The organism is Streptomyces sp. NPDC039465, from assembly GCF_055639315.1.
Genome location: NZ_JBVKAP010000001.1, coordinates 308,249 through 510,960 on the forward strand (window position 1 = coordinate 308,249; position 202,712 = coordinate 510,960).

178 protein-coding genes, 1 pseudogene and 2 riboswitches (1 of these 181 cut by a window edge) are annotated in these 202,712 nt (G+C 71.6%); of the genes and pseudogenes, 86 read left to right on the forward strand and 93 right to left on the reverse strand.

Going from position 1 to position 202,712, the window contains the following annotated elements:
* The 4 genes from ACZ7LT_RS01450 to ACZ7LT_RS01465 all read left to right on the forward strand — a co-directional run.
* On the forward strand, window positions 1–313 hold the end of the coding sequence (locus tag ACZ7LT_RS01450) for a hypothetical protein (RefSeq protein ID WP_471232727.1). It extends 368 nt beyond the left edge of the window; 313 of the gene's 681 nt are visible here — the last part of the coding sequence; its start codon lies off the left edge, out of view; its stop codon occupies window positions 311–313.
* A 45-nt stretch (window positions 314–358) separates the two neighbouring features.
* On the forward strand, window positions 359–1,177 hold the full coding sequence (locus tag ACZ7LT_RS01455) for a DsbA family protein (protein ID WP_471232729.1): 819 nt from the start codon (window positions 359–361) through the stop codon (window positions 1,175–1,177).
* A 138-nt stretch (window positions 1,178–1,315) separates the two neighbouring features.
* Window positions 1,316–2,986: an alkaline phosphatase D family protein gene (locus ACZ7LT_RS01460; RefSeq protein WP_471232731.1), complete on the forward strand. Its 1,671-nt coding sequence runs from the start codon at window positions 1,316–1,318 to the stop codon at window positions 2,984–2,986.
* Window positions 2,987–3,323: 337 nt separating this feature from the next.
* Window positions 3,324–4,304, forward strand: coding sequence for a zinc metalloprotease (locus ACZ7LT_RS01465; protein WP_471232732.1), 981 nt, complete (start codon window positions 3,324–3,326; stop codon window positions 4,302–4,304).
* Window positions 4,305–4,332: 28 nt separating this feature from the next.
* Here ACZ7LT_RS01465 and ACZ7LT_RS01470 read toward each other — a convergent pair whose 3' ends face one another.
* The 7 genes from ACZ7LT_RS01470 to ACZ7LT_RS01500 form a co-directional block, all read right to left on the reverse strand.
* Entirely contained in the window at window positions 4,333–4,902 is a 570-nt protein-coding gene (locus ACZ7LT_RS01470) for a dienelactone hydrolase family protein (RefSeq protein ID WP_471232734.1), read from the reverse strand.
* Window positions 4,903–4,925: 23 nt separating this feature from the next.
* On the reverse strand, window positions 4,926–5,756 hold the full coding sequence (locus tag ACZ7LT_RS01475) for a cation:proton antiporter domain-containing protein (RefSeq protein ID WP_471232736.1): 831 nt from the start codon (window positions 5,754–5,756) through the stop codon (window positions 4,926–4,928).
* A 67-nt stretch (window positions 5,757–5,823) separates the two neighbouring features.
* A complete protein-coding gene (locus ACZ7LT_RS01480) occupies window positions 5,824–6,537 on the reverse strand; it encodes an alpha/beta fold hydrolase (protein ID WP_329403884.1) in 714 nt (237 codons plus the stop codon).
* 57 nt (window positions 6,538–6,594) lie between these two features.
* On the reverse strand, window positions 6,595–7,062 hold the full coding sequence (locus ACZ7LT_RS01485) for a GNAT family N-acetyltransferase (protein WP_471232737.1): 468 nt from the start codon (window positions 7,060–7,062) through the stop codon (window positions 6,595–6,597).
* The gene (locus ACZ7LT_RS01490; RefSeq protein ID WP_471232739.1) at window positions 7,062–8,003 is read right to left on the reverse strand and encodes an RluA family pseudouridine synthase; all 942 of its coding nucleotides are present in this window, start codon (window positions 8,001–8,003) and stop codon (window positions 7,062–7,064) included. Before ACZ7LT_RS01490 ends, ACZ7LT_RS01485 begins: the two co-directional genes overlap by 1 nt.
* Window positions 8,004–8,045: 42 nt before the next feature.
* Window positions 8,046–8,615, reverse strand: coding sequence for a signal peptidase II (gene lspA, locus ACZ7LT_RS01495; protein WP_471232741.1), 570 nt, complete (start codon window positions 8,613–8,615; stop codon window positions 8,046–8,048).
* Between the two features lie 69 nt (window positions 8,616–8,684).
* Window positions 8,685–9,251: a TraR/DksA family transcriptional regulator gene (locus tag ACZ7LT_RS01500; protein WP_471232743.1), complete on the reverse strand. Its 567-nt coding sequence runs from the start codon at window positions 9,249–9,251 to the stop codon at window positions 8,685–8,687.
* On the opposite strand from ACZ7LT_RS01500, the gene ACZ7LT_RS01505 reads away from it, so the two are divergent.
* Window positions 9,232–9,630: a hypothetical protein gene (locus tag ACZ7LT_RS01505; protein WP_471232745.1), complete on the forward strand. Its 399-nt coding sequence runs from the start codon at window positions 9,232–9,234 to the stop codon at window positions 9,628–9,630. The genes ACZ7LT_RS01500 and ACZ7LT_RS01505 overlap by 20 nt on opposite strands.
* Before the next feature lie 538 nt (window positions 9,631–10,168).
* On the forward strand, window positions 10,169–13,312 hold the full coding sequence (ileS, locus tag ACZ7LT_RS01510) for an isoleucine--tRNA ligase (protein ID WP_471232747.1): 3,144 nt from the start codon (window positions 10,169–10,171) through the stop codon (window positions 13,310–13,312).
* A 701-nt stretch (window positions 13,313–14,013) separates the two neighbouring features.
* On the opposite strand, the gene ACZ7LT_RS01515 is transcribed toward ileS, so the two are convergent.
* The 16 genes from ACZ7LT_RS01515 to rsmH all read right to left on the reverse strand — a co-directional run bounded on the left by ACZ7LT_RS01515 (window position 14,014) and on the right by rsmH (window position 31,529).
* Window positions 14,014–15,120, reverse strand: coding sequence for a DivIVA domain-containing protein (locus ACZ7LT_RS01515; protein ID WP_471232749.1), 1,107 nt, complete (start codon window positions 15,118–15,120; stop codon window positions 14,014–14,016).
* Between the two features lie 55 nt (window positions 15,121–15,175).
* On the reverse strand, window positions 15,176–15,466 hold the full coding sequence (locus tag ACZ7LT_RS01520) for a YggT family protein (protein WP_471232751.1): 291 nt from the start codon (window positions 15,464–15,466) through the stop codon (window positions 15,176–15,178).
* 70 nt (window positions 15,467–15,536) lie between these two features.
* Complete coding sequence (locus ACZ7LT_RS01525) at window positions 15,537–16,160, reverse strand: cell division protein SepF (RefSeq protein ID WP_471232752.1); 624 nt, start codon at window positions 16,158–16,160, stop codon at window positions 15,537–15,539.
* A gap of 141 nt (window positions 16,161–16,301) precedes the next feature.
* A complete protein-coding gene (locus ACZ7LT_RS01530) occupies window positions 16,302–17,039 on the reverse strand; it encodes a YggS family pyridoxal phosphate-dependent enzyme (protein ID WP_471232754.1) in 738 nt (245 codons plus the stop codon).
* A 10-nt stretch (window positions 17,040–17,049) separates the two neighbouring features.
* On the reverse strand, window positions 17,050–17,781 hold the full coding sequence (pgeF, locus tag ACZ7LT_RS01535) for a peptidoglycan editing factor PgeF (protein ID WP_471232756.1): 732 nt from the start codon (window positions 17,779–17,781) through the stop codon (window positions 17,050–17,052).
* A complete protein-coding gene (gene ftsZ, locus ACZ7LT_RS01540) occupies window positions 17,778–18,992 on the reverse strand; it encodes a cell division protein FtsZ (protein WP_471232758.1) in 1,215 nt (404 codons plus the stop codon). The genes pgeF and ftsZ overlap by 4 nt, the downstream gene beginning before the upstream one ends.
* A gap of 280 nt (window positions 18,993–19,272) precedes the next feature.
* Window positions 19,273–20,067: a cell division protein FtsQ/DivIB gene (locus ACZ7LT_RS01545; protein WP_471232760.1), complete on the reverse strand. Its 795-nt coding sequence runs from the start codon at window positions 20,065–20,067 to the stop codon at window positions 19,273–19,275.
* Between the two features lie 13 nt (window positions 20,068–20,080).
* On the reverse strand, window positions 20,081–21,175 hold the full coding sequence (murG, locus tag ACZ7LT_RS01550; RefSeq protein ID WP_471232761.1) for an undecaprenyldiphospho-muramoylpentapeptide beta-N-acetylglucosaminyltransferase: 1,095 nt from the start codon (window positions 21,173–21,175) through the stop codon (window positions 20,081–20,083).
* A 6-nt stretch (window positions 21,176–21,181) separates the two neighbouring features.
* Window positions 21,182–22,525: a putative lipid II flippase FtsW gene (gene ftsW / locus ACZ7LT_RS01555; protein ID WP_471232762.1), complete on the reverse strand. Its 1,344-nt coding sequence runs from the start codon at window positions 22,523–22,525 to the stop codon at window positions 21,182–21,184.
* A gap of 50 nt (window positions 22,526–22,575) precedes the next feature.
* A complete protein-coding gene (gene murD, locus ACZ7LT_RS01560; protein WP_471234758.1) occupies window positions 22,576–24,003 on the reverse strand; it encodes a UDP-N-acetylmuramoyl-L-alanine--D-glutamate ligase in 1,428 nt (475 codons plus the stop codon).
* Window positions 24,000–25,070, reverse strand: a complete 1,071-nt coding sequence (gene mraY / locus ACZ7LT_RS01565; RefSeq protein ID WP_019885535.1) for a phospho-N-acetylmuramoyl-pentapeptide-transferase — start codon at window positions 25,068–25,070, stop codon at window positions 24,000–24,002. The genes murD and mraY overlap by 4 nt, the downstream gene beginning before the upstream one ends.
* Entirely contained in the window at window positions 25,067–26,491 is a 1,425-nt protein-coding gene (locus tag ACZ7LT_RS01570; RefSeq protein WP_471232764.1) for a UDP-N-acetylmuramoyl-tripeptide--D-alanyl-D-alanine ligase, read from the reverse strand. The genes mraY and ACZ7LT_RS01570 overlap by 4 nt, the downstream gene beginning before the upstream one ends.
* A gap of 3 nt (window positions 26,492–26,494) precedes the next feature.
* A complete protein-coding gene (locus ACZ7LT_RS01575) occupies window positions 26,495–28,132 on the reverse strand; it encodes a UDP-N-acetylmuramoyl-L-alanyl-D-glutamate--2,6-diaminopimelate ligase (protein ID WP_471232766.1) in 1,638 nt (545 codons plus the stop codon).
* Between the two features lie 16 nt (window positions 28,133–28,148).
* The gene (locus ACZ7LT_RS01580) at window positions 28,149–30,080 is read right to left on the reverse strand and encodes a peptidoglycan D,D-transpeptidase FtsI family protein (protein WP_471232767.1); all 1,932 of its coding nucleotides are present in this window, start codon (window positions 30,078–30,080) and stop codon (window positions 28,149–28,151) included.
* Window positions 30,081–30,084: 4 nt separating this feature from the next.
* Window positions 30,085–30,579: a cell division protein FtsL gene (gene ftsL / locus ACZ7LT_RS01585; protein ID WP_471232769.1), complete on the reverse strand. Its 495-nt coding sequence runs from the start codon at window positions 30,577–30,579 to the stop codon at window positions 30,085–30,087.
* Window positions 30,576–31,529, reverse strand: coding sequence for a 16S rRNA (cytosine(1402)-N(4))-methyltransferase RsmH (gene rsmH / locus ACZ7LT_RS01590; RefSeq protein ID WP_471232771.1), 954 nt, complete (start codon window positions 31,527–31,529; stop codon window positions 30,576–30,578). Before rsmH ends, ftsL begins: the two co-directional genes overlap by 4 nt.
* Window positions 31,530–31,854: 325 nt before the next feature.
* On the opposite strand from rsmH, the gene ACZ7LT_RS01595 reads away from it, so the two are divergent.
* The 4 genes from ACZ7LT_RS01595 (at window position 31,855) to ACZ7LT_RS01610 (ending at window position 37,421) form a co-directional block, all read left to right on the forward strand.
* Window positions 31,855–32,397 carry a beta-class carbonic anhydrase gene (locus ACZ7LT_RS01595; protein ID WP_471232773.1) on the forward strand — a complete coding sequence of 181 codons (543 nt, stop codon included), beginning with the start codon at window positions 31,855–31,857 and terminating at the stop codon, window positions 32,395–32,397.
* A gap of 232 nt (window positions 32,398–32,629) precedes the next feature.
* A complete protein-coding gene (locus ACZ7LT_RS01600) occupies window positions 32,630–33,640 on the forward strand; it encodes an AAA family ATPase (protein ID WP_471232774.1) in 1,011 nt (336 codons plus the stop codon).
* On the forward strand, window positions 33,640–34,998 hold the full coding sequence (locus tag ACZ7LT_RS01605) for a DUF58 domain-containing protein (protein WP_471232776.1): 1,359 nt from the start codon (window positions 33,640–33,642) through the stop codon (window positions 34,996–34,998). Before ACZ7LT_RS01600 ends, ACZ7LT_RS01605 begins: the two co-directional genes overlap by 1 nt.
* Complete coding sequence (locus ACZ7LT_RS01610) at window positions 34,995–37,421, forward strand: transglutaminase TgpA family protein (protein WP_471232778.1); 2,427 nt, start codon at window positions 34,995–34,997, stop codon at window positions 37,419–37,421. Before ACZ7LT_RS01605 ends, ACZ7LT_RS01610 begins: the two co-directional genes overlap by 4 nt.
* 256 nt (window positions 37,422–37,677) lie before the next feature.
* Here the strand turns inward: ACZ7LT_RS01610 and ACZ7LT_RS01615 are convergent, their stop codons facing one another.
* From ACZ7LT_RS01615 to ACZ7LT_RS01625, 3 genes are all read right to left on the reverse strand, one after another.
* Window positions 37,678–38,070 carry a DUF3040 domain-containing protein gene (locus ACZ7LT_RS01615; RefSeq protein WP_471232780.1) on the reverse strand — a complete coding sequence of 131 codons (393 nt, stop codon included), beginning with the start codon at window positions 38,068–38,070 and terminating at the stop codon, window positions 37,678–37,680.
* A 292-nt stretch (window positions 38,071–38,362) separates the two neighbouring features.
* Complete coding sequence (locus tag ACZ7LT_RS01620) at window positions 38,363–39,151, reverse strand: methyltransferase (protein WP_471232782.1); 789 nt, start codon at window positions 39,149–39,151, stop codon at window positions 38,363–38,365.
* A gap of 67 nt (window positions 39,152–39,218) precedes the next feature.
* Window positions 39,219–39,689: an SAV_6107 family HEPN domain-containing protein gene (locus ACZ7LT_RS01625; protein ID WP_471232784.1), complete on the reverse strand. Its 471-nt coding sequence runs from the start codon at window positions 39,687–39,689 to the stop codon at window positions 39,219–39,221.
* A 163-nt stretch (window positions 39,690–39,852) separates the two neighbouring features.
* Between ACZ7LT_RS01625 and ACZ7LT_RS01630 the strand changes: the two genes are divergently transcribed.
* From ACZ7LT_RS01630 to ACZ7LT_RS01650, 5 genes are all read left to right on the forward strand, one after another.
* Window positions 39,853–40,803, forward strand: coding sequence for an ATP-binding cassette domain-containing protein (locus ACZ7LT_RS01630; RefSeq protein WP_471232786.1), 951 nt, complete (start codon window positions 39,853–39,855; stop codon window positions 40,801–40,803).
* Window positions 40,775–42,862, forward strand: a complete 2,088-nt coding sequence (locus ACZ7LT_RS01635; RefSeq protein ID WP_471232787.1) for a YhgE/Pip family protein — start codon at window positions 40,775–40,777, stop codon at window positions 42,860–42,862. Before ACZ7LT_RS01630 ends, ACZ7LT_RS01635 begins: the two co-directional genes overlap by 29 nt.
* A gap of 19 nt (window positions 42,863–42,881) precedes the next feature.
* The gene (locus ACZ7LT_RS01640) at window positions 42,882–43,490 is read left to right on the forward strand and encodes a TetR/AcrR family transcriptional regulator (protein WP_471232788.1); all 609 of its coding nucleotides are present in this window, start codon (window positions 42,882–42,884) and stop codon (window positions 43,488–43,490) included.
* 361 nt (window positions 43,491–43,851) lie between these two features.
* Window positions 43,852–44,469 (forward strand): DUF4126 domain-containing protein, encoded by a 618-nt coding sequence (locus ACZ7LT_RS01645; RefSeq protein ID WP_471232789.1) that lies wholly within the window; start codon window positions 43,852–43,854, stop codon window positions 44,467–44,469.
* 39 nt (window positions 44,470–44,508) lie between these two features.
* Entirely contained in the window at window positions 44,509–45,975 is a 1,467-nt protein-coding gene (locus ACZ7LT_RS01650; protein WP_471232790.1) for a phytoene desaturase family protein, read from the forward strand.
* Between the two features lie 213 nt (window positions 45,976–46,188).
* On the opposite strand, the gene ACZ7LT_RS01655 is transcribed toward ACZ7LT_RS01650, so the two are convergent.
* The 6 genes from ACZ7LT_RS01655 to ACZ7LT_RS01680 form a co-directional block, all read right to left on the reverse strand.
* Window positions 46,189–47,022 (reverse strand): hypothetical protein, encoded by an 834-nt coding sequence (locus tag ACZ7LT_RS01655; RefSeq protein WP_471232791.1) that lies wholly within the window; start codon window positions 47,020–47,022, stop codon window positions 46,189–46,191.
* A 50-nt stretch (window positions 47,023–47,072) separates the two neighbouring features.
* Entirely contained in the window at window positions 47,073–47,990 is a 918-nt protein-coding gene (gene metF, locus ACZ7LT_RS01660) for a methylenetetrahydrofolate reductase [NAD(P)H] (RefSeq protein WP_471232792.1), read from the reverse strand.
* Between the two features lie 169 nt (window positions 47,991–48,159).
* Window positions 48,160–48,810, reverse strand: a complete 651-nt coding sequence (thiE, locus tag ACZ7LT_RS01665; protein WP_471232794.1) for a thiamine phosphate synthase — start codon at window positions 48,808–48,810, stop codon at window positions 48,160–48,162.
* Window positions 48,811–48,905: 95 nt separating this feature from the next.
* The gene (locus ACZ7LT_RS01670) at window positions 48,906–49,271 is read right to left on the reverse strand and encodes an Rv2175c family DNA-binding protein (protein WP_471232796.1); all 366 of its coding nucleotides are present in this window, start codon (window positions 49,269–49,271) and stop codon (window positions 48,906–48,908) included.
* Window positions 49,272–49,313: 42 nt separating this feature from the next.
* On the reverse strand, window positions 49,314–50,549 hold the full coding sequence (locus ACZ7LT_RS01675; protein WP_471232797.1) for an NAD(P)/FAD-dependent oxidoreductase: 1,236 nt from the start codon (window positions 50,547–50,549) through the stop codon (window positions 49,314–49,316).
* Window positions 50,550–50,577: 28 nt separating this feature from the next.
* Entirely contained in the window at window positions 50,578–50,931 is a 354-nt protein-coding gene (locus tag ACZ7LT_RS01680; protein ID WP_471232799.1) for an avidin-fold protein, read from the reverse strand.
* Between the two features lie 51 nt (window positions 50,932–50,982).
* Window positions 50,983–51,095, forward strand: a riboswitch (TPP riboswitch).
* Between ACZ7LT_RS01680 and thiO the strand changes: the two genes are divergently transcribed.
* The 6 genes from thiO to ACZ7LT_RS01710 all read left to right on the forward strand — a co-directional run bounded on the left by thiO (window position 51,093) and on the right by ACZ7LT_RS01710 (window position 56,696).
* Entirely contained in the window at window positions 51,093–52,262 is a 1,170-nt protein-coding gene (gene thiO / locus ACZ7LT_RS01685; protein WP_471232801.1) for a glycine oxidase ThiO, read from the forward strand. It overlaps the preceding riboswitch by 3 nt.
* Window positions 52,259–52,459: a sulfur carrier protein ThiS gene (thiS, locus tag ACZ7LT_RS01690; protein WP_471232802.1), complete on the forward strand. Its 201-nt coding sequence runs from the start codon at window positions 52,259–52,261 to the stop codon at window positions 52,457–52,459. The genes thiO and thiS overlap by 4 nt, the downstream gene beginning before the upstream one ends.
* A 2-nt stretch (window positions 52,460–52,461) precedes the next feature.
* Entirely contained in the window at window positions 52,462–53,256 is a 795-nt protein-coding gene (locus ACZ7LT_RS01695; RefSeq protein WP_471232803.1) for a thiazole synthase, read from the forward strand.
* A 79-nt stretch (window positions 53,257–53,335) separates the two neighbouring features.
* Window positions 53,336–55,234, forward strand: a complete 1,899-nt coding sequence (gene pknB / locus ACZ7LT_RS01700; RefSeq protein WP_471232804.1) for a Stk1 family PASTA domain-containing Ser/Thr kinase — start codon at window positions 53,336–53,338, stop codon at window positions 55,232–55,234.
* A gap of 6 nt (window positions 55,235–55,240) precedes the next feature.
* Window positions 55,241–56,092 carry a deoxyribonuclease IV gene (locus ACZ7LT_RS01705; RefSeq protein WP_471232805.1) on the forward strand — a complete coding sequence of 284 codons (852 nt, stop codon included), beginning with the start codon at window positions 55,241–55,243 and terminating at the stop codon, window positions 56,090–56,092.
* A 94-nt stretch (window positions 56,093–56,186) separates the two neighbouring features.
* Window positions 56,187–56,696 (forward strand): DUF4396 domain-containing protein, encoded by a 510-nt coding sequence (locus ACZ7LT_RS01710; protein ID WP_471232807.1) that lies wholly within the window; start codon window positions 56,187–56,189, stop codon window positions 56,694–56,696.
* A gap of 13 nt (window positions 56,697–56,709) precedes the next feature.
* Here ACZ7LT_RS01710 and ACZ7LT_RS01715 read toward each other — a convergent pair whose 3' ends face one another.
* Complete coding sequence (locus ACZ7LT_RS01715; protein WP_471232809.1) at window positions 56,710–57,342, reverse strand: sulfite oxidase-like oxidoreductase; 633 nt, start codon at window positions 57,340–57,342, stop codon at window positions 56,710–56,712.
* A gap of 155 nt (window positions 57,343–57,497) precedes the next feature.
* Between ACZ7LT_RS01715 and bfr the strand changes: the two genes are divergently transcribed.
* Entirely contained in the window at window positions 57,498–57,977 is a 480-nt protein-coding gene (bfr, locus tag ACZ7LT_RS01720) for a bacterioferritin (RefSeq protein WP_471232811.1), read from the forward strand.
* Between the two features lie 43 nt (window positions 57,978–58,020).
* Here bfr and ACZ7LT_RS01725 read toward each other — a convergent pair whose 3' ends face one another.
* Both ACZ7LT_RS01725 and ACZ7LT_RS01730 read right to left on the reverse strand, forming a co-directional pair.
* Window positions 58,021–58,284, reverse strand: coding sequence for a (2Fe-2S)-binding protein (locus ACZ7LT_RS01725; RefSeq protein WP_471232813.1), 264 nt, complete (start codon window positions 58,282–58,284; stop codon window positions 58,021–58,023).
* A gap of 134 nt (window positions 58,285–58,418) precedes the next feature.
* A complete protein-coding gene (locus tag ACZ7LT_RS01730; protein ID WP_471232815.1) occupies window positions 58,419–59,771 on the reverse strand; it encodes a class II 3-deoxy-7-phosphoheptulonate synthase in 1,353 nt (450 codons plus the stop codon).
* A gap of 106 nt (window positions 59,772–59,877) precedes the next feature.
* On the opposite strand from ACZ7LT_RS01730, the gene ACZ7LT_RS01735 reads away from it, so the two are divergent.
* Together ACZ7LT_RS01735 and ACZ7LT_RS01740 are read left to right on the forward strand one after the other, a co-directional pair.
* A complete protein-coding gene (locus ACZ7LT_RS01735) occupies window positions 59,878–59,934 on the forward strand; it encodes a trp operon leader peptide (RefSeq protein ID WP_078513512.1) in 57 nt (18 codons plus the stop codon).
* 96 nt (window positions 59,935–60,030) lie between these two features.
* Window positions 60,031–61,917 carry an anthranilate synthase family protein gene (locus tag ACZ7LT_RS01740; protein WP_471232817.1) on the forward strand — a complete coding sequence of 629 codons (1,887 nt, stop codon included), beginning with the start codon at window positions 60,031–60,033 and terminating at the stop codon, window positions 61,915–61,917.
* A gap of 119 nt (window positions 61,918–62,036) precedes the next feature.
* Here the strand turns inward: ACZ7LT_RS01740 and ACZ7LT_RS01745 are convergent, their stop codons facing one another.
* The 4 genes from ACZ7LT_RS01745 to ACZ7LT_RS01760 all read right to left on the reverse strand — a co-directional run bounded on the left by ACZ7LT_RS01745 (window position 62,037) and on the right by ACZ7LT_RS01760 (window position 65,999).
* Window positions 62,037–63,065 (reverse strand): 6-phosphofructokinase, encoded by a 1,029-nt coding sequence (locus tag ACZ7LT_RS01745; RefSeq protein ID WP_471232819.1) that lies wholly within the window; start codon window positions 63,063–63,065, stop codon window positions 62,037–62,039.
* Between the two features lie 183 nt (window positions 63,066–63,248).
* Complete coding sequence (locus ACZ7LT_RS01750; protein ID WP_471234759.1) at window positions 63,249–63,896, reverse strand: response regulator; 648 nt, start codon at window positions 63,894–63,896, stop codon at window positions 63,249–63,251.
* Between the two features lie 65 nt (window positions 63,897–63,961).
* The gene (gene macS, locus ACZ7LT_RS01755) at window positions 63,962–65,188 is read right to left on the reverse strand and encodes a MacS family sensor histidine kinase (RefSeq protein WP_471232820.1); all 1,227 of its coding nucleotides are present in this window, start codon (window positions 65,186–65,188) and stop codon (window positions 63,962–63,964) included.
* Between the two features lie 64 nt (window positions 65,189–65,252).
* The gene (locus ACZ7LT_RS01760; protein WP_471232822.1) at window positions 65,253–65,999 is read right to left on the reverse strand and encodes a lysophospholipid acyltransferase family protein; all 747 of its coding nucleotides are present in this window, start codon (window positions 65,997–65,999) and stop codon (window positions 65,253–65,255) included.
* Window positions 66,000–66,186: 187 nt separating this feature from the next.
* On the opposite strand from ACZ7LT_RS01760, the gene ACZ7LT_RS01765 reads away from it, so the two are divergent.
* Both ACZ7LT_RS01765 and ACZ7LT_RS01770 read left to right on the forward strand, forming a co-directional pair.
* The gene (locus ACZ7LT_RS01765) at window positions 66,187–66,966 is read left to right on the forward strand and encodes an alpha/beta hydrolase (protein WP_471232823.1); all 780 of its coding nucleotides are present in this window, start codon (window positions 66,187–66,189) and stop codon (window positions 66,964–66,966) included.
* Entirely contained in the window at window positions 66,959–67,552 is a 594-nt protein-coding gene (locus ACZ7LT_RS01770) for a hypothetical protein (protein ID WP_471232825.1), read from the forward strand. Before ACZ7LT_RS01765 ends, ACZ7LT_RS01770 begins: the two co-directional genes overlap by 8 nt.
* Here the strand turns inward: ACZ7LT_RS01770 and ACZ7LT_RS01775 are convergent.
* From ACZ7LT_RS01775 to ACZ7LT_RS01800, 6 genes are all read right to left on the reverse strand, one after another.
* Window positions 67,549–68,349 (reverse strand): endonuclease/exonuclease/phosphatase family protein, encoded by an 801-nt coding sequence (locus ACZ7LT_RS01775; protein WP_471232827.1) that lies wholly within the window; start codon window positions 68,347–68,349, stop codon window positions 67,549–67,551. The two genes, ACZ7LT_RS01770 and ACZ7LT_RS01775, sit on opposite strands and share 4 nt — an antisense overlap.
* Before the next feature lie 74 nt (window positions 68,350–68,423).
* On the reverse strand, window positions 68,424–69,365 hold the full coding sequence (locus ACZ7LT_RS01780) for an ROK family glucokinase (RefSeq protein ID WP_471232828.1): 942 nt from the start codon (window positions 69,363–69,365) through the stop codon (window positions 68,424–68,426).
* 100 nt (window positions 69,366–69,465) lie between these two features.
* Window positions 69,466–69,987, reverse strand: coding sequence for a DUF5304 domain-containing protein (locus ACZ7LT_RS01785; RefSeq protein WP_471232830.1), 522 nt, complete (start codon window positions 69,985–69,987; stop codon window positions 69,466–69,468).
* A gap of 71 nt (window positions 69,988–70,058) precedes the next feature.
* Window positions 70,059–71,216, reverse strand: a complete 1,158-nt coding sequence (locus ACZ7LT_RS01790; protein WP_471232832.1) for an ArsA family ATPase — start codon at window positions 71,214–71,216, stop codon at window positions 70,059–70,061.
* 359 nt (window positions 71,217–71,575) lie between these two features.
* A complete protein-coding gene (locus ACZ7LT_RS01795) occupies window positions 71,576–72,025 on the reverse strand; it encodes an SRPBCC family protein (protein ID WP_471232834.1) in 450 nt (149 codons plus the stop codon).
* Window positions 72,026–72,115: 90 nt separating this feature from the next.
* Window positions 72,116–72,883 (reverse strand): metallophosphoesterase family protein, encoded by a 768-nt coding sequence (locus ACZ7LT_RS01800; RefSeq protein ID WP_471234760.1) that lies wholly within the window; start codon window positions 72,881–72,883, stop codon window positions 72,116–72,118.
* Between the two features lie 299 nt (window positions 72,884–73,182).
* On the opposite strand from ACZ7LT_RS01800, the gene ACZ7LT_RS01805 reads away from it, so the two are divergent.
* Complete coding sequence (locus ACZ7LT_RS01805; protein ID WP_471232836.1) at window positions 73,183–74,979, forward strand: AMP-dependent synthetase/ligase; 1,797 nt, start codon at window positions 73,183–73,185, stop codon at window positions 74,977–74,979.
* Here the strand turns inward: ACZ7LT_RS01805 and ACZ7LT_RS01810 are convergent.
* Together ACZ7LT_RS01810 and ACZ7LT_RS01815 are read right to left on the reverse strand one after the other, a co-directional pair.
* On the reverse strand, window positions 74,967–76,580 hold the full coding sequence (locus ACZ7LT_RS01810; protein WP_471232838.1) for a GMC oxidoreductase: 1,614 nt from the start codon (window positions 76,578–76,580) through the stop codon (window positions 74,967–74,969). The two genes, ACZ7LT_RS01805 and ACZ7LT_RS01810, sit on opposite strands and share 13 nt — an antisense overlap.
* A gap of 197 nt (window positions 76,581–76,777) precedes the next feature.
* Window positions 76,778–77,920, reverse strand: coding sequence for a glycosyltransferase family 4 protein (locus ACZ7LT_RS01815; RefSeq protein ID WP_471232839.1), 1,143 nt, complete (start codon window positions 77,918–77,920; stop codon window positions 76,778–76,780).
* Window positions 77,921–78,044: 124 nt separating this feature from the next.
* On the opposite strand from ACZ7LT_RS01815, the gene ACZ7LT_RS01820 reads away from it, so the two are divergent.
* The gene (locus ACZ7LT_RS01820; protein WP_471232841.1) at window positions 78,045–79,283 is read left to right on the forward strand and encodes a glycosyltransferase 87 family protein; all 1,239 of its coding nucleotides are present in this window, start codon (window positions 78,045–78,047) and stop codon (window positions 79,281–79,283) included.
* 39 nt (window positions 79,284–79,322) lie between these two features.
* Here ACZ7LT_RS01820 and ACZ7LT_RS01825 read toward each other — a convergent pair whose 3' ends face one another.
* From ACZ7LT_RS01825 to ACZ7LT_RS01845, 5 genes are all read right to left on the reverse strand, one after another.
* Entirely contained in the window at window positions 79,323–80,558 is a 1,236-nt protein-coding gene (locus ACZ7LT_RS01825) for a hypothetical protein (RefSeq protein WP_471232843.1), read from the reverse strand.
* 24 nt (window positions 80,559–80,582) lie between these two features.
* Window positions 80,583–81,614 carry a C40 family peptidase gene (locus tag ACZ7LT_RS01830; protein WP_471232844.1) on the reverse strand — a complete coding sequence of 344 codons (1,032 nt, stop codon included), beginning with the start codon at window positions 81,612–81,614 and terminating at the stop codon, window positions 80,583–80,585.
* 219 nt (window positions 81,615–81,833) lie between these two features.
* The gene (locus tag ACZ7LT_RS01835; RefSeq protein WP_471232845.1) at window positions 81,834–82,862 is read right to left on the reverse strand and encodes a C40 family peptidase; all 1,029 of its coding nucleotides are present in this window, start codon (window positions 82,860–82,862) and stop codon (window positions 81,834–81,836) included.
* 321 nt (window positions 82,863–83,183) lie between these two features.
* On the reverse strand, window positions 83,184–84,548 hold the full coding sequence (locus ACZ7LT_RS01840; RefSeq protein ID WP_471232847.1) for an NYN domain-containing protein: 1,365 nt from the start codon (window positions 84,546–84,548) through the stop codon (window positions 83,184–83,186).
* 61 nt (window positions 84,549–84,609) lie between these two features.
* Window positions 84,610–84,852 carry a hypothetical protein gene (locus tag ACZ7LT_RS01845; RefSeq protein WP_471232849.1) on the reverse strand — a complete coding sequence of 81 codons (243 nt, stop codon included), beginning with the start codon at window positions 84,850–84,852 and terminating at the stop codon, window positions 84,610–84,612.
* Between the two features lie 193 nt (window positions 84,853–85,045).
* Between ACZ7LT_RS01845 and ACZ7LT_RS01850 the strand changes: the two genes are divergently transcribed.
* A complete protein-coding gene (locus ACZ7LT_RS01850) occupies window positions 85,046–85,798 on the forward strand; it encodes a rhomboid family intramembrane serine protease (RefSeq protein WP_471232851.1) in 753 nt (250 codons plus the stop codon).
* Window positions 85,795–86,076 carry an Lrp/AsnC family transcriptional regulator gene (locus ACZ7LT_RS01855; protein ID WP_019885602.1) on the forward strand — a complete coding sequence of 94 codons (282 nt, stop codon included), beginning with the start codon at window positions 85,795–85,797 and terminating at the stop codon, window positions 86,074–86,076. The genes ACZ7LT_RS01850 and ACZ7LT_RS01855 overlap by 4 nt, the downstream gene beginning before the upstream one ends.
* Window positions 86,077–86,088: 12 nt before the next feature.
* Here ACZ7LT_RS01855 and ACZ7LT_RS01860 read toward each other — a convergent pair whose 3' ends face one another.
* The 6 genes from ACZ7LT_RS01860 to ctaE form a co-directional block, all read right to left on the reverse strand.
* A complete protein-coding gene (locus ACZ7LT_RS01860; RefSeq protein WP_471232852.1) occupies window positions 86,089–87,489 on the reverse strand; it encodes an aminotransferase class V-fold PLP-dependent enzyme in 1,401 nt (466 codons plus the stop codon).
* Window positions 87,490–87,685: 196 nt separating this feature from the next.
* Window positions 87,686–87,803, reverse strand: a riboswitch (SAM riboswitch).
* Between the two features lie 74 nt (window positions 87,804–87,877).
* Window positions 87,878–88,942 (reverse strand): anthranilate phosphoribosyltransferase, encoded by a 1,065-nt coding sequence (trpD, locus tag ACZ7LT_RS01865; protein ID WP_471232853.1) that lies wholly within the window; start codon window positions 88,940–88,942, stop codon window positions 87,878–87,880.
* 124 nt (window positions 88,943–89,066) lie between these two features.
* Entirely contained in the window at window positions 89,067–90,695 is a 1,629-nt protein-coding gene (gene qcrB / locus ACZ7LT_RS01870; RefSeq protein WP_471232854.1) for a cytochrome bc1 complex cytochrome b subunit, read from the reverse strand.
* Window positions 90,692–91,744: a cytochrome bc1 complex Rieske iron-sulfur subunit gene (gene qcrA, locus ACZ7LT_RS01875; RefSeq protein WP_471232856.1), complete on the reverse strand. Its 1,053-nt coding sequence runs from the start codon at window positions 91,742–91,744 to the stop codon at window positions 90,692–90,694. The genes qcrB and qcrA overlap by 4 nt, the downstream gene beginning before the upstream one ends.
* Window positions 91,741–92,550: a cytochrome bc1 complex diheme cytochrome c subunit gene (qcrC, locus tag ACZ7LT_RS01880; protein WP_471232858.1), complete on the reverse strand. Its 810-nt coding sequence runs from the start codon at window positions 92,548–92,550 to the stop codon at window positions 91,741–91,743. Before qcrC ends, qcrA begins: the two co-directional genes overlap by 4 nt.
* A gap of 65 nt (window positions 92,551–92,615) precedes the next feature.
* On the reverse strand, window positions 92,616–93,236 hold the full coding sequence (ctaE, locus tag ACZ7LT_RS01885) for an aa3-type cytochrome oxidase subunit III (RefSeq protein WP_471232859.1): 621 nt from the start codon (window positions 93,234–93,236) through the stop codon (window positions 92,616–92,618).
* 166 nt (window positions 93,237–93,402) lie between these two features.
* Here ctaE and ACZ7LT_RS01890 point away from each other — a divergent pair, with 166 nt between their 5' ends.
* Complete coding sequence (locus ACZ7LT_RS01890; RefSeq protein ID WP_471232860.1) at window positions 93,403–93,807, forward strand: hypothetical protein; 405 nt, start codon at window positions 93,403–93,405, stop codon at window positions 93,805–93,807.
* 20 nt (window positions 93,808–93,827) lie between these two features.
* Here the strand turns inward: ACZ7LT_RS01890 and ACZ7LT_RS01895 are convergent, their stop codons facing one another.
* From ACZ7LT_RS01895 to ctaC, 4 genes are all read right to left on the reverse strand, one after another.
* Window positions 93,828–95,084 carry a L,D-transpeptidase gene (locus tag ACZ7LT_RS01895; RefSeq protein WP_471232862.1) on the reverse strand — a complete coding sequence of 419 codons (1,257 nt, stop codon included), beginning with the start codon at window positions 95,082–95,084 and terminating at the stop codon, window positions 93,828–93,830.
* Window positions 95,085–95,192: 108 nt separating this feature from the next.
* Window positions 95,193–95,591, reverse strand: a complete 399-nt coding sequence (locus ACZ7LT_RS01900; RefSeq protein WP_471232864.1) for a cytochrome c oxidase subunit 4 — start codon at window positions 95,589–95,591, stop codon at window positions 95,193–95,195.
* Window positions 95,588–97,324 carry an aa3-type cytochrome oxidase subunit I gene (gene ctaD, locus ACZ7LT_RS01905; protein ID WP_471232865.1) on the reverse strand — a complete coding sequence of 579 codons (1,737 nt, stop codon included), beginning with the start codon at window positions 97,322–97,324 and terminating at the stop codon, window positions 95,588–95,590. Before ctaD ends, ACZ7LT_RS01900 begins: the two co-directional genes overlap by 4 nt.
* Window positions 97,321–98,280: an aa3-type cytochrome oxidase subunit II gene (gene ctaC, locus ACZ7LT_RS01910; RefSeq protein WP_471232867.1), complete on the reverse strand. Its 960-nt coding sequence runs from the start codon at window positions 98,278–98,280 to the stop codon at window positions 97,321–97,323. Before ctaC ends, ctaD begins: the two co-directional genes overlap by 4 nt.
* A 273-nt stretch (window positions 98,281–98,553) precedes the next feature.
* Between ctaC and ACZ7LT_RS01915 the strand changes: the two genes are divergently transcribed.
* Window positions 98,554–99,933, forward strand: a complete 1,380-nt coding sequence (locus ACZ7LT_RS01915; RefSeq protein WP_471232869.1) for an aminotransferase class V-fold PLP-dependent enzyme — start codon at window positions 98,554–98,556, stop codon at window positions 99,931–99,933.
* 8 nt (window positions 99,934–99,941) lie between these two features.
* Here the strand turns inward: ACZ7LT_RS01915 and ACZ7LT_RS01920 are convergent, their stop codons facing one another.
* Window positions 99,942–100,916 carry a carbohydrate kinase family protein gene (locus ACZ7LT_RS01920; protein ID WP_471232871.1) on the reverse strand — a complete coding sequence of 325 codons (975 nt, stop codon included), beginning with the start codon at window positions 100,914–100,916 and terminating at the stop codon, window positions 99,942–99,944.
* 132 nt (window positions 100,917–101,048) lie between these two features.
* On the opposite strand from ACZ7LT_RS01920, the gene ACZ7LT_RS01925 reads away from it, so the two are divergent.
* Together ACZ7LT_RS01925 and ACZ7LT_RS01930 are read left to right on the forward strand one after the other, a co-directional pair.
* A complete protein-coding gene (locus ACZ7LT_RS01925; protein WP_471232873.1) occupies window positions 101,049–101,255 on the forward strand; it encodes a hypothetical protein in 207 nt (68 codons plus the stop codon).
* Between the two features lie 106 nt (window positions 101,256–101,361).
* Complete coding sequence (locus ACZ7LT_RS01930) at window positions 101,362–102,873, forward strand: hypothetical protein (RefSeq protein ID WP_471232874.1); 1,512 nt, start codon at window positions 101,362–101,364, stop codon at window positions 102,871–102,873.
* Between the two features lie 86 nt (window positions 102,874–102,959).
* On the opposite strand, the gene ACZ7LT_RS01935 is transcribed toward ACZ7LT_RS01930, so the two are convergent.
* The gene (locus tag ACZ7LT_RS01935; protein WP_018848827.1) at window positions 102,960–103,316 is read right to left on the reverse strand and encodes a HesB/IscA family protein; all 357 of its coding nucleotides are present in this window, start codon (window positions 103,314–103,316) and stop codon (window positions 102,960–102,962) included.
* A 263-nt stretch (window positions 103,317–103,579) separates the two neighbouring features.
* Here ACZ7LT_RS01935 and nadA point away from each other — a divergent pair, with 263 nt between their 5' ends.
* Window positions 103,580–104,767: a quinolinate synthase NadA gene (gene nadA, locus ACZ7LT_RS01940; RefSeq protein WP_471232876.1), complete on the forward strand. Its 1,188-nt coding sequence runs from the start codon at window positions 103,580–103,582 to the stop codon at window positions 104,765–104,767.
* Window positions 104,768–104,884: 117 nt separating this feature from the next.
* Here nadA and ACZ7LT_RS01945 read toward each other — a convergent pair whose 3' ends face one another.
* The 5 genes from ACZ7LT_RS01945 to ACZ7LT_RS01965 all read right to left on the reverse strand — a co-directional run bounded on the left by ACZ7LT_RS01945 (window position 104,885) and on the right by ACZ7LT_RS01965 (window position 111,332).
* Window positions 104,885–108,007, reverse strand: a complete 3,123-nt coding sequence (locus ACZ7LT_RS01945) for an efflux RND transporter permease subunit (RefSeq protein ID WP_471232878.1) — start codon at window positions 108,005–108,007, stop codon at window positions 104,885–104,887.
* A 148-nt stretch (window positions 108,008–108,155) separates the two neighbouring features.
* Complete coding sequence (locus ACZ7LT_RS01950; protein ID WP_471232880.1) at window positions 108,156–108,842, reverse strand: response regulator; 687 nt, start codon at window positions 108,840–108,842, stop codon at window positions 108,156–108,158.
* Window positions 108,839–110,077: a sensor histidine kinase gene (locus ACZ7LT_RS01955; protein ID WP_471232881.1), complete on the reverse strand. Its 1,239-nt coding sequence runs from the start codon at window positions 110,075–110,077 to the stop codon at window positions 108,839–108,841. Before ACZ7LT_RS01955 ends, ACZ7LT_RS01950 begins: the two co-directional genes overlap by 4 nt.
* 123 nt (window positions 110,078–110,200) lie before the next feature.
* Window positions 110,201–110,482: a PspA-associated protein PspAA gene (pspAA, locus tag ACZ7LT_RS01960; protein ID WP_471232883.1), complete on the reverse strand. Its 282-nt coding sequence runs from the start codon at window positions 110,480–110,482 to the stop codon at window positions 110,201–110,203.
* A gap of 49 nt (window positions 110,483–110,531) precedes the next feature.
* Entirely contained in the window at window positions 110,532–111,332 is an 801-nt protein-coding gene (locus ACZ7LT_RS01965) for a PspA/IM30 family protein (protein WP_471232884.1), read from the reverse strand.
* Window positions 111,333–111,639: 307 nt separating this feature from the next.
* Between ACZ7LT_RS01965 and ACZ7LT_RS01970 the strand changes: the two genes are divergently transcribed.
* From ACZ7LT_RS01970 to ACZ7LT_RS01985, 4 genes are all read left to right on the forward strand, one after another.
* The gene (locus ACZ7LT_RS01970; protein ID WP_471232886.1) at window positions 111,640–112,236 is read left to right on the forward strand and encodes a DUF3043 domain-containing protein; all 597 of its coding nucleotides are present in this window, start codon (window positions 111,640–111,642) and stop codon (window positions 112,234–112,236) included.
* Between the two features lie 62 nt (window positions 112,237–112,298).
* A complete protein-coding gene (locus ACZ7LT_RS01975; RefSeq protein ID WP_471234761.1) occupies window positions 112,299–113,033 on the forward strand; it encodes a class I SAM-dependent methyltransferase in 735 nt (244 codons plus the stop codon).
* Window positions 113,034–113,325: 292 nt separating this feature from the next.
* A complete protein-coding gene (locus ACZ7LT_RS01980) occupies window positions 113,326–115,110 on the forward strand; it encodes an ABC transporter ATP-binding protein (RefSeq protein ID WP_471232888.1) in 1,785 nt (594 codons plus the stop codon).
* Between the two features lie 51 nt (window positions 115,111–115,161).
* Window positions 115,162–116,229 (forward strand): S1C family serine protease, encoded by a 1,068-nt coding sequence (locus ACZ7LT_RS01985; protein WP_471232890.1) that lies wholly within the window; start codon window positions 115,162–115,164, stop codon window positions 116,227–116,229.
* A gap of 567 nt (window positions 116,230–116,796) precedes the next feature.
* Here ACZ7LT_RS01985 and ACZ7LT_RS01990 read toward each other — a convergent pair.
* Window positions 116,797–117,003 carry a hypothetical protein gene (locus ACZ7LT_RS01990; protein WP_471232892.1) on the reverse strand — a complete coding sequence of 69 codons (207 nt, stop codon included), beginning with the start codon at window positions 117,001–117,003 and terminating at the stop codon, window positions 116,797–116,799.
* A gap of 118 nt (window positions 117,004–117,121) precedes the next feature.
* Between ACZ7LT_RS01990 and ACZ7LT_RS01995 the strand changes: the two genes are divergently transcribed.
* From ACZ7LT_RS01995 to ACZ7LT_RS02010, 4 genes are all read left to right on the forward strand, one after another.
* Window positions 117,122–118,321 carry a bifunctional adenosylcobinamide kinase/adenosylcobinamide-phosphate guanylyltransferase gene (locus tag ACZ7LT_RS01995; protein WP_471232893.1) on the forward strand — a complete coding sequence of 400 codons (1,200 nt, stop codon included), beginning with the start codon at window positions 117,122–117,124 and terminating at the stop codon, window positions 118,319–118,321.
* A gap of 79 nt (window positions 118,322–118,400) precedes the next feature.
* Window positions 118,401–119,489, forward strand: a complete 1,089-nt coding sequence (gene cobT, locus ACZ7LT_RS02000) for a nicotinate-nucleotide--dimethylbenzimidazole phosphoribosyltransferase (protein WP_471232895.1) — start codon at window positions 118,401–118,403, stop codon at window positions 119,487–119,489.
* Between the two features lie 107 nt (window positions 119,490–119,596).
* Entirely contained in the window at window positions 119,597–121,381 is a 1,785-nt protein-coding gene (locus tag ACZ7LT_RS02005; protein WP_471232897.1) for a phosphatidylglycerol lysyltransferase domain-containing protein, read from the forward strand.
* Window positions 121,345–122,070 carry a hypothetical protein gene (locus ACZ7LT_RS02010; protein ID WP_471232899.1) on the forward strand — a complete coding sequence of 242 codons (726 nt, stop codon included), beginning with the start codon at window positions 121,345–121,347 and terminating at the stop codon, window positions 122,068–122,070. The genes ACZ7LT_RS02005 and ACZ7LT_RS02010 overlap by 37 nt, the downstream gene beginning before the upstream one ends.
* On the opposite strand, the gene ACZ7LT_RS02015 is transcribed toward ACZ7LT_RS02010, so the two are convergent.
* Complete coding sequence (locus ACZ7LT_RS02015) at window positions 122,010–122,777, reverse strand: hypothetical protein (RefSeq protein WP_471232901.1); 768 nt, start codon at window positions 122,775–122,777, stop codon at window positions 122,010–122,012. The two genes, ACZ7LT_RS02010 and ACZ7LT_RS02015, sit on opposite strands and share 61 nt — an antisense overlap.
* Window positions 122,778–122,845: 68 nt before the next feature.
* Between ACZ7LT_RS02015 and ACZ7LT_RS02020 the strand changes: the two genes are divergently transcribed.
* Complete coding sequence (locus ACZ7LT_RS02020; RefSeq protein ID WP_471232902.1) at window positions 122,846–123,610, forward strand: adenosylcobinamide-GDP ribazoletransferase; 765 nt, start codon at window positions 122,846–122,848, stop codon at window positions 123,608–123,610.
* A gap of 34 nt (window positions 123,611–123,644) precedes the next feature.
* On the opposite strand, the gene ACZ7LT_RS02025 is transcribed toward ACZ7LT_RS02020, so the two are convergent.
* Window positions 123,645–124,262, reverse strand: a complete 618-nt coding sequence (locus ACZ7LT_RS02025; RefSeq protein ID WP_471232903.1) for a spherulation-specific family 4 protein — start codon at window positions 124,260–124,262, stop codon at window positions 123,645–123,647.
* A gap of 388 nt (window positions 124,263–124,650) precedes the next feature.
* Here ACZ7LT_RS02025 and ACZ7LT_RS02030 point away from each other — a divergent pair, with 388 nt between their 5' ends.
* From ACZ7LT_RS02030 to ACZ7LT_RS02055, 6 genes are all read left to right on the forward strand, one after another.
* Window positions 124,651–126,168 carry a leucyl aminopeptidase gene (locus ACZ7LT_RS02030; RefSeq protein ID WP_471232904.1) on the forward strand — a complete coding sequence of 506 codons (1,518 nt, stop codon included), beginning with the start codon at window positions 124,651–124,653 and terminating at the stop codon, window positions 126,166–126,168.
* 341 nt (window positions 126,169–126,509) lie between these two features.
* Entirely contained in the window at window positions 126,510–127,898 is a 1,389-nt protein-coding gene (lpdA, locus tag ACZ7LT_RS02035) for a dihydrolipoyl dehydrogenase (RefSeq protein WP_471232906.1), read from the forward strand.
* Between the two features lie 59 nt (window positions 127,899–127,957).
* Window positions 127,958–129,718, forward strand: a complete 1,761-nt coding sequence (gene sucB / locus ACZ7LT_RS02040; RefSeq protein ID WP_471232908.1) for a 2-oxoglutarate dehydrogenase, E2 component, dihydrolipoamide succinyltransferase — start codon at window positions 127,958–127,960, stop codon at window positions 129,716–129,718.
* Window positions 129,719–129,826: 108 nt separating this feature from the next.
* Window positions 129,827–130,450 carry a GntR family transcriptional regulator gene (locus tag ACZ7LT_RS02045; protein ID WP_019885677.1) on the forward strand — a complete coding sequence of 208 codons (624 nt, stop codon included), beginning with the start codon at window positions 129,827–129,829 and terminating at the stop codon, window positions 130,448–130,450.
* A 206-nt stretch (window positions 130,451–130,656) separates the two neighbouring features.
* A complete protein-coding gene (gene aceE / locus ACZ7LT_RS02050; protein WP_471232909.1) occupies window positions 130,657–133,356 on the forward strand; it encodes a pyruvate dehydrogenase (acetyl-transferring), homodimeric type in 2,700 nt (899 codons plus the stop codon).
* A gap of 166 nt (window positions 133,357–133,522) precedes the next feature.
* Window positions 133,523–134,485, forward strand: coding sequence for a helix-turn-helix transcriptional regulator (locus ACZ7LT_RS02055; protein ID WP_471232911.1), 963 nt, complete (start codon window positions 133,523–133,525; stop codon window positions 134,483–134,485).
* On the opposite strand, the gene ACZ7LT_RS02060 is transcribed toward ACZ7LT_RS02055, so the two are convergent.
* Window positions 134,476–135,411: an SDR family oxidoreductase gene (locus ACZ7LT_RS02060; RefSeq protein WP_471232913.1), complete on the reverse strand. Its 936-nt coding sequence runs from the start codon at window positions 135,409–135,411 to the stop codon at window positions 134,476–134,478. The two genes, ACZ7LT_RS02055 and ACZ7LT_RS02060, sit on opposite strands and share 10 nt — an antisense overlap.
* Before the next feature lie 98 nt (window positions 135,412–135,509).
* Here ACZ7LT_RS02060 and ACZ7LT_RS02065 point away from each other — a divergent pair, with 98 nt between their 5' ends.
* Window positions 135,510–136,028 (forward strand): DUF4240 domain-containing protein, encoded by a 519-nt coding sequence (locus ACZ7LT_RS02065; RefSeq protein ID WP_471234762.1) that lies wholly within the window; start codon window positions 135,510–135,512, stop codon window positions 136,026–136,028.
* Window positions 136,029–136,173: 145 nt separating this feature from the next.
* Here the strand turns inward: ACZ7LT_RS02065 and ACZ7LT_RS02070 are convergent, their stop codons facing one another.
* Entirely contained in the window at window positions 136,174–136,965 is a 792-nt protein-coding gene (locus ACZ7LT_RS02070) for an SDR family NAD(P)-dependent oxidoreductase (RefSeq protein ID WP_471232915.1), read from the reverse strand.
* 115 nt (window positions 136,966–137,080) lie between these two features.
* Here ACZ7LT_RS02070 and ACZ7LT_RS02075 point away from each other — a divergent pair, with 115 nt between their 5' ends.
* The 3 genes from ACZ7LT_RS02075 (at window position 137,081) to ACZ7LT_RS02085 (ending at window position 141,023) form a co-directional block, all read left to right on the forward strand.
* Window positions 137,081–137,731 carry a TetR/AcrR family transcriptional regulator gene (locus tag ACZ7LT_RS02075; RefSeq protein ID WP_471232917.1) on the forward strand — a complete coding sequence of 217 codons (651 nt, stop codon included), beginning with the start codon at window positions 137,081–137,083 and terminating at the stop codon, window positions 137,729–137,731.
* 808 nt (window positions 137,732–138,539) lie between these two features.
* Window positions 138,540–139,442, forward strand: coding sequence for a TIGR01777 family oxidoreductase (locus tag ACZ7LT_RS02080; protein WP_471232919.1), 903 nt, complete (start codon window positions 138,540–138,542; stop codon window positions 139,440–139,442).
* 267 nt (window positions 139,443–139,709) lie between these two features.
* Window positions 139,710–141,023: an NAD(P)/FAD-dependent oxidoreductase gene (locus ACZ7LT_RS02085; protein WP_471232921.1), complete on the forward strand. Its 1,314-nt coding sequence runs from the start codon at window positions 139,710–139,712 to the stop codon at window positions 141,021–141,023.
* 59 nt (window positions 141,024–141,082) lie between these two features.
* Here the strand turns inward: ACZ7LT_RS02085 and ACZ7LT_RS02090 are convergent, their stop codons facing one another.
* Window positions 141,083–142,525 (reverse strand): regulator, encoded by a 1,443-nt coding sequence (locus ACZ7LT_RS02090; RefSeq protein ID WP_471232923.1) that lies wholly within the window; start codon window positions 142,523–142,525, stop codon window positions 141,083–141,085.
* A 263-nt stretch (window positions 142,526–142,788) separates the two neighbouring features.
* Here ACZ7LT_RS02090 and lipB point away from each other — a divergent pair, with 263 nt between their 5' ends.
* The 4 genes from lipB to ACZ7LT_RS02110 all read left to right on the forward strand — a co-directional run bounded on the left by lipB (window position 142,789) and on the right by ACZ7LT_RS02110 (window position 145,982).
* Window positions 142,789–143,685 carry a lipoyl(octanoyl) transferase LipB gene (lipB, locus tag ACZ7LT_RS02095; RefSeq protein WP_471232924.1) on the forward strand — a complete coding sequence of 299 codons (897 nt, stop codon included), beginning with the start codon at window positions 142,789–142,791 and terminating at the stop codon, window positions 143,683–143,685.
* A 100-nt stretch (window positions 143,686–143,785) separates the two neighbouring features.
* Window positions 143,786–144,739 carry a lipoyl synthase gene (gene lipA / locus ACZ7LT_RS02100; RefSeq protein ID WP_471232925.1) on the forward strand — a complete coding sequence of 318 codons (954 nt, stop codon included), beginning with the start codon at window positions 143,786–143,788 and terminating at the stop codon, window positions 144,737–144,739.
* Window positions 144,740–145,027: 288 nt separating this feature from the next.
* The gene (locus ACZ7LT_RS02105) at window positions 145,028–145,264 is read left to right on the forward strand and encodes an SCO2195 family GlnR-regulated protein (RefSeq protein WP_471232927.1); all 237 of its coding nucleotides are present in this window, start codon (window positions 145,028–145,030) and stop codon (window positions 145,262–145,264) included.
* A gap of 10 nt (window positions 145,265–145,274) precedes the next feature.
* Window positions 145,275–145,982 (forward strand): DUF4191 domain-containing protein, encoded by a 708-nt coding sequence (locus tag ACZ7LT_RS02110; protein WP_471232929.1) that lies wholly within the window; start codon window positions 145,275–145,277, stop codon window positions 145,980–145,982.
* Between the two features lie 81 nt (window positions 145,983–146,063).
* On the opposite strand, the gene ACZ7LT_RS02115 is transcribed toward ACZ7LT_RS02110, so the two are convergent.
* Window positions 146,064–146,531: an RDD family protein gene (locus ACZ7LT_RS02115; RefSeq protein WP_471232931.1), complete on the reverse strand. Its 468-nt coding sequence runs from the start codon at window positions 146,529–146,531 to the stop codon at window positions 146,064–146,066.
* 231 nt (window positions 146,532–146,762) lie between these two features.
* Between ACZ7LT_RS02115 and glnA the strand changes: the two genes are divergently transcribed.
* The 5 genes from glnA (at window position 146,763) to ACZ7LT_RS02140 (ending at window position 152,813) form a co-directional block, all read left to right on the forward strand.
* Window positions 146,763–148,172, forward strand: coding sequence for a type I glutamate--ammonia ligase (gene glnA, locus ACZ7LT_RS02120; RefSeq protein WP_471232933.1), 1,410 nt, complete (start codon window positions 146,763–146,765; stop codon window positions 148,170–148,172).
* Between the two features lie 226 nt (window positions 148,173–148,398).
* A complete protein-coding gene (locus ACZ7LT_RS02125) occupies window positions 148,399–149,493 on the forward strand; it encodes a sigma-70 family RNA polymerase sigma factor (RefSeq protein ID WP_471232935.1) in 1,095 nt (364 codons plus the stop codon).
* A gap of 143 nt (window positions 149,494–149,636) precedes the next feature.
* On the forward strand, window positions 149,637–151,124 hold the full coding sequence (locus tag ACZ7LT_RS02130) for a hypothetical protein (RefSeq protein ID WP_471232937.1): 1,488 nt from the start codon (window positions 149,637–149,639) through the stop codon (window positions 151,122–151,124).
* Window positions 151,125–151,154: 30 nt separating this feature from the next.
* Window positions 151,155–152,438 carry a hypothetical protein gene (locus tag ACZ7LT_RS02135; RefSeq protein ID WP_471232939.1) on the forward strand — a complete coding sequence of 428 codons (1,284 nt, stop codon included), beginning with the start codon at window positions 151,155–151,157 and terminating at the stop codon, window positions 152,436–152,438.
* A 27-nt stretch (window positions 152,439–152,465) separates the two neighbouring features.
* Complete coding sequence (locus tag ACZ7LT_RS02140; protein ID WP_471232940.1) at window positions 152,466–152,813, forward strand: hypothetical protein; 348 nt, start codon at window positions 152,466–152,468, stop codon at window positions 152,811–152,813.
* Between the two features lie 73 nt (window positions 152,814–152,886).
* On the opposite strand, the gene ACZ7LT_RS02145 is transcribed toward ACZ7LT_RS02140, so the two are convergent.
* A complete protein-coding gene (locus ACZ7LT_RS02145) occupies window positions 152,887–153,162 on the reverse strand; it encodes a hypothetical protein (RefSeq protein ID WP_189200848.1) in 276 nt (91 codons plus the stop codon).
* 157 nt (window positions 153,163–153,319) lie between these two features.
* On the opposite strand from ACZ7LT_RS02145, the gene ACZ7LT_RS02150 reads away from it, so the two are divergent.
* Window positions 153,320–153,679 carry an arsenate reductase family protein gene (locus tag ACZ7LT_RS02150; RefSeq protein WP_471232941.1) on the forward strand — a complete coding sequence of 120 codons (360 nt, stop codon included), beginning with the start codon at window positions 153,320–153,322 and terminating at the stop codon, window positions 153,677–153,679.
* Window positions 153,680–153,814: 135 nt separating this feature from the next.
* On the opposite strand, the gene ACZ7LT_RS02155 is transcribed toward ACZ7LT_RS02150, so the two are convergent.
* Window positions 153,815–154,663: an alpha/beta fold hydrolase gene (locus tag ACZ7LT_RS02155; RefSeq protein WP_471232942.1), complete on the reverse strand. Its 849-nt coding sequence runs from the start codon at window positions 154,661–154,663 to the stop codon at window positions 153,815–153,817.
* Window positions 154,664–154,751: 88 nt separating this feature from the next.
* Here ACZ7LT_RS02155 and ACZ7LT_RS02160 point away from each other — a divergent pair, with 88 nt between their 5' ends.
* From ACZ7LT_RS02160 to ACZ7LT_RS02195, 8 genes are all read left to right on the forward strand, one after another.
* Window positions 154,752–155,231, forward strand: coding sequence for a MarR family transcriptional regulator (locus ACZ7LT_RS02160; protein WP_471232944.1), 480 nt, complete (start codon window positions 154,752–154,754; stop codon window positions 155,229–155,231).
* Window positions 155,232–155,282: 51 nt separating this feature from the next.
* Window positions 155,283–156,638: a Mucin-2 gene (locus ACZ7LT_RS02165; protein WP_471232945.1), complete on the forward strand. Its 1,356-nt coding sequence runs from the start codon at window positions 155,283–155,285 to the stop codon at window positions 156,636–156,638.
* 222 nt (window positions 156,639–156,860) lie between these two features.
* Window positions 156,861–158,222 (forward strand): MocR-like pyridoxine biosynthesis transcription factor PdxR, encoded by a 1,362-nt coding sequence (gene pdxR, locus ACZ7LT_RS02170; RefSeq protein ID WP_471234763.1) that lies wholly within the window; start codon window positions 156,861–156,863, stop codon window positions 158,220–158,222.
* 105 nt (window positions 158,223–158,327) lie between these two features.
* Complete coding sequence (locus tag ACZ7LT_RS02175; protein ID WP_471232947.1) at window positions 158,328–158,987, forward strand: RlpA-like double-psi beta-barrel domain-containing protein; 660 nt, start codon at window positions 158,328–158,330, stop codon at window positions 158,985–158,987.
* Window positions 158,988–159,252: 265 nt separating this feature from the next.
* Window positions 159,253–160,659 carry a hypothetical protein gene (locus ACZ7LT_RS02180; protein WP_471232949.1) on the forward strand — a complete coding sequence of 469 codons (1,407 nt, stop codon included), beginning with the start codon at window positions 159,253–159,255 and terminating at the stop codon, window positions 160,657–160,659.
* Entirely contained in the window at window positions 160,656–161,888 is a 1,233-nt protein-coding gene (locus ACZ7LT_RS02185) for an ARPP-2 domain-containing protein (RefSeq protein WP_471232951.1), read from the forward strand. Before ACZ7LT_RS02180 ends, ACZ7LT_RS02185 begins: the two co-directional genes overlap by 4 nt.
* A 148-nt stretch (window positions 161,889–162,036) precedes the next feature.
* Window positions 162,037–163,056, forward strand: coding sequence for a glutamine synthetase (gene glnII / locus ACZ7LT_RS02190; RefSeq protein ID WP_471232952.1), 1,020 nt, complete (start codon window positions 162,037–162,039; stop codon window positions 163,054–163,056).
* Between the two features lie 192 nt (window positions 163,057–163,248).
* Entirely contained in the window at window positions 163,249–163,965 is a 717-nt protein-coding gene (locus ACZ7LT_RS02195; RefSeq protein WP_471234764.1) for a polyprenol monophosphomannose synthase, read from the forward strand.
* Between the two features lie 77 nt (window positions 163,966–164,042).
* On the opposite strand, the gene ACZ7LT_RS02200 is transcribed toward ACZ7LT_RS02195, so the two are convergent.
* Window positions 164,043–165,272, reverse strand: a complete 1,230-nt coding sequence (locus ACZ7LT_RS02200) for a hypothetical protein (RefSeq protein WP_471232954.1) — start codon at window positions 165,270–165,272, stop codon at window positions 164,043–164,045.
* Window positions 165,273–165,796: 524 nt separating this feature from the next.
* On the opposite strand from ACZ7LT_RS02200, the gene ACZ7LT_RS02205 reads away from it, so the two are divergent.
* Window positions 165,797–166,348, forward strand: coding sequence for a winged helix-turn-helix domain-containing protein (locus ACZ7LT_RS02205; protein ID WP_471232955.1), 552 nt, complete (start codon window positions 165,797–165,799; stop codon window positions 166,346–166,348).
* A 65-nt stretch (window positions 166,349–166,413) separates the two neighbouring features.
* On the opposite strand, the gene ACZ7LT_RS02210 is transcribed toward ACZ7LT_RS02205, so the two are convergent.
* Together ACZ7LT_RS02210 and ACZ7LT_RS02215 are read right to left on the reverse strand one after the other, a co-directional pair.
* Window positions 166,414–167,853 (reverse strand): PepSY-associated TM helix domain-containing protein, encoded by a 1,440-nt coding sequence (locus ACZ7LT_RS02210; protein ID WP_471232957.1) that lies wholly within the window; start codon window positions 167,851–167,853, stop codon window positions 166,414–166,416.
* A gap of 48 nt (window positions 167,854–167,901) precedes the next feature.
* Window positions 167,902–168,477, reverse strand: a complete 576-nt coding sequence (locus tag ACZ7LT_RS02215; RefSeq protein ID WP_471232958.1) for a hypothetical protein — start codon at window positions 168,475–168,477, stop codon at window positions 167,902–167,904.
* Between the two features lie 239 nt (window positions 168,478–168,716).
* Here ACZ7LT_RS02215 and ACZ7LT_RS02220 point away from each other — a divergent pair, with 239 nt between their 5' ends.
* From ACZ7LT_RS02220 to ACZ7LT_RS02235, 4 genes are all read left to right on the forward strand, one after another.
* Window positions 168,717–169,718 carry an NAD-dependent epimerase/dehydratase family protein gene (locus tag ACZ7LT_RS02220; RefSeq protein WP_471232960.1) on the forward strand — a complete coding sequence of 334 codons (1,002 nt, stop codon included), beginning with the start codon at window positions 168,717–168,719 and terminating at the stop codon, window positions 169,716–169,718.
* 199 nt (window positions 169,719–169,917) lie between these two features.
* The gene (locus tag ACZ7LT_RS02225; protein WP_471232962.1) at window positions 169,918–171,195 is read left to right on the forward strand and encodes a sensor histidine kinase; all 1,278 of its coding nucleotides are present in this window, start codon (window positions 169,918–169,920) and stop codon (window positions 171,193–171,195) included.
* Window positions 171,180–171,827, forward strand: a complete 648-nt coding sequence (locus ACZ7LT_RS02230) for a LuxR C-terminal-related transcriptional regulator (RefSeq protein ID WP_471232964.1) — start codon at window positions 171,180–171,182, stop codon at window positions 171,825–171,827. Before ACZ7LT_RS02225 ends, ACZ7LT_RS02230 begins: the two co-directional genes overlap by 16 nt.
* A gap of 63 nt (window positions 171,828–171,890) precedes the next feature.
* A complete protein-coding gene (locus ACZ7LT_RS02235) occupies window positions 171,891–173,411 on the forward strand; it encodes a DUF1996 domain-containing protein (RefSeq protein ID WP_471232966.1) in 1,521 nt (506 codons plus the stop codon).
* 3 nt (window positions 173,412–173,414) lie between these two features.
* On the opposite strand, the gene ACZ7LT_RS02240 is transcribed toward ACZ7LT_RS02235, so the two are convergent.
* The gene (locus tag ACZ7LT_RS02240; RefSeq protein ID WP_471232967.1) at window positions 173,415–173,864 is read right to left on the reverse strand and encodes a hypothetical protein; all 450 of its coding nucleotides are present in this window, start codon (window positions 173,862–173,864) and stop codon (window positions 173,415–173,417) included.
* 125 nt (window positions 173,865–173,989) lie between these two features.
* Between ACZ7LT_RS02240 and ACZ7LT_RS02245 the strand changes: the two genes are divergently transcribed.
* From ACZ7LT_RS02245 to ACZ7LT_RS02260, 4 genes are all read left to right on the forward strand, one after another.
* The gene (locus ACZ7LT_RS02245) at window positions 173,990–174,793 is read left to right on the forward strand and encodes a tyrosine-protein phosphatase (RefSeq protein ID WP_471232969.1); all 804 of its coding nucleotides are present in this window, start codon (window positions 173,990–173,992) and stop codon (window positions 174,791–174,793) included.
* A 47-nt stretch (window positions 174,794–174,840) separates the two neighbouring features.
* Window positions 174,841–176,775 carry a hypothetical protein gene (locus tag ACZ7LT_RS02250; RefSeq protein ID WP_471232971.1) on the forward strand — a complete coding sequence of 645 codons (1,935 nt, stop codon included), beginning with the start codon at window positions 174,841–174,843 and terminating at the stop codon, window positions 176,773–176,775.
* A gap of 338 nt (window positions 176,776–177,113) precedes the next feature.
* The gene (locus ACZ7LT_RS02255; protein ID WP_471232973.1) at window positions 177,114–177,998 is read left to right on the forward strand and encodes a metal-dependent hydrolase; all 885 of its coding nucleotides are present in this window, start codon (window positions 177,114–177,116) and stop codon (window positions 177,996–177,998) included.
* Window positions 177,998–179,074, forward strand: a complete 1,077-nt coding sequence (locus tag ACZ7LT_RS02260; protein ID WP_471232974.1) for a PDR/VanB family oxidoreductase — start codon at window positions 177,998–178,000, stop codon at window positions 179,072–179,074. The genes ACZ7LT_RS02255 and ACZ7LT_RS02260 overlap by 1 nt, the downstream gene beginning before the upstream one ends.
* 42 nt (window positions 179,075–179,116) lie before the next feature.
* Here ACZ7LT_RS02260 and ACZ7LT_RS02265 read toward each other — a convergent pair whose 3' ends face one another.
* Window positions 179,117–179,413, reverse strand: coding sequence for a hypothetical protein (locus tag ACZ7LT_RS02265; protein ID WP_471232975.1), 297 nt, complete (start codon window positions 179,411–179,413; stop codon window positions 179,117–179,119).
* Between the two features lie 38 nt (window positions 179,414–179,451).
* Between ACZ7LT_RS02265 and ACZ7LT_RS02270 the strand changes: the two genes are divergently transcribed.
* Window positions 179,452–180,189, forward strand: a complete 738-nt coding sequence (locus ACZ7LT_RS02270) for a TetR/AcrR family transcriptional regulator (protein WP_471232977.1) — start codon at window positions 179,452–179,454, stop codon at window positions 180,187–180,189.
* Here the strand turns inward: ACZ7LT_RS02270 and ACZ7LT_RS02275 are convergent.
* Window positions 180,174–180,518, reverse strand: a complete 345-nt coding sequence (locus ACZ7LT_RS02275) for a 5-carboxymethyl-2-hydroxymuconate Delta-isomerase (protein WP_471232978.1) — start codon at window positions 180,516–180,518, stop codon at window positions 180,174–180,176. The two genes, ACZ7LT_RS02270 and ACZ7LT_RS02275, sit on opposite strands and share 16 nt — an antisense overlap.
* Before the next feature lie 61 nt (window positions 180,519–180,579).
* Here ACZ7LT_RS02275 and ACZ7LT_RS02280 point away from each other — a divergent pair, with 61 nt between their 5' ends.
* Window positions 180,580–181,095 carry a GNAT family N-acetyltransferase gene (locus tag ACZ7LT_RS02280; protein ID WP_471232979.1) on the forward strand — a complete coding sequence of 172 codons (516 nt, stop codon included), beginning with the start codon at window positions 180,580–180,582 and terminating at the stop codon, window positions 181,093–181,095.
* Window positions 181,096–181,145: 50 nt separating this feature from the next.
* Here ACZ7LT_RS02280 and pulA read toward each other — a convergent pair whose 3' ends face one another.
* From pulA to ACZ7LT_RS02315, 7 genes are all read right to left on the reverse strand, one after another.
* Window positions 181,146–186,383 (reverse strand): pullulanase-type alpha-1,6-glucosidase, encoded by a 5,238-nt coding sequence (gene pulA, locus ACZ7LT_RS02285; RefSeq protein WP_471234765.1) that lies wholly within the window; start codon window positions 186,381–186,383, stop codon window positions 181,146–181,148.
* A 175-nt stretch (window positions 186,384–186,558) separates the two neighbouring features.
* Window positions 186,559–188,262, reverse strand: coding sequence for a carbohydrate-binding module family 20 domain-containing protein (locus ACZ7LT_RS02290; protein WP_471232980.1), 1,704 nt, complete (start codon window positions 188,260–188,262; stop codon window positions 186,559–186,561).
* A 180-nt stretch (window positions 188,263–188,442) separates the two neighbouring features.
* Window positions 188,443–189,504, reverse strand: a complete 1,062-nt coding sequence (locus ACZ7LT_RS02295) for a LacI family DNA-binding transcriptional regulator (RefSeq protein ID WP_471234766.1) — start codon at window positions 189,502–189,504, stop codon at window positions 188,443–188,445.
* Window positions 189,492–191,102: a glycoside hydrolase family 13 protein gene (locus tag ACZ7LT_RS02300; protein ID WP_471232982.1), complete on the reverse strand. Its 1,611-nt coding sequence runs from the start codon at window positions 191,100–191,102 to the stop codon at window positions 189,492–189,494. Before ACZ7LT_RS02300 ends, ACZ7LT_RS02295 begins: the two co-directional genes overlap by 13 nt.
* Before the next feature lie 31 nt (window positions 191,103–191,133).
* On the reverse strand, window positions 191,134–191,997 hold the full coding sequence (locus ACZ7LT_RS02305; RefSeq protein ID WP_471232983.1) for a sugar ABC transporter permease: 864 nt from the start codon (window positions 191,995–191,997) through the stop codon (window positions 191,134–191,136).
* Window positions 191,998–191,999: 2 nt separating this feature from the next.
* Entirely contained in the window at window positions 192,000–193,010 is a 1,011-nt protein-coding gene (locus tag ACZ7LT_RS02310; protein ID WP_471232984.1) for a carbohydrate ABC transporter permease, read from the reverse strand.
* Between the two features lie 37 nt (window positions 193,011–193,047).
* Window positions 193,048–194,325 carry an extracellular solute-binding protein gene (locus ACZ7LT_RS02315; protein ID WP_471232985.1) on the reverse strand — a complete coding sequence of 426 codons (1,278 nt, stop codon included), beginning with the start codon at window positions 194,323–194,325 and terminating at the stop codon, window positions 193,048–193,050.
* Window positions 194,326–194,648: 323 nt separating this feature from the next.
* Here ACZ7LT_RS02315 and ACZ7LT_RS02320 point away from each other — a divergent pair, with 323 nt between their 5' ends.
* Genes ACZ7LT_RS02320 through ACZ7LT_RS02330 form a run of 3 tightly spaced genes read left to right on the forward strand, consistent with a single transcriptional unit; the run spans window position 194,649 to window position 198,372 of the window.
* Window positions 194,649–196,289 carry a glycoside hydrolase family 13 protein gene (locus ACZ7LT_RS02320; RefSeq protein ID WP_471232986.1) on the forward strand — a complete coding sequence of 547 codons (1,641 nt, stop codon included), beginning with the start codon at window positions 194,649–194,651 and terminating at the stop codon, window positions 196,287–196,289.
* Window positions 196,290–196,314: 25 nt separating this feature from the next.
* Complete coding sequence (locus ACZ7LT_RS02325; RefSeq protein ID WP_471232988.1) at window positions 196,315–197,385, forward strand: LacI family DNA-binding transcriptional regulator; 1,071 nt, start codon at window positions 196,315–196,317, stop codon at window positions 197,383–197,385.
* Window positions 197,386–197,421: 36 nt separating this feature from the next.
* The gene (locus ACZ7LT_RS02330; RefSeq protein ID WP_471232989.1) at window positions 197,422–198,372 is read left to right on the forward strand and encodes a phosphatase PAP2 family protein; all 951 of its coding nucleotides are present in this window, start codon (window positions 197,422–197,424) and stop codon (window positions 198,370–198,372) included.
* A 6-nt stretch (window positions 198,373–198,378) separates the two neighbouring features.
* On the opposite strand, the pseudogene ACZ7LT_RS02335 reads toward ACZ7LT_RS02330, so the two are convergent.
* A pseudogene (locus ACZ7LT_RS02335) lies at window positions 198,379–199,184 on the reverse strand (amidohydrolase family protein); the annotation flags it as partial.
* Between the two features lie 141 nt (window positions 199,185–199,325).
* Window positions 199,326–202,313 (reverse strand): bifunctional [glutamine synthetase] adenylyltransferase/[glutamine synthetase]-adenylyl-L-tyrosine phosphorylase, encoded by a 2,988-nt coding sequence (locus ACZ7LT_RS02340; RefSeq protein ID WP_471232991.1) that lies wholly within the window; start codon window positions 202,311–202,313, stop codon window positions 199,326–199,328.
* Window positions 202,314–202,712: the final 399 nt, after the last annotated feature.

The following is a 202,712-nucleotide window of genomic DNA, read 5'->3' on the forward strand; positions in this document are numbered from 1 at the left end:
GAGCGGTGTGGCCGCGCTGCTGAACTCCCCCGACCCGTCCCTGCCGTGGCTGCTGCTCGCCGCGCACACCTCGGTCGGGCTCGTCGCCGCGGCCTGGCTGCGCCGCGGTGAGGCCGCGCTGGCCGCCCTGCTGGACGCCGTCGCGGCGTTCGCCTTCCGGCCGCTGCTGACCATGGCCGCCGTGCGCGCCCCCCGCCCGGCCGCGCGCCGGGGCCGGTGGCTGCCCGCGCCGGCGCGCCGCTCCCCCGCCCGTCTCCTCGTGCACTCCGTCGCGCGACGGGGGCCGCCGTGCCCGGGTCTCCTCCCCGCCTGAGCACAGCAGTCCCTTTTTCCTCATCACGTCACGGAGATCACGATCATGAGTGCACGCAACAGCCACGCCAACAAGGCCGCCGCCCGTGAGCGGCTGCGCGCCGAGCGCGAGCGTCAGGCCAAGAAGGACAAGGTCCGCCGCCAGGTCGTCGTCGGCCTGTCGGTCGTCGCCGCCCTCGCCGTCGTCGGCGGCGCCGGCTACCTCGTCATGCAGGCCAACAAGCCCGGCCAGTGGGAGGCCGCCGCGAAGGCGAGCGTGACCGCGCCCAAGAACACCGAGGGCACCAACGGCACCACCGTCGTCATCGGCAAGCCGACCGCCAAGAAGACCCTGGAGCTGTACGAGGACGCCCGCTGCCCGATCTGCGCCAACTTCGAGCAGGAGGTCGGCGAGACGCTCAAGAAGGACGTGGCCGCGGGCAAGTACAAGCTGAAGTTCGTCGGCGCCACCTTCCTCGACGGCCCGAACAGCGCGGCCGGCGAGGGCTCGAAGAACGCGCTGTCCGCGCTGGGCGCGGCGCTCGACGTGAGCCCGGAGGCCTTCCTGGAGTACAAGGGCGCGCTCTACTCGGCGAAGTTCCACCCGGCCGAGAGCGAGGACAAGTTCGCCAAGGACTCCTACCTCCTGGAGATCGCCGAGTCCGTGCCCGCGCTGAGGAACAACGCCCAGTTCAAGAAGAACGTCGAGGACGGCACCTTCGACGCCTGGGCGATGAAGATGTCGGACGCATTCCAGAAGAGCGGCGTGAAGGGCACGCCGTCGCTGAAGATGGACGGCAAGATGCTCACCGCGCCGGGCAGCGACAACCCGCCCCTGACGGTGGAGCAGTTCACCGCGGCCCTGACTCCCGCGCTGAAGGGCTGACTTTCCGATTTCGCCGCCCCGTCAAGGGGCGGCGGGGACACGGGATCACGGCTCCCGGCCGAGCAACTCGCAACGGGCAGGCGAACATTCGTGCATACGTCTGCCCGTTCGTCGTACCGGTAAGTAATATGACTGGTCGTGACCAGTCGACACATACCGTCTGCCTCCGACGACCTCGGCGCCAGACCCAGCCGCCGTACCGTCGTCAAGGCCGCGGCCGCCACCGCGGTCGCCGCCCCGGCCCTCGTGGCCACGGCCTCCCCCGCCGCCGCCTCCACCGCGGCGCCCGCCTTCCACCACGGCGTCGCCTCCGGCGACCCGCTCCCCGACGGCGTCCTGCTCTGGACGCGCGTCACCCCCACCCCGGAGGCCGTGCCCGGCTCCGGGCAGGGCCCCGACACCGAGGTGACCTGGGAGGTCGCCGAGGACAAGGGCTTCACCCGGATCGCCGCCCGCGGCACGGCCCTCGCCACGGCCGCCTCCGACCACACGGTGAAGGCCGATGTAAGGGGTCTGCGCCAGGCGACCGGCTATTACTTCCGCTTCTCGGCCGGTGGCGCCTCCTCGCCCGTGGGCCGCACCCGTACGACCCCGGCGGCGGACGCGTCGTCGCCGGGCGTCCGCTTCGGCGTGGTCTCCTGCTCCAACTGGGAGTCGGGCTACTTCTCCGCCTACCGCCATCTCGCCGCCCGGGCCGACCTGGACGCGGTGCTGCACCTCGGCGACTACATCTACGAGTACGCCTCGGGGGCGTACCCGAAGGACAAGTACGTCGTACGGCGCCACGAGCCGCGGCACGAGATCGTCACGCTCGCCGACTACCGGACCCGGCACGCCCACTACAAGACCGACCCCGACCTCCAGGCGCTGCACGCGGCGCATCCGGTCGTGGCGATCTGGGACGACCACGAGATAGCCAACGACGCCTGGTCGGGCGGCGCGGAGAACCACACTCCCGGCGCCGAGGGCGACTTCGCCGCCCGCGCGGCCGCCGCCAAGCAGGCCTATTTCGAGTGGATGCCGGTGCGCACCTCCACGGAGGGCACGGTCTACCGCCGGCTGCGCTTCGGCAAGCTGGCCGATCTGCACCTGCTCGACCTGCGCTCGTTCCGCTCGCAGCAGGCGTCGATCGGCAGCGGGAAGGTGGACGACCCGGAGCGTACGCTCACCGGCCGGGCACAGCTGGACTGGCTGAAGGCCGGTCTCGCGGGGTCGGACGCGACCTGGAAGCTGGTCGGCACCTCGGTGATGATCTCGCCGGTCGCCTTCGGCTCCGTACCGGCCCATCTGCTGGGCCCGCTCGCGGAGTTGCTCGGCCTGCCCAAGGAGGGCCTCGCGGTCAACGTGGACCAGTGGGACGGCTACACCGACGACCGAAAGGAACTGCTCGGCCATCTGACCGCGAGCGGTGTCCGCAACACGGTGTTCCTGACCGGTGACATCCACATGGCGTGGGCCAACGACGTGCCGGTGAAGGCCGCCACGTATCCGCTGTCGCAGTCGGCGGCGACCGAGTTCGTGGTGACGTCGGTGAGCTCGGACAACATCGACGACCTGCTGCATGTCGCCCCGGGCACGCTGTCCGTGGTCGCGGCCACGGCGCTCAAGGCCGCCAACCGCCATGTGAAGTGGGTGGACATGGACCACCACGGCTACGGCGTCCTCGACGTCACCGCCGAGCGCTCGCAGATGGACTACTACACGGTGTCCGACAAGGCGCAGCAGGGCGCGACGGCGGCGTGGGCGCGGTCGTACCGGACGCTGAGCGGAACGCAGAAGATCGAGCGGGTGTACCAGCCGGTGAACTGACGGCGTCGTAGGGGCGATTTTCAGCCACTCGGCCGCCTCTTTCCCCGCTGTTAACAGAAGATCACAACGCCACGACGGGTGGTGTGTTCGGGCGATCGAATCCGGACACACCACCCGCCTCTGTAGCCGAATCCGTTACGTGCAGATCTCAAACTCCGGAATCGGCCGGAAAATTTTCTCCCCGTTGCCCCGGTTCACCCCAAGATTGATTGGGCTTGATCGATTCTCTTCGAGATCTGTCATGGACCCGTAATCTCCCCGCGGTGGCGAGGAAATCCCTCACCCCAACCCCCCGCGAGGAGTCACCATGGGCGTTCTTGCCCGCATTTCACCGCGTATGACACGTCGCATACTCGGCACGGCCGCGCTGGCCGGATCTCTGGCCCTGGCCCCGTTCTCCGCCCCCACCGGAGTCGCGGCTGCCTCGGCCCCCGCCACCGCCGCCGCCCACGGCGCCTCGGCCGAGGAGTGCGACGACCACTCGGCCACGAGCGCCACGGCCCGTGAAGGCCGCCCCTCGGGCGACACCCACGCCCATGAGCCCAACGAGGTCACCGCGGCCCAGGCCAAGGCCATGGACGCCGACCTGAAGAAGAGACTCGAGGCCGCCCGGGCGAACGGCCGCTCGCTCGGCGCGACCTCCGTCGTCACCATCCCGGTCTACTTCCACGTCATCCACGACGGCGAGACCGGCAAGCTCACCGCCACCGACCTCAGCCGGCAGCTCGCCGTGCTGAACGCGGCCTACGGCGGCCAGGGCACCGGCAATGCGAACACCAACTTCCAGTTCTCACTGGCCGGTACGGACTACACGAACAACGCGTCCTGGTACAACCTGGCCTCCGGCTCCACCGCCGAGAAGCAGATGAAGCAGACCCTGCGCAAGGGCGGCGCGGGCGCGCTCAACTTCTACACCGCCAAGCTCAGCGGCGGGCTGCTCGGTTGGGCGACCTTCCCGACCTCGTACGCCTCCAACCCGTCCATGGACGGTGTCGTCGTCCTCGACTCCTCGCTGCCCGGCGGCTCCGCGGCCAACTACAACGAGGGCGACACCGCCACCCACGAGGTCGGCCACTGGATGGGCCTGTACCACACGTTCCAGGGCGGCTGCAATGGAAACGGCGACTACGTCTCGGACACCCCGGCCGAGAAGAGCCCGGCGTACGAGTGCCCGACGGGCCGTGACAGCTGCGCCTCCAAGACGGGTGCCGACCCGATCCACAACTTCATGGACTACACGTACGACTCCTGCATGTACCAGTTCACCTCGGGCCAGGTGACCCGCATGCAGGACCACTGGACCGCGTACCGCGCCTGACCTCGCGTCCGGGCCTTCCTGGCAGCAGCTACAGGCTCTCCAGGAAGGCCAGCGTGATCCGCCAGGTCTGCTCGGCCGCGGCCTTGTCGTAGTCGGGCAGATCCGGATCGGTGTAGAGGTGCCCGGCGCCCGGATAGCGGTAGACCTCGGTGTCCGCGCCGGCCCTCCCCATCCGCAGGTACCAGGCCGTGAGCCAGTCGTGCGACTCGAACGGATCCGGGTCGGCGACATGCAGCTGGACCGGCAGCTCGTCGACCGAGGCGGTCTCCGCGATGTCGGACGTGCCGTGCAGCAGCACAAGACCACGCGCCTTCTCGTCACCCAGCGCCAGCGTCTGCGCGATCGAGGCGCCCAGCGAGAACCCCATGTACACCAGCCCGCGCTCGGAGTACGGCGCGGCGGCCAGGATCGCCCGCTTCAGCAGCTCCTCCTTGCCGATCCGCTCCTTGAGCGCCAGGGCCTCCTCCATCGTCGAGGCGGTGGCACCGTCGTAGAGATCGGGGGTGTGCACCTGGTGTCCGGCCTCACGCAGCCGGTCGGCCGCGTCCCGTACGGCCGGACGCGGCCCGTAGACGGAGTGGAAGAGCATGATGTCCATACGGACCATCCTCCCATCCGAGGTCAGCGCAGGCTGCGGACGTCCAGCTGCCTCAGCACCCGGTCCACGATCTCCGGGTCCGCGCCGTGCTCGCTGCGCGCCGACAGCACCTCGTGCCGGGCGGCGGACATCATCTCCCGCTGGATCCGCTGCACCGCCTTGTACCGTTCGGACCGCTGAGCGAAGGCCGCCTCCCGCTCGGCGTCGGCGTCGGCCCGTACGCCCAGCCTGCGCACCAGCCAGGGCAGGGTGAGGCCCTGGACGACCAGCGTCCCCATGATCACGCAGAAGGCGATGAAGATGATCTCCTCGCGGGCGGGGAAGGGCTGTCCGCCGTCCGTACGCAGCGGAATGGCGAGCGCCAGCGCCACGGACGCCACCCCGCGCATGCCCGACCACCACATGACGACGGTCTCCCGCCAGCTGACCGGGATCTCCTCGTCGTAGTCGCGGCGGGTGTGCAGCCGCTTGGCCAGCCAGGTGGCGGGCAGCAGCCACAGGAGCCGTACGCCGACCACGACGCCCAGGATCGCGCTGCCCCAGCCGAGCATCTCGGCCATCCGTCCGTCGGCCGTGCCGAAGACGTGGTGGAGTTCGAGGCCGATGAGGCCGAAGGCGATGCCCGTGACGAGGGTGTCGACGATCTGCCAGAAGGTCTGCCCGGCGAGACGGCCCATCACGTCGTCGGCGTCGACGGCGTGTTCGGCGAGATAGAGGGCGACGACGAGGACGGGGAGCACGACGGTGAGCAGGAAGATCGGCCGCCGGTTGGCGGCGAACTGCCGCCAGGAGGTGCGCTGCACGGTGGCGTAGAGCAGCGGGGGCAGCACGAGCGGGAGGATCATAGCGGCCATCGGCGAATGGCTGTGACCAGCACACATCAAGCGCGTCCAAAACCAGCCCGCAGGCATGGAGGTGCTCTCACTCCACGGCAGCATTGAGGAGAATCTGCGCCAGCTCGCGCGGCTGGGAGAACATCGGCCAATGGCCGGTGTCCATCTTGACCAGCCGCCAGCGCTTGCTGTTCAGCAGCTCAGCCACATCTTCGTCGGGCTCGGCGTCGTCAGGCTCGGCCCCTGGCATCACGCACAGGATGTATGTCGCCGGAAGTTCACCGAGCGGCCCCGACAGCACAGCGGGCTCGGTCAGCGTGGCACCTGGGTGAGGCGTCGAGCCACGCACGAGGCGTGCGATCTGCTCATCGGTGAGACCCTCGCCGTCGTAATGAGCAGCTGGCGCGAGCGGCCAAAACCCTCCGCTCTCGGCGATCGATGCCTCCACTGCCGCCCCGCCGTCCGGCCAGGCGGAGACAAACGACTCGCCGTCAGTTGGAACACTTGAGTCGACGAATACTACGCGGGCCAGTCGGTCACCGATCCGCTCCGCGGCCTGACCTACCGGGATGCCCGAGTAGCTGTGACCCACCAGGACTACGTCACGCAGCCCCTGGCGTTCTACCTCGGCAACGATGTCCTGGACGTGAGTCGCTTGCCCCGCCGGTACACCCTGCTTGTCAGCAAGACCGGACAGCGTCAACGGATAGACGCCGTGGCCAGCCGCGCGCAGATACGGCACCACCTCGCCCCACGCCCACGCCCCGAGCCGTGCACCTGCAACCAGCACGAAATTCACCATGCCCGCACCGTAGCCGGGCAGCCTGACGATCTCCTAGAAAATACTTTCGATACACGCCTAGAGCGCGCGCCGCATCGCGCGGTGCGGGATGCCGGCGTCCGGGAACTCGGGGCCGTACGCGGCGTAGCCCAGCCGTTCGTAGAAGCCGAGGGCCTGGGTCTGGGCGTGGAGGTCGACGGCGCTCAGGCCGCGGGCGCGGGCCGCGTCCTCGATCGCCCGGACCAGGGCGGCGCCGACGCCGAGGCCGCGCGCCGCCTTCGACACGGCGAGCCGGCCGAGGGAGCCGACACCGCTCTCGCCGCCGGTCTTGCCGGCCGCGTCGGGACCGTGGAGGAGCCGTCCGGTGCCCAGCGGGAGGCCGTCGGCACGTATCGCGAGCAGGTGGACGGCTGTCGCGTCGTACCGGTCGTACTCGATCTCCTGCGGGACGCGCTGCTCGACGACGAAGACGTCCTTGCGGACGGCGAAGCACGCCTCACGGTCGGCCGGGTCGGTGGCCTCGCGCACCACGTAGGAGGAGGGCATCAGTGGCTCTCCGCGGCGATCCGGTCCAGGGCGTCCTGCAGGTCCTGCGGGTAGGCGCTCTCGAACTCGACCCAGCGGCCGTCGGAGGGGTGCTCGAAGCCGAGCCGCATGGCGTGCAGCCACTGCCGGGTCAGGCCGAGGCGCTTGGCCATGGTCGGGTCGGCGCCGTAGGTGAGGTCGCCGACGCAGGGGTGGCGGTGGGCGGACATGTGCACCCGGATCTGGTGGGTGCGGCCGGTCTCCAGCTTGATGTCGAGCAGGGAGGCCGCGCGGAACGCCTCGATGAGGTCGTAGTGGGTCACGGACGGCTTGCCGTCGGCGGTCACGGCCCACTTGTAGTCGTGGTTGGGGTGGCGGCCGATGGGGGCGTCGATCGTGCCGCTCATCGGGTCGGGGTGGCCCTGCACGAGCGCGTGGTACCGCTTGTCGACGACGCGGTCCCGGAACTGCGCCTTCAGCAGGGTGTAGGCGCGCTCGGACTTGGCGACGACCATCAGGCCGGAGGTGCCGACGTCGAGGCGGTGCACGATGCCCTGGCGCTCGGCGGCGCCGGAGGTGGAGATGCGGTAGCCGGCCGCGGCGAGGCCGCCGATGACCGTGGTGCCGGTCCAGCCGGGGCTGGGGTGGGCGGCGACGCCGACGGGCTTCACGATCACGACGATGTCGTCGTCGTCGTGGACGATCTCCATGCCCTCGACGGGCTCGGCGACGATCTGCACGGGTGCCGGGGCGCCGGGCATCTCGACCTCGAGCCAGGCGCCACCGCTGACCCGCTCGGCCTTGCCCACCACCGAGCCGTCGACCTGCACCTTCCCGGCGCCGGCCAGCTCGGCCGCCTTCGTGCGGGAGAACCCGAACATTCGGGCGATGGCGGCGTCGACGCGCTCGCCCTCCAGGCCATCGGGAACGGGCAGCGTACGGATCTCGGGAATCGTGCTCACCCGTCGAGTATGCCGGACGCCACCGACACCCCGGTCCGCCGATCAGTCCTTGTGGACCGTTCCGTCCGGGTCCAGGCCCTTGAAGGACAGGATCACGATCAGGAACCCGCCGCACACGATCGCCGAGTCGGCGAGGTTGAAGACCGCGAAATGGGCGGGTGCGATGAAGTCGACGACCGCGCCCTGGAAGACGCCGGGCGAGCGGAAGATCCGGTCGGTGAGATTGCCGAGCGCGCCGCCGAGCAGCAGTCCGAGCGCGATCGCCCAGGGCAGGCTGTAGAGCTTGCGCGCGAGCCGGGCGATCACCACGATCACGGACGCCGCGATCACCGTGAAGATCACGGTGTAGGCCTCGCCGATGCCGAAGGCGGCGCCGGCGTTCCGCATCGCCCTGAACTGCAGCACGTCACCGATGATCTCGATGGGCTCGTGGTGCTCCAGCTTCGCGACCACGATCATCTTGCTGACGAGGTCGAAGAGGTAGGCGATGACCGCGACCGTGAAGAGCACGGCGATCCTGCGCCTGCCCCTGGTCTGCGGGGCGGCGGGGGTCGCCGACTCCTCGGCTCCTGCTGAATCCGGCGTACCGATGATGCGCTCCGCCTCTGCCACGTGAGTCCCTCAACCTAGGTGCCTGACTGTGCACGAGGGTACGGCACACCTGTACGGGCCCGGGACGGCTCAGCCGCGCCGCTCCTGCTTCTGCTTGTCCTCCACGCAGAGGGTGGCCCTGGGGAAGGCCTGCATCCTGGCCTTGCCGATCGGATTGCCGCAGATCTCGCAGAGGCCGTAGGTGCCCGTGTCGAGCCGTTCGAGCGCGTGCTCGGTCTGCTCCAGCATCTCGCGGGCGTTGGCGGCCAGGGACATCTCGTGTTCGCGGGTGATGTTCTTGGCGCCGGTGTCGGCCTGGTCGTCCCCGGCGCCGTCGCCGGAGTCCCGCATGAGGCCGGTGAGGGCGGCCTCGGAGGCGCTGAGCTCGTTCCGGAGCCGGGTCGCCTCCTTCTCCAGGCCCTCGCGGGCCTCGGCCACCTCGGCCGGGGTCCATGGCTCCTCTCCGGGCCGTACAGCGAGCTCTCCGGGCGCGACCGGGGAGGTACGGGCCGGAGGCACCGCACTCGCCGCGGCGCCGCCCTCGGCACCGGCCGTCGTGGTCACACCCGCGGTCTTCTTCGCTGCCACCGTCCTGGCTCCCGTCTGCTGCGCGGTCGTGGTCTTCTTTGCGGCCTTCTTGGCCGCGGTCTTCTTCACGGGCGGCGCCTTCCTGGCGGGCGCCTTCCTGGCCGCCGTCGTGGTCTTCGCAGTGGTTTTCTTCGTGGCCGGCGTCTTCGTGTTCTTCGTGTTATTCGTTTCCGCGGTCTTCGCCGTCTCCGTGGTGTTCGCGGTCTTCGTGCTCGTCGTCTTCGAGGTCGTGGAAGCGGTGCTCTTCGTGGCTGCGGTCTTCTTGGCCGTCGACTTCTTCGCTGTGGACTTCTTCGGCGCCGCGGTCGTCGTCCCGGCGGCCTTCTTCGTGGCCGTGGAGTTCTTCCCGGTCACGTCCTTGGCCGCGGCCGCCGCCGTCTTCTTCGCGGCGGACTTCTTCGCGGCGGTCTTCTTCGCCACCATGTCGCGGCCCCTTCACATTTTGTGATCTTGCTCGCGAATCGTGCTGGGACGATAAATCGACCCCAGCCCCGCGGCAACGGGGCACGCCGCCCACCGGGCCCTCCTTGCGCTCGTGACGCGGCGAGCCTGCATCCGTTGTGCCCAGCTCCCCGCCCTGTAATCCGTCATCGGGGCCCCGCCACGGCCCGCGGTCGCCCGTATGGCCATTCGGGTCACGGCCGGGCCGCCGGGGCGCCCCGCCGATAACCGGTCGGCCGAGCGGCGCCCCGGCCCGTACACTGGGCGCAGCGAAAGGCGTGGATGGGGACGAGTAGCGTCGTACGCAGCCATGAGCGACCCGGGGACGGTGCGAGCCCGGGGGCGAGCGCGATGTGAAGGATCACCCCGGAGCCGCCGGAAGAAAACCCGCAGGTGAGAGATCCGGTGGGCGACTAGACCCGGCTCGCGGCCCCAATGAGGGGGCGGTGCCTCGTGCACCGCCAAGGAGGGTGGTACCGCGGGAGCGCAGAGCTCTCGTCCCTCCGACGGAACGACGAACAGTCCCGCCGGAGGAGAGACCGACGATGACACCGCCGCAGTACCGCCAGGTGCCCGCCCAGGTCGACCTGCCCGCGCTCGAGCACGCCGTGCTCGACTTCTGGCGCGAGAGCAAGGTCTTCGCGAAGTCCCTGGAGCAGTCCGAGGGCCGCCCGGAGTGGGTGTTCTACGAGGGCCCGCCGACCGCCAACGGCATGCCCGGCGCCCACCACATCGAGGCCCGCGTCTTCAAGGACGTCTTCCCGCGCTTCCGGACCATGCGCGGCTACCACGTGGCCCGCAAGGCCGGCTGGGACTGCCACGGCCTGCCGGTCGAGCTGGCCGTGGAGAAGGAGCTCGGCTTCTCCGGCAAGAAGGACATCGAGGCGTACGGCATCGCGGAGTTCAACGCGAAGTGCCGTGAGTCGGTGACCCGGCACACGGACGCGTTCGCGGAGCTCACGACCCGGATGGGCTACTGGGTCGACCTGGACGACGCGTACCGCACCATGGACCCCTCGTACATCGAGTCGGTCTGGTGGTCGCTCAAGCAGATCTTCGACAAGGGCCTGCTGGTCCAGGACCACCGGGTGGCTCCCTGGTGCCCGCGCTGCGGCACCGGCCTGTCGGACCACGAGCTGGCCCAGGGATACGAGACGGTCGTCGACCCGTCGGTCTTCGTCCGCTTCCCGCTGACCTCCGGCCCGCTGGCCGGCGAGGCGGCGCTGCTGGTGTGGACGACCACGCCTTGGACCCTGGTGTCCAACACGGCGGTGGCGGCCCACCCCGAGGTCACCTACGTGGTGGCGACGAACGGCACGGAGCAGCTGGTCGTGGCCGAGCCGCTGGTTGCCAAGGCCCTCGGAGAGGGCTGGGAGGTCACGGGCCGCAGCTTCACCGGCGCCGAGATGGAGCGCTGGACCTACCAGCGCCCGTTCGAGCTGGTCGAGTTCCCGGACACCGCGCACTTCGTCGTCAACGCCGAGTACGTCACCACCGAGGACGGTACGGGTCTGGTGCACCAGTCCCCCGCGTTCGGTGAGGACGACCTCAAGGTGTGCCGCGCGTACGGGCTGCCGGTGGTGAACCCGGTCCGTCCCGACGGCACGTTCGAGGAGGACGTGCCGCTGGTGGGCGGGATCTTCTTCAAGAAGGCGGACGAGAAGCTCACCGCGGACCTCCAGGAGCGCGGTCTGCTCTTCCGGCACATCCCGTACGAGCACAGCTACCCGCACTGCTGGCGCTGCCACACGGCGCTGCTGTACTACGCGCAGCCGTCCTGGTACATCCGTACGACCGCGGTGAAGGACCGGCTGCTGGAGGAGAACGAGCGGACCAACTGGTTCCCGGACTCGGTCAAGCACGGGCGGTTCGGCGACTGGCTGAACAACAACATCGACTGGGCGCTGTCCCGTAACCGCTACTGGGGTACGCCGCTGCCGATCTGGCGCTGCGAGGAGAACCACCTCACCTGCGTCGGCTCGCGCGCCGAGCTCACCGAGCTGACCGGCTCGGACCAGTCCTCGCTGGACCCGCACCGTCCGTACATCGACGACGTGACCTTCCCGTGCCCCGAGGACGGCTGCGCGCTGACCGCGGTGCGGGTGCCAGAGGTGATCGACGCCTGGTACGACTCGGGTTCGATGCCGTTCGCGCAGTGGGGCTACCCGTACAAGAACAAGGAGCTGTTCGAGAGCCGGTATCCGGCGCAGTTCATCTCCGAGGCGATCGACCAGACCCGCGGCTGGTTCTACACGCTGATGGCGGTCGGCACGCTGGTGTTCGACAAGTCGTCGTACGAGAACGTGGTCTGCCTGGGGCACATCCTCGCCGAGGACGGCCGCAAGATGTCCAAGCATCTGGGCAACATCCTGCAGCCGATCCCGCTCATGGACCAGCACGGCGCGGACGCGGTGCGCTGGTTCATGGCGGCCGGCGGTTCGCCGTGGGCGGCCCGGCGCGTGGGTCACGGCACGATCCAGGAGGTCGTGCGCAAGACGCTGCTGACGTACTGGAACACGGTGGCCTTCCAGGCCCTGTACGCCCGTACGTCGGGCTGGGCGCCGAGCGCGGCGGACCCGGCGCCGGCCGAGCGTCCGGTGCTCGACCGCTGGCTGCTGAGCGAGCTGCACGCGCTGGTGGACCAGGTGACGCAGGCGCTGGAGGGGTACGACACCCAGCGTGCGGGCAAGCTGCTGTCGGCGTTCGTCGACGATCTGTCGAACTGGTACGTGCGGCGGTCGCGGCGGCGGTTCTGGCAGGGCGACAAGGCGGCGCTGCGGACGCTGCACGAGGTGGTGGAGACGGTGACGCGGCTGATGGCGCCGCTGACGCCGTTCATCACCGAGCGGGTGTGGCAGGACCTGGTGGTGCCGGTGTCGCCGGAGGCCCCGGAGTCGGTCCATCTGTCGACCTGGCCGGAGGCGGACCTGTCGGCGATCGACCCGGAGCTGTCGGCGCAGATGGCGCTGGTCCGTCGTCTGGTGGAGCTGGGCCGGGCCACGCGCGCGGAGTCGGGTGTGAAGACCCGCCAGCCGCTGTCGCGGGCGCTGGTGGCGGTGGCGGGCTTCGAGTCGCTGTCGCCGGAGCTGCACGCGCAGATCACCGAGGAGCTGAACGTGACCTCGCTGGCCTCGCTGGCCGAGGTCGGCGGCTCGCTGGTGGACACGACGGCCAAGGCGAACTTCCGGGCGCTGGGCAAGCGCTTCGGCAAGGGCGTCCAGGACGTGGCGAAGGCGGTGGCGGCGGCGGACGCGGCGGCGCTGTCGCTGGCGCTGCGCTCGGGTGAGGCGTCGCTGGAGGTCAACGGCGAGACGATCACGCTCACGCCGGAGGAAGTGATCATCACGGAGACGCCGCGGGAGGGCTGGTCGGTCGCGTCGGACGCGGGCGCGACGGTCGCCCTGGACCTGGAGATCACCCCCGACCTCCGCCGGGCGGGCCTGGCCCGTGACGCGATCCGCCTGATCCAGGAGGCCCGCAAGAACAGCGGCCTGGACGTGGCGGACCGGATCGCGCTGCGCTGGCGGTCGACGGACGCGGAGGTCGAGTCGGCGCTGTCGGACCACGCGTCGCTGATCGCGGACGAGGTCTTGGCGACGGAGTTCACGACGACGCCGGCGGACGACACGTTCGGCTCCACGTTCACGGACGAGGGCCTGTCGCTGACGTTCCGCCTCCGCAAGGCGTAGCCCGCACCCTGCGCCGGGCCCGCCCGCCCCTTGGTGGGCGGCCGGGCCCGGGTGTTTTCCCCCACCCACCCTCCCCAAAACTCTGACGAGACCGGGGCGGGGCCCCGTGCCCCGGGGGCGGGCGACACCCGGGGGGTGGGCGGGGCTGTGGGGCGCGCCTAGGCCCGGAGGCGCCGGCCCGGGTGTTTCCCCACCCCTCCCCCAACGCCCTGGGGGCGTGGGGGGGTGGGGGGCCCCCACTTCCCGAAACTCTGACGAGACCGGGGCGGGGCCCCGTACCCCCAGGGGCCGGCGGCGCTGCGCGCGCCGAAGGCGCGGGCGACATCCGGGGGCCGGGGCCGGACCCGGCCCCGAAGCGCACGGCGCGGGGCCCGTGCTCGGGGGGCGGGCCCCGTACCCCCCGGGTCGGCGGCGCTGCGCGCGCCGAAGGCGCGGGGCCCGTACCCCGAAGCGTGTGCGCTGCGCGCGGCGCGGCGAAGCCCCCGGGCGGCGCCCGGGCCGACTCGGCCTGCGGCGCGAAGCTGCCGCCTTTGGGGTCTGGGGCGGAGCCCCAGTTCGGGAAGGGGTGGGGTGGGGGAGAGGCCCGCCGCAGGCGCAGCCCGCCCATGCCAAAGGGCCGGGCCCAGGACTCTCGTCCTGGGCCCGGCCCTTTGGTGCGACGCCTGCCGACGGCTACGCGCTCAGCGCGCCCGTGGGCGCCGTCAGTTGTCGTCCTCGTCGATCAGGAAGCCGCGCATCGGCGACGGGGCCTGCTGCATCGGCTGCGGGGCCTGCGGGCGGACCGGGGCCATCGGCTGGGTCATCGCCGGGGACATCTGCTGCTGGCCGCCGTAGGACGGGGCGCCCATCGAGGGGCCGGAGCCCATCGACTGGTTGCCGCCGTAGGACGGGGCGCTCGCGCCGGCCGAGGCCATCGACGGGGACGGCGGCAGCGACGCGGTCGCCGGGGTCCGCGGCGGGGCCAGCGAGTCGTCGGCCTGGGTCTCCAGCTGGCGCAGCTGCGACTCCAGGTACGACTTCAGGCGCGTACGGTACTCACGCTCGAAGCCCCGCAGGTCCTCGACCTTCCGCTCCAGCGTGGCGCGGGCGGACTCCAGGGAGCCCATCGCGACGCGGTGCTTCTCCTGCGCGTCCCGCTCCAGCGCGTCGGCCTTGGCGCGGGCGTCCCGCTCCAGGCCCTCGGCGCGCGAACGCGCCTCGCCGACGATCTTGTTGGCCTCGGAGCGCGCCTCGGCGATCGCCTGGTCGGCGGTCTGCTGGGCGAGCGAGAGCACGCGCGCGGCGCTGTCGCCGCCGGGGCCCTGGGCGGGCTGCTGCATCTGCGGCTGCTGGAGCTGCGGAGCGTGACCCATCTGACCACCCATGGGTCCGCCCATCGGGCCACCCATCGGACCGCCCTGCATGGGGCCGGGGCCGTGCGGGCCCTGCGGGCCGCCCTGCATCGGGCCGGGGCCGTGGCCCGGGCCGGCGGGAAGCTGGGGGGCACCGGACGGCAGCTGCGGCGGGCCCATCTGCGGGGGCTGCTGCTGCACCGGCGGACCGGATATGGCGGCGGGCACAGGGGCGCCCGGACCGACGGGCCGGTCCTGCTGCTCCGGAGGCTTGCGCATGCCCTGCTGCTGGTTCTGCGCGGCGGCACGCGTCGCGGCGGCCAGCTTGGCGCGCAGGTCCTCGTTCTCGCGGAGCAGGCGGGTCAGTTCGGCCTCGACCTCGTCGAGAAAGGCATCGACCTCGTCCTCGTCATAGCCTTCTCGGAGGCGGACGGTCGTGAACTGCTTGTTCCGCACGTCCTCGGGGGTCAGGGGCATCTCTTCTTCACCTCTACGTAGTCGTCGGCAGTCGGCAAGACCGTATCGTCCACATTCACCTCGCGAAGCTGCTCACGATGGAGATCAAGATGTAGACGATGATCATCAGAACGAAGAAGGACAGGTCGAGTGCCACGCCCCCGAGACGCAGCGGCGGAATGAACCGCCGCAGAAGCTTGAGCGGTGGATCGGTGACAGTGTAGGTGGCCTCCAGAATGACCACCATCGCCTTGCCGGGTTGCCATGAACGGGCGAACTGGAAGACGTAGTCCATGACCAGCCTGAAGATCAGCACGATGAGGAAGCACATCAGCGCGATGTAGACCACCTGTAGTGCGACGCCCATCCCGCGCTTCCCTCTCCCCTGGCTCTCGTCTTACCGGCCTCGCGGCCGGGCCGTTCCCGGTGTCGTGTTCTCAGCTCTGGTTGAAGAATCCGCCCTCTGCGATACGGGCCTTGTCCTCCGCCGTGACATCGACGTTAGCAGGAGACAGGAGGAACACCTTCTGCGTCACGCGCTCAATGCTGCCATGCAGCCCGAAGACGAGTCCCGCGGCAAAGTCGACAAGTCGCTTCGCGTCGGTGTCGTCCATCTCGGTCAGGTTCATGATCACGGGGGTGCCCTCGCGGAAGTGTTCCCCGATGGTACGGGCCTCGTTGTAGGTCCGTGGGTGGAGTGTGGTGATGCGGTAGGGCTCCCGCTCGGACACGACCTTGGGCATGATCACCGGTGCGTTCTTCTCCAGGTTCGGTCGTTCAGGTGTGATGGATGCCACGGGGGCGATTCGTGCCGGACGTCCGTTATCGGCGGGAAGCGCAGCGGCGTGGGGCACCGGCTCCCGCTGGGCGGGAGGCTGTACGACTCGTACCGGTTCCTCCCGCTCCACCTGGTGCGGGGCCGGGTGGCGGCGCCGCTCGCGCTCGGGCTCCGGCTCCAGCTCGGGTTCGAAGTCGTCGTCGGGGTCGAAACCCCGGCCGTCGTACCCATCGTCCTCCACGAGGCCGAGGTAGACCGCCATCTTGCGCATCGCGCCGGCCATTCTCTGAGTCCTCCGCTCTGTGGTGGATCGCCCTACTGGCCAATGTCGCAGCGTCACCAAGTGCCCGCGATCCACTCGGTCTACCCACTTTTCAGTGGGAATGACCATATTTTCTGCTGTGGTCCGACTTGCTTCGCGACGTTACCCGAGCCGGGGGCGCTCTCCGAGTACCGCCGTACCGATGCGCACATGTGTCGCTCCGGCCGCCACGGCCTCTTCGAGGTCCGCACTCATCCCTGCTGACACCATGTTCGCAGCAGGACGGGTCGCGCGCAGGCGGGATGCGAATTCCATCAGCCGCTCGAACGCCGCCTGTTGCCGGCCCGCGAACGGTCCGGCGAGCGGCGCGACGGTCATCAGTCCGTCGAGCCGCAGTCCCTCGGCGGCGTCCACCGCCGCGGCCAACTCCTCGATGCCGTCGGGGGCGACACCGCCGCGCGCGCCGCGCTCCCCCGCCTCGGCGTCGAGCGCGACCTGGACGAGGCAGCCGATCTCGCGCCCCGCCTTCACCGCCGCCGCGGACAGTGCGTCGACCAGTCTGATCCGGTCGACGGACTGCACCACATCGGCATAACCCACCACGGAACGGACCTTATTGGTCTGCAACTGGCCCACGAAGTGCCAGGTGAGGTCAAGATCCGCGCACGCGGCGGCCTTCGGAGCGGCGTCCTGGTCGCGGTTCTCGGCGACGTGCCGGACACCGAGCTCGTGCAGCAGCCGCACGTCGCTCGCGGGGTAGGTCTTGGTGACCACGATCATGGTCACCTCCTCCCGCTTGCGTCCGGCGGCCGCGCAGGCGGCGGAGATACGTTCCTCCACCCGCGCCAGGTTCGCCGCGAGTTCGTCCCTGCGATCGGTGTGATCGGTTCGATCGGTCATGCCGTGTGCCTCATCCGTCCAGCCAGACATATCCGGCGAGCCGCCCCGTGGTGCGGTCCCGGCGGTACGAGTAGTGGTCGCCCGATTCCAGGGTGCAGACCGCGGACGCCGCCCGGTCCCGTACGCCCAGTGCGTCGAGCTGGGCGTGGACGCCGGCGGTGACGTCGACGGCCGGGGTGCCCCAGCTGGTCTCGGACCAGGCCGCCGGTTCGACCGCGGCGACCTCGGCCCGCATCGTCTCGGGGACCTCGTAGCAGCGTCCGCAGACCGCGGGCCCGGTTCTCGCGGTGATCCGGGAGGGCTCGGCGCCGAGTTCGATCATGGCGCGCACGGCGGCGGGGACGACTCCGGCGACCATTCCGGGCCGGCCCGCGTGGGCCGCGGCGACCACGCCCGCGACCGGGTCGGCCAGCAGGACCGGGGTGCAGTCGGCGGTGAGGACGGCGAGGGCCAGTCCGCGCCGGGCGGTCACCACCGCGTCGACACCCGGGATGTCGTCCGTGGTCCAGGGGCCCTCGACGACGGCGACGTCCGGGCCGTGGACCTGGTTCATCCAGACCACCCGCGCCGGGTCGAGCCCCAGGGAGGCGGCGGCCCGCTCGCGGTTGGTCCGTACGGCGGCGGGCTCGTCCCCCACCGCTCCCCCGAGGTTGAGCTGCTCGTACGGAACGGCGCTCACCCCGCCCCACCGGTCGGTGAAGGCGAAGTGGGCGCCGCTCACGTGATCGTGCTGCCCTATCACTTCAAGAAGTCCGGGACATCCAGCTCTTCGGCCGAGGTGTCCGGGTACGGGCGGGCCGGCGGGACCACCGGCGGGGTGACCGGTGTGGCCGGGGTCTCGCTCGCGACCGGAGCCGGGTCGGCCGGGGCGGCCGGGGGCTCCTCGCGGGAGGTGACCGTGCCGAGCCCGCCGATGGGGCGGGGCTCGCTCGAGCGGGTGGCCGGCGCCGGCTCCTCGCGCTTGGCGGCGGCCGAGCCGAGGATGTTGTCGCGGCGGGCCGGCGGCTGGCCGCCGTCGAAGCCGGCCGCGATGACCGTGACCCGGACCTCGTCACCGAGGGCGTCGTCGATGACGGCGCCGAAGATGATGTTCGCCTCCGGGTGGGCGGCCTCGCTCACCAGCTGGGCGGCTTCGTTGATCTCGAAGAGACCGAGGTCGGAGCCGCCGGAGATGGAGAGCAGCACGCCCCGGGCGCCGTCGATGGAGGCTTCCAGGAGCGGCGAGGAGATCGCCATCTCGGCCGCGGCCACCGCGCGGTCGTCGCCGCGGGCCGAGCCGATGCCCATGAGCGCCGAACCGGCCTCGGACATGACCGACTTGACGTCGGCGAAGTCGAGGTTGATCAGACCCGGGGTGGTGATGAGGTCGGTGATGCCCTGCACACCGCTCAGCAGGACCTGGTCGGCCGACTTGAAGGCGTCGAGAACCGAGACCTGGCGGTCCGAGATGGACAGCAGTCGGTCGTTCGGGATGACGATGAGGGTGTCGACCTCTTCGCGGAGCTCGGCGATGCCGTCCTCCGCCTGGTTGGCGCGGCGGCGGCCTTCGAAGGTGAAGGGGCGCGTGACGACGCCGATCGTCAGGGCGCCGAGCGAGCGCGCGATGTTGGCGACGACGGGTGCGCCGCCAGTGCCGGTGCCACCGCCTTCACCGGCGGTGACGAAGACCATGTCGGCCCCCTTGAGGACCTCCTCGATCTCCTCACGGTGGTCCTCTGCCGCCTTGCGGCCGACTGCCGGGTTGGCCCCGGCGCCGAGGCCGCGGGTGAGTTCGCGGCCGACGTCGAGCTTGACGTCGGCGTCGCTCATCAACAGGGCTTGCGCATCAGTGTTGATCGCGATGAACTCGACGCCCTTGAGGCCCACCTCGATCATTCGGTTGATGGCATTGACACCACCGCCGCCGACACCGATGACCTTGATGACTGCGAGGTAGTTCTGCGGTGCTGCCACGTCGAAGGCCTCTCGCCTCGAGTTACGTGTCGCCGCTGCGCGGTGGTAGACGCGTCGCGACGACGGATGCCGAATGGGACGGTCCGAAACGCCGACCCAAACCCTAACGTTGAAGTTTAGGGTTACCAGTGTGTCTGTTCGCTGGACTCTTCCGAACAGGACACTAAGTCGACAAGTGGCGCACGTTCAACGAACACGCCGAACCTCCCGTTTTTCTTTTCACCCTATGTGATCACCCATAGCGCTGACCAACCAGGGTGCTGGCCAGCACGGATGTGCGTCAACTCCGCGACGCGGCCGGGGCACTCGGGGCGCTCACATCGAAGTGCCCCGCTTTGGGCGCGGCCTTCATCAGGGCGGTCAGGACCCGTGCCTTGGCGGCGCCCTCCTCGCCGCTGCCCCAGAACACGGTGCGGCCCCGGCCTAGCTCCAGGGTGATGGAGTCGTACGAGGTCATGGTGATGACACGGACGTCCTCCGCGATGTCTCCGGGGAGTTCGCCCGTCACGCCGACGGCCTCGGCCAGCAGCCGGTCGGTGTCGAAGCGGCGCAGGCTCGGGGAGCGCTCGGCGGCCAGGCGGAGCAGGGGGACGCCGGGGGGCGCCTTGTCGACCGTGGCGAAGCGCACGCCCTTCGCGTCCACTTCTGTGAACTTTCCGCCCTTTTCGATGAGGAGGACCGGCTTTCGTTCGGTCACTTCCAGAATGATTCCGTGCGGCCAGGAACGGCTGGCTTCCACCGTGTCGATCCGGGGCAGTTCGCGGCGCAGCCGGTCCTCGATGGCTCCCGTCCCGACGGAGATCAGGGGGTCGCCAAGGGGGACGTCCGCGGCGGACGCCACCTCACGGGCCGTCAGGACCTCGACGCCGGAGACCCGGACATGTTCGGCGCGGAGCCAGGTGGAGCCGTAGAGGACCCAGACCGCGCCGGCGGCGAGGGCGAGGGTGAGCGCGCTCAGCAGGAGGGTACGCAGGCTGGGGAGGCGGCGGCCGGCCGGTTCTCCCGGGCGGGACGGCCGGCCCGACGACCCCTTCGGTGTGCGCGCGCCCCGTTCGGCGGTCGTCGGTCCGGCCACGTCCCCTGCCTTCCTACGCCTGTCGGCGTGCGGCGATCGCCTCGTACACCATGCCGACGAGGAGGTCGTCGGCGTCCCGGCGGCCGAACTCGGCGGCGGCGCGGGACATCTCGTACAGCCGGTGCGGATCGGCGAGCACGGGCAGGACGTTGGTCTGCACCCACTGCGGGGTCAGCTCCGCGTCGTCGACCAGCAGTCCGCCGCCGGCCTTGACCACCGGCTGGGCGTTGAGCCGCTGTTCGCCGTTGCCGATGGGCAGCGGGACGTAGGCGGCGGGCAGGCCCACGGCGGAGAGTTCGGCGACGGTCATGGCGCCGGCGCGGCAGAGCATCATGTCGGCCGCGGCGTACGCGAGATCCATCCGGTCCACGTACGGTACCGGGATGTAGGGCGGCATTCCCGGCATGTTGTCGACGCGCGGCAGTTCGTTCTTCGGGCCGACCGCGTGCAGGATCTGGATTCCGGAGCGCTGGAGCACCGGGGCGATCTGCTGGATCACCTCGTTGAGGCGGCGGGCGCCCTGCGAGCCGCCGGAGACGAGCAGCGTGGGCAGGCCGGGGTCGAGGCCGAAGGCGGCGCGGGCCTCGGGGCGGACCCGGGCGCGGTCCAGGGTGGCGATGGAGTGGCGCAGCGGGATGCCGATGTAGCGGGCGCCGCGGAGCTTGCTGTCAGGGGTGGCGACGGCGACCCCGGCGGCGTAGCGCGAGCCGATCTTGTTGGCGAGGCCGGGGCGGGCGTTGGCCTCGTGGACGACGATGGGTACGCCGAGCCGCTTGGCGGCGAGGTAGCCGGGCAGGGCCACGTAGCCGCCGAAGCCGACGACGCAGTCGGCCTTGGTGCGTTCCAGGATCTGCTCGGCGGCCTTGATGGTGCCGCGCAGCCGTCCGGGGACGGTGATCAGCTCCGGGGTGGGCTTGCGCGGCAGTGGCACGGCGGGGATGAGCGCCAACTCGTAGCCACGCTCGGGTACGAGCCTGGTCTCCAGGCCCTTCTCCGTGCCGAGGGCCGTGATTCCCACGCTGGGGTCCTGCCTGCGCAGGGCGTCCGCGAGGGCGAGCGCGGGCTCGATGTGGCCGGCGGTCCCCCCACCGGCGAGTACGACATGCACCGAAATTCACCGCTCTCCGGACGGACGCTTCTTGACGCGCCGTCGCATCGACTTCCATCTCACCCCGGCTCGCCTGCCCACGGAGGGCCGGCGCATGGCCAGGGCCGCTTTCGCGGCGGGATCCTCTCGCGCGAAGGCGATCAGCAGCCCGACGGCGAACATGGTCGGCAGCAGGGCCGATCCACCGTAGGAGAACAGCGGGAGGGGGACACCGGCGATCGGCAGCAGACCGAGCACCGCACCGATGTTGACCACGGCCTGGGCCGTGATCCAGGTGGTCACGCCTCCCGCGGCATACCTGACGAAGGGATCCTCCGTGCGTCCGGCCACGCGGATACCCGCATAGCCTAGAGCCGCGAACAGGGCCAGCACCGACAGCGTCCCCGCGAGACCCAGTTCCTCCCCGGTGACGGCGAAGATGAAGTCGGTGTGAGGTTCGGGTAGTTGGCCCCATTTTTCCACACTTGCACCGAGACCGGAACCGAACCATCCGCCCGATGCCAGAGCATAGATGCCGTGCACGGCCTGGAAACACTCGCCCTTGGGCCCGAGGTCCGTCGCGCCGACGCAGTCGAAGCGGGAGAGCCGGTTCGCGCTGGTCTGGATCAAGAGCGCGCCGACCGCGCCGGCCACCCCGAGGACGCCCGCGAAGAGCCGGGTGGGCGCGCCTGCCAGCCAGAGCAGGCCGAACAGGATCGCGGTGAGGATGATCGCCGTACCCATGTCGCCGCCGAGCATGATGAGGCCGAGCAGCAGGAAGGCGACCGGCACGAGCGGCACCAGCAGGTGTTTCCACTGGGTCAGCAGCCGCCGGTCCTGTTTGCGGGCGAGCAGGTCGGCGCCCCACAGGATCAGCGCGAGCTTGCCGAACTCGCTGGGCTGGAGCTGGAAGGGCCCGCCGAGGTAGAGCCAGTTCTGGTTGCCGTTGACCGACATCCCTATCCCGGGGACCTGCACCAGGGCCATCAGGAAGACGCTGCCGACCAGCAGCGGGTAGGCGAGGGCGCGGTGGAGCCTGGAGGGCATCCGGGAGGCGATGAGCAGCAGGACGGTGCCGATGGCGGCGGCGAGGAACTGTTTGCGGAAGAAGTACGTGGCGCCCTTGTCCAGCTCCAGGGCCTTGATCATGGAGGCTGAGTAGACCATGACGAGGCCGAGGACGGTGATCAGCAGCCCGGCGCCCAGGATGACGTAGTAGGCGGTCAGAGGCCGGTCCCAGGCCCGTCGTGCCTGTTCGTAGAGGCGCCTCGCGCCGGAGCCGCGCGGGGGCCGCGACGCACCGGGCCGCCGGCCGCCGGAAGCCGACGGCCCGCGGGTACGGGCGGCGTGCGCGGTGTCGTGCGGCGCCATGATCGCTGTCCCCTCCAGTCGTGCCCGGCGCGGCCGGGCCTGATGGCTGGTCAGTCGCGCGCGGCGGCGAGCGCCCGGACCGCTTCCGCGAACGCCTCGCCTCGCTTGTTGTAGTTGGTGAACATGTCCATCGAGGCGCACGCCGGGGCCAGCAGCACCGTGTCCCCGGGCCGGGCGAGCCGGGCCGCCTCCTGGACCGCCGCCGACATCGCCCCAGTGTCGGTCCGGTCGAGGTCGACGACCGGGACCTCGGGCGCGTGTCGCGCGAGGGCTTCGGCGATCAGGGCCCGGTCCTGGCCGATCAGGACGACACCGCGCAGCCGCTTGGCGGCCTTCTCGACGGTCGCGTCGAAGGTCGCGCCCTTGGCGAGGCCGCCGGCGATCCAGACGATCGGTTCGTAGGCCGCCAACGACGCCTCGGCGGCGTGGGTGTTGGTCGCCTTGGAGTCGTCGACGTAGGCGACGCCGTCGATGTTCTCGACGTGCTCGATGCGGTGGGCGTCGGGGCGGAAGGCCCGCAGTCCGTCCCGTACGGCCGAGGCGTCGACGCCGAAGGCGCGGGCGAGAGCGGCCGCGGCGAGGGCGTTGGCGATGTTGTGCGGGGCCGGGGGGTTGATGTCGGAGATCTGCGCCAGCTCCTGGGCCTGCTTCTGGCGGTTCTCGACGAAGGCGCGGTCGACGAGGATGTCGTCGACGACGCCGAGCTGGGAGGGGCCGGGCGTGCCGAGGGTGAAGCCGATGGCCCGGCAGCCCTCCTCGACGTCGGCCTCGCGCACCAGGTCCTCGGTGGCGGGGTCGGCCGCGTTGTAGACGCAGGCGACGGTGTTGCCCTCGTAGATACGGCCCTTGTCGGCGGCGTAGGCCGCCATGGAGCCGTGCCAATCCAGGTGGTCGGGGGCGAGGTTGAGCACGGCGGCCGAGTGGGCCCGCAGCGACGGCGACCAGTGCAGCTGGTAGCTGGAGAGTTCGACGGCGAGCACGTCGTACGTCTCCTCGCCGAGGACCGCGTCGAGCAGCGAGACGCCGATGTTGCCGACGGCGGCCGTGCGCAGTCCCGCGGCCTCCAGGATGGAGGCGAGCATCCGTACGGTCGTGGTCTTGCCGTTGGTGCCGGTGACCGCGAGCCAGGGGGCCGGTTCACGGCCGTCCAGTCCGCGCAGCCGCCAGGCCAGTTCGACGTCGCCCCAGACCTCCACGCCCGCCTCGGCGGCGGCCGCGAAGAGCGGTTTGTCGGGCCGCCAGCCGGGGGTGGTGACGATCAGTTCGGTGCCGGACGGCAGGGTGTCCCCGTCGCCGAGGCGGACGGTGACCCCGGCGGCCTCCAACTGGGCCGCCTGGGCCCGGGAGCGTTCGTCGTCGCCGTCGTTGACGACGGTCACGTCCGCGCCGAGGCCGTGCAGGACGCGGGCGGCGGGGATGCCGCTCACGCCCAGGCCGGCGACGGTGACCTTCTTGCCCTGCCAGTCCGGGGTGCTCACTTGTCCGCTGCCCATCCCGCGTAGAAGAGGCCGAGGCCGACGATCACGCACATGCCCTGGATGATCCAGAACCGGACCACCACAAGGACTTCGGACCAGCCCTTGAGTTCGAAGTGGTGCTGGAGCGGCGCCATCCGGAAGACCCGCTTGCCGGTCATCTTGAAGGAGCCGACCTGGATGACCACGGACATCGTGATCATCACGAAGAGGCCGCCGAGGAGGGCGAGCAGCAGCTCCGTACGGGAGCAGATGGCCAGACCGGCCAGCGCGCCGCCGAGGGCGAGGGAGCCCGTGTCACCCATGAAGATCTTGGCGGGCGAGGTGTTCCACCACAGGAAGCCGAAGCAGGCGCCCATCAGGGCGGAGGCGACCACGGCGAGGTCCAGCGGGTCGCGCACCTCGAAGCAGGCGTTGGGGTTGGTCAGCGTCATCGCGTTGGCGCAGGACTCCTGGAACTGCCACAGCCCGATGAAGGTGTAGGCGCCGAAGACCATCACGGAGGCGCCGGTGGCGAGGCCGTCCAGACCGTCGGTGAGGTTCACGCCGTTGGACATGGCCAGGATCATGAAGAGCGCCCAGACCACGAACAGCACCGGTCCGATGGACCAGCCGAAGTCGGTGATGAAGGAGAGCTTCTCGGAGGCCGGGGTCAGGCCGCGGAAGTCGGCGAACTGCAGCGACAGCACCGCGAAGGCGATACCGACGATGAGCTGGCCGGCCATCTTGGCCTTGGCCCGCAGACCGAGCGACCGCTGCTTGACGATCTTGATGTAGTCGTCGAGGAAGCCGACCAGTCCCATGCCCGCCATCAGGAAGAGCACCAGGACGCCGGAGTACGACGGGTCCTCGCCGGTGATGACCTTGGCGAGCGCGTACGCGATGAGCGTGGCCAGGATGAAGGAGATACCGCCCATGGTGGGCGTGCCCTTCTTGCTGCCGTGGGTGCGCGGGCCGTCGTCCCGGATGAACTGCCCGTATCCCTTGCGGGCCAGCAGCTTGATGAGCAGCGGGGTACCGATCAGGGTCAGGAAGAGCCCGATGGCCCCCGCGAAGAGGATCTGCCTCATCGGCCGGCGACCTCGCTCTCGGAGTCGAGCAGTGCCAGGGCGACCCGCTCGAGACCGACCGACCTGGACGCCTTCACCAGCACGACGTCTCCCGGGCGCAGCTCACTGCGCAACAGGTCGACCGCCGCCTGCGCGTCGGACACGTGCACCGACTCCTCACCCCACGAACCCTCGTTATATGCGCCCAGTTGCAGCCAGGACGCTTCCCTGCCCCCGACCGCGACGAGCTTGCTGACGTTGAGCCGGACGGCGAGCCGTCCGACCGCGTCGTGCTCGGCGAGCGACTCGTCGCCGAGCTCGGCCATCGGGCCGAGCACCGCCCACGTACGACCCCCCTGGGCCTGTGCGGCCTTGCCCATGGCCGCGAGCGCGCGCAGGGCGGCTCGCATGGACTCGGGGTTCGCGTTGTAGGCGTCGTTGACGACCGTCACGCCGTCCGGACGCTCGGTGACCTCCATGCGCCAGCGCGACAGGGTGCCTGCCTCGGAGAGCGCGGTGGCGATCTCGTCGACGGGCATGCCCAGCTCATGGGCGACGGCGGCCGCGGCGAGCGCGTTCGACACGTGGTGCTCACCGTACAGGCGCAAGGTCACGTCGCTGCACCCGGTGGGTGTGTGAAGACTGAAAGAGGGCTGACCATTCGCTGTGAGCCGGACATTCTCGGCACGTACGTCGGCGTCGTCGGCCTCGCCGAACAGCGTCACGCGCGCGTGGGTCCGCCCGGCCATGGCCCGTACGAGGGGGTCGTCGGCGTTGAGGACGGCCACGCCGCCCGCGTCGGCGGCCGGCAGGGCCTCGACGAGTTCGCCCTTGGCCTGGGCGATCTGGGCGCGGCCGCCGAACTCGCCGATGTGGGCGGTGCCGACGTTGAGGACGAGTCCGATCCGGGGCGGGGTCAGTCCGGTGAGGTAGCGGATGTGGCCGATGCCGCGGGCGCCCATCTCCAGGACGAGGTGGCGGGTCTCCTCGCTCGCGCGCAGCGCGGTGAGGGGCAGGCCGATCTCGTTGTTGAGGGAGCCGGGGGTCCACACGGTCGGCGCGTGGTGCTGGAGGACCTGGGCGATCAGGTCCTTGGTGGAGGTCTTGCCCGCCGAGCCGGTGAGGGCGACGACGTCGGTGCCGAGGCGTTCGACGACATGGCGGGCGAGGGCGCCGAGGGCTGCCTGGACGTCGTCCACGACGATGGCGGGCACCTGGACGGGGCGGGTGGCGAGCACCGCCGCCGCGCCCGCCTCGACGGCGCGCCGCGCGTAGTCGTGGCCGTCGGCGTGCTCGCCCGCGAAGGCGGCGAAGAGGCTGCCGGTCTGCACCTCACGGGAGTCGATGACGACGGGGCCGGTGACCAGGAGGTCCGGATCCGGTATGTCGTACGACTGCCCGCCGACGACTGCGGCGATCTCGGCGAGGGAGAGGGCGATCACAACTTATCCCTGACTGTTCTGGATGGCTTCGCGCAGGACCTGGCGGTCGTCGAAGGGGCGTACCACCCCGGCGATGTCCTGGCCCTGCTCATGGCCCTTGCCCGCGACGAGGACGGTGTCGCCGGGCTCGGCGCGGGCCACGGCCGCGGCGATCGCGGCGGCCCGGTCGGGCTCGACGAGCACGTCGCCGCGTTCGTGGACGGGGACCTCGGCGGCGCCGGCGAGCATGGTGGCGAGGATGGCGAGGGGGTCCTCGGAACGGGGGTTGTCGGAGGTCAGTACGGCGGTGTCGGCGAGGCGGGCGGCGGCGGCGCCCATCGGGCCGCGCTTGGTGGTGTCGCGGTCGCCGCCGCAGCCGAGGACGACGTGCAGCTTGCCTTCGGTGACCTTGCGCAGGGAGCGCAGGACCGATTCGACAGCGTCCGTCTTGTGGGCGTAGTCGACGACGGCGAGGTACGGCTGGCCGGCGTCGACGCGCTCGAGGCGGCCGGGGACGCCGGCGACCGCGGTGATGCCGTCGGCGGCGGTCTGCGGGTCGAGTCCGGCGACGGCGAGGGTGACGACGGCGGCGAGGGTGTTGGCGACGTTGAACGGGCCGGGCAGCGGGGCGGTGGCGGAGATCCGCTCGCCCTTGGGGCCGACGGCGGTGAAGGTGCTGCTGTCCTGGCGCAGGTCGATGTCCTCGGCGCGCCAGTCGGCGTCGGGGTGGCCCTCGGCGGAGAAGGTGGTGACGGGCACGGTGGCCTCCTTCACCAGCCGCCTGCCGTACTCGTCGTCGAGGTTGACCACCGCCTCGCGGGAGCGGTGCGGGGTGAACAGCTGCGCCTTGGCCCGGTAGTAGTCCTCCATGTCGGAGTGGAACTCCATGTGTTCCGGGCTGAGGTTGTTGAAGACGGCGACGTCGAAGACGCAGCCGTCGACCCGGCCGAGCACGAGGGCGTGGCTGGAGACCTCCATGGCGACCGCGTCGACGCCGCGTTCGCGCATGACCGCGAACAGGGCCTGCAGGTCGGTGGCTTCGGGGGTGGTGCGCTCGGACTTGATGCGTTCGTCGCCGATCCGCATCTCGACCGTGCCGACCAGTCCGGTGCGGCGGCCGGCCGCCTTGAGCCCGCCTTCGACGAGGTAGGCGGTGGTGGTCTTGCCGGAGGTGCCGGTGATGCCGATCTGGAGCAGGTCGCTGCCCGGGCGGCCGTAGATCTCGGCGGCGAGCTCGCCCATCCGGCCCCGCGGGTCCTCGGTCACCAGGACCGGCAGGCCGGTCTCGGCGGCGCGGTCGGCGCCGGAGGGGTCGGTGAGGATCGCGGCGGCGCCGAGTCCGGCGGCCTGGGCGACGAAGTCGGCGCCGTGCATCCGGGCGCCCGGCAGTGCGGCGTACACGTCACCGGGGTGGACGGCCCGGGAGTCGTGGGTGATGCCGGTGACCTCGCCGGTGCCGGGGAGGTCGGCACCCAGGCGGGCGGCCAGCTCGCCGAGGGGGGTCGGGTGGACCCGTTCCGGCCGGGGCGGGGTGGTTCGGTACTGATCAGCGTGTGGCACGGCGGTGAGCGTACCGGGCGCACCCTGCGAGGGCCTAAATGGGTGGGCGGCGCCGTCGGGGTTCGGTTTCCGGTTCCCGGGTTGGGGGGTGATCGTTGTCACTGGTGCTCCCGGCGGCTCAGGGCTTGAAGGTGACCGGCATCCGAGCGGGTTCGGCGCCGGTCGGGGCGACGTGCAGGGTCTTCAGGGCGAACTCCATGACCTTCTTGTAGATAGGTCCGCAGATCTGGCCGCCGAAGTAGCTGCCCTTGGTGGGGTTCTGGATGGCGCAGTAGACGGTGATCCGGGGGTTGTCGGCGGGGGCGAAGCCGGCGAAGGAGGCGGTGTAGCCCTTGTAGCGGCCGGTGGCCGGATCGACGCGGTTGGCGGTGCCGGTCTTGCCGGCGACGCGGTAGCCGGGGATGGCGGCCTTGGTGCCGGTGCCCTCCTCGTCGCCGACGACGGATTCGAGCATCTGGGCGAGGGTCTTGGCGGTCTTCTCGCTGACGACCCTGGTCCGCTCGGGTGCGGGGGCGGGGGTGAAGCGCCCGTCGGGTCCCTTGGTGCCGCGCACGATCGTGGGCTGGATGCGTACGCCGCCGTTGGCGATGGTCGAGTAGACGGACGCGGCCTGCATGGCGTTGAGGGAGAAGCCCTGGCCGAAAGGGATCGTGTACTGCTGAGAGGTGGACCAGGCCTTGGGCTTGGCGAGGATGCCGGAGCTCTCGCCCGGATAGCCGAGTCCGGTGCGGCTGCCCATGCCGAACTTGCGCAGGTACGAGTCGAGGACCGCGTTCGCCTCGGGCTGGGTCTTTCCGAGGCGGCCGGTGGCCAGGATCGTGCCGATGTTGCTGGACTTGGCGAGGACGCCGTTGAGGGTGAGGTGCCAGGTGGGGTGGTCGATGTCGTCCTTGAAGAGCCGGTCGCCGCGGTGGAGCCGGTTGGGGACGATGACGTGCGTGTCGGGGGCGGCGACGCCCTCCTCGAGCACGGCGGCCATGGACATGACCTTGGCGGTGGAGCCGGGTTCGTAGACGTCCTGGAGGGCGGCGTTGCCCATGGCGGCGGCGTTGGCCTGGGAGAGGTCGTTGGGGTCGAAGCCGGGGGCGTTGGCCATGGCGAGGATCTCGCCGGTGCGGGTGTTCTGGACCATCACGTAGCCGCGGTCCGCCTTGGACTTGGTGACCTGTTCGGTGATGGCCTGCTGGGCGGCCCACTGGATGTCCCGGTCGATGGTGAGCTCGATGTCGGAGCCGGGGACGGCCGGGGTCTCGTGGGCTCCGGCGGTGGGGACGCGGCGGCCGCCGGACTGGGCGTAGGTGATCTTGCCGTCCTTGCCGGCGAGTTCCTTGTCGAGCATGGACTCCAGGCCGCCGCCGCCGTGGCCGTCGGCGTTGACGTAGCCCAGTATCCCGGCGGCGAGCCGGCCGTTGGGGTAGACCCGCTTGCTGCTCTTCTCGTTGAAGACGCCGGCGAGCACGCTGATGCCGGTGCCGCCCTTGGCCTTTCCGGCGCGGGCCTTCTCGGCGAAGACGTTCTTGAGGTCCTTGATCTGGTTCCAGACCTGGGGGGTCTGGCGGCGGGCGAGGACGGTGTAGCGGGACTTGGGGGCGCGCAGTTTCGCGGCGAGCTCGGCGGGGTCCTTGCCGAGGATGGGGGCGAGGAGGGCGGCGGCCTGTTCGGGCGCGTCCTTCACCTTGCTCTCCTCGGGCGTGAACATCTTGGGGTCGGCGGTGATGTCGTACGCGTCGACGCTGGCGGCCAGGGCGATGCCGGAGCGGTCGGTGATCTCGCCGCGTTCGGCGGCGAGGGTGTGGCTGAGGTAGCGATTTTTCTCCGCCCTTGCGGCGTACGCGCTGGCGTCGACGGCCTGGACCTGGAGGAGCCGTACGACGAAGGCCAGCATCACCAGGGTCAGGCCGAGGCTGACCAGGCGCAGCCGGGGGCGGGGGCTGCCGAGCCGGATCGTGCGGGGCCGGGCGGTGGTGCGGGGACGCCGCTGGGGGCGCGCGGTGGGCCGGGGGCGCGCGGGGCCCGGTACGCGGCGGCGCGGAGGGTCCTGGGGCGGCACTGCGTCACCTGCCGGAGGTCGTCGGGGCGGGATTCTCGGGGGCCGTACGGGCCGCCGGGGGCGGCGCGGAGGCGGCGGGCGCGCTGGGCTCGGGGGCCGGGGCGGGCGCCGCGGCGGCGGGGCGGGGGGCGCCGCGGACGGTGCCGTCCGGGTCGAGGAAGGCGGGGCTGCCGCCGGGGACCATGCCGAGCTGCCGGGCGCGGCGTGCCAGGGCGTCGGGGGCGGAGTGGTTGTCCACGTCGCGCTGGAGGGCCTGTTCCTCGTCGGTCAGTTCGGTGGTCTCGCGCTTGAGCTCGCTCAGCCTGAAGGAGCCCTCGTTGAGCGCGGAGTTGAGGAGCAGGAGGCCGATGAGGCCGCCGCCGAGGAGGACGACGACGAGCAGGACGAAGGGGGTGCGGGCGGCGGTGCTGGGCCCGGACGGCATGAGCCGGGCCAGCCGTGCGGCCGGCCCTCTCAGCGCGTCCTTGGCCCCTTTCCCGCCCTTGGCCCCCTGGGTCACACGTCCTCCCGGATCCGCTCCGCGCCCCGCAGCCTGGCCGGTGCCGCGCGGCGGTTCTCGGCGATCTCTTCCTCGGTGGGCAGCTCGGCGCCGCGGGTGAGCAGCTTGAGCCGGGGCTGGTACTGCTCGGGTACGACGGGCAGGCCGGGCGGGGCGGTGTTCGCCGCGCCCGCCGCGAAGACCTGCTTGACCAGCCGGTCCTCGAGCGAGTGGTACGACAGGACGGCGATGCGGCCGCCGACGGCGAGCGCCTTGACGGCGGCGGGGATGGCGCGTTCCAGGACCGTCAGCTCGCCGTTGACCTCGATGCGCAGGGCCTGGAAGGTGCGCTTGGCGGGGTTGCCGCCGGTGCGCTTGGCGGCCTGGGGCAGGGAGTCGCGGATCAGTTCGACGAGCCGGGCGCTGTTGGTGAACGGCTCCTTCTCGCGCTCGCGCACGATGGCGGAGACGATCCGCTTGGCCTGCTTCTCCTCGCCGTAGGCGCGCAGGATGCGCACGAGCTCGCCCGGCGGGTAGGTGTTGAGGACCTCGGCGGCGCTCACGCCGGTCGTCTGGTCCATGCGCATGTCGAGCGGGGCGTCCTGGGCGTAGGCGAAGCCGCGGTCGGCCTCGTCGAGCTGCATCGAGGAGACGCCGAGGTCGAAGAGGATGCCGTCGGCGCGGGGGATGCCGAGCCGGTCGAGGACCTCGGGGAGCTCGTCGTAGACGGCGTGGACCAGCGTGGCACGGTCGCCGAAGGGCGCGAGGCGCTCGCCGGAGAGCCGCAGGGCTTCCTTGTCCCGGTCGAGGGCCACCAGACGGGCTTCGGGGAACTGGGTGAGCAGGGCCTCGCTGTGTCCGCCGAGCCCGAGGGTGCAGTCGACGACCACGGCCCCGGGGCGTCGCAGAGCAGGGGCCAACATGTCCAGGCACCGCTGGAGCATCACCGGGACGTGTCGGTCGTTGCTCAATGCGCCCTCTCAGATCCGGCGCGGCGTACGTGCTGCCGGGTACCGCCTCCCCCAGCCCGTACCGCCGCGCACGCGGGGGAGAAACTGCTGAAATCGCTCAATGTCTCCGTGGACTGCGCGTCACTTTAGTCCACGGGGGCGCCCGGTCAATCAACCGGCAGGCGCGTCGCACGGGGCGGGCGAGCTCCGCGGGCAAAACGGGACAGCTCACCCGTTCGGGTGGACGGTCTCACGCCTGTGGGTTACCTCACAACAGCCCTCATTGACGTTCTTTGTCCACTCTCACAGCAGGACCGAGACGCCCGTGACCATTAACGTCATAGCTATGTCGACTTCCGCGCACTCTTCCGCCGACGCTCTCCGCACGGCCGGCACCGTCACGGACCGTCTCGTCGAAGCCAACGGCAAGTACGCCGCCCGGTTCACCGATCCTGGGATGGACGCCCGGCCCGTGCTCCAGGTCGCCGTGGTGGCCTGTATGGACGCCCGCCTCGATCTGCACGCGGCGCTCGGCCTCGAACTGGGCGACTGTCACACCATCCGCAACGCCGGCGGTGTGGTCACCGACGACGTGATCCGCTCGCTCACCATCAGCCAGCGGGCGCTCGGCACCCGCAGCGTGGTCCTCATCCACCACACGGGCTGCGGTCTGGAGTCCCTCACCGAGGAGTTCCGGCACGAGCTGGAGATGGAGGTCGGGCAGCGCCCGGCGTGGGCGGTCGAGGCGTTCCGCGACGTCGACCAGGACGTCCGGCAGTCGATGCAGCGGGTGCGGACCTCGCCGTTCCTGGTGCACACCGACGACGTACGCGGTTTTGTCTTCGACGTGACCACGGGTCTGCTGCGCGAGATCGACCCCGTCGGCTGACGGTTCGGCCGAGGGTCGCGTACGGCGGTCCGAGGGCAGAAAACACGGCAACCCCCGACATATCTCGCACGGTTGTCCACAGGCGAGTGACACATCGCGGTGACGCCAACAAGAATGCGGGGTGCGGCACCCTCCGGAACCGTCCGGAGCCGGTGCCAGTGTTTGGGGTGGGCCGGACCGTGCAGTCCACGCGTCGGCCCGTAGAACCTGGGAACGTGCCAAGGAGGGCCGGGTGACGACCTATGACGATCGAGCGAGCCTCACAGATCTGACCACCACAGCGGAGCGTGTCCGCGGGTCGGTGGAGGCTGTGATCGAGGGCAAGCCGGAGGTCGTACGAACGGCACTGACGGTGCTGCTCGCCGAGGGCCATCTGCTCATCGAGGATGTGCCGGGCGTGGGCAAGACCATGCTGGCCAAGGCGCTGGCGCGGTCCATCGACTGCTCCGTGCGGCGCATCCAGTTCACGCCCGACCTGCTGCCGTCGGACATCACCGGCGTGTCGATCTACGACCAGCAGCGCCGGGACTTCGAGTTCAAGCCCGGGGCGATCTTCGCGCAGATCGTGATCGGCGACGAGATCAACCGCGCCTCGCCCAAGACCCAGTCGGCTCTACTGGAGTCGATGGAGGAGCGGCAGGTCACGATCGACGGGCAGACCTACGAGCTGCCCAGCCCCTTCATGGTGGTCGCCACCCAGAACCCGGTGGAGATGGAGGGCACGTACCCGCTGCCCGAGGCGCAGCGGGACCGCTTCATGGCGCGGGTGTCGATCGGCTATCCCAGCCCGGAGGCCGAGCTCCAGATGCTCGACATCCACGGCTCGGTCTCCCCGCTGGACGACCTCCAGCCGGTGGCGCACGCCCATGACATCGTGAAGCTGATCGACGCGGTCCGTACGGTCCATGTCGCCGACGCGGTACGGCGCTACGCCGTCGACGTGGTCGCCGCCACCCGTACGCACCCCGACCTGAGACTCGGCGCATCCCCGCGCGCCACCTTGCACCTGCTGCGCGCCGCCAAGGCGACGGCCGCGCTCAGCGGCCGCGACTACGCCCTGCCGGACGACGTGCAGGCGCTGGCGGTGCCGGTGCTCGCGCACCGGCTGCTGCCCACCGCGCAGGCGCAGCTGAACCGGCGCACCTCCGAGCAGGTTGTCCTGGAGATCCTGCAGCGCACGCCGGTGCCCCACGCGGGCGGCCCGCTCTTCGGCCAGCAGCAGCCCGGCGCACGGCGGCTGTGATGGCGGCCGACGGGGCGGGTGCCCCGGACGGCGAGGTCAAGGGCGGCGTACGGGCCGCGCTCGGTGGTCTGACGACCCGGGGCCGTTCCTTCCTCGCCGCGGGTGTCGCGGCGGCGATCTGCGCCTATGTGCTGGGCCAGGGCGACCTGCTGCGGGTCGGGCTGCTGCTCGCGACGCTGCCGCTGGTCTGTGTGGCGGTGCTGTACCGCACCCGCTACCGGGTGGCGAGCAGCCGGCGGCTGTCCCCGCGGCGGGTGGCGGCGGGCTCCGAGGCGCGGGTGCATCTGCGGATGGACAACGTCTCGCGGCTGCCGACCGGGCTTTTGATGCTCCAGGACCATGTGCCGTACGTGCTCGGCCCCCGGCCGCGGTTCGTCCTTGACCGGATGGAGGCGGGCGGCCGGCGCGAGGTGTCGTACCGGGTCCGCTCGGATCTGCGCGGCCGCTATCCGCTCGGGCCGCTCCAGCTGCGGCTGACCGACCCGTTCGGGATGTGCGAGCTGACCCGTTCGTTCAGCGCGTACGACACCCTGACGGTGATCCCGCGGACCGAGGCGCTGCCGCCGGTGCGGCTGGCCGGGGAGGCGTCGGGGTACGGCGAGGGGCGGCAGCGCTCGCTGGCGCTGGCCGGCGAGGACGACGTCATCCCGCGCACGTACCGCTACGGGGACGATCTGCGCCGGGTGCACTGGCGTTCCACCGCGCGCTACGGCGAGCTGATGGTGCGCCGTGAGGAGCAGCCGCAGCGGGCCCGCTGCACGGTCCTGCTGGACACCCGTGCGGTCGCCTTCCACGGGGCGGGCCCGGACTCCGCGTTCGAGTGGGCGGTGTCGGGCGCCGCGTCGGCGCTGGTGCACATGCTGGAGCGGGGATTTTCGGTCCGGCTGCTGACCGACACGGGCACGTCGGTGCCCGGCGAGGGGGACGGCGGCTTCGCCGGCACGTCCCAGGACTCGGCGGACTCGGCCGGGCTGATGATGGACACCCTCGCGGTGGTCGACCACTCCGACGGCGCCGGGCTCTCGCGCGCGTACGACGCGCTGCGCGGCGGTGAGGGCCTGCTGGTGGCGTTCCTCGGCGATCTCGACGAGGAGCAGGCGGCGCTGGCCGCCCGGATGCGGCAGCGCAGCGGCACGGCCGTCGCCTTCCTGCTGGACAGCGGTGCCTGGCTGACCGGCGGGTCGGTGCCCGGGGCGGTCGAGGAACGGCTGCGGCAGCTGCGCGAGGCCGGGTGGACGGCGCTGGCCGTCCCGCCCGGGGCGTCGCTCGCCGATCTGTGGCGGCAGGCGGGCCAGGAGGGCACGGTCTTCGGTGCCTCGGCCGGTGGGACGACGGAACACTTCGGGAGTTGGGGATGAGCGGTCGCGGAAGGCTGACGCTGTGCGCCTTCGCCGCCACGCTGATGGCGGCCACCGCGCTGCTGCCGCTGGTCGAGCCGGCCACCTGGATCGTGCAGGCCGCGTTCCTGCTCGCGGTGCAGAGCGGGGCGGGGGCGCTGGCCCGGCGGGTGCCGCTGGCCCGGACGGTGACGATCGCGATCCAGGCCGTCGTTTCCCTGCTGGCCCTGACGGTCGTCTTCGCCCGGGAGGAGGCGCTGCTCCTTCTGCTGCCGGGGCCGGAGGCCTTCGGACGGTTCGGGGAGCTGCTGGCGACGGGCGCGGCGGACGTGGGGACGTACGCCATTCCCGCGCCGGGCACCGACGGCATCCGGCTGCTGGTCGTCGGCGGGGTGCTGGTGATCGGTCTTGCGGTGGACGCGCTGGCGGTGACCTTCCGCAGCGCGGCTCCGGCGGGGCTGCCGCTGCTGGCGCTGTACTCGGTGGCCGCCGGTCTGGCGGGCGGCGGCGGTGCGAGCTGGCTGTGGTTCCTGCTCGCGGGCTGCGGCTATCTCGTCCTGCTGCTGGCCGAGGGGCGCGACCGGCTCTCCCAGTGGGGTCGGGTCTTCGGCGGCGCCCCGCGGACCGCGGGCGGCGGGTCGGGCGGTCTCGACCTGGCGGGCGGTCCGGTGGCGCCGGTGCGTACGGGGCGGCGGATCGGGGTGCTCGCGCTGGGAGTGGCGCTGGCCGTGCCGGCGGCGCTGCCCGCGCTGAGCGGCGGGCTGCTCGGCGGTTCCGGCGACGGCGCCGGGCAGGGCAGCGGAGGGGGCACGATCTCCGCGGTGAACCCGCTGGTGTCCTTGAAGGACAGCCTGAACCAGGGCGAGCAGACGGAGTGGCTCAAGTACCGCACCAACGCAGGCAGCACCTCCGACATGTATCTGCGGCTGGTCGCGCTGGACCAGTTCGACGGCACGTCGTGGAAGTCCTCCCAGCGGCCCGTGCGGGACGTGCCCAAGGAACTCCCCCGGCCGGACGGGCTGAGCAACTCGGTCGCCACGAGCGAGATCACCACCAATGTCACGGCGTCCGGCGCCTACGAGCAGAAGTGGCTGCCGCTGCCCTATCCGGCGACCTCGGTCGACATCGGCGGGCGCTGGCGGTACGAACCGGCCGGCCGGATGCTCGTCGGCGACGACCGCCAGACCACGAAGGGCGTGGCGTACCAGGTCAGCAGCTTGCGGGTGCAGCCGACGGCCGAGCAGCTGGCGAACGCGGGCGAGGCGCCGGGGCCCGTAGTGCGGGAGTACACCCGGGTGCCCGAGTCGCTGCCCGCCGAGGTGCGGCTGACGGCCCTGAAGGTGACCGTGGGCGCGATGAACGACTACGAGCGCGCGGTCAAGCTCCAGGACTGGTTCGCCTCGGACGGCGGGTTCCGCTACGACACCACGGTCACGTCCGGTACGGGCGTGGAGGCGATCTCCCGGTTCCTGAAGCAGAAGGAAGGCTTCTGCATCCACTTCTCGTTCTCGATGGCCGCGATGGCCCGGACGCTGGGGATTCCCGCGCGGGTCGCGGTGGGCTTCACACCGGGCACGCCGACGGCGGACGGCGCGATGTCGGTGGGGAACCGGGACGCGCACGCCTGGCCGGAGCTGTACTTCGAGGGGGTGGGCTGGACCCGTTTCGAGCCGACGCCCACGCGCGGTACGGCGCCGGACTACACCCGGCAGCAGACCCCGGGCGGCGGGGCGACCAGCCCGGCGCAGCCCGAGGCGACCGCTTCGGCCGCCGCGTCCGCGGCGCCGTCGGTGTCGGAGAGCTGCCCGGCGCAGGCCCGGCGGCTCGGTGAGTGCGGCGGCCCCTCGGAGCCGGGTGTGCCGGTGGTGGACGACGCGGGCACCCCGCCGTCGACGATCGCCCTGGTGGGCCTGGGTGTGGCCGTGGTGCTGCTGATTCCGTTCCTGCCGCTGCTGTGGCGGACGCGGGTACGGGCGCTCCGGCTCGCTTCGCCGGGTCGTACGGCGGCGGACGGCGCCGCCCGGACGCTGGCGGTGTGGCAGGAGGTCATCGACACGGCCTGGGACCACGGCGTCGTACCGGACGAGTCGCAGACCCCGCGCAGGACGGCCGCCCGGATCGTGCGGCTCGGCCGGCTCGAAGGGGACCCGGCCGATGCGGTGCACCGGGTGGCCAGGTCGGTCGAGCAGGTGCTGTACGCGCCGGACCCGCGGCCCGGTGCCGGGCTGGCCGACGACGCTGCCCTGATCCGGGCGGGCCTGCGGGCCGTGTCGGGCCGCGGGGCCCGGCTGCGGGCGCTGCTCCTGCCCCGTTCGGCCGTCCGGGTGATGTGGGCGGCGTCCGCGCGCTGGGCGGCGGTCACCGACCGATGGGGGACGCGGCGGCGGCGCTGGGCGGACCGGTGGGCGGGGGCGCTGCGGCGGCCTTCGCGCCAGCGGGGGTAGCGCCCGGGGTCTGCCACCGGGGATACGCGAAACGGGTGAGGGGTGAGCGCTGGGAAACGCTCACCCCTCACCCGTTCGGGAAGAGTTCCTCGGGAAGTTTTCTTCCGGAAGAGGTGCTCGGGAAGTCTTCTTCCGGAAGAGGTGCTCGGGAAGGTCGTTGGTGAGGAGGAGCCTGGCCGGCCTGGAGAGGTTCGAGGCCGTGCAAAGGCGTCGTTCCGGCTCGGGGGACGGGACCTCGTCCGTATCGGCTACGGGGTCAGTGGCCCTGTTCGTCGCGGCGGCGCTGCCACCGCTCCTCGATCCGGTGCATCATCGAGCGGCGCTGCCGGGGCTGCCGGCCGGTGGCCGGACCTCCCTGAGCCGGTCGCTCGCCGGGCTTGGGAGCCTTGCGCCATCCGGTGACTGCCAGTACCGCGCAGCCGAGCATGACGAGGAAGCCCACCACGCTGATCCAGATCTGCTGGGCGACCATTCCGGCCATGAGGAGCGCGATACCCACCAGGAAGCCGGCGACCGCCTGGTAGACCCGTCGCCGGGTGTATGTACGCAGCCCGCTTCCCTCGAGCGCTGTCGCGAACTTGGGATCTTCGGCGTACAGCGCTCGCTCCATCTGCTCGAGCATTCGCTGCTCGTGCTCCGAGAGCGGCACGGAGTCCTCCTAGTCGTCGGTCGCGGGGGCGACCGGGATGCGGCCCTTTCAGGATAGGCAGGGAATCGCCCCCGTGAAACCCGCCCTCAATGCCAATTCGCCAGTCCGGGCCGCCATGCCGGTACGGCTGTTGAGGCGTTGATTCCCCGACGGCCGATCCGTCATGCCGGATGGTGTCCCCCGATCATACGGCGCTCGGCCCGCGATCGGGGGGTCTGTGGCGTACTCCCTCTGCCGCTGCGCCGCTGATCAGCCCGGTGGGCCGGCCGTGAGGGGCCGCGGCGGGCGGGGGTCAGGCGCGCTTCTCGCCGAGGACGTGGAGCTGGGTGGCGACCGCGTGGAAGGCGGGCAGCTCGGCGGCGGCCTCCTCCAGCTTGAGGAGGGCCTCGACGGCACCGGGCTCGGTGTCGACGAGAACGCCGGGGACCAGGTCGGCGAAGACGCGGACGCCGTGCACGGAGCCGACGTCAAGACCGGCCTCGTCGGCGAGCGCGGCGAGCTGCTCGGCGGTGAAGCGGCGGGGCACCGGGTCACCGGCGCCCCAGCGGCCGTCCGGGTCGGTCAGCGCCTGGCGGGCCTCGGTGAAGTGGCCGGCCAGGGCGCGGGCGAGGACGGCGCCGCCGAGTCCGGCCGCCAGCAGGCTGAGCGCGCCGGCGGGGCGCAGCGCGGCGACCGCGTTGCGTACGCCTTCGGCGGGGTCGTCGACGTACTCCAGGACGCCGTGGCAGAGCACGGCGTCGAAGCCGCCGCGCTCGACGACGTCGAAGAGGCCGTGGATGTCGCCCTGGACACCGCGGACCCGCTCGGCAACGCCGGCCTCGGCGGCGCGGCGCTCCAGCGCGAACAGGGCGTTGGGGCTGGGGTCGACGACGGTTACCTGGTGACCCAGGCGTGCGACGGGCACGGCGAACTTGCCGGAGCCGCCGCCGGTGTCGAGGACGTCGAGGACGGCCTTCCCGGAGGCCTTTACCCGGCGCTCCAGGGCGTCCTGGAGGACGTCCCAGACCACGGCGGTACGCAGGGAGGCGCGCGAAGGGCGCGATGTGGTCTCCCGACCGAAGGCGGGGGAAGGGTCCGACACGGCAGTTGACTCCTCGTCTACGGGTGTGAACGCTCCCCCACCCTATGGCCTCGGGCGCCCTGGCCCGTCACCCTGCGGCTTCGCCGGTTCCGGGCCCGTCGGTACGGGCCCTGGGCAGCGTCGGCGTGAGCGCGAGGAGGCGCTCCACCAGGCGCAGGAACAGGGCGGCGTCGCGCAGCAGGTCGTCCGCGTCACGGGCGGAGGCGGCGCCCCGTATGCCGGCCTCGGCCCGGGCCCGGCGGGCGGCGCCGGAGGCGAACAGGGCGCTCCATTCGGTCAGCTCGGGGGCGAGCTCGGGGAGCACCTCCCAGGCGCTTCTGATCCTCCGGCGGGCGCGGGCGCCGGTCTCGGGGCGGGCGCGGGCGGCGAGCACGGCCGCGGCGGTGCGCAGGGCGGCGAGGTGGGCGGTGGCGTACCGCTCGTTGGGCTCCTGGAGGCTCTGGGCCTCGGTCAGGCCTTCGCGGGCCTGGACGAGCAGGGCGAGGGCGGCGGGGGGCGCGGAGGCGCGCCGCCGGACGGGGTGGACATCGCTCACCATGACGAACCCTTCTGTCGTCGGGTCACGGTGCTGTGGCCGTATGGGTCGGGTCCCATCGTGCGTGCCACCACTGACAATCGGCCCTGACCTGGGCTTTTGCCTTCCACTACGACGCGGTATAGTTTTTGCACTGACTGGTCAGTTCAAATTGGGGGGAGGGCGCGTGAAGAGCACCGCAGAGTCCTCGGGCGCCGCTGTCACCGCCGAGGGCTTCGGGCTCAAGGGGCCGCGCGGCTGGGCGTTCCGTGACGTCACCTTCACGGCCGGGCCGGGCTCGCTCGTGGCGATCGAGGGCCCGTCGGGCTCGGGCCGCACCTGCCTGCTGCTCGCGCTCACCGGCCGGATGAAGCCGGCGGAAGGCCATGCCGAGGTCGGCGGGGTGCGTCTGCCGCGCAAGATGGCCGCCGTGCGCCGGATGAGCGCGCTCGGGCCGGTGCCCGGCGTCAGCGATCTGGACCCGGCGCTCACGGTCGCCGAGCATCTGCGTGAGCGGGCCCTGCTCCAGCGCCGGTTCGACGGCTCGCCGCTCGCGCTGCTGCGGCCGCCCGGCGAGCGGGCCGCGGCCACCCGGCGCCGTATCGAGGCGGCGCTCGACGCCGCCGGGCTCGACCTGGAGACCCTACCGAAGGCCGAGCGGACCTCCGTACGGGACCTGGAGCGGCTGGAGGCGCTGCGGCTGTCCGTGGCACTGGCCCTGATCGGCGAGCCGCGGCTGCTGGCCGTCGACGACCTGGACCTCAAGCTCTCCGACTCCGCCCGGGCCGAGGCGTGGGAGCTGCTGCGGTCGATCGCGCGGCGGGGCGTGACCGTGCTCGCCGTGTGCAGCGAGGCGCCCGAGGACGCCCTGCGGATCACCACCCAGGGCGGGAGCGGCACCCCGGCCGCCGGGACCGACGACGCGCAGACCGACGACGCCGACGACGCCAAGGGCGCCGACGCCACCGGCCGGGACGCCGACGCGGAAGACGCCAAGGCCGCCGAGGACTCGGAGGACACCGAGGACCCGGGCGACGACACCGGCGAGACCGGCGGTACCGGCGACGCCGAGAAGACAGACACCGACGACACCGAGGAGGGGGCAGCCGATGCGCTCGCCGAAACTGGCCGCGCTTGAGCTGAAGCGGTTCGGCAGGGGCAAGCTCCCCCGCGCCGCTCTCGTCGCGATCCTGCTGCTGCCGTTGCTGTACGGCGCGCTCTACCTGTGGTCCTTCTGGGACCCGTACAGCCGGCTCGACCGGATACCCGTCGCCCTCGTCAACGACGACAAGGGCGCCACCGCCGGCGGGAAGAAGATCTCCGCGGGCGACGACATCACCAAGAACCTGCGCGACAGCCAGGTCTTCGACTGGCACGAGGTGTCGGACGCCGAGGCCCGCGAGGGCGTCGAGGACGGCACGTACTACCTCTCGCTGACCATGCCCGCCGACTTCAGCGAGCGGATCGCCTCCAGCTCCGGCGACTCGCCCGAGACGGGCGCCCTCCAGGTCCGGACGAACGACGCCAACAACTACATCGTCGGCCAGATCTCCCGGACGGTCTTCTCCGAGGTGCGCACCGCCGCCTCGACCAAGTCGTCCCGGTCCTTCCTCGACAAGATCTTCATCTCGTTCTCCGACATCCACGACGCCACCGAGAAGGCGGCCAAGGGCGCCGACCAGCTCAAGGACGGGGTCGGAAAGGCGAAGAAGGGCTCCAAGGCCCTCTCCGACGGTCTGACGAACGCCAAGGACGGCAGCGGGGACCTCGCCTCCGCCCTCAAGAAGCTCGACAAGGGCGCCGCGGACGTCGAGCGCGGCACCCGCGGCGTCGCCAACGGCACCCAGGCACTCGCCGACAAGGTGAACGGGAACGCGGACAAGCTCCGCCCGTACCTCAAGGACAACGGCAAGAAGATCGGCGACTCGGCCCGGCTGGTCTCCGACCTCTCCGCCGCCATGCGCCACAACCTGGAGCTGATCACGAAGACGGGCCCGGCGGCCCGCACCGGCGCCCACAAGGCGTCCGAGAAGCTCGACGGCATCTACCGCAAGCGCTGCGAGAACGACCCCACGCCGGACGCCGAGCTGTGCAAGGCGACCAAGCAGGCCAAGACGGCCGCCGCCGACGTGGCAAAGATCGCCGACGATCTCCATGAGCTGTCCAAGGACAGCAAGGGCGACCTCAAGAAGCTCGACAAGGAGCTGGCGAAGGTCCAGAAGCAGGCCGACGCGCTCGCCAAGCGCGCCCCGCATCTGGACGAGGACCTCGAGTACGCCGTGAGCAAGATCAACGAGCTGAACACCGGCGCCCAGAAGGTCGCCACGGGTGCCGACCAGCTCCACACCGGCCTGACCAAGACGAAGAACGGCTCGGTCAACCTCGACACCGGCATCGGCAAGCTCAAGAAGGGCGCCGGCGACCTCGACGGGGGCCTGTTCAAGCTCGCCGACGGCTCCACCGACCTCGCCACCGGACTCAACAGCGGCGTCTCCAAGATCCCCGACTACGACCGTGAGGACCGCGACCGCCGCACCGAGGTGATGGCCGACCCGGTCAAGCTCGCCTCGCAGTCGCTGCACAAGGCGCCCAACTACGGCACCGGCTTCGCCCCGTACTTCATCCCGCTCTCCCTGTGGGTGGGCGCCATGGTGGCGTACATGCTGATCCAGCCGATGAACCGGCGGGCGCTCGCCGCCGGCGCGTCCGCCTGGCGGATCGCCCTCGCGGGCTGGCTGCCGGTCGCCACGATCGGCTTCCTCCAGGTCGGCGCGCTGATGTCCGTACTGCACTGGGGCCTGGGCCTGGAGATGACCCGTGCCGCCGGCACGATCGGCTTCCTCGCGCTGGTGACCGGCTGCTTCGCCGCGATCATCCAGTGGCTCAACGCCCGCTTCGGCGCGGCCGGCCGGATCCTGGTCCTCGCGGTCCTGATGCTCCAGCTGACCTCGGCCGGGGGTACGTACCCCGTCCAGACCAGCCCGGGCTTCTTCAACGCGATCCACCCGTACCTGCCGATGACGTACGTCGTCGAGGCTCTGCGCCGGCTCATCAGCGGCGGCTCCATCGGGCCGGTCTGGCAGGCGGTTGCCGTCCTGAGCGCGTTCACCGTCGGGGCGCTGGCGCTCACCGCCGTCTCGGCCCGCCGCAAGCAGGTGTGGAGCCTGGACCGTCTCCACCCCGACCTGAGCCTGTGAGAATCGGAACGTGACCAGCATGGACAGCAGCAGCACCAGACGCCAGGCGACCCGGGCCAAGCTCTACGAGGCGGCCGTGACCCTCATCGCCGAACAGGGCTTCTCGGCGACGACGGTGGACGAGATCGCCGAACGGGCCGGGGTCGCCAAAGGCACGGTCTACTACAACTTCAAGAGCAAGACCGAGCTCTTCGAGGAGCTGCTGCGGCACGGCGTGGGCCTGCTCACCGCCTCGCTGCGGGCCGCCGCCGACGAGACCGCGGCGCGCGGCGGCACCCGGGTCGAGGCCCTGGACGCGATGATCAGGGCCGGTCTGGTCTTCATCGACCGCTACCCCGCCTTCACCCAGCTGTACGTGGCCGAGCTGTGGCGCACCAACCGCGCCTGGCAGTCCACCCTGCTGGTGGTCCGTCAGGAGGCGGTCGCCGTGGTGGAGACCGTGCTGCGGGAGGGGGTCGAGGGCGGCGAGCTCAGCGACGAGATCGACATCCCGCTGACGGCGGCGGCACTGGTCGGCATGGTCCTGGTGGCCGCGCTGGACTGGCAGGCGTTCCAGCACGAGCGGTCGATCGACGATGTGCACGCGGCGCTGTCCAGGCTGCTGCACGGGCGTGTGAGCGGTCGTTAGCCGTGCTGTAGCAGCGGCTATGGCTCCGTGAAACGAAAAACACCGGTCCGGTGAGGCTCGATCCCCCCGAGCCTCACCGGACCGGCTGTGTGCCACCCGACAGCCGACCCCGTGTCCCCCGTGGTCGTCCGCCAGGCACCCCCGTGCCCCCGTGCACCCCCGCTCCGGCAGGTGCGCCACACCGTTCCGCAGCCCCGTGCCGGCGGTACCGCGTGGCGCCCCTCCCGTGGTCTCCACTCTTCCGTCCCCGCAGGTGGAACCCCATCCGCACAACTACTCATCTGACCCACTAGGTACGGATACTCAGGGGCCCGCGCTCATCCCCACGCGCGCGTGGCCCCCGCTGGTTACGATCGCGTCCGTGTCCGTACTCCCCCTGGTCTTCACCAGCGGCTGGGCGAGCGGGATCAACGCCTACGCGGTGGTCCTGCTGTTCGGCATCTTCGGCGCGACCGGGATCTCCGACGACGTGCCCGAGTCGCTTCAGCGCACCGACGTCCTGATCGCGGCCGGTGTGCTCTTCCTCTGCGAGGCCGTCGCGGACAAGATCCCGTACGTCGACTCGGTGTGGGACTCCGTCCACACCGTCGTCCGGCCGGTCGCGGGCGCGGTGGTGGGGGCGTTGCTGGCCGGGGAGAGCGGGTCGCTGCCGGAGCTGGCGGCGGGTGCCGTGGGCGGCTCGACGGCGCTGATGAGCCATCTGGTGAAGGCGGGCACCCGGATGGCGATCAACACCTCGCCGGAGCCGTTCAGCAACGTCGTGATGAGCACGGCCGAGGATCTGGGAGTCGCCGGGATCATCACCTTCGCGGTCTTCAACCCGCAGGCCGCGGCGGTGATCGCGGCGGTGCTGCTGGTCCTCGGGGTGGTGCTGCTCGTCCTGCTCGCGGCGCGGATCCGCCGGTTCCGGCGGCGGCGGGCCCAGCGGCGCGAGGAGAGCCGGCTGGCCGAGGCCCGGGCGCCTCGGTCACGGGAGTGAGGGCCGTCGCTGTCGGTGGCGGTCGATAGGCTTTTCGGCATGGCACGTATTGCGGTGATCGGCGCCGGGATGGGCGCGATGGCGGCGGCCGCCCGGCTGGCCGTGGCAGGCCACCGGGTGACGGTGTACGAACGCTCGGCGACGTACGGCGGCGCGGTGGGCCGGTTCGAGCGGGACGGTTTCGCCTTCGACACCGGCCCCGGGCTGCTGCATCTGCCCGCGGTGCACCGCGATCTGTTCGTCAAGACCGGCAAGGAAGCGCTGGAGAAGTGCGTCGAGCTGGTGCAGGTGGATCCGTCGAGCCGTCATGTCTTCGCGGACGGTACGGCCGTGTCGCTGCCGAACGCCTCGCGGGCGGGGGTCGTCTCCGCCCTCGACGCCGCCCTGGGCGAGGGCGCGGGCGAGCGGTGGGGCGACTTCATGGGCCGGGCCCGCGAGGCCTGGGACCGCACCCGGCGCCCGCTGCTCGAAGAACCGCTGCCGGCCGACCCCTCTCCCCTGGCCCGGGAGCCGTACCCCGGGCTGAAGTCGGGGCTGCTGCGGCGCACCCCCACGACGCTCGCCGAGGTGGGGCGGCGCGAGCTGCGTGATCCGCGCCTGACGGCGCTGCTGGACGGCTACGCCCTGGCGTACGGCCTGGATCCGGCCACCGCCCCGGCCTCCGCCGCCGTGCTGCCGTACATGGAGCAGACCTTCGGCTCCTGGTACGTCCGCGGGGGCATACGGGCCCTCGCGGACGCCCTGCACGGGCGATGCCTGGCGCGGAAGGTGGAGTTCGTCTTCGGCGCCGAGGTGACGCGGGTGCTGGAGAAGGACGGGCGCGCGGCCGGTGTGGAGTTGGCGGACGGACGGCGGGCCGAGGCGGACCATGTGGTCGCCGCCGCGCCCGTGCCCGCGCTGTACCGGGACGGGGTGATCGGTTCGGTGGGCCAGGACGCGCCGCCGAGGGTCCGGACCGGTCGGGTGACCCTCTGTCTGGCGCTCCGCGGGGCCCGGGAGGCCGACGCGGCCCATCGGACGGTGGTCCACTCCGCCGACCCGGCGGACGAACGGGCCGCGCTCGCCGCGGGCCGTCCGGCGCTGCGGCCGACCGTGGTGGTGCTGCGCCCCGACGACGCGCGGCTGCGCCCGGACGACGGCCACGAGGCGGTGACGGTCACGGCGACCGTGCCGGTGGCCGTGGACGACGGCTGGGAGGCGTTCGCCGACCGGATGACGGAGGCCGCGGAGTGGGCCGTCCCAAGCCTGCGTGAACGACTGCTGTGGCGCCACGTACGCACCCCCGCGGACACCCTCCGGGAGACCGGCATGGCGGAGGTCCCGCCACCCGCCCTGGCGGGCGCGGCCGGCCGGCTGCTGCCGTCCGCCAACGTCTCCCCGCTGCCGGGCCTGTACTTCGCGGGCGGCTGGTCCCACCCGGGCGGCGGCCTCGCCCACAGCGGCATGTCCGGCGCGCTGGTGGCCGGCCTGATCGTGGAGGGCGCGGACTTCCGCGGCTCGCGGTAGGGGGTTGGCCGTTCGGGGGGGCTGTTCGGACGCGGGTCACCTGGCAGCCGGACCGTTCGCGTAGCCGGGCGGCAGCCGACGCGTTCGGCGGCCGGACCGTTGGCGTAGCCGGGCGGCTCGAAGCCGGTGCCGCCCGGAAGTCAGCCCGCACGCGAGGCCGGGAGGCCCGGAGCCGCTGCCGCCCGCCAGCCGGCAAGTCGCCGGCCCAGCCGGTCAGTAGCGGTACGGCTGCTGGTCGCCCTGGCCCTGGTCGTAGCCGTACGGGGAGGGCTGTTCCTGCGGCACGGGCGGCATCGGGGGAATCGGCGGCGGGGTGAGCTGGTCGCTGTCGCGCTGCTGGGGGACCCAGACGCCGCCGGGCGGGGTGTCGTAGCCGTAGGGCTGGCCGTACGGGTCGGAGTAGGCGGCGTACTGCTGCTGGCCGTTCCCGTAGTCGTACGCGGTGTACTGCTGGCCGTCGGTGCCGGGGCCGATGTACGGGTCGGAGTAGGCGGCGTACTGCTGCTGTCCGGTGCCGTAGTCGTAGCCGGCGGCGTACGCGTCCTGGCCCGCGGGCTGGTCGTAGCCGGGGGTGTAGGTGCCGTAGGCGGTGCCGAACGCCGCGGCGCCCTGGTCGGCCTGGCCGGCGCTCTCGTCGTAGACGCCGTACTGGCCCGTGTCGTCGGGGAGCGGCTGCGGTGCGTAGACCGCCGTGGTCTCCGCGGGCGAGGGCTCCACCGGCTCCTCAAGGCTCGGGCCCGCGGCCGCCGTCGCGGCCGGCGCGGCCGACCTGCGGCGGCGGCTGGCGCCGGGGCTGCCGCCGAGGGCCCAGCCCGTGGAGAAGCCGCGGCGGAAGGAGAGCGTGACGTAGGTCTGGCCCACCGCGAACGCGATCGCGCCAAGGACGATCACCAGGACCGACGGCAGCAGCACGCCGAGGACGACGCCGAGGAAGCCGGTGAAGGCCAGCAGCCGCCAGCGCAGTCGGGCCTTGTACTGCAGCAGCACCTCGCCGAGCAGCCACAGCGCGACGATGCCGAACGCGATGTAGAGGACCGTCCAGCCCATGCCCGCCCCTCCCTATGGCCTCCGCCACGGGTAGGAGCGGGTACGGCCGGTCACGACTGCTGGTGCAGTCCGAGATTTTCGTAGATCTCGAGCGTGGCGGTGGAGTTGTTGAGCGTGATGAAGTGCAGACCGGGGACACCCTCGGACAGCAGCCGTGCGCAGAACTCCGTCGCGAACTCGATGCCAATGGAGCGTACAGCGGCCGGATCGTCCTTGACGGCGAGGATCCGTTCTTTCACGTCGGACGGGAAGTGGGCGTTGCTGAGCTGTGGGAGCCTGTCCAGCTGCTTGACGCTGGTGACGGGCATGACCTCGGGGATGATCGGGGTCTCGCAGCCGGCCGCGGTGACCGCGTCGCGCAGCCGCAGATAGTTCTCCGGGTCGAAGAACATCTGGGTGATCGCGTAGTCCGCGCCGGCCCGGCACTTGTCGGCGAAGTGCCGGATGTCCGTGTCCCAGTCGTCGGAGCGCGGATGCATCTCGGGGAAGGCCGCGACGCCGACGCAGAAGTCGCCGGACTCCTTGATCAGCCGAACGAGTTCGGCGGCGTAGGTCACTCCCTCGGGGTGCCGGACCCATTCGCCCATGGGGTCGCCGGGCGGGTCGCCGCGCACGGCGAGGATGTTCCTGATGCCCGCGTCGGCGTACTGGCCGATCATGTTGCGCAGTTCGGCGACGGAGTGGCCGACGGCGGTGAGGTGGGCGACCGGGGTCAAGGTGGAGTCGGCGGCGATCTGCTCGGTGGCCTTCACCGTGCCGGCGCGGGTGGAGCCGCCGGCCCCGTAGGTGACGGAGACGAAGCTCGGGGCCACCGCCTCGACCCGGCGCAGCGCGTTCCAGAGGTTCCGCTCACCCTTCTCGGTCTTGGGCGCCCAGAACTCGAAAGAGTACGAAGTTTTGCCGGTCGCGAGCAGATCGCGCACGGTACGTGCGCGATCCGTCCTGGTCGAAGCTGTGCCAAGGGCCATACCCGCAGGTTAACGAGGCCCCGCCCGTCCCCCAACCAGAGCAGGGCGATTTGGCCGGTTTTGCCGGTTTCACGTCCACACTTCGGACACTTTTCGCGACGGAACCCCCAAAACGGAACGGTTCCGTCCACCATGTGGACAAGATCGCGAGGCCGCGATCGCGGCAAGGTCAGAGGGAGCGTTCCCGTATCCGCTTGGCCAGCGCGGCGGCGGCCGCGGCCGGGTCGTCGGCCTCCGTGACGGCCCGTACGACCACGATCCGGCGGGCGCCCGCGTCCAGCACCTCGTCGAGGTTGCCCGCGTCGATGCCACCGATCGCGAACCAGGGCCGGTCCTGCTCCAGCGAGGCCGCGTACCGCACGAGGTCCAGGCCGGGGGCGTACCGGCCGGGCTTGGTGGGGGTGGGCCAGCAGGGGCCGGTGCAGAAGTAGTCCACGCCCGGCTCGGCGACCGCCGCGTCGACCTCCGCCTCACCGTGGGTGGAGCGGCCGATCAGGACGGACTCGCCGAGGATGGCGCGCGCGGCCGGGACGGGCAGGTCGCCCTGGCCCAGGTGCAGCACGTCGGAGCCGATGGCGTGGGCGACGTCGGCCCGGTCGTTCACGGCGAGGAGCTTGCCGTGGCGGCGGCAGGCGTCGGCGAACACGGCGAGGTGCTCCAGCTCCTCGCCGGCCTCCATGCCCTTGTCCCGAAGCTGGACGATGTCCACCCCGGAGCTGAGCACGGCGTCGAGGAACGCGGGCAGGTCCCCCTGCCGCTTGCGCGCGTCCGTGCACAGATAGAGGCGGGCGTCGGCGAGCTGCGCGCGAGGCGTGGACATGAGGCGTTCCCCCCGTGTGGTGCGGCGGCGTACGGGACGGGCTTGTCCGGCCCGTACGCCGCCTGGTGTCGGTTCCTGCTGGTGTCCTGCTGGCGTCAGACGGCGAGCGCCTGGGCGCGGCGCTTCACCTCCGTGCCGCGATTCTCGCTGAGCGCCTGCACGGGCGTGCCCGGCAGGGTCGGGTCGGGAGTGAAGAGCCACTCCAGCATCTCTTCGTCGGTGAAGCCGTCGTCCTTCAGGAGCGTCAGGGTGCCGCTGAGGCCCTTGACGACCTTGCCGTCCTTGATGAAGGCGGCCGGCACCTGGAGCGTCCGGTTCTCACCGCGTCGCACGGCGATCAGCTGGCCCTCCTTGACCAGCTGCCGCACGCGCGTCACCTCGACATCGAGGATTTCCGCGATGTCGGGGAGGTGAAGCCAGGCGGGGACGAGAGCATCGATTTTTGCGTCAATCTCGGTCACGGGACAAGCGTGCCATCCCGGACTGACAGTCGGTAGTCGGGCCTAGAGGACTGCGGCCTTCAGAGGGACGGAAGGGTCCGCGGCGCGCTCCGGATCGAGCCGGGCGCCCGCCTCGATCAGTTTGCGCCCTTGCGCGAGGTCGCGGGGTCTGCCGACGGCGAGCAGCGCGACGAGGACGCCCTCCCGCAGCCAGACGACGGACCAGGACGCGCCGCTGGGCTCGCCGCGCCACACGGTGGCGTCGGCGCCGGTGTGGTGGCCGGCGTACTGGACGAAGCGCCCGAACTGCTCGGACCAGAAGTACGGCACGGGGTCGTAGACGTGGGAGCCCGGGGCGATCTGGTCGACGATGTTGGCGGCGACCGTGCGGGGCCCCTGGAGGGCGTTGTCCCAGTGGTGGACGAGCAGTCGCTCTCCGTAGCGGGCCGAGGGGAACGAGGCGCAGTCCCCGACCGCGTACACGTCCGGGAGCGAGGTGCGCAGCCGGTCGTCGGCGGTGATGGAGCCGTCCGCGCCCAGGTCGATCCCGGAGCCGGTGAGCCAGCCGGTGGCGGGCCTGGCCCCGATGCCGACGACGACGGCGTCGGCGGGGAGCGTCCGGCCGTCGGCGAGGACGACCCGGCCCGGCTCGATGTGGTCCACGCGCGCGTGGACGAGGAGTTCGGTGCCGCTCTCCGCGTACCACTGGGCCATCGGGGCGGCGACGTCGGCGGGGAGCGCGCCCGCGAGCGGGCGTTCGGCGGCCTCGACGACGGTGACGGCGCAGCCCGCCTCGCGGGCGGCGGTGGCGAACTCGGCGCCGATCCAGCCGGCGCCGACGACCACGATGGTGTGGCGCTGTTCCAGCACCGGCCGCAGCCGTTCGGCGTCGTCGAGGGTGCGCAGCAGGTGGACGCCGGGGACGCCCTCGGAGCCGGGCAGGGTGACCGGTTCGGCGCCGGTGGCGATGATCAGGATGTCGTACGGGACGGGCCCGGCCTCGGTGTCGACCTCCCGGGCGCCGGGGCGCAGGCCGGTCACGTCCACCCCAAGGCGCAGCTCGATGGCGAGCGCCTCGAAGTCGACCTCGAAGGCCGAGCCCTCGGCCTTGCCGAGCAGGACGGCCTTGGACAGGGGCGGCCGGTCGTAGGGCTGGTGGGGTTCGGCGCCGATCAGGGTCACCGGTCCGGCGAAGCCCTGTTCGCGCAGGGCGACCGCGGTCTGGACCCCCGCCATTCCGGCGCCGACGATGACGACGCGCCGCTCGTCCCGCGGCTGACTCAGCGTTTGCTCGCTCACCCGATCACCTTACGCATCTGACGGATCGTCAGGAAGGCGGCTGTTCCACCACGCTGGTGCCGCTGCCCTCCTGGGACTCCCATGCCCAGGTCTCCTCCAGACGAACGCGTCCGTCCGTGAGCTCCACCACATTCGAGACGCAATGCCCGGAAGCGGTCGATCCGTCCCGCTTCAACTGGACGTACCGGAAGTCGAGCCGGTCCCCCGCGCGCGTGCCGACGAGATATCCCCGCACCACGTCCCCGCCCTCGTACTCGGCCCAGATCCGGCCGTCCCGCTCGTGGTACGTGAACCGGGTTTCGGTGCCCACCTGGCCCGGGGCCTGGTCGGCGACCGGAGCGAGCACGAGTCCGTCGAGAGAGCGAGTGGACGGGCGGGCCACAGCGGAGGCTCCCTTACTGGGGGTTGGCGGCTGGGGTTAGTCTGGCCACCGTAGAGCACTCGCGGGAGCCCGGACGCACCGGGCTGAGAGGGAGGCTGGCCGGCCTCCGACCGTACGAACCTGATCCGGGTCATGCCGGCGAAGGGAGGGGCTGGACGCCCATGCATCCACGTACATCCACCGGATCCGACGTCCTAGTCGTCGGGGGCGGGATCATCGGCCTGGTCACGGCCTGGCGGGCCGCGCAGCGCGGACTGCGCACCACGGTCGTGGACCCGGACCCCGGCGGGGGCGCGGCGCAGGTCGCGGCGGGCATGCTCGCCGCGGTCACCGAACTCCACTACGGCGAGGAGACCCTGCTCGGGCTCAACCTCGCCTCCGCGCGCCGCTATCCCGACTTCGTCGCCGAACTCCAGGAAGCCACCGGCCAGGACGTCGGCCACCGCGCCTGCGGCACCCTCGCCGTCGCCCTCGACTCCGACGACCGGGCCCATCTGCGCGAACTGCACGCGCTGCAGCGCCGCTGCGGACTGGAGTCCGAGTGGCTCACCGGCCGTGACTGCCGGCGCCTGGAGCCGATGCTGGCCCCCGGCGTGCGCGGCGGACTGCGGGTCGACGGCGACCACCAGATCGACCCCCGGCGGCTCGCTGCCGCACTGGTGACCGCGTGCGAGCGGGCCGGGGTGGTGCTGCACCGCGGCTGGGCCGAGCGGCTCACCGTCGTACGGGACCGGGCCACGGGCGTGGTCCTCTCCGACGGTACCGAGCTCACCGCCGACCAGATCGTCCTGGCGGCCGGCAGCCTCAGCGGGCGACTCGCGGGCGTACCGGACGACGTCCTGCCGCCCGTACGCCCCGTGAAGGGGCAGGTGCTGCGGCTGAGCGTGCCGCCCGCGTACGCGCCGTTCCTGTCCCGGACCGTACGCGCCGTCGTCCGCGGCAGCCATGTCTATCTGGTGCCGCGCGAGAACGGCGAGCTGGTCGTCGGCGCGACCAGCGAGGAGCTCGGCTGGGACACCACCGTCACGGCGGGCGGGGTGTACGAGCTGCTGCGCGACGCCCACGAACTCGTCCCCGGCATCACCGAACTGCCGCTCACCGAGACCCGGGCCGGGCTGCGGCCGGGCTCCCCCGACAACGCGCCCATTCTCGGCGCGACCACCCTGCCCGGGCTGCACCTGGCCACCGGGCACTACCGCAACGGCGTCCTGCTCACCCCCGTCACCGGGGACGTGATGGGCGCGCTGCTGGCCACGGGGGTCCTGCCCGAAGAGGCGGCCGCCTTCACCCCGCACCGATTCGACCGTGTACGTGAGGAGCAGCCCGCATGAACGTCTCCGTCAACGGAGAGGTGCGCGAACTCTCCGGCCCCACCACCCTCGACGTCCTCGTCGCCACGCTCACGGCCGCGCCGTCCGGCGTCGCCGCCGCGCTCAACGAGACGGTCGTGCCGCGCAGCCAGTGGAAGGGCACGGTGCTCGGCGAGGGCGACCGGGTCGAGGTCCTCACTGCCGTCCAGGGAGGTTGACCATGGCCGACGATCTGCTCACCATCGGCGACACCACGTTCTCGTCACGACTGATCATGGGTACGGGCGGGGCGCCCAGCCTCGACGTGCTGGAACGGTCCCTGGTGGCCAGCGGCACCGAGCTCACCACGGTCGCCATGCGGCGCCTCGACCCGAGCGTCAAGGGATCCGTGCTGTCCGTCCTGGCCAAGCTGGGCATCCGGGTGCTGCCGAACACGGCGGGCTGCTTCACGGCCGGCGAGGCGGTGCTGACCGCGCGGCTGGCGCGGGAGGCGCTCGGCACGTCCTGGATCAAGCTGGAGGTCGTCGCCGACGAGCGAACCCTGCTGCCCGATCCGATCGAGCTCCTCGACGCGGCGGAGACGCTGGTCGACGACGGTTTCACGGTCCTGCCGTACACCAACGACGATCCCGTCCTCGCGCGGAAGCTGGAGGACGTGGGGTGCGCGGCGATCATGCCGCTGGGTTCGCCGATCGGCTCCGGTCTCGGCATCCGCAACCCCCACAACTTCCAGCTGATCGTGGAGCACGCGCGCGTGCCGGTGATTCTGGACGCGGGTGCGGGGACGGCGTCGGACGCGGCGCTCGCCATGGAGCTGGGGTGCGGGGCGGTGATGCTCGCCTCGGCGGTGACGCGGGCGCAGGAGCCGGTGCTGATGGCGGAGGCGATGCGGTACGCGGTGGAGGCGGGCCGCCTGGCGCACCGGGCGGGCCGGATCCCCCGCCGCCACTTCGCCGAGGCGTCCTCCCCCACGGAAGGCCGCGCCCACCTGGACCCCGAGCGCCCGGCGTTCTGACGGCCCGGCCCCCGCTGTACGGGGGGCCGGGCCACCGCCGACGTACCTCCCTGTCGGTGGCGGCTCGTAGACTTCCCGGGTGGACACGACCCTTCAGGACCCCCTTGTCGGGCAGCTGCTCGACGGCCGCTACCGCGTCGACGCGCGTATCGCCGTCGGCGGGATGGCCACGGTCTACCGGGCCGTCGACACCCGGCTCGACCGGGTGCTCGCGCTCAAGGTGATGCATCCCGCGCTCGCCGCCGACGCGTCGTTCGTCGAGCGGTTCATCCGGGAGGCGAAGTCCGTCGCGCGGCTGTCGCACCCCAATGTCGTCGGCGTCTTCGACCAGGGCGCCGACGGGGCGTACGTATACCTGGCCATGGAGTACATCGCCGGCTGCACCCTGCGCGACGTACTGCGCGAGCGGGGCGCCCTCCAGCCGCGGGCCGCACTGGACATCCTGGAGCCCGTGCTCGCCGCGCTGGGCGCCGCGCACCGGGCCGGGTTCGTGCACCGGGACATGAAGCCGGAGAACGTCCTCATCGGCGACGACGGGCGCGTCAAGGTCGCCGACTTCGGGCTCGTACGGGCCGTCGGCGCCGTCACCAACACCACCGGCGCGATCCTCGGCACCGTCTCCTACCTCGCGCCGGAGCAGATCGAGGACGGCACGACCGACACCCGCGTCGACGTCTACGCGTGCGGTGTCATGCTGTACGAGATGCTGACCGGCGCCAAGCCGCACGCCGGCGACACGCCCGCGCACGTCCTCTACCAGCATCTGAACGCGGACGTGCCCGCCCCCTCCGCCTCCTTCCCCGGCCTCGCCGTCGAGCTCGACGAGCTCGTGGCGAGCGCCACGGCCCGCAACCCCGAGCTCCGCCCGCACGACGCCGTGACCCTGCTCGGTCAGGTCCGCGAGGCCCGCGCCCGCCTCGGCGACGCGCAGCTGGACCTCGTACCGCCGCGCTCCCACGCCGAGGACCACGACGGCTCGGACGACCGGACCAGCGTGATCCCGCGACCGCTGCCCGCCCCCGCCGAGCACACGTACCGGCTGCGCGCACAGCCCCCGGCGCCGCCCGAGCCCCCGCGCGCCCCCGCCCCGCAGCGCCGCGGCCTCTACCTCACGCTCGTCGCCGTCCTGCTCGCCCTCGGCATCGGCAGCGGCGTCTGGTACATCAACTCCGGGCAGTTCACCCGCGTCCCGACCGTCCTCGGTCAGACCGAGGCGCAGGCCAAGAAGCGCCTCGCGGACGCGGGCCTCGACGTCGCCGGCGTCGAGCGGGCGTTCAGCAGCGCCTATCAGCGCGGCAGGGTCATGGGCACCGACCCCGCGCCCGGGCAGCGGATCCGGGGCAACGGCTCGGTGACACTGACCGTCTCGCGCGGCCCCGAGATCGTGAAGGTCCCCGACCTCAAGGGCACCCCGCTCCCGCAGGCCAAGCGCGAGCTGGCCAAGGCCGGCCTGGCACCCGGCGTGATCACCACCGCCTTCAGCCAGGACATCCCACAGAACGCGGTGATCAGCACCGACCCCAAGCCGGGCACCGAGCGCAGCCCCGACTCCGCCGTCGCCCTGGTCGTCAGCAAGGGCGCGCCGATCGACGTCCCCGACGTGGCGGGCGCGTCCGTCGCCTCGGCGACCAGCACCCTCCAGGACCTCGGGCTGACCGTGCGGGTCGCCCCCGAGCAGGTCCACTCCCCCAGGGCCGCGGGCACGGTCGCCAACCAGTCGCTGGCCGTCGGCAGCCGCGCCGCCAAGGGCGACACGATCACCCTGACCGTCTCCAAGGGCCCCCGCATGGTCGAGGTCCCCGACGTGACCGGTGAGAAGGTCGACGACGCCAAGGCCAGGCTGACCGCGGCGGGCTTCCAGGTGAAGGTCGACAAGACCTTCCCCTTCCTCGGCAACACGGTGGCCTCCCAGTCCGTCCCCGGCGGCGGCAAGGCGCCGGAGGGCAGCACCATCACCATCACGACCAAGGGACTGTAGAAACTCATGCGCAACCCCGTCGGCGGCCATGTCCCCGTGGCCGGCGGCCTCGCCACGACCGGCCTGAACTACGCCCGTGAGCTGGGCGCCGAGACCGTCCAGGTCTTCGTCGCCAATCCACGCGGCTGGGCGCTGCCGCTGGGCAATCCGGCGCAGGACGACAAGTTCCGTGCCGAGTGCGCCGCCGAGGGCATGTCCGCGTGGGTCCACGCGCCGTACCTCATCAACTTCGGGTCGCACACCGAGGCCACCGTCGAGCGGTCCGTGGACTCGCTGCGGCACTCCCTGCGCCGCGCCCGGGAGATCGGCGCCCAGGGCGTCGTCGTCCACACGGGCTCGGCGACCGGCGGCCGCTCCCGCGAGGTGGCGCTCGCGCAGGTACGGGAGCGGATGCTGCCGCTCCTGGACGAGCTCACCCACGACGACGACCCGTTCCTGCTGCTGGAGTCGACGGCCGGGCAGGGCTTCTCACTCTGCTCGCGGACCTGGGACTTCGGACCGTACTTCGAGGCCCTGGACCACCATCCCAAGCTCGGTGTCTGCCTGGACACCTGCCACATCTTCGCGGCCGGCCACGACCTCGCCGGGCCGCACGGCATGACCCAGACCCTGGACCTGCTGGTGGAGACGGTGGGTGAGGGGCGGCTGAAGCTGATCCACGCGAACGACTCCAAGGACGTGGTCGGCGCCCACAAGGACCGGCACGAGAACATCGGCGCGGGACACATCGGCGAGGAGCCGTTCCGTGCCCTCATGCGCCATCCGGCGACGGCGGGCGTCCCGCTGATCATCGAGACGCCCGGTGGCCCGGAGGGCCATGCGGCGGACGTGGCACGGCTGAAGGCGCTCCGCGACTGAGGTACTGACAACGGCGATTCCCATTGAGGAATACCCCTAGGGGGTATACGGTTCTTGCATCGGCAGGAACCGCTATCCGTCATTGGGGGACACCATGCAGCACGAGACTCACGCCCACCACGGCGAGCACCAGCACCACGGCCACGGCCACCATCACGGCGGCGGCCAGGTCAGCTGGGCCATGGCGGCCAAGGCCACCCTCCACTGCCTGACCGGCTGCGCCATCGGCGAGGTCCTGGGCATGATCATCGGTACGGCGCTGGGCTGGGGCAACGCCCCCACCATGGCCCTCGCCATCGTGCTGGCCTTCTTCTTCGGCTACTCACTGACCCTGTGGGCGGTCCTCCGCGCGGGCCTGGGTCTGAAGGCCGCGATCGGTGTCGCACTGGCCGCCGACACCCTCTCGATCACCGTGATGGAGATCGTCGACAACGGCGTGCTGCTGCTCGTGCCCGGCGCCATGGACGCGCATCTGTCGGACGCGCTGTTCTGGGGCGCGCTGGCCTTCGCCTTCCTCGTCGCCTTCGTGATCACCACACCGGTCAACAAGTGGATGATCGGCCGCGGCAAGGGCCACGCGGTGGTCCACCAGTACCACCACTGACGGCCCCCGGGCGCTACAGCTCGGGGCCGTCCCCCGGCTCCTCCTGGTAGGAGTAGCGCTGCTCGGTCCACGGGTCGCCGATGTTGTGATAGCCGCGCTCCTCCCAGAAGCCGCGGCGGTCGGCGGTCATGTACTCCACACCCCGGACCCATTTGGGCCCTTTCCAGGCGTAAAGATGCGGCACGATCAGCCGCAGCGGAAAACCGTGCTCGGCGGTGAGCAGTTCACCGTCCTTGTGCGTGGCGAAAATCGTGCGCTCGGACGCGAAGTCGGCGAGCCGCATATTCGCACTGAATCCGTACTCGGCCCACACCATCACATGCGTGGCATTGGCGGCCGGCGGGGCCAGTTCCAGGATCGTACGGGCGGGCACCCCACCCCATTCGGCCCCCACCATGCTGAATTTCGTGACGCAGTGCAGATCCGCCACGACCGTGGAGAACGGTAGGGCCGAGAACTCCTCGTGATTCCAGCATTTCTTGTCGCCGTCCGCCGTGGCGCCGAAGACCCGGAACTCCCAGCGGTCCGGCTTGAACTTGGGGACGGGGCCGTAGTGGGTGACCGGCCAGCCGCGCTGCAGCCGTTGGCCCGGCGGAAGATCCGACTGCTCTGCGCTCCGGCGTTCCCCGGTCTCCGGCTGACCCATGCCATCCATGGTGACAGACCGGAAGGGGTGGTCATGACCAGGTCCGGCCCGATTCGGGCAACTCCTACTAAGCCTGCACTTACTGGACGACCCTCATCCGCAGTGCAAAGATGCGGCCATCCTGCCCAGTCAGACGTGTGGAAGGAGCCGCTGCGATGCAGGGCGACCCCGAGGTCATCGAATTCCTCAACGAGCAGCTGACCGCCGAATTGACCGCGATCAACCAGTACTTCCTGCACGCGAAGATGCAGGAGAACTTCGGCTGGACGAAGCTCGCCAAGTACACGCGTCATGAGTCGTTCGACGAGATGAAGCACGCCGAGGTCCTGACCGACCGGATCCTCTTCCTGGACGGGCTGCCGAACTACCAGCGGCTGTTCCACGTCCGTATCGGGCAGACGGTCAAGGAGATGTTCGAGGCCGACCGCCAGGTCGAGGTCGAGGCCATCGACCGGCTCCGGCGCGGCATCGAGATCATGCGGGCCAAGGGCGACATCACCTCGGCGAACATCTTCGAGTCGATCCTCGCCGACGAGGAGCATCACATCGACTACCTCGACACCCAGCTGGACCTGCTCGACAAGCTCGGTGAGGCGCTGTACCTCGCCCAGCTGATCGAACAGCCGGAGGGCTGACAGCAGGAGGGCTGACAGCCGGAAGGCCGGCCCCGGGGCTACCTCAGGCCGCTTCCGACAGTTCGTCGGCCTCGGTCCCCGCCTCGGTGAGGTCCGCCAGGGCCGACTTGCCCTGGTCGAGGAGGTCGCGGCGGGGGCAGCTGCCCCGGCCGAGGATCGCCTGGATACGGCGGACGCACGATCCGCAGTCGGTGCCCGCCTTGCAGGCGGACGCGATCTGGCGAGGCGTACAGGCACCCGCGTCGGCATGCTGCTGAACCTGCTTCTCCGTGACACCGAAGCATGAGCAGACGTACACGCGGTTCACCTCCCGCCGAGATCGATAAGGCTAACCTAACCTTACCCGTCACCCGGGTGGCGCAAAAGTCCCGGTCATGACTGTGGGGCGCGGATCACACGGATCCGCGCCCCACAGCCGTAGGAACCTCTAGCCCGGGAAGATCACTGGTCCCGGTACATCTCCGCCACGAGGAACGCCAGGTCCAGCGACTGGCTGCGGTTGAGCCGGGGGTCGCAGGCGGTCTCGTAGCGCTGGTGCAGGTCGTCGACGAAGATCTCGTCGCCGCCGCCCACGCACTCGGTGACGTCGTCACCGGTGAGCTCGACGTGGATGCCGCCCGGGTGGGTGCCCAGGCCCTTGTGGACCTCGAAGAAGCCCTTGACTTCGTCGAGCACGTCGTCGAAGCGGCGGGTCTTGTGGCCCGAGGCCGCCTCGAAGGTGTTGCCGTGCATCGGGTCGGTGACCCAGGCCACGGTGGCACCCGACGCGGTGACCTTCTCGACCAGGTCCGGGAGCTTGTCCCGTACCTTGTCGGCGCCCATGCGGACGATGAAGGTCAGCCGGCCCGGCTCACGGTCCGGGTCGAGACGGTCGATGTAGGTCAGCGCCTCGTCGACCGTGGTCGTCGGGCCCAGCTTGATGCCGATGGGGTTGGCGATCCGCGACGCGAACTCGATGTGCGCGTGGTCCAGCTGGCGGGTGCGCTCGCCGATCCAGACCATGTGGCCGGAGGTGTCGTACAGCTTGCCGGTCCGCGAGTCGGTCCGGGTCAGCGCGCCCTCGTAGTCGAGCAGCAGCGCCTCGTGCGAGGAGTAGAACTCCACCGCCTTGAACTCGGCCGGGTCGGTGCCGCAGGCCTTCATGAAGTTCAGGGCGTTGTCGATCTCCCGCGCGAGCTGCTCGTAGCGCTGCCCGGAGGGGGAGGACTTCACGAAGTCCTGGTTCCAGGCGTGCACCTGACGCAGGTCGGCGTAGCCGCCGGTGGTGAAGGCGCGGACCAGATTGAGCGTGGAGGCGGAGGCGTGGTACATCCGCTTCAGCCGCTCGGGGTCAGGGACGCGGGCGGCCTCGGTGAAGTCGAAGCCGTTGACCGAGTCACCCCGGTAGGTCGGCAGGGTCACGCCGTCACGGGTCTCCGTGCCCTTGGAGCGGGGCTTGGAGTACTGGCCGGCGATGCGGCCGACCTTGACGACGGGTACGGAGGCGGCGTACGTCAGCACGGCGCTCATCTGGAGCAAGGTCTTGAGCTTGGCCCTGATGTGATCGGCGGATACGGCGTCGAAGGCCTCGGCGCAGTCGCCACCCTGGAGAAGGAACGCCTCGCCCTTGGCGACGGCTCCCATCCGGGCGCGCAGCTGGTCACACTCGCCGGCGAAAACCAGCGGCGGATACGACTCGAGGTCCGCGATCACATCGCGCAGAGCCTCGGCATCGGGGTACTCAGGCTGCTGCGCCGCGGGAAGGTCTCGCCAGGTGTTGCCACCGGATGCGGTGGACTTAGCGTTCACGGTCACCTGTAACACCTTACGGGGTCGTCACGTTTGTCCATGACCGCGCTCAATGGGTGAGACAGATGATCAGATCTCCGGGGTGCGGCCGGGGGTGGGGTAGGGTCGCGGCATGTTCGCGCAGACGACCCAGAACTGGTGGTGGACCGCTCATCCGGCGGCCCACTGACTGCGCGTACACCGAACACGCGAAGGCCGCCCGAGGGGCGGCCTTCTTCCGTTTCACGGGGCCGTTCCTCCCACTCCACCCGGAAGGAACGCATCCATGGACCCGCGCACCGTCCTCAGCCGGCTGCTCGACGACTCCTGCCCGCCGTTCGCGCTGCTGCGCAGACGCACCCCCGGCCGTGACCACGACACCGTCGAGGTGCTGCTCGGACCGGTCCACGAGGCCGGGCGGCTGGCCGAGCTGCCCGTCCGGGAGCTGCCCACGCTGGCGCTGGTGCCGTTCCGGCAGGTCCGCGAGCGCGGCTTCGACGTCCGCGACGACGGCACGCCGCTGTCGGTGCTGGCCGCCGAGGAGGCGTACGAACTCCCCCTCGCCGAGGTGCTCGACCGGCTTCCGGCCCATGACGTACGGGTCGAGGGCGGCGGTTTTGACGTCGACGACGACAGGTACGCGCGGATCGTGCGGCGGGTCGTCGAGGAGGAGATCGGCAGCGGCGAGGGCGCCAACTTCGTGATCCGGCGGACGTACACCGGCGAGATCCCCGGCTTCGGCCGGGCCGACGCGCTGGCGCTCTTCCGCAGGCTGCTGACGAGCGAGCGGGGCGCGTACTGGACCTTCGTCGTGCACACCGGCTCGCGGACCCTGGTCGGGGCCAGCCCCGAGGTGCATGTCCGGATGGCGGGCGGGACGGTCGTGATGAATCCGATCAGCGGTACATACCGCTATCCGGCCGGCGGGCCGGACGCCGAGGGGCTGCTCACCTTCCTCGCCGACCGCAAGGAGACCGACGAGCTCTCCATGGTCGTGGACGAGGAGCTGAAGATGATGTGCACGGTCGGCGACATGGGCGGGGTGGTGGTCGGGCCGCGGCTGAAGGAGATGGCGCATCTGGCGCACACGGAGTACGAGCTGCGCGGCCGGTCCTCGCTCGACGTACGGCAGGTGCTGCGGGAGACGATGTTCGCGGCCACCGTCACCGGGTCGCCGGTGCAGAACGCGTGCCGGGTGATCGAACGCCATGAGGTCGGCGGCCGTGGCTACTACGCGGGGGCGCTGGCGCTGCTGGGCACGGACGCGAACGGCGCCCAGACGCTGGACTCCCCCATCCTGATCCGTACGGCCGACATCGCCGGGGACGGACGGCTGCGGGTCCCCGTCGGGGCGACCCTGGTCCGGCATTCGGACCCGGCGTCGGAGGTGGCCGAGACCCATGCCAAGGCGGCGGGCGTGCTGACGGCGCTGGGGGTCAGGGAGGGCCGGCCGCGCGACGAGTCCGTACGGCCGCTGCTCGCCGAGGACCCGCGGGTACGGGCCGCGCTGGATGCCCGGCGGGCGGATCTGGCGCCGTTCTGGCTGCGGATGCAGACCCGCTCGGCGGCGCTGAGCGGGCACGCGCTGGTCGTCGACGGCGAGGACACGTTCACCGCGATGCTCGCGCATCTGCTGCGCTCCTCGGGCCTTGAGGTGACGGTCCGACGTTACGACGAGCCGGGGCTGCGGGAGCTGGCGCTCGCCCACGAGGGTCCGGTGGTGCTGGGTCCGGGGCCGGGCGATCCGGCGGACACGGCGGATCCGAAGATGCGCTTCCTGCGGGGACTGACGGCCGAGGTCGTCCATGAGCACCGACACGGTCTGCTGGGGGTCTGCCTCGGGCATGAGCTGATCGCGGCGGAGCTGGGGCTGCCGATCGTGCGCAAGCGGACGCCGTTCCAGGGCGCGCAGCTGCGGATCGATCTGTTCGGGCGCCCGCAGACGGTCGGCTTCTACAACAGCTTCACCGCCCGCTGTGACGAGGAGGGCACGGCGGAGCTGGAAGTGCGCGGGATCGAGGTGAGCCGGGACGCGGAGAGCGGGGAGGTGCACGCGCTGCGCGGGCCGGGATTCGCCTCCGTCCAGTTCCATCCGGAGTCGGTGCTGACGCTGGACGGGGCGGCGGTGGTGGCCGGGCTGCTGGCGGGGATGCTGGTGCGCGAGGCCGGTTGAGGGGGCGGTCCTCGATGGGCGCGGTGGGGACGCGTACGTTCTCGCCGCGCCGACCGGATGGACCGTACATGCGCGGATCATGGCGCATGTACGGCCCGATGCCCCTGCGCCCGCAGGGCTCAGCCGAAGAAGACGCCGACCTCCTCGTAGAGCTTCGGGTCGACCGTCTTCAGCTTGGCGGTCGCCTCGGCGATCGGGACGCGCACGATGTCGGTGCCGCGCAGGGCGACCATCTTCCCGAAATCGCCGTCGCGGACGGCGTCGATGGCGTGGAGCCCGAAGCGGGTGGCGAGCCAGCGGTCGAAGGCGCTCGGGGTGCCGCCGCGCTGGACGTGGCCGAGGACGGTGGTGCGGGCCTCCTTGCCGGTGCGCTTCTCGATCTCCTTGGCGAGCCACTCCCCCACGCCGGAGAGGCGGACGTGGCCGAAGGAGTCGAGGGTGCCGTCCTTGAGGACCATGTCGCCGTCCTTGGGCATGGCGCCCTCGGCGATGACGACGATCGGTGCGTAGCTGGCCTTGAAGCGGGAGGTCACCCACTCGCAGACCTGGCCGACGTCGAAGCGCTGCTCGGGGATGAGGATGACGTTCGCGCCGCCGGCCAGGCCCGAGTGGAGCGCGATCCAGCCTGCGTGACGGCCCATCACCTCGACGACGAGGACCCGCATGTGGGATTCGGCGGTGGTGTGGAGCCGGTCGATGGCCTCGGTGGCGATCCCGACGGCGGTGTCGAAGCCGAAGGTGTAGTCGGTGGCGGACAGGTCGTTGTCGATGGTCTTCGGGACGCCGACGCAGGGGACGCCGTACTCGTCGCTGAGGCGGGCGGCGACGCCGAGGGTGTCCTCGCCGCCGATCGCGATGAGAGCTTCGACCTCGGCCTTGGCGAGGTTGTCCTTGATCCGGCGGATGCCGCCCTCGACCTTGAGGGGGTTGGTGCGCGAGGAGCCGAGGATGGTGCCGCCGCGCGGCAGGATGCCGCGTACGGCGGGGATGTCGAGCGGCACGGTGTCGCCGTCGAGGGGGCCGCGCCAGCCGTCGCGGAAGCCGGTGAACGCGTAGTCGTACTCCTGGACCCCCTTGCGGACGATGCCGCGGATGACCGCGTTGAGACCGGGGCAGTCGCCGCCTCCGGTGAGCACTCCGACCCGCATGGAACCTTCCCTTCGCCGTCCTGGTGACCTGTTGCGGGTCACGCTAGTAGTGACCCAGGTCACTCAGGGACGGGACGAAAGGTGAATTCCCGGACGACATACGGGCGTCGGCGCTCCCCGTTCACTCGTACGTGTAAGGCGGCGTGGCCGGTCTGCGGTCAGGCGTCGTGCCCGGGCGCGCGGTCAGGCGTCGTCGAGGCCGCGCTCTATCGCGTACCGGACGAGCTCCACGCGGTTGTGCAACTGGAGCTTGCCCAGGGTGTTCTGGACGTGGTTCTGGACCGTGCGGTGCGAGATGACCAGGCGCTCGGCGATCTGCTTGTAGCTCAGGCCCTTGGCGACCAGCCGCAGCACCTCGGTCTCGCGGTCGGTGAGCTGGGGGGCCTTGGGCTCGTCGGCGCCGGTGGCGGGGGCCGGTTCGGAGGCGAGCCGGCGGTACTCGCCGAGGACCAGGCCGGCGAGGCCGGGGGTGAAGACCGGGTCGCCGGCGGCGGTGCGCCGGACGGCGTCCAGGAGCTCGGCGGTGCTGGCCGACTTGAGCAGATAGCCGGTGGCGCCGGACTTCACGGCCTCCAGGACGTCGGCGTGCTCGCCGCTCGCGGAGAGGACCAGGACGCGCAGGGAGGGCCGGGCGCCGACCAGTTCCTTGCAGACCTGGACGCCCGGCTTGGCGGGCAGGTTCAGGTCGAGGACGAGGACGTCCGGGGTGACGGCGTGGGCGCGCCGGACGGCCTGTTCGCCGTCGCCCGCGGTGGCGACCACGTCGAATCCGGCCTCGGCGAGGTCGCGGGCGACCGCGTCCCGCCACATCGGGTGGTCGTCGACGACCATCACCCTGATCGGCTGCCCGGCCGCTTCGGCCCGCTGGATCCGCTCAACCTGCTCGACCTGCTCGCTCATCGCGTGCCCGCCTTCCCCCCACGCGCGCGTGGAACCTTCAACTCGACTTCCGTACCCTGCCCGGGGACCGAGACCAGCTCGGCCGTGCCGCCCAGATCGCGCAACCGCCCCCGGATGGACAGGGCGACGCCCATCCTGCCCTCGCCCTCGGCCTGGGCGAGGCGGCCCTCGGGGATGCCGGGGCCGTCGTCCCGCACGGTCACGATCACTTCGTCCCCCCAGTCCTCGACGAGGATCCACGCCTGGGCGTCGTCCCCGGCATGTCTGCGGACATTGTCCAGGGCGGCACCGACAGCGGCGGCCAGCTCCCGGGCCGCCGCGGGCGGCAGCAGGACCGGGGCGCCCGGATCGGCGAGGGTGACCCTGGCCCCGGCGCGCGGGGCGAGCAGGGTCCGCAGATCGACCGGGCCGGCGTCGGCGCCGCTCTCCGTGTCCGGCTCTTCCACGAGCCGGACCACCGCGCCCTCGGACTCGTCCTCGGAGACCAGGCAGGGGCGGTTGAGGCCGCCGGCGACCAGGGTGCGCAGGGCGACTTCCTGCTCGCCCGCCATGCGGCCGAGCTCGGCGGCCTCGCCGCCGATGGCCGTTCCGCGCCGCTGCACCATGGCGAGGACCTGCAGGACGCTGTCGTGGATGTCCCGGGCGAGGCGCTCGCGCTCCCGGGTGGCGGCCTCGATCTCCAGGGCGCGGGCGAGGGTGCGCTCGGAGGCCCGGGCGATCTCGACGACGTAGCCGATGGCGACCGAGGCGATCCAGACCAGCAGGACGTTGTGCAGGGTGTCCCGGCTGGGGCTGCCGCGCTCGACGATGTTGGCGGCGGCGACCAGCGAGGAGGCGAACGCGGCCCAGCGCCAGCCGCCCTTGATGGCGTAGGCGAGGACCGATCCGGCCGTCCATATGCTCGGCAGGGTCGGGCCGTCGATGTGCTGGGCCTGGGCGTCGGCGAGCGGGGTGAGCAGGATGCCGGTGAGGGCGATGGTCAGGTCGGCGATCAGGAACCGCCGGGTGCAGCTGGCGGCGGCGGCCACCTTGGGCAGGGTCGCCAGCGTCCACACCACGAGGACGCCGAGGAAGCCGATCGCCACCCAGGGCCGCTCGTACGCGTCCCGTGCGAAGACGAAGATCGCCACCGCGTAGACCATGGTGAGGACGCGGTAGCCGGTGAGCGCGCGCCACAGCGGCTGCTCGACCGACATCCGCACGACACGCTCGCGCCTGGCCATCTTCCCTGTCCCCCCAAAAAACCCCGAACCTCGAACCCCGCTGCGATCGCGAGGTCATGCGCCGTTACGCGCCGGCCTGCTCCCGCTCGGCGATCTCGGCCTTGACGGCCTCCTTGGCGGCCTTCTCGGCGTCCGCGATCTGGCGCTTGGCGGCGGTCGCGTAGATGTCGACGTACTCCTGGCCGGAGAGCTTCATGATCTCGTACATGACCTCGTCGGTCACCGAGCGCAGGATGAAGCGGTCGCCGTCCATGCCCTGGTAGCGGCTGAAGTCCAGCGGCTTGCCGATCCGGATCCCGGGGCGCATCAGCTTGGGGACGATCTTGCCGGGGGGCTGGATCTTCTCGGTGTCGATCATGGCGACGGGGATGACCGGGGCGCCGGTGGCCAGCGCCACGCGCGCGAGGCCGCCCGGCTTGCCGCGGTAGAGGCGGCCGTCCGGGGAGCGGGTGCCCTCGGGGTAGATGCCGAACAGGCCGCCGCTCTCGATGACCTCGATACCGGCCTTGATCGCCGCCTCACCGGCGCCGCGGGCGCCGGAGCGGTCCACCGGGAGCTGGCCGACGCCCTTGAAGAAGGCGGCGGTGAGCTTCCCCTTCACACCGGGCGAGGTGAAGTACTCGGCCTTGGCGATGAAGGTGACCTTCCGGTCCAGTACGGCCGGGAGGAAGAAGGAGTCGGAGAAGGAGAGGTGATTGCTCGCGAGGATCGCCGGCCCCTCGGCGGGAATGTTCTCGAGGCCCTCCACCCAGGGCCTGAAGGCGAGCTTCAGCGACCCTCCGATGGAGAACTTCATTGCGCCGTAGATCAACTCGAGTGCCTCCTGTGTGCCGTCGATCAGACCTTAACCCGTGACGGGCCCAGGCTCGCTCTCCCGCCCTCCTCCGGGGCGGTGACGGCCCTGGTCGGTGTCGGTCCGGTCGCGTACGGTGAAGCCACGGGTATCGCCCGTACGGAAATACCTCCCTGACATCCCTCCCACCGAACAGGAGACCCCGGTGCCGGTCCTCTCCGGAGCCGAGCCGTACCGCCATGAGGGCGGAGAGGTCGGCGTCCTTCTCTGTCACGGATTCACCGGTTCCCCGCAGTCGCTGCGCCCCTGGGCGGAGTATCTGGCCGAGCGCGGGCTCACGGTGTCGTTGCCGCTGCTGCCCGGTCACGGCACGCGCTGGGAGGACATGCAGGTCACGACCTGGCAGGACTGGTACGCGGAGGTGGACCGGGAGCTGCGGGCGCTGCGGGAGCGGTGCCGCCAGGTCTTCGTCTTCGGTCTGTCGATGGGCGGGGCGCTGACGCTGCGGCTCGCCGCCCGGCACGGCGACGCGATCAGCGGCATCGTGCTGGTGAACCCGGCGAACAAGGTCCACGGCCTGTCGGCGTACGCGCTGCCGGTCGCCCGGCATCTGGTGCGCACGACCAAGGGGCTCACCAGCGACATCGCCAAGGAGGGCGTGACGGAGGTCGGCTACGAGCGGGTCCCGCTGCACGCGGCGCATTCGGTGCGGCAGTTCTTCCGGACCGTCGACCGTGAGCTTCCGCAGGTCACGCAGCCGGTGGTGCTGCTGCACAGCCCGCAGGACCATGTCGTGCCGCCCGCGGACTCGGCCCGGATCCTGAGCCGGATCTCCTCCACGGACGTCCGGGAGATCCTGCTGGAACAGAGCTACCACGTGGCGACGTTGGACCACGACGCGGGGCGGATCTTCGAGGAGAGTTACGCGTTCATCGGCCGGCTCGCTTCGGGTGTCGGGACGAAGGGAAGCACGACCGGTGGCTGAGCAGCAGGACTCACAGGGTTCGGACCACGAGGAGGACCGCGAGCCGCAGCCGATCGACGAGGACGCGGCCTGGGCGGCGATCGTCGCCGGGTACGGCGAGGAGCCGGCCGATCCGCCTGGGGCGAAGCCGTTCAAGTCGGTGGAGGACCTCGCCCTGCTGGAGGACGACGTGAACGAGACGCCGAAGGAGTCCAAGGACTCCGGCGGGAGCGGCGAGACGCCCCCCGGCAAGCCGCTGGGCAGCTCTGTGGTCTTCGCACCCGGTGTCGGCCCGGCCGGTCCGCGCGACTACAGCGTGACCGAGCCGTCCGGCAGCGAGGGTGAGGACGGCGACGAGGGCCATTTCGTGCCGCCGGAGCCGCCGCCACTGCCGGAGGCCGACGCGACCGCGAAGTTCGCGTGGCTGGGCGTGGTGGGCGGCCCGGTCCTGATGCTGGTCGCCGTGCTGCTGTCGTGGGACATGACGTGGTGGCTGACGACGGTCTGTGTGGGCGGCTTCCTCGGCGGGTTCGCGACGCTGGTGGCCCGGATGAAGCACGGTGACGACGAGGACGACGACGATCCGGGCCGCGGCGCGGTGGTCTAGGACACGGCCTGGGGCGCGTCGTTCGGCGCGCCCTTCGGTGCGTCCTGGGCGGCGGGGATCCGCAGGGCTGCGAGGACCGGGAGATGGTCCGTCGCCGCCGTCAGGTCCCCCGCGCCGATCCCGGGCAGGTCGAGGGGGACTCCGCAGCCGAGGACCTCGATGCCGGGGGTGGCGAAGACCGCGTCGATGCGCTGGTGCGGGTCGGCGGGTGTCGAGGTGTACTCGGCGCCCCAGGGGCGTACGGCCCAGCAGTCCTGGAGCTCGGCGGCAAGGCGGGTGAAGCTGCGGCCGCCGGGGCGTTCGTTGACGTCCCCCGCGACGACGGCGTGCGGGACGCCCATCGCGGCGAGCCGGTCGAGGAGCATGCCGCTCTGGGCGTACCGCTCGTCCTCGCGCAGGCTCAGATGGCAGCTGACGAGTCCGACCCGGGCGCCCGCGAAGCGTACGACGGCGGTCGCGAAGCCGCGGCGGTGCAGGCCCGGGGTGAGCGGCAGGAGGACGTCCTCGGTCCGTTCCACGGTCGCCCGCAGGGAGCAGAGCAGCAGCGGGCCCGCGGCGGTGGCGCCGCCGCTCAGGACGAGCAGTTCGCTCTTGGCGGCGAGCCGGGCGGCGTGCTTGCGCCAGCGGAAGAAGCGGGGCGCCTCCTGGACGAAGACGACGTCGGGCTTGCAGGCGCGAATGACGCGGGCGCAGGCGTCCTCGTCGTCGCGCAGGGAGCGGATGTTGTAGCTGAGCACCCGGATCACGGCCGAACCGTCCGGCTCGGTGCGGGAGTTGGGCAGTTCGCTGGTCGCCATGGGCAGCAAGATACGGCAGCGCCCGCCGCCTCCACTGGAGGACGCGGCGGGCGATATGCGGTGGTTGGCGGGGGTCAGCCCTGGCGGGCCAGGTCCGCCGCGCCCACCAGACCGGCCTTGTTGCCGAGTTGGGCGGCGAGGACCTGGGCGTGCGGGCGCCACTGGCCGCCGATCAGCCAGCGGCGGAAGGACTTGCGGATGGGGTCGAGGACCAGCTCGCCCTCGTCGGAGACGCCGCCGCCGACGATGAACGCCGACGGGTCGAAGAGCGAGGCGAGGTCGGCGAGGCCCGCGCCGGCCCAGCGAGCCAGCTCGCGGAAGGAGTCGATGGCGACGGGGTCGCCCTGGCGGGCGGCCGCGGAGACGTGCTTGCCCTCGATGCCCGCGGCGGTGCCGTCGCCCAGGCCCAGCAGGATCCGGGCGTTCTCGGGGGTGGCGTTGGCGCGCTGGCGGGCGTAGCGGACGAGCGCGCGCCCGGAGGCGTACTGCTCCCAGCAGCCCTGGCTGCCGCACCCGCACAGCAGGCCGTCCGGGACGACCCGGATGTGGCCGAACTCGGCGGCCACGCCGAAGCGTCCGCGGCGCAGCTTGTTGCCGATGATGATGCCGCCGCCGAGGCCGGTGCCGAGGGTGATGCAGATGACGTCGTCATGGCCCTGGCCGGCGCCGAAGCGGTATTCGCCCCAGGCCGCGGCGTTGGCGTCGTTCTCCACGACGACCGGCAGGCCCACGCGCTGCTCGACCTTGTCCTTCAGCGGCTCGTGCCGCCAGTCGATGTTGGGCGCGAAGAGCACGGTGGCGCGCTTGTCGTCGACGTATCCGGCCGCGCCGATACCGACGGCCTCGATCTGGTGGCCCTTGCCGGCCTCGGAGACGGCGGCGCAGATCGCGTCGACGATGCCTTCGGCGGTCGGCGGGGTGGGCACCGTGTGGGTGTCGAGGATCGTGCCCTCTTCGTCGACCACGCCGGCCGCGATCTTCGTGCCGCCGATGTCGACGCCGATGGTGAGTCCCATGTGTCCCTCAGTTTTCGGTCGAGCCCCGCTAGGGCCAACCGTACCCGAGGGTGCGGTCACCGCTGATCAGTCCGGGACGATCCGTCCAGGTCGAGGACGGTCAGTCCAGGTCGATCTGTTCGCCGGTGGCGGGGCCTTCGTCGTCCTTCTTGGTGCCGGGTGTGGTGCCGGGCTTGGAGCCGGGCTCGGTGTCGGCCTTGGAGCCGGGCTCGGTGGCCGGGTCGTCCTGGGCGGAGGCCCGGTCGTTCCAGGTCTGCTCGCGCGTCCAGCGGCGCTCGTGGCCCTCGACGGCGGAGCGGTAGGCGGCGAGGAGCTCGTTGCCGGCGGCGGCGAGGTGGTCGAAGACCTGCGGGTTGCGCTCGATGACGGGCTCGACCACGGCCTTCGCCTGCTGGACGAACTGCTGAACGCCGCCCTGCGCCGCCATGCCGAAGAGGGGTGACTTCAGCGAGGACACCTTGTCCGCGACGGCGTCGAAGAGCTTGCGGAACTCGTCGGCGGCCGAGCCGGGCTCGCCGCCCTGTTCCGCGCGGCGGCGCGCCTTCTCCGCCTCCAGGTCCTCGGCGCAGGCCTTCGCCCAGGCGTCCGAGTCGGCGGCGGGACGCTCGGTGGCATCGCTCATGGCGTTTCTCCTGCGGGCGGGACGGGGTTCCTTCGACTACCTCCGACGGTACCCGAACGGCGGTAGGGCGTTCAGCCCGTCGCCGGCCACAGCCCCGGGTCCGGGGTGAAGCGGATGCGCAGGGTGCCGTCGGTGAGTCCGGCGCCGGAGACGGTGCAGCGGCGCAGTACGGACGGGAGGGGGACGTTGCGGCGGAACGGTCCGGCGCGCAGGAGGAGTTCGTCCCCGCGGCGGACGAGCCCGAGGTCGCTCTTGACGGCCCCGGGCAGGGGCAGGCGCCAGACGAGGATGCCGTCGCTCTCGCGGAGGTCCTCGACGGTCCAGGGGGTGGCGTTGTCGATGCTCGGGGCGGGGCCGGGGTCGAGCCGGGCGAGGTCGTCGAGGCCGCGCGGGTCGGCTCCGAGGTGCGGCAGCTCGGTGACGGCGCCCAGGTCGGCGTAGAGCTCGTCCAGGTGCTTGCGCTGCTGGGCGACGAGCCCGGCGAGCCAGGGGTCGGGGCTCTCGGCGGGCAGGAGGCGGTTGGCGACGACCGCGTCGAGGGTGAGGCCGTACAGCGCGCAGCCGAGGCGGGCCGTACGCACGGTCTCCTCGGCGGCGGGGCCGGGTTCGAGGACGAGCCGTACGGACGTGGTGGGGGCGTCGACGACGGCCTGGACGGCGGCGAACTCCTCCTCCAGGCGGGCGGCGGTCGCGTACAGCCACTGGGCGGGCATGGGGACGCCGGCGAGCTGGGCGAGCATGGGGCGCAGGGCGCGGGCGGCCTGCCGTTCGGGCGGCAGGAGGCGGCGCAGATAGCGGCGGAGCTCGGCGGGCAGCGCGAGCAGGGCGAGGGCGTCGCGCAGCGGCGGCAGGTCGACGACGACGGTGTCCCAGTCGCCGGCGGCGGCGTCGCGCAGGGCCCGCAGCAGCGCGAAGTGGGTGCTGCCGGGGAGCTCGGTGAGCTCGGCGTCCTCCAGCGGGGCGGCGCCGAGGAGGTCGAGCGCGGTGGTGGCGCGGTCCTGCAGGGCGAGCAGCTCGCGCCGGAAGTCGGCGCCGGAGTCCACCCGCACCGCCCACAGCCCGTCGGTCACGAGGGTGGGCGAGGTCCCGGGGACGGTGCCGAGCAGCGCGTCGGCCTCGGACGACACCAGGAGAACCCGCCCGCCTTCGCGGGCCCCGCGCAGAGCGCCGGCCGCGGCAACGGTGGTCCGCCCGGCCCCGCCGGCGCCGGTGACAAGGATGATCCGCATGATCCGCAACGGTACCGGCCACGGGGAACGGGCCGGCGGGCCGGTGGGGGATGGCGGGCTCAGACGCCCCTCGCGGGAGCCGCGGCAGCCGGCGTCGCCGGCGTCGTGGCGGGCTCAGGCGCCCCTCGCCGGGGCCGCAGCAGCCGGCCTCGTCGCCGACGGCCCCGTGGGCCCGACCGCCCCGGGCGGCGCAGCCGCCGACAGCCGGACGTACCGGGCGTGAGGAACGGTCCGAGGCAGCCCGCGGGGCCACAGCAGCCGGCTTTCGCGCCTCGGCCCGTGGGCCTGGTCGCCGCTCGCGGGCTCAGCCACCCTCGCTGAGGGGCCGCAGCAACCTGGCCCGGCAGAAGCCGCCCCGCTCAGGCGCCCGGGTGGGACTCCACGCGCTTCTTCAGGCCTGCCAGGGCGCGGTCGATGATGACCTTCTCCGCCTTGCGCTTGATCATGCCGAGCATGGGGATCTTGACGTCGACCGTCAGCTGGTACGTCACCTCGGTGCGGTCGCCACCGCCCGTCGGGGCCAGGCGGTAGGAGCCGTCGAGGGCGCGGAGCATCTGGGACTTGACCAGGGTCCAGCTGACCTCGTTCGCGCCGGTCCAGGTGTAGGCGAGGGTGTGGTCGTCCTTGATCGCGCCGGCGTCGAGCAGCAGCCGGACCTGTTCGGCGCGGCCTTCGGGGTCGGTGGCGAGGACCTCGGCCTCCTTCACCTCGCCCGTCCACTCGGGGTAGCGGGCGAAGTCGGCGATCACTCCCATGACGTCGGCCGGCGGCGCCTCGATGGTGATGCTCGAGCTGGTGTGTTCCGCCATCGCCGTGGCTCCTCCACTGTGCGGTCCGGACGGGGTGTGTCGGGCACTGACGTGCCGCGTGAAGGCTATCGCGTACGCGATCGGCGCCCGTCACCACTCCAGGGTCCAAGGCCTTCCGGTCGCCGCGAAGTGGCCGACGTTCACACACTCGGTCGCGCCGATCCGCATCCTGCGGGCCAGCGGCTGGTGCACATGCCCGAAGAGGGCGTAGCGCGGCCGGGTGCGGCGGACCGCGTCCAGCAGGGCCCGGCTGCCGCGTTCGAAGCGGCGCGCGACGGTGTCGTACGTGAGCTCGGGCACGTCCGGCGGGATGTGCGAGCAGAGCACGTCGACCTCGCCGAGCGCCTCGACCTTGGCGGCGTACTCCTCGTCGGAGATCTCGTACGGCGTGCGCATGGGGGTCTGGAGCCCGCCGCCGACGAAGCCGAAGACGCGGCCGCCCAGCTCGATCCGCTCGCCGTCCAGGACGGTGGTGCCGGGGCCCGCGTACTGCGGCCACAGCGAGGGGACGTCGACGTTTCCGTACGTGGCGTACGTCGGCGTGGGGAAGGCGGCGAACATCTCGGCGTACTGGCGGCGCACGGCCGACTCGATCGCGCTCTCGCGGTCGATGCCGAGCTCGCCCCAGAGCCGGCGGCCGAGCGCGCGGGCCTCGTCGAAGCGGCGGGCGGTGCGCAGCTCCACGATCAGGTCGGCGTTCTCGACGCCGAAGAGCTCGGGGAAGATCCCGCGGCTGTGGTCGGCGTAGTCCAGGAAGAGCACCAGGTCACCGAGGCATATCAAGGCGTCGGCGCCGTCCCCCGCTCGGGCGAGGTCCTTGGTGTTTCCGTGCACATCGCTGATGACGTTGACCCTCATGCCTGGCATGCAGCTCACCTTAGGGGGTTCGGGCGGTGTCCTCACGGGGTCGGACCTGCGGTTACTTCCTAGTCGTGACAGGTGTGGACTACTGTGCGCGAATGCACCGCCACATGCGCGTGACGGGCGTGTGACGCACGGAACATCTGGCCTGGACCCCCTATCCGGAACCGAGTACTGGTGGGTAACGTCCGGGCAGTCCAGTCGTGCTCACCCCCACTGAGCACCTGCCCGATCTTGGACCGCAGCCGGTGCATACACAGAGCCGTGGCGCCGGCGCCCGATGAGGAGCAGCAGTCTTGCGCGAGTTCAGCCTTCCGGCCCTGTACGAGGTCCCCACGGACGGCAACCTGACGGATCTGATCCGCCGCAACGCCACGCAGCACCCAGATGCCGCTGTGATGGGGCGCAAGGTTGCGGGCGTCTGGACGGACGTCACCTCCACCCAGTTCCTCGCCGAGGTCCGGGCCGCCGCGAAGGGGCTGATCGCCGCCGGGGTCAAGCCCGGCGACCGGGTCGCGCTGATGTCGCGTACCCGCTACGAGTGGATCCAGCTGGACTTCGCCATCTGGAGCGCCGGCGGTGTGACCGTGCCGGTGTACGAGACCAGCTCGCCCGAGCAGGTGCAGTGGATCCTCGGCGACTCCGGCGCGGTCGCCGTGATCGTGGAGAGCGACGCGCACGCCGCGGCCGTCGAGTCGGTGCGGGGCGCCCTGCCCGAGCTGCGCAGCGTGTGGCAGATCGAGAAGGGCGCGGTCGAGGAGCTGACCGCGGCCGGTGCGGACGTACCGGACGAGACCGTCGACGAGCGCAGCGGCGTGGCGAAGGCGGACGACCCGGCGACGATCGTCTACACCTCGGGCACCACCGGCCGCCCCAAGGGCTGTGTGCTGACCCACCGCGCCTTCTTCGCGGAGTGCGGCAACCTGGTCGAGCGGCTCAAGCCGCTGTTCCGTACGGGCGAGAGCTCGGTGCTGCTCTTCCTGCCCGCCGCGCACGTCTTCGGCCGGATGGTCGCGCTGGCGCCGGCGATGGCGCCGATCAAGCTGGGCTGCGTACCGGACATCAAGAACCTCACCGACGAGCTGGCCTCCTTCCGGCCGACGCTGATCCTCGGTGTGCCGCGCGTCTTCGAGAAGGTCTACAACTCGGCGCGGGCCAAGGCCCAGGCGGACGGCAAGGGCAAGATCTTCGACAAGGCCGCGCACACCGCGATCGCCTACAGCCGCGCCCTCGACACCGCCACGGGTCCCTCGCTGACGCTGAAGCTGAAGCACCTCGTCTTCGACAAGCTGGTCTTCAGCAAGCTGCGCGCAGTGCTCGGCGGCCGCGGCGAGGCCGCGATCTCGGGCGGCGCGCCGCTGGGTGAGCGTCTTGGCCACTTCTACCGGGGCATCGGCTTCACGGTCCTGGAGGGCTACGGCCTGACGGAGACCTGCGCGGCCACGGCGTTCAACCCGTGGGACCGGCAGAAGATCGGTACGGTCGGCCAGCCGCTGCCCGGCTCGGTACTGCGGATCGCGGACGACGGTGAGGTGCTCGTCCACGGCGAGCACGTCTTCTCGGGCTACTGGAACAACGAGACGGCGACCGCGGAGGCGCTGGCCGACGGCTGGTTCCACACCGGTGACATCGGCACGCTGGACGAGGACGGCTATCTCGCCATCACCGGCCGCAAGAAGGAGATCCTGGTCACCGCGGGCGGCAAGAACGTCGCCCCCGCGGTGATCGAGGACCGCATCCGCGCCCACGCGCTGGTCGCGGAGTGCATGGTCGTGGGCGACGGGCGCCCGTTCGTGGGTGCGCTGGTCACCCTGGACCAGGAGTTCCTGGGCCGCTGGGCGGCCGAGCACGGCAAGCCGGCGGGTTCGACGGCGGCGTCGCTGAAGAACGACGCGGATCTGCTGGCGGAGGTCCAGCGGGCCGTGGACGACGGCAACGCGGCGGTGTCGAAGGCGGAATCGGTGCGGAAGTTCACGATCCTCGACTCCCAGTTCACGGAGGAGGCCGGCCACATCACGCCGTCGCTGAAGCTGAAGCGGAATGTGGTGGCGAAGGACTTCGCGGACGAGATCGAGGCGATCTACCGCGCGTAGTCGGTGGCGAGGACCCTGGCCATGTTCCGTTCGGCCAGGGCCGTGATCGTCACGAACGGATTGACGCCGATGGAGCCCGGGACGAGGGCTCCGTCGGTGACGTAGATGCCTGGGGCGCCTTTGACCCTGCCGTACGCGTCGGTGGCCTGGCCCAGGACGCAGCCGCCGAGCGGGTGGTACGTGAAGTCGTCGGCGAAGGTCTTGTTGCCGCCGAAGAGGTCGTAGCGGTAGATCGTGGCGTTCTTGAGGTTGATCCGGTCGAAGAGTTTCTTCGCGGAGGCGACCGACACCTGACTCTGGGCCCGGGTCCAGTCGAGCCGGGTGGAGTCGGTGGCGGGGTCGTAGCGGAAGGTGCCGCGCTCCGGGTTCCTGGTGATCGCCAGGTAGAGGCTGATCCAGTGCTCCAGGCCGGTCGGCAGCGGGGCGATCTCGGCGAAGACGGGGTTGTCGGCGTTGGACCAGTCGTCGATGCCCATCACCGGCATGGTCGACTGGTTGGCCCCGACGGTGTCCCACATGTGGTTGGCGCGGCCGGTCATCACATTGCCGTTGGTGCCCCAGCCGGTGCCGACGCGGTCGCTGAGGTCGGGCAGGGCGCCGGTTTCGCGGGCGCGCAGCAGGAGTTCGGTGGTGCCGAGGCTGCCGGCGCCGAGGAAGAGGCGCGAGCAGGAGATCTCCCGGGTCTCGACGGTCTTGCCGGTCAGGTCGATCCGGTCGGCGGTGACGACGTACGAGCCGTCGGGCTGGCGGCGTACGGCTCTGGCGCGGTGGAGCGTCTCGATGGTGACGTTGCCGGTGCCGAGGGCGGCGGCGAGGTAGGTCCGGTCGAGGCTGCGTTTGCCGTGGTTGTTGCCGTAGATGACCTCGCCCGCGAGCGCGGATCTGGGGGCCTGGCCGGCGGCTTCGCGCTGCATGTGGCCGAAGTCGTAGACGTTGGGTACGAAGACGGTCTTGAGGCCGGCGTTGGCGGCGTGCTTGCGGGAGATCCGGCTGAAGCGGTACCACTCGGTCGCCTCGAACCACGCCGGGTCGACGGTGTTGACGCCGAGCATCCGGCGGGCGAGCGGGAAGTACGTGTCGTACATCTCGGCCGGGTCGACCTGCGGCAGGACCTCGGTGAAGTAGTCCCGGCGTGGGGTGACAGCCATGCCGCCGTTGACGAGGGAGCCGCCGCCGACGCCGCGGCCGACGTAGACGGACATCTCGGCGAAGCGGACGCGGTCGAGGACGCCGGGGTACGGGCTGATGTCCTTGTTGACGACATCGAGCCAGAGGAAGGTGGCGAGCGGCGCCTCGGTGCGGGTACGGAACCACATGGAGCGGCGGTCGGGGGCGCCGGTGGGGCAGAAGACCGTGCCGTCGGGCCCGGGCGTGTCCCAGAGCCGCCCCATCTCCAGCACGGTGGTCCGTATCCCCGCCTCCCCGAGCCGCAGCGCGGCGACGGCGGCGCCGTATCCGGACCCGATGACGAGGGCGGGGGCGTGGTCGGGGGCGTGCGCGGCGTGCGCGGTGGTGAGCCCGATCCGGGTGAGGCCGAGGGCGGCGGCGGTGTGGAGGGCGCCGAGACCCAGGAGATGACGGCGCGTCAGTTTTGGTGTCATGCGCGGAGCATGGGCGGAATATGGGGTTCCGCGAAGGGGGTGCGGGGGGATGGGATTGACGGGTCGTCAAGACGGGGTCTCGGCCACGGCGTCCCGGCCCCGCCCTCCGGGCCCCGGCGGGGGCCGCGCGCTGAGCGGGGGCACGCCGTGGCCCAGGCCCGAGCCAAGGGCGCCGCGCGCCGCCCCCGCCCGGACCGCTAAAGCAGCTGCTTCAGGGACTCCGCCAGCTGGTCCCAGCGCCACTTCTCCTCGACCCACTCGCGGCCCCGCTCGCCCATCCGGCGGCGCAACTCCGGGTCCTGGAGCAGGGTCACGAGGCGGTCCGCCGCGTCCTCGGGGACGCCGCCGCGGACCACCCAGCCCGTCTCGCCGTCGAGGACCGCGTCGGGGGCACCACCCGAGTCGCCGGCGACGACCGGGAGGCCCGTGGCGGAGGCCTCCAGGTAGACGATGCCGAGGCCTTCGACGTCCAGGCCGCCCCGGCGCGTGCGGCACGGCATGGCGAAGACGTCACCGGCGCCGTAGTGCGCGGGCAGCTCCTCCCACGGGACCGCGCCCGTGAAGCGTACGGATCCGGCCACCCCCGTCTCGGCGGCGAGCCGCCGCAGGTCGGCTTCGTAGGGGCCGCCGCCCACGATCAGCAGCACCGCGTCCGGCACCTGCCGCAGGATCCGCGGCATGGCGAGGATCAGGGTGTCCTGGCCCTTGCGCGGCACCAGACGCGAGACGCAGACGACCACCGGACGGTCGGCCAGGCCGAGCCGCTCGCGGACCAGGTCGCCGCCCGACGCGGGGTGGAAGGTCTTCTCGTCGACGCCCGGCGGCAGCTGCACCATGCGCCCGGCCGCCTCCGGCGTGAGCGCGGCGGCGATGCGCGAGCGGGTGTACTCGCCGAGGTACGTGATGGTGTCCGTGCCCTCGCCGATCCGGCGCAGCAGCTGGCGCGCGGCTGGCAGCTGCGCCCAGCCGGCCTCGTGCCCGTGGGTCGTGGCGACCAGCCGCCGCGCCCCGGCCCTGCGCAGGGCGGGAGCCATCAGACCGAGGGGCGCTGCGGCGCCGAACCAGACCGACGTACAGTCGTGCTCGCGCAGCAACGCGGCCGCGCGCCGGGTCACACGGGGGGTGGGAAGCAGCATGGTCGTACGGTCACGGACAACCGTGAAGGGCTGTTCCGCGTCGAACTCTGCGGTGGCGCGGACGCCCTCGCGGTCGCGCTTCCAGGTGGAGGCGTAGACGACGATCCGCTCGGGGTCCAGGCGCAGCGCCATGTTGTGCAGAAAAGCCTGGATGCCGCCGGGACGTGGCGGGAAGTCGTTGGTTACGATCAAGGTCTTGTGCATCGCACCGCCGACAGTACCGAACGGCTCGGCCTGATGGCCCGGGCACAACCCGCCCCGGCGTCAGGACCGCCGCGAACACGGCCCCACCAAGGCCGCAGACACGGATGAAAAGGACGAGGTAGGTATGACCGGCGCAACGGGCACAAGATACCCAGTCGCGGTGTGGGTTCTCACCCGGGCCATCCTGCTCCTGTGCGTGTTCAAGGTCCTGGTCGTCCCCGGCCCCGACGTCACCAGTGACATCTCGGTGATCTACCAGGGCTGGTACGAGGTGCTGAAGACCGGCACGTACCCCCTGGACGACGTCACCTGGCAGTACCCGCCGGCCGCCGCCGCCGCGGTCCTCTCCCCCGGGCTGCTGCCCTTCCTCGACTACGCCTCGGCCTTCTTCGTCCTGGCGTTCCTGTGCGACACGGTGGTCTTCGGGCTGCTGATGTGGACGGCGCGCCGGCCGGGCCGCTCGATGAGCGGGGCCTGGATCTGGATCGTCGGCGTGCCGCTGCTCGGCCCGACCTCGTACGCCCGCTACGACCTGATGGTCACGGCCGTCGCCGTGGCGGCCCTGCTCGCCGCCGGGCGCAGCCCGCGCGTGCTCGGTTTCCTCTCCGGCGTCGGCGCGATGCTGAAGGTCTGGCCGGTGCTGCTGCTCGCGGGCACCCCGCGGGGCCGGGCCACGCTGCGCTCCTGGTCGACGGCGGCGGGGACGGCGGCCGGGCTGCTGCTCCTGTGCACGGCCGCTATGCCGGGCGCGCTGGCGTTCCTGACCTTCCAGAAGGACCGGGGCACCGAGGTGGAGTCGCTGGGCTCGCTGGTCTTCCATGTGGCCAGGCACTTCGGCTGGGAGGGGCAGGTGCTGCTGAACTACGGCTCGGTGGAGTTCCTCGGCCCCTATGTGCCGCTGGTCAGCAAGATCGCCATGGCGCTGACGTTGGCGGCCTTCGGCTGGCTGCTGCTGTGGCGGATCAAGGCGCGTGAGTTCGGGCCGACGACGGTCTGCGACGCCGCGTTCGTGGCCGTGCTGCTCTTCACCACGACGAGCCGGGTGATCAGCCCGCAGTACATGATCTGGCTGGTCGGGATCGCGGCGGTGTGTCTGATCTTCCGCTCCAGCCGGATGCGGCGGCCCGCGCATCTGGTGGTGGCCGCGACGGCGGTGACCCAGTTCGAGTTCCCGGTCTGGTTCTCGCACGTGGTCGACAGCGACCCGCTGGGTCTGACGCTGCTGCTGGTACGCAACGGTCTGCTGGTCGCCGCGTCGGTGTCGGCGTGCCGGGTGCTGTGGCGGCAGACGGTCACCGAGCCTCGGCTGCGTGAGCTGCTGCCCGTGCAGACCGCCCGGGGCAAGACCCTCGTCGGCTCCTGAGTCGGCTTCTGAGTCGGCTTCTGAGGGCCGCGCAGGCCCTCACTGCCCCAGGCGCGCCCGTACGTACTGCCGCCAGTCGGCGGTGAACCGCTCCGGTGTCGTCGACAGGACCGTGTCCATGGCCTTCTCCACGGCGCCCGCCCGGGTCGGGTGGGCGCCGACCGCGCGGTAGAAGGCGGCCAGCTTCGGCTCGCCCCAGCGCTCGGCGATCAGCTCGCAGGCCAGCCAGCCGCTCTCGTAGGCGCGGGCCAGGGCGTCCGCGCTCCCGGTGAAGGAGAAGTCGGCGTCCTCGGGGAGCGCGGCGGGCGCGGCGCCGGAGCGGACCGCGTCATGGAGCTCGGGGGCGGTCTCGGCGGCCGTGCGGGCCGAGTCGCGGTAGGCGACCCAGTCGGCGAAGCCCTCCGAGAGCCACATCGGGGTCGAGGCGGAGGTGTACGCGCGCGTGGCGACGTGCGTGGTCTCGTGGGTGAGGACGACCCGCTGCCCGTACTCCCCCAGCACGCCGTACGCCTCGGGGTTGACGATCACCCGGTCCGCGGGCGCCTCGGGCCCGCCGCCGCTCTCGCCGGTGGTGACGGCGGCGATGCCGCGGTAGCCGGCCGCGGGGGCGCCCAGCAGGCCGCCCATCGCGTCGAGGGAGGCCGGGACCAGCACGACCAGACGCCCCGCCCAGCGCTCGGGCCAGCCCGCCGAGACCGCGGGCACCGCCGCGTCCGCGTTCGCCGCGATCGCCCGCAGCCGCTCCATGGACTGCCCGACGCCGAGGACGATGCTGCGCTCGCCACGGACGACCCGCACGGCGCCCTGCTGCCACAGCTGCTGCGGGGTGTGCTCGCCGGGCCGGTCCGCGCTCACGTACCAGCGGCCGTCGCGCTCGGTCAGCTCCAGCACGCGCGCGTGGGTCACGGCACCGCTGTCGTGGCCCCTGATCCGGTAGCTGAGGTCGGCGCGGGCGGTGGCCCGGCCGTCCTCACCCCGCTCCAGGCCAGTGAGCCGGTACGACCAGGAGCTCAGCGGCACGTCCGCGAGGTTGGCCAGCTCGCTGCGGGCGGCCGCCCGCAGCGCCGTCGCGGCCGGGTCGAGGGCGGCGAGATGGGCGTCGGTGTCATGGGCGAGGACCGCGGCCGCGCGCCGGTCGAGCAGCGCCTGGACCTCCCGGGCCGCGGTGTCGGTGGGGGCCGCCGCCGGGGCGGCGCAACCCCCGGTGAGGGCGAGCAGGAGGCACAGGAGGACGACGAGCCACCGCCCCGCCGCCGCACGCCCCGCTCCCGCCACGCCTTCGATCGTACGGTCAGCGGCTCAGACACGGGTCACCGTCGCCCCGGGCATCATGCCGACGGGGTCGTAGCGGACGGCCGCGCCGGGGTAGGGCGCGTGGATGACCTGGCCGTTACCGGCGTACATCCCGACGTGGCTGGCGTCGCTGCGGTACGTCACGAGGTCGCCGGGGCGTGCCTCGGAGAGCGGCACCTGGCGCCCGGCGTACCGCTGGGCCTGGGAGGTGCGCGGCAGTCCGACCCCGGCCTGCCGGTACGACCACACCATCAGGCCCGAGCAGTCGAACCCGGACGGTCCGGTGGAGCCCCACACATAGGGCTTGCCGATGGCCTGGCGGGCCGCCATCAGGGCCGCCAGGCCGCGCGCCGAGGCGGCGGGCGAGTCGGAGAGCGGGGGCAGCGCACCGTCCCGGCCGGAGCGGGAGGCCCGGTCGAACTCCTCGCGCTCACCGGTCGGCAGGGCGTTGAGGAGCCGTCTGGCCTCGGCGAGCTTGCGCTCGACGGTCCGCTTGTGGCGGGCCACGGCGGCCTGGCTGCGCTCCAGTTCGGCGAGGGTACGCCCGGCCTCCACCCGCTGCTGGCCCAGCCGACGCTGTTCCTCGCGCAGTTCTTGCAGCTGGCCGGTCTGCCGGGCGGTGATGCGGTCGAGGACGGCGGCCTTGTCGAGGTAGTCGTCCGGGTCGGCGGTGAGCAGCAGCACGAGCGCCGGGTCGATCCCGCCTGAGCGGTACTGCGCGCCGGCGACCGAGCCGAGGGCGCCGCGCATCCGGTTGATCCGCTCCTGGCCGCGGGCCAGCCGGTCCTGAGCGCGGTCCACCTGGGCGCGGAGCTGGTCCGCCCGCTCGTCGGCCTGGTTGAACCGCTCGGTGGCCTTCTCGGCCTCCTCGAAGAGCCGGTCGACACCGGCCCGGGTCGGCTCGGGGGTGTCCCGGGGGTCGGCGCTCGCGGGGACGGCGCCGAGGGCCGCCGCGGCCGTGACGGCCGCGGCGGACAGGACGGTGACCTTCGCGCTCCGGGCTGGACCCGGCTGCGCGGAACGGCGGTGGGACGCCACAGACCGCGCTCCCTTCAGCTGTACGCATGACTGGCGCGGCAGACAGTAGCCGTTGGCCAGGGCGTGACCAACGAAGGCCGGAGGCGCGAACAGTGGCGCCCCGCCGGAGATCACAAGGTCACCGGCGGGGCGCGACGTCAGTTCAGGGTGCGGTAATTCGCCCGTTCGGGCGTCAATTCGGCGGGGCGGGTGTACACCGCCGCCATCTGGTCAGGTGCGTCAGATGCGCACACCGAACTGGAAGGTGCCCATGTAGTTCATCGACTCGTAGCGGACCGAGGCGCCGGGCTTGGGGGCGTGCAGGATGGTGTTGTTGCCCGCGTACAGACCCACGTGCGAAAGGCCGTTGAAGAAGACCAGGTCGCCGGGCTTGAGCTGGCTGCGGCCGATCTTCACGCCGTCGTTCTGCTGGGTGTAGGTGGTGCGGGTGAGCTGCACGCCGGCCTGGCGGTAGGCCCACTGCGTCAGACCGGAGCAGTCGTAGGAGTTGGGGCCCTCGGCGCCGGAGACGTACGGCTTGCCGATCTGGGTGGCGGCGGCGCCGAGGGCGACGCGGCCGCGCTCCGAGGCGGGGGCCTCGTCACCGAGCTCGACCCGGTCGCCGGCGTCGCGGCTGGCGCGCTGCTCCGCGTCGCGCATCTTGGCGCGCTCCGCGGCGGTCAGGGTGTTGAGCAGTTTCTGGGCCTCGGCCAGCTTGCCCTGGAACTTCTTCTTCTTCTCGCCGAGCGTCTTGCGGACCTCTTCGAGGTCTGCGAGCTTCGCGGTCGCCTCGGCGCGCTGCTGGGCGAGGGTGCGCTGCTTGGCCTGGATCGACTGGAGCACCTCGGTCTGCTTGGCGCCGAGCTGGTCGATCGCGGACGCCTTGTCGAGGTAGCTGTCCGGGTCGGAGGAGAGGAAGAGCTGGATCGCCGGGTCGATGCCGCCGGAGCGGTACTGGGCGCTGGCCACCGAACCGATGCTGTCCCGCAGGTCGTTGAGCTCGGCCTGGCCGCGCGCGACCTTGTCCTGGAGGGCGCCGATCTCCTTCTGCAGGGTGCCGCGGCGCTCCTCGGCGAGGTTGTACTGCTCCGTGGCCTCCTCGGCCTCGTGGTGGAGCTTGTCGACCTTGGACTTGACCTCGTCCTTGCTCGGCTTGGGAGCGGCCTGCGCGCCGGACTGGGCGGTGAGGGCCACGGCCGCGGCGGCGGTCACGGTGAGCACGGTCACACGGGTGCGGCTCGGCTGCTTGGGACGACGGTGGGACGCCACGAAGGCGAGCTCCTTCTTCCTCAGCCGCCGACCGGGTGGTGGGTCTGTGCCCCGGCTCCGTGCATCGCGTCCGGCGCCCCCCGTGAAAATCGGGCCGAACTGCACGAATTAGGCGGTTCCTTCGCTGTCATCCCCGATGGATGATCAACCGCGCGAAGGTTCGAGGCCTGACCCTAGTGACCATCTTGTGATCAGTTCAAATCCTCATGAGAAAAATCTCGCCCACGCGCCACTTAATTTACGGACGACACACAGGCAGTAGTGAGCACTTGACGGTGGGTTCCGCCACTCCCGTATCAATCGGGGCAAGTGGAACAGGAGTTACGAGGCGCGCGAAAGGCGCTTCAGCAGCAAAGCGGACGCGACCGGCCTGGCCCCCGCCTTCGCCACCCCGTCGGCGACCTCGCGGTCGGTGGAGACCACCACGACCGGCCGGCCCGGCGGCTCCGCCCGTACCAGCTGACGGATCAACTCATCGGCCGTCACACCCGGCTTGGAGAACAGCACCCGCACCCCGCGCGGCGGCGCGAGCAGCACCGGCGCCGCCAGCTCCGCCCCGTCGAAGACACAGGTGACCTCGGCGCCCGTGCGGGCCGCCAACGCGGAGAGCCCGCCCAGCAGCCGAAGTCGCTGCTTCTCCAGCGGCATCGTCGGATAGCCGGTCTTGGTGACGTTGTAGCCGTCCACGACCAGATGCGCCTGCGGCAGGGCGAGCAGCTGGTCGAGCAGGGCCGGGTCCGTCTCGGACAGGGCCCGCGCGGCGATGTCCTTCGGTGTCATCCGCCCCGGCTCGACCGCGTCGACCGTGTCCGCCGGGTGGACCGAGACCGGCGGCAGCGCGAGCTCCCGGCGCAGCCCCTGGGCGGCGTCGAGGACGGTGTCAAGGAGCAGCCGCAGCCGCATGTCCTCCACCGAGCGCCCCTCACGGGCGGCGCGGCGGCTGGCTTCGAGCGCCGCCTCGGTCTCACCGAGCCGGGCCTTGAGGCGGCGCGTCTCGCTCTCGGCCGCCGACACATGGGCGGCCGCCTCCGCCCTGATCCCGTCGATCTCCCCCTGCGTACGGCGCAGGGCGGCCTCGCCCCGCTTCACATCGCTGAGCGCGCTGCGCAGCTTGCGCTGGAGCGATTCGGCCTCCTTGCGGGCCGCCTCCAGCTCCGTACGCAGCTGTTCGGTCTCGGTCCTGGTCAGCGCCCTGGCCTCGGCGAGCTCGGCGCGCAGCCGCTCCAGCTCGCGCCGGCCCGCCTCGTCGGCGCGCTCGGCGTCGGCCCGCTGGGCCTCCTCGCCCGCCGCGGCGACCAGCTTGACCCAGCCCGCGGGGCGCAGGACATAGGCGAGGGCGGCGACGTCGACGGGGTCGGCGGCGGCCGGGGGCGATACGGACTCGACGGCCCCGGCCAGCTCCGGCTGGGACTCCTTGAGCCGCTCGGCGATCCGCTGACGGAACAGCGGATCGCTCTCCAGGGCGGCGGCCATGGCGTTGCCGGCGAACTTGGCGCGCCGGGAGGGGGTGAAGCGGGCGTACTGCCGCAGCGGCGCGGGCAGCTCGGCGACGGTCAGGCCGCCGAACGCGTCCGAGACCAGCGCGACGACCCGCCGCCGCACACCGTCCGGCAGCGGGTGGTCGAGTGCCTCGGCGGCGTCGGCGGTGCCGCCGGCCGGCTCTTCACCGCGGTCCGGCTGCTCCACGATCCGTCACCCCACTACCCGTTCCACGCCCTCTTGGGCCTTGCGGGCCGCCCGCTCCTCGTCAGGAGGTGCTGCCCGGCCTGTCCACCAGCTCGATCTGATCCACCGCGTTGCACCAGCGGCAGCGGACCGACTCGATCGTCTCACTGACGACCTCGCGCTCCTCCACCTTCGGCTCACCCGCGAGGTCCAGATGGACGTACTCGACCACCTTGGACGAGCGGGTCACGTCGAAACGTGTCAGGTTTCCGCAGAGCGTGCAGCGCCAGCGGGTCTCGTCGGTCGGCAGGGGAACCGTCGTCATCGTGCCGTCCTCTTTCGTCGTGCGTCGTGCCGGGTGCGAGTGCCGCGGTGCGCCGTCGAACTGCGGATGTACTGCTCGTACCCTACGGCCATGGACGTCCCCCCTGCTCTGGCGGAGCCGAGCCCGGGGGACGTCCCCGATGTCGCGGCGAGGCACTCTGTCCCGGTCGGTCCGTTTACGCCATGATCTGATCATGATCGGCTGGCGAGGCTCCGACGGGCGCGGTATCGACTGGCGGCGCGTGGCCAAGGCCGCGAGAGACGCGCCGGCGGTCACCTACGGCGTGATCGCCGTCTGCTGTCTGATCTTCGTCGCCGGCCCCGCCTCGGGCTTCAATCCGTCGTACGGCACCGGGGACGAGCTGCTGGCCGCGCAGGACGCGTACTTCCGGCGCTGGGGCGTGCTCCCGGCCGAGCTCATGGGCGGCCAGCAGGACGCCCTGCCGACCCCGTTCACCGCGCTGTTCGTGCACGGCAACTGGCTGCATCTGCTCGGCAACATGCTCTTTCTCTACGTCTTCGGCGCGATGGCCGAGGAGCGGCTCGGGGCCGTGCAGTTCGCCCTCTTCTACGTGGTCTGCGGCTATCTGGCCCTGCTGGTGTACGCGGCGGTGCACGCCCACTCCGAGCAGACCCTGGTGGGGGCGTCCGGGGCGATCTCGGCGGTGCTCGGCGCGTTCCTGTATCTCTTCCCCCGGGCCCGGGTGACCAGCCTCTATCCGTTCCTGCTCTTCCTGCCGCTGCGTTTCCCCGCCTGGATCGTGCTGGTCTTCTGGTTCGTCCTCCAGTGGCTGGCGGCCCGCAGCGCGGGGCCCGGGCCGGGGGTGGCGTATCTGGCGCACCTGGTGGGGTTCGGGGCCGGGTTCCTCTACGCCTGGGGGCGCTACCACCGGCGGGCTAGAGTGAAGGTCCCAGCCGCGGCGACCGAGGGAGAAAGCCAGCCGTGATCACCGCGATCGTGCTCATCAAGACCAGCGTGGACCGCATCCCCGAGATCGCCGAGTCCATCGCGGCGCTGGACAGCGTCAGCGAGGTGTTCTCCGTCACCGGTACGTACGACCTGATCGCCATGGTGCGGGTGGCCCGCCATGACGATCTGGCCGACGTCATCCCGGGCATGATCAGCAAGATCCCGGGCGTGGAGGCCACGGACACGCATGTGGCGTTCCGCACCTACTCCCAGCACGACCTGGAGGCGGCGTTCGCGATCGGCCTGGAGTCCTGAGCCGTCGCGGCGTCAGCCCCGGTCGGGCACGCAACGCCCTTCCTCCGTACGGTACTTCCACTGAGCGCCGTCCCGGACGAGCTCCTTGACCGCCCGGACGAACCGCTCCACGTGCTCGTCCGGGGTGCCCGCGCCGAAACTGACCCGGATGGCGTTGAGCGACTTCTCGCCGGGCGCGGCCTCGGGCGCACCGCACTCGCCCTGGGTCTGCGGGTCGCTGCCGAGCAGGGTGCGGACCAGCGGGTGGGCGCAGAAGAGGCCGTCGCGGACGCCGATGCCGTACTCGGCCGAGAGCGCGGCGGCGAAGTGCGAGCTGTTCCAGCCCTCGACGACGAACGAGATGACACCGACGCGCGGGGCTTCGTCGCCGAAGAGCGAGAGGACCTTGACCTCGGGGACCTCGGCGAGGCCCTCCCTGACCGTCGCGATCAGGTGCTGCTCGCGCGCCACGAGGGTGTCGAAACCGGCCTCGGTCAGCGCCTTGCAGGCGGAGGCGATGGCGTACACACCGATGACGTTCGGCGAACCGGCCTCGTGCCGGGCCGCGGTGGTGTGCCACTCCACGTCCACACCACCGTCGGCCCGGCGGGCGACCTTGCGGGAGGCGCCGCCGCCCGCGAGGTACGGCTCGGCGTCCTGGAGCCAGTCGGCGCGTCCGGCGAGGACGCCGGAGCCGAACGGCGCGTACAGCTTGTGCCCCGAGAAGGCGACCCAGTCGACGTCCAACTCCCGTACGGAGACAGGGTGGTGGGGCGCCAGCTGGGCGGCGTCGAGGACGATCCGGGCGCCGTGGGCGTGCGCGGCCTGGGCGAGCTCCTTCACCGGCCACAGTTCACCGGTGACATTGCTCGCTCCGGTGACGCAGACCAGCGCGGGGCCGTAGGGGTCCCGGTCGGCGAGCGCCTGCTCCAGCGTCCGCACGGCCTCGCCCGGGGTGCGGGGCGCGTTCAGGTACGTCACCCGGGCGTCCTTCCACGGCAGCAGCGAGGCGTGGTGCTCGGTCTCGAAGACGAAGACCTCGCAACCGGCGGGAATGATCCGGGCGAGCAGGTTCAGCGAGTCGGTGGTCGAGCGGGTGAAGACGACCTGGTCGCCGGGGCGGCAGTCGAGGAACTCGGCGACGGTGGCGCGGCTGTTCTCGAAGAGGTCGGTGGAGAGCTGGGAGAGGTACCCGGCGCCGCGGTGCACGCTGCCGTAGTACGGGGCGTAGGCGGCGACGTCGTCCCACACCCGCTGGAGGGCCGGGGCGCTGGCGGCGTAGTCGAGCGCGGCGTAGGTGACCTCGCCGCCGGTGACCAGCGGGACGGTGACGTCGCTGCCGAGTACGGGCAGCGGGGCGGCGCAGCAGGGGTCGGCGGAGTCGGTGGCGGCGGAGTCAGCGGTGGCGGCAGCGGTGTTCGGGTACGCGGACATGGCGGTATCTCCCGGCAGACGATGGGCAGCGAAGGGCCCGCAGGGCAGCGCGAAGTGGGGTGCCACATACGGGTGTTGCCTCAACACACGGAAAGGCCGTGTGGAGGGTGGGGAAACGGGGCCGACGGGCCCTAGCGCATTCGCTTGCTCACGAGACTGCTCCCTTGAGGACCAAGGACCCCAGGGTTTTCGCAGGGGTCCGCGCTTGCCGTGGACCTTGCTGTCCACGGCCTGGTCTTCACCCGGGGCACCCCGCCACGGACGGAGGGTTGCCGGACAGCCAGCCGGGGCCTTAATGGCTGTCACTCATGACCTGAAGAGAACGTATGCCACGTGATCGCCGACGCGCAACCCCGTTCCGGATGGCGGAACGGGGCCGCGCGCGAGGCTACGCGTTGCTGGCCGTCACCCAGCGCTCCAGCGCCCGGCGGGCCGCCCCTGAGTCGATGGACTCGGCCGCCTTCGCCATTGCGGCCCTGATCTGCGCCACGAGCGGCTCGTCCGTCGGCTCCAAAGCGACCAGCGCCGCAGCCGAGTTGAGCAGGACCGCGTCCCGCACGGGCCCGGTCTCGCCCGCGAGCAGCCGGCGGGCCACATCGGCGTTGTAGGAGGCGTCGGCGCCGCGCAGCGCCTCGACGGGGACCAGGTCGATGCCGACGTCCCGCGGGTCGAACGCCTCCTCGCGGACGCTGCCGTCCCGGACCACCCATACGTGTGAGGTGGCGGTGGTCGTCAGCTCGTCGAGGCCGTCGTCGCCGCGGAAGACCAGTGCGGAGGAGCCGCGCTCGGCGAGGACCCCGGCGAGGATCGGCGCCATCCGGGCGTCGGCGACACCGGTGGCCTGGGCCTTGACCCGGGCGGGGTTGGTGAGCGGCCCGAGGAAGTTGAAGGTGGTGCGGATGCCGAGTTCCTTGCGGGCCGCGGCGACATGGCGGAGCGCGGGATGGAAGGTCACCGCGAAGCAGAAGGTGACGCCGGCCTCCTCGGCGACCTCGGCGACCCGCTTGGGGGTGAGCCGGAGGTTGACGCCGAGCTTCTCCAGGACGTCGGAGGCGCCGCTCGCGCTGGACGCGGCGCGGTTGCCGTGCTTGACGACCTTGGCGCCCGTGCCGGCGACGACGATCGCCGACATGGTGGAGATGTTGACGGTCTTGGCGCCGTCGCCGCCGGTGCCGACGATGTCCACCGAGGGGCCGGGGACCTCGATGAGGTTGGCGTGCGCGTACATGGTCCGTACGAGACCGGAGATCTCCTCGACGGTCTCACCCTTGGCCCGCAGGGCCACCGCGAACCCGGCGATCTGGGCGTTGGTGGCCTCGCCCCGCAGGATCCGGTCCATCGCCCAGGCGGTGTCCTCGGCACTCAGGTCGTGCCCGGTCAGCAGACCGTCCAGGACGGAGGGCCAGGAGCGGCCCGCCGCGATGTCGCCTCCAGCGGGGTTCACAGCGCTCATGGTCGCTCCTGGTTCGTCGGTGCGGAGAAAGTGTGACTCCCACCCTATCGAGCCCCGGGGACGGCAAAGAGCCCCGTCCAGCGAGTGGACGGGGCTCCTGCCGTGGCGACCTCAGGTAAAGGGATCAGTGGTGGCCGTGGCCCTCGGTGATCTCCTTGTACTCCTCGGCGGTGGGCTTGGCGATCTGGCTGCCTTCGCCGTAGTAGCTCTTGTTGAGCTTGACCCGGAGCTTCTCGGTGCGGGAGATCTTGCGCTCCACACCGTTCTCGTCGACGGCCGGCGGCAGCTCGGCGGGCTCGTACTGCTCGTGAGCCGTGAGCTTGTACCGGTCGCCCGCGCTGAGCGGCTCATGGACCTCGACGAACTCACCGTGCGGCAGCCGCTTGATGATGCCGGACTCGCGTCCGTGCAGCACCTTGTCGTGGTCGCGCCGCTGCAGACCCAGGCAGATCCGCTTGGTGGCGATGAACGCGATGACCGGTCCGACGAAGAAGAAGATCCGGACGAACCAGGTGATCGAGTTGATCGAGAGGTTGAAGTGGGTGGCGAAGATGTCGTTGCCACCACCGATGAGCATGATCATGTACGCGGTGATCCAGGCGACACCGAAGGCGGTGCGCGTCGGAGCGTTGCGCGGGCGCTGCGCGATGTGGTGCTCGCGCTTGTCGCCGGTGATCCAGGACTCGATGAACGGGTAGACCGCGATCGCACCGAGGACCAGCGGGAAGAGCACCAGCGGGATGAACACACCCAGGACGAGGGTGTGGCCGGCGATGTTGATCTCCCAGCCCGGCATGACACGGATCAGGCCTTCGGCGAAGCCCATGTACCAGTCGGGCTGGGCGCCGGTGCCCACGTGGTCCGGTCGGTACGGGCCGATCGCCCAGATCGGGTTGATCGTGGCGACCGCCGCGACGATGGCGATGACACCGAAGACCAGGAAGAAGAAGCCTCCGGCCTTGGCCATGTAGACCGGCATCAGCGGCATGCCGACGACGTTGTTGTTCGTCCGGCCCGGGCCCTGGTAGTGCGTGTGCTTGTGGACGACCACCAGGATCAGGTGGGCGACCACCAGGCCGAGCATGATGCCGGGCAGCAACAGGATGTGCGCCGAGTAGAACCGGGCCACGAAGTCGCCGCCGGGGAACTCGCCGCCGAACAGGAACATCGAGATGTACGTACCGATGATCGGCACGGACAGGATCGCGCCCTGCATGAAGCGGACACCGGTGCCGGAGAGCAGGTCGTCCGGGAGCGAGTAACCGGTGAAGCCGGTGAACATGCCCAGGAAGAACAGCAGGAATCCGAAGAGCCAGTTGATCTCACGCGGCTTGCGGAAGGCACCCGTGAAGAAGACGCGCATCATGTGCACGAACATCGCCGCGAGGAAGATCAGCGCGCCCCAGTGGTGGATCTGCCGGATGAGCAGACCACCGCGCACATCGAAGGAGATGTGCATGGTCGAGTTGAACGCCTCGGACATCAGCTGTCCCTGCAGCGGGACGTAGCTGCCGTGGTACTCCACCTCGTTCATCGACGGGTGGAAGAACAGCGTCAGGTACACACCCGTGAGGATGATGACGATGAAGCTGTAGAGCGCGATCTCACCGAGCATGAAGGACCAGTGGTCCGGGAAGATCTTGCGCATGTTGGCCTTGGCCAGGGTGTAGATCCCCAGCCGACCGTCGGCCCAGTCGGCGACCCGCTCACCCGCGGGTGCCTTCTTGTTCTTGGTCTCGGTTGCGGTGCTCATCCGCGCTCCCAGAAGGCAGGACCGACGGGCTCTTCGAAGTCGCCGAGCGCCTCGAGGAAGCCCTTGTCGTTCACGCCGATCCGCAGCTGCGGCAGGGCGTGACCGGCCGGGCCGAAGATGACCCGGGCGCCGTCGGACAGGTCGAAGGTGGACTGGTGGCACGGGCAGAGCACGTGGTGCGTCTGCTGCTCGTACAGCGAGATCGGGCAGCCCACGTGGGTGCAGATCTTCGAGAAGGCGACGATGCCCTCGTGCGACCACTCGAGCTCGCGCTTGTCCTTGATGTCGTCCGGCTGGATACGGACGATCATCAGGGCGGCCTTGGCGATCTCGGTCTGGAAACCGTGGTCGTGCTCCGAGAGGCCCTCGGGCATCGCGAACGTCAGCGAACCGACGGCGACGTCCTCGGGACGCAGCGGCTCATGCGTGTTCATGTTGATGAGCTGCTTGCCCTTGGCCCACAGGGTCTTGCGGAGCTTGTCCTCGGGCAGCGGGCCCATGTCACGCAGCAGGACGATGCCGGAGAGCGGCACCAGCGCCAGCGCGCCGAACATGGTGTTGCGGATCAGCTTGCGCCGGCCCAGCGCGGACTCTTCGGCACCGGCCGCGAAGTCGGCCATGACCTGCGCCTTGACCTCGGGCGACGCCGCGATCGGGTGACGCTCGTCGGCCATCTCCACGTCGGACATGAGGGTGCGGGCCCAGTGGACCGCGCCCGCGCCGATGAAGAAGAGCGCGAGACCGAGGGTCCATCCCAGGCTGAAGTTGAGCGCGCTCACATGGCCGAACGGCCAGATGTACACGATCTTGTCGACCGGGAAGATCACGTACGCGGCGATGAAGGCGACGGTGGCCAGCATCGACAGCACGAACATGAAGGCGACCGCACGCTCGGACCGCTTGGCGGCCCGCTCGTCGATGTCCTGGATGCGCGGCTTGTGGGGCGGGAGGCCCGGGTCGGCGAACGGGTCGTCGGCGACCTTCACCGCGCCGTGCGCGGTGCCCTGCTCAACGGGCAGGTTCTCTTCTGGAATCTCTTGGGTACTCATGACTTCTTGGCCTTAGCGGTGTGGGCCGCGACCCAAACGGCACATGCGATCAGTGCGCCCAGACCGAACACCCAGGCGAACAGACCCTCACTGACGGGGCCGAGGGCACCGAGCTTGAATCCGCCGGGGGTCTCGGTCCTGTCACTGTTGACGGCCTGGACGTAGGCGATGATGTCCTTCTTCTCCTTCTCCGGCATGGTCGTGTCCGGGAAGGAAGGCATGTTCTGCGGGCCGGTCTGCATCGCCTCGTAGAGGTGCTTCGGGCTCACGTTCGCCAGGTTCGGGGCGTACTTGCCGTGCGTCAGGGCGCCGCCCTCACCAGTGAAGTTGTGGCACTGGGCGCAGTTGTTACGGAACAGGTCGCCACCCTTGGCGATGTCCGCGCCGTCGGGGCTGTACTGGCCCGCCTTCGGCGTGATCGGACCGGCACCGAGGGAGGCCACGTAGGCCGCGAGCTGGTCGATCTCGGCCTGCGAGTAGATGACCTTCTTCCTCGGCACCTGGGCGCCCGGCTGCTGGGCCGGCATACGGCCCGTGCCGACCTGGAAGTCCACGGCCGCGGAGCCGACGCCGACCAGGGGCGGGCCGTCAGTGGTGCCCTGACCGCCGGTTCCGTGGCAGCTGGCGCAGCCGACGGTGTAGAGCTTCTTGCCCTCCTCGATGGCGAGGGACTGGGCGGTTTCGTCGGCCTTCGCCGTGCCCGCGGGTGCGAACGCGGCGTACAGCCCCCCAGTGGCCGCCAGCGCGAGAAGTAGGACGACGACCGCCGCCAGCGGATGGCGTCGTCGTGCGGAGAGCTTTTTCACGGATTACCCCGGTGTCAGGATCTTCTGCGTCGATGCTTGCTGGATGAGTCGGTCTTCGGGACCGACTACTTGATCATGTAGATCGTGGCGAAGAGGCCGATCCAGACGACATCGACGAAGTGCCAGTAGTAGGACACGACGATGGCGGCGGTTGCCTGCTCGTGAGTGAATCTCTTGGCCGCGTACGTCCTGCCGAGGACCAGCAGGAAGGCGATGAGTCCGCCCGTCACGTGCAGGCCGTGGAAGCCGGTCGTCAGGTAGAACACGGAGCCGTACGGGTCCGACGAGAGCGAAAGGCCCTCGTGCTTGACCAGCTCGGTGTACTCGAAGACCTGGCCGCCGATGAAGATCGCACCCATCACGAACGTGACGATGAACCACGCCCGGAGCTTCTTCACATCGCCCCGCTCCGCGGCGAAGACGCCGAGCTGGCAGGTGAGGGAGGAGAGCACCAGGATCGTGGTGTTGGTCGCCGAGAACGGGAAGTTCAAGGCCGAGGCCTTTTCTGCCCAGTACTCGGCGCCCGTCACGGATCGCAGGGTGAAGTACATCGCGAAGAGGGCCGCGAAGAACATCAGCTCGGAACTCAGCCAGATGATGGTTCCGACGCTGGTGAGGTTCGGCCGATTGACCGACGGGTGCGCGTGCCCGGTTTCTACTGTCGTTGCTGTCGCCACGACCGACATTATGTCGGTCGCTTATCCCGCCCTCACTCCGGGGGGTGCCGTTCGGTGTGTCCGCACGTCGTGCAGGGCTCGAACGGCCCATCGAAGTGGTGTCCGAACCGGTGTTGACACGGTGTCCGACGGAGTAGCATCCCGCGCATCGGTTGATGACCTTTACGGAGGAACGATGCAGTCGAGCGCCACGGTCCTGGTCTACAGCGACGACGCGAACACGCGTGAGCAGGTGCGGCTGGCCGCCGGGCGCAGGCCCGCCGCCGACGTTCCCCCGGTCGAGTTCATCGAGTGCGCGACGCTGCCGGCGGTCCTGGAGCGCCTGGACCAGGGCGGCATCGACGTCTGTGTGCTGGACGGCGAGGCGGTGCCCGCGGGCGGCATGGGGGTCTGCCGGCAGATCAAGGACGAGGTCTTCCACTGCCCTCCCGTGCTGCTGCTCATCGGCCGCCCGCAGGACGCCTGGCTGGCCACCTGGAGCCGCGCGGACGCCGCGGTGACCCTTCCGGTCGAGCCGGTCGAATTCGCGGACACGCTGGCGTCCTTGCTCCGTACGCGCAAGCTGGCCCTTCAGGTCTGACCCCGAGGCGGACCGAGCGCCTAGAAGACAACCGGCCGCAGTCTCGCCTCGTCGGTGGGGCTGCTGCCGTCGCGGGTGTCGGCGAGCAGGGCGCTGCCCTGGCGCCACTTGTCCCAGGTCAGGTTCCAGTCGCCGAAGCCGTTGCCGAAGGTGTCCATGGTGTCGCCGTAGCTGTTGATCACGGTGACGAGGTCGCCGGGCTTGACGGTCTCGTAGAACCAGGCGGCGTTGCCGGTGGACATGCCCGTGCAGCCGTGGCTGACGTTGGCGTAGCCATGTGAGCCCACGGACCACGGCGCGGCGTGGACGTATTCACCACTCCAGGTGACCCGGGTCGCGTAGTAGACCGGCAGGTCGTACGACTCGCTGCTGCCGGCGGCGATGCCGACGGTGGTGCTGCGCATCCGGACGAAGTACTCCTTGCCGAGCACCACCTTGACGCCGTTTCGGGTGGAAAATCCCGGCTTCCCGGTGGTCACCGGAATGGTGTTGATCACCTTTCCGTTGCGCTTGACCGTCATCGAGTGCGACGCGGCGTCGGTGATGGCCTCGATCCGGTCGCCGATCGTCAGCTTCAGCGGCTTGACGGGGGCGCCGTAGAGCTTGTCGGCGACCTTCACCCCGGCGAGGTTGCTGGAGGCCGTGACGGTGGCGCCGGTGGGCCAGTACTCCTTCGGGCGGAAGTGCAGCTTCTTGTCGTCCGCCCAGTGCCAGGCGCCCTCCACGGAGGGGGAGGAGCGGACCGTGAGGCCCCGCTCGACCACCGCCCGGGCCGCCTTGTCCTTGACCGGCAGGCTCAGCGTCGCGGTGATGGGCTGCCCGACGCCGTACTTGCCCGCCTCAGGGCCGAATTTGACCTTGAGGACCCGCTTGGCCGGGGAGGTCTCGAAGGTGACCGTACGGGCGCCAGGAGCGCCCTCGCTGTCCTCCGTGGAGACCTTGACGGTGTAGGTGACGCCGGCCGCGAGCGCGCCCGTGGAGCGCCAGCGACGCCCGTCGGCGGTCAGCTCGCCGGCGAGCCGGTGGCCGTCCGCGTCGGTGGCCGTCACATCGGTGATACGGCTCTCCTTGCCCTTCGCGGTGACTTCGAGGGGCTTGTCCGGATTCGCCTTGCCCCGGCCCTTGGGGGTGTTGAAGGCCACCTGCTGGGCGGCGTCGTACGGCTTCACGGACAGGGGGTGCCGGTCGGGATCGCCGCACGCTGTGGCACTCGCGGAGGCGATGCCTGCCAGCAAAGTGCAGCTCAGGACAGTGCGGAAGCGCGGCGTGTGGTTCATGAGGCCACGGTATGAAGATTCGTCCGTTCCGGCGCGCGGAGTGACTGCAAACGAAGGACCCGGACACTCCGTCGAGGTATGTCCGGGTCCTTGCGGGTACTGCGCGTGCTACTGGTTCTGATTCTCGCCGCGGTAGAACTCGAAGACCCAGCCGAAGAGGCCGACCAGGATCAGCGGAGCGGAGAAGTACAGGATCCACCAGCCCATGGCGACCGCCAGGAAGGCGAGGGCGCCACCGATGGCCAGCGACAGCGGCTGCCAGCTGTGCGGGGCGAAGAAGCCCAGCTCACCGGCCTCGTCCGCGACGTCGGCCTCCTTGTTGTCCTGGGCCATGGCGTCCACTCGCCGGGCCGTGAAGGCCAGGTAGTAGCCGATCATGATGGCCAGGCCGAAGGCCAGGAAGAGCGCCGTCGTACCGGCCGGCTCCTTCGACCACACGCCATAGAGGATGGCCATGGCGAGGATGAAGACGCTCAGCCAGATGAACATCTTGCCCTGGATCTTCACTTGCCGGCCTCCTTGCCACCAGCGATGGCCTTGTCACCATGGCCGTGGTTCTCGAGCTGGTCGAGCGCCGCGATCTCAGGGTGGTGCAGGTCGAACGCCGGGGATTCGGAACGGATCCGCGGCAGGGTGAGGAAGTTGTGCCGCGGCGGCGGGCAGGAGGTCGCCCACTCCAGCGAACGGCCGTAGCCCCAGGGGTCGTCGACCTCGATCTTCTTGCCGTACTTGGCGGTCTTCCAGATGTTGTAGAAGAACGGCAGGATCGACAGACCGAGCAGGAACGACGCGATGGTCGAGATGGTGTTCAGCGCGGTGAAGCCGTCGGCCGCGAGGTAGTCCGCGTAACGACGCGGCATGCCCTCGGCACCCAGCCAGTGCTGCACCAGGAACGTGCCATGGAAGCCGATGAACAGCGTCCAGAAGGTGATCTTGCCGAGCCGCTCGTCCAGCATCTTGCCGGTGAACTTCGGCCACCAGAAGTGGAAGCCGGAGAACATTGCGAAGACCACGGTGCCGAAGACGACGTAGTGGAAGTGCGCGACGACGAAGTACGAGTCGGAGACGTGGAAGTCCATCGGCGGCGAGGCCAGGATGACGCCGGTCAGACCACCGAAGGTGAAGGTGATCAGGAAGCCGACGGCCCAGAGCATCGGTGTCTCGAAGGACAGTGAGCCCTTCCACATCGTGCCGATCCAGTTGAAGAACTTCACGCCTGTTGGTACGGCGATCAAGAACGTCATGAAGGCGAAGAATGGCAGGAGCACACCGCCTGTGACGTACATGTGGTGGGCCCACACCGTCACGGACAGACCGGCGATCGCGATGGTCGCGGCCACCAGACCGATGTAGCCGAACATCGGCTTACGGCTGAAGACCGGGATGACCTCGGAAATGATGCCGAAGAACGGCAGCGCGATGATGTACACCTCGGGGTGGCCGAAGAACCAGAAGAGGTGCTGCCACAGCAGCGCTCCACCGTTGGCCGCGTCGAAGATGTGCGCACCGAACTTGCGGTCCGCCTCCAGGGCGAACAGCGCGGCCGCGAGGACCGGGAACGCGATGAGGACCAGGACACCGGTCAGCAGCACGTTCCAGGTGAAGATCGGCATACGGAACATCGTCATGCCCGGAGCGCGCATGCAGATGATCGTGGTGATGAAGTTGACCGAGCCGAGAATCGTGCCGAAGCCGGAGAAGGCCAGACCCATGATCCACATGTCGGCGCCGACACCCGGCGAGCGGACGGCGTCCGACAGCGGGGAGTAGGCGAACCAGCCGAAGTCGGCCGCACCCTGGGGGGTGAGGAAGCCGGCCACCGCGATGATCGAGCCGAAGAGGTACAGCCAGTACGCGAACATGTTCAGCCGCGGGAACGCCACGTCGGGCGCGCCGATCTGCAGCGGCATGATCCAGTTCGCGAAGCCCGCGAACAGCGGCGTCGCGAACATCAGCAGCATGATCGTGCCGTGCATCGTGAACGCCTGGTTGAACTGCTCGTTCGACATGATCTGCGTACCCGGACGGGCCAGCTCGGCGCGCATGAAGAGCGCCATCAGGCCGCCGATGCAGAAGAACGCGAACGACGTGACCAGGTAGAGCGTGCCGATCGTCTTGTGGTCGGTGGTGGTCAGCCACTTCACCACGACATTGCCGGGCTGCTTGCGCCGTACCGGCAGCTCGTTCTCGTAAGAATCGTCAGCCGCGGCGGCACCCTGGGATTCGTTGAGGATGCTCACAGTTGGTTCTTCTCCGCATTCCTGGCCGGGTCCGTCTGCTCAATGCCCGACGGGATGTAGCCGGTCTGCCCCTTCTCGGCCAGCTCCTTCAGGTGCTGCTGGTAGCGCTCCGGGGAGACCACCTTGACGTTGAAGAGCATCCGGGAGTGGTCGACACCACAGAGCTCGGCGCACTTGCCCATGAAGGTGCCCTCCTGGTTGGGAGTCACCTCGAAGACGTTGGTGTGGCCGGGGATGACGTCCTGCTTGAACAGGAAGGGGACCACCCAGAAGGAGTGGATCACGTCACGCGAGGTCAGGACGAACCGGACCTTCTCGCCCTTCGGCAGCCACAGGGTCGGACCCGGGTTGCCGTTCTGCGGGTTCCGGTCACCGGGGATGCCCGCGTCGTAGACGCCGCCGGCGTTCTCCGGGAAAGCCTTGGTGTACTTGTCCGGAATGGCCTTGAGGTTCTTGTCCGTCTTCGCGTCGCCCGTGGAACCGGGGACGTTCTCGACGTAGTTGAAGCCCCAGCTCCACTGGTAGCCGACCACGTTGATGGTGTGGGCGGGCTTGTCCGAGAGAGCAAGAAGCTTGGACTCGTCACGCGCGGTGAAGTAGAAGAGCACCGAGACGATGATGAGCGGGGTCACCGTGTACAGCGCCTCGATGGGCATGTTGTACCGGGTCTGCGAGGGAACCTCGACCTTGGTCCGGCTGCGCCGGTGGAAGATGACCGCCCAGAGGATCAGGCCCCAGACCAGCACGCCCGTGGCGAGCGCAGCCGCCCACGAGCCCTGCCAGAGGGAGAGGATCCGCGGAGCCTCTTCCGTTACCGGGGTGGGCATTCCAAGGCGGGGGAAGTCCTTGTATGTGCAACCGGTGGCGGTCGCCAGGATCAGGCCCGCAGTCAGCACCTGCGGCAGCTTCCGCCGCATCGGGCGCCGCGACGAGCGGTCGGAGCCGTTGGGACTCACGTAGCGCCTTCCCGAGAGTCTCGCCCGCGCTGGTCGGCTACGGCCGTCTCGCTGGTCGGTCGCCGCCCTGACCGCGGGCAGGGGTTTGGATGTTTATGCGGACCAAACCCTACTGGACGCTATTTGGGGTCGCGCGGGGAGGGTGCCCAACGCGCCGTCCGACTCCCCGAAGGGGTGGACTCCATCCTTCCGGGGGGTGTGCGCCGGGGGCCGATCGGCCCCCTCGGGCGCCCATCTGACGGGCCCTTGGGCGCGGGCGACTAGCGTGGTCGGGTGCCCTATTTCGATGCTGCTTCCGCCGCCCCGCTGCACCCCGTCGCCCGCCAGGCCCTGCAGGCCTCGCTGGACGAGGGCTGGGCGGATCCCGCCCGGCTCTACCGCGAGGGGCGGCGTGCCCGGCTGCTGCTGGACGCCGCCCGGGAGGCCGCGGCCGACGCGGTGGGCTGCCGCCCGGACGAGCTCGTGTTCACTCCTTCGGGGACGCGCGCGGTTCACTCCGGGATCTCCGGGGCGCTCGCCGGGCGCCGGCGGGTGGGCGGGCATCTCGTCGTCTCGGCCGTGGAGCACTCCTCCGTCCTGCACGCGGCGGCGGCCCACGAGGCGGCCGGCGGGAGTGTGACCGAGGTCCCGGTGGACCGGCGGGGGGCGGTGGATCCAGCGGCGTACGCGTCCGCCCTGCGCGAGGACACGGCGCTGGCCTGCCTCCAGTCGGCCAACCACGAGGTGGGCACCGTGCAGCCGGTGGCGGAGGTCGCCGAGGCCTGCCGGGCCGTCGGCGTGCCGCTGCTGGTGGACGCGGCACAGTCGCTGGCCTGGGGCCCGGTCGAGGGCGCTTGGTCACTGCTCGCGGCGAGTGCCCATAAATGGGGTGGTCCGGCCGGGGTGGGTCTGCTCGCCGTACGCAAGGGACAGCGGTTCGCCGCGCAAGGCCCGGCGGACGAGCGGGAGTCGGGGCGGTCGCCCGGCTTCGAGAACATCCCGGCGATCGTGGCGGCGGCCGCGTCGCTGCGGGCGGTACGGACCGAGGCTGCGGCCGAGGCGGCGCGGCTGCGGGCGCTGGTGGATCTGATCCGGGCCCGGGTGCCGGAGCTGGTGCCGGACGTGGAGGTGGTCGGCGATCCGGTGACGCGCCTGCCGCACGTGGTGACCTTCTCCTGTCTCTATGTCGACGGGGAGACGGTCCTGCACGAGCTGGACCGGGCCGGGTTCTCGGTGTCGTCCGGGTCGTCGTGCACGAGCTCCACCCTCACCCCGAGCCATGTGCTGCGGGCGATGGGGGTGCTGTCCGAGGGCAATGTGCGGGTGTCCCTGCCGCTCGGCACGACCGCCGAGGACGTGGATCTCTTCCTGGAGGTGCTGCCGGGGGTGGTGGGGGGCGTACGGGAGCGGCTGGGCGCGCCGGTGGCCGAGGTCACGCGGCCGGCCGGGGACGCCGTGGTGGTGGACGCGCTGGGGAAGCGGTGTCCGATCCCGGTGATCGAGCTGGCGAAGGTGATCGGGGACGTGCCGGTGGGCGGGACGGTGACGGTCCTCGCGGACGACGAGGCGGCTCGGCTGGACATTCCGGCGTGGTGCGAGATGCGGGGGCAGGAGTACGTGGGTGAGGAGCCGGCGGACCGTGGTTCGGCGTACGTGGTCCGCCGGCTCTCCTAGCCCGGTGGCTACGGGAGGTGCTTCTGGACCTCGGCGGCGGCTTCGTCGCCGTACGCCTTGGTGAAGCGCTCCATGAAGTGGGCCCGGCGCAGGGTGTACTCCTGGGTGCCGAGTGTCTCGATCACGAGGGTGGCGAGCATGCAGCCGACCTGCGCGGCGCGCTCCAGGTCGACGCCCCAGGCAAGGCCGGTGAGGAAGCCGGCGCGGAAGGCGTCGCCGACACCGGTCGGGTCGACCTTGGCGGTCTCCTCGGGGACACCGACGAAGATCGGCTCCTCGCCGGACCGGTCGATCCGCACGCCGCGCGAGCCGAGCGTGGTGACGCGGGTGCCGACCTTGGCGAGGATCTCCTCGTCGCTCCAGCCGCACTTGGACTCGATGAGGCCCTTCTCGTACTCGTTGGAGAAGAGGTACGTGGCCCCGTCCATGAGCGTGCGGATCTCCTCGCCCTCCATCCGCGCGATCTGCTGCGAGAAGTCGGCGGCGAAGGGGATGGAGCGGGTGCGGCACTCCTCGGTGTGGCGGAGCATCGCCTCGGGGTCGTCGGCGCCGATGAGGACCAGGTCGAGGCCGCCGACCCGGTCGGCGACGGCCTTGAGCTCGATCTGCCGGGCCTCGCTCATGGCGCCGGTGTAGAAGGAGCCGATCTGGTTGTGGTCGGCGTCGGTGGTGCACACGAAGCGCGCGGTGTGCAGCACCTCGGAGATCCGGACGGACTCGGTGTCGACGCCGTGCCGGTCGAGCCAGGCGCGGTACTCGTCGAAGTCGTAGCCGGCAGCGCCGACCAGGATCGGCCTGCTGCCCAGCTGTCCCATGCCGAAGCAGATGTTCGGACCGACACCGCCCCGTCGGACGTCGAGGTTGTCGACGAGGAAGGAGAGGGAGACCGTGTGGAGCTGATCGGCGACGAGCTGGTCGGCGAACCGTCCGGGGAAGGTCATGAGGTGGTCGGTGGCGATGGAGCCGGTGACTGCGATACGCATCGGCGAGGACGCTCCTGTGGAGGGGTGGCGTTGACAGTTAACGCTACCCGCTCGGGGTACCTCGACTGAAGGGCGGAAACTACCCCACAGTAGGCCTTTTTTGATCGGGTCGGGCGTGCGTACGGTGCCGCTATGGCGAAGTACACCGTTCCACATGAGCAGCAGGAGCCCGAGATCAGCCTCGCCCAGCTGCGCGGGGACAGCGCCCGGATGGCCCCGCACTGGGTCGTACCGGCGGCGGATGCGCCCGTTCCGGTGCCGCCGTCGCTGATCCACGGGGTCGTCGTCACGGACGCCTCGGCGCGGCTGATCGAGGCGACCTCCGAGTACGGCGGGTAGGTCCGCACACAGCGCAGGGAACCGGCCGCTGTTCCGCTCCGTCCCATCGGTGTCTCCCGTCCCCGGGACACATCCCCCGGGATACGGCATATGAAGGAGCGATGCGGTGAGCGGTTCGGAGCCCACGCAGGCCACACCGGACACCCCGGACACATCCCGGCGGCGCTGGTCGCCGCTGGTCGTCGGCTCGGTGGCGGCAGCGGTGCTGCTCGCCGGCGGGGGCGGGGTGTATGTCACGACGGCCGGGTCCGGAGGTGGTGCGGACGACCGGTCCGCACCGGCGGCGGAGGGACCTCCCCCGCCCCTGCGGCTCGATTCCCTGAGCGGCGGCGGTCCGGGGATCGCGCCCGGCGAGCCGGATCCGTCGGGCGCCGTCTACAAGGCCCGGGGGAAGCTGCCCGAGGGCCCCGGCGCGGCCCATGTCCACCATGCGCGCGGCGCGGTCACCGAGGACGAGGTGGCGCGGCTGGCGAAGGCGCTGGGGGTGGCGGGGACGCCGAAGCTGGTCGGGTCGGCGTGGAAGATCGCGCCGCCGAAGGACGGTTTCGGGCCGTTGCTCCAGGTCGACGCGGAGGCTCCGGGCACCTGGACGTACTCCCAGTTCGACGGCGGGCCCAAGGGTGACAACTGTCTCAAGGGCAAGCCGTGCCCCGGCGGCGCGGGTGGGGCCGCGTCGGGCGCGAGCGGCACCCCGGTGGGCGAGGAGGCCGCGAAGAAGGCGGCGGCTCCGGTGCTGGCCGCGGTCGGGCAGGCGGACGCGGCCCAGGACGCGGCGCAGGTCATGGGGTCGGTACGGGTGGTCAACGCCGCTCCGAAGATCGGCGGGCTGCCGACGTACGGCTGGTCGACCGGGATCCAGGTCGGGTCGGACGGCCGGGTGGTCGGCGGCAGCGGCCAGCTGAAGAAGCCGGAGCAGGGGCACCGCTACCCCGTGGTCGGCGCGGAGAAGGCGCTGGCGGAGCTGAACAAGGCGGCCAAGGGGACCGGGCCGATCGGGATCGGCGGCTGCGCCACCGCTCCCCCGGCGGGGGTCGACGGCGGAGCGCCGGAGGCGAGGCGGGACGGGCAGCCGAGCGGAAATCCGGAGGCTCCCTGCGAGGTCGCGGCCGACCGGGTCGCGCCGCGGCAGATGACGGTCCTCGGGGCGGAGTTCGGGCTGGCGGCGCAGTTTGTGGAGGGCCGGCAGGCGCTCGTGCCGTCGTGGCTCTTCGAGGTGGTGGACGAAGGGGCGAAGGCGCGGCCGTTCACGATCGCGCAGACCGCGGTGGCGCCGGAGCACCTGACGCCGAAGCCCACCCCCAGCCCGACGCCGACCCCGGTGCCGGTCCCGTCCGACGACGCGGCGCCGCCGCGCCAGCTCCAGTCGTACAGCGTGGACGGCACGGGCCGGAAGCTGTCGGTCACGTTCTGGGGCGGGGTGTGCAGTGACTACGCGGCGAGCGCGGCGGAGAGCGGGTCGGGGGTGGCGGTGACGATCACCGAGACGCCGCGGAACCCGGACCGGGCCTGTATCGCGATCGCCGTCGAGGTCACCAAGACGGTGACGCTGATGGAGCCGCTGGGCGACCGGCAGGTCGTGGACGCGGCGAGCGGCGATCTGGTGCCCCGGGCGAGCTGAGAGCCCTGTGAAAGGCGGCGGCCCCGGAGATCCGGGGCCGCCGCCTTCGTGTCGTACGCGCCGTTCAGCCGGGCGTGTGGTGCTGCTTAGCTGAACGAGTCGCCGCAGGCGCAGGAGCCCGTGGCGTTCGGGTTGTCGATCGTGAAGCCCTGCTTCTCGATGGTGTCGACGAAGTCGATCGAGGCACCACCGAGGTACGGGGCGCTCATGCGGTCGGTGACGACCTTGACGCCGTCGAAGTCCTTGACGACATCGCCGTCGAGCGAACGCTCGTCGAAGAAGAGCTGGTAGCGCAGGCCGGAGCAGCCGCCGGGCTGAACGGCGACGCGCAGGGCCAGGTCGTCGCGGCCTTCCTGGTCGAGCAGGGCCTTGACCTTGGCCGCGGCGGCGTCGGACAGGAGGATGCCGTCGCTGACAGTGGTCTTCTCGTCCGATACGGACATCTGCTTCTCTCCCGGGTTGTACGGAGACTGCTTGCCGACCGTTGCAACCGGCAGGGTCCCGGATTCATTCCGGGCCGGAGCGCAAGTCTTTCCCTTCATGCTCGCACACCGGATCGGGAGCGGGCACCGCCTGTGGACAGTCGATGGACGAAGCGGCGACGGGAATTTCGTCACATCGACACTATGGACATCGTCAAAGTGACGTGAAGCAGTTATGATAGATAACGTCAATTCGACGAAAAGTAGTCTGCAGAGAAGAAAGGGTGCGTGACGTGACCACCGCCCAGCCCCTGGATGTCCAGCCGACGCCCCTCGCCCTGCTGCTGCTCGGCCGGGAGGCCGACCCGAAGAGCGAGCGCGGTGTCGAGTGCCCCGGCGACCTGCCGTCGCCGTCCGACCCGGACCTGGTGGAGCGCGCCCGCGCGGCCAAGGAGAAGCTCGGGGACAAGGTCTTCGTGCTGGGACACCACTACCAGCGCGACGAGGTCATCCAGTTCGCGGACGTCACCGGCGACTCGTTCAAGCTGGCCCGGGACGCGGCCGCCAAGCCGGAGGCCGAGTACATCGTCTTCTGCGGTGTGCACTTCATGGCCGAGTCGGCCGACATCCTGACCACGGACGACCAGAAGGTCGTCCTGCCCGACCTGGCCGCCGGCTGCTCGATGGCCGACATGGCCACCGCCGAGCAGGTCGCGGAGTGCTGGGACGTGCTGACGGAGGCCGGGATCGCCGAGCAGGTGGTGCCCGTCTCGTACATGAACTCGTCGGCCGACATCAAGGCCTTCACCGGTAAGCACGGTGGCACGATCTGCACCTCGTCCAACGCGAAGAAGGCCCTGGACTGGGCCTTCGAGCAGGGCGAGAAGGTGCTCTTCCTGCCGGACCAGCACCTGGGCCGCAACACCGCCGTCCGCGACATGGGCATGTCCCTGGACGACTGCGTGGTCTACAACCCGCACAAGCCGAACGGCGGTCTGACCGTCGAGCAGCTGCGGGCCGCGAAGATGATCCTGTGGCGCGGCCACTGCTCGGTGCACGGCCGCTTCTCGCTGGACTCGGTCAACGACGTGCGCGAGCGGATCCCGGGCGTCAACGTGCTGGTGCACCCCGAGTGCAAGCACGAGGTCGTGGCCGCGGCCGACTACGTCGGCTCGACGGAGTACATCATCAAGACCCTGGAGGCGGCGCCGGCCGGGTCGAAGTGGGCGATCGGTACGGAGCTGAACCTGGTCCGGCGTCTGGCGAACCGTTTCGCCGACGAGGGCAAGGAGATCGTCTTCCTCGACAAGACGGTGTGCTTCTGCTCGACGATGAACCGCATCGACCTGCCGCACCTCGTGTGGGCGCTGGAGTCCCTCGCGGAGGGCAACCTCGTCAACCAGATCCAGGTCGACAAGGAGACCGAGAGCTTCGCGAAGCTGGCGCTGGAGCGGATGCTGGCGCTGCCGTAAGGCCCGCTGCCGTAACGCCGGCGCCGTACGTACACGGAAAGGGCGCCCCTCGTGATGAGGGGCGCCCTTTCGGCGTGCGTGGGGCCGGGCTCGTGACGGGCACCGGCCCCACAACGGTCACACCTTCACCGGCTCCTCGGCCGCCGGGGCGGGGACGCCCGCCTTCCTCTCCCGCTTCGCCATCCTCTTCTTCGCGCGGCGCTCCTTGCGGAGCTCCACCATCGCGTAGAGCGTCGGGACCAGCAGCAGCGTCAGCAGCGTCGAGGTGATCAGACCGCCGATCACCACCACCGCCAGCGGCTGGGCGATGAAGCCGCCCTCACCGGTGATACCCAGCGCCATCGGCAGCAGCGCGAAGATCGTCGCCAGGGCCGTCATCAGGATCGGGCGCAGCCGGTGACGGCCGCCCTCGACGACCGCTTCCACGACGCCCAGGCCCTGCGCCCGGTACTGATTGATCAGGTCGATCAGCACGATCGCGTTGGTGACCACGATGCCGATCAGCATCAGCATGCCGATCATCGCCGGCACACCCATCGCCGTACCCGTCACGATCAGCAGACCGATCGCACCGGTCGCCGCGAACGGGATCGACACCAGCAGGATCAGCGGCTGCACCAGCGACTTGAAGGTCGCCACCAGGAGCATGAAGACGATCGCGATCGCCGCCAGCATCGCCAGGCCCAGCTGGAGGAACGCCTCGCTCTGGTCCTCGGAGACACCGCCGATCGACGCCGTCGCGCCCGCCGGCAGGTCCAGCGAGTTGATCTTCGACTGGAGGGCCGCGCTCACCGCGCCCGTGTTGTCACCGGTCGGCTTGGCCGTGATCGTGGCCGCCCGCGCGCCGTCGATCCGGGTCATCGAGACCGGGCCGGGGACCAGCTTGACGTCGGCGATCTGGCCGAGCTTCACCGGGCCGAGGGGAAGGTTCCGCAGCTCGTCCATCGTCTTCGCCGGCTTCGCCGACGTGATGACGACGTCCCGCTCGGTGTCGTCGAGGATCGCCTTGCCCGCCGGCGTACCGCGTACGGCCTGGGCGACCGCCATGCCGAGCGTCGTGTCGTTGAAGCCGGCCTCCGCCGCCTTCGCGTTCGCCTTGACGGAGATCCGGGGCACGGACTGGGACAGGTCGCTCTGGACGTCGGTGACGTCATCCAGCTTCGCCACCTCCGCGCGGACCGCCTCGGACGCCTTCTTCAGCGTCGCGGCGTCGGCCGCCTTCACCACCACGCTCAGGTCCTGGCTGCCGAAGCCGTCGCCCGCCGCGATGGCGGTCTCGCCGATGCCGTCGAGCTTGCCCAGCTCGGCGTCGATGGCATCGCGGGTCTTCTCGTACGAGGCCGCGTCCTCGAGGGTGATCTGGTACGAGGCCTGGTTGGCGCCCGTACCGCCGCCGAAGGCCGCCATGAAGCCGGACGAGCCGACCGTGACCTGGTAGTCCTTGATGCCGTCGACCGAGCCGAGGACCTTCTCGACCTTCTTCGAGGCCGCGTCGGCCCCCTCCAGGCTGGTGCCGGGGGCCAGCTCCTGCTTGATGGACATGACCTCCTGCTCGCCCTGGTCGAAGAAGTTGGTCTTCAGCAGCGGCGCCATGCCGAACGTGCCGATGAGGACGACGACCGCGAGCGCCACGCTGGTGAGCCGGCGCCGGGTGGCGAACCGCAGCACCGGGACGTACATCCGCTGGAGGCGGCTGCGGCTCTCCTTCTCCTCGGCGACCCGGCGGGCCTCCGCCGGGTCCGCGGAGGTGCCCTTGGGCGCGCGCAGGAACCAGTACGACAGGACCGGGACCACCGTCAGGGAGACCAGCAGCGACGCGAGCAGCGCCGCCGTCACGGTCAGGCTGAACGAGCCGAACAGCTCGCCCACCATGCCGCCGACCAGGCCGATCGGCAGGAACACCGCGACCGTGGTGAGGGTCGAGGAGGTGACCGCGCCGGCCACCTCGCGTACGGCGGTGAGGATCGCGGCCTGGCGCTCCTCGCCGTAGCCGAGGTGCCGCTTGATGTTCTCCAGGACCACGATCGAGTCGTCGACGACCCGGCCGATGGCGATGGTGAGCGCGCCGAGCGTGAGCATGTTGAGGGAGAGGTCCCTCGTCCACAGCACGATCAGGGCCAGCACCACCGAGAGCGGGATGGAGACCGCGGTGACCAGGGTGGAGCGCAGCGAGGCGAGGAAGACCAGGATGACCAGGACCGCGAAGACGAGACCGAGCGCGCCCTCCGTGGTCAGGCCGGATATGGACTTGGAGACGGCCGGGCCCTGGTCGGAGACGACGGTCAGCTCCGCGCCTGCGCCGAGGTCCGCCCGCAGCTCGGGCAGCTTGTCCTTGACGGCCTCGGAGATGGCGACGGCGCTGCCGTCGTTGTCCATGGTCGCCATGACGGCGAGGCTGGGCTTGCCGTTGGTGCGGGTGATGGAGACCCGCTGGGACTCCTGCTGCGTGACGGTGGCGACGTCACCGAGCCGGACCGGCTTGCCCTCGCCGCCGGCCGGCGGGGCGATCCGCAGGTCCTGGATCTGCCGGAGCGAGGTGAAGCCGCCGCCGACCTGGACCGTACGGCTCTTGCCGGCCTCCGAGAACGAACCGGCCGGAATGGTCGCGCCGCCCGCCTTCAGGGCCTCCGAGAGCGCCATCGGGGTGAGACCGGCCGCCGCGAGCTTGGCGTCGTCCGGGGTGACGGAGACCTGGAGGTCCTGGACGCCGTCGATGGAGACCTGGCCGACGCCGTCGATGTCCTCCAGGGCGGGGACGACGGTCTTCTCCAGCTGGTCGGCCAGCGCCTGCTGGTCCTTGCCGGAGGATGCGGCGAGGACGACGGTCGGGATGTCGTCCGTCGAACCGGCGACGACCTGCGGGTCGACGGTGTCCGGGAGCTGGACGCGGGCGCGGTTGACAGCCTGCTGGACGTCGGCGACGAGCTGCTTGGTGCCCTCGTCCCCGTAGTCGAAGGTGGCCATGATCACGGCGCTGCCCTCGGACGCCGTGGACGTGATGCCCTTGATGCCGTCGACGGCCTTGAGGGTGTTCTCCAGCGGTTCGACGACCTGCTTCTCGACCACATCGGGGGACGCGCCCTGGTACGGCGCGAGGACCGACACCATCGGGAGCTCGATGGAGGGCAGCAGCTGCTGCTTCAGCTGCGGGATGGCGATCGCCCCGAAGACGATCGCCACGATCGACATCAGCCCTATCAGGGCCCGTTGCGCGAGGCTGAATCTGGACAGCCAGGACATGGGGTCTCTCTTCTGTGGCGTACTCGGGCGGACGGCCGTTCTCCGGCCCGCTTATACGATCTGCCATGCGAAGAGGGGAATCCGTCGGCCCCAGGTCCAGATTCCTTATCCCGCGTATACCGCGTTCGGAGTACTGCGCGGGCCGCGTCTACTCCACCCTCGGACGTACCAGGCCCGATTCGTACGCGATGACGACCAATTGGGCGCGGTCGCGGGCGCCCAGTTTGGCCATCGCCCGGTTCACATGGGTCTTGACCGTGAGCGGGCTGACTTCCAGCCGGTCGGCGATCTCGTCGTTGGAGTGGCCGCCGGCGACCAGCACGAGGACCTCACGCTCCCGGACGGTGAGCGCGGCGAGCCGCTCGGAGTGGGCCCGCGGCTCCTGGTCGAGGTCCGAACCCCCGCTCTGCGCGAGGAACTTGGCGATCAGCCCTTTCGTCGCGACCGGCGACAGCAGCGCCTCGCCGGCGGCGGCGATCCGGATCGCGCTCAGCAGCTCCTCCGGCTCGGCGCCCTTGCCGAGGAAGCCGGAGGCCCCGGCGCGCAGCGACTGCACGACGTACTCGTCGACCTCGAAGGTGGTCAGCATGACCACCCGCACGCCGGACAGATCCGGGTCCGCGCTGATCATGCGGGTCGCGGCGAGGCCGTCCGTGCCGGGCATCCGGATGTCCATGAGGACGACGTCGGCCCGCTCGGAGCGGGCGAGGGCGACGGCCTGGGCGCCGTCCGCGGCCTCCGCCACGACCTTCATGTCCGGCTCGGAATCCACCAACACCTTGAACGCGCTGCGCAGCAGCGCCTGGTCGTCGGCGAGCAGCACCCTGATCGTCATGCGTTCCCCTCCCCATGGGCCGTGACCGGCAGTATCGCCTGCACCCGGAAACCGCCGCCGTAGCGGGGGGCCGCGGTGAGGGCGCCGCCGAGGGCCGTGACGCGCTCGCGCATGCCGATGAGGCCGTGGCCGCCGGAGTTCTCCGTGGCCGGCGGGGGGGCGGCGCCGTTGTCGAGGACGGTGATCTCGACGGTCCTGCCGACCCGTACGACACTCACCTCGGCCTTGGCGCCCTGGCCGGCGTGCTTGCGCACATTGGTCAGGGCCTCCTGGATTATCCGGTACGCGGCGAGGTCGACGGCGGCCGGGAGCTGGGCCTCGTCCGTACGGGCCAGCTCCACGGGGAGTCCGGCGTGCCGGAAGGTGTCGAGGAGTCCGTCGAGGACGGCGAGGCCCGGGGCCGGCTCGGTGGGGGCCTCCGGGTCGCCGGACTGGCGCAACAGGCCGACGGTGGCGCGCAGTTCGTCGAGGGCGGACCGGCTGGCGTCCCGGACGTGGGCGAGGGCCTCCTTCGCCTGGTCGGGGCGTTTGTCCATGACGTGGGCGGCGACCCCGGCCTGGACGTTGACCAGGGCGATGTGGTGGGCGACGACGTCGTGCAGGTCCCGGGCGATCCGCAGCCGCTCCTCGGCGACCCGGCGTCGGGCCTCCTCGTCGCGGGTGCGTTCGGCGCGTTCGGCGCGCTCGCGGATGGCGTCGACGAAGGCGCGACGGCTGCGGACGGCGTCACCCGCGGCGGCGGCCATACCGGTCCAGGCGAAGATGCCCAAGTTCTCCTGGGTGTACCAGGGCGTGTTGCCGAAGATCATCGCTGCGCCGGTGAGCACGGCCATGGTGAGCAGGCCGACGCGCCAGGTGGTGGGGCGGTCGGTCCGGGAGGCGACCGTATAGAGGGCGATGACCGCGCTCATGGCGACCGGCGAGGGCGGGTCGCCGACGATCAGCTCGACGGCGGTGACGGTGCCGGTGAGGACGAGTACGAGGAGCGGCGCCCGGCGCCTGAGGACGAGCGCGGCGGCGCCGAGCCCCATCAGCAGCAGGCTGCGCCCCTCCGGGGTCCGCGCCCCGAAGGTCGGCCCGTGCGGGCCGTGCGGATCGGCGAACGACCCGGCGACCATGCACATGAGCACGCCGAACGCGAGGGCCCCGTCGAAAGCGAGCGGGTGGGCCCGCAGCCAGGCCCGGGCGCGGGTGAGTTTGGGGCCGAGGGGGATGGGGGTGGTCGTGTCCGTCACGACAAGCCACGGTACGGCCCTAGGGCGCGAACGCCGCCGCCCCCGTGTCCACGGGGGACACGGGGGCGGGTGTTGGAGTGCGCGGTGCGCGTCAGGAGGCCGGGATCAGGCCGGGATCAGCTCTCAGTAGGACGGGATCAGGCCCTCGTCGGTGAGCATCGCGCTCACCTCCTCAAGGGTGGCGTCGGGGGCCGGGAGGATCAGGTCGGAGGGGTCGAGGGAGGCGTCCGGGAGCGGCTCTCCCAGCTCCCGTACCTTCTCCAGGAGGGCGTGCAGCGTCCGGCGGAAGCCGTCGTGATCGCCCTTCTGCATCTCCGTGAGCAGCTCGTCGTCGAGCGTGTTCAGTTCGGTGAGGTGGCTGTCGGCCAGCCTCACCTGCCCCTCCCCCATGATCCTTACGATCATGACGCCGTCCTTAGGGCTCGTAGGTGCGTATTACCGCGTACTACCGCTGCTACTGCTTGTCGAACTTCGGGTGCGAGGACTGCTGGGCCTGCGCCTGGTCCTGCGGGGTGGCCGCGCCGCCCTCGATCGCCTGCTGCGGCGCCGGACCGCCGGCCAGCTCCGCCTTCATCCGCTGAAGCTCCAGCTCGACGTCCGTACCACCCGAGAGCCGGTCGAGCTCCGCCTGGATGTCGTCCTTGGCCAGGCCCGACTGGTCGTCGAGCGCGCCGGAGGCCAGCAGCTCGTCGATGGCCCCCGCCCGCGCCTGGAGCTGCGCGGTCTTGTCCTCGGCCCGCTGGATCGCGACGCCGACGTCGCTCATCTCCTCGGAGATGCCGGAGAACGACTCGGCGATCCGGGTCTGGGCCTGCGCCGCCGTGTACGTGGCCTTGATGGTCTCCTTCTTCGTACGGAAGGCGTCGACCTTGGCCTGGAGCCGCTGCGCCGCGAGCGTCAGCTTCTCCTCCTCGCCCTGCAGCGTCTGGTGCTGCACCTCAAGGTCGCTGACCTGCTGCTGCAGCGCGGCCCGCCGGGACAGCGCCTCACGCGCCAGGTCCTCGCGGCCGAGCGCCAGCGCCTTGCGGCCCTGGTCCTCCAGCTTGGCGGACTGGCCCTGGAGCTGGTTCAGCTGCAGTTCCAGGCGCTTGCGGGAGGTCGCCACGTCGGCGACGCCGCGGCGCACCTTCTGGAGCAGCTCCAGCTGCTTCTGGTAGGAGTAATCGAGGGTCTCGCGCGGATCCTCGGCCCGGTCAAGGGCCTTGTTTGCCTTCGCGCGGAAGATCATCCCCATACGCTTCATGACACCGCTCATGGGCTTCGCGCGCCCCCTTCTGACGGACTCGGCTCAAGCACTCCAACAGAACCCACAGTACGGGCCCTGCATCCATTACCGCACTGTTCGAGGGCGGATGCGCTCCTACCCAAGGACGAGTGCGATCGGCTCCCGATCCGGCGCAAGGAGTAGGTGGGCGTCGGGGAAACCGTGCAGGCTCCACGAGGCCGTCCCATTTCCGCCCGGTACGGACACTTGTACGGACGCTATTACGGACGCAGCTCGTTGCCGGATCGTTCCCCACGGGGGTGGGGTCCATGCGCGGCACCCCGTACCCTTGGGTTTTGTGTTCCGTAGCCGTTCGAAGGATGAGAAGGCCCCCACCGAAAAGGTGACGGCGGACCTCTCCAAGCAGCCCCGCGACCCCGAGGCCCCCAAGGGCCGCCCGACCCCGAAGCGGAGTGAGGCCCAGGGCCAACGTCGTCGTGCGTCGTCGGCGCCGCTCGACCGCAAGGAGGCCATGCGCCGCCAGCGCGAGGCCCGCCGGACCGATCTCGCGCGTCAGCGTGAGGCGCTGGCCAGCGGTGACGAGCGTTATCTGCCGGCCCGTGACAAGGGCCCGGTCCGCCGCTTCGTGCGCGACTTCGTCGACTCGCGCTTCTGCATCGCGGAGTTCTTCCTCCCGATGGCCGTCGTGATCCTGGTCCTGTCCATGATCCGCGTCGGTCAGCTGCAGAACATCTCGCTACTGCTCTGGCTCGGTGTGATCGTGATGATCGTCATCGACTCGATCGGTATCTGGATCCGGCTGAAGAAGCAGCTGAACGAGCGCTTCCCGAACGAGCCGAAGCGTGGCGCGGTGGCCTACGGCCTGATGCGTACGCTCCAGATGCGCCGACTGCGTCTACCGAAGCCGCAGGTCAAGCGCGGAGAGCGGCCCTGAGCGCGGACCTGTCCGGCTTCGGGGGCGGAGCGCCCGCGCACTGGTCGGCCGGGTTCGGCGGGCTGCGTGACACCGTCCGCCAGGAGCTCGTGGCCCGTCAGCTCGACGAGCAGATAGCGGGCCGCTACCCGGTGGGTCAGCGCTTGCGGATACTCGACGTCGGCATGGGCGCGGGCACCCAGGCGCTCCGCCTGGCCCGTGCCGGGCACACGGTGACCGGCCTTGAGTCGGACGCCGAGCTGCTGAAGGCGGCCCGTGAGTCGCTGTCGACCGAGCCGGCCGGGATCCGCGAGCGGGTCCGGCTGATCGAGGGGGACGGGCGCGAGACCGGCGTCCACTTCCTGCCCGGCAGCTTCGACGTGGTCCTGTGCCACGGCGTGCTGATGTACGCGCCGGACCCGGACGCGATGCTCGCGGGCCTCGCCCGGATGCTGGCACCCGGTGGCCTGCTCTCCCTGGTCGTACGGAACGCGGAGGCGCTGGCCCTGCGGCCGGGGCTGGCCGGGGACTGGGCGGGCGCCATGGCCGCGTTCGACTCGGACGCGTACACGGACCGTACGGGCCAGAAGGTCCGGGCGGACCGGCTGGACGCGCTCACCTCGACGCTGGCCGGGATCGCGGCGCCGCTGCACGCCTGGTACGGCGTGCGGGTCTTCACCGACGGCGTCCCGAACGACGTGGGCCTGCCGGCGGCCGAGGAGCTGGAACGGCTCCTGGCGGCCGAGGACCGGGCGGGCCGGACGGAACCGTACCGCCGGATCGCGGCGTTGCTGCATCTGTGCGGCGTGCGGGGCTGACGCGGGGCGTTGCCGCGCCTTTGATGTGATCGACCGTCGTGGTCGACCGGCGTGATTGGTCGATACGGGCGGGGCGCTCAGGCTTGTTGGGGGCACTCGGTCCGCGTGACCGGTCGGTCCGGCCCGTAAGAGCGGGCCGCCGGGGGCTTGTTGGGGCACTCGGTCCGCGTGACCGGTCGGTCCGGCCCCGTAAGGGCGGGCCGCCCGGGGCTTGTTGGGGGCCGCTCGGGCCCCCTGAGGTGTCCTCGGCGCGGCAGTCAGGCAGCGTGGCCTCGGCTGCGTCCTGACTGTCGTGACCACGACCACCCCTCAGCCCGCGCGCGGCGAGACCTGGCGCGCCCTCTATCAGCACTTCCGACCGCACCGCTGGACCGTCGCCCTCGGCGCCGTCTTCGCGCTGATCGGCGCCGCGAGCGGACTGGCCCAGCCCCTCGCGGCGAAGGCACTCGTCGAACGGCTCGGCGGCGACCAGTCCATCGCGGGCGTACTCCTCGTCCTCACCGCGCTGGTGGTGGTGGGGACCGCCATCGACGCCCTCGGCGGGTACATCCTGGAACGCACCGCCGAGTCCGTCGTCCTCGCCGCCCGCCGCTCGCTCGTCGGACGGCTGTTGCGGCTGCGGCTCGTGGAGGTCGAGAAGACCCAGCCCGGCGATCTGATGTCCCGGGTCACCTCCGACACCACCCTGCTGCGCGCGGTCACGACCCAGTCGGTGGTCTCCGCCGGGACGGGCGGGCTCGCCTTCGTGGCGACGATCGTGATGATGGGCTTCATGGACCCCGTACTGCTCGGGGTCACCCTCGGTGTGATCGTGCTGATCGGTGGTGCCGTCGGGCTGGTCATGCCGAGGATCGCCCGGGCCACACAGCGCTCCCAGGAGGCCGTCGGGGAGATGTCCACGGTCCTGGAGCGGGTCTTCGGGGCGTTCCGTACGGTCAAGGCGTCGGGCGCCGAGGAGCGCGAGACCAAGGTCGTGGAGGAGGCCGCGCGGGAGGCGTGGCGGCACGGGGTGAAATCGGCCAAGTGGCAGTCGCTGGCGGGGTCTTCGATCGGCCTCGCGGTGCAGGTGTCGTTCCTCGCGGTGCTGGGGATCGGCGGGGCGCGGGTGGCGTCGGGCGCGATATCCGTGGCGTCGCTCATCGCCTTCCTGCTGTTCCTCTTCTATCTGATCGATCCCGTCTCCAAGTTGGTGGAGGCGGCGACACAGTTCCAGGTGGGGTCGGCGGCGATCGCCCGGATCCTGGAGGCCGAGCGGCTGGAGACGGAGGACCTGGGGCACCTGGGGTCCGGGCCCGGCTCCGGGAAAGTGATGGGCTCCGGGCCGGCGACGGTCACCTTCGAGGACGTCGAGTTCCGCTACCGGGACGACCTTCCGCCGGTGCACCACGGCGTCTCCTTCGAGGTGCCGGGCGCGGGCATGACGGCCTTCGTGGGCCCGTCGGGCGCGGGCAAGACGACCGTGTTCGGGCTGCTCGAACGGTTCTACGAGGTGACCGGCGGCCGGGTCCTGATCGACGGCAAGGACGTACGGGACTGGCCGCTGCCCGAACTGCGCGCCGCCATCGGCTATGTGGAGCAGGACGCTCCGGTGCTGTCGGGAACCCTGCGGGAGAACCTGGTCTTCGCGGCGCCGCACGCGACGGAGGAGGACATCCGGGACGTGCTCGTACGGGCCCGGCTGGACGGGGTCGTGGAGCGGCTGCCGGACGGCCTGGAGACGGTCGTGGGACACCGGGGTTCGAAGCTGTCCGGCGGCGAACGGCAGCGGGTGGCCATCGCCCGGGCGCTGCTGCGCAAGCCACGGCTGCTGCTGCTCGACGAGGCGACCTCGCAGCTCGACGCGGTCAACGAGCTGGCGCTGCGGGACGTGGTGGCGGAGGCGGCGCGGGAGACGACCGTGCTGGTGGTGGCGCACCGGCTGTCGACGGTGACGCTGGCCGACCGGATCGTGGTGATGGACGCGGGGCGGGTACGGGCGGTGGGGACGCACCAGGAGCTGGTGGCGGCGGACCCGCTGTACGGGGAGCTGGCGGCGACGCAGTTCCTGGCGGCGGGGGCGGGTACGGGGGCGCCCTGATCGGGGGTCTAATAGGGGCCGCTCGGGGTAGACGAACGTGACACTTCAGACATGAACGTATGTCTCTTCGCCCGTGTCCCCGGCGCCGTGTGCGTGGCTGCCGTGGCCGCCATGGCCGCTCTGGTCGGGGGCTGCTCGGCGGCGCCGTCGTCGGCTCCGTCGGCGAGGGCCACGCAGGCGGCGGCGCCGGCGGTCGACAACGACCTCGAGAGCGACTACATGACGGTGATCAAGAACGTGCTGCCGTCGGTGGTGCAGATCGAGGCGTCCAACAGCCTCGGCTCGGGGATCGTGTACGACGCCCAGGGACATGTCGTCACCAACGCGCATGTGGTGGGCGGGGAGAAGGCCTTCAAGGTCACCGTCGCCACGGGCGAGGCCGCGCTGAGCGCGACGCTGGTGTCCAGCTATCCCGAGCAGGACCTCGCCGTCATCAAGCTGGACAGCGTCCCGGAGGGGCTGAAACCGGCCAGGTTCGGGGACTCCTCGAAGGTGGAGGTCGGCCAGATCGTGCTGGCGATGGGCTCGCCACTGGGCCTGTCGAGCAGCGTCACCCAGGGCATCGTCTCGGCGACCGGACGGACCGTCAGCGAGGGCCGGACGGGCGGCGGTACGGGCGCGACGATCGCCAACATGGTGCAGACGTCGGCGGCGATCAACCCGGGCAACAGCGGGGGTGCGCTGGTCAATCTCGACAGCGAGGTCATCGGCATCCCCACCCTCGCGGCGACCGACCCCGAACTGGGCGGCGGCGCGGCGCCGGGCATCGGCTTCGCGATCCCCGTCTCCATGGTCCGCACGGTCGCCGACCAGATCGTCAAGAGCGGCCGCGTCACCGACTCGGGCCGGGCGGCCCTGAACATCACGGGCCGCACGTTCCTCGACGACGAGTACCGCCCGGCCGGCGTGGCGGTGGTCGAGGCCCCGGCGTCCGGGGCGGCGGCGAAGGCGGGGATCCGGCCGGGCGACGTCATCACGAAGGTGGACGACACGGAGATCACGACGCTGACGTCGCTGGCGGAGGCGTTGGCGGGGAGGGGGCCGGGCGAGAGGGTGACGGTGACGTATGTGAGGAAGGGGGTGACGAGGACGGCGGCGGTGACGCTGGGTGAGATTTAGGGGGCGTGGGGCCTGCCGGGGCCGCCTGGGCACCGCCCCCGTGGGCGCCCGACGCGGTCGGGGTGGGCCGGGACGAAAGGGCGCCGCCCATCGGGGCGTTGTGCCCACCCTCCCCCAGACTCCGTCCGGGGGGACCCCCAGCCCTGCGGGACGATTGCCCACAACGGGGGCCGCCTGCCCGCGGCGCGAAGCTGCCGCGAACCGAAGCCGCCGCTTCTCCAGGCGCGGCGAAGCCGCCGCCTCCCCGGGGTCCGGGCCGCCTGCCCGCGGCGCGAAGCCGCCGCCCCCAGGGGCCCGGGGCCCCGCCCCCGGAGCGCAACCCCCACCCGCCCCCGGCAGGGTTTCGGGAAGGGGCGGGGTGGGGGCAAAACACGCCACCGCGCACCGGTCACACATCCGCGGCGCGAAGCCGCCGCCCCCCTGGGGCCCGGGCCGCCTGCCCGCGGCGCGAAGCTGCCGCCCCCAGGGGCCCGGGCCCCGCCCCCGGAGCGCAACCCCCACCCGCCCCCGGCAGGGTTTCGGGAAGGGGCGGGGTGGGGGAACCACGCCCCCACCCCGCCGTCCGCTCTAGGACTCCGCGTTCAGGGGCATCGGGCCGTAAATCTTCGTCGCGTCCTCGAAGAGGACCACCTGATCCGCCCCGCCCTCCAGCAGCGGCTTCCAGTACTCACCGATCCACGACTCCGCGTCCCCCTGCGTCGTGAATTCGTCCGGCTCCACCGCCGGGGTGACCTCCGTGCCGTCGGACTTCTCGAACCGCCACGTCCATGCCATGTGTCCGCCTCCCGAGTCCCAACCGAACCGAACCGGAACCCGTCACCAGGTGATCGGTTTCCTGCCCGCAGCGTAGCCGGGCGGGCAGCCCGCGCGGGGACGCGGGAGGATCGGGGGCGTGGAACTGACTCTGCTCGGCACCGGCGCACCCGGTGGACTGCCCCGACCCGACTGTCCCTGTGCCGCCTGCGCCGTCGCCCGGGGGGAGCGGGCGCGGGCCGCGACCGCCGTGCTGGTGGACGGGGCGCTGCTGCTCGATCTGACGCCGGGCGCCGCGCTGGCCGCCGCCCGGGCGGGGCAGACGCTCGTCGGCGTACGGCAGGTGCTGCTGACCCATCCGCACGAGGGGCCCGCCCTGGAGCTGCCCGCCGGGCTGCCGACGGCCGGGCGGGTGCCGGACGGGCGGGAGCTGACGCTGATCAGCGGGCACCGGGTGCGGGCGGTGGCGATGGACTCACCCGGCACGGGGTACGAGGTGACCTCGCCGGACGGGGAGCGGCTGCTGTACCTGCCGCCCGGCGGGGCGCCCGCGGGGGTGCTGGAGGACCACCGTACGTACGACATGGTCGTCGCGGACGTCGTCGGGCGGCCGGACGCCCTGGCCCGGCTGCGGGCGAGCGGGGCGATCGGGTCGACCACGGACGTCGTGGCGGTGCATCTGGACCACGACGTGCCGCCGGGGCCCGAGCTGGACCGCCGGCTCGCCGCGGCCGGGGCGCGGGCCGTGCCGGACGGGACGACGCTGGTCGTGGGCGAGTACCACGCGGTGCCCGACGTGCCGCGCCGCACGCTGGTGACGGGCGGGGCGCGGTCGGGGAAGTCGGTGGAGGCCGAGCGGCGCCTGGAGTCGTTCCCGGAGGTCGTGTACGTGGCGACCTCGGGGACCCGGGAGGGCGATCCGGAGTGGGCGGAGCGGGTGAGCCTGCACCGGGACCGGCGCCCGGGGGCCTGGCGGACGCTGGAGACCTGCGACCTGGTGCCCCTCCTCGAAGAGGAGGGGCCGCCGCTGCTGATCGACTGTCTGTCACTGTGGCTGACGGACGCGATGGACCGGGTCGGCGCCTGGGACGACGACACCTGGGCCGACGGCGGCCAGGAGGCGCTGCGGGAGCGGGTGGCGGAGCTGCTGGCCGCGGTGCGGGCGACCTCCCGTACGGTCGTGACGGTGACCAACGAGGCGGGCTCCGGGGTGGTGCCGGCGACCGCGTCCGGGCGGCGGTTCCGGGACGAGCTGGGGCGGCTGAACGCCGCGTTCGCCGACGAGTGCGAGCACGTCCTGCTGGTGGTCGCGGGACAGGCCCTGCCGCTGCGCGGCTGACGGCCGCCGGTGCGTCACAGGCTCCCGGTACTGTTCGACGAATGACCTGGCTGCTGTTGACGTCTCAAGGCGGAACCCTGTGAACCTGGACGACTTCTCCGACCTGATCGAACGCCCCGACAACGGGATGCGCCGCGACGCCGAGGAGCGCCGCGAGCGGCTCGCCGTGGCCCCCGGCGCGCTGGGCCGGCTGGACGAACTGGGCGAATGGCTCTCGGCCGCGCAGGCCTCCGTGCCGGTCAAGGCGATCGAACAGCCGCGTGTGGTGCTGTTCGCGGGCGACCACGGGGTGGCGCAGCTGGGGGTGTCGGGCCGCCCGGCGGGAACGTCGCACGAGCTCGTGCGGTCCGTCCTCGACGGTGCGAGCCCGGTCGCCGTCCTGGCGCGGCGGATGAACGTACCGGTGCGGATCGTGGACGCCGGCCTGGACTGCGACCCGGAGCTGCTGCCCGACGAGGTCGTACGGCACCGGGTGCGGCGCGGCAGCGGCCGGATCGACGTCGAGGACGCCCTGAGCGCCGAGGAGGCGGAGGCGGCCGTACGGCTGGGGATGGCGATCGCCGACGAGGAGGCCGACTCGGGCACCGATCTGGTCGTCCTGGGTGATCTGAGCGTGGGTGGCACGACGCCCGCCTCGACGCTGATCGCGGCGCTGTGCGGGACCGACGCCTCGGTGGTGACCGGGCGGGGCGGCGCCGGGATCGACGATCTGGCGTGGATGCGCAAGTGCGCGGCGATCCGGGACGCGCTGCGGCGGGCCCGGCCGGTCCTGGGTGACCAGCTGGCGCTGCTTGCGACGGTGGGCGGCGCCGATCTGGCGGCGACGACCGGGTTCCTGCTGCAGAGCGCGGTGCGCCGGATGCCGGTGATCCTGGACGGTGTGGTCTCCGCGGCGTGCGCGCTGGTGGCGCAGCGGGCCGCGTTCCGGGCGCCGGACTGGTGGCTGGCCGGTCAGCTGACGGGCGAGCCGGCGCAGGCGAAGGCCTTGGACCGGATGGCACTCAACCCTCTGCTCTCCCACAGCGTCACTGTGGGAGAAGGAACCGGGGCATTGCTCGCGCTTCCGCTCGTCCAGGCCTCCGCCGCGCTCGCCGCAGAGCTGCCGGAGGCCGCCCCGGACCTGACCCGTCCGGAGGCCGCGCCGGACGGTGCGGACGCGCGGGCGTAGTCGAGTTCGGAGTTCGGACCGGAGGGCCGGTCCGGTCGCCGCCGCACAGCGGCATGGGCCGGACCGGCGCCCGTCATGACCCGTGATGCCCCATATGATCACGTTTCATGGGAGAGGTCCGTTTGTCTGCCGCACCGTCCGTCGCGTCGTCCGCCGAAGGAACGCCCGGGGGCAACCGCCGGTCGCGACGCGCCGCCGCGTTCGCCGTCTGGTACCTCCGCATCGTCACCTTCATCAACTTCCTGGGCGCCGTCTGGGTCTCCCTCGGCCAGGACCTGCGCCGGTACAACTCGGACGACTTCTTCACCCCGTACCTCCTCACCGCGGGCTTCGCCTCCGGGGCGTTCACCCTGCTCCTGGCGGTCACCATGCGCCGCCGCAAGCGCGCCGCGTGGATCCTCAACCTGGTGCTCAGCGGCGCCTTCCTGGTGCTGTTCGCGCTGGTGATGCTCTTCCCGGAGATCCGGGAGCATCCGCAGAACTGGGTGTCCCTGCTCCTCACCACCGCTTTCGTGGCCTCGCTGCTGCTCGGCCGCAAGGAGTTCTACGCCAAGGGCGACCGCTCCAACCCGGCGCTCGCGGCGGCCGTCGGCGTCGGCGGGCTGCTGGTCACCTCGCTGCTCGCGGCCGTGATGGTCACCGCCACCAACACCGCCTCCGGGCCGTCCAGCTTCCTGGAGCGCTGGCGGTACGGCGTGATGCGGCTGGTCACCCTCGCCGCCGACGACTCGGGCTTCCCGGGGATCGCCACCCCCGGCTGGGTCGACGTCACCATCAACGTCCTGTCCACGCTGCTGCTGTTCGCGGTGCTGCTGGCCGCGTTCCGCTCGCGCCGGGCGGTCGACCCGCTCACCGAGGAGGACGAGGAGCGGCTGCGCCGGCTGCTCGACAAGCACGGCGAGCGCGACTCGCTGGGCTACTTCGCGCTGCGCCGGGAGAAGAGCGTGATCTGGTCGCCGAGCGAGAAGGCGGCCGTCGCCTATCGCGTGGTCGGCGGGGTGTCGCTGGCCTCCGGCGACCCGATCGGCGACCCGGAGGCCTGGCCGGGCGCGATCGAGCCGTGGCTCGCCGAGGCCCGTGAACACGGCTGGATCCCGGCGGTGATGGGCGCGAGCGAGGAGGCGGGCACGATCTACGCCCGGCACGGTCTCGACGCGCTGGAGCTCGGGGACGAGGCGATCGTGGAGACCGCCGAATTCACCCTGGAGGGACGGGCGATGCGCACGGTCCGCCAGGCGTACAACCGGGTGAAGCGGGCCGGCTACGAGGTACGGATCCGGCGCCACGCGGAGATCCCGGCGGACGAGCTGGCCGAGCTGCTGCGCAAGGCCGACGACTGGCGCGACGGGGCCACCGAACGCGGCTTCTCCATGGCGCTGGGGCGGCTCGGCGACCCGGCCGACGGGCAGTGCGTGATGCTCGAATGCACCGACGCCACGGGCCGGCTGAGGGCGCTGCTCTCCTTCGTGCCGTGGGGCCCCAAGGGCCTGTCGCTGGATCTGATGCGCCGTGACCGGGACTCCGGGAACGGCCTGATGGAGTTCATGGTCATCGAACTGCTCCAGGGCGCGAAGGAGATCGGGATCACTCAGGTCTCACTGAACTTCGCGATGTTCCGGTCGGTCTTCGAACGTGGCGCGAAGCTCGGGGCGGGCCCCGTGCTCCGGCTGTGGCGCTCGCTGCTCAGCTTCTTCTCCCGCTGGTGGCAGATCGAGTCGCTGTACCGCGCCAACGCCAAGTACCGACCGATCTGGGAGCCCCGCTTCATGCTGTTCGAGAAGAGTGCCGACCTGCTGCGCATCGGCCTGGCGGCCGGCCGCGCCGAGGGCTTCCTGGAAGCCCCGAGCATGCCCAGGTGGCTGCACCGCAAGCACCTGGCCGGCAGACGGTGAGGGCCTTCGCGCTGCGCGAGTGGGGGCCGCTGTTCTTCGCCGTACGGGACGGTCTGGCCGCCCGGCGGTGGCGGGCCGTGCCCATGACCCTGGCGGCGGTCTGCCTGACGGCCCTGTTCCAGCTCGTGCAGAACCAGGACTGGGGCTATCAGCCGGTGCAGAACATCGGCTCCGTACGGGCCGAGGATCCGCTGTGGCTCGCGCTGCTGCGCACCCCGCTGTCGCTGTTCGTCCCGGCGCTCGACCTGCCGGTGTGGGGCGCGCTCGCCCAGATCCTGCTGGTGTTCGGGATAGCGGAGATCTGCCTGGGCCGGCGGCGCACGCTCGCCCTCGCCTATCTGGCCACGCTGGGCGGGACGCTGTACGCGCGCGTGGGCATTGCCCTCGGCCCCGATCACCCGCTCGGGCTGCCCGCCTCGGACGCCCGGGTGGTGGACACCGGGCCGTCGGCGGCGGTCGTCGGGCTCGCGGTGTACGTCTGCTACCGCAAGCGGGCCTGGCTGACGGGCGCGCTGGTGATCGTGGCGATGGTCGTCGAGATACTGATCAAGAACAACCTGGCGGGCAAGGAGCACCTGGCGGCGATCGCGGTGGTGCTCGTGGTGTGCGCCGGGTCGGCGGTGCGCGATCAATGGCGGTCGGGTCCGCGTCCCGGCACCCGTTCCTGGAAGCCGCCGATCAGATCCTGAAAGCGGCGGGCGACCCGGCTCCAGCGGCGGTCGTGGTGGTAGGCGCGCAAGCCCGCACGCGCGCGTGCCTTGGGCCGCCGGGCGTAGACCCGGCGGGCCCACAGGGAGCCGGGCCGGGCCAGCCGCAGGGCGGCGACGATCGCGACGAACGGCACCAGGGTGCCGATGACGGCGAGCCGGAACTTCCCCTTGAAGAGGGCCACGAGCACGAAGAGGAAGTTCAGGGCGAGGCTGACGATCAGCGATCCTCTGTTCTGCCGCTCCTCGGGGGTGACTTCGTTGACGCCGAGCGGTGAGAACCCGCCGAGCACAAGCCCCACCAGGGCGGCGGTGAGGACGACGACCTCCACGCTCTTGCGCCCCTGGTCGCTCCAGTAGACGTCGTCGAGGTGCAGGATCAGCGCGAACTCGTCGAGGACGAGCCCCGCGCCCGCCCCGAACAGGACGGCGAAGACCCCGGCCGCCCAGCCGCCCTCCCGGCCGGACGCGACGGCGCCGAAGCCGCCGACCACGACCAGGACGACGCCGGGCACCACGTGGTGGATGTGCAGGCCGCCGGTGGAGACGTTGCGGAACGGCCCCTTCCCGGCCCGGATGAGCCGGGTGACGGTCCGGGTGGCCAGGAAGGTGAGCACGAAGGAGGCGAGCGCGAGCAGCAGCGGGAGCTTGCCGGGCTCGACGATGTTGCGGGCGAACCAGTGACCCATGCCACCTGCTTCCGGTATGCGCGTTATGCGTAACTTACCGGGCGGGTACGGCCGCTACCCTCCCCGGAATGGACGGCATCCGGTTCGCTTTCGGCACGCTCACCGTGCTCCCCGCCCGCGTCACCCGCTGGGACCGGGACGCGGCCCGCGCCGGAATGCTCTGCGCCCCGCTGGCCGGACTGGTCGTGGGCGTGCTCGCCGCGGCGGTCGCGGGGCTGCTCCTGCTGGCCGGCGCGGGGCCGCTGCTCGCCGCCGTCGCCTCGGTCGCGGTCCCGGCGGCGCTGACCCGCGGGCTTCACCTGGACGGTCTCGCGGACACCGCCGACGGGCTCGGCAGCGCCAAGCCCGCCGAGGACGCCCTGCGGATCATGAAGCAGTCGGACATCGGCCCGTTCGGGGTCCTCACCCTCCTCTTCGTGCTGCTCGCCCAGGTCGCGGCGGCGTACGAGCTGTACGGCGAAGGCTGGACGCGCGGCGCGGTGGCCACGGTCCTCGCCGCCGCCGTCTCCCGGCTCGCCCTGACCCTTGCCTGCCACCGGCGCGTCCCCGCGGCCCGCCCTGAGGGCCTCGGCGCCATGGTCGCGGGCACCGTCCCGCCGCCGCACGCGCTGGCCGCCACCGCGCTCGTCGTCGCCCTGTGCGGGGCGGCCGGCGCCGCGCTCGACCCGTACGCCGCCCTGCGGCACGCCCTGTCGGCCGTGGCGGCGCTGGCGGCGGCCATGGTGCTGCTGCGCCACTGCGTGCGCCGCTTCGGCGGGGTGACCGGCGATGTCTTCGGCGCCGTGGAGGAGACGGCGGCCACCACCGCCCTCCTCGCGCTGACCCTCGGCTAAGCCCTCACAGGCCTCTCCAGAAGCCGGGGCCGTGTCAGCCGGCGGGCTCCAGGCTGTGCGGCAGCGTCCCCCAGGGCTGGGCCCCGGCGCCCGGCACACAGCAGTGGACCGGGGTGGTGATCCGGGCGTCGGCGGGGGCCGCGTAGACCAGGTGGCAGTAGTGGTCGGCGACCGGCAGGTCCAGGCCGCGGTAGCTGTCCCAGGGGCCTTCGAAGGTGACCAGCAGGTCCGCCAGGGACGCGTACGAAGGGTGCGGGTGGGCGCCGTGGTTGAGGACCAGGGTCCGGGCGCCGGCCGCCCGCGCGGCGACCGCGAGGCGGCGGTAGTGCGGCAGCGGCTCCGGTCCGGTCGGAACCTGGTCGAGGAAGGCCCCGTCCGCGCCGTACCAGTCGCGGTGGCGCAGCAGATCGGTGACCACCTCGGCGTGCGGGCGGCGGCCGTACGCCGTGTCGGCGTAGCCGAGGACCCGGACGCCCGCCGTGCGCAGCCGGGCGGCGACGGCCGCGAAGTCCGGGTCCGCGCGGTGCCCGGCGCCGTCGTCGGGGTTGAGTACGACCCCGTACAGCCGAGGCGCCGCCTCGATCATGGCCGTCCAGGCATCGGGGCGGTCGGCGGGGTGGGCGTAGAAGGGCACAAGGAGCGAGGAGTTCACGCGCGCTCCTTCGCCGCGGCCACCGCACCCGCCCCACGGACGAGCCGAAACGGTCCTGCGGGCGGCCCACCCGTACCCCCCGTCGCGCGGAATCCCCGTACACGCATCTCTTCAGCCCCCCGGATCCCTGGAGATGACACAGAGGAGAAACCGCTCTCCCCTGCACGCATGAGGCGAGTGTGGCTGAGCGCGCCGAGTCCGCGCGGTAAACATGAAAGAGACGCCACGGACGAGTGAATCGGCGGCGGCGTGAGCGAAGCCGACGAGCGCGCGTAGGCTCGTTCCCGGCGCTCGATCGGGCCGAATTACGATGCGGCGACCCGGTCGGCCACCCCTCCGACTGCGCGGACCGCACTCAGAACTCAAACGGAAGCGAGATTTCACCACCGTGACTGCTCTCACTCTCAGCACTGCCGGCGCGGCGACGCTGCGCGCCGACGCCCTTGTGGTCGGCGTCGCCAAGGGCGGCAAGGGGCTCGTCGTGGCTCCGGGCGCCGAGGCCGTCGACACGGCGTTCGACGGAAAGCTGGCGGCCGTCCTGGAGACCCTGGGTGCCTCCGGTGCCGAGGGTGAGGCCACCAAGCTCCCCGCCCCGGCCGGCGTCAAGACGCCGGTCGTCCTCGCGGTCGGCCTGGGCCAGGCCCCCGCGGACGGCGAGGGCTACGACCCCGAGGCGCTGCGCCGCGCCGCAGGCACCGCCGCCCGGGTCCTGACCGGTGCCAAGAAGGCCGCCTTCGCGCTGCCCGTCGAGGCCGTCGAAGACGCCGAGGCGATCGCGGAGGGCGCGCTGCTCGGCGCGTACTCCTTCGACGCCTTCCGCTCGTCGGCCAACGGCAAGGACGCGAAGAAGCCGCTCGCCGAGGTGGCGCTGCTCGGCGCGAAGCCCCGCGACAAGGCCTACAAGGCCGCCGCGGAGCGCGCGCTGGCGCTGACCGAGGAGATCAACCGCGCCCGCGACCTGATCAACATGCCGCCGAACGCCCTCACCCCCGCCTCCTTCGCCGCCACCGCCACCGCGGCCGGCAAGGAGCACGGCCTCAAGGTGCAGGTGCTCGACGAGAAGGCACTCGCCAAGGGCGGCTACGGCGGCATCCTCGGCGTCGGCGCCGGCTCCGCCAACCCGCCCCGCCTGGTCCGGATCGCCTACACCCACCCGGACGCGGAGAAGACCCTCGCCCTGGTCGGCAAGGGCATCACCTACGACTCGGGCGGCATCTCCCTCAAGCCGGCCGGTCACAACGAGACGATGAAGTGCGACATGAGCGGCGCCGCGGCCGTCTTCGCCGCCGTCGTCGCGGCCGCCCGCATCGGCCTCGCCGTCAACGTCACGGGCTGGCTGGCGCTGGCCGAGAACATGCCGTCCGGCACGGCCACCCGCCCGGGTGACGTCCTCACCATGTACACGGGCAAGACGGTGGAGGTCCTCAACACCGACGCCGAGGGCCGTCTGGTGCTGGCCGACGCGCTCGCCAAGGCCTCCGAGGAGAACCCGGACGCGATCGTCGACGTGGCCACCCTCACCGGCGCGATGGTGCTGGCGCTGGGCAACCGCACCTTCGGCATCATGGCCAACGACGACGCCTTCCGCACCGCGATCCACGAGATCGCCGAGGAGGTCGGCGAGCAGTCCTGGCCGATGCCGCTCCCGGCGGACCTGCGCAAGGGCATGGACTCCCCCACCGCCGACATCGCCAACATGGGTGAGCGGATGGGCGGCGGCCTGGTCGCCGGTCTCTTCCTGAAGGAGTTCGTCGGCGAGGGCATCACCTGGGCCCACCTCGACATCGCGGGCCCGGCCTTCCACGAGGGCGCCCCGTACGGCTACACCCCGAAGGGCGGTACGGGATCCGCCGTCCGCACGCTGGTGAAGCTGGCCGAGCGGACGGCCGAGGGCGAGCTGGGCTGACGCCCCTCTGGGTGGACGGTCCGGCTCCGTCCACCCCGTCCGCCGGCGAGCCGAGCCTCAAAAAGGCGGTGGACGGCCCCGGGCATCCTGGCCCGGGGCCGTCCCGGCGGTTTCGCCCGCAACGAAATCCGTACGTTCGTACGCTCCGGTAACCGCCGGACACGGACGATCAGCCGTCTCAGACCCCGGCCCCGCGTCTCCTCTTCCGGCAACAAGTGCGAAGATGGGTGACCGGCAGGACAGGGCCCCCACCACAGGGCCGAAGAATCAGCGGCCGCACACCAGCCGCCCGCCCGGTCATCGAGGACCGGCGACCGGCGCACATGCATGGAGGACGTGACGTGGCGAACGACGCCAGCACCGTTTTCGACCTAGTGATCCTCGGCGGTGGCAGCGGCGGCTACGCCGCGGCGCTGCGCGGAGCGCAGCTGGGCCTGGACGTCGCACTGATCGAGAAGAACAAGCTCGGCGGCACCTGCCTGCACAACGGCTGCATCCCCACCAAGGCCCTGCTCCACGCCGGTGAGGTCGCGGACCAGGCTCGCGAGGCCGACCAGTTCGGTGTGAAGGCCACCTTCGAGGGCATCGACATCAAGGCCGTCCACAAGTACAAGGACGACGTGATCTCGGGCCTCTACAAGGGCCTCCAGGGACTCGTCGCCTCCCGCAAGGTGACATACATCGAGGGTGAGGGACGTCTCTCTTCCCCGACCTCCGTCGACGTCAACGGCCAGCGTGTCGAGGGCCGCCACGTCCTCCTCGCGACCGGTTCCGTGCCGAAGTCGCTGCCGGGTCTGGAGATCGACGGCAACCGCATCATCTCCTCGGACCACGCGCTGACCCTGGACCGGGTCCCGGAGTCCGCGATCATCCTCGGCGGCGGCGTCATCGGCGTCGAGTTCGCCTCCGCGTGGAAGTCCTTCGGCACCGACGTCACCGTCATCGAGGGCCTGAAGCACCTCGTCCCGGTCGAGGACGAGAACAGCTCGAAGCTTCTTGAGCGCGCGTTCCGCAAGCGCGGCATCAAGTTCAACCTCGGCACCTTCTTCCAGTCCGCCGAGTACACCGACAGCGGCGTCAAGGTCACCCTCGCCGACGGCAAGACCTTCGAGGCCGAGGTGCTGCTCGTCGCCATCGGCCGCGGCCCGGTCTCGGCCGGCCTCGGTTACGAGGAGCAGGGCGTCGCGATGGACCGCGGCTACGTCCTGGTCGACGAGTACATGCGTACCAACGTGCCGACGATCTCGGCCGTGGGCGACCTCGTCCCGACCCTCCAGCTCGCGCACGTCGGCTTCGCCGAGGGCATGCTGGTCGCGGAGCGTCTGGCCGGTCTGAAGACCGTTCCGATCGACTACGACGGCGTGCCCCGGGTGACGTACTGCCACCCCGAGGTCGCCTCCGTCGGTATCACCGAGGCCAAGGCCAAGGAGATCTACGGCGCAGACAAGGTCGTCGCCCTGAAGTACAACCTCGCGGGCAACGGCAAGAGCAAGATCCTCAAGACCGCGGGCGAGATCAAGCTCGTCCAGGTCAAGGACGGTGCCGTGGTCGGCGTCCACATGGTCGGTGACCGCATGGGCGAGCAGGTCGGCGAAGCGCAGCTGATCTACAACTGGGAGGCGCTGCCGGCCGAGGTCGCGCAGCTCATCCACGCCCACCCGACGCAGAACGAGGCGCTCGGCGAGGCGCACCTGGCCCTCGCCGGCAAGCCCCTCCACTCCCACGACTGAGCCCCTCGGCCCAGGGCGCGACGACCACATTCCGCAATTCGTTAGGAGCAACTGAAACCATGCCGGTTTCCGTAACCCTGCCGGCGCTCGGCGAGAGCGTCACCGAGGGCACCGTCACCCGCTGGCTGAAGGCCGAGGGTGAGCGTGTCGAGGCCGACGAGCCGCTGCTCGAGGTCTCGACCGACAAGGTCGACACCGAGATCCCGGCCCCGGCCTCGGGTGTCCTGGCCTCCATCAAGGTCGCCGAGGACGAGACCGTCGAGGTCGGCGCCGAGCTGGCCGTCATCGACGACGGCAGCGGCGCCCCCGCGGCCGCTCCGGCCCCGGCTGCCGAGGAGGCTCCGGCCCCCGCCGCCGAGCCCACCCCGGCGCCCGCCGCCGAGGCCCCCGCCGCCCCGGCTCCGGCCGCCGCCGAGGCTCCGGCCGCGCCGGCCGGTGGCGCCTCCGGTACCGAGGTCGTCCTGCCCGCCCTGGGCGAGTCGGTCACCGAGGGCACCGTCACCCGCTGGCTCAAGGAGGTCGGCGAGTCCGTCGAGGCCGACGAGCCGCTGCTCGAGGTCTCGACCGACAAGGTCGACACCGAGATCCCGGCCCCGGTCTCCGGTGTTCTCCTGGAGATCACCGTCGCCGAGGACGAGACTGCCGAGGTCGGCGCCAAGCTGGCCGTGATCGGCGCCCCGGGTGCGGCTCCCGCCGCTGCCCCGGCCCCGGCCGCCCCGGCTCCCGCCGCTGCCCCGGCCCCGGCTCCCGCTGCCGCCCCGGCCCCGGCCCCGGCCGCTCCTGCCCCGGCGCCTGCCGCCCCGGCCGCCCCGGCTCCGGCTCCGGCTCCGGTCCAGGCCGCCCCGGCCGCCCCGGCTCCCGCTCCGGTCACCCCGGCTCCGGCCGAGGACGGCGCGTACGTGACCCCGCTGGTCCGCAAGCTCGCCGCCGAGAACGGCGTCGACCTCGCGGCCGTCAAGGGCACCGGCGTCGGTGGCCGCATCCGCAAGCAGGACGTCCTCGCCGCCGCCGAGGCCGCGAAGGCTGCCGTCGCCGCCCCGGCGCCGGTCGCCGCCGCTCCCGCTGCCGCCAAGAAGGCCCCGGCCCTGGAGGTCTCCCCCCTCCGCGGCCAGACGGTCAAGATGACCCGCATGCGCAAGGTCATCGGCGACAACATGATGAAGGCGCTGCACGGCCAGGCCCAGCTGTCCTCGGTCGTCGAGGTCGACATCACCAAGCTGATGAAGCTGCGCGGCCAGGCCAAGGACTCCTTCGCCGCCCGTGAGGGCGTCAAGCTGTCCCCGATGCCGTTCTTCGTCAAGGCCGCGGCCCAGGCGCTGAAGGCCCACCCGGTCATCAACGCCCGGATCAACGAGGACGAGGGCACCATCACGTACTTCGACTCGGAGAACATCGGCATCGCCGTGGACTCCGAGAAGGGTCTGATGACGCCGGTCATCAAGGGCGCGGGCGACCTGAACATCGCCGGTATCGCCAAGGCCACCGCCGACCTGGCGGGCAAGGTCCGCGGCAACAAGATCACGCCGGACGAGCTGGCCGGTGCGACCTTCACCATCAGCAACACCGGCTCGCGCGGTGCGCTGTTCGACACGATCATCGTGCCGCCGAACCAGGTCGCGATCCTGGGCATCGGTGCCACGGTCAAGCGTCCGGCGGTCATCGAGACCGCCGAGGGCACCGTCATCGGCGTCCGGGACATGACGTACCTGACGCTCTCCTACGACCACCGTCTGGTGGACGGCGCCGACGCCGCCCGCTACCTGACCGCGGTCAAGGGGATCCTGGAGGCCGGTGAGTTCGAGGTCGAGCTCGGCCTCTGAGCTACTCGGCTGTAACCAGCCTCACCAGCGGCGCCCCCGTCCGGGAGTACTTTCGGACGGGGGCGCCGCCGTATTGTCTTCACTGTCCACTGGTTTGAGGGAGCGCCCATGACCATGCCCGTCGTCCACTCGCTGCGCGAACAGATCCGCGAGCACATCGTGGAGGGCATTGTGAGCGGGCGCTGGAAGCCGGGCGAGCGGATCGTCGAGCGGCGGATCGCCACCGAGTTGGAGGTCAGCCAGACGCCCGTACGGGAGGCGCTGCGCGAGCTGGAGTCGCTGCGGCTGATCGAGTCCGCGCCCAACAAGGGCGTACGGGTCCGCAATCTCACCGCGGCCGACCTGGAGGAGAGCTACCCCGTCCGGGCCGGTCTGGAGCAGATCGCCGCCGAGCTCGCGGCCGGCCGGCTCGCGGACGACTGCTCGGCCCTGGAGCCGCATGTGGCGGCCCTGTACGAGGCCGACCGGGCCGCGGACGGCACGGCGCAGGTGCGCCACACGGTGGCCTTCCACCGTGAGCTGGTGAAGGCGGCCGGGAACAGCGTCCTGCTGCACACGTGGGAGGGGCTGGGGATCGAGGTCTTCACGGCCCTGTCGATCCGCTGGCTCGGCACGGTGCAGAAGTCGTACGCCGAGGAGCACCAGGAGCTGGTCGACGCGTTCCGGCGACGCGATCCGAGGATCGGCGCTCTGGTGAAGGAGCACGTTCTCGGGTGTGCCCCGCGCGCCTGATTTAGACCGATTCGTCGCGGCACCCGGTGCCCTCTTTCGAGGCACGGAATGCCAATTTCGTTGTACGGAGAAGTTTTTGGCCATCTCCCTTTGATCGATCATCGATCAGCCATTTACAGTCGACGGCGGGCCGCACCCCGGCCCCCGCCCTGTCCTGCCAGACATGGCCTTTTCTCCACCCCCATCCTGTCCGGAAGGCGGCGATCATGACCGATCCCGTAGGCAAGATTCCGAGCGAGCTCGACCAGCTCCCGGACCGTGACACCGAGGAGACCGCCGAGTGGGCGGCCTCCCTCGACGCCGTCACCAAGGCCGCCGGCCCGCACCGGGCCGCCTACCTGATGCGCCGCACCCTCCAGCACGCCGAGGGCGTCGACGGTGTCGACCTGCCCAAGCTGCTGGAGACCGACTACGTCAACACCATCCCCACCGCCGCCGAGCCCTCGCACGGCGGCGACGAGGAGATAGAGCGGAAGATCACCGCGTGGAACCGCTGGAACGCGGCCGCGATGGTCAGCCGCGGTGCCAAGCACGGTGTCGGCGGCCACATCGCGACCTTCGCGTCCGCGGCCTGGCTCTACGAGACCGGCTTCAACCACTTCTTCCGCGGGAAGGAGGGCGACGGCTCCGGCGACCAGCTGTACATCCAGGGCCACGCCTCCCCCGGCATCTACGCCCGCGCCTTCCTCGACGGCCGCCTGACCGAGGCCCACCTCGACAACTTCCGCCAGGAGTCGGGCGGCAACGGCCTCCCCTCCTACCCGCACCCGCGCCGTCTGCCCTGGCTGTGGGAGTTCCCGACCGTCTCCATGGGTCTCGGTCCCCTCTCCGCCATCTACCAGGCGCGGTTCAACCGCTACCTCACCAACCGCGGCATCAAGGACGTTTCCGCCTCGCACGTGTGGGCGTTCCTCGGCGACGGCGAGATGGACGAGCCCGAGTCGACGGCGGCTCTCGCCCTGGCCTCCCGCGAGGGCCTGGACAATCTGACCTTCGTCATCAACTGCAACCTGCAGCGCCTCGACGGCCCGGTCCGCGCCAACTTCAAGATCGTGCAGGAGCTGGAGGCGCAGTTCCGCGGCGCCGGCTGGAACGTCGTGAAGTCGCTGTGGGGCAACGCCTGGGACGAGCTGTTCCAGCTCGACACCACCGGCGCCCTGGTCCGCCGCCTGCGTGAGGTGCCGGACGCCCAGGTCCAGACGTACCAGACCCGCGACGCCGCCTACATACGCCAGGACTTCTTCGGCGCCGACCCGGCGCTCGTCGAGATGGCGAAGCTGCTGAGCGACGACAAGATCCTCGAGTGCTTCCACCTCTCGCGCGGTGGCCACGAGCCGCGCAAGGTGTACGCCGCGTACAAGGCCGCCCTGGAGCACAAGGGCGCCCCGACGGTGATCCTCGCGCAGACCGTGAAGGGCTTCACCCTCGGCGAGGGCTTCGCCTCCAAGAACGCGAACCACCAGATGAAGAAGCTCTCGGTGGACGAGTTCAAGGCCATGCGTGACCTGCTGGAGCTGCCGATCTCGGACGCGCAGTTCGTCGACGGTGTGGTGCCCTACGGCCACCCGGGCGCCGACGCCCCGGAGGTCCGCTACCTCCAGGAGCGCCGCGCGGCGCTCGGCGGCCCGGCCCCGGCCCGCCGTACGCACCCGCTGGCCCCGCTGCCCGCCCCGGCCGACAAGGCGTTCGCCGCCTTCGACAAGGGCTCCGGCTCCCAGTCGGTCGCCACGACCATGGCGTTCGTCCGGCTCGTCAAGGACCTGGTCCGCGACAAGGAGACCGGCAAGCGCTGGGTGCCGATCGTCCCGGACGAGGCCCGCACCTTCGGCATGGAGTCGCTCTTCCCGTCGCTCGGCATCTACTCCCCCAAGGGGCAGACGTACGAGCCGGTCGACCGCGACCAGCTCATGTATTACAAGGAGGCCGTCAACGGCCAGATCCTCAACGAGGGGATCACCGAGGCCGGTTCGATGGCCGACTTCATCGCCGCGTCCACCGCGTACGCGACGCACGGCGAGGCGATGATCCCGTTCTACATCTTCTACTCGATGTTCGGCTGGCAGCGCACGGCCGACCAGATGTGGCAGCTCGGCGACCAGCTGGGCCGCGGCTTCCTGGTGGGCGCGACCGCGGGCCGTACGACGCTCACCGGTGAGGGCCTGCAGCACGCGGACGGCCACTCCCCGATGATCGCGGCGACCAACCCGGCGGCGCTCACCTACGACCCGGCGTTCGCCTACGAGATCGCGGCGATCGTCAAGGACGGTCTGCGCCGGATGTACGGCGAGGCGGCCCCGGGCGAGGACCCGAACGTCTTCTACTACCTCACCGTCTACAACGAGCCGATGCCGCAGCCGGCCAAGCCCGAGGGCGTGGACGAGGGCATCATCAAGGGCCTGTACCGCTTCAACACCGCGGAGTCGGCCGGTCTGGACGTGCCGGCGAACGCCGGACGCATCCAGCTGCTCAGCTCCGGCACGGCCATCCACTGGGCCCTGGAGGCGCAGAAGCTGCTGGCCGCCGAGTGGGGCGTGGCCGCCGACGTGTGGTCCGCGACCTCCTGGACGGAGCTGCGGCGTGACGCCCTGGAGGCGGACGCGGCGCTGCTGCGCGGCGAGGAGCGGGTGCCGTACATCCGTACGGCCCTGGAGGGCGTCGAGTCGCCGGTGCTGGCCGTGACCGACTACATGCGCCAGGTCCCGGACCAGATCGCGCAGTGGGTCGAGCAGGACTACTCGTCGCTGGGCGCCGACGGCTTCGGCCTGTCGGACACCCGCGAGGCGGCCCGCCGCCACTTCGGTGTCGACGCGCAGTCGATCGTCGTCGCGGCGCTGGCCCAGCTGGCCCGCCGCGGCGAGGCCCCGGCCTCGTCCGTGAAGGAGGCGCGCGAGCGCTACGGCCTGTGACATGACCGTCGGCGAGTGAGCCGAAGGGCGCCGCGGGTGTCGAAAGGGAGAACGCGCGGAGGCTGCGAGGAACGAGCAGCCGAGCACGATCGACCGTCGACGCACGCTCAAGGCGCCCGGAGGCAAACCGAGCCTCAAAAAAAGGGGCGGCACGCATGATGGACTCATGCGTGCCGCTCGCCTCATCAAGATGGTGCTTCTGCTCCAGTCCCGTCCGTCGATGACGGCCGGGGAACTCGCCGCGGAGCTGGAGGTGTCCGAACGCACCATCACCCGTGATGCCCTCGCCCTCTCGGAGGCGGGGGTTCCGGTGTATGCGGACCGGGGCAGGGCGGGTGGCTACCGGCTCGTCGGCGGCTACCGCACTCGGCTGACGGGCCTGGCCCGCGGCGAGGCGGAGGCGTTGTTCCTGTCCGGGCTGCCGGGTGCACTGCGGGACATGGGGCTTCAGGACGCGGCCTCCGCGGCCCGGCTGAAGGTGTCGGCGGCGCTGCTGCCGTCGCTGCGGGACGCCCCGGAGTCGGCCGCGCAGCGCTTCCTGCTTGACGCGCCGGGGTGGTACCAGGAGCCCGAGACGCCGTCGTTCCTCGCGCCGATCGCGGAGGCGGTCTGGGACGACCGGATGATCTCGGCCCGCTACCGGCGCGGGGAGACCGAGGTGGAGCGGGAGCTCGCGCCGTACGGGCTCGTTCTGAAGGCGGGCGTCTGGTACCTGTGCGCACGCTCGGGCGCGGCCTTCCGTACGTACCGGGTGGACCGCTTCACGGCGGTCGCGCTCGGCGAGGAGCGTTACGTCCGGGACGAGGCGTTCGACCTGCCGGCCTACTGGGCCGAGCGGGCGGCGGAGTTCGCGCGCTCGATCCTGCGCGCCGAGGTCGTGCTGCGGCTCTCGCCGGCGGGGGCGCGCCGGCTGCCGTACGTGACGGACCGCGCGGCGGCCGAGGAGGCGCTGGCGGCCGGTGCGACGGACGCCGAGGGCTGGACGACGGCGACGCTCCTGGTGGAGAGCGAGGAGGTCGCCTTCACCCAGCTGCTCGCGCTCGGCCCGGAGGCGGAGGTGCTCCGGCCGAAGTCGCTGAGGTCCCGTTTCGCGGCGGCGGCCGAGGGCCTGGCGGCGCTCTACCGGTAGTCCGCCACGTCCACGTCCTGGCCGGCCTCCTTGGCGATGATGAAGCCCCAGGCATCCGGCTGCGAACCGTCGGCGTCCGTGAAGCCGTACTCCTTGGCCAGCCGGCCGCTGGAGAGCGACTGCCCGTTCCAGCGCGCCCGGTCAGGGTCCGCGGCGAGGGCGGCGACGGCGCGGCCGACATAGACGGGGGACTCGGCGACCGCGAAGTCGGGGAGTTTCTCGGTCGCGTCGCGCCAGTTCGCCTCGGTCACCCCGAAGTGGTCCAGCATCTGTTCGGAGCGCAGCCACCCCGGTGTGACCGACACCGCCGTCCCGCCCACCGCCTTCAGGTCGTGAGAGAGCGCGAACGCCATCCGGATCGGCGCGTATTTGGTGAGGTCGTAGAAGAAGTTCTCGCGGAAGCGGGTGTTGTACTCGGCCGTCCCGTCCGTCACCTCCACGAGCAGCCCGCCCTCGTTGCGGATCAGCAGCGGGAGGGCCACCGCGCTGGTGATGACATGGGTCTTCACCCCCAGCTCCAGCATCCGCAGCCCGCTGTCGAGGTCGGTCTCCCAGATCTTCTTGCCGAAGGCGGGGACGAGGAGGTGCTCGCCGCCCCAGATGTCGTTGACGAGGATGTCCAGCCGGCTCTGCTCGGTGTCGATCCGTTCGACGAGCGCCCGCACCTGATCGATCTCCAGATGGTCGGTGGGGACGGCGATTCCCTCGCCGCCGGCCGCCGTGACGAGTTCGGCGGTCTCCTCGATGGTCTCGGTCGTCCGGCCGACTTCACTGACCTTCGTACGGGTGGTCCGGCCGGTGACGTAGACGGTCGCCCCGGCCGCGCCGAGCTGGACGGCGATGGCGCGGCCCGCGCCCCGGGTCGCGCCCGCGACCAGCGCGATCCGGCCGGCGAGAGGCTGCTGCGTGGTGTTTTCGGTCGTCATATGTCGACGGTCACATGAATACCCGACATCTGCTGTCCGGTTTCATTTCGGCTGCTCCACGTGCGCGGCCCTGCGCGAGGCCCGATGCTGGTCCCGTGATGGACGAGACGGAGTTCTGGGAGATCGTGGACAGCGCCCGTGAGGCGGCCGAGGGCGACCCCGAGGAGCAGGCGGATCTGCTCGTGGAGCGGCTGCTTCAGCTCGATCCGGACTCCGTGCTCGACTTCGCCCGGCACTTCGAGTCCCGCTACAACCGGGCGTACCGCTGGGACCTGTGGGGAGCGGCGGCGGTGCTGCTCGACGGGGCCGGTGACGACGTCTTCGACTACTTCCGCTGCTGGCTGATCGGCCAGGGCCGGGAGGTCTTCGAAGGAGCGGTGCACGACCCGGACGCGCTGGCGGAGCTCCTTGACGACTTCGACGAGGAGATCGACGGCGACGGGGAGGAGCTCGGTTTCGCCGCGGACGAGGCGTACGAGCAGCTGACCGGGGTGGTGGCGCCGGACCTGGGGATCGCGCCGCAGACGGCGGAGCCGGAGGGCACTGCGATCGACCTGGAGGACGAGGAGGCGCTGGCGAGCCGCTACCCCCGGTTGTGGGAGCGGTTCGCCCGCTGACGGCGGAGGGGGTGGATCCGGTCCGCCCCGGCCGCGTACACCGCGGGGCGGACCGGCGGGCGGGGTGGGGAGGCGGTCCTTCTCCCCGGCCCGCCCGGGTCAGGGGCCGGTCACTACGGGCCGGCCGGTGCGGGCCGGCCGGTGCTCAGAAGTGCGTACCGCCGTCGACCCGGACCTCAGTGCCGGTGATGAACCGGCCGTCCGCGGCGGCCAGCATCGCGACGACACCCGCCACGGTCTCGGGCCCGGCGAAGCCCTGGCCGAGGGCGGGCGCGAGCTTCATGAACAGGGACATGTCGGCGTCGGCGGGCAGGCCGGGTCCGACGCTCGCCCGGCTGGCGCCCGAGCCGTCCGTCATGCCGGAGGAGATGGAGCCGGGCTGGACGGCGGTGAAACGGATGCCCTTGCGGGCGTACTCGCTCGCGAGCGCGTGGGTCATGGACTGGATGCCGCCCTTGCTGGCCGCGTACGCCGCCATGTAGGGGTGCGCGAACATCGCCGAGGTGGAGCTGAAGTTGACGACGGCCGCGTCCTGCCCCTCCAGCAGGGCCGGTATCGACTCACGGATCATCAGGAACGTACCGGTCAGATTGACCGCGATGATCCGGTTGAAGTCGGCCAGGGTCGTCTCGTGGGTGTGCGAGGAGCGCAGGATCCCGGCGGCGTTGACCAGGACGTCCAGGCCGCCGAGGGCGGAGACGGCGGCGGCGACGCCGTGCCGTACGGAGGTCTCGTCGGCGATGTCGACGACGAGGGTGGTGAGCCGGTCGGCGTGCCCCGCGGCGGCCGCCTGCTCTGCGGTGTCCTGGAGGCCCGCCTCGCTGACATCCGCGGCGACGACCTGGCCGCCCTCGGCGAGCAGGCGCAGGACGGTGGCCTGGCCGATGCCGGATCCGGCGCCGGTGATCAGGGCGCGGCGGCCTTCGTAGCGGTTCATGTCCAACGACCTCTCGCGACGGTGCGGGTGCTGCTCACTACACGGTACGCCTTCGTGGCACGTTTTGCCACCTCTGCATGACGTGCCGGGCGTGCACGTGCGTACGCTTTGTCGGGTGAGCACCCAGCAGCCGCCCCCGCCGCCCCTCTCGCTGACCGAGCGCCGCAAGGCCGCGACCCAGCTCGACATCGCGCGCGCCGCCGCGGAGCTCTTCACCGAGCAGGGTCCCGACGGCACCACCGCCGAGGAGATCGCCCAGCGGGCGGGGGTGGCGCTGCGCACCTTCTACCGCTACTTCCGCTCCAAGCAGGACGCGGTCGCGCCGCTCCTGGCGGCCGGCGCGGACCGCTGGCGCGACTCCCTCGCCGCGGCCCCGCCGGGCTCGACCGTCCCCTCGGCTCTGGAGACCTCCATCGCGGAGGCCCTCGCGGGCCGCGACGACGCCGCCGCCGAGGGCCTGCGCCGCACCCGCGTCCTGCTCCGCGCGGCGACCGAGGACCCCGCCCTGCGGGCGGTCTGGTACCGCGTGAACCAGGAGTCCGAGGAGAAACTGCTCCCGGTCGTCGCCACCCTGGCGGGCCCCTCCGCCGACCCCCTGGAAATCCGCCTCGCCGCGGCGGCGGCCACGGACGCGATCCGCGTCGCCCTCGAAACCTGGTCCCAAACAGACGCCCCGGTCACCGGCCCGGGCTCCCCCTCCGACCTGGCGGTGCGCTGCCTGCGCGAACTGATGGGCGGCATGGGCCCGCTGACCCCGGACGCGTGAGGGGACGGCCGCTGGCGCGGGCGCCGGGGCGTCAGGCGGGCGACGGCCCGGACACTGGCCCCTGGGGCCGAGCGCCTCGGCCCGGCGACGGCCCAGGCACTGGGCCCCGGGCCGACGGTGCGGCCCGGACGCCGAACCCGATCGGCTGCCCGGGGCGTCGAGCAGGCGCCTGGGCGGGGCGCAGCTCGGACGCTGAACCGGTAACGGCCCGGCCACCGGACACGGGTGGCTACCCCCGGGCACGGACCGCCACCGGACGCGGGTAGCGGGCACGGACACGGACCGGCCGCCGGCCTCGGGTAGCTGCCCCGGGCACGCCCCGGAGGCCAGACCGGGCGCCGCGCGGACGACGGACCGGACACCGGACCCTGGCGGTTCCCGGAGGCCCATCCGTGGCGGCTGACCGGGCGCCCAGCCCGATCACCAGGCCGAACGCCGAGCAGGGCCCCGCACCGGGGCGCCGGACTTGTAGGCCGGCCCCAGGCGGCTGACCGGCGGTCACCCGAACACCGGCCCGCCGTCCGGCGCCCGCCCGAGCAGGCCCGGACATCCCCCAGCGCGGCGCACCCCCCAGCAGTCGCTGCCTAGACGTCGGCCTCCGGCGCCGGACCGAGGCGCCAGTCGACGCCGGCCCGCCGTCCGGCGCCCGCCCGAGCCCGCGTCGCCGGGCCGCGCCCCGCCCTGGCGACCCGCCGCCGCGGCCGCCCGCCCCCGACGTCCGCGCGGCGCGCGCTCCGCACGCGGGGACGGGGTGGCGGCCCGCCTGGCCTCCGTGCGCCGGGAATGGCGCAGCGGGCAGGATGGGGCCATGCAGCCTTCGCGTATCGCGGTCACCGGCTCGTCCGGACTCATCGGCTCCGCCCTCGTGCGCTCCCTGCGCGCCGACGGGCATTCCGTGGTGCGGCTGGTACGCAGGCCCGCCCGCGGCGGCGACGAGGTGGAGTGGGATCCCCGGCGCGGGCACGTCGACGCGGCCGGTCTCGTCGGCTGCGACGCGGTGGTGCATCTGGCCGGCGCGGGCGTCGGGGAGCGGCGGTGGACCGAGGCGTACAAGCGGGAGATCCGCGACAGCCGGGTCCTCGGCACCCGCGCGATCGCCCAGGCCGCCGCCTCGCTCGCCGACCCGCCGAAGGTGCTGATCTGCGGCTCCGCGCTCGGCTACTACGGCGACACCGGCAGCCGGGCCGTCAACGAGGACGCCCCGGCCGGCGACGGCTTCCTGCCGTCGGTCTGCGTGGAGTGGGAGGCCGCCGCCGCCCCGGCCGAGGCGGCCGGCATCCGCGTCGCGTACGCCCGTACGGGCCTGGTCGTGGCCCGCGAAGGCGGCGCCTGGGGGCGGCTCTTCCCCGTCTTCCGGGCGGGCGTCGGGGGCCGGATGGGCTCCGGGGAGCAGTACTGGAGCTTCATCGCGCTGCACGACGAGATCGCCGCGCTGCGCCACATCCTCGACACCGACACCCTCACCGGCCCCGTGAACCTCACCGGCCCGGAACCCGTCACCAACCGCGAGGTGACCGCGGCGATGGGCCGCGTCCTGCGCCGCCCGACGCTCTTCACGGTCCCGCCGTTCGCCCTGCGGCTCGCCCTCGGCGACTTCGCCCAGGATGTGCTGGGCAGTCAGCGGGTGCTGCCGGGACGGCTGCTGGAGTCCGGGTTCAGCTTCGCGTTCCCGCGGATCGACGACGCGATCCGGGCGGCGGCGCACGCCTGACCACGACCTGAAGCCGCGCATGCCCGCGGCATGCCGTGTACAGCATCATCCGGACACCCAAGGCGACCCGAACCGCCCTCACGACCGGATCTGGCCGCCCCCACGACCGAAACCGTACGCCCGTGCGACCCCGTGCTCCGGTGACCCGGCTACGCGCGACCCCCACACCCGGCGCCCCTTTCTACCCTCGATCCGAACTCGGGCATTCCGGGGGCCTGTTGGGGGCATGAGCCTCCCACCAGCCGGGCCGACCTCGGGGAGGGGCACGTGCTCAGTACCTCACGTCATACGGATGTCGTCATTGTCGGAGCCGGAATCGCGGGGCTGTCGGCCGCGCATCAGCTGACCAGCGCCGGCGTCACCGTCACCGTCCTGGAGGCCGCGCCCCAGGTGGGCGGGCGGATGGCCACGGAGGTGGTGGACGGCTTCCGGCTCGACCGGACCACTCAGTTGCTCAACACCTCGTATCCGGAACTGCTGCGCATGCCGGGCCTGAACAGCACAGCGCTGCGGACCTTCTCGCCCGGTGTGCTGGTGCACGCCGACGGACGGCTCATCAGGACCGGGGAGGTCGGCGGGGCGCGCTGGGGCTCACCGCACGGGCTGCGGGGCGGCGCCTACACCGTGGCCCGCGCCCTCGCCGGTTCGCCGCGCTCGCTCGACCAGGCCCGCCTCGGCGCCTCGCTGGCCCGGCTCGCGGCGATCCCGCCCGCGCGGCTGCTCGCCCGGCCGGAGCGGACCGCCCGGGAGGCCCTGTCCGCCCGGCTCCCGGCCCGTACGGTCCAGGGGTTCCTGCGGCCCCTGTTGGCGGCGCTGCTGTGCGACCCGGACCTGTCCACCTCCAGCCGGTGCGCCGATCTCGCGCTGCGCGGCTTCGCGCGCGGCCGGCTGTGCGTACCGGAGGGCGGCGCCGCGACCCTGCCCGAGCTCCTCGCGCGGGCGCTGCCGCCGGGCACGGTGCAGACGGGCGTACGGGTGCGGGAGGCGTCGATCAGTTCGGTGGCGACGGAGGAGCACGGCGAGTTCGGCTGCCGGTCGGTGGTCCTGGCGACGGGCGCCCGCGCCGCCGCCGAGCTGCTGCCGGGGCTACGGGTGCCGTCGTTCCGCCCGGTGACGGTGGTGCATCACACGGCACCGGTCGCGCCGCTGTCCGAGCCGGCGCTGCTGCTGTCGTCCGATCCGTCGGAGCCGGTGACCCACACGGCGGTGATGAGTGCCGTCGATCCGACCCGCGCCCCCGAGGGCCGCGCCTTGATCACCTCGACCGTCCTGGGGACGCCCCCGCCGGACCTGGACCGCCGGGTACGCACCCAGCTCGCCCGGCTGTACGGCTCCCCCACCGACGACTGGGAGCTCCTCGACGTCCACCACGCCCCGGAGGCGGTCCCGGCGATGCTCCCGCCGCACGATCCCCGCCGCCCGGTCCGCCTCCTCGACGGCCTCTACGTCTGCGGTGACCACCGCGACACCAGCACCGTCCAAGGCGCCCTCTTTTCCGCCCGCCGCGCGGCCCACGCGGTCCTGCGGGACTTCGGCATCCGCGCGGGGTACGGGGCGACGCCCCTGGAGGCGGCGGCCTGACGCTCGGGTGCCCCGGGCGCGCGCCGCGCCCGGGGCACCCGACGGTGCTGAAACCCCCGTCAGCCGATCGCGGCCACCCGGTCCCGGTAGCTGCGGACCGCCGCCGCGTCGCGGTACGGCTCCAGGCGGCGCTCGAAGTCCCGGACGTACTCCACCGCGCGCGCCGAGCGCATCTCGGAGGCCTGCTGGGCCGCCTCCGCGCCCAGGGCGCACGCCTGGTCCAGCTCACCGAGGCCGAGGCGGGCGGTGGCGAGCACGACCCGGCAGAAGAGGCGGCTGCGCGCGTAGGCGGGTGAGCGCAGCTGCAGGGACCGCTCCGCGTGCTGCGCCGCCGCCCGGAACTGCTGGAGATCGCGGTGGCAGTGGCCGAACTCGTCGGCGAGCTGCCCCTCGTCGAAGTTCCGCGCCCAGTACGGCACCTCGTCGCCGGGCCGCGCCGCCTCCAGGGCCCGCTCCGCGCGGGCCAGGGACGCGCTGCACGCCCGTACCTCACCGAGGACCCCGTGGCCCCGCGCCTCCACGGCGTGCAGCAGCGCCTGGACCACGGGCGGGGCCGCCGACCCGACGCCCTGCTGGGCGACCCGGGCCAGCTGGACCGCCTCGCGCCCGTGCCCGAGGTAGACGGCCTGGCGGCTCATGGTGATCAGGACGTACGAGCCGTACGCCCGGTCCCCCGCGGCCTGGGAGAGCCTCAGCGCCTGGACGAAGTAGCGCTGCGCGAGGCCGTGCGCGGCGATGTCGTACGAGGTCCAGCCGGCCAGCCGGGTCAGATCGGCAGCCGCCGCGAACAGCCGGCGCCCGACCGTCTCGCCGTACGTGCCGCGCAGCATCGGCTCGGCCTCGTGCTCCAGGTAGCGGACGAGGGCCTGGCGGGCGTGGCCGCCGCCGTAGGCGTGGTCGAGGGTGCGGAAGAGCTCGCCGACGGAGCGCAGGGCGGCGATGTCACCGCCGGAGACCCGCTGACCGGGGCCGCGGTCGGTGGTGCGCTGGCGCGGTACGGAGGGGCGGCCCTGGGCCGGCACCCGCACCCCGGCCGGGCCGGGGTCCCCGCGCCCCACCCGGTCGTCGGGCCGGCCGATCAGCCAGTCCCGGCTGGGCACGACCAGCCCGGCCGGGGTGAAGGCGATCTTGCGCAGCTCGGCGTGGCTGCCGGAGTCCTTGCGCCACAGGCCCCCGACGATGTCGACCGCCTCCTCGGGGGTCGCGGCGAATTCGAGGCCCGCGTAGACCGGGGCGCACGCGTCGAGACCGAGGTCCTGGGCGGAGAGCCGGCGGCCGAGGCGCCGGGTGAACACCTCGGCGATCAGCGCGGGTGTCGTGCCGCGCGGCTGCTGCCCGCGCAGCCAGCGGGTCACCGACGTCTTGTCGTACCGGAGGTCGAGCCCGTGCTCCAGGCCGAGCTGGTCCACCCTTCTGGCCAGGCCCGCGTTGGAGAACCCAGCCTCGGCGATGAGCGCGGCGAGCTGGCGGTTCGGGATGCGCTGCGGGGGTCGTTCCGTCATCAGCTGTGCGGTCTCCTGCCTTCCGGGCCCGGGCTGCAGCCCTCATGGAACGGCGTGAATTTAGCTGCCCTCAACGTCCGTACCGCCACCTTCGCCCCACATTCATCCGATCGTGTGAGGATTGGGGGCGGCGCTGACGGGCACCGCGAAATCCGTCGCCGGAGGCCGGGCCGGACCGCCCTGCCCGACCGTCGGCGTGACCGCCGCCGTACAGTGGCGGGGGCGCGACATGTGCACCATGCAGTTGCTAGGGAGGCGTTGCCGTGAGTGAGCTGCGATTCGCCCGTCTGGGCTTCGGCGAACAAGCCGTCGAGTACCGGACGGCCTGGGACAAGCAGCGCGAGGTGCACGCGGCACGGTTCGCCGACGAGATCCCCGACACCTGCCTCCTCCTGGAGCACCCGCCCGTCTACACGGCGGGACGGCGCACGGAGGACAGCGAGCGCCCCCTGGACGGGACGCCCGTCGTCGACGTGGACCGCGGCGGCAAGATCACCTGGCACGGCCCCGGCCAGCTCGTCGGCTACCCGATCCTCAAGCTGCCTCGCCCGGTCGACGTCGTGGCGCACGTCCGCCGCCTCGAGGAGGCCCTGATCCGTACGGCCGCCGAGTTCGGCCTGGAGACCACCCGGGTCGAGGGCCGCAGCGGCGTGTGGGTCCTCGGCGACGCGACCGACAGCGCAGAGCAGCGCCCGGCGCTCGGCGGCTTGTCGCTGGACTTCGACCCGCGGCTGCACGACGAGGAGTTCGACCCGCGGCTCAACGGCCCCGAGTACGCGCCCTCCAACGCCGGCCAGCGCCGCGAGGACCGCAAGCTGGCGGCGATCGGCATCCGGGTCGCCAAGGGCGTCACCATGCACGGCTTCGCGCTGAACGTGAACCCGGACAACACCTGGTTCGACCGGATCGTGCCGTGCGGCATCCGCGACGCGGGCGTGACCTCGCTCTCCAACGAGCTTGGCCGGGAGATCACCATCGCCGAGGTCCTGCCGGTGGCGGAGCGGCATCTGCGGGACGTACTGGAGAACGCGGAGCTCAAGCCGCGTCCGGTCGAGCGCCCCGCCGACTCCGAGGCCCCGTCCGGCGCCGGGTCCGCCACGGAATCCGCAGGCCAGGGCGTACGTACGGCCGAACGCGAGGCGGAGAAGGCCACCGCCTAGGGAATGCCGGGTCATGGCCAGAGGTTGGCCAGACGTAAGGCATACGAAGCAACGGGCGTACCCTGGTGTGCGCCGAAGAATCGAAGCTACAGGAGCCGATGTGTCCGCAGTCGCACCCGACGGACGCAAGATGCTGCGCCTGGAGGTCCGGAACAGCCAGACCCCCATCGAGCGCAAGCCCGAGTGGATCAAGACTCGGGCGAAGATGGGCCCCGAGTACACCAAGATGCAGAGCCTGGTGAAGACCGAGGGCCTGCACACGGTCTGCCAGGAAGCGGGCTGTCCGAACATCTTCGAATGCTGGGAGGACCGCGAGGCGACCTTCCTCATCGGCGGTGACCAGTGCACCCGGCGCTGCGACTTCTGCCAGATCGACACGGGCAAGCCCGAGGCCCTGGACCGCGACGAGCCCCGCCGCGTCGGCGAGTCGGTCGTCACGATGGACCTGAACTACGCCACCATCACCGGCGTCGCCCGCGACGACCTGGCGGACGGCGGCGCCTGGCTGTACGCGGAGACCGTGCGCCAGATCCACGAGCAGACCGCGGGCCGCGCCGACGGCCGTACGAAGGTCGAGCTGCTCGCCCCCGACTTCAACGCGGTCCCCGAGCTCCTCGAAGAGGTCTTCGCCTCCCGCCCCGAGGTCTTCGCGCACAACGTCGAGACCGTGCCGCGGATCTTCAAGCGGATCCGCCCCGGCTTCCGTTACGAGCGCTCCCTCGAGGTCATCACCAAGGCGCGCGACTACGGCCTGGTGACGAAGTCGAACCTGATCCTCGGCATGGGCGAGACCCGCGAGGAGATCAGCGAGGCGCTCCAGCACCTGCACGAGGCGGGCTGCGAGCTGATCACCATCACGCAGTACCTGCGTCCGTCCGTGCGGCACCACCCCGTGGAGCGCTGGGTGAAGCCGCAGGAGTTCGTGGAGCTGAAGGAGGAGGCCGACGAGATCGGCTTCTCCGGAGTGATGTCGGGCCCGCTGGTCCGCTCCTCGTACCGCGCCGGCCGCCTCTACCAGCAGGCCATGGAGCGGCGCGGCGAGTCCGTCGCGTAGGCCCCCTTCGGCCCCCGCCGTGTGAATTCCCGCACAAGACATTACCGGCCAGTAACGGCTGATTCGACGCGGTCCATACGTCCCCCGCAGGTCCGGGGCCCGTATGGGCCGCGTCGGCGTGCGGGGGCCGCGCATCAAGGCTTCATTGGTGTTTGACCGGTCGGTCACGTCCTGGTAACACCAATCAGTGAGCCTGGGCTGACTGAACGCGACGAACGCGACCGACCGCCGCGGCGCAAACCGCGCACCCCCCACCTCGTCTCATCCACCTGAGGGAGGACCTCCACCATGCAGGCCGCGACCCACGTACGCGCCAATGCGATCCCGTCCGTACGCGCCAACGCGATCCCGTCCGTCACCGACGCGCTCCGCGCCGTCGAATCGTTCCTTCTGCGCGGCGGACAGCGCACAGCCCGCCGTAACGCCTGGACGTCCGTCCTCGAGGACCGCCGCCGGGCCAAGGACCGGGTCGAGGCCCAGCATGTGATGGAGGCCGTGGCTGGCCGCGCTTCGCGGGCCACGTAAACTTCAGGACATGGCGAGGAAGGCAAACACAGACAGCGTTGACGCTGATGCGAACCCCGGGCGACTGAAGCAGATCGCTCTGACGTACAAGATGACCCGACGGGCCGACCCGAAGGTGGGTCTTGTCGTCGCGGGTGTCGGCATCGTCACTCTCGGCGTCTTCCTCGGGATCGGTTTCGCGATCGACCACCCCGTCTATCTGGGCATCCTGGGCTTCATCCTGGCCCTGCTCGCGATGGCGATCATCTTCGGCCGCCGCGCCGAGAAGGCCGCCTTCGGACAGATGGAGGGACAGCCGGGCGCCGCCGCCGCGGTCCTGCAGAACGTGGGACGCGGCTGGACGACCACCCCGGCGGTGGCGATGAACCGCAGCCAGGACGTGGTGCACCGGGCGGTCGGCCGGGCGGGCATCGTCCTGGTCGCCGAGGGCAACCCGAACCGGCTCAAGCCGCTGCTGGCCGCGGAGAAGAAGAAGATGGCCCGGATCGTGGTGGACGTGCCGGTGCACGACATCGTCGTCGGCAACGACGAGGGCCAGGTGCCGCTGAAGAAGGTCCGCGCGACCATGCTGAAGCTGCCCCGCGTCCTCTCCGGCCCGCAGGTGACGGCGACCAACGACCGGCTGCGCGCGATGGGCGACCTGATGAGCAACATGCCGCTGCCGAAGGGCCCGATGCCCAAGGGCATGCGGATGCCGCGCGGCGGAAAGATGCGCTGACGCGCGAGTCCGTACGACGTACGAGGAGGGGCTCCCCGGTCCGACCGGGGAGCCCCTCCTCGTATCACGTGCCTGGTGGGGCTAGATGCGGACCTGGACGGCGCGCGAGAGGCGGTCGTGCAGGCCGCGGCCGTCGCGGTCCCAGATCAGCGCCGGGATGGCGACGCAGACGAGCGCGCTGCGGGCCAGGACCCGGACGATACCGAGGCGGCCGCCGTCCACGGAGATCACCCGCAGGCCGAAGAGCCGCTTGCCCGGGGTGCAGCCGATGGTGCCGACGGTGAGCACGCTCAGCACCAGGAAGATGAGCAGCGCCCAGTTGCCGGTGGCCTGGTTGTAGCCATGGGTGACCAGGCCGTATGCGATGAGCATGCACAGGGCCCAGTCGACGGCGATGGCGCCGATACGCCGGCCGGGGCGGGCGATCGAGCCGGGGCCCTCCTCGGGCAGACCGAGCTGCTGGCCCCGGTAACCGAAGTCGACACCCGCCTCTTCGGCGGCGGCGCGGGGCCCGGAGAGCCATGATCCGATTGCTTGCCTGTTGTCCACCCGACCACGGTACTGCGCCCGTTTTTGATCACTTCGGCCCGGGTCGGCTACGGACCCCGCGGCCGGGCCGCGGGCTGCGCCCCGCACCGGGCCCGGTTAACTTGGGTGAAACAAATGGGTCACGCTTGAGAAATCCCGCCTGCCTATGGTCGGGTCCAGCGTGTGCCACCGCACTGGCCGCACGACCGAGCTACAGCCCCGCCCGGCCCGGGCGGGAGTAGGAGGAGTTGGATGTTCCAGAACGCCGACGACGCCCAGAAGTACATCGCGGACAACGACGTCAAGTTCGTAGACGTCCGCTTCTGCGACCTCCCGGGTGTGATGCAGCACTTCACCATCCCGGCCACGGCGTTCGACCCCGCCGAGGAGCTGGCCTTCGACGGTTCGTCGATCCGCGGCTTCCAGGCGATCCACGAGTCCGACATGGCGCTGCGTGCCGACCTGTCGACCGCGCGGATGGACCCCTTCCGCCGCGACAAGACGCTGAACATCAACTTCTTCATCCACGACCCGATCACGGGCGAGCAGTACAGCCGCGACCCGCGCAACATCGCCAAGAAGGCCGAGGCCTACCTCGCCTCCACCGGCATCGCGGACACCGCGTACTTCGGCCCCGAGGCCGAGTTCTACGTCTTCGACTCGGTGCGCTTCGAGACCTCGGCGAACCAGGGCTTCTACCACATCGACTCCGAGGCCGGCGCCTGGAACACCGGCGCCCTCGAGGACAACCGCGGCTACAAGGTCCGCTACAAGGGCGGCTACTTCCCGGCCCCGCCGGTCGACCACTTCGCCGACCTGCGCGCCGAGATCTCCCTGGAGCTCGAGGGGGCCGGCCTCCAGGTCGAGCGCCAGCACCACGAGGTCGGCACCGCCGGCCAGGCCGAGATCAACTACAAGTTCAACACGCTGCTCGCCGCGGCCGACGACCTGATGCTCTTCAAGTACATCGTGAAGAACGTCGCCTGGCGCAACGGCAAGACCGCGACCTTCATGCCGAAGCCGATCTTCGGTGACAACGGCTCGGGCATGCACGTCCACCAGTCGCTGTGGTCCGGCGGCGAGCCGCTGTTCTACGACGAGACCGGCTACGCGGGCCTCTCGGACACCGCCCGCTACTACATCGGCGGCATCCTGAAGCACGCCCCGTCGCTGCTGGCGTTCACCAACCCGACGGTGAACTCCTACCACCGCCTGGTCCCCGGCTTCGAGGCCCCGGTCAACCTGGTCTACTCGCAGCGCAACCGCTCCGCGGCCATGCGTATCCCGATCACGGGCTCCAACCCGAAGGCCAAGCGCGTCGAGTTCCGCGCGCCGGACCCGTCCTCCAACCCGTACCTGGCCTTCTCGGCGCTGCTGCTGGCCGGCCTCGACGGCATCAAGAACAAGATCGAGCCGGCCGAGCCGATCGACAAGGACCTCTACGAGCTGGCCCCCGAGGAGCACGCGGGCGTCCCGCAGGTCCCGACGAACCTCGAGGCCGTCCTCAAGGCTCTGGAGGAGGACAACGAGTACCTCCAGGCCGGCGGCGTCTTCACGTCCGACCTGATCGAGACGTGGATCGACTACAAGCGCACCCACGAGATCGCCCCGATCCAGCTGCGCCCGCACCCGCACGAGTTCGAGCTGTACTTCGACATCTAAGAAGCGGGGCGGCGCACCGAGTGTGCACCGCCCGGCCGATTCTCTGACTTGATGTCAGGACGCTGCGAGGGCCGCTACCCCATAGCCGGGAGCGGCCCTCGCCGGCGTCCAGGCTCTGTGCGGCGGGCGGTGCCCGGCCGGGGACCAGCCCCTGGGGTCAGGTCACGCGAGGTCGCGGGTTAGATTGCCGCCCAAACCTGTCCGGGACGAGAGTCGAGGGTGTCGTATGCGTCAGATTCCGGAATCCGCGCCGTCCGGCACGCGTGTCGACCGATGGCAGCAGATCTGGAGCCACCGCGAGCAACTGTTGAAGGTGGCGCGACGCCGGTCGACGAGCCCGCAGGACGCCGAGGACGCGGTGCACGAGGCCATGGCCAGGGCTGCTGAGCGGCCACACCTGGACGGCGACCGGCTCGGCGCGTGGCTGACCGCGGTCACAGTACGGCTGTGCGTCGATCAGCACCGGCAAGTCAGTCGGGACACGGGGATACGCCGGCGTGCCGGCTCCATGCTGACCGCGCCCAGCGCCGTACCGCACGAGGAAGTCGTATGCGACCACGCGGAGGCGTTGTGGCTCGCCCGTCAGGGCACCGCGCTGCCGGAGAACCAGCGGGTGGCGCTGCGGCTGAAGGCGCAGGACCTGGACGTGGCGCAGGTCGCCCAGCGGATGGGGCTGACGTACAAGGCTGCCGAGTCGCTGCTGGGGCGGGCGCGGCGAACGCTGCGGGCCGCACTGGCGGCGACGCTGGCCGCCGTGGCCGTGGGGCTGTGGCGGGGCCGGCCGCGTATCAACGGGGGTACGCCGACGGCTGTGTCCCCTGCCGTCCTGGCGTCCGCGGGAACCCTGATGCTGGCGGGGCTCGTCCTGATGTTGACTCCCGGAGCAGACGGAGGGCCCGCTTCTCGGCCTGATCGGGACGGGCGGTCGGACGTCGTGTTCGTGTCGTCCCCTGAAGAGCCGGGCGTGCGGCCCGCCGTCACTTCGGCCGCTGTCACCGGCCCAGAGCGTCCGGGAGTGCGTGCCGTTCCAGGGCTGGTGAGTCGGCCCGCCGGCGACTCGAACGGGGCGGAAGGGCCCGTCGGAGGTGGTGGCCCCGCACCCGACCAGGGGCCGCTACCCGGCGTGCCCGTCGCCGAGTTGCCGACGGTTCCGGCTGTGCCGACGCTGCCGCCCGTACCGCCCGTACCGCCCCTGCCCTCGGTGCCGACTCTCCCCGTACCGGCGCTCGAGCCGGGTGACGTCGTACAGCCGAACGCCGGTGTACCGGTGCTGCCCGACCCGTTGCCGTCGGTGACTCCGCCGGTCTTGCCGCTGGACTGATCCCGGCCCCGTCCCGTCCGCGCCCCACGCGCGCGAGGTACGGAAAAACTTCGGCTTCTTCGCGAGGGAGCTGCCACCCGACTCCGTAGAGCAGGTGACAGCACCAGTGCACCACCTGGTGCGGCAGAAGAAGCGGAGAGTTGATGGGACATACAAGCCATGGCAGACAGCAGCGCCGCCGTGCGCTGCTCGCGATACCGATCGCCCTTGTCTGCGCTCTGAGTGCCTCGACCGCAGGCACCTCGCCCGCCCACGCGGCGGCGGTCGAGGAGACGAGCATCGGCATGCGGTTCAACGACGGTCTGGACACCCGGCTCAGTGCCACGGCGTTCCGCGACGCGGCCCGCTCGGCCGGCTACACGGGCACCAGCCACACCGCCGGGCGCAGTGCGGACGACGCGTGGACGGACGGGCTGGACTCGGGTGTCTTCGCGCTGTTCGGGCACTCGAACGGCGGCATCTTCCAGACCCATGAGGGACCCTCGGACGACCAGGACTCGATCCTTGCCGCCGGCCGGACGCAGGACCTCGTGCCTGTCTACGCGAACCTGCGGTTCTTCACCGAGTACCTGCCGTACGCCGATGTCGACGACATGCGGCTGCTGATCCTCGCCGGCTGCTACTCCGCCCAGTCCGGGCAGCTCGGGAACTTCAACGAGGTCGCCGTCTCCCGCGGCATCGACTCGGCGATCAGCTTCTCCGGCCTGGTCATGTACCCGGCGACCGCCTCCGGCACGGCGGCCAGTACGACGAACTACTCCGGCAACTACTTCTGGAGCCGGTTCTCCTACCACGCCACCACGGGCGTCACCGTGTCCACCGCGCTCGCCCGGGCCCGTACCGACCTCGTCGCCAAGGAAGGTTCGGCGGGCGGATGGGACCGTTACGTGATCCAAGGCGCCGCGGCCGCCCCCGGCTCGGTCAAACTCAAGCCGGCGGGCGAGGGCGAGCCCTTGAACAGCCGCCTCGTCGCCACCCCGCGGTTCACCACCCCCGCCGCCCTGACACCGGTCGGTACGACCACCACGCAGGGCCCGGAGGGCGAGCCCCTCACCACCGTCGAGACCGCCGAGGGAGTCGAGTACCGGTCGGCCGCCGACGGCTCGCTGGTCGACCTCGTGGGCACCCCGACGACCGAAGGGGACGTACGGCTGGGCGCGGACGAGACCCGCGCCGCCGCGCAGGAGTTCGTCCAGCGCAATGTCGCCGGCTGGGACGGCAGCTGGCAGCTGGTGGCCGAAGAGCCGGTCAGCCATCTGGAGGGTGACGCCATCACTCTCCTGACGTGGCGCCCCGTGGGTGACGACGGGCACGCGGACGCGCGGCAGGTGACGGTCGAGACCGACCGCCGTACCGGAACCGTCACCTACCTGTCGACCACCCGGGGCGCGGCGGCCGGGAAGGCTTCAGCCTTCATGGTGGACCGCCACCAGGCGATCGACACGGCCCGCACCGCGATCGGCGACGACCGGGGCACCGCCACCGCCGTGGCCGACACCTGGAACGCCGACCGCTGGACGGTCACCGTCGACCGCGGCCTCACCGGCCGCCCCGGGGCCGAAATGCCGGACGTGGAGCGCGTCGAGATCGACGCCCGCACCGGCGATGTGCTGTCCCGCACCAAGAGCTGACGACACCGACACACCGGAGCAGACACTCCCATGAGACTTCGTTCCCTGACCATGTGGGCCGCGGCCACGGCCGGCTGCCTCACCCTCACCCTCCTGCCCGCCTCGGCAGCGAGTGCCCAGGCCACCGATGAACCGTCCCCGACGTCCGTCACGGTGACCGCCCCCCAGGTCCAGCCGAAGGTGACCCGGCTGCTGTTCGCCGTACCCCAGACCCTCGACGAGCTCAAGGTCTCTCTCGCCGGGCTCCAGCCGCTCCTGCTGCGCTACACCGGTGAGATCGGCGGAGGCGACCAGCCGGGCCCCGGTGTCCCCGCCGACCAGGCCGTCGAAAGCATGCGCGACAGCGTCGTCGGCCAGTACGGCGTGGAACCGCTGGTCTTCCTGGTCGTTGTGGACGGCGAGGTGCCCGCCGCGCAGCTCACGGCGCTCGGCCCGGTGCTCGCCGAGGCCAAGACCTTCGAGTCGGACTCCGCGTCCGTGGACCGCCTGCCCCTCGGCACCCTCGAACAGGCAGCCGACGCCACCCGGGCCAGGGAAGCCCTGCTGGGCCGCGGCGACGCCATGAAGGCGGCCGCCGAGGAAAGCCGCGAGGACGCGCCCTCGTCGTCATCGTCCTCCGTCGAGCAGCCGACGACCTCGGCGAGCATCTCGAACGCCTGGGCGCCGTCGTACGGGACCATGCGGGCGTACAACAATCCGTACGAGTCCCCCACGGACATGCCGCGCAAGTTCCGGCACTACCTCCGCTGGTCCTCCGCCAGCGACGTCGCCGCATTCGGTGACGACTTCGCGTACGAGCACAACATGTCGCTGTACAACACCGATCTGTGGGACCTCACCCGACCGTACTGCGCGGACAGCGCCTACACGGAGTTCTGGGCCGGCTGGTCGACCGGCTTCAAGTGGAACGCCGTGAAGTACGGCTGGAACTTCCCGAGCGCCGCCGCGGCCTACTGGGACTGGGACGACACCACCGACTCCTGCCAGAAGCTCGACTTCTCCGTCGGCATCGGCTACCCGAAGAAGCTCACCGCGGGAGTGGCGTACAACTTCTGGATCGCCGCCGAGCAGGGCAACAAGACCAGCTCCCCGTACGACCTGGGCGCCCAGAAGATCAGCAACGACTGCAACGACGTCGGCATGGAGCCGGGCAGCTCCTGCACGGGCCTGAACTACGAGCGGCCCGGTTCCGGAACCGAGCCGCTGGTCGGCAAGTCCCGCGGCTGGCGCGTGCCGAGCTGCGCGGACTGGGCACGGGGCGGCTCGCCCACCTACAAGGCGAACGGCGCCTACGACTGCCCCGCCAACCGCTGACGTCCGACCTTCGAGGATGATGCGCGCATGAACGCACACGAACACCCAGGCGCCGATCGCAGCCGCCTTCTCCGCAAAGCGGGCCTGGCGGGTGCGCTTCTGCTCGCCGTACTGGCCGCGGTGCTGTGGTTCGGGGCCAACGCCATCGGTGCCAAGCAGTGCATGGACGACGGCCATGGACTGCTTGTCGAAAGCGGCGTCACGTCCATAACCGAGCGGGGCTGCGAGGTCACGGTTCCGACCACCGCGGGCCGGGTCACCGGCCTGCTGCCCACGCTCAGCGAGCCGGTCGCGGGCACGGCACTGATTGCGGGACTGGCTGGTGCGGTACCGCCCAGCATCTGCCTCTGGCTGGCGACCCGGCGTCCGCGCTGACGCCCCTGTCCTCGGCGGGGGGCGCCCCGCCGCTCTCTTCGGAGAGCGGCGGGGTTTCGCGTTCGCGTTCGGGTCAGCGGCCGTAGCGGATCAGGGCGCGGACCATGCGGCAGGTGGTGTCGGACGGCGGGTGGATGCCGAGGCGCTCCGCCGTGTCGCGTATGGCTCGGTTGTGGGCGCGGGCGGTGTCGTAGACGCCCGAGTCGAGCAGGGCGATCGCCAGGCGCATGGCCTTGAGGCGGCGGTTGTGGTTGATGTACCACTCGCGCGGCAGACCCGCCGGCAGTGGCTTCTTCGTCAGCGGCTTCCAGGGTTCGAGGGACAGCGTCGTGAGCGCGGCAACAGCCATCGGCGACCTCCTGGTGCAAGGGGGTGGGGGCCCTCCCCGGGACCCTCACCTTCACCTACGATTTTAGTGGCCGGCACTGACAATCGTCCCTGGCCAGAAGGACTTTGAGCGGTTCGGCGCCGAGCGCGGGAGGGGGGTCGGGGGTACGGTGGCGGGCATGGAGATCTGGATCAATCCCGCCTGTTCGAAGTGCCGCAGCGCGGTGAACCTGCTCGACGCGGAGGGCGCCGAGTACACCGTTCGCCGCTACCTGGAAGACGTACCGTCGACCGACGAGATCCGGGAGGTGCTGGACCGGCTCGGGCTGGAGCCGTGGGACATCACCCGGACCCAGGAGGCGGCCGCGAAGGAGCTCGGGCTGAAGGAGTGGCCGCGGGAGGCCGCCTCCCGGGACCGCTGGATCGGGGCGCTGGCCGCGCATCCGAAGCTGATCCAGCGGCCGATCATCACCGCGGACGACGGCACGGCGGTCGTGGCGCGGACGGAGGAGGCCGTGCGGGACGCGTTGTCCCGCTGACGGTGTGCGGCATCTGTCAGTTGTCATCCGCCAGTCGTCATCGGTCAGCCGTCGTCGGACGGTTGTCATCGGATGGTTGTCATCGGATGGTTGTCATCGGATGGTTGTCATCGGTCAGCCGCGATCTGCCGGGCGTCATCCGTTCAGGAACCGGGCGATCCGGGCGTTCATCTCCTCCGGTGCCGCGATCGGCAGCGTGTGGTGCGTGGCGCCCGGCAGCGTCGCCGTTTCCAGGGTGGGGACGAGGCCGTGCGCGCGGGTCGCGAGCTTTCGGATGTCATGGGCCTTGCTCCGTTCGGCGAGGAGCAGCAGAGTCGGCGGCGTCAGGCCGCGCAGCTCGGCGGGGGTCGGGCGAGGGCCGGTGACCGGGCGGGTGGTGGGGAAGCCGGCGGTGAGGCCGTCGAGGCGTACCCAGTCGGGGTCGAGGGACGCACCGCTGGTCTCCCACTTCAGGAAGGAGCGGTTCCGGTCCGGGGTGGGGAGCAGCAGCATCGGCAGGGCGCGGAGCAGGAAGCGGGGGCTGAAGCCGGTGAAGCAGTTCGTCGGGTCGAGGAGGACGAGCCGGTGGACGCGGTCCGGGGCCGTGAGCGCGTGGGTGAGGGCGATCCAGGCTCCGTAGGAGTGGCCGCAGAGGCTGGCGGTGTGCAGGCCGAGGCCGTCGAGGAGTGTGTCGAGCCAGTGGGTCAGGTCGGCGGCGGTCTTCAGGGGCCGGTCGCCGGGGATGCTGCGGCCGGGTTCGCCGATGAGGTCGGCGGCGTGGACGCGGTGGGTGCGGCCGAGGTGGGCGGCGGTGGCGTACCAGACGGTGGAGGTGGCGCCGCCGCCGGGCAGCAGGAGGAGGGGCGGTCCGTTCTCAGGGCCGTAGCTGTGGAGGTGGGTGGTGCCGTAGGGCGTGGCGATGTCGGAGTGGGTGGTGCCGGTGGGCCACTTGGCGAGGACGGTGTCGTACGCGGTGAAGAAGTCGCTGGTGGGCATCGCGGGCATGGGGGTGCCTCCCAAGACGAATGGCTCGCTGGGCAATAATCTCGCTGAGCGAGATGTTACAGACGCGGGTGGAAGGAAGGTGGGTCTTTTGTCCGAGGGATCGGAACGGGGATCCGAGGAGGGGCCCGAGCGGGAGATCTTTCATCTGCTCCGGGCCGTCACGGTCGAGTACGGGCTGCGCCAGGCCGAGTTCGCGAGCGAGAACGGTATGCACGCCACAGATGTACGCGCGTTGATCTGCCTTCTGGACGCCGAGCGGGCCGGCGTCGAGGCCACTGTCGGGTGGCTGGGCGGGCAGCTCGGGGTTAATTCGGCCGGTACGACGGCGGTGATCGACCGGCTGGAGCGGCTCGGGTATCTCGCGCGGGTGCGTGACGTGCGCGACCGGCGGCGGGTGCTGTTGCGGGTGGAGGACCGGGCCAAGGAGCTGGGCTGGGCGCATTTCGGCCCACTCATCGACGGCACGGTCGCGCTGCTGAAGGGCTTCGACGACGGTGAGGTCGCCGCCGTGCGGCGCTTCCTGTCAGGCGTGCTGGGCCTCATGGCGGGCGCGAAGGACGACAGGTAACGGGGGGTGGGGGTTGTGGGCGGGGACGTGTACCGGTCGGCCTTGTGGGGGGTGGCCGGCAATCCGGGGCTCTCGTGGCGGCTGCTGCTGAGGCTGGTCGGCTGTGACGATCCGGAGATCGTCGGACGGGTGGCCGGCCGGCACGACCTGCCGCGAGCCGTTATGGAGCGGCTGGTCGCCCATCCGTCTGCCCGGGTGCGGGGGTGCTTCGCGGAGAACGGGCAGGCGGATCCGGCGCTGCGTGCCCGCCTGGTCGACGATCCGTCGGTGAAGGTGCGGGCGGCGCTGGCTGAGGGACCGGAGCCCGTTCATCGGCTCGCGCGGGGGCGGGCGCCGCGGCCGCTGCCCGATGCGGTGTACGCGCGGCTTCTGGAGGACCCCGAGCCACTGGTCAGGGAGTGTCTGCTGGCGTCGTGGTCCGTGCCGGGGCCGTTTCTGGCGTCGCTGGCCGGGCATCGGGACGCGGCGGTGCGCCGGGCGGCGTTCCGTGGCTGGGCCGAGGTGCCGGAGAGCGTACGCGTGGCGCTGCTCGACGACCCCGACGCGGAGGTGCGGCGGCTGGCGGCGCTGCGGTTCTGCGGCCGGGACGCGCGGCTGACGGCCGAGCTGGTCGCCGCGGGGGTGGCGGAGGCGGCGCGCCGGGGGCTGCTCGGGCGGGAAGACGCGGAGCGGCTCGTGGCCGAGGACGTATCTGCGGTGGAGCTCGCCGCCAATCCGTCCCTGCCGGCGGATCTCGTGGAGCGGCTGGCGGTGCATCCGGACCCGGAGGTGCGGCTTCAGGTCTCGTTGCGGCCCGAGTTGAGTGAGGAGCGGCGGGCGGCGGTGGACTGGGAGTTGGGTTCGAGGCGGCAGGTCGAGGTGGAGTGGGTACGGGCGGGGGCGGCCGATGGGCGGGTGCTGCGGCGGGCCGCGGAGTCCGGGCATGTGGCGCTGCGCCGGGAGGCCGCGTCGAGTCCGCTGCTGCCGTCCGATCTGGTCGCCGCGCTGGCGGAGGACGAGGATTTCGAGGTGCGCCGGCGGTTGGCGGTGCACCATCCTCAGGCTCCGGTCGAGGCGTTGATGGGTGTGTACGAGTGGCTCGGTGGCACGTTCTCGGCGTGGATGGCGACGGACCATCCCAATTTTCCGCGTGCCGGGCTGGCCGCACGGTACGGGGATGACGAGCGTCCGGCGTACCGCGTGCTGGCGCTGCGTGATCCGGAGGCGGGGCCGGAGCTGGTGGAGCGGCTGAGCCGGGATCCGGAGCCTGTGGTGTGGAACGAGGCCGTGCGGGATCGGCGGCTGCCGGTGGCGCGGCTGCGGGAGTGTCTGGGTGTTCCTGGTCTGGCCGCGGGCGCGGGGGCCAATCCGGCCCTCTCGGAGGAGGATGCGGCGGCTGTGCTGGACGAGGCGGGGGTTGCGGCGTGAGTGGTGGCGAAACGGGTGGCATGGCGAGCGGCACCGTGAACGGGCTGGGGAGGGTGCGGGATCCGGCCGTACGGGCCGGACTGGCGGGTTGGGTGGGGTTGCGGGAGCGGCTGTTCTGATACGAATCCTGGCGTGGCAGGTACGTGGATCGATGTGGCCGAGGCGCTGGGCGCCGATCTGCATCTGGAGCTGACGGGGTCGGGCAGCCGGCGGGCGGTGCTGATGCGGGCGCTGCGGGAGGCGGTGAGCAGTGGGCGGCTGGCGCCGGGGACGCGGTTGCCGCCGTACCGTTCGCTCGCGGCCGATCTGGGGATCGCGCGGAACACGGTCGCCGACGCGTATGCGGAGCTGGTCGCCGAGGGGTGGCTGACGGCGCGGCAGGGGTCGGGGACGCGGGTGGCGGAGCGGGTGGCTCCGCTGGGTCCGGGTCGTCCTGGCGGTCCGGCGGGAGTGGCGCGTACAGAGGGGCGGGGCGGCCCGGCGCGTGGGGTGGAGCGGGGGGCCGGGGTCCGGTTCGATCTGGTGCAGGGGAAGCCGGATCCGTCGTCGTTTCCGCGTACGGCGTGGTTGGCGTCGGCGCGGCGGGCGCTGGCGGTGGCGCCGGCGGAGGCGTTCGGGCCGGGGGATCCCCGGGGACGGGTGGAGCTGCGGCGGGCGCTGGCGGGGTATTTGGCGCGGGTGCGTGGGGTGCGTACGGCTCCGGAGCGGATCGTGGTGTGTTCGGGTACGGCGCATGCGCTGCGGTTGCTGGCGCGGGTGGTGGGCGGGCGGTGGTCGGTGGAGGCGTATGGGCTGCCGTTCCATCGGTCGTTGGTGGCTGAGGCGGGCGTGGCGACGGTGCCGGTGGGGGTGGATGAGGAGGGTGCGCGGGTCGGGGAGGTGCGGGGGCGCGCGGTGTTGTTGACGCCGGCGCATCAGTTTCCGACGGGTGGGCCGCTGGGGCCGGAGCGGCGGGCGGCGGTGGTCGCCTGGGCGGGACGGTCGGGTGGGCTGGTGTTGGAGGACGATTACGACGGGGAGTTCCGGTACGACCGGCAGCCGGTGGGGGTGGTGCAGGGGTTGGATCCGGAGCGGGTGGTGCTGATGGGTTCGGTGAGTAAGAGCCTGGGAACGGCGCTGCGGCTGGGGTGGATCGTGTTGCCGGAGGGGTGGGTCGATGAGGTGGTGGCGGCGAAGGGCGTGCGGGAGCAGTACGCGTCGGTGGTGGATCAGCTGACGCTGGCGGATTTCGTGGAGTCGGGGGCGTACGACCGGCATGTGCGGCGGATGCGGCAGGGGTATCGGCGGCGGCGCGATGTGCTGGTGGGGGCGTTGGCGGAGCGGGTGGGGGTGCCGGGGGTGCGGGTGACGGGGATCGCGGCGGGGCTGCATGCGGTGGTGGAGTTGCCGGCGGGGAGTGAGGGGCGGGTGGTGGAGTTGGCTGCTGCGCGGGGGCTCGCGGTGGAGGGGCTGGGGGCGTTTCGGCATCCGGCTGCGGTGGGTGTGGGGCCGGACGGGCTGGTGGTGGGGTATGCGACGCCGCCGGAGTACCGGTATGGGGAGGCGGTGGACGCGCTGTGTGACGTACTACGGGATGCGTTGTGACCCGTGTGATGTGAGGGGCAGTTGAGACGATCCGGCTTGCTACCCGTACGTAGGGGCACACGGAACCGATCCGGCCGCTTATCGCGCCGGGGACAGGAGCCACACGTGTCACGCAAGAGGATGTTGAGCCGGAAGAAGAAGATCGCGCTGCTGGTGGCGGGTGCGGCGCTGGCGGGTGGTACGGCGGTGCTGATGACCGGGACGAGTCAGGCGTCGGTGGCGTGTGACGGTCTGGCCACCGCGCTCGCCAACAACGAGCGGTTCATCGCTGATCAGCGGGCCAATCCGGATGCGTTGTCGGAGGCGCGGATCGCCAATCGGCAGGCGGTGATCGAGGAGATCCGGCGTAAGCAGGCGGCGTCGGGGTGCGCGGTGGGGGCCGGGTCTGGGGGCGGGGCGGGGGCGGAGCCACCGGTGGTGGTGGATCCGCCGGTCTCGGCGCAGCCGCCGGCGGGGCAGCCGGACCCAGGCGCCGGCGGTGCGGGTGGCCCCGGGGGCGCGGGGGGTGATGTCACCGGTGACGTGGTGTGTGCGGGGTCGACGGTCACACTCTCCGGCGAGGGTGGCGCCCCGGCGGCGTCGAGCAACCAGTTCCCTGTGGGCACGCGTCTGAAGGTGACCAATCTCGACAACGCGAAGTCGACGACGGTCGAGGTCACGTCGGTGTCGGGGAGCTGCGTGCTGTTGAACGACGCGGCGTTCGAGCAGGTCCGCGAGCCGGGGAAGTTCCTGATCCGTAAGGCCCGGATCGAGCGGGTCGGGTAGCCGCCGAGGCGTGGGAGGGGCGTGCCGGCCGGCGCGCGTACGGTGACATTGCACGTCGGCCCGGCACCACGGCCCGGCACCACGGCCCGGCACCGCGGGAAAAGCGGTGGCGGGCCGTGCAATGTGGGGTGTTACGTTTTCCTGGCCGGCCGCGGGACTCCGGCGCGACTTCCGGGACTTGCTTGTAACGCAGTGTTTTCGCTGTTCGCGCCCCCATTCCCCGGCCGGCGCCACATTTCGCGGGCGCATACGGGGGCGCGGCATCATGACCGAGACGTACGCCGATCTGATCGCGGCCGAGGACGTCCTGCTCTTCGTGAACTCCGCCGTCACGTCCACGGGGCAGCGGGAGTTCCGTTCGGACGCCTATGAGCAGCGGCTGTCGCTGGCGTTCGTGCACGAGTACGTACGGGTCAACTACCGCCCTGTGTACGCCGCTTCGCTTGCGCTCGACATCAACGACCACAACGCGGCGCGGATCGTGACGCAGTTGCTGCGGACGGCCGGTGAGGCCGATGCGGAGCAGAAGCGGGTGGAGGGGCGGCTGATCGCGGCGCGGTTGGCGGTGCTGCCGCCGCAGCGGGTGTACCGGATCTTCCGTGAGCTGCGGGCGGCGGGGGTGAACAACCGCCGGACGCGTGCGATCGTCCGTGACTGGCTCGCCGCGCGGGCGGATCTGGCGCATGACGCGGTGAAGTACCGGCCGGGCCTGAAGGCGGCGGCCCGGCACGCCCATCTCCCGCTCGACCGGGGCGAGTTGGGGGATTTCCTGTTCGCTCCGGGGCGCCGGGTGCGGTATGAGCACCGGTTCCTGGACGCGTACCGCCGGGCCCACTACGAGCAGGCGGCCCTCTACGAGCTGCCGTTCACGGTCGCGGAGGGGTTCGCGGCGCGGCACGGGGTGGAGCGGAAGGTCTTCCTGGAGCGGATCGCGCCTCGGATGACGCGGCTGGAGCGGTTGCGTTCGGGGCGGGCGGCGGACGCGGATCTGGCGGTGATGCCGCTGACGCGGCTGGCGTTGTATGTGCTGTCGCTGGGGTTCGAGGAGCGGGTGGCGCGGCGGGCCGAGCTGACGGGGGCGTTGCGGGCGGCCGCGCGCCGGGCGGCGGGGCCGTATGCCGGGACGTGGGGCCGGGTCGCGGCCGTCCTGGACGACAGTTATTCGGCGTCGGGGTCGGGGGTGAAGCGGCGGCGACCGCTGGCAGTGGCACTGGGGTGTCACTTTCTGCTGGAGGCGCTTGCGAGGTCGTACGTTCCGTGGTGGACGTCGGGTGCGCGCGATCCGTTGCTGGTCCGGCCGTGGGGGCCGACGCCGCTGGGTGTGCGGATCGTGGATGCGCTGGAGGCGGCGCCCGAGCGGCTGGTGATCGTCTCCGACGGCTGGGACAACGCGCCGCCGGGGCTGGCGGGCGAGGTGCTGCGGGTGTGGCGTACGCGTCTGGACCGGGAGCGGCGGACCAGTGTGGTGCATGTGAACCCGGTATACGACGCCGATGGTTTTGATGTGCGGCGGCTCGCGCCGAGTGTGCCGACGGCCGGGATCCGGGATGCGGAGGATCTGCCGGCGCTGGTGGAGATCGCGCAGTTCGCGGAGGGCCGGACGGGGCTCGGGGAGCTGCGGGCGTATCTGGACCGGCGGGTGGAGTTGTTCTTGAAGGGGGTGCGGGTGTGAGCCGGATCGATCTGACCGGGCTGCGGGTGCTGCCGGCGCAGGTGTGGGGCGGGATCCGGCTGGTGCCGCTGGTGCGGGAGGAGCCGGTGGCGGGGCTGCGTCTGCACCGGGAGGTGTACGGCGGGGGCGCCGGGTTCGACGGCGTGGGCGGCGGGCTGGGCGTGGTGGACGTGGGGGACGGTACGTCGTACGCCTCGTACATTCCGCATGGCTTCGTCGCCGACTGGTCGCACGCCGAGGACCGGGACGGGAGGGGTGGGGGCGGCGGTGGGGGCGAGTCGGCGGCGTACGGTACGCGGCTCGGTGACATGTCACACCACTGTGTGCCGGTGCGCCGCCACCACCGGATGGTGAAGCGGGTCCGTAACGCGAAGCGGGCCGAGAGCCGGCTGCGGTTCCTTCCCCTGCATCTGGCGCTGGAGGGGTATTTGGCGTTGCACTTCGGCGGCCCGTCCATGGTCTGGGACGAGTGGTCCCAGCAGGCGCTGCGCCAGGGTCTGTCGCCGCGCGCGGAGGACGCGTACGCGGGGTGGGAGGTGCGGGGTCTCGGAGAGGCGCTGCGGGTCTTCGAGATCCATCCGGGGCAGTGCGGTGTGATGGTGTACGCCGGTGATGCGCTGGCGGCGGCGTTCGTGGTGCCGCACCCGGAGGACTACCGCGTGCTGCATCCGACGCTGGTGCAGGACCTGTACGGGGAGCTGGTGCACCAGTACGCGTGGTTCGGGGCGCCGGTGCCGGAGTTCAGGGCCGGGATCCGGGACACGTACGTACGCTCACTGGCCGATCTGCGGGCGGCGGCCGAGGAGCAGAGCCGGGCCTGGGCGGCGGCGCACGACGCGGTGATGGCGCGGGATCTGCTGGAGACGCCGTACGCCTTCGAGCGGGTGTACCGAATGGGTGGTGTCCGGGGGGCGGGGGCGGATTTCACGTTGTACCGCTTCCTGCCGCCGTTCCAGCGGGGCGGGCGGGAGCAGCACATCGGTGAGGTGATCATGGACCGGAAGGGCCGGGCGGCGTACCTGAAGACGTTCCGGCTGTCGGAGAACCAGGTCCGGCGGGGGTATCTGCTGCGGAGTCTGGCGGATCACGACTGGCATCTGGGGCGGACGGCGCAGGCCCTGGGCAGCAGCTACGCCGAGGTGGTGCGGCGGATCCGGGCGGCGGGCTTCGGTTCGCTGCTGGACGCGCATGTGGTCGCACGGCGCACACGGGAAACACAGGAAAGCTGAGTAACACGGGGTTCACAGTCGGGCAACGGCCGGGAAATCCCGTGTTGCGAAGCTGCGCCCATACCGCGTACCCGCCGCGCACCATCGCGTACCCGCACCGTACGCACCCGGCGCAGTACCCCGCAGCACCGCAAAGGATGAGGCCCCCGTGACCTACAAGGCTGAGTACATCTGGATCGACGGCACCGAGCCGACCGCGAAGCTTCGCTCCAAGACGAAGATCCTCGCCGACGGGGCGGAGCTGCCGATCTGGGGCTTCGACGGTTCCAGCACGAACCAGGCCAAGGGCCACGCCTCCGACCGGGTGCTCAAGCCGGTCTTCACCTGCCCGGACCCGATCCGTGGCGGCGACGACGTGCTGGTGCTGTGTGAGGTCCTCAACACGGACATGACGCCGCACGAGTCGAACACGCGGGCCGCGCTGGCCGAGGTCTACGAGAAGTACGCCGCGCAGGAGCCGATCTTCGGTATCGAGCAGGAGTACACCTTCTTCGACGGCGAGCGCCCGCTCGGCTTCCCGGTGGGCGGCTTCCCGGCCCCGCAGGGCGGCTACTACTGCGGTGTCGGCTCGGACGAGATCTTCGGCCGTGACGTGGTCGAGGCGCACCTGGAGAACTGCCTGAAGGCGGGTCTGGGCATCTCCGGCATCAACGCCGAGGTCATGCCGGGCCAGTGGGAGTTCCAGGTGGGTCCGCTGGCGCCGCTGGAGGTCGCCGACCAGCTGTGGGTGGCGCGCTGGCTGCTGTACCGCACGGCGGAGGACTTCAAGGTCTCCGCGACGCTGGACCCGAAGCCGGTGAAGGGCGACTGGAACGGCGCGGGCGCGCACACCAACTTCTCGACGAAGGCGATGCGCGAGGGCTACGACGCGATCATCACGGCGTGCGAGTCGCTGGGTGAGGGCTCGAAGCCGCTGGACCACGTCAAGAACTACGGCGCGGGCATCGACGACCGTCTGACGGGCCTGCACGAGACGGCCCCGTGGGACCAGTACAGCTACGGCGTCTCGGACCGCGGCGCGTCGGTCCGTATCCCGTGGCAGGTCGAGCAGGACGGCAAGGGTTACATCGAGGACCGGCGCCCGAACGCGAACGTGGACCCGTATGTGGTGACGCGTCTGCTGGTGGACACGTGCTGCGAGGCGCTGGAGAAGGCCGGCCAGGTCTGATCGGTTCGCTGCCGTTGGGGAGGGGCGTTCCGCCGGGATTCCGGCGGGGCGCCCCTCCTCCGTTTCAGGAGTTTCCGGCCCGTATGCTCTCGGGGACCAGTACGGCCTTCGCTCACCCGATCGGTGGGCACGCGAGGTGATGCAGCAGTGGTAGAAGCCGGTCGGCGGGATACGGGCCCCCTGGGCACCGTGTTGGTGATCATTCCGACGTACGACGAAGCCGAGAACATCGAGTCGATCATTTCTCGGGTTCGGGCGTCGGTGCCCGAGGCGCATGTTCTCGTCGCCGACGACAACAGCCCGGACGGTACGGGGAAGATCGCCGACAAGGTCGCGGGCGACGACGACCACGTCCACGTGCTGCACCGGAAGGGCAAGGAGGGCCTGGGGGCGGCCTATCTCGCCGGGTTCCGGTGGGGGATCGAGCGTGGGTACGGGGTGCTCGTGGAGATGGACGCGGACGGGTCGCACCGGCCCGAGGAGCTGCCGCGGCTGCTCGACGCGCTGCCCGGGGCCGATCTGGTGCTCGGGTCGCGGTGGGTGCCGGGGGGCAGTGTCGTGAACTGGCCCAAGTCGCGGGAGTTTCTGTCGCGGGGCGGCAGCCTCTACTCGCGGCTGATGCTGGGCGTGCCGATCCGGGACGTGACGGGCGGCTTCCGGGCGTTTCGCCGGGAGACGCTGGAGGGTCTCGGCATGGACGAGGTCGCTTCGCAGGGGTACTGCTTCCAGGTCGACCTTGCGTGGCGCACGGTGAAGGCGGGCTTCCGGGTGGTGGAGGTGCCGATCACGTTCGTGGAGCGGGAGCGGGGCGACAGCAAGATGAGCCGGGCGATCGTGGCTGAGGCGCTGTGGCGGGTCACGGCGTGGGGTGTGGGGAGCCGGGTGAAGGCGCTCACGGGCCGCCGCTGACCCCCTTCACTGCCTTGTGTTTGTGATGACCGACGGCCCCCGTCCGCTGTGTATGCGCGGGCGGGGGCCGTCGGCGGTCAGTGGGCGGGGCCGGCGAGGACCGGGGCCGCGGGCTCGGTGCGTACGGGCTCCGTACGGACGGGCTCGGTGGCCTGGTCGCGGTGGGCCGTCAGCCGCTGGAGGAGCAGGGGCAGGCCGAGGACCACGACGAGCCAGACGCTGACCATGAGGCGGTCGCTCTCGCTGGCGACGGGGTGGGCGATGACCGCGGCGACGCCGGTCGAGGCGACGGCCAGGACGGTCCAGCCCAGGGCGGCGCTGCGGCGGAACAGTCCCCACAGGCCGAGGCCGAGGGCCACGAACAGCCAGGGGGCGCGCGCCTGTTCCTGGAGCCACTGGACCCAGAAGTTGCTGTTGAGTTCGATCAGCAGGCCCCAGGGGTCTGCCACGTCACGCCGGGCGAAGTGGCCGGTGAAGGTGTCCTGGAGGGTGTCGGTGCTGCCGGGCAGCTGGTAATGGGCGCTGAGTGCGGCCACGCCCGCGGCGCAGGCCAGCGAGAGGGTGAGCAGCAGGGCGGTGCCGCGGTGGCGGGTGCCGGCGATCCACAGCAGGCAGATGAGGGCGGCGGCGGCGAGGGCGGCGCCGATGACGAGGAAGGTCGAGTACTTCACCGCCGTGCCGAGGATCAGCGAGCCCGCGAGCATGATCGTTCCTGCGGTGGCGCGGCGCTGGAGCAGCCACCAGGCGCCGAGGAGGACGCCGGTGGTCGCGGCGAGGGCAGGGCCTTCGGTGATCGGGTAGCCGCCCCACCAGCCGAGCGGGCACAGGTAGTAGAGGGCCTGGCCGGCCAGGGCGATCCTGGCGGGGGCTCCGGTGGCGCGCAGCAGCAGGTAGGCGAGGAGGCCGCCCAGGGCGGTGAAGAGGACCGAGGTGGCGACCAGTCCGGCGTTGACGCCGAGGACGGCGACGAACGGGGCGGCCAGGACGGGATAGCCGGGCCGGGTCTCGAAGATCTGCTGGTAGCGGGGGCTGGGCGGGGCGAAGCTCTTGTTGGGCAGCTGCGCGACGCACTGGGCCTGTCGCTCGCCGTGGGGGCGTCCGCCGTTCTTGGCCAGGGCGAGGGGGTTGCGTTCGGTGAGCCGTACGTCCCGGCGGGCCTGGTCGCCGCAGAGGGCCTTCTTCGCCTCGGCCGCGGCGTCCTTGCGGGAGTCGCCGAGTACTTCGAGGGTGGCGCGTGCGTAGAAGTAGGCGTCGTTGGAGGGCAGGAGGGCCGGTTTGCCGACGATCTGGAGGAGTACGTATGCCACGGCGATCAGCGCCGGGAGGATCCATCTTCGGGTTCGGCGTATGCCCTGGGACCGGTGGGTCCGGGCGTGCCCCCTGTGGTCGCCTTCGGCGCATATGGGAGCGGCGTCGAGGCTGGTGGGACTGGTCACGACCGAGCATATTAACCTACCAAATCACGGTGTCATTTCCGTCAGTCGGTTGTTTGTCGGGCATGTCGGACTCCAGGTGCGACGACCGCAGTGAGTCGACGGAGCGTCAAGTTCCTGCCAAGACCCGGGCCGTCCCCGAGAGAGCCCTGCTCAAGCGGGCGAACGTCTGATTGAATGGGGACATGGCAAGCCTCCAGAACACCACCGCGACGGGTCGTAGCGACCTTGAGCCGTTCTGGCCTTCCCGTCAGCACCACGACTTCGACCGGGTGTGTTGCCGCGCGATGAACGCGCCGGCCCTCTAAAGCCCGATCGACACCGTCGATCCCGCGGCCTTCGGCCGACGCGCAAGACGTTCCTGCGTCCGTCCCTTCGCGCGAAAGAGCTGACCTCCCATGGCCAATGCCCGAACCCGAACCTTGCCCGCTCCCGCCACCGCCCTGCCCTCCCCCGGCCGGCACCGGCTGCGTGCCGTCGACCGTGACGAGGTGGTCGATGTCGCCGACTTCCTTCCGCCGGGGGCGACCTGGCTGCCGGCGCCGCAGCACGCCCTGCCCACCCTGCCGGGGCAGCCGCCGATGATCGGCTACCTGGTGCTCGTACCGGCCGATCAGCAGCCGCCCGTACAGGCCACCCCGGCCGCGGTCGGCGACGAGGGCGGGGAGGGCGGGCCGGTGGTGATCGACAGCGCGCAGCGGACCGCCGTCGCGGACGGGCAGCCGCTGGATCTCACGTACCTGGAGTTCGAGCTGCTCGCGCATCTCGTGGCGCATCCGCATCGCGTGCACACCCGCGACCAGCTGGTGACCACGGTGTGGGGGTACGGACACGTGGGCGACGGGCGGACCGTCGACGTCCATGTGGCCCGGCTGCGGCGGAAGCTGGGCGCCGAGCACCGCCATACGATCCAGACCGTACGGCGGGTCGGCTACAAGTACGCGCCCTGAGACGAGACCAAAGCCGAGGGGAGGCCGGTGGATCACCGGCCTCCCCTTTTGTCACGCCGTGACCGTTACGCCTTGGCGCGGGCCCTGGCCACCAGGCCCAGGGCGATGTCGCCCGCCAGGAACACCAGCAGGCTGATGCCCAGCATCGGGATGAACCAGCCGATCAGGGCCGTCGCCGCCGCCAGCGGCAGCAGGGCCGTGACCGGAAGCTTGCGCCACGCCCCGCGGCCCACCGGCCGGCCGGCGGAGAAGGTGCGCTCCTTGGTGGGGCGGCGCAGCCACCACATGCGGTAGCCCCAGACGATCAGCAGGATCAGGGCGGCGGCGAGCGCGGCCAGGGCGAGCTGGTTGAACAGGCCCAGGAAGACGCCCATGTGGGCGTCGATGCCGAAGCGGGTGAGCTGGGCGAGCAGCGGGTAGTCCGCGAACCGCAGGGTGTCCATGACCTTGCCATCGGCCGGGTCGATCGCCGCCGAGTCCAGGTGGACCGGGAAGGTGGCGTCGGTCTCCTTGACGACGTAGCCCTTGCCCTCGCTGGGCAGGACGACGGACATCTTGCCGTCGACGCCGACGGCGCGGGCCGCCTCGACGGCCTTGTCGATGCCCACGTCCGGCCCCTTGGGGGCCGGCGTGTGGTGGCCGCCGCCGTGGCCCTCGTGCTCGGAGGCGCCGGCGTCGCCGCCGATGCTCGCCGAGACCGTGGGGGTGGCGCCGCCGAGCTGGCCGCGGACCGCGTCGATGTTCTCGCCCGCGTACTTCGACCAGGTCAGGCCGGTCGCGGAGAGGATGAGGAGACCGGCCACGGCCCACAGGCCGACGGTGCCGTGCCAGGAGAGGGTGCGGCGGCGGGACTTGGGGCCGCGCTCGGGTACGAACAGGCGGCGCTTGGCCGAGCGCCTGCGGCCGAGCCACAGGAGCAGGCCGCCCAGGGCGACGACCCACAGCCAGCTGGCGGCGAGTTCGCTGTAGTTGCGGCCGAGGTCACCGAGGTGCAGATCGCGGTGGAGTTCGTCGAGCCAGGTGCGCAGCGGCAGGGCGCCGGAGCTGCCGTAGCTGGGGAGCTGTCCGCGGACCTCCGCGGTGTACGGGTCGACGAAGACGGCGAGGGACTTGCCCTCCTCGACGTCGGGGTCGGCCATCAGGACGCGGGTGGTGGCGCCGTCCTCGGAGGAGGGCCAGACGGCGGTCACGGTGCCGTCGGGGTTGGCCTTGCGGGCGGCCTCGACCTGCTCGGAGAGGGGCAGGACGCGGTCGCCGACGGGCACCTCCAGCTCATGGCTGTAGATGATCTTCTCGGCCTGGAAGGAGAGGGCGTAGAGGAGGCCGCTCGCGGCGGCTATGAGCAGCAGCGGAGCGATGAGCAGGCCCGCGTAGAAGTGGAGGCGCAGCAGGAGCGGGCGCAGGGCGCTCCAGGTGGAGGGCCGGCCGGCCTGGGCGGCCTCGGCGGCCTCCCGTTCCGTGTCGGTCCGGGTGTCGGCTGCCCGTACGGGGTCGTCGATGGCCATCGTGGTCCTAGGTGTCGGCGTAGACATGGGGAAAGCGGCCCCCAGAGGTCAGATGTGCGCTCCGAGGACCGTGACATGGGGGACGGCGGGTACGGGCGGGCCGCGCCGGGAGAGGCTGTGGGCGAGGACGACGCCGTGGTGGCGTCGGACGGTACGGGTACGGGGGCGCGGCGGCCGGGGGGCGGCGGGCAGGCGGACGGCCGTGAGCAGCAGGCGTAGCGGGGTGAAGGCGAACTGGGCGACGGCGTGGGCGAGGGTGAAGAACGCCGCCTCGCCGCGGGCGAGCCACAGTCCGCAGACGGCGCCGGCCAGGACGTGGGCGGCGAGCATGCCGGTGGAGCTGTGGCCCGCCATCGCCGCCACGTGCGCGTCCGCGGACATCGTCATGGACGGGTCCATGGGACTGTGCGGGTCCGCCGGGTGGTGCGCGGGGATCGCGGCGTGGCTCCGGCCGCCGGAGAAGATCAGGTGGAGTGCGCCCTGTACGGCGAGGAGGCCGGTGGCGATGGGCAGGGCGCCGCGGCGGCGGCCGGAGGCGAGCCAGGCGAGGGCGCCGGTGACGGCGAAGGCGAGGAGGAGCGGGCCGGGCGGGACCTGATGCCCAGACAGGAACGAATGCCCCATCGCGGCCAATGTGACGCACACCGCCGCGAAAAGTGCGGCTCGCAAGGCGCGTATCGGCGAGCGGGCATCGGTCATGGTGCGCACATCGTGCCACTACGGTTCCGGCCACGGGAGCCCCGCCCCCACCGGTGCCATACACGTATCTCCCCCGCACCACCTTGGCGATCTTTCCGCTCCTGGCGATTCCCCTGACAGCCAAATCCCGCCACAGCGCGGCCCCATGGGGGCACAGTCGCCTCATGAGACTTCTGATACTGGGTGGGACGGAATTCGTGGGGCGCGCGGTGGTGGACGCGGCGCTCGCCAGGGGCTGGGAGGTGACGGTCTTCCACCGGGGCCGTCATGAGCCGCCGGCCGGGGTGCGGGCGCTGCTCGGGGACCGCACCGCGCCGGAGGGGCTCGCGGCGCTCGCCGAGGGAAGCTGGGACGTCGTCGTCGACACCTGGTCGGCGGCGCCCTCGGCGGTACGGGACGCGGCGCGGCTGCTCGCCGGCCGGGTCGAGCGCTACGTGTACATGTCGAGCCGGTCCGTGTACGCGTGGCCCGTGGCCGCCGGTCTCGACGAGAACGGCCCGCTGGTCGAGGGGTCCGCGGACGCGGGGGACGTGCCGTACGCGGAGGCCAAGCGGGGCGGCGAGCTGGCGGCCGTCGACGCGTTCGGCGCGGACCGCACGCTGCTGGTGCGGGCGGGGCTCATCATCGGGCCGTACGAGAACGTGGGCCGGCTGCCCTGGTGGCTGAACCGGATCGCGCGCGGCGGTCCCGTCCTCGCTCCGGGCCCGCGTGAGCTGCCGGTGCAGTACGTGGATGTACGGGACCTCGCCGAGTGGACGCTGGATGCGGCCGAGGCGGGGCTGTCGGGTCCGTACAACGTGGTGTGCCCGCGCAGCCACGCCACCATGGGCGAGCTCCTGGAGAGCTGTGTGGAGGTCACGGGCCCGTCCGTCACGGGCTCGGCGGCGGAGCTGCGGTGGACCGCGCCGGAGGTGATCCTCGCGGCGGGGGTGGAGCCGTGGTCCGACCTGCCGGTGTGGCTTCCGCCGGGCGAGATGCACGACGCGATGCACGCCGGGGACGTGTCCAAGGCGGTCGCGGCCGGGCTGCGGTGCCGGCCGGTGGCTGAGACGGTCGCGGAGACCTGGGCGTGGCTGGTGTCGCTGGGCGGGGTGGCGCCGCAGCGGCCGGACCGGCCGTCGGTCGGGCTCTCCGCGGAGGCGGAGGCGAAGCTGCTGGCGCAGTGACCCGGGGGCGGGGCGTGACCGGTCGCGCCCCGCCCGACACCACCCGCCGACGGGGGTGGTGTCAGGTACACCCTTGCCTCGGGTGGGAAACCCCGTGACCTGCGCGGTTGCCGAGAGGATCATGGGGGCAGAGCACCGGCCGGGCACCATGTGACCGTGCACGGGGGCTGTGTCCACACAGGGGGAGAGGTTCGCGACCATGACCAGACCGGCGGAGTATCTGCGCGGCCAACTGCTGTCCGCCGTCCGGGGGTTCGCGGTCTCGTTCCTCTGCATCGTCGCGTCGACCGCGCTGTTCGTCTTCAGCGTGGTCTCGATCGCGCTGGTCCCCCTCGGGGTGGGTGTGCTCACCACCCCGCTGGTGCTGGCCGCCGTACGGGCCCATGCCGACCGGCGGCGGCTGCTGGCCGCGCGGTGGACGGACATCAGGATCGGGCGCGCGTACCGACCCGTCCCCGCCGACGTGCGCGGCGGGATCGCCGGGCACGTCGAGCGGTGCCTGCTGCTGCTGAAGGACCCGGCGACCTGGCGGGACCTGCGCTGGCTGCTGGTCGACATGACCGCGGGATATCTGGTCGCGCTGCTGCCGGCGGCGCTCGTGCTCTACCCCGTGGAAGGGGCGGTGCTCGCGGTGGGGCTGTGGCGGGTGTTCACCGAAGATCCGTACTGGTTCGGCTTCGTGCCGGTGGACAGCCAGGCGAGCGCTCTCGCGGCGCTGGCGCTCGGGCTTGTGGTCCTCGCCGTGGGGCTTCGGTACAACAGCACATTGCTCCGTGGGCACTTCGCCCTCGCCAAGGCGCTGCTGGACCGGCCGCTGGAGGCGGAGCTGTCCGAGCGGATCGACCGGCTGACCGAGACCCGGCACGACGCGGTGGACACCTCGGCGGCCGAGCTGCGCCGGATCGAGCGGGACCTGCACGACGGGGCGCAGGCCCGGCTGGTCGCCATGGGCATGCATCTGAGCACGATCGAGGCGCTGATCGAGAAGGACCCGGCCCAGGCGAAGCAGCTGATCTCGATGGCCCGGCAGAACTCCGCGGAGGCGCTGACCGAGCTGCGCGACCTGGTCCGCGGGATCCATCCGCCGGTGCTCGCCGAGCGCGGACTGCCGGACGCGGTACGGGCGTTGGCGCTGCGCCTTCCGGTGCCGGTGCAGGTGGACGTGGACCTGCCCGAGGGCGCCGTGCGCGCCGAGGCGCCGGTGGAGTCGGCGGCGTACTTCGCCGTCAGCGAGTTGCTGACCAACGCGGTCAAGCACGCGCAGGCGGACGCGATCTGGGTGGACATGTCGTACGCGGCGGGGGCGCTGCGCGTGTCGGTCGGCGACAACGGCCGGGGCGGGGCGGCGGTCGGCGGCGGTTCGGGCCTCGCCGGGGTCGAACGCAGGCTCGGTACATTCGACGGCGTCCTGGCCGTCAGCAGCCCCGCGGGCGGTCCCACCATGGTCACCATGGAGATCCCTTGCGCGTTGTCCTAGCCGAAGACCTCTTCCTGCTGCGCGACGGGCTCGTGCGGCTCCTCCAGGCGTACGGCTGCGAGATTCTCGCCGCCGTGGAGTCCGGGCCGGAGCTGACCAAGGCGCTCGCCGAGCTGGAGCCGGACGTCGCCGTCGTGGACGTCCGGCTGCCGCCGTCGCACACGGACGAGGGGTTGCAGTGCGCGCTCGCCGCGCGCCGGGCGCGGCCCGGGCTGCCCGTGCTCGTCCTGTCCCAGCATGTCGAGCAGTTGTACGCGCGTGAGCTCCTCGCGGACGGCAACGGCGGCGTCGGCTATCTCCTCAAGGACCGGGTCTTCGACGCGGACCAATTCGTCGACGCGGTACGGCGGGTGGCGGCGGGCGGGACCGCGATGGATCCGCAGGTGATTTCCCAGCTGCTGTCCCGGCGTTCCCAGGAGGAGCCGCTCGGTGGTCTCACCCCGCGCGAAAGGGAGGTCCTGGAACTGATGGCCCAGGGCCGGTCCAATACGGCCATCGCGGGGCAACTCGTCGTCACGGAACGGGCCATCGCCAAACACACGTCGAACATTTTCGCGAAGCTGGGGCTTGAGGTGTCGGACGACGACAATCGCCGTGTCCTGGCCGTTCTCGCTTTTCTCGATCGGGGCTGAACGCATCACGCGTCCCATCCGTATGGAACGGAGCGCTACTTCCCTCCCCGGGATTGGAGTTCCATGGGACGCACACGAAAACGTTCGACGCTGGCCGGCCGGGCGATCGCCGCCTCCGCCGCACTGATTCTGGGCGGGGGTGGGCTGGTTGCCGTGAATGTCTACGCATCCGCGGGCGAAGGCTGGTCCGGCCCGCGGCAGCAGCAGGGACAGGGGCAGTCCCCGCAGCAGCTGATGTCCACGATCGACTGCCCCGAGGCCGCCAATGAACTGCGCCAGGTCCCCCAGGGGGTGCGCGGCGCGGTGGACCGTGAACTCGCCACGCTCGACACCCAGATCACCACCGCGTATCAGCGGTTCGCCGAGAACAAGCAGCGGATCGCCCAGGATCCGGGCTACGGCGAGCAGCAGATCCTGGCGCCCCTGAGAAACGAACGGCTGGTCATTCTCCAGCGAATCGTGGCCCTGATCGACCGGGAGGCCGAGCGCCCCCAGGGCCTGGAGGCCATGGCGCCCTGCACCCTGCGCGCCGACGACGAAGCCAACCAGACCCTGAACCAAGGTCAGGACCAGAACCAGAACCAGGGCCAGAATCAAGACCAAGACCAAGGCCAAAACCAAGACCAAGGCCAAAACCAGGACCAAGGTCAGAACCAAGGTCAAGGGCAGGGTCAGGGCCAGGGGGGCAACGGGCCCGTCGGCTCCGACTTCGTCGACATCCGGAACGTACAGCCCAATGTCAGCAATCCCCGGCAGCGCAGCGGCGCTTCGCGGGGCACCTTCATCACCAATTGCGGACGGAATCAGAACGGAAAGTTCAATCCGGACAATGTCATCGTCGCGCCCGGTGTGAGCAACGGCGCCCACCATATGCACGACTATGTCGGCAACCAGGCCAACGACGCCTTCGCCAGCGACGACGACCTCGCCCGCGGCCGCACCACCTGCCGTAATCAGGGCGACAAATCCACCTACTACTGGCCCGTGCTCCGGCTCCAGAACGGGCAGAACGAGAACGACGCCAATGCCGACGGCGGCGGAAAGGACCAGAACGTCGGAGAGATCCAGACGCCGTCGCAGGTCACCTTGAATTTCGTCGGCAGCCCGGTCTCGAAGGTCACGGCCATGCCCCGTTTCCTGCGGATCATCACCGGTGACGCCAAGGCGTTCACCAACGGCGACGCGAACGCGAACGCGTCCTGGAGCTGCACCGGATTCGAGAACCGGCAGCTGAAGGACAAATATCCGATCTGCCCGCAGGGCAGCCAGGTGGTGCGCACCTTCAAGTTCCAGAACTGCTGGGACGGGCGGAACACCGACAGCGCCAACCACCGCACCCATGTCGCCTTCGCCGACGCCGCCGGGCGGTGCCCGAACGGCTTCCGGGCCATTCCGCAGCTCGTCCAGCGGATCGTCTACGACGTGCCGCCGCCCTCCGCGGGCGGGCCCCGGTTCGCCGTGGACTCCTTCCCCGAGCAGCTCCACAAGCCGATCACCGATCACGGCGACTTCATCAACGTCTTCGACAGCCGACTCATGCAGGGGGTGGTGAGCTGCATCAACGACGGGCGTCGCTGCGCCTGAGCCTCAGTGCCCCGCACCGTGTGACGTGTGACCCTGCGACGTCTCACCGTGCGGGGCACCGCTGTGCGGGGCGTGCGGCTGGTGCGGCGGGGCGGTCTCGACCGTTCCGCCGAGCCGGCCGCGCACCGCTGTCACGACCTCGGCGTCGCCGGCCACGACCCACTTGCGGCCGACCAGATAGGAACCGCCGTAGTCCTTGGACTCGTTGATCCACTCCCGCTGACCGCGGTCGGTCGCGAATGTGGTCAGAATGTAATTCCCGTCTCTGGTGCGGCAGTTGGCCTGCCGGAGCTCTTCGGCGTCGGTCTGGATGTTGGGCTCGCACTCCGCCTTCGCGGCGAGCTGCTCCAGGGTGCCGGTGGCCTCCTCGGGCGCCTCGGGCGCGCTGTCACAACCGGTCACCAGCATGAGGGCAGCGAGGACGGCCGCCGCCACGGTTCGCTCCGTACGCATGAGCCCATCCTGCCCCTTCGATCACGCGGACGGGGGCGAACGCCAGGAGTCGTACGAACCCTCTGGGGAGACCTCCCCTCGGTTACGGTTTGCACCGATACACCCGTTTCCTCCTGGAGTCGCCCATGCCCGCCATCCCCGCCACCACCGTCGCCAATCTGCGCGACCTGGGTTCCACTCCCCTGCCGGGCGGGCGCGCGGTGCGGCCCGGGCTTGTCTTCCGGTCGGCCCAGCTGGACCGGCTGGACCCGGCCGCCGACCCGGCGGTGGCCGGCCTGGGCATCCGTACCGTCGTCGACTTCCGTACGGCCGCCGAGCGGGCCGAGCGCCCCGACCACGTGCCCCCGGGCGGCCGGCTCCTGGTCGCCGACGTGCTGGCGGACTGGCTGGCGACCAGCGGGCTGCCGCCGGCCGCCAAGCTGAAGACGCTGCTCGCCGAGCCGGCCCTCGCCGAGCAGGAGCTCGGCGGCGGCCGGGCGCACGCCGTGTTCGCGCGGACCTACCGGGCCTTCGTCACGGCCGAGTCGGCGCGGCTGTCGTACGGGGCGTTCCTCACCGAGCTCGGCGATCCCGGCGCGGGCCCGCTGCTGTTCCACTGCACGGCGGGCAAGGACCGGACCGGCTGGGCCGCGACGATCGTGCTGACGCTGCTGGGCGCGGACGAGGAGACCGTCCTGGCCGAGTACCTCTCGGTGAATCCGGCGGTACGGGAGGCGTTCGCGCCGCTCATCAAAGGGTTCGCGGCGCAGGGCGGGGACCCTGACCTCGCACTGTCACTGGTCGGGGTGGTGCCGGAGTATCTGGCGGCGGCGCTGGACGAGGTGGCGGTGCGGCACGGGTCGATGGAGAAGTACGTACGGGAGGGGCTGGGGGTCGCGGACGAGGTGGTGGAGCGTATCCGCGGGCGGCTCGTCACCACGTCGGCGTAGCCCGGACGGCGAGGTGACCATCGCATGATTCGCTCGTTCTGCTGAATGTGAGCACCCAGGAGAACCAGGAACTCGCCCCCTCCCCCACCGTCCCGCCCATCGATGTCGAGCAGGCCGAAGCGGCGCTGGTCGAGCACTATCCACGGCTGGTGCGGATCGCGTATCTCGTGCTGCCGCCCTCCCTCGGGCGCAACCGGCGGGTGGTGACCGCGCACTCGCTGGTCCAGCGGTCGCTGCCGCGGCGGCGTACGGGGGGCGGCGGGCCCGCTGCGGCCCGGCCGCGCCGCCCGGAGGACGCGGTCGATCCGGGGTACGCGTACGTACGCGGTGAGGTGCTGCGGCAGGCGTTGCTGGCGGGGCGCCCGCTGCGGCGGCTGGCCTGGCCGAGCCGGGCGCAGTTCCCGCCGCTGCTGCCGATGGTGTGGGGGCTGCGGGTCTTCCCGAGGGCGGGCGGCGCCGATGAACTCGCCCTCGACCAGCGGCTGTCGGCGCTCTCCGGGGCGGGGCGGGCGGCGTATGTGCTGCGTGGTCTGGAGCGGCAGGGCGACGCGGAGGTACGGCGGGTGCTGGCCGCCGCGGGGGTGGCCGATCCGGGTGCGGCGCTGGCGGAGGCCGACGGGGTCGGGGCGATGTACGCGCTGCTCGGCTCGGCGGAGTTCGACCCCTGTTCGCTGCAGGCGCGGCCGACGGATCTGATGCGGCGGCGTCAGCACGCCCGGGCGGCGGTGGCGGCCGCGGCGGCGGTGGCCGTGTGCGGGGCGCTGCTGGGGCTGCCGGGTGAGGGCTGGGGGCCGGGTGGGGCGGCGGCGCCGTCGTACGCGCGCAATCCGGCGTCGGAGGCGGCGCTCGATCCGGAGCGGCTGCGGCGGGTGGCGCCGGCGGTGTGGCAGCGCTCGGCGCGGACGGATTTCACGGTGTGGCCGGTGCGGGGCGATCTGACCGGTGACAGTGCATTGCTGCGGCGTGCGCTGGCGGTGTGGGCGCGGCCGGGCCGTACGGTCCTCGCGTCGGCGACGCCGGGCACGCCGCCGGGTCCGCCGATGGGGGCGCCGCAGCTGCTGTTCGCGGGGCGGGTGGATGCGGCGCGGGTGGTGCTGTTCCACGACGGGCTGCGGGTGGTGCGGTACGCGGAGCCGGTGGCCGGGACGGGTGGCGCGGCGCTGGACTTCGCGCGGACGGACGGCGCGGACATGGCCGCGTCCGGGGCGCTGGTGGTGGGGCGGGCGGCGGGCAACGTCCGCTATCTGACGGCGCCTTGGGTGCGGACGGTGGGGGTACGGGATCTGCTCGTACCGGACGGGGCGCCGAGGGCGCTGCGGCGGGACGCGTACGGGGTGACGGATCCCGTGCCGAGCCCGGCGCAGGCCCGGGACTGCCGGTCCTGGGACGTGCTGGAGGTCGGCGACGGGATGGCGGTGCGGCTGCTGACCGACCTGGGCGAGCTGACTTTGGCCCGGCTCACCTGGGGTCCTCCGGCGGCGCCCGGCGAGGTGGCGTCCCCGGCGGCGCGGGCCGCGTGGGCGCGGACGGCGTGTCTGCTGCCGTCGGTCCGCGGGCACGGGGTGCGGGCGGTGAACTCCTGGCAGTTCGCGCGGCAGCGGCTGCCGGAGGGGGGCGGCAGTGCGGTGTGGCTGTGTACGCGCGCGGAGACCTGGCGGGGTACGGGGGCGCGGGTGCTGGCCCAGTTCCAGGCGCCGTCCGCCCAGCCGGGGGCGCCGGGCGCGGTGGCGGCGAAGGCGGAGGAGTCGCCGGTCTGCGGTCCGCGTGATCCGCGGGTGCTGGCGGGGGTGTTGTGGCAGGCGCGGGGCGGCCAGTGGTACGTCCTGGCGGCCGGCGGCCCCTCCTTCACATCCCTGGACACCTCGGGCGGCGTCCGGGCGCATGCGGAGGGCCGCCTGCTGGCGGCCCGCACGAAGCCGGGCACCCGGGCCCAGCTGACAGGCCGCACACAGGACGGGGCCCGGGTGGGCGCTCTGCGCTGACGCGGACCGGCCGGAGGGCGGCAGTAGCCGGGACCCCGCGGCCTGCCGCCGGACGCGGCGCCTGCGGGCGCGGTCGGCGGCCCGGGGTCTGCGGTCGGCCCCCGCCCCCGGGCCGGACGCCCGGGCCGGGTGCGCGCCCGCGGTCGGCACCCCGCGGTTGGCGAGCGGCCCCGAGCCCCACCCCCGGACCCGGCCCCCCGGGCCCCGGCCCCGGCCCGCGGACCCGGAGCCCGAGCCCCACCCCCGGACCCGGCCCCGCAGGCCCCGCCGCCGTGCCCCGGCGAAATTCCCTCTGCACGCCCCTGTCGCCCGCGCTTACCCGTCAGTACATTGACGCCATGTCTAATACGCAGCCTGCACCGGTGGCGTCGGAGCACATACCCCTCAAGGCCCGGAAGGTCTCCTTCGACTGGCAGGAGACCCCGCTCCACTGGGTTCCCGGCGACCCCTTCACCACGCACACGATCAACGTGCTCCATCTGCTGCTCCCCGCGGGCGAACGCTGGTTCATCCACGTCTACAAGCAGGTGCTGCCGCTCATCACCGACGACCGGCTGCGCGAGGACGTCATCGGCTTCATCGGGCAGGAGGCCGTCCACTCGCAGGCCCATGACGACGTCCTGCCGCGCCTCAAGGAGCTGGGGCTCGACCCGACCCCGTACACCGCGCAGGTGGACTGGTTCTTCGAGAAGCTGCTCGGCGACCGGACGCTGCCGCCCGGCAGGCCGCGGCGGTGGTGGCTCATGGAGCGGGTCGCGCTGATCGCCGCGATTGAGCACTACACCGCGTTCCTCGGCAACTGGGTCCTCAACGCCGAGGAGCTCGACCGGCGCGGCGCCGACCCCGCCATGCTCGATCTGCTGCGCTGGCACGGCGCGGAGGAGGTCGAGCACCGCTCGGTCGCCTTCGAGCTGTTCATGCACCTCGACGGCGGCTACCGGCGGCGCGTGCGCACCTGGGCCGCGGCCTTCACCGCGCTGGTCTTCTTCTGGCAGCGCGGCGCCCGCTTCTTCATGGAGAACGACCCGACCCTGACCGACGGCAGGGCGTCGGTGGCGCAGCTCGTCCGCAAGGGGCGCGAGGGCCTGCTGCCCTCCACCCAGGACATGCTGCGGTCCATCCCGCGCTATCTGAGCCGCGGCTACCACCCCTCGCAGGAGGGCTCCACCGAGCAGGCCGTCGCCTATCTCGCGAGCTCCCCCGGCGCCAACGGAGGCCGCTGATGAAACGACTCACCACCGTCGTCGTGGTGGCCGGGGCCGCGCTGGTCGCCGCCCGCGCCAAGCGCGCCATGGGCCGCCGGATCGAGGCGTCCCCGCTGTGGCCGATGCCCGCCCTGGACGAGCCCGTCTCCGGCCGGGGCCGGCACTCCACCGTCACCCTCCGGGCCCTGGTCGCCGAGCGGACCACGCCCGCCGAAGGCGTCGTCCAGCTCCGGCTGGAAGGCGCCGGGCTGCCGTCCTGGGAGCCGGGCGCGCACGTGGACCTGGTCCTGCCGTCGGGTCTCGTACGGCAGTACTCGCTCTGCGGCGACCCGGCCGACACCGGCGCGTACACCGTCGCGACCCGGCTGATCGAGCCGGAGTTCGGCGGCCGCGGCGGCTCCCGTGAGGTGCATGAACAGCTCCACGAGGGCACCGAGGTCGAGCTCCGCGGGCCGCGCAACCGCTTCCCCCTGGTCGACGCCCCGGCCTATCTCTTCGTCGCCGGAGGCATCGGCATCACCCCGGTCCTGCCCATGCTGCGCGCGGCCGACGCGGCCGGAGCGGACTGGCGGCTGCTGTACTGCGGGCGCGCCCGGGCGACGATGCCGTACCTCGACGAGATCGGGAAGCTCGACGGCGCCGACGCGCGCGTGACGGTCGTCGCCGAGGACGAGGAAGGCCTGCCCGACCTGTCCTTCCTGGCCGGGGTGCCGGCGGAGACGGCGGTGTACTGCTGCGGCCCCGACGGCCTGATGGACGCCGTCACCGCCGCGCTTCCGGACGGCAGGGAGCCCCGGCTCGAACGGTTCGCGCCGGGTGCCACCGCCCCCGGCGGCGCCTTCGAGGTCGAACTGCGCCGCTCGGGGCATACGGTGGCGGTCGCCGCGGACCAGTCGGTGCTGGCCGCCGTCCGCGCCGAGCTGCCCCATGTGTCGTACTCCTGCGAACAGGGCTTCTGCGGCACCTGCCAACAGCGGGTCCTGGAGGGCGAGATCGACCACCGCGACGAGCTGCTCACCGACTCCGAGCGGGGCGACTCGATGCTGATCTGCGTCTCGCGCTGCACGGGCCCCCGGCTGGTCCTGGACCTGTAGCCCGGCTGGTCCCGGACGTGTGGCCCTCGCCGCACGTGCGCCTTACGGCAGCAGGAACCAGTCGGCGGCGAGCGCGGTGAGCAGCCCGCCCCCGAGGAGCCAGGTGCCCAGGCGGGTACGGCCGTTGCGGGAGAGTTCGATCACCACACCGCACAGGATCATGGCCAGTCCGTACACCCCGACGACCAGTACGGAGGTACGGCTGGCCAGCCGTACGGCGAGGACCGTGGCCAGGGTCACCAGCAGCACGGAGGCGACGACGATCCGCAGCCGGCGGGCCTGCCTGGGGGTCAGGCCCTCGGCCGCTGCCTGCGGCGTGTCCTGGTCAGAAGCGCTCATGTCGTGGGAGCGTAACCGACGACGGTTAGGCTGTTCGCATGACGACCGGGGTACGCCGCAGGATGGGCGTCGAGCAGCGCAGGCAGCAGCTGATCGGGGTGGCGCTGGAGCTGTTCAGCCACCGCTCCCCCGACGAGGTGTCGATCGACGAGATCGCGGCCGCCGCCGGGATCTCACGGCCGCTGGTCTACCACTACTTCCCCGGCAAGCAGAGTCTGTACGAGGCGGCGCTGCGGCGGGCCGCCGACGAGCTGGCCGCCCGGTTCATTGAGCCGCACCAAGGGCCTCTGGGGGCGCGGCTGCTGAGGGTGATGGGCCGTTTCTTCGACTTCGTGGACGAGCACGGGCCGGGTTTCTGGGCGCTGATGCGGGGCGGCCCGGCGGTCGGCTCGTCGACCACCCACGCGATGATCGACGAGGTGCGGCAGGCCGCGTACGAGCAGATCGTCGCGCACCTCGGGATCACCGACCCGCCGGCCCGGCTGGAACTGGTCGTGCGGTCGTGGGTGTCGCTCGCCGAGTCGACGGCGCTGATCTGGCTGGACGGGCGCCGGGTGCCGCGTGCCGAGCTGGAGTTGCAGCTGGTGCACGACTTCGCGGCGCTGGCCGCCGTGAGCGCGGCGTACGACTCGGAGATGGCGTCGATCCTGCTGGCCATCCTCGCCGAGGAACCGGCCGACGGCCCCTTCGGTGACCTCGTCGGCCGGCTGCTCGCCCTGGCGCCCGCCGTCACCTCCGGTGCCGGGGCGCACGTCCCGGCTCAGCGCCTGCGGTAGGCGGGTTCGAGGTCGCGTACCTCGGCGGAGATCCGTACACCTTCCGGCGACTTGAGGTGCCGGGGCAGGAGCTCGACGACGGCTTCGGCGAGGCGGGTCTTGGCCTCCGGCGCCCGCCCGGCCATGATCGCGATGGTGACGTGGACGACCGCGTCGTCGTCGGCGCCGTCCCCGCAGACCGTCTCCTCGGCGCGGCGGAATCGGGACTTGCAGTTGTCGATGTGCGTGCGGATCGTCTCGCCGACGACCGGGTGCAGCGCGAGCGCGAACCCCCGGCGGTCGAAGGTGTCGTCGAGGGACGCGGAGTAGTCGACGGTGATCTGCGGCATGGTCACTCCCGGTCACGGTGCGGTCGTACGGCTGTCTGAGCTCACCCTTATGGTGATCGTCATGACGGCACAACTCACCTTCCGGACGGCCGAAGAGAACGACATCGGCAGGTTCGTGGACCTGTACGACGGAGCCGCGTCCTGGATGCGAACCATGGGCATCGCGCAGTGGAAGCCCGGCGAGAAGGACGCGGCGCACTTCCGGAGCAGGATGCGGGAGGGTGAGCTGTGGCTGGCGGCCGACGGTTCGGGGCGGGCTGTCGGTGCGTACGAGCTGTGGTGGGACGACGAACCGGCCTGGGGGCCGCAGCCGCCGGTGGCCGGATATGTGCACCGGCTGATGACGGACCGGGCGGCCGCGCCCGCCGGATCGGGCCGGGCGCTGCTGGCGCACGCCGAGCGGCGGATCGCGCGGGGCGGGCGGCGGCTGGCCCGGCTGGATTGCCTGTCGAGCAATCCGCGGCTGCGGACGTACTACGAGGAGGCGGGGTACCGCGTCGTCGGCGAGCAGCCGGGGAAGGTGGCGGCGGACGGCAGCCGGTACGGCGTCACGCTGCTGGAGAAGGAACTGACGTGAGCTGGGGCGGGCCCGGCCGGGGTGTCCCGGCCGGGCCCGTCCTCGCGAGGTCAGCTCCGGCGGAACACCGCCACGGTGCGCGCCGGGACCGTGAAGGTGCCCGAACTCGCCTCGTAGGACGCGGACTTGACAGTGGTGTCCGTGCCGGACGCCTGCACGGGGTGCAGGGCGTAGGGAGCGCCGGCCAGGTCCGCGATGCGCTGGGTGTGCCGCTCGGGGGTGGCGTTGAAGACCACGACGAGGTCACCGAGCTTCATGGTGATCACGCCGGGGGTCTCGTCCGGCCCGGAGAGCGGGAACGACAGCTGGGACTGCACGTCACCGGCGGTGGCGAGGCCGAAGGCCGGTTCCGTGGTGCGGATCTTCTGCAGGTCGCGGTAGGCGGCGGCCGCGCCGTCGATCTGCGGGCAGCCGACGGTCAGCGCGCTCTGGGTGAGCAGCGGCTTGGCGTACGGCCACTTGGCGCGGTTGTCGGCGGCCGGCGGCAGGCCCCGGCCGAAGCCGTTGCCGTCGCGGCAGTCCCAGTGGATCGCGTTGAACCAGTCGCCGCTGTCGTAGGAGTTGCGGTCCAGGGACTTGGAGCGCAGCAGGTCGGAGCCGGCCTGGGAGAGCGCCGGGCCCTGGGAGAGGGTGGCCGTGGCCATGGCGAGCACCTGCATCCTGGCCCGGTCCCCTGGGGACGTGGTGGCCGGCAGTTTGAAGGCGAGCGCGTCGTAGAGGGTTTCGTTGTCGTGGGCGTCGGCGTAGGCGAGGGCGTCGCCGGGGGCGGCGGCGTACCCGGCCGGGGCGCCGTTGTAGTCGACCTCGGAGCCCTTGACCGTACGGCCGCGGGTGTCGGTGAAGGTGTACGCGGCGAGGTTGCCGGAGAGGCCGACCTTGATCAGGTCCTGGTAGTGCAGGAGGCGGGCCTTCTGCTCGGCGGGGGTGCCGTTCGCCTTCGAGGGGCCGGGGTCGGTGAACAGGCCGGAGGCGAAGCCCTGGACGCCCGGGTCCTCGTCGAAGGGGCCGCCGCCGCGGACGGCGTCGCGGGCCCGGTCGGAGAAGGTCGCGATGCCAGTGCCGGCCATGTTCTTCTGGGTGGCCTGGACGAAGCGGGCGTCGTCGGCGATCTCGCCGAAGTTCCAGCCCTCCCCGTACAGGATGATCTTCTTGCCGTCGACGCCGTCCTTCTCGACGGTCAGCGCGTCGAGGGCCTCGCGGACGGCGAGGATGTTCGCCTTGGGGTGGTGGCCCATGAGGTCGAAGCGGAAGCCGTCCACCTTGTACTCGCGGGCCCAGGTGACGACCGAGTCGACGACGAGCTTGCCCATCATGGCGTGCTCGGGCGCGGTGTTGGCGCAGCAGGTGGAGGTGGCGACGGAGCCGTCGGCCAGCAGGCGCTGGTAGTAGCCGGGCACGATCCGGTCCAGCACGGACTTGGGGTCCTGGCCGCTGGCGACGGTGTGGTTGTAGACGACGTCCATGACCGTGCGCAGTCCGGCGTCGCCGAGGCCCTGGACCATCCGCCGGAATTCGACCGTGCGGCGGGTGCCGTCCGGGTCGGAGGCGTAGGAGCCCTCGGGGACGGTGTAGTGCAGCGGGTCGTAGCCCCAGTTGTAGGCGTCCTTGGCGGCGGCGGCCGCGACGCACGCCTGCTGTTCGTCGGAGTCGGGGGCGTAGACCTTGAGGTCGCAGGCCGGGGCGGTCTGGTCGGACTTCTTCTCGGGGATGGTGCCGATGTCGAAGGCGGGCAGCAGATGGACGTAGGAGGTGCCGCTGCGGGCGAGGGCGGTGAGGTGCTTCATTCCGGCCGAGTCGCGGTCGGTGAAGGCGAGGTAGCCGCCGGGGTGCCGGGAGGTGCGGTCCGCGAGGGAGAAGTCGCGGATGTGCAGCTCCTGGATCTGGGCGTCCTTGAGCGGGACGGCGGCCGGCTTCTTCAGCGTGGACCAGCCCTTGGGGGCGAGCGCGGGGTCGCGCAGGTCGACGACGAGGCTGCGGGCCGAGTCGGTGGTGAGTCCGGTGGCGTAGGGGTCGGTGACCTGGTTGGTGACGAGCCGCTGGACGCTGGGCGCGTACACGGTGACGTTGTAGCGGTACGGCTTGCCGCGCCAGCTCGCCGGGCCGGTGACCGACCAGACGCCGGAGGCGTCGTCGCGGCGCATCGGCACGGCCTTGCCGTCGAGGTCGAGGGAGACGGTGCGGGCTGTGGGGGCCCAGACGGACAGGGTCGGGCGTCCCTTGGTGAAGACGGGGCCGAGGGCGGCGCCGGTGGCCTTGGGGGCGTACAGGTCGTCGAGGACGCCGGGGATCTGGACGCCGGTCGCGGCGAGCAGGGCGCCGTTGGCGGCCCGCTGGGTGGCGATGAGCTGGCCGCGCAGGGCGGTGGTGACCCGGTCGCGGTCGCGCGGGTCGACGGTGAAGGCCGGGTACTCCTTGAGGTGGGGGTGCTTGGCCTTCTGGGCGTCAGTGAGGGTGGCGGGGGTGAGCCGCAGCCACCGTCCTTCGTCGGACAGGGCGCCGTCGACGACCCGGATGGAGCCGTCGGGGGCGTACACCAGCTGCTGGCTGGTGGCGTCGGTCGCCTTCACCTTCCAGACGACGGTGGTGCGGTCGATGAAGTGGGCCTCGGACTTGGTGAGGTCGAGGGTGGGGGCGGCGCCTGTCTGCGGGAGGAGGTAGGCGGGCTGCCCGGCGAGGAGCCAGGCCTCCCGGCCGTGGGTGGCGAAGCTCAGCGACTGGTCCTGGGGCAGGTCCTTCTGGTCGCCCTTGTGGAGGATGTAGCTGAGGGAGGTGGCCCCTGCGGCGAGCGGCACCTCGTAGGTGACGCCGTACGCGTCCTGCCGGACGGGCATCAGCGGCTTGGCCCAGTCGGTCGGCTGCGCGGCGCCGGTCCAGGTGTGCAGGCCCCAGCCGTCGTAGTCGCCGTCGGGGCGCTGGTAGTGCACGACGGCTTTGGTGGTGTCCTGCGGCGGGCGGGCGCCGTCGGGGGCGGTGTCGGCCTGGCCGTCCTTGCCCTGCTCGATCCAGACCTCGCCGGTGCGGGCGAGGGTGATGGTGCGCCGCGGCCCGTCGGAGGTGCCGTTCTGCTCGACGGTGTACGAGAGGGTGGTGGCGCCCTCGGGGAGGCGGACCCAGGCGAAGGCGCCGTACGCGTCCCGTCCGGTGAACCGTCCGGTCAGACTGCCGTCGGCGGCCTTGAGCTGCCAGCCGTCGTAGTCTCCGGCGGGCCGCTTGTAGTGGACGACGGCGTAGGTGCGCTCGACGGCGGTGGGCTTGCCGGGCGGCGGGGTCTGGCCCGCGGTGGTGGTGGCGTGCGCGTTCGCGGTCCGGCCGGCGCTGTCGACGACGACGGCCTTGTAGCGCACGGGCGTACCGGCCGGGGCGTCGAGGTGGTGTGTCACCTTGTACGGCGCGTGGTCGGCGGTGCCGAGGGTGTGCCATGTGCCATTGCCCACCTGGGCGGCGAAGACGACCCGGTTGAGCCGGCCGCCGGCCGGGGCCGCGGAGATCTCGACGGTGCCGGTGGCTCCGGCGGCGGGGGCCGTGAGCGTCAGGGACGGCGCGGTGGCCGCCGCGGGCAGGGGCCGTGTGGCGCGCAGGACGAGCGAGGAGAGCGCGGGGACGGTGAGCGTGAGCTGCCCGTCGGCGGCGCGGACGGTGCCCGAACCGCCGTACAGCACACGGAAGTCCGCGGCGTCACCGGAGTCGGTGGGGACGGTCACCGTCTTGTCGGTGGTGGCGTTGTTCGTCGCGACCAGGTATTCGGTCCCGGTCGTGGCGTCCGTACGCGAGACGGCGTGGACGGAGTCCTTGGCGTGGCGCTGCTGCTGGACGCCGTCCCGCAGCGCCGGGTGCTCGCGGGTGAGCTTGGAGAGTGCGGCGATCGAGCGGTACAGCGGGTGGCTGGTGTCGTAGGCGTCGTCGGCGTGCGTACGGTCCGTGCCGAGCTGGTCGTCGTCGAGGTAGTCGGGGGTCTTCGACGCGAAGAGGGTCTGCCGGGCGTCCTTGTCGCCGCCGGAGCCGGTGAAGCCCTGCTCGTCGCCGTAGTAGACGACGGGGTTGCCACGGCTGAGGAACATCACCTCGTTCGCGAGCCGGGCGCGGCGCAGGAGTTCGGCGTCGTCGGCCTTGGGGTTGTCCTGCTTCAGGAAGGTGCCGACGCGGCCCATGTCGTGGTTGCCGAGGAAGGTCACCTGACCGTAGGCGTTGGCCTTGTCGGTGGTGTACCGGTAGTCGTCGGCGAAGACGCGGGCGAGGCGGTCGGCGCCGGCGCCCTGCGAGGCGTAGGCGCGGACGGCGTCCTGGAAGGGGAAGTCGAGGGTGGCGTCGAGGCGGCCGCGGGTGACGTACGGGGAGGTGACGGCGGTGTCGGCGGAGTACACCTCGCCGAACATGAAGAAGTCCTCACGGCCCCGCTTGGCGGCGTACGCGTCGAGGGCGGTGGCCCACTGCGTCCAGAAGTCGAGGTCGACGTGTTTGACGGTGTCGATCCGGAAGCCGTCGATGTCGAAGTCCCGGACCCACTTCTCGTAGATCTTCTTCATGCCGTCGACGACTTCGGGGCGTTCGGTCCACAGGTCGTCGAGGCCGGCGAAGTCTCCGTACTCGGCGCTCTCACCGGCCCAGGTGGAGTCGCCGCGGTTGTGGTACATCGTCGGGTCGTTGAGCCAGGCCGGGACCTTGCCGCCGGACTCCTTCGGCGTGTACGGGAAGGAGTCCTCGTCGACGCGTCCGACACCGGCGCGGTCGTCGAAGGGGCGGCCGTCCTTGTCGAGGTAGGGGTGGGAACCCTTGGGGCGGTAGCCGTAGGCCTTCTCGGCGTAGTCGACGGTGTCGGCGGTGTGGTTGGTGATGACGTCGAAGTAGACCTTCATGCCCTTGGCATGGGCCTTGTCGATCAGGGTCTCCAGGTCCTTGTTGGTCCCGAAGTGCGGGTCGACCTGGGTGAAGTCGGTGATCCAGTAGCCGTGGTACCCGGCAGTCGCGTCCTTGCCGGTGCCCTGCACGGGCCGGTTCTTGAAGATCGGCGCCATCCAGATGGCGGTGGTGCCGAGGCCCTTGATGTAGTCGAGCCGCTGGGTGAGCCCCTTGAGGTCGCCGCCCTGGTAGAAGCCCTTGTCGGCGGGGTCGTGGCCGTGGTCGAGCCGGCTGCCGGTGAGCCCGCCGCGGTCGTTGGCGGTGTCGCCGTTGGCGAACCGGTCGGGCAGCACGAAGTAGAACTGCTCCCGGCTGGCGTCGTGCCGCGTCGGGGCCTTGGCCATGGCCCGGTCGGAGGGCGGGGCGGGCGGCTTGGCGGCGGCGGCCGGCATGGCGGGCGCGAGCGCCGCGCAGAGGGCGGCGGCCAGCGTGGCCGCGACGGCTCTGCGGCGGCCGCGCGGGGGCTGTGTCACGAGGTTCTCCTGATCCGGTACGGGAAGGGGAGTCGCCGCTCCGCGCGCAGCGGGGATGAGCGCGCGGAGCGGCCGTCAGGGGGACACCGGCGTCCTACGAGCGCCAGGTGTCGGTGAGGGCGACGGTGCCGGAGGACGGCACGGTCGCGGTGCGGTTGGCGCCGGACTCCCATGTCACCTTGCCCGCGATGTCCTTGCGCAGGTACTTGTAGGCGAAGGACGTACCCGCGGGCAGGGGCCGCTCCAGCTTCCAGAGCGGGTAGGACGAGGGGTCCAGCTTCAGGGCGGCGGCCGGGGCCCAGTTGCCGAGCTCCGGACGGTCGCCGGTGACGTAGATGTTCTCGCCGGGGACGGTGGTGGCGTGCACGCCGAACGACGCGCCCGTCGCGGTGGACGTACCGCACGAGCGGGCGCCCGCGTGCAGTGCCACGGCCGTGTTCGCCGGCAGGGTTGCCGTGAACTGGCCCGACGCGTTCACCGTCACACCCCGCCCGCTCTGGACGTCGCAGTAGTCGCCGGCCGGCAGCGACGTCTGGAACGTACGGGTCAGGGCCGACAGCTCGTGGTTGATGGCCACGTACGCCTTGGTGCCCCGGCCGAAGGCGATCGCGTCCGCGCCGTTGTCCCACCAGTTGGTGACGGCCTGGCCGGCCGAGACGTTGCGCAGGGCGACCATCGAGGCGATCTCGCGCCAGGCGTGCTGGCACTTCCAGCCGTCGGTGTAGCAGGAGTTGACGGTGCCGCCATGCGGTGGGCCGGCGTCCTTGTCGGACCATTCGTAGCCGGAGTGGACGTCGGGCGAGCCGTAGGGCCAGGCCAGCATGAAGACGTTGGCGAGGGTGTAGTCGGCGCCGTTCTTGTAGCTGAGGGTGTCGCCGCCGCGCTCGGTGTCGTGGTTGTCGACGAAGACACCGGCCTTCGCGGACTGCATGTAGCCCCAGCCCTCGCCGTAGTTCTTCAGGTAGGCGAGGTTCTCGTTCTGGAAGACCCGCTTGAGGTCGCGGGCGTACCGGAACTCCTGGACGTCGCCGTTGCCGAGGTACTCGGTGGGTGAGACCGCCTCCCCTGCGCCGTATATCGCCTCCTGCTTCCAGTACACGGACGGGTTGCTCAGGCGGGACTTCACGGCGGCGAGGTCGGCGGCGGGCATGTGCTTGGCGGCGTCGATACGGAAGCCGTCGACGCCCAGCGAGAGCAGGTCGTTGAGGTACGCGGCGATGCGGTCGCGGACGTACGTCTCGCCGGTGTCGAGGTCGGCGAGGTCGACGAGTTCGCAGTTCTGGATGTTGCCGCGGTCCTGGTAGTTGGTGATCCGGGAGCGGCAGTCGTCCATGTCGAAGCCGGAGTAGACGCCGGAGTAGTTGTACTTGTCGTAGGCGGAGCCGCCGGTGCCGGTGCCGGATCCTGCGGCCATGTGGTTGACGACGGCGTCGGCGACGACCTTCACCCCTGCGGCGTGGCAGGTGTTGATCATGTTCTTGAAGGAGGTGCGGTCGCCGAGGCGGCCGGCGATCTTGTAGCTGACGGGCTGGTACGAGGTCCACCACTGGCTGCCCTGGATGTGTTCCTGGGGCGGGGAGACCTGGACGTAGCCGTATCCGGCGGGGCCGAGGGTGTCGGTGCAGGCCCGGGCGACCGAGTCGAACTTCCACTCGAAGAGGACGGCGGTGACGTCCTTGTCGCCGGGGGGATCGGCCTGTGCCTGCGGGGCGTACACCATCACACTGCACAGCGCCCCCGCCGCCAGGGCGAGGGTCGCGGTACGTGGTCGGCGGGCTCTGGCACTTCTGCGGGCCATGAGGAGCCTCCTGCGTGAGGGGGGAGGGGAGGGGCCTTGTGCGGGGCGGCTCGCCCGGTCCACAAGGCCTGTTCAGGAAACGTCTGAGAGTTCTTGCTGAAACAACGCAGAAACTTCTTGCAGACCGTACGAGCGCCCCGCCCGGCGGTCAACCCTTTCCGCGCCCCCTGTCCCGCCCGGTTATGCCCGGCGGACCTGCCCGGTCGAGCCGCGCACCACCAGCTCCGGCTGGAAGACGAACTCCGTGCGCTGCACGGGGTTTCCGTCGATCTCCTCAAGGAGCGCGCCGACCGCCGCGGTCGCCATCGCCTGCACCGGCTGGCGCACCGTGGTCAGCGGAGGGTCGGTGAAGGCGATCAGCTGCGAGTCGTCGAAGCCGACGACGGAGACGTCGCCGGGCACGTCGAGGCCGCGCCCGCGCACCGCGCGGATCGCGCCGAGCGCCATCATGTCGCTGCCGCAGACGATGCCCGTGCAGCCCTGGTCGAGCAGGGCGCCGGCCGCGGCCTGGCCGCCCTCGACCGTGAACAGGGTGGGTTTCACCAACAGTTCGGCCTCGTCGTGGGGGATGCCGAGCGAGGCGTGCAGCGCCGCGACGAACCCCTCGGCCTTGCGGCGTGAGGGCACGTAGCGGGTCGGTCCGATGGCCAGGCCGATGCGTTCATGACCCAGCTCGACCAGGTGCCGTACGGCCATCCGGGCCGCCGACCGGTCGTCCGGTGAGACGAAGGGGGCGGCGACGTGCTCGTTGTAGCCGTTGATGAGGACGAACGGGACCTTACGGGCGGCGAGTTCGACGTACCGCGTGGGGTCGGCGGAGGTGTCGGCGTGCAGCCCCGAGAGGAAGACGATGCCGGTGACACCGCGCTCCTCCAGCTGCTCGACGAGCTCGTCCTCGGTGGCGCCGCCCGGCATCTGGGTGCACAGCACCGGGGTGTAGCCGTGCCCGGCCAGAGCCTGTTCGATGACCTGGGCGAACGCCGGAAAGATGGGGTTGGTCAGCTCCGGGATCACCAGACCGACCAGACCGGCGCTGCGTCTGCGCAGCCGTACGGGCCGCTCGTAGCCGAGCACGTCGAGTGCGGCGAGGACGCGGTGGCGGGTGGCGGCGGCCACGCCGGCCTTGCCGTTGAGGACGCGGCTGACCGTGGCCTCGCTGACATGGGCCTGCGCGGCGATGTCCGCGAGCCGCGGGGCGCTCTGCTCGGCACCCCGCGGCCTGGGAAATGTCACACTGCCCACCATGCGGCGGTGTCGGCGGGCACCTCGACGGTGCCGTCCTCGGCTGCCAGGTGCGCGCTGGACAGCAGGAGCCGGCCGGGCGTGGGCAGGCGTACGGCCCGTCCGGTCGTGTTGACCGTGCACACGAAGCCGTCCCGTCGGAAGGCGAGCACGCCCTCGGGCGCGTCCAGCCACTCCACCGCGTCGCCCGCGCCGAGGCCCGGGATCTCGCGGCGCAGCGCGAGGGCGCCGCGGTAGAGCTCCAGGGTCGAGGTGGGGTCGCCGGTCTGCGCCTCGACGCTCAGCGCCGCCCAGGACTCGGGCTGCGGGAGCCAGCTGCCGCCGTCACCGAAGCCGTACGAAGGTCCCTCCTCCGTCCACGGGATGGGCACCCGGCAGCCGTCGCGCAGGCCCTCCTGGCCGTTCTCCTTGAAGAAGGACGGGTCCTGGCGCACCTCGTCGGGCAGGTCGGTGACCTCGGGCAGGCCGAGCTCCTCGCCCTGGTAGATGTAGGCGGAGCCGGGCAGAGCCAGCATCAGCAGTGCGGCGGCGCGGGCGCGGGCGAGGCCCTGTGCACCGTCGCCGTACCGCGTGACATGGCGTACGACATCGTGGTTGGAGAGCACCCAGGTGGTGGGGGCGCCGACCGGGCGCATGGCGTCCAGCGATTCGTCGATCGCGGCGCGCAGCGCCTTGGCGTCCCAGCCGGTGTCCAGGTAGTGGAAGTTGAAGGCCTGGTGGAGCTCGTCGGGGCGCAGGTAGAGGGCGGTGCGTTCGGCGCTGGGGGTCCAGGCCTCGGCGACGCCGATGCGGTCGCCCGCGTACTCGTCGAGGACCTTGCGCCAGGAGCGGTAGATCTCGTGGACGCCGTCCTGGTCGAAGAAGGGCAGGACCTGGTTGCCGAGGAGCTTGAGCTGCTCGCTGTGGCCGAGGTCGGGCAGGCCGGCGGCCTTGACGAGGCCATGGGCGACGTCGATCCGGAAGCCGTCGGTGCCCATGTCGAGCCAGAACCGCAGGATGGAGCGGAACTCGTCCTGGACGGCCGGGTGTTCCCAGTTGAAGTCGGGCTGCTCGGGGGCGAAGAGGTGGAGGTACCACTCGCCGTCCGCGACGCGTGTCCAGGCCGGGCCGCCGAAGATGGACTCCCAGTCGTTCGGGGGCTCCATGCCGCCCTCACCCCGCCCGGGGCGGAAGTGGAAGCGTTCGCGCAGCGGGCTTCCGGGGCCTTCGCGCAGCGCCTGCTTGAACCATTCGTGCTGGTCGGAGCAGTGGTTGGGGACGAGGTCGACGATGATGCGCAGGCCCAGGGCGTGGGCTTCCCGGATGACGGCGTCCGCGTCGTGCAGGGTGCCGAACATCGGGTCGATGGCGCGGTAGTCGGCGACGTCGTAGCCGGCGTCGGCCTGCGGGGAGGCGTAGAAGGGGCTGAGCCAGACGGCGTCGACGCCGAGCTCCTTCAGGTACGGCAGCCGGCTGCGCACGCCTTCGAGATCGCCCATGCCGTCGCCGTTGCCGTCGGCGAAGCTGCGTGGATAGACCTGGTAGATCACCGCGTCACGCCACCAGCCGGGGGTGGTCCCGGTGGTCGGATTGGTGGGGGCAGCGAGGTGCTGGGTCATGTCTTCCCTGGTAGTCGTGGAGGTCGGGGCGTCAGGACTTGGTGGCGCCGGCGGTGAGCCCCGAGACGAGGTGGCGCTGGGCGAGTCCGAAGACGATCGCCGCGGGCACCGCGATGATCACGGCGGCGGCGGTCAGCGAACCCCAGTCGCTGGTGTACTGGTTGACGAAGGACTGCAGTCCGCCGGAGAGGGTGAGGTTCTCCTCGCCGGTCATGAAGGCGGAGGCGTAGGCGACTTCGGCCCAGCCGGTGATGAAGCTGTAGAACGCGGTGACCGCGAGACCGGGGCGCGCGAGCGGCAGGACCAGCCGCCAGAAGACGCCGAAGGGGTTGAGTCCGTCGACGCGGCCGGCTTCGTCGATCTCGACGGGGATGCCGTCGAAGTAGCCCTTCATCATCCAGGCGCAGAACGGCACGGCGATGGTGAGGTAGGTGATGACGAGGCCGAGGGGCTGGTTGAGCAGGCCGAGGCTCGCCAGCAGGTTGTACAGCGGCACGATCAGCACGGCGACCGGGAACATCTGGGTGATGAGCAGCAGCCACATCAGCGGGCGCATGCCGGGGAAGCGGAAGCGGCTGACGGCGTAGCCGGTGGTGGCCGAGATGAAGACGCCGATGACGGTGGTCAGGCCGACGACGAGCAGGGAGTTGCCCAGCCACTCGAGGAACGCGGTCTCGCCGAGGACGTGGCTGTAGTTGCCGAGGGTGAAGTCCTTGACGAGGGAGGTGTCGAAGGCCTCGGTCTTGGGCTTGAAGGAGGTGACCACGAGCCACAGCGGCGGGAAGACCGCGATGACGGAGGCGACCAGCAGGGTCAGGTGGAGGCCGACGGAGGCGAGCGGGGAGCGCTCGCCCCGGCTCCGTACCTTCTTCTTGGTCTGCTGAGTGGAGGACATCGTCACCACACCTCTCCCTGCTTGCGGAGCGCGCGGCGGTAGACCACGGCGAAGAGCGACAGGAGCAGCAGGATCAGCACGCCCCAGGCGGCGGATCCGGCGTAGTCGCGGGGGCTGACGACGAAGGAGAGCCGGTAGGCGTACGTGACCAGGATCTCGGTGGCGTCACCGGGTCCGCCCCGGGTGAGCAGGAAGATCACCGGGAACATGTTGAAGGTCCAGATGGAGCTGATCAGGACCACGGTGGAGCTGACGGAGCGCAGTCCGGGCAGGGTGATGTGCCGGAAGCGCTGCCAGGCGCTCGCGCCGTCCATCTCGGCGGCCTCGTACAGCTCGCCCGGGATGGACTGGAGTCCGCCGAGCAGGGCGACGAGCATGAAGGGGATGCCGAGCCAGACGTTGACGGCGATGACGGAGATCTTCGCCCAGGTGGGGTCGTTCAGCCACGAGATGGTGTCGAAGCCGCCGCCGGCGAGGAGCTTGTTGAAGAGTCCGCTGCGTTCGTTGAAGAGCAGCCGCCAGGTGAAGACGGAGACGAAGGCGGGGACGGCCCAGGGCAGGATGAGGGCCATGCGGTAGAAGCCGCGGCCCTTGATCCGGCGGTTGAGCATGGTGGCCAGGACGAGGCCGAGGGTGAAGGAGAGGCCGACGCAGCTGACGGTCCACACGAGGGTCCAGCCGAGCCGGTCCCAGAAGACGCTGTCGGTGAGGACGGCCTTGTAGTTGTCGAGGCCGATGAACTCGTAGGTCGCCGGGATGTGGTTGACGCCGATGGTGCGCTCGACGTTGGCCTCGTTGGCGTCCGTCAGCGACAGGTAGACGCCGCGGACCAGCGGGTAGCCGATGATCACGCCGATCACGATCACCACCGGGGCGACCATGCTCCAGGCGTACCAGTGGGTCGACAGCGCGCGGCGCAGCCGGCCCGGGTTCTTCTCAGTGCGGCGGCCGGGGCCGCGGGCGCTGTCTGCGCCCGCGGCCTTCGCCACCGACTGGCTGGTCTCGACAGCCATGTCGTCGGTCAGCCCTTCCCGTGACTTCCCTCGGTGCTTACTTGTAGTCCTTGAGCAGCTTGGAGTAGGCCTCTCCGCTGCTCTTGGCCGCCTGCTCGGGGCTGGCCTTCCCGGTCAGGACGTTGGCCATCTCGACCTTGAGCGGCTCGAAGAGGGCGTTGCCCTGGGGGATCCAGGGACGCTCGACGGCCTTGTCAACGGCGGGCTTGAAGAACTTGACCATCTCGTTGCCGGCGACCGAGGGCACGGCGTACACGGAGGTACGGGTCGGCAGCAGGCTGAGCTTCTCGGTGGTCTGCTGCTGCACCTTGGCGGAGCTCATGTACTTGGCGAACTCGTACGAGGCGTCGAGGTTCTTGGAACCGGCGTAGACGGAGAGGTTCCAGCCGCCCTGCGGGGAGGCCTGCTTGACGGTGCCGGCCGGGACGGGGGCGATGCCGAGGTTGGACTTGTCGGTGAACTGCTTGCCGGCGCGGGAGTCCTCGATGGCCCAGGGGCCGTTGAGCATCATCGCGACTTCGCCGTTCTTGAAGGCGTTCTGCATGTTGTTCCACCCGTCGGCGGCGTCGGTGATGGCCGCCTTCGAGTCGACGAGGTCCTTGATGGTGGCGAACGCCTTCACACCGGCCGGGTCGTCGACGGTGATCTGCTTGTCCTTGGCGTTGACCATGTCGCCGCCCTCGCCGTAGAGGAAGGGCAGGAACCAGTAGGCGTCGTCGCCGCGCAGGTAGAAGCCGGTCTTGCCGGTCTTCTGCTTGATCTTGGCGGAGGCGGCCTTGAGCTCGGCGATGGTCGCGGGCGGCGTGGCGACCCCGGCGTCCTTGAGCATCTTCTTGTTGTAGAAGAGCGCCATGGTGTCGATGACCTGCGGGACCGCGTAGGTCTTGCCCTGGAACTTGGTGGAGGCCGCGGCCTGCGGGAGGTAGTCCTCGGCCTTGTCGACGGCGGCGGTGCCGTCCAGCGGGGCGAGGTATCCGAGGCTGGCGAAGTCGGCCACCCAGGCGACCTCGGTACGCATCACGTCGGGAGCGCCGGAGTTGCCGCCGGCCGCGTTCTTGAACTTGGAGTTCGCATCGCCGAAGGGGACGTTGACGTACTTGACGTCGACGTCGGGGTGCAGCTTCTCGAAGCCCTCGGCCAGGGCCTGGTAGGTGCCCTTCTCGGCCTCGTTCGAGGTGTCCCAGAAGGTGACGGTGCCGGAGAGCTTGCCGCCCTTCTTGGCGCTGTCGCCCTTGCTGCCGCTGTCCCCACCGCACGCTGCCGTCGTCAGGGCCAGGGCCGCGACCAGCGCGGTGGCCGCTATGCCACGCCGCATGTGAACTCCTTCAAATGATCCCGGACGCTCCGTCGCGGCTCCGGGTTGCCAGGAACGTAACAGGGATGCAAATGAGCCGAAAGAGCTTGCGGCAATTTTCTGCAAGGGCGGCGGATCGTTACATCCGCGTGTCCCTAAGGTTGCCGATGGGTCGCTTGACAGACATGGGAAAGTCGGTGCCAGCTGGGGCGGGGCGGGGTTGCGGGCTCCGCAGGACCTCTGCAAGCCTTTCGTAAGCACTTGCAGGACCGTTTCAAGGCCGCCTGTCCTCTCGTTACCAGTGCGGCCCCCACCGCCACGGACCACGCGAGAGGGACACCCCCATGGCTCATGACCTCACCTCCCCCGCCCCGGTGCCGGACCAGCGTCTGGCGAGCCCCGACGACCGTCGGCGGAGGTGGTGGCGCGACGCCGTCATCTACCAGGTGTACGTCCGTTCCTTCGCGGACAGCGACGGGGACGGCGTCGGCGATCTGCGCGGTGTCCGCGCCCGCCTCCCCCATCTGCGCGACCTCGGCGTCGACGCCGTCTGGCTGACCCCGTTCTACGGCTCCCCGCAGGCCGACGGCGGCTACGACGTCGCCGACTACCGCGCCGTCGACCCGCTCTTCGGGGACCTCGCCGACGCCGACAACCTCGTACGCGCCGCCCATGAGCTGGGTCTGCGGATCATCGTGGACATCGTCCCCAACCACACCTCCGACCAGCACCCGTGGTTCCTCGAGGCACTCGCCGGGGGCCCCGGCTCCCCGGCGCGCGAGCGGTTCCTCTTCCGCCCCGGCCGCGGGAAGAACGGCGAACTGCCGCCGAACGACTGGGAGTCCGTCTTCGGCGGCCCGGCCTGGACGCGCGTCGCGGACGGCGAGTGGTACCTCCACCTCTTCGCCCCCGAGCAGCCCGACCTGGACTGGGAGAGCCCCGAGGTCAAGGCCGAGTTCGAGTCCGTGCTGCGGTTCTGGCTCGATCTGGGCGTCGACGGGTTCCGGATCGACGTCGCCCACGGCATGGTCAAGGCCGCCGGGCTGCCCGACATCGGCCGCACCGAACAGGCCCGGCTCATCGGCAACCAGGTCCTCCCCTTCTTCGACCAGGACGGTGTGCACGAGATCCACCGCTCCTGGCGCCGGCTGCTCGACTCCTACCCGGGCGAGCGGATCGGCGTCGCCGAGGCCTGGGCGCCCACCCCGGAGCGGCTCGCCCTGTACGTACGCCCCGACGAGCTGCACCAGGCCTTCAACTTCCAGTTCCTGAACTGCCCGTGGGAGGCCCCCGCGATGCGCCGGGTCATCGACGACTCGCTCGCCGCCACCGCCTCCGTCGGCGCCCCCACGACCTGGGTGCTCTCCAACCACGACGTGGTACGTCACACCACACGCTACGGAGAAGGGGACGCCGGTCTGCGCCGGGCCCGGGCCGCCGCGCTGCTGATGCTGGCGCTGCCCGGCTCCGCCTACGTCTACCAGGGCGAGGAGCTCGGCCTGCCCGAGGTCACCGAGCTGCCCGACGAGGTGCGCCAGGACCCGGCGTTCCGCCGCACCGCCGGCCAGGAGGGCCTGCGCGACGGCTGCCGGGTGCCCATCCCGTGGACCGCCGAGGGACCCTCGTACGGCTTCGGCGACGGCGGCAGCTGGCTCCCGCAGCCGGAGTCCTGGGCCGCGCTCAGCGTCGAGGCGCAGAGCGGCGACCCGCTGTCCACGCTGGAGCTCTACCGCTCCGCCCTCGCCCTGCGGCGCGAGCTCCCCGGCCTCGGGGACGGCACGATGCAGTGGCGCGATGCCCCCGAGGGGCTGCTCGTCTTCGCCCGCCCGGGCCTCGTCTGCACCTTCAACACCCTCGGCGAGGACGTCCAACTCCCCCGCCCCGGGCGACGGGTGCTCTCCAGCGTCCCCTGGCAGCCCGAGGCCTCCGCCACCGGGGACAGCGTCCTTATTCCCGCCGATTCCTGCACGTGGTGGGCAATCTGACGCGCGACCGGTACAGTCCCATCCCATGACCGCGCGGCTCTCCGACATCGCAGCCCAGGCGGGGGTCAGTGAGGCCACAGTCAGCCGCGTTCTCAACGGCAAACCGGGCGTGGCCACCGCCACCCGCGAGTCCGTGCTTGCCGCGCTCGACGTCCTCGGCTACGAACGGCCCGTACGGCTGCGCCAGCGCAGTGCGGGCCTGGTCGGGCTGATAACGCCCGAGCTGGACAACCCCATCTTTCCCGCCCTGGCGCAGGTCATCGGCCAGGCCCTGACCCGCCAGGGATACACCCCGGTCCTGGCCACCCAGACGCCCGGCGGCTCCACCGAGGACGAGCTGACCGAGATGCTGGTGGACCGGGGGGTCTCCGGGATCATCTTCGTCTCCGGCCTGCACGCGGACACCACCGCCGACACACAGCGCTACGACCAGCTGCGCGGCCAGGGTGTCCCCTTCGTCCTCATCAACGGCTTCTCGCCCAAGATCCAGGCCCCTTTCGTCTCGCCCGACGACCGGGCGGCGATGCGGCTGGCCGTGACGCACCTGGTCGCGCTCGGCCACACCCGGATCGGTCTCGCGGTCGGACCGAAGCGGTTCGTGCCGGTCCTGCGCAAGATCGAGGGGTTCCAGCTCGGCATGGCCGAGCGGCTCGGGCTGTCCACCGAGGACGCCGACGCCCTGATCGAGCACTCCCTGTACACGCTGGAGGGCGGTCAGGCGGCCGCCGCCGCGCTCCTCTCCCGGGGCTGCACCGCGGTGGTGTGCGCCAGCGACATGATGGCGCTCGGCGCGATCCGGGCCGCCCGTCAGCAGGGTCTGGAGGTCCCCCGGGACGTCTCGGTGGTGGGCTTCGACGACTCCCCGCTGATAGCGTTCACCGACCCGCCGCTGACCACGATCCGGCAGCCGGTGCAGGCCATGGGGCAGGCCGCGGTCAGGGCCCTGCTGGAGGAGATCGGCGGCACACCGGCTCCGCACAGCGAATTCGTCTTCCTCCCCGAGCTGGTGGTCCGTGGTTCCACGGCCTCCGGACCTCAGGGGCAGCGGTCCTCCGAAAGACGGAGCGGTCGCGCCGAAGACCCGACCGACGGATGATCGGTAGGGGTACCCGTATCTGGCAACCTTCTCCCCATGGGTGAATCGACCGTGAGAACACTGGAAGGCCGTACGGCCCCGCCGTCACCCATCGACGGGTCCGACGAGCTCGACGAACGGCCTGGCACACCCGGGCAGCCCGGCGACCGCTCCTCCTGGAACCGGCGGACACGTACCCCGCGCCGGCCCCGGCTGTGGTTCGAGGTCCTGCTGATCGCGGTGAGTTACTGGACGTACTCACTGATCCGCAACGCCGTTCCGGAGCAGAAGGCCGAGGCGCTGCGCAACGCCGACTGGATCTGGCGGGCGGAGCAGTCCCTGGGGCTCGCGTTCGAGGAATCGGTCAACCACGCCGTGAATTCGGTGACGTGGCTGATCGTGGGGATGAACTACTACTACGCCACATTGCACTTCATCGTGACGATCGGTGTGCTCGTGTGGTTGTACCGACGGCAGCCGGGCCGTTACGCGGCGGCGCGCACGATTCTCTTCGCGACCACCGGTGTGGCCCTGGTCGGTTACTACCTGTATCCGCTCGCTCCCCCGCGGCTGATGAACGGGCAGAGCTTCATCGACACGGTCCTGGTCCACCACACGTGGGGCTCGATGGCCTCGGGCAACCTCAAGAACATGTCGAACCAGTACGCGGCGATGCCGTCGATGCACATCGGCTGGTCGCTGTGGTGCGGGCTCATGATCTTCGCCCTGGCCACCGCCCCCTGGGCGCGGATCCTCGGCCTGCTCTACCCCGCCGGCACGCTGGTGGTGATCGTGGCGACCGCCAACCACTTCTGGCTGGACGCGGTCGGCGGCATGATCTGCCTGGGCTTCGGTTTCGCCGTCTCCTACGTCTGGTACGGGGCGCGGCCGCAGGGGCTGCCGAAGCTGGTGGAGCCCGCGCGGGCGAAGCCGGCGGGTCCGCCCCCGGTGGCGGAGGCGGACCACGCGGCGGATCCGGCCCAGGAGACGGTCAGCTCTGGTAGGTGACCTGGCCGGCGGCTCGGTCTCGTCGGCCGGTGCTTCGACCGGGTCGACGGTGAACGCGGTCAGATCGGCGCGGTGCCCCACCTCGATCCGCCCGGCGACGGCTTCCTCGCCCGCCGCGGCGGCGGCGTGCGTGGTGCAGCCCTCCAGCGCCATCAGCCCGCTCAGCCCGCGGCCGGCCGAGGCGGCGCCACACGGGCGCTGGGCCGTGGCGAGGACCTGACGGGCGTCGTCATGCGCGATCGGCCAGTCGGAGCCGAGCGCCAGATGGCCCCCGGCGTCACAGGTCGCGGCAGCGCCAGGCCCGGGCGGCCCGCTCGCCGCCGAGCCGCTTGCACCACTCGTCGGTGTGGTCGGCGCGGGTGTAGGCGGTGTGCGGCGGCGGTGTACGCGGCCGGGTCGGGCCAGAAGGCGTCGGTGCCCTGGCCGTGGCAGTCGGCATGCTCCAGCCAGGCGGTGCCGCCCTCGACCGTGCCGTCCATGAAGAACTTCATGCCGCCGACCCGCCACCTGCGCCCGGCACGCCCCTGGAGCCGTACGAGCTCCTCCAGCTCCTCCGTGTCGGCGCCCGGCATGCACCAGGGGGCCAGCCGAAGCCGCAGCGGCAGCTCGCCGTCCTCCTCGACGGAGCGGAGCAGGCCCGGTACGTCGTCGCCGCCCATGTCCATGAGGTGGGCACCGGTCAGGCCGGTGGCGGCCATCGCGGAGAGCAGACCGAGCAGGGCCGTACGGCGTTCGGCGCGGGGGCGGGCCGGGACGAGGGCGGCGACCGGGTCCATCGCGGCGTGCTCGACGAGATGGCCGGTGGGGCGTCCGGCTTTCCTCGCGCACTTCCGGGGGATGCCGGCGGGGCCCGGAGGCGTAGGGCCCTCCGGGCGCCACGGCGCGGGGGCGACAGCCCGGACAACCCGGCCCGGGGCGGCCGGGGGCCACGGCCCGGACGCCCCGCCTCGGGGCTATGCGCCGTAGAAGAGCTCTTCGACCACCGCCCGCGCCCGGCGTGTGATCCGCCGGTAGTCGTCGAGCATGTCGCCGACATGGCCGGGACCGTACCCCAAGTACCGTGCCACCGCCGCCAGTTCGCGGCCGTCAGAGGGGAAGGTGTCCCCCGGGCGGCCGCGTACGAGCATCACGCCGTTGCGGACGCGGGTGGCCAGGACCCAGGCGTCGTCGAGGATCTGGGCGTCCTCGGTGGACAGGAGCCGGGCCGCGTGGGCGGCGGCCAGCGCCTCGCGGGTGCGGGTGGTGCGCAGGCCGGGCTCGGCCCAGCCGTGTTGCATCTGGAGCAGCTGGACGGTCCATTCGACGTCGCTCAGCCCGCCCCGGCCCAGTTTGGTGTGCAGGGTCGGGTCGGCGCCGCGCGGCAGGCGCTCGGACTCCATCCGGGCCTTGAGGCGGCGGATCTCGCGCACGGCGTCCTCGCCGAGGCCCTCCGCCGGGTAGCGCAGCGGGTCGACCAGCTCGATGAAGCGTGCCCCGAGCCCCGCGTCGCCGGCCATCGGCGCGGCGCGCAGCAGGGCCTGGCTCTCCCAGACCAGCGACCAGCGGCGGTAGTAGGCCTCGTACGACTTGAGGGTGCGGACCAGCGGGCCGCTCTTGCCCTCGGGGCGCAGGTCCGCGTCGATGAGCAACGGCGGGTCGGCCGTGGGGAGTTGGAGGAGCCGGCGCATCTCGGCGACGACGGTGCCGGCCGCCCGGGCGGCCTCCTGCTCGTCGACGCCCTCGCGCGGCTCGTGGACGAAGAGCACGTCGGCGTCGGAGCCGTAGCTCAGTTCGTGGCCGCCGAAGCGGCCCATGCCGATGACGGCGAAGCGGGTGGGCAGTTCGTCGCCCCATCCGGCCCGTACGACAGCCCGCAGGGCGCCGGCGAGGGTGGCGGCGTTCAGATCGGTCACGGCGTCGCCGACCCGGTCGACGAGCGCGCCCGCGTCGACCTCGGCGGGCCGGTCCTCGGTGCCGTAGGAGGCGATGAGGTCGCCCGCGGCGGTACGGAACAGCTCGCGGCGGCGGACACCGCGAGCCGCGGCGACGGCCTGTTCGGCGTCGTCGGCGCGGCCGACGGCGGCCAGGATCTCCTGCTCCAGGTGGTCGCGGCCGCGCGCTCCGAGGCCCTCGGGGTCGCCGAGGATGGCGACCGCCTCGGGGGCGCGCAGCAGCAGGTCGGGGGCGAGGCGGCCGGCGGAGAGCACGCGCGCGAGGTTCTCGGCGGCGGCGCCCTCGTCCCGTAGCAGGCGTAGGTACCACGGCGTCTTGCCGAGGGCGTCGGAGACCTTGCGGAAGCCGAGGAGCCCGGCGTCCGGGTCCGCGGAGTCCGCGAACCAGCCGAGCAGGACCGGCAGCAGGGTGCGCTGGATGGCTGCCTTGCGGGTGACGCCGGAGGACAGGGCCTCCAGATGGCGCAGGGCGGAGGCGGGGTCGGCGTAGCCGAGGGCCTCCAGGCGCTCCCGGGCGGCGCTGGCACTGAGCCGGATCTCGCCGGGGGCGAGCTGGGCGACGGCGTCAAGCAGGGGCCGGTAGAAGATCTTCTCGTGGAGGCGGCGGACCACGCCGGCGTGCCGCCGCCACTCGCGGGTGACCTCGGCGACCGGGTCGGTGCGCAGCCCGAGCGAGCGGCCGAGGCGGCGAAGGTCGGCCTCGCCCTCGGGGACGAGGTGGGTGCGGCGCAGCCGGTACAGCTGGATGCGGTGTTCCATGGCGCGCAGGAAGCGGTACGCCTCGTCGAGCTGGGCGGCGTCGGCGCGGCCCACGTACCCGCCGCCGGCGAGGGCGCCGAGCGCGTCGAGTGTCGTACCACTGTGCAATGTGGCATCGCTGCGGCCGTGCACGAGCTGGAGCAGCTGGACGGCGAACTCGACGTCCCGCAGCCCGCCGGGGCCGAGCTTCAGCTCGCGCTCTATCTGTGCGGCGGGGATGTTGTCGACGACCCGGCGGCGCATCTTCTGCACGTCGGCGACGAAGTTCTCGCGCTCGGCGGCCTGCCAGACGAGCGGGGAGACGGCGTCGATGTAGGCGGCGCCGAGCTCTGGGTCGCCGGCCACGGCGCGGGCCTTGAGCAGGGCCTGGAACTCCCAGGTCTTGGCCCAGCGCTGGTAGTAGGCGAGGTGGGAGGAGAGGGTGCGGACGAGGGGGCCGTTGCGGCCCTCGGGGCGCAGGTTGGCGTCGACCGGCCAGATGGTGCCCTCGACGGTCGTCTCGGAGCAGATCCGCATGAGGTGGGAGGCGAGCCGGGTGGCGGCCTGCAGGGCCTTGCCCTCGTCGGCGCCGTCGACCGGCTCCCCGACGAAGATCACGTCGACGTCGGAGACGTAGTTGAGCTCATGGCCGCCGCACTTGCCCATGGCGATGACGGCGAGCCGGCACTGGGCAGCGTCGGCGGGCGCGGCGGTACGGGCGATGGCGAGCGCGGCGCGCAGGGTGGCGGTGGCCAGATCGGCCAGCTCGGCGGCGGTCTCGGCGACGTCGGTGGTGCCGCAGACGTCCCGGGCGGCTATGGCGAGCAGGCAGCGGCGGTAGGCGACCCGCAGCGAGACGGCGTCGGTGGCGTCGGCGAGGCCCCGCTCGAACTCTGCGACCCCCGGATGCAGGTCCGCGGACTCGTAGGCGGCGAGGGCCTGCCAGTCGCGGGGGTGACGGGCCAGATGGTCCCCGAGGGCCTCCGACGCGCCGAGGACCCCGAGCAGCCGGTCCCGTAGCGGCTTCGCGCCGATCAGGGTCGACAGCAGCCCGTGCCGCTGATCGCCGGACTGCGCCTCGACGAGCCGGACGAGCCCACGCAGGGCGAGATCGGGGTCGGCGGTGGCACCGAGGGCGTCGAGGAGGACGGAGTCGTCCCGTACGGGAGCGAGGTCGGGCAGCTCGAGCAGCCGCTCGGCCCCGGACGGATCGGTGAAGCCGTGCCGCAGCAGCCGCGTGAACGTACTGCTTCTGCGTCCGGGCACTGTCATCCCGCCGTCTCCCTGTCCTGCGATCAAGGTCCAGGGCGAGCCTATCCGCAGGGGAGCGGGAGAGCGCTGCGCGGCGGTCAGGTGGAGGTGCGGGGGCGCGGCGCGGGGCGCATGGCCGGCAGGGCGCGAGCCCGCCCGGTGCCCGGCCGCGCTCCCGGCGCCGAACGTCCCCAACGGGCGCGGTGGCCGCGTGACACGGCTGGGACCGGGCCATCGAGCCCGTCGCGAACGTGCGACCCGACATGGCACACGCGCCGACGCCCGCCGCGCCCCGCCGGCGCGGTGGCCGCGTGACACGGCCGGGACCGGGCCATCGAGCCCGTCGCGAACGTGCGACCCGACATGGCACACGCGCCGACGCCCGCCGCGCCCCGCCGGCGCGGTGGCCGCGTGACACGT

Bases quoted from the DNA above. Each gene is read 5' to 3' on its own strand.
- thiO (WP_471232801.1), top strand. From the start codon at position 51,093: ATGCATCCACGTACATCCACCGGATCCGACGTCCTAGTCGTCGGGGGC.
- ACZ7LT_RS01925 (WP_471232873.1), top strand. From the start codon at position 101,049: ATGGCGAAGTACACCGTTCCACATGAGCAGCAGGAGCCCGAGATCAGC.
- ACZ7LT_RS02315 (WP_471232985.1), bottom strand. From the start codon at position 194,325: ATGCGGCGTGGCATAGCGGCCACCGCGCTGGTCGCGGCCCTGGCCCTG.
- ACZ7LT_RS01785 (WP_471232830.1), bottom strand. From the start codon at position 69,987: ATGAGCGATGCCACCGAGCGTCCCGCCGCCGACTCGGACGCCTGGGCG.
- ACZ7LT_RS01920 (WP_471232871.1), bottom strand. From the start codon at position 100,916: ATGCGTATCGCAGTCACCGGCTCCATCGCCACCGACCACCTCATGACC.
- ACZ7LT_RS01625 (WP_471232784.1), bottom strand. From the start codon at position 39,689: ATGGTGAGCGATGTCCACCCCGTCCGGCGGCGCGCCTCCGCGCCCCCC.
- ACZ7LT_RS02320 (WP_471232986.1), top strand. From the start codon at position 194,649: ATGGCTCATGACCTCACCTCCCCCGCCCCGGTGCCGGACCAGCGTCTG.
- ACZ7LT_RS01950 (WP_471232880.1), bottom strand. From the start codon at position 108,842: ATGACGATCAGGGTGCTGCTCGCCGACGACCAGGCGCTGCTGCGCAGC.
- ACZ7LT_RS02305 (WP_471232983.1), bottom strand. From the start codon at position 191,997: ATGTCCTCCACTCAGCAGACCAAGAAGAAGGTACGGAGCCGGGGCGAG.
- ACZ7LT_RS01475 (WP_471232736.1), bottom strand. From the start codon at position 5,756: ATGGCCGCTATGATCCTCCCGCTCGTGCTGCCCCCGCTGCTCTACGCC.
- ACZ7LT_RS01850 (WP_471232851.1), top strand. From the start codon at position 85,046: ATGATCGGCTGGCGAGGCTCCGACGGGCGCGGTATCGACTGGCGGCGC.
- ACZ7LT_RS01740 (WP_471232817.1), top strand. From the start codon at position 60,031: ATGGACCCGCGCACCGTCCTCAGCCGGCTGCTCGACGACTCCTGCCCG.
- ACZ7LT_RS02065 (WP_471234762.1), top strand. From the start codon at position 135,510: ATGGACGAGACGGAGTTCTGGGAGATCGTGGACAGCGCCCGTGAGGCG.
- ctaE (WP_471232859.1), bottom strand. From the start codon at position 93,236: ATGTCGGTCGTGGCGACAGCAACGACAGTAGAAACCGGGCACGCGCAC.
- metF (WP_471232792.1), bottom strand. From the start codon at position 47,990: ATGGCCCTTGGCACAGCTTCGACCAGGACGGATCGCGCACGTACCGTG.
- ACZ7LT_RS02275 (WP_471232978.1), bottom strand. From the start codon at position 180,518: ATGCCGCAGATCACCGTCGACTACTCCGCGTCCCTCGACGACACCTTC.
- ACZ7LT_RS02180 (WP_471232949.1), top strand. From the start codon at position 159,253: ATGACCGAGACGTACGCCGATCTGATCGCGGCCGAGGACGTCCTGCTC.
- ACZ7LT_RS01465 (WP_471232732.1), top strand. From the start codon at position 3,324: ATGACACGTCGCATACTCGGCACGGCCGCGCTGGCCGGATCTCTGGCC.
- ACZ7LT_RS01715 (WP_471232809.1), bottom strand. From the start codon at position 57,342: ATGGGTCAGCCGGAGACCGGGGAACGCCGGAGCGCAGAGCAGTCGGAT.
- ACZ7LT_RS02235 (WP_471232966.1), top strand. From the start codon at position 171,891: ATGGGACGCACACGAAAACGTTCGACGCTGGCCGGCCGGGCGATCGCC.
- ACZ7LT_RS01470 (WP_471232734.1), bottom strand. From the start codon at position 4,902: ATGGACATCATGCTCTTCCACTCCGTCTACGGGCCGCGTCCGGCCGTA.
- ACZ7LT_RS01790 (WP_471232832.1), bottom strand. From the start codon at position 71,216: ATGCGGATCATCCTTGTCACCGGCGCCGGCGGGGCCGGGCGGACCACC.
- ACZ7LT_RS02105 (WP_471232927.1), top strand. From the start codon at position 145,028: ATGCAGGCCGCGACCCACGTACGCGCCAATGCGATCCCGTCCGTACGC.
- ACZ7LT_RS02280 (WP_471232979.1), top strand. From the start codon at position 180,580: ATGACGGCACAACTCACCTTCCGGACGGCCGAAGAGAACGACATCGGC.
- ACZ7LT_RS01655 (WP_471232791.1), bottom strand. From the start codon at position 47,022: ATGGGCTGGACGGTCCTCTACATCGCGTTCGGCATCGTCGCGCTGTGG.
- pdxR (WP_471234763.1), top strand. From the start codon at position 156,861: ATGCGGGCGCTGCGGGAGGCGGTGAGCAGTGGGCGGCTGGCGCCGGGG.
- qcrA (WP_471232856.1), bottom strand. From the start codon at position 91,744: ATGAGTACCCAAGAGATTCCAGAAGAGAACCTGCCCGTTGAGCAGGGC.
- ACZ7LT_RS02145 (WP_189200848.1), bottom strand. From the start codon at position 153,162: ATGGCTGTTGCCGCGCTCACGACGCTGTCCCTCGAACCCTGGAAGCCG.
- ACZ7LT_RS02130 (WP_471232937.1), top strand. From the start codon at position 149,637: ATGGGACATACAAGCCATGGCAGACAGCAGCGCCGCCGTGCGCTGCTC.
- ACZ7LT_RS02015 (WP_471232901.1), bottom strand. From the start codon at position 122,777: ATGGGTCACTGGTTCGCCCGCAACATCGTCGAGCCCGGCAAGCTCCCG.
- ACZ7LT_RS01530 (WP_471232754.1), bottom strand. From the start codon at position 17,039: ATGACCGATCGAACCGATCACACCGATCGCAGGGACGAACTCGCGGCG.
- ACZ7LT_RS02060 (WP_471232913.1), bottom strand. From the start codon at position 135,411: ATGACGACCGAAAACACCACGCAGCAGCCTCTCGCCGGCCGGATCGCG.
- ACZ7LT_RS02005 (WP_471232897.1), top strand. From the start codon at position 119,597: ATGGGAGAGGTCCGTTTGTCTGCCGCACCGTCCGTCGCGTCGTCCGCC.
- ACZ7LT_RS02205 (WP_471232955.1), top strand. From the start codon at position 165,797: ATGGCCAATGCCCGAACCCGAACCTTGCCCGCTCCCGCCACCGCCCTG.
- ACZ7LT_RS02090 (WP_471232923.1), bottom strand. From the start codon at position 142,525: ATGACGGAACGACCCCCGCAGCGCATCCCGAACCGCCAGCTCGCCGCG.
- ACZ7LT_RS01935 (WP_018848827.1), bottom strand. From the start codon at position 103,316: ATGTCCGTATCGGACGAGAAGACCACTGTCAGCGACGGCATCCTCCTG.
- aceE (WP_471232909.1), top strand. From the start codon at position 130,657: ATGACCGATCCCGTAGGCAAGATTCCGAGCGAGCTCGACCAGCTCCCG.
- ACZ7LT_RS01945 (WP_471232878.1), bottom strand. From the start codon at position 108,007: ATGTCCTGGCTGTCCAGATTCAGCCTCGCGCAACGGGCCCTGATAGGG.
- ACZ7LT_RS01455 (WP_471232729.1), top strand. From the start codon at position 359: ATGAGTGCACGCAACAGCCACGCCAACAAGGCCGCCGCCCGTGAGCGG.
- ACZ7LT_RS01965 (WP_471232884.1), bottom strand. From the start codon at position 111,332: ATGAGCGGTGTCATGAAGCGTATGGGGATGATCTTCCGCGCGAAGGCA.
- ACZ7LT_RS02225 (WP_471232962.1), top strand. From the start codon at position 169,918: ATGACCAGACCGGCGGAGTATCTGCGCGGCCAACTGCTGTCCGCCGTC.
- ACZ7LT_RS02340 (WP_471232991.1), bottom strand. From the start codon at position 202,313: ATGACAGTGCCCGGACGCAGAAGCAGTACGTTCACGCGGCTGCTGCGG.
- ACZ7LT_RS01520 (WP_471232751.1), bottom strand. From the start codon at position 15,466: ATGGGCGTCGCACTACAGGTGGTCTACATCGCGCTGATGTGCTTCCTC.
- ACZ7LT_RS01990 (WP_471232892.1), bottom strand. From the start codon at position 117,003: ATGGCATGGACGTGGCGGTTCGAGAAGTCCGACGGCACGGAGGTCACC.
- ACZ7LT_RS02330 (WP_471232989.1), top strand. From the start codon at position 197,422: ATGGGTGAATCGACCGTGAGAACACTGGAAGGCCGTACGGCCCCGCCG.
- ACZ7LT_RS01780 (WP_471232828.1), bottom strand. From the start codon at position 69,365: ATGGGACTCACCATCGGCGTCGACATCGGCGGCACGAAGATCGCGGCC.
- ACZ7LT_RS01795 (WP_471232834.1), bottom strand. From the start codon at position 72,025: ATGGCGGAACACACCAGCTCGAGCATCACCATCGAGGCGCCGCCGGCC.
- ACZ7LT_RS01860 (WP_471232852.1), bottom strand. From the start codon at position 87,489: ATGTCCGCGTACCCGAACACCGCTGCCGCCACCGCTGACTCCGCCGCC.
- ACZ7LT_RS01635 (WP_471232787.1), top strand. From the start codon at position 40,775: ATGCGCTCGCCGAAACTGGCCGCGCTTGAGCTGAAGCGGTTCGGCAGG.
- ACZ7LT_RS01705 (WP_471232805.1), top strand. From the start codon at position 55,241: ATGCGCAACCCCGTCGGCGGCCATGTCCCCGTGGCCGGCGGCCTCGCC.
- ACZ7LT_RS01525 (WP_471232752.1), bottom strand. From the start codon at position 16,160: ATGGCCGGCGCGATGCGCAAGATGGCGGTCTACCTCGGCCTCGTGGAG.
- ACZ7LT_RS01775 (WP_471232827.1), bottom strand. From the start codon at position 68,349: ATGGCGACCAGCGAACTGCCCAACTCCCGCACCGAGCCGGACGGTTCG.
- ACZ7LT_RS01815 (WP_471232839.1), bottom strand. From the start codon at position 77,920: ATGCACAAGACCTTGATCGTAACCAACGACTTCCCGCCACGTCCCGGC.
- ACZ7LT_RS02155 (WP_471232942.1), bottom strand. From the start codon at position 154,663: ATGCCCGCGATGCCCACCAGCGACTTCTTCACCGCGTACGACACCGTC.
- ACZ7LT_RS01710 (WP_471232807.1), top strand. From the start codon at position 56,187: ATGCAGCACGAGACTCACGCCCACCACGGCGAGCACCAGCACCACGGC.
- ACZ7LT_RS02215 (WP_471232958.1), bottom strand. From the start codon at position 168,477: ATGGGGCATTCGTTCCTGTCTGGGCATCAGGTCCCGCCCGGCCCGCTC.
- ACZ7LT_RS01610 (WP_471232778.1), top strand. From the start codon at position 34,995: ATGAGCGGTCGCGGAAGGCTGACGCTGTGCGCCTTCGCCGCCACGCTG.
- ACZ7LT_RS01650 (WP_471232790.1), top strand. From the start codon at position 44,509: ATGGCACGTATTGCGGTGATCGGCGCCGGGATGGGCGCGATGGCGGCG.
- ACZ7LT_RS01810 (WP_471232838.1), bottom strand. From the start codon at position 76,580: ATGACACCAAAACTGACGCGCCGTCATCTCCTGGGTCTCGGCGCCCTC.
- ACZ7LT_RS01485 (WP_471232737.1), bottom strand. From the start codon at position 7,062: ATGCCCTCCTCCTACGTGGTGCGCGAGGCCACCGACCCGGCCGACCGT.
- ACZ7LT_RS01480 (WP_329403884.1), bottom strand. From the start codon at position 6,537: ATGGTGAATTTCGTGCTGGTTGCAGGTGCACGGCTCGGGGCGTGGGCG.
- ACZ7LT_RS02135 (WP_471232939.1), top strand. From the start codon at position 151,155: ATGAGACTTCGTTCCCTGACCATGTGGGCCGCGGCCACGGCCGGCTGC.
- macS (WP_471232820.1), bottom strand. From the start codon at position 65,188: ATGGCCAGGCGCGAGCGTGTCGTGCGGATGTCGGTCGAGCAGCCGCTG.
- ACZ7LT_RS02210 (WP_471232957.1), bottom strand. From the start codon at position 167,853: ATGGCCATCGACGACCCCGTACGGGCAGCCGACACCCGGACCGACACG.
- thiS (WP_471232802.1), top strand. From the start codon at position 52,259: ATGAACGTCTCCGTCAACGGAGAGGTGCGCGAACTCTCCGGCCCCACC.
- ACZ7LT_RS02110 (WP_471232929.1), top strand. From the start codon at position 145,275: ATGGCGAGGAAGGCAAACACAGACAGCGTTGACGCTGATGCGAACCCC.
- ACZ7LT_RS01890 (WP_471232860.1), top strand. From the start codon at position 93,403: ATGCAGTCGAGCGCCACGGTCCTGGTCTACAGCGACGACGCGAACACG.
- ACZ7LT_RS01985 (WP_471232890.1), top strand. From the start codon at position 115,162: ATGAACGTATGTCTCTTCGCCCGTGTCCCCGGCGCCGTGTGCGTGGCT.
- pspAA (WP_471232883.1), bottom strand. From the start codon at position 110,482: ATGATCGTAAGGATCATGGGGGAGGGGCAGGTGAGGCTGGCCGACAGC.
- ACZ7LT_RS02270 (WP_471232977.1), top strand. From the start codon at position 179,452: ATGACGACCGGGGTACGCCGCAGGATGGGCGTCGAGCAGCGCAGGCAG.
- ACZ7LT_RS01515 (WP_471232749.1), bottom strand. From the start codon at position 15,120: ATGCCCCTGACCCCCGAGGACGTGCGGAACAAGCAGTTCACGACCGTC.
- ACZ7LT_RS02290 (WP_471232980.1), bottom strand. From the start codon at position 188,262: ATGGCCCGCAGAAGTGCCAGAGCCCGCCGACCACGTACCGCGACCCTC.
- ACZ7LT_RS01750 (WP_471234759.1), bottom strand. From the start codon at position 63,896: ATGGTCGTCGACGACCACCCGATGTGGCGGGACGCGGTCGCCCGCGAC.
- ACZ7LT_RS02080 (WP_471232919.1), top strand. From the start codon at position 138,540: ATGCAGCCTTCGCGTATCGCGGTCACCGGCTCGTCCGGACTCATCGGC.
- ACZ7LT_RS02245 (WP_471232969.1), top strand. From the start codon at position 173,990: ATGCCCGCCATCCCCGCCACCACCGTCGCCAATCTGCGCGACCTGGGT.
- pulA (WP_471234765.1), bottom strand. From the start codon at position 186,383: ATGCCGGCCGCCGCCGCCAAGCCGCCCGCCCCGCCCTCCGACCGGGCC.
- ACZ7LT_RS01800 (WP_471234760.1), bottom strand. From the start codon at position 72,883: ATGAGGGTCAACGTCATCAGCGATGTGCACGGAAACACCAAGGACCTC.
- ACZ7LT_RS02020 (WP_471232902.1), top strand. From the start codon at position 122,846: ATGGACGGCATCCGGTTCGCTTTCGGCACGCTCACCGTGCTCCCCGCC.
- ACZ7LT_RS02260 (WP_471232974.1), top strand. From the start codon at position 177,998: ATGAAACGACTCACCACCGTCGTCGTGGTGGCCGGGGCCGCGCTGGTC.
- ACZ7LT_RS02310 (WP_471232984.1), bottom strand. From the start codon at position 193,010: ATGGCTGTCGAGACCAGCCAGTCGGTGGCGAAGGCCGCGGGCGCAGAC.
- ACZ7LT_RS02300 (WP_471232982.1), bottom strand. From the start codon at position 191,102: ATGACCCAGCACCTCGCTGCCCCCACCAATCCGACCACCGGGACCACC.
- trpD (WP_471232853.1), bottom strand. From the start codon at position 88,942: ATGAGCGCTGTGAACCCCGCTGGAGGCGACATCGCGGCGGGCCGCTCC.
- qcrB (WP_471232854.1), bottom strand. From the start codon at position 90,695: ATGAGCACCGCAACCGAGACCAAGAACAAGAAGGCACCCGCGGGTGAG.
- ACZ7LT_RS02220 (WP_471232960.1), top strand. From the start codon at position 168,717: ATGAGACTTCTGATACTGGGTGGGACGGAATTCGTGGGGCGCGCGGTG.
- ACZ7LT_RS01595 (WP_471232773.1), top strand. From the start codon at position 31,855: ATGTCGACTTCCGCGCACTCTTCCGCCGACGCTCTCCGCACGGCCGGC.
- glnA (WP_471232933.1), top strand. From the start codon at position 146,763: ATGTTCCAGAACGCCGACGACGCCCAGAAGTACATCGCGGACAACGAC.
- ACZ7LT_RS02325 (WP_471232988.1), top strand. From the start codon at position 196,315: ATGACCGCGCGGCTCTCCGACATCGCAGCCCAGGCGGGGGTCAGTGAG.
- sucB (WP_471232908.1), top strand. From the start codon at position 127,958: ATGCCGGTTTCCGTAACCCTGCCGGCGCTCGGCGAGAGCGTCACCGAG.
- ileS (WP_471232747.1), top strand. From the start codon at position 10,169: ATGACACCGCCGCAGTACCGCCAGGTGCCCGCCCAGGTCGACCTGCCC.
- ftsW (WP_471232762.1), bottom strand. From the start codon at position 22,525: ATGGCGCCGCACGACACCGCGCACGCCGCCCGTACCCGCGGGCCGTCG.
- ACZ7LT_RS01845 (WP_471232849.1), bottom strand. From the start codon at position 84,852: ATGACGACGGTTCCCCTGCCGACCGACGAGACCCGCTGGCGCTGCACG.
- ACZ7LT_RS01605 (WP_471232776.1), top strand. From the start codon at position 33,640: ATGGCGGCCGACGGGGCGGGTGCCCCGGACGGCGAGGTCAAGGGCGGC.
- ACZ7LT_RS02125 (WP_471232935.1), top strand. From the start codon at position 148,399: ATGCGTCAGATTCCGGAATCCGCGCCGTCCGGCACGCGTGTCGACCGA.
- ACZ7LT_RS01695 (WP_471232803.1), top strand. From the start codon at position 52,462: ATGGCCGACGATCTGCTCACCATCGGCGACACCACGTTCTCGTCACGA.
- mraY (WP_019885535.1), bottom strand. From the start codon at position 25,070: ATGAGGCAGATCCTCTTCGCGGGGGCCATCGGGCTCTTCCTGACCCTG.
- bfr (WP_471232811.1), top strand. From the start codon at position 57,498: ATGCAGGGCGACCCCGAGGTCATCGAATTCCTCAACGAGCAGCTGACC.
- ACZ7LT_RS02070 (WP_471232915.1), bottom strand. From the start codon at position 136,965: ATGAACCGCTACGAAGGCCGCCGCGCCCTGATCACCGGCGCCGGATCC.
- ACZ7LT_RS02150 (WP_471232941.1), top strand. From the start codon at position 153,320: ATGGAGATCTGGATCAATCCCGCCTGTTCGAAGTGCCGCAGCGCGGTG.
- thiE (WP_471232794.1), bottom strand. From the start codon at position 48,810: ATGTCCACGCCTCGCGCGCAGCTCGCCGACGCCCGCCTCTATCTGTGC.
- ACZ7LT_RS02265 (WP_471232975.1), bottom strand. From the start codon at position 179,413: ATGAGCGCTTCTGACCAGGACACGCCGCAGGCAGCGGCCGAGGGCCTG.
- ACZ7LT_RS01895 (WP_471232862.1), bottom strand. From the start codon at position 95,084: ATGAACCACACGCCGCGCTTCCGCACTGTCCTGAGCTGCACTTTGCTG.
- ACZ7LT_RS01640 (WP_471232788.1), top strand. From the start codon at position 42,882: ATGGACAGCAGCAGCACCAGACGCCAGGCGACCCGGGCCAAGCTCTAC.
- ACZ7LT_RS02055 (WP_471232911.1), top strand. From the start codon at position 133,523: ATGCGTGCCGCTCGCCTCATCAAGATGGTGCTTCTGCTCCAGTCCCGT.
- ACZ7LT_RS01745 (WP_471232819.1), bottom strand. From the start codon at position 63,065: ATGCGGGTCGGAGTGCTCACCGGAGGCGGCGACTGCCCCGGTCTCAAC.
- ACZ7LT_RS02045 (WP_019885677.1), top strand. From the start codon at position 129,827: ATGACCATGCCCGTCGTCCACTCGCTGCGCGAACAGATCCGCGAGCAC.
- ACZ7LT_RS02140 (WP_471232940.1), top strand. From the start codon at position 152,466: ATGAACGCACACGAACACCCAGGCGCCGATCGCAGCCGCCTTCTCCGC.
- ACZ7LT_RS02255 (WP_471232973.1), top strand. From the start codon at position 177,114: ATGTCTAATACGCAGCCTGCACCGGTGGCGTCGGAGCACATACCCCTC.
- ACZ7LT_RS02240 (WP_471232967.1), bottom strand. From the start codon at position 173,864: ATGCGTACGGAGCGAACCGTGGCGGCGGCCGTCCTCGCTGCCCTCATG.
- ACZ7LT_RS01820 (WP_471232841.1), top strand. From the start codon at position 78,045: ATGACCGGCGCAACGGGCACAAGATACCCAGTCGCGGTGTGGGTTCTC.